Origin of the sequence: Ichthyenterobacterium magnum, assembly GCF_003610635.1 — a bacterium.
Classification (GTDB): Bacteria; Bacteroidota; Bacteroidia; order Flavobacteriales; family Flavobacteriaceae; genus Ichthyenterobacterium; species Ichthyenterobacterium magnum.
Genome location: NZ_RAQJ01000005.1, coordinates 1 through 178415, shown reverse-complemented (window position 1 = coordinate 178415; position 178415 = coordinate 1). Strand labels below are relative to the sequence as shown.

Genomic DNA, 178415 nt, shown 5'->3' with positions numbered 1-178415 from the left:
AAACCCTTTTCTTTATTCACAACCCTTTTTTTATCTTTTTTTTATTTATTTTTTTACCGCATTCTTACAACCCTTGTAATAAAGACTTTAGAGATGAAAGAGCTTTTAAAATTTTCATATAAACTTGACTTAAAACATTTGTTTAGTGCAGTAACTAATATCTAAAATTTCCAACTAAGTATGTCTTAATTATAATAAAGACTATTTACAATAGTATATGAAAGCTACAAAAAGAAATTCCAAACAATACCAAAACGAACCGTAAAGTCTCTATAAGGATGATTAGGCGCAGAATAGTAATTGTAACCAGTAAATGAAGAATTAAAATGTTCTGCTTTCAAAAAGATGCGTGTTTGACGAATTTTTGCATTGATAAAAAAATCTAGCATTGGAAATCCTCCAAACTTAGTTTCATTCTGAACATAAAATTCAGCCAGAAGAGGGTCATACGCATTCATATTATACTCTGTAAAATAATTAAGTGTAATACCCGTTTGTAAAAACATTGCTTTTTTAAATAAATGATTAGAATAATATAATGTGTTACGCGTAATAAATTCAGGAACATTAAACACACTATTTTGGTCTGATGAATTTTGATACATTATATTATTTACTAGAGTAAACTTCTTATACGTAATTGATTTACCTATTTTCACCCTTAAATACGATATTGATTCATTGTTATTCTGAAATGGCTTAACCGTACTGGTTACATCATCTTTTGAAAAATAGATGTAATCGTCAATTGTTGAGAAGTCTATATCTAAATTTAGATACTTATTAGATTTTACTTTTAATCCAAATTGGAATGTTTCAATATTGTTAAAGTTGTTTTGCCAGTTGTAGTTTGTATAATTACTCTGATACAATAATGTATTATAATTTGGTGCTTTGGATGATTTGTTTACTTGAAATTGCGCTTCTATATCTTTATTTAATACATATGAAGCTTCAGCATTGATGAAGTTTCCTTCAAAGTCTCCTGAAACATTTATACCAAACTCTCCTATTACTAAAAATTTATTAATTTGTTTTTTGTACTTTCCTCCTAAAGAAAAAATATTCCCTTTTAATCTATTGGTTATTTCATTTCCATCAATAAAAACCAACTTATCGTATCCATAATTATAATTATTATGACTAACATTAAACTGAACATTACCTACAACATTATTACTGTAGTTAAGCTTCAATTGATTATAAAAATTTTCTAGCGTTGATTTATCTCTCAAATTTGTACTTTTAAAAGCATCTCCAAAAAACGTATTACTAGTAGATTGGTCAAACTGGTAAAACTTATCATCAAGATTTACTACATGTTCTATTTTAAGCTTATTATTGGAAGTTGAATCTGTCTTAGTTATTATATCATAAGAATGGTTTAAATAAAAACGCTTCCCTTTTAATAAATTTTCGGCATCTTGAAAACTCACTTCTAATACACCTCTATCTAAAAAAGATTCTTCGCCAGATTCAAAAAACTCAACATTCTCATCTGTTAGTCCTCCATTTTCTTGATTTAATATATCTTGAGTTACCATATGCGCATTTGCTACATATCTTTCATTTTTAGATTTAAAACTTGTAGTTATTCTAAAATTACCTGTGCTAGCTAATATGTGTTGATATTTCCCAAGGGACCTCATACCTTTATAAGCTATTGAAAAATTAAACTGTTTTGATGTATTTACTGTAAAAAAAGCATCTAGAACCTGACCTTGTTGAAAAGCAGATTTATAAAACAATTCTGTTAAAGGTGTAGGGACTTGATAATAATTAATGTCTTCAACTTCCATATAGTTAAAATGCTTAGCCTTTGCGCCAATACTTGGCATAAGATTATTATCTCTTATATTATAACTAAGTGTATTATATGTTTGCCCCATATTTGCAAAAGGCATCAAACCAAAATTATCTTTTCGTAAATAATTAAACTTATACTCTTTTTTTATTGATAGAGTTGTATCAACAATTGTTGTGTCTCTCTCATGAGAAATAATCTTATAAAGGTCAATTGTTGCTTTTGTGTTTTGGGTTTTGTTATTTGAAGTTCGCCTAGAGGCAACGCTAGAGCTGTCAAGTATACTCAAATTTTGCTTTTTCTTTAATTTTTGAGAAAAAACAGTTTGACACAAAATAAAAAACAGAACTATTATAGATACCTTATTAATCATCACTAGTTATAACATTAATCAATTTCAAATATTGTTGTATAAAAAAAGAAGATGTAAAAATACATCTTCTTTTAATTTTTAAAAAATTAGGAAACCTAATTAACAACTATCTTCTTAGTAACTTTACTGTTTCCACTAGTAATATTAATTAAATACAACCCTGAGTGGATATTATTTAGCTTAATTGACTCGTCAAATTCTATAGTTTGACTATAGGTGTTCATAAAAATCACCCTACCTCTTATATCATAAATAAAAACATTAACAGCATCAATAGATTTTGTAATAAAATTAATATGAAACTCTCCAGAGTTTGGGTTTGGATAAATAGATAAATTTTCAGCAAAAGATTCATCTTCTAAACTTAAAGATTGATTAATTTGGAAATCTTTGGAATTAATATTATAAAAAATATTGTTAGATGCAACTACCATTATTCTACAAGAAGCAGAATCGACATTAGCTAATGTTACGTCTTCACTTCCATCATTTGGTGTATTAGAAATCAATACTGTATCAAAATTTAATCCTCCATCAGTTGATAAAAGAATATCAACGTTTGAAGCGCTAACAAGACCTATATCAGTATTTGCTTTATTCCAAGTAATTGTCTGCAAACTATTTCCTTCGTATACTATTCCGTCTGTATTCTGAGATGTAACTATAAATGGTCCAGAAGTATTAGTTACAGTTACAACCATTCCATCTGTAGCTGTTTGCCCACCAGAAAGGTCATTATCTCTAACTGTAAATCTAAAATTTAAATCTCTATTCACTAAAACTAATTTCTCCCAGGATGTAGAAGTATTAACACTACTTACATAATCTTCTAATCGTGGTATGTATCTCGTATTAATTGTTTCTGGAGGAAAAGACCTAATCACAGGTCCATCAACAGTAAATTCTCCTGGTATTGCTTCAGGTCCATTCGCATCAAATTGTTCCCAACAATAAGTTAATGAACTACCATCATCCGTTCCCACTCCAACTAACTTAAATGGTGTTCCAAAAGGTATAGTATAATCATTACCAGCATTAGCTGTTGGAACACTATTACCTGTATCTGTTTGTTGTGCGCAAGTACTGACTCCAAAAGCAATATTATTCCACATTTGTTGCAAACTATTTTGGTGAAAATATGTATCAGCAAATTGTTGGATATTTGCACTTGCACCACATATACCAGCATAAGACATTATTGTAGTTCCTCCACCTGGTTCATAAGCAGAAGAAGCCGAATAAGTACCAAAGCACCCTGGAGCGCTCCATGTATGGAAAGCTCCATATTGATGCCCCATCTCATGCAATAAAGTATTTTCAAAAACAATTCCAATAGGTGCTCCACCAAGACCTCCACTAACTGCTCTTGATTTATTACTAGTGCAAGGTGAAAATAATTGTGCTAATCCACTTCCAGAAGTACTTAACATATGCCCTATATCATATGGTTCTCCAATGAATGCATCAATAAAAAATTGACTTTCGTCTATTAAGGTTCCTATATTATCATTATCTAAAAAAGTATCTGTTATAAAAATAACATTTCTATTATTATTTACTATTGTCATAGTAAGTGCCAATTCATTCTCATATACAGCATTTACTCTAGTCATAACATCATTCATTACAGCTAGCACAGCATCTTTTTTTATCGCCTCAGTAGCCATTCCAAGCCCAGCTTCATTTACATGATATGTTGCATACTCTTCAGTACAAGCAAGTGCCAACTTAAACTCTCTTAATTTTCCATCATTTGCGTTTCTATATAAATCATTTGGCTCTGCGATTCTATTAAGATTATCTAAAACTGCTTCGCTATCGTCAGTAAGACATTCTATACTGTACTGATCTGCAGATACATGTTGTTTTAAATACATAATATAAGAAAGTCTATCCTTAGTTAAACAATCAATATACTGGGTACCTTCTTTTGCATTTAAAATCAATGCTTTAAAACCAAAAAGTGAAACACTGAATCTTATTATTTTGCTTTTATCCTTTAAGGACTTCCCAACAAATGAACGAATGTCTAAATGATTTGATTGAAGTTGAAAATCCAAAACTGGAGCTTCATAAACTTCATAATCCTCAAATCTACCATCAATAGATGGAAAGCTTACTATCACACCAGATTCAAATTTAGAAGTTTTTCTATTTGGTGCATTTTGCAATTGAACTAATAGATTATTAATATCTAAATCAAAGACTAAATATTCTGTCGGCATAAAAGACCTTTTCCATTTTTCTGAGTTTAAAGATGCTCCATCTGATTTACTCCAAAATGAAGTTCTATTTTGGCTAAACCCTCTATTAGTATAAGAGAGTAAACCAATAATTAAACCCAAACAAATTATTGTTTTTTTCATATTAATATTTTTTACTAAAATAGTTATTTGTTTTCTAAACAAAAAATAGTGAAACTACTTAATATAAATGATAAAAAAGCCGCTATAGCGGCTTTTTTATCATTTATATTATTAGCAATATAGATTACACCTTAGTTAATACTACAGTTAAAGTAATATCACCAACGCCACAACCACCAGATCCACCTTGAAAATCTAACATATTTAATGTTAAAGTGTCAGTGCTTGAAACTGTGCATGAATCAAAAGTAAATATATTCGTTGAATCTCCTCCTAGTAATAGGAGACTATTACATCCTATATTAGTAGACAATCCATCATCAACCGTAATTTGTCCGTTGGTTTCAAATGAAAACGAAACCGTCATATCATTTGTCGATCCACCTGGCTCATAAGCTACAGTAAACTCTCTGCTAAGAGAACCATTAGCTCCTTCTGACAATGTGATTACTTGATCTGCAAATACATCACCTCCAAACAAGCTTCCGCCTGAAGTTACAGTAAGGTTATAATCTCCAATAAAAAAATCACTACTCGCCAATAATGGTGCCATTGCTGTATCTAATATTGGGCATATAGTAACTCGATAAGTTGTTGGTCTTGTTACTTCTGTACCATTTATTCCAATAGATACATTAGAATTATCCGTCGCATCTAAAACAACATCAAAAACCATTGTTTCAGTGATATTAGCATTTAGTGCCTCGGTAATATTAAATTCAATTTCTGGAAAATTCAAATCAAAATGGCTAGAAGTGCCTGCAGGGTTTACTAATAATCCAGAATTAGAAAAAACTGTATTAGGATTTGCCCCAGAAACACTCTCCATTGTATAACTAATTTCAAGATCATTTAGAACCACAGGTACATTCACTTCAACAGGGATTTTTAAAAGATTATCAAAATCATATGTTCCAAGACTTATTTGAATTGCATTGGTTTGAAATTGCACCCAACCACTTTCATTATTGGCATCAAATTTTCCTTCATTTTCACCTTCACTATTATCACAACTATTTAAAGTTAATGACATGATATATAGTATAGGAATTATTTTAAAAATATTTTTCATATCTAGAAATTAAATTTTAGTTAATGTGAAATTTTGAATTGATGTCCCTCCACAGGATGCATTTGGATCTTCTGTATAATTTATAGTATGGACAGTATCAGAAGCCAAAGAGTAAGTACTGTTACTCGCTCCTGCACTTGTTAAAATATAATAAGGTGGATTACCTCCAGTACAAGAAACTGTAATATCAATATCTGGTGTTAAATTAAATACATTACAAGCAAGACTTATAGTTACTGGCAATACAGTATCAACACCAGATCCAGGTAAAAAAGTTGTATTAAAAACTCTCTCTGTAGACGTTGATCCTACACTAACAGTTACTTGTTCTGTAGGAAAATTACCATTACTATCAACAAGATCGTACTCTCCAACTAAATAAGTGTCAGGAACAGGACAAACTTCAAAGACATTCACTATAACCTCATCATTATCTATATCATCTCTATCAGATAACCCAGTCAAATTAAATACAATCTGTTTTATAGTTGCATCAACTAACCCATTATCCGCACCACTAATCGTCAAAGTTCCTTGATAAGAATTAGCAGGTATTGTTACTGTACTAGGTAATGTATAAGTAGCAGGATCTGCAGTTGTAATCTCAGGATCTGTGTTTAATGTTACATTAAAAGTTCTGTCACTAGACGATAGAGTACTAGAATTTAGAATAATATCTAAGCTTCCAGTATCATCAATAGTTACAGGTAAGTTATAAACATTTGCTGGAAAAGATATGAACGTTCTATTTTCATTGGGATTACCATTGTAGATAACTTCTTCAACTGATTCATCACAGGAAAGAACAATCATCATCAATGATAATACAAAAGATATCTTAAATATGTTTTTCATAATATTTGATTTTTTTAATTAATCTGAATTAATATCCAGGGTTTTGGGAAATAATAGAATTTCCATTTAACTCATCTTGAGGAATAGCCATTGTAAATCTAAAATCATTTGATGAAACATCACAAACAGCTTCAAAAGAACTACAATCTACTGATAATCTACTTACACCAGTACCTAATTCATTCCCAATACGCTTAATATCTAACCAACGATGACCTTCAAAACATAACTCTTTACGACGTTCTTTCATTATATCAGTCAAAGCTTCATTCAACGTATTATATGTAGGTGTAGACCCAGCTCCTCTCGCATCTCTTAACACTTGTACAGATGAAGCTGCATCAGTAAGCATATTGTTTCTGGCTTGCAATTCTGCTTTAATTAACTGTACCTCAGAAGCTCTCATTAATTTAATATCATTTAGCTGTACTCCATCAGCTGAACCAGGGTATTTGTTAATAAGTATTTCATTACTAGAATCATTTACTCCTACAATAGTACTCTGATTATTTACATATGCTAATAAACGAGCATCACCAGGATTTTCACTTAATAAATTATATAACTCATTAGACATCTCTAAAAATCCATCACCAGGTCCAACAAAATTAAAGTAAAACAATCGTACAACACTTCCATCACCAACTGTTCTTTCTAATTTAAAAATTACCTCAGTATTATCAACATCTAAAAACATGCCAACATATTGTCCAAAATTAGCTAAAGGGTAACTAGCCAATAACTCATTAGCAAGTGTGATATGATTAGTACTGTAATCACCTTCAGTAAGAGCTATTCTTAATCTCAATACTTTTACAAAGTCTTGATTTATCCATATAGGATTAGAAACCGTAGGGTTATTAGTATCAAACAAGCTATTAGCTGCGTCTAAATCTGATTTAATAAAAGCTAAGTTTTCCGCTACAGTATTCCTTTGAAACTCTTCATCAATTTCTGGTACATAATTAATATTAATAGCACCTAAAGCATTAGGGTCTTGATAATCTGTAGCAAAATATTGAAGTACTTCAAAATGACACAAAGCTCTAATCGCTAACAATTGTGCTTTAATGTGATTCGCCTCAACTAATTCATCACCTGTAAAAGTTAGATTACCCATAGCCCTTAGAACTCGATTTGCAAAATTGATAGTTACATATCTATCATTCCAAATATTATCTGGAATACTACCAGTTGTAAAACTTACAAGGTAATCGTAATCTTGTGCGCCTTGTCCATTACTAGCCAATCCTGATTTCACATTATCGGTTAAAATTGCATTAGCATATAATGAATTACCTGTCCCATTCCCGCCAGCGTCAGGATCGTAAGCTGCATAAACTCCTAATAAACCCGTTTGAATATCAGCTAGCGTTCTAAATGCCTGATCTTCTGTAAGCTCACCTTCTTGTATTAATTCTGTAGCATCTTCACAAGAAAATGACAGAGTTAATAAGATTAAGGTTATTATTTTAAAAATATCTTTTTTCATTTTAATTTGTTATTAAAAATTAATTGTTGCACCAAAAGTATAAATCTTAGGTGTTGGGAACTGACCTCTATCTGTTGTTCTAAAATTAGACTCAGGATCCCATCCTCTATATTTACTAAAAGTTAATAAATTTTCACCTTGTATATATAGTCTCATTCCTGAAATAGGTAGTTGTTCTAGTACACTATCAGGAAGGGAATAGGCAAGAGTTACGTTCCTTAGCCTTAAGAATGAAGCATCCTCAAGATATCTATCAGTTTGATTAATATAATCAACACCCCCTAATGAAGAACCTACCCGAGGCACTTCAGTAATATCTCCAACATTTTGCCACGCATTAAACAAAGTCACAGATCTATTTCTACCATTTTCTACAGAGCCTACAGAAACATCTTGCAGGCTTGCAAAATCTAAGTTATTTCTGTAAACATCAGCAACAAAAGACCATTGTGTAGTAAACTCAAAACCTTTGTACTTAATATCCGAACCAAAACCTCCTTGCCATACAGGGTAAATAGATCTATCAGAAAACACTCTATCAGCATCTAATAAGGTTTCAGTTAAAGTTCCATCTGCTTTAACAAACAACGGATTACCATTAGAAGGATTAACTCCAGCATATTCAACTAAGTAGAATGACCCTAAAGACTCACCTTCACCCAAAGCTGTTGAGCCTCCAAGATTAACTAAACCATTTGAAGAAGGCGGTAAAGCCTCAATTTCATTTTTATTATAAGAACCGTTAGCATTTACAGAAATTTTCCAATCACTATCATCATAAATGTTATATCGCAATTGTAATTCAATTCCTTTATTAACCATAGTACCTAGATTTGACTCAATAGTACCACCTGTTGCATTCAGTAATGAAATATTATTATTTTGAAATAAATCATCCGTTGTTTTTTCATATACATCAATTGATCCACTTAATTTTCTATTAAAAACTGAAAAATCAACACCAATATTAGATTGAGTTGTTTCTTCCCATCTTAATGAAGTATTTGCAACTTGTCCTGGCACTGTCGAAACTGTACCATTATACCCAGTACCTGCTGTATATAAATTTCTGGTTTCATTAGTAGCTCCATAATAACCTCCTCTAATTCTATCATTACCAGATAAACCATGAGATGCTCTTAATTTTAATAAATCAAATGCTGAATCTGACATAAATGCCTCTTGATCTATGTTCCAACGACCAGCGATAGACCAAAATGTTCCCCAAGCATTATCATCGATAAATCTAAATGAATTATCTCTTCTTACACCTGCAGAAAAACCATATTTACCATCATACTCATAGTCTAATGCTCCAAAAACAGATATATTACCTACAGTTGTAGTAAATGAATTAAGAGTATCAATATATGGGTTTACGGTAGCTCCCCCAAGAACCTCTGTAGTTGTACCTGGAACGAACGCAGAACCATCACCTATCAATCGCGGATCAAGTCCAAATTGGTCATAATCAAAACCATCTAAATGACCTTTTAAATACTCGAAATAAGCAGTAACATCTAATTGATGCTTATCTGCAAATGTATTAGAATAATTTAATGACGATATTGTATTAAATCTAAAGTCTCTAGTATAGGTTTCTTCTTGAATACCACCAAATATAGTCGCTGGATTATTACCTACACGATCTTGAAATGGACCAAGAATACTATTTGGGTGCAAAATTTCTAATCTACTTTCTGTAGATAAATCCATACCTACTTGTATACCAGCAGTAAGATTCTTAGCAAAATTCCAATTAGCATTAAAGGATGTTAAAATTTTAATTTCTTCTTCTCTATCAGTATTCAATGAAAGACTATTCAATAATACATAAGGAAAATTCGAAGCACCTCTACCTAATATAGCATTAATATCACCTGGAGAAATCCCTCCATCTGTAGTTATTGAACCATCAGGATCATAAGGGCTCAAGTATGGCAAGCCTTGTAGTGCAGCACTAAATGGGTTGAAAAAAGTAGAACCACTACCAGCACTATCACCTACTTCATCAGTCTTAGAAAAACCTAATGAAAGATTCAAATTATAACTAAATTTATCATCAGAACTTCTTCCGCTAAAATTATTTCTCACAGAAAAACGTTTAAACTTTGACCCAATAAATATACCATCTTGTTCAAAGTATTGTAAGGAAGTGAAATTATTTGAAGTTTCCCCTCCAGAAGAAATTGACAAATCGTGAGATAATGTAGTACCTCTTCTAAAGAAAACATCTGCCCAGTTTGTGTTAACCTGATTAGATATCGCTGCAATTTCAGAATCAGTCATCCCAAAACCTAAACCAGCTCCATTTGACCTTTGCCAATTAAGTATTTCTCTTGAATTCATAAGCTCAAATGGTTGGTCTTGAAGCTCATTATAACCATATGAAGTGCTATATCTAAACTTCAAAGCTTGATTATACTTACCTCTTTTAGTTGTAATTACAATAGCACCATTCGCAGCTCTGTTACCATAAATATTAGCAGCAGCAGCATCCTTCAGTACTGAATAAGTCTCAATATCATTTGGATTTATACTCCTAAAGTTATCTTCATCAACTGGAATACCATCTACAACAAAAAGCGGCTCAATATTACCATTAATCGAGCCTGGTCCTCTTAAAATAATTGTACTATCAGCTCCAGGCTGACCTGTACCAGTAGATATATTTAAACCAGCTATTTGACCTTGCAGGTTTTGAATAGCTGATGCATTTGCCCTATCTTCAAGCACTTCTGCCTTCACGGTACCTATTGATGCTGGACTGGTTCTAAGAGACGACGTGTCTCCATAAGCAACAACCACAACTTCATCAAGTGAAGCTATATCTTCTTGCATTTGAACATTAATAATATTACTTGAACCTATCTTAATTTCATTATCTTTTAAACCAATAAAAGAAAAAACAAGCGTCTCTCCATTACTAGCTTTAATAGCATAATTTCCATCAAAATCTGTTTGAACTCCTCTTGAAGTTCCTTTAACAATTACATTTACTCCTGGTAAGGGCAAACCATCACCAATGGATGTAACTGTTCCTGTGATTGTTTTCTCTTGTGCAAAAGAAAATTGCATCACTAACACCATAAATAGCGCCATTAAACCTGTTAATTTTAATTTCATAAAACAATTATTTGAGTTAGTCAAGCGCAAACTTCTTAATAATATCTTAAATAACCAAAGATTATCACTAAAAAAGTGTTAACAAAATGACATGTACAACAACAGAACAAGATTAAAGCAAAAAAAACTATAATGCACTAACAGATAGATGCTCAAAACTTAAAATGGTTGCGTTAAAATTTTAACTTTGTTTAAATTTTAACATTTTGAGCCTTAAATCAAACTTTTCAACTTTTAATTTAGAATGTGGTACAGACGAAGCTGGAAGAGGTTGTTTGGCTGGTCCGGTAACTGCTGCTGCTGTTATTTTACCAAAATCATTTAAAAACACAATTCTAAATGACTCTAAATTACTTTCAGAAAAAAAAAGAAACCTATTAAAACCAATTATAGAATCTGAAGCTGTCTCTTTTGCCTTTTCACATATATGGCCTGAAGAAATTGACACTGTAAATATTTTAAATGCTTCTATTTTAGCTATGCATAAATCTATTAAACAATTAAATCTTACTCCAGAATTCATTATTGTTGATGGCAACAAGTTTAAGCCTTTAAATAATATCCCATATAAAACAATAATTAAGGGCGATAGTAAATATTTGTCTATAGCCGCTGCTTCTATTTTAGCTAAAACACAACGTGATATTTATATGGAAAAAATTCATGAAGAATTCCCGATGTATAATTGGAAACAAAACAAAGGCTACCCAACTAAAGAACATCGTGAAGCCATTAAAAAATACGGAATAACAAAATATCACAGAAAAACTTTTAGATTATTACCCGAACAGTTTAAATTAGACTTGTAATTTTTACATTTGCAAAAACCCTCTTAATGAAGCAAATCCTATTTATACTAATTTCACTTATTTTAATTACAAGTTGTGAGAAAAACAAAAGTGAAGCATCAAATATTTTTAACTTCATTCCTGAAAACACTTCAGTAATACTTAAATCAAATTCATATCCTGACGTATTGTCGAGTATAGAAGACAATAGTTTAATTAGTTCTATTTCTAAATATGCTAAAATTGATAATTTAAAGCAACAATTAGATTACACAAAATATATTAGTACAACCAATGATGTTTTAATTTGTCTTTCTGAAGATAAAAATGACAGCTTAGAATTTAGCTTAATCACAAAATATCATAAAAGTGTTTTTAATTTAGACTCTATATCTAATATAAGTGTTGAATCTTTTTCTACTAAAAAAAAATCTATCAATAAAATATCAATAAACAATCAAACACTATACTCTAGTATTATTGATAGTGTGTTTTTTGTTTCTAATCGTCTTGCTTTTGTTGAAAATGCTTTCAACAAAAAAGAAAAGCCAAAAGAATTAGAGAAAATTTACAACACTGCAAACACAAGCAGTTCAGTTTCTGTTCTGCTTAATTTAAATGAAGCTAATACCAACCCATCGTTTTTTAAAAATACTAATTTAAATAGCACTACATTTTCTAATTATATTTTATTGGATGCAAATATTGCTCAAGATGCGGTTTTATTAAACGGAATTACCAAAGCTACAGATTCTACTAAAAGCTTAATTAATGTTTTTAAACAAACAATACCTCAAGAAAATCAAATAAGCAAAGTGAGTCCTCCAGACACTGATTACTTATTGAGTTTTACATTTAATAATTTTAAAACTTTTAATGAGCAGTTATTACAGTTTAAAAAAGAAGATTCGATTGCAACAGTCACAAACATTTTTGACAATATTAATGAAGTTGGACTTATTTATAAAAATAATAAAAAAGCCATTTTCTTAAACTCTATCGACTTAACATCTACGCAAGATGCCATCAACTCACAAAACAGTATAGAAACTTACAGAGACGTATCAATTTATAGTTTTGATAATCCTACAATATTTAAAGAAACATTTTATCCTTTAATAAGTTTCGACCAAGCATCCAACTTTATTGCCATTAATGACTACTTAATTTTTTCAAATGATTTAGAGTTGTTAAAAGACATCATTTCTAATACTCAAAACAATACTACATTATCAGAAAGCAATGCTTTTAAAAACATGATGCTCAATTTAAGTGATGAGTCATCATTATTTACATATTATAATGCATCTAGTTTAAACACTATATTCAATACAAATTTCTCTGAAAACATTTCCTTTAACTTAAAAGGTTATAATGCTTCGGCACTACAATTTATTTATGATACAGATTTTGCACATATAAACGGTATTATAAAAAAACATAAAAAAAGAGCTTCTACCAATACTGTTTCTGAAGAATTAAATATCTCTCTTGATAATGATCTATTAGAACCTCAGTTTTTAACTAACCATAAAACAAAACAAAAAGATATTGCTGTTCAAGACATAAACAATAACTTATATCTTATTTCTAACCAAGGAAAAGTGTTTTGGAAAAAGAAATTAAACGGAAAAATATTAGGAGACATTGAGCAGGTCGATTTTTATAAAAATGGGAGACTACAACTTGCATTCGCAACGCCTAAACGCGTGTACATTTTAGATAGAAACGGTAAAGATGTTACGCCTTTTCCTCTAAAATTTAATGATGCTATTACACAGCCACTTTCTGTTTTTGATTATGACAAAAAGAAAAAATATCGTTTGTTAGTAACACAAGGCAAATCGCTACTAATGTATGATAGTAAAGGAAAAATCGTAAAAGGTTTTACATATAAAAAAGCAGCTAACACTATCACATCCCAACCAAAACATTTTAGAATAGGCAAAAAAGACTTTATCGTTTTTACTCAAGGCACTAAACTTGAAATTTTAGATCGTATTGGTAAAACACGAGTTAATGTAAAAGAGGCTATTAATTTTTCAGGTAATGACATCTATTTATATAAAAATAGATTTACAACTACAGATACTAAAGGCAACCTTATACAGGTAAATCAAAAAGGTCAGGTTAGCAAGTCCAATTTATACCTAAACGACAAGCACAATATTAGCACAACGAGCAAAACACTCGCTTCGCTTTCAGACAATAAACTTTCAATACGGTCTAAAACAATTGAACTAGATTTTGGCGACTACACAGCACCCAAAATATTTTATCTTAATGATAAAATCTATGTGTCTACAACAGATTTACAATCTAAAAAAATACACCTTTTTGATAGCCAAGCTAAACCCATTGCAAACTTTCCAATTTATGGTAATTCTTCAATTGATCTCAACAATATAGACAGAGATCAAAGTTTAGAACTCGTAACCAAAGGTGATTCTAATACTATTATAATCTATCAAATTAATTAAAGGTTGATTTAAAGATGTTTACTTTTTGTTTCTATTTACACAAAAAGAGCAACTAGTTATACAAATGTTTTTTTTAACTCAATACAAATTCTTATATTTAAGAATGCTATTAATCAACACTTTACATTAAAATGAAATTATCTAAAAGCAATACGCTACTCCTACTATTTTGCTCCTTTTTTATTCTAACTTCAACAAAAACCCAAGCTCAAACTAAAAAAATTAAAAGACCAAAAAGCACCGTTGGGATTTCTAGCGTCGATAATTTTGTTCGAGAATCTTTTGATTTATATGACAAAGTATATAAATATGATGGTTATGCAGCAGCAGGAACACCTTTAGACGACGAAGACATAGATGTGCTTGAAGACGTGCTTGATGAGCTAACCATTATAAGTGAAAGTGCTCCAGATATTCTTGCAGATTTAGAAGGCGTAAGCATTTTAAAACAAGGCAAAGCAACACTACAAATTAACAAAGCAAAAAAAGCACTTAAATACAGTATTAAAACTGCAAAAGAGTTACTACTTGGTCAACGTGAGCACGATAAAGACAAAGAAGATGAATCAGACTCTTCTGAAAGTACAGATAGTTCTTCATCAGGCAATGACGACAACAATCAGGCTAATGAAGTTGAAGACTCTAACGTTTCTGATGATTTAGAAGTTTATAGCAAATTTGATTTTGTTCCTGGAGACAAACTACTATATTTTGATGATTTCTCTCAAGATTTTATTGGTGATTTCCCAAGTAAATGGAATACCAATGGTGCTGGTGAAGTTGTAAAAATGAATACAGTTGATGGCAAATGGTTTGAAATGAAAGCTGGTTATAACATTCAATATATTCCTCTTTTAGCTGAAGCCTTACCTGAAGACTATACAATAGAGTTTGATATACTTACTTCTGGGCTCGATAAAAAAACATCATCTACTGCAAGATTAAATATTGTATTAGATGAGAACGACACTTTTAGAGCTGGAGCAAATTCTGCAACCGCTTCTTTACCATTTGGGCAGTATGGTGCCTTTGCTATTGGCATCTCAAACAAAGTTAATGGAGCAGTTATAATTAATAGTCAACTACAATCAGATATTAGAAATGATGTTATTAACAAACCACATATTTCTATTGCTGTCAATAAGCGTCGTTTTAGGCTTTGGGTAAATCAAACCAAGTATATCGACATTCCGCAACTAATAGCTCCAAATAAAGCTATAACACATCTTAAATTTAATCTCTATGGACTTAAAGATGGTAAAGACCGCATTTTTATACGTAACCTTAAAATAGCTGAAGGTGGTTTAGACTTAAGACGCAAATTAATTACTGACGGTAGAATCTCAACCAACGGTATTTTATTTGATTCTGGCTCAGCAAACATTAAACCACAATCTTATGGTATTATTCGCCAGATTTCTCAAGTGTTAATGCAAGATGAAAACATAAAGCTTAACATAGTTGGTCATACAGATTCAGATGGTTCTGATGATGCTAATATGAAACTTTCAAAATCAAGAGCCGAAGCTGTTAAGCAAGCCTTAATTAATGTTTATAAAATTTCTGGTGACAGATTACAAACCGATGGAAAAGGAGAAAGCGTTCCTGTTGGTGACAATGCAACATCTAATGGCAAAGCGCAAAACAGACGCGTAGAGTTTATTAAAATATAACGATAACCAAATCGAAAGTCCTCAGTCTTTTATGAAGCGCCAAAGTTTTCTTTGGCGTTTTTGTTTACGCTTCATTAAAAATTTCAGTAGTATTGCATCTCAAAATTTATAGCATGATTAAACGTACAAAAGCATCCATTTCTAAATGCATATTACATAAAGTAGGAAACAAATTTAATAGCACTAAAAACGCTTTTTCTGAGCAAGCTTTAGACTTTGATGAAGCTAGTTATGATCTCATGCTACCATATTTGCTTAGACCATTTGGTAGCGTTGCCGAAAACTATAGATTTAATCATCATGCAAATATAGAACTCAACGAAATTAACAGTTACGCAACTCAATTACTCGATGATGACTCTCAATTTGTAGACATTTCAAAACACATCGTGAATCACTTATTTGAACAATCAAATTCGGCTCAAATAAAAACAGGCGATGTTATTATCTGCATATTTCATGATATACAATACGAAGACTATTCTACAGATGCTATTGGGATTTTTAAAATTGAAAATAAATCACATTTTTTTCAAACCTATTTAGAAAACAATAGTTACGATATTATTACACAAAAAGGAATAGCTACAAAAAAGGTAGATAAAGGCTGTCTAATTTTAAATGCGGCAGATGGCGAAGGTAAAATTGTATTGAGTGTAGACCATAATAACTATGATGCACAATATTGGATTAAAAGCTTTTTAAATGTAAAATATCCAGACGACTCAAACCAACATACCAAGAACTATATTGAGATGTGCAGAGAGTTCTCAAAAGAAGTAATGCAACCGCAATTTGGTGGTCAAGAGCAAAGCAATTTCTTAGCTAAAACTGTAGACTTTTTTAAAGAAAATGAAATTGTAAATGTAGAAACCTTTAAGGAAGAAATCTTTGAGAAAGAAGATACCATACAATTATTTGAAGACTATAAAAAAACCTACGAGAATGACCACAACATCGTTATTAGAAACCAATTTGATGTATCAGAATTAGTATTAAAAAAGCAAAAACAAAAAATTAAAACCGAAATAAAACTAGATACAAACATTCAAATAAAACTAGATGTTGATGCGCCAGATGCTTCTGCTGAGTATCTAGAACGTGGTTACGACGAAGAAAAGAAAATGCATTACTACAAAGTATTTTTTAATGAAGAAGGCTAATTTGAGTTTATCAAATAAATAGTCGAATTTAGCTTGTGTAAAATTACTATACAATGAATAATTCATATAGGCTTTTAATCCTCATAACTTTCCTTTTTTCTTCAGTAACAGGTTTTAGTCAAAAACTAAGTAAAGGCACTTCAGATAAAAATTATTATACCGAAATTGCTTACGAATATGTAAACGATAAAATTATTATTCCTGTAGAAATTGAAAACAAAACCTATCGTTTTTTATTAGATACTGGAGCGCCTAATATTATTTCTGGTCAACTGCGAGAAACCATTAAAACAAAACGCAAAACTTCAATAAATGTTGGTGATGCAAATGGCAAAAAACAAAAGCTTGACCTGGTTGAACTTCCTCTATTAAAAATTGGTGGTGTTTCTTTTAAAAATACGCCTACTCTAGTAAATAAAAACGCACCAAATATTGTTTTTGATTGCTTTAAAATTGATGGTTTTATTGGTAGTAATATGCTTCGTAATTCTATACTTCAAATCCTACCAAAACAAAAAATAATAAAGTTAACTAACAGTAAAAGAAAGCTAGAATTAAACAAGAAACATTCGAGTAAACTTACCCTTATTGGCAATCAAGGCAAGCCTTTTATTTGGATACATATTGATGGCAAAAAAAATGCAAAAGAGCATGTTTTAATTGACACCGGAATGAAAGGTTTTTACGACTTATCTAATACAAATTTTAATATCTTTAAAACCAAAAATGTAATTAGTGAGAGTACAGAAGGCCAAGGAAGCATGGGAACTGGACTCTTTGGATCTGAAGAAAAAAGCAAATACCATAGAGTTAAAATTCCTGAGGTAACTATTAATAACTTTTTATTTAAAAATGCTACAGTAGAAACTACAAATTCTAAAAATTCAAGAATTGGAACCGAGCTTTTAAACCACGGAAACATGACTATAGATTTTAAGAATAAGCGTTTTTTTTACGAGCCTTTTTATAAAGCAGTAGATTTACAAGAAAAACAATATGGATTTAATCCTACCTTAATCGATAATAAGCTTGCCGTAGGTATTGTTTGGGACGAAGAACTAAAAAAAGATATGAGTTATGGCGACCAAATTATTGAAATTAATGGCGTTGATTATACAGACACAAATCTTTGTCATTTAATAAATAGACCATCAATTTTTAAATCCCAAAATACTTTAAACCTTGTACTTTTAAAAGCATCAGGCGAAAAGAAAACACTAGTACTAGAAAAGCAGTAACTAAGACTTACTTAGTTCTGCTTCAAAAAGCACTTTAAAATGCTTGAGCAATTTAGACTTTACTTCGGCTTCGTCTACCTTATCTATTCCTAATTCTACGTTTAGAGATGTTACAGCTTTACCGCGTATACCACAAGGAATCATGTTATCAAAATATCCTAAATCTGCATTTACATTAAGTGCAAATCCATGCATAGTGACCCAACGACTTGCTCTAACGCCCATTGCACAAATCTTACGTGCAAATGGTGTGCCTACATCTAACCAAACACCTGTTTCTCCTGAGCTACGCTCCGTTTTTAAACCATACTCGGCTAAAGTGAGAATAATCATTTCTTCTAATAAACGAAGGTACTTATGAATGTCTGTAAAAAAATTATCTAAATCTAATATTGGATAGCCTACAATTTGTCCTGGTCCGTGATAAGTGATATCTCCACCTCTATTAACTTTATAAAATGTTGCTCCTTTTTGAGTCAGCTGGTCTTCATTAAGCAATAAATTAGACATATCGCCACTTTTACCTAAAGTATAGACGTGTGGATGTTCAACAAAGAAAAAATAATTAGACGTATCTAAATTAGCATCTTCTCTCCTATTCTTGATTTTAGTGTCTACAATACTTTTAAAGACTTGCTCTTGATAATCCCAAGTATCTTTATAGTCTTTAAGCCCTAAATCTCTAACGTTTACAGTTTTATTCACGTGTAATTCAATCTTCTAAAACAACATCTAAATTCATTAACTCAGGTGATTTCACCATATCTATTAAGTTCATTTTTAACTTAACTGTTTTTCCATCTTTACTAATTTCAGCATTTTTATTAGAAACCGATTTTATTGCTTTAGGAAATTTGTAAACCAATGTATAACTCATAGTTTGAAACATATCTTTAGCTTCACCCATTTGAGACATTTCTTCGTTTAAAGCTTTTAAATCTTCTTCAGAGCGTTCTATATTTTTAGTTAGCTGTCTAGAAAATATTTTTCCGTCAAACTTAAAATCTACCATTTCTAGAGCATTCTCAGTTGCTCTAGAAATAGCACTATCATCCATTTTAGAAAACTGCGGACTATCTTTAGAGTTTATTTTTTTAGCTTCATCAAGCTTTGCTAATACTTCTGGTAATTCTTCTAAACTATTAAATGACGATCCAATACCTAAATCAAACACACCTGTTTCTTCATCCATACGCATTTTCATCACAAGTGCTTCAAGAGATTTTAATCGTTCTTGCTCTTCTTTAGGAAGTGTTGAAATACTATCTGCTTTTTCTCTTAAAAGATCTTTAAAATACAGAATGCTGTCCATCTTTTGAGGCTCTTTATCTTCTTTTGAGTTATCCATTCCCATTTCTTTCATCTTTGTCATCACTTCAGATAAATCATAAGTCATAACAAACTCTCCAGAGCCATCTTCATTAAAAGTAATTTCTTCAGTAAAGTTACAGCTCATAAAAAAGCATGCTGTAACAAGTAAAAAAACAAATTTTTTCATTTTAAATATTTAAAATTAAGATACAAAGATACAATTTATCTCTCAGGATTGTTGAGGATAACTAAAGCAGCAATTACACCAGGAACCCAGCCACAAAGCCACAATAAAAAGACGATTAAAATAGAGCCGCAACCTTTACCTATTACTGATAGTGGCGGAAAAAAGATGGCTAATAAAACTCTCCAAAAACTCATGGCGATTAATTTAATGATTGATTAAAAAAAACTTAAAAAGCTTTGCTTTTGAAAACCTTTTAGGCTGTCATTCCCGAGAAATCGGGAAGTTGTAACTGTTCGACGTGATTAATACGCTTTTGTTACATTTACCACAGTATAAAATCTATTTTCTATTAAAAGAAATTATAGTAGTTTAGTGCAATGCGAATAATTACTCTCATATTTAGTTTAGTACTACTATCTAACACGCTAAATGCTCAGCATGTATTTAATGGCAATATCGATAATGATCGTTGGCAGAATGAAGTTTATCTATCTGTAATTGAAGATTACAGAAAGATATCTAGCATTTATGATGAACAAATTATCTCTAAAGTTTCTACCGACTCTACTGGTTTTTTTCAATTTTCTGGAAATCAATTAAATCCTACTAACAAAATTTACAAAATCCATGTAGACAACTGCTCTACATATAGTCAGGGTTCAAATCATTTTGAAGGTCATTGTAATGACAGTAAGGAAATCTTGTTTATTGCAAAAGGAAACGACTCTATTCAATTCCCTTTATCTTTTGAAGACGAAATGTTTTGCAGCATTCAATCTACCAACCCAAAAACTTCGGCATTTATAAAAATAGACTCGCTTAAAGAAGACATGAGGTTTGCATATAGTGAATACCGAAGTGAAGCAAATCGTAAGCTAAATAATAAAAAATGGTTTAAAACACTTCAGGATTATGGCAAGAATCTCAATGAACCTATTGCAGAGCTTTATATATATTCGTTTTTGTCTGATCGCAGCAATAGTTTACACGAATACTATTTAGAGGATTTAAAAAATAATCCTTATTACAACAACCTTCTTATTAGATTAAAAGAAACATATCCTGATGCTTTATATACAAAGCAATACGAGGCAGAATTAACCTCAGATAAATATATTATTTCAACAACTACTAAAGACGCTAATATACCTTGGCATTATGTACTTATTTTGCTTTTAGTACTTTCTGTTTTAGGCAATCTCTATTTTTGGTTATCTATTAAAAAGCAAAAATCTAAAAAACTTAGTGTTGTAAAAGAGCAACTTACCAAACAAGAACAAAATATTCTTAACCTTTTACTTGACAGCAAAACCAATAAAGACATTGCCGAGGCACTTTTTGTAAGTGTTAGCACAGTAAAAACACACGTTAACAACATCTACAAAAAGTTAAACGTGCAATCTAGAGACGAAGTTAAATCGCTGTTTAACAAATAGTTAAAAAATTCAACCTAAGTACTAGTACTCATTTCCAACCCTAAATAGCCTAGGTTTTTAAGCTGTTATCATCATGTTTGTAATCTCATTAATCAAAAAACAAACATTATGTATCAATTTACAAATCAAATCAAAAACAACTCATTAAACGAGGTTGTACTATGTATTGCTTTTATTTTTATTTCGAGTTTTATTTATGCTCAAGACCTAGCCAATACTACTGATGTTGGTGTATTTTCTTTTGAAGAAGAAGAAATTAATTATGGAACAATAGCCCAAAATGCAAATGGCGAACGTGTATTTAAGTTCGAAAATCGTGGAAGAGCACCAATCGTAATTTCTAAAGTTAAAACCACATGTGGTTGTACTGTCCCGACCTACCCTAAACAACCTATTCTTCCTGGGCAATCTGGTGAGATTAAAATTAAATACGCTACAAATAGAGTTGGTCCTTTTACTAAATCAATTACTGTTATGTCAAATGCCTTTGAAAGCAAAAAAGTGCTTAAAATAAAAGGTAAAGTCTTAGCTAAAAACACTACAAAATAAATCAGTCATGAAACATTTAGCATTATTATGTCTTGTTTTGTGTTGCTCCATATTTAGTCAAGCACAATCCATAAATACTGAGATAGCAACAGAAGGAGAAAAGCCATTTTTATTAGGTAAGATTGATAAAAATGGGTTAACATCTAACAATTATAAATCATGGTTTTTTAAAAATCATGATGCTTACAAACTAGATGAAGCCAATATTAAAAGCATTACTCCTTTAATAGGCGATTTTAAAATCAAACTATTTATGGGCACTTGGTGTGGAGATAGCAAGCGAGAAGTCCCAAGATTTTACAAAATATTAGAAGCTTCAAACTTTCCAGTAGACCAGATTACAGCTATAGCTTTGAGTAGAAAGTCAAATATGTACAAGCAAAGCCCAAACCATGAAGAAGCTGGTCTAAACATTCATCGTGTGCCAACATTTATTTTTTATAAAGACGGAAAAGAAGTTAACCGAATTGTAGAAGAACCTGTTGAAACTCTTGAAAAAGACATCTTAAACATTTTAACTATAAACAGCTATAAATCTAACTATCAAATTGTTGCTAAAGTCAATTCAATATTAGAAAACAAAGGTATAAAAGGATTAAAAAAACAAAGTAAACTTTTGGTAGAAAACTTTAAAGGAAAAACAAAAAACATGTTTGAGTTAAACACCTATGGCCGTATACTTTATTCAACTAATAGAAACAATGAAGCCATTGAAGTTTTTAAACTAAATACTAAGCTGTTTCCTGACAACCCAAGAACTTACATAAGCTTAGCTAATACTTTAGGTGTTAATGGTAAAAAAGGAAAAGCTATTAAAGTGATGAAAAAAGCTATTAAAAAGTTTCCAGAAAACGAAGACCTTAAAGAGAATCTAACAGCAATAAAATCTAATTAAATTCTCGCTATAATTCAAAAACCGACATATCAACAACTAAATTTTTGGCTTCACTAAGCTTAAAGTAATAATCACATCAAAATTCATCAATATTTTTATGAGAAATCTAAAACAAAAAAAGGTTTTTAAGATTATTGTATGCGTATTATTAATAAGTCCTATTTATGCACAAGTCAAACTTGATGGATTTGTATATGATGAACATACAGATAGACCAATACCTTATGCAACTATAATTTTAAAAAATTCTGAAGATGCTTTTATTACTGGAGTAAGCACTAATGAAAATGGCTTTTATGAATTAAACTCAGAAAAAGGAAATTATATACTTCAAGTTAATTTTATTGGCTATAAAACATATACAAATCCTATTGACTTAAATAAAGATTTAACCAAAAACATTACACTTCTTACTGACGAATTACAACTTGATGAAGTAACTGTTATTGCCGAAAAAACTTCTGTACAACAGTTAATAGACAAGAAAATAATTAATGTAGGCAAAGATATTTTATCTAGTGGAGGAAGCGCCGCAACAGTTTTAAGTCAGCTCTCAGAAATAAATGCTGATGAAAATGGTAGTATTTCACTTCGTGGAAATGAAAATGTGCAAATACTTGTTAACGGAAAGCCATCTCCATTAGGCAATGCAGAACTATTAACACAAATTTCTGCTAGCGAAATAAAAACTATAGAGATTATTACTTCTCCATCTGCTAAATACAGAAGTGATGGATTAACAGGAATATTAAATATTATTACTAAAAAGAAATTAAAAACTGGTATTACCATATCAAATAATTTAGCAGTAAATTCTTTGGGTGCTTTTTCTGGAAGCTCATCTCTAGGCTATGGAAAGAAAAAAGTTAGTTATATTTTAGGAGTTAGCTATAGAAAAAATAAATCAAACTCAAAATATGAAAGACAGCGATTTGGTACTTTCCCGTATTTAGAAAAAAGTAAAAGTGATTATAAAGGTGATGTTTACCGTATTAACGCAGGTTTAGATTGGTTTCTAAATAAGCATAATGAACTATCTTGGGCTGCTCAGTATTCAGACAACACGCATAGCTCAGATATTGAAGGATTTATTACAGATATTAATTCAACTTTACAACAAAATATATTTAACAAGCATATACATCGTACGTTCAGAGCTAACGGAAACTACAGGCATAATTTTGAAAAAGAAGGTAATTTCTTTGAAATAGACGCGCAAATAACTAATAACAAAAACACCCTAACTGGGCTTTTCTTTCCGAATATTAATGCTATAGATAATATTACTAAAAACAAAATACAAACAACAGATTTAGCCTTAGATAATGTTAATCAACTCAATGAAACTATAAAATTAGAAACGGGTTATCTTTGGCATACCCGTAAACTGGATAATCAAAGACAGTTAATTGATGCTGAAACTTCTGAAGATAATTATAACTATAAATATGCAACCCACGCATTTTATGCTTTAACACATTTTAAACTAAACCATTTTGAAGTACAAACCGGTTTACGATTAGAACTTTTTAATCGTAATGCTAAGTTTGTTACCGAGAATATAAATGTTAATTCTAATTTCATTAACCTTTTTCCTTCTCTTCATTTTAAATATTCAGAAAACGATGCGCATACATTTGGACTCGGATTTAATAGAAGAACATCAAGACCAAGCATATATCAAATTAATCCTATTTCTCAGCAAAGCAATGAGTTTACATTTAGAGAAGGAAATCCAAATTTAGAATCTGAGTTTTCCAACAACATAGATGTTTCATATCAATATAAAAACAATACGTTTTCGTTCTCACCTACCTTGTCTTACCAAAAAAAGGAAAATAGTATTTATAGAAATCTACGAATCTCGCCAACAGGTGTACAAGTATTCTCTTATGATAATTATAGTGGCAGTAACGCTTACGGATTAGAAATTGCACTTACTTACAAGCCTATAAAGTGGTTAGATAGTAAGTTTAATTTTAATTGGAATTATGAAAGTCTTAATGCCTCAAGCGTAGATTTTTCTAGTGATTTTTCTCGAAGCTACCAGTTTACTTTCAGAAATGATTTTGGTATTAATGAAAAGCTAAAAACTAACCTCTCATGGAGATATCAAGGCTCAAGTGTTGGTCTTTACCAAAGAAGAAGCGAGTTGCAAAATTTAGATTTTGGGTTAAGATATGCACTGTTTAATAATGACGGTAATCTTAGCCTTAGAGTTACAGATATTTTTAACACAAGAGCATATCGAGGTCGAGAATTTGGCGAAGAATTTGAGCGTTTCACCAGTTCAAAACCGAGTTCTAGAGCAATACATTTAGCTTTTTCGTACCGTTTTAGTAAAGGTAGTATTGAAAAACGGAATAAAAAGAAACGAGAATATGAATAAAACTAAATTTAAAATAGGCTAACAAATGAGAAACATACTTTTACTAATGCTAGTTACATTTTTATTTAACTGTAACGAAACTATAGAGACAAAAAAAGAATATAAAAATCAAATAGGAGACACATCATTTAATCCAAACTTAGATAATCCTAAATTTAAATTTTGCGATTCTACAAAAGTCTTACACAATAGATCACGCATATCATATACCGGCGGAGAGCGCGCACTTGAAAGTGAACTTTTAAAACGGTTTAAATTTAAACCAGAATACAAATCCTTTAATGGTTATTTTATTATACGTTTTGCTGTTAACTGTAAAAATGAAACCGGTCGATTTAGAATGCAAATTCTTGATTCTAACTTTTCTCTTACAGAATGTCCAAAAGAATTAGAAGAACACATTCTCGCTATCACAAAAGAACTAAAACACTGGAATCATGCTGTACTAGAAGGCAAAGATTATGATTGTTATCGCTTTATAAGTATAAAACTAATTAATGGTAAAGTTCAAAAATCATGAAAAAAGTAATTCTAATCACATTTATAGTTAACATAACTTTCTCTTTTGCTCAAACAAATTGTTTCATTTATCCAGAAGGAAGTGGAGAACGAAAAGCATGCGAATTAAGTTATAAGGCTATAGAACACAAACAAGGAAGTAGAGAATCACAGATTTTGTTTGATTCTGCAATAGCTATAGGTCCAAAATTTGCTTGGGCGTATTATGAAAAATCTGTACCCTATTTTAAAAGAGGGTTTCTATATGAAGGTCTACAAATTTTAAATAAAGCAATTGAGTTAGAACCCATAGAATACTTATGCTATAGAGCATATTGGTATTGGCAATACAAAAATTATGAGCTTTGTATACAAGATTTAGAAACTTACTACGCATTACCTAAAGCATATATACAGTTTACACCTGGTGGAGAAAAAGATATGCGAATTATTTTAGCATTGGCTTATGCCAAAACAGGCAATTATAAAAAAGGGGTTGAAATTATAAATAGTTGCCTTAATAGCTATGAATCTGATAGCGATGCTGGTTTATCAGATTATTATTCACTTGGTATTATACACTTCCATAATAAAGAATACAACAAAGCAACAGAAGCCTTTATAAAGCAGCTAGAAGTAAACGGAAACATGGCAGACACTTATTACTTTTTAGGTTTAGCCTATAAAAATTTATCAAATATTGAGGAAGCAAAAATTCAATTTAACAAAGCGCTTTCAAAATTTGAAGATATAAATCGTAATCTCAATATAAATGCTGGTTACAAAGCATATCTGTCTGATGTTGTAAAAGAAATTGAAAGTCTTAAATATTAAATGCACATATAATTCTCAAAAAATATCTAACCTGCTTTCTATAGCTTATTTAGCACAACATAAGCAATGCAATTATTCTCAATAAATTTGCCCTCTAATTTTAGCAAATAATGTAATTTTGCAGTTCAATAAATTTATTAGAATGCAGCTTTCAGAACAAGAATTAGTAAGACGAGACAAACTTAGTAAGTTACGTGATTTAGGAATCAATCCTTATCCAGCAAATCTTTATCCAGTAAATCACACCTCAAAACAGGTGAAAGATGATTATAAAGACGATAAAAAGGTTATTATAGCTGGACGTTTAATGTCACGTCGTATTCAAGGATCTGCAAGTTTTGCCGAACTACAAGATAGTGAAGGTAGAATTCAGGTGTATTTTAATAGAGATGAAATTTGTACTGGAGACAATAAAAGTAAATATAATGATGTTTATAAAAAACTCCTTGATATAGGAGATTTTATAGGTATTGAAGGTGAATTATTTACAACTAAAGTTGGTGAAAAAACAGTGAAAGTTAAAGATTTTACACTACTTAGTAAAGCTTTAAAACCTTTACCTCAACCAAGAATTGATGCTGATGGCAATGTCCATGATGCCTTTACAGATCCAGAACAACGATACAGACAACGTTATGCAGATTTAGTTGTAAACTCTCATGTTAAAGACGTATTTATAAAACGTACAAAACTGTTTAATGCTATGCGTCAGTTTTTTAATGATGCTGGCTATTTTGAAGTAGAAACACCTATTTTACAGCCTATTCCTGGTGGCGCAGCTGCACGACCATTTATTACACATCACAATAGTTTAGATATTCCATTGTATATGCGAATTGCAAATGAGTTGTACTTAAAGCGATTAATCGTTGGTGGTTTTGATGGCGTTTATGAGTTCTCTAAAAACTTCAGAAATGAAGGCATGGACAGAACTCACAATCCTGAGTTTACAGCTATGGAAATCTATGTGTCTTACAAAGATTACAATTGGATGATGGCTTTTTGTGAGCAACTATTAGAGCATTGTGCAATGGCTGTAAACGGAAGTACAAAAGCAACATTTGGAAAACATAATATCGACTTTAAAGCACCTTATGCTCGTGTGACCATGGCAGATTCTATAAAGCATTTTACAGGATTTGACATCACCAATAAAACCGAAGATGAAATTCGTCAAGCAGCTAAAGACATGCATATTGAGGTTGATGATACTATGGGTAAAGGAAAACTTATAGATGAGATTTTTGGCGAAAAATGTGAAGGTAATTATATACAACCTACATTTATTACAGATTACCCAAAAGAAATGAGCCCTTTATGTAAAGAGCACCGTGATAATCCAGAATTAACTGAGCGTTTTGAGCTTATGGTTTGCGGAAAAGAAATAGCCAATGCCTACTCTGAGTTAAACGACCCAATAGATCAGCGCGAACGTTTTGAGCACCAATTAAAATTAGCAGCTAAAGGTGACGATGAAGCTACAGAGTTTATTGATTACGATTTTTTAAGAGCCTTAGAATACGGAATGCCTCCTACATCAGGAATGGGAATTGGCATGGACCGCTTAATTATGTTTTTAACCAATAATCAGAGTATTCAAGAGGTATTGTTTTTCCCTCAAATGCGACCAGAGAAAAAACAGATTGAAATGAGTGACAATGAAAAAGCCATTTTTGAGATTTTAAAAACTCAAAAAAGCATGAACCTAAGTGACCTTAAAGCACAATCTGGATTAAGCAATAAAGCTTGGGACAAAGGGATTAAAGGCTTAGCAAAACATGGCCTTAGCAAAGTAACAAAAACAGATGATGCCTTAATTGTAGAGGTTGTAGGTTAAAAATAAAACCATATAATATAGATAAAGGATTTACAGTTGTGTAAATCCTTTTTTTCTGGCATCTTGTAACAGGTATTAATACAAAAAAAATTATAGGTTCGTCACTTCATTAATATTCATTAAATTAGTAGTATACTTAAAAAAAAACTCATTAATAAGAGCGTTTAGCTTAATTTTATAGCAAAAAAGAGACTTCATATCGATTTAATATGTTATAAATCAACTTTTTTATTACTTTCGTTTCGCTATTAATAAGATTATATTAACCCCAAACCATGAAAAAACTCAGCCTAATATTTATTCTTTCCATATTTCTTGTTGGATGTTTTAATGACGATGATGATACCATTGCATTATGTGAAAAGGCAACAAATATATCATCAAGTGATATTACAGACACAACAGCAAATATAACTTGGGAAGATGCTAATAATGCATCGTCATATATTTTAGAATACGGCATTTCTGGTTTTGCCTTAGGTACTGGCACTGTTATTTTAGATATTGAAACTACAGCTACACTTAGTAATCTAGTAGCAAACACAACTTACGATGTGTATGTACAAGTTGTTTGTAGTGCGAGTAATGTAAGCTTGAGTTCTGATGTGTTTAGCTTTACAACATTACCAAATCCTGTAATTGCTGAGTATAGAACTAATTTATCTGAATTGAATCTTTTTACTGGAGATTTGGCTGATTTAAATCCTAGTATTTATGCTTTTGAATATGACTTAAACTCAAGACTGTTTTCAGACTATGCGCATAAACAACGCTTTATAGTCCTTCCTTTAGGAGAAAAATTAACTTATGATGGTGATGGCTTACCATTGTTTCCTGAAAATACTTTAATTGCTAAAACATTTTATTATAATATAGATGAAAGAGATGAATCTCTTGGAAAAAAAATAATAGAAACAAGAATTCTTATAAAACAAGATGGCAATTGGGAACTCGGTAATTATAAATGGAACGAAAGTCAAACAGATGCCGTTTTAGATACAGATGGAGGCGATGTTCCTACTACATGGATAGACTCAGATGGTGATACTAATACTATTACCTACAAAATCCCATCAAGTACAGACTGCTTTACGTGTCATCAAATTAACGGAAATGCAACGCCAATTGGCCCTAAGCTAAGAACTCTAAACTTTAGTGTTAATGGTACTAACCAATTACAAGCCTTAATTGATAGCGATTTACTAGATGGTGTTACCGATCCAAATACTGTAAGCGTTTTACCAGATTGGACCAACGACACAAACTATACCTTAGAAGAACGCACAAGAGCGTATTTAGATATTAATTGTGCCCATTGCCATATTGAAGGTGGTTATTGCGAATTGCAATCTAGCTTAAGATTAGGCTACGAAACATCGTTTGATGATTCTAACATTTATAGTCAACGTTTTCAAATTTCTGCTAGAATAGCTAATGTAATTCCTGGGTTTAGCATGCCATTTATTGGCACAACTATAATTCATGATGAAGGCGTTTCTCTTATTGAAGAATACCTAGATACATTATAATAGCAGGCATATTTTAAACTTCCTATTTTAATATCTCATTAATTGTTTCGTGATAAGCGTCATACGCATTTAAATTATTATGACTACCACCATCAATAGTTATAAACTCTACTTGCGCTTTAGGAATAGTATTAAATAATTTTTCGCCAGAACTATATGGTACAACAGCATCATCTGTACCATGAAATATATAAATTGGGCAGTTTACTTCCTTAATAAATTCGTTAGAAGGAAATCTATATTTTAATAATTGCGCTACTGGAAATATAGGGAAACGATGTTTAGCTACATCTACAATACTATAATAAGGTGTTTCCAAAATTAATTGCTTTGGTTTATTTTTTGAAGCAATAAATGCAGCTATTCCTGTTCCTAAAGAACGTCCATAAACAGAAATTTCATTTTCATTATAACGTGCTTTTAAATAGTTATAACAAAACTGTGCATCTTTATAAAAAACTGCTTCGTTTAATTTACCAATACTTTTTCCGTAAGTTCTATAATCCATCACCAAAACATCATATTGCTTAGCAACAAAATGCTCTGTAATTTTTCCCCAACGACTTAAATCTCCTGCATTTCCATGAAAATAAAGAATAACACCTTTAGGATTTTCAACTTTAAAATGGATTGCATTTATAACTGCATCACTATCTGTTTTTAAAAATAATTCTTCAAATGGATGTGAAAAATTATAGACATAATCTTGCTCTAAAACCGTAGGCAAAAACAATAGTTTTTCTTGTAAAAAATAGAGTGACGTTCCAATCATAATGTATAACCCTAAAAGAATTGCTAGTACTTTTTTAAGTCTTTTTTTTAGTTTTTTTTGAAGAGTGTATAACATTAATACTTGTGCTTTCTAAATCTATTGTTTTTGGTTCTCTATTGAGTATATCATCTAACATTTTATGATACGACTCGTAGTTATTTAAATTTTTATGTCCGCCACCAATAACTGAATGTAGTTTGGTAAGCTTAGGATTTATTTGTGATAATTTGACACTACTTTTAAAAGGAATCAACTTATCATCAGTACCATGAATGATATGAATTGGACACTGTACATACTTTAACCATTTATAGGTTGGCAAAGGATATTTAATGAGCAACGATAAAGGCATAAAAGGCATATAACGTGCTGTTACTTTGGTTAAACTATAATAAGGCGCATCAAGAATAAGCATCTTTGGATGATTGGTTGACGCTAATTTTGTAGCAAATCCAGAGCCTAATGAACGCCCATAAAGTATGATGTGATTTTCGCTTGTTTTCTCCTTTATTTTATTATAAACAACTTGCAAATCTCTTTTTATTGCTTTTTGAGAACGCCGCCCTGTACTTTTACCAAAGCCTCTATAATCTACCATAAATACATTATAACCATGTCTTGTAAAGTCTACAGCAAATTTTCCCCAACCTTTAATACTCTTAGAGTTTCCTTTTAAATATAACACAACACCTTTACTTTCTCCTTTCGGAAAAAAACGCAAGCCGTTTATAATGGCGCCATCTCTAGTTTCTAAATTATATTCTTTGGTAACTTGGTTTTCGTAATCAAACTGAAAATCTTTAGGTAGTTTTTCTGGCTTAAACAACATGTAATCTTGCAAATAATATAATGCTATACTTATTGCTATATAGATAATTAAGATGGTAACTATAGTGGATATCCAATAAGCCATTAAAAAAGGTTTACTGTAACAAGATATAAAATTAAAACTAAAAAAGGCTTTAGTAAAAACCAAAGCCTTTTTATAAAAATATCATATAGTGATTATAGACCTAAAGCTTTTACACCTTGATCAAAAATAACATCAACAGGAATATTAGCTTCACTTAAACGATCTAAATCTGCTTGAAGTTCTGGTGAAATAACTCCTTTTTCTTTAACTAATAAAGCAACACCATTATAATCTCCATTACCTTGAAGTGTTAAAATAACATTAGATAACTCTTCCATAGCGTCTTCCATTTTATCAAAATTTACTTTGTAAGTTCCATCTTGGTTTCTTGTAAAAGCGCCTTTTTCTTTAAAGAAATTAAAACGAATCATATTGGCTTTACCATGCGCAGATGATGCTCCAAAACGTACAGATCGGAAAATTCCTGCCATAAATGTAACCATGTTATCTTTTAGATCTTCTTTTAACTCACCTTTTGCATTTAGCTGTTGTATCATGTATAAACCAAGAATATCAGCCTTACCTTCTTCTAAAGCGCTTGAGTGCTCTTTAAGTGCGGTTCTTACTGTTCCTTTTCCGTTAATTGTGTTTTTTATACCAAGTCCGTGAGCTACTTCATGAAACATTGTATTAGCAAAAAACGCATCAAATGTAATATGCTTACGTTGACTTTCTTCAATTAAAACCTCAGATATTGGCACTAAAATCTTATCAAATTTAGCTTGCATTGCATTTTTAAGCTGAAGTCTACGTGTTCCTTTTTGCAACTGTACTTCTTCATCATTTGGTAAGTTAATAGCAATAGTTTTGCTTCCAGAATTACAATCACCAGCATAAAACACTACGTCGTATGCATTAAGATCACTATCTGTACCTGGTGTTTCTTTTTTATACTTTTCGTCAACTGGCAAGCCTACTTGTAGCTCTGGCAAATACGCACTAAATTTTGCTAATCGCTTACTCCATTCTTGATCTTTAATTAACACATAACCTTCGTGAGCTGCTTTATTACCAAATAGTTGATCTTCGTAAGTTTCTATTGGACCAATTACAATGTCTAGTGTGTTTGTTTTCATATCCATCCACGCTAAATCACTAGGTTGGTAATTATCATCTAGTAATGCTTGTGCTCTCAACTCAAGATATTTTTTGAGTCCTGCATCTTCTGCTAGTTTTGAAGCTTCAAGTAACAATACAGAAACTTCTTTAACTTCGTTTTCAAATTGTTTATGAAAAGGAATTGTAAATAGTTTTCCGTTTTCATCGCGACGTACAAAATTGTAAATACTAGATTTATTTTCAAGGTCTGCAGCTTCAAACTCTTCCTTTGTCATATCTTTTGGATAGTAGTTTGCTCCTAATGGTTTTGCACCAATGCCTTCTACAAATGAAGCATTACCATTTAAACGATCCCAAGGACCATAATTAATTTTAACGTAAGCTTTTGTATCTGCATCAGAAATAGAATTTAATAATTCTGTTTTATCACCATAAGACTCATACCAAAACAGATTATTCATTTTATTTGCTGCTTTGATAAGAATTGGAAGCATTTCACGCTCTTTATCTGTAATCTTACTTAAATCTGATGTGAGTTTTACAGTAACATATTTACTTAAGTTTTTTTCCATTTCAGTTTGCGATTCAACTACAGGTTCTACAATTTCTTTTTTCTCTTCTTTACAAGACAAAACAAATACAGAAATCATAAATAATACTATTACTTTTTTCATTAGAAATTTTGTGTTTTGATTTGTTTCAAAGTTAGCTAATTTGAACATTAATACAAGGTTCTATGTTTTTATTTAGACCTCGCAATAAATTTAAAACCTCGCAATTCAAAAAAAACCACGAGGTTTTGGGTTAACTAACCAATCATCAAAACAAAAAAATCATATAAACGATGATACCTTCAGCAATTCCTGTAACAATACTCATTCCTAAAATATCTTTAATCTTGCTTTTTAAGAAGAAAACGGTGCTCAATATTGCAATAATGGCCGCTAATAAAATTTCTAACGCGCCAATTTTTGATAGTAAAAAAGTAATTCCTGTAAAAGCAATAGTAATTCCAACTGTAATTAAACAGAACTTAATAATTTGATTCTTACTATAATTGCCTTCAACAAATCCTTTTCTTAAATCTCTAAGAATGGAGAGAATAAACAACAAAGGAACAACTGATAAAAAAGGAGCAAAAATGACTTTAATCCCTTTTACTATCGACAAATCATTATAGAAAAAAAATGCAATAGTTGTAAAAGCTAATAAACCAGTTACAATAATAGATTGAAACGTAAACAACAACTCTCTTTTACTAGAATTACTTTTTGGTTTTGAATGTTGAATAATTGGATTCATAATTTTAATTTTTGATGATTAAACTTTATATTAATTATGTGGATAAAAAGAATACATGCGTTGCTAATGCCAATAAAACTCCGCTTAAAATTCCGTTAACTCTTAAATTGTTATATATAATATAGTTAAGCACATAGCTACTAATTGTGGTTGAATTAATGAGATGAGCAAATATGAGATTGTCTTCTAACTTTTGATTTGTGAGATACTCTATCAGTTGCATAATAGCAACTCCTATTACTACCGCCAACACCAATAAAATAGTTGCTGGCTGTTGGTTTTTTAATTTATACTCATCTGTGTTTTTTGGTAAAAAATGTTCAATTAAAATAAAACGAACAAAAAATAACATTGGTAGCGGAAACAAAATAGATGCTATTATTTTAATCACATCTTTAAACGTTTTTATTTCGTCGTACCCTAAAAACACAAAATACATAAATACAACAACCGAAATTGCTATAGTGACAATAAATGCCATATTTACTTGCTTGAGTCTCATATTAAATCCCTAATACTGTAGAACTATTAACCGTATTATTTGCCATGTATGAAACACATTGGTTATAGCTTTTAATGATTTCATTAGAAATGGTTTTAGAATAGATTACAATACTACTAAGAGCGACTATAAATAATGTGACTTTAATAAACTGTTTCATTTTGTTTTGTTTTGATGATTACAAGGCAAATCTGCAACTATTCAAGCATAAGCCAAACACACTTTTAATTAAAAACTGACGATATATACTTATAATTATTAGTATTAATTACTATATTTAATATCATAACTGAATTTATACTGACGATTAAATAATGAATATAGAAGCTATTATTTCCACTTTTTCAAATGAAGAGCAACAGCGTTTCATATCTTACTTGGAGAAAAAAAACAAACGAAATGACACTAAAAACATTCAGCTATTTAAACTCTTAACAAAAGAAGAATTGTCATCTACAGCTATCTGTCAAAAACTTTACAAAAACAATAAAAAAGGAGCCTATCATGCGCTTCGTAAAAGACTTTACCAATCACTCATTGATTTTATTGCTAATATAAATTTGGAAGAGGAGAATTCTATAGATATGCAGATTATAAAATACATTTTGGCTTCGCGCACATTCTTATTACACAAAAAACCAATAGTAGCATATAAAATTCTAGACAAAGCTGAAACCTTAGCAAAGGAACACCACCTATTCCCTATCTTAAATGAAATATATCACACAAAAATTCAATACGCTTACACAAATCCATCTATAAATATAGATGAACTTATAAACGCTTTTAAAGCCAATCAAAAAAACCACTTTCTAGAAGACCAACTTAATATTGTTTATGCAAAGATTAGACAAACACTTAATGACATTACTTATAAAGGTGAGGTTATCGATTTTGAAATACTTTTAAACAACACTTTAAAAGAACACAACATTAACATTACTGAATCTATGTCGTTTAAGTCACTATACCAACTAATGACTATTGTTAGCATTTCTGCTTTTGTAACTAACGACTATTTAAAGATTGAACCCTTTTTGATTAACACCTACAAATCTATCAAAAACCACAAAAGTATTGACAAGCAGCTGTTCTATCACATAGAGGTATTATATATGATTGCTAATACTTTATTTAGGAATAAAAAATTTAAAGCCTCAATGCTATATTTACATGAGATGCACCAGCAAATGCAAACAAAACAAAAAAAAAACTATAACAGCTTTAAACTTAAATACAATTTGCTACAAGGCTTAAATCTTAACTATAGTAACCAGCAAGACAAAGCTATAGAACTGCTTGAATTGTTTAAAATACCTAAACATGCAGATACCGAATCTTTATTAGACATTTACTTAAGCTTAGTCATGTTTTACATTCAAAAAAAAGAATACAAAAAAGCACAAGGTATTTTTTCTAAATTTTATCACACAGACAAATGGTACACAGAAAAGGCAGGAAAAGAATGGGTTATTAAAAAAAATCTTATCGAAATCATACTACATATAGAATTACAAAATATTGACTTGGTAGAATCTCGTCTTTTAAGCTTCAAACGTAATTATTACAAATATTTAAAACAAATTAATCAAAAACGCGTCATTACCTATTTAAACTTAGTTGAGTCTTACTACAAGCAACCTCAAGATGTCACTTCCATAGAATTTAAAGATAAAGTCAAACAGTCTTTTAAATGGATTGAAGCCAACCGTGAAGACATATTTGTTATGAGTTTCTATGCTTGGCTAAAAAGTAAAATGGAAAACAAACCATTATATACAACAACCTTAAACTTAATTAAAAAAAGTAAAAACGTTAATAAGGCGTTAAAACTAACAAACTAATTAAACCTTAGTTGTTTAAAAAAGTCAAAGAAGCAACAAACATAAAAACAGTTATATAATGAAAAAATTAATCCTAATAGCAATCGCTTTAGTAACATTACAAGTTTCTGCTCAAGACAAAAAAAGAGATCATCAAAAAGGAGACAAGCATGAAAGAAAAGAAATGCTAAAAGATTTCTCTGCCGAAGAAATAGCTACACTTAAAACAAAAAAAATGACTTTACATTTAGATCTAACTAAAGCACAACAAAAAGAGATTCACGCCTTAAATTTAGAACAAGCTAAAGCAAAAAAGGTTAAAATGGCAGAAAGAGAAAAAAAGATGGAAGGCAAAGAAATGCAAAAACCATCAAAAGATGAAAAGCTTAAAATGATGAACGAGCGATTAGATCATCAAATTGCTACAAAACAAAAAATGAAAACAATATTAAATGCTGAACAATTTGAAAAATTTGAAAAAATGCAAAGCAAACGTCATTCGCAAAAAGGGAAAAAGAAACATATGAAAGCACATAACAAAAGACATTAATTTTGGTTGGTTGATTTAGTTTTTGTTAGCAAAAAGCATTGATTTAAAAATCGGTGCTTTTTTTATTGCTTCTATTTAACAAAAAATCATTAATTTAGTCATTCAAAATTATTTAACAATTTAGATGATGAAAAAATTAATTACCCTTTGCTTCTTTGCTATAACTATGCTAATTAATGTGCAAGAAGTAAACGCACAAAGTCCTTCTCAGATTAACCAAACTGCGATTGAAAAAACCAAAACAATAAAAAGTGCTTTTAAAGCTCAAAACATTGGTTTAGAAAAAAGCAAATTAGACGGCATATATGAAGCTTATAGAGTTTACTTAAAGGCTACATATAATATCAATAGAGAAACACAAACTAATGCTGAAGCAATGCAAAAATTAGATTCAGATTTAGACAACACTTTAAAGGAATTATTATCAAAAGAACAATTTAGCTTTTATTTAAAAGCGTTTAGAGCAGAGGCTTATAAATAGCTATTATAGTATAAAATAAAAAAGCGGCTTAAAGCCGCTTTTTTATTTTATAAGTTTTGTGTTACTTTATTTACTGCTGCAATAGTCTTATCTAAATCATCATAAGACAAAGCATCGCTAATAAACCATGTTTCAAAGGCGCTTGGCGCGATATACACACCTTCATTTAGCATCCCATGAAAAAAAGCTTTAAAAGTATCATTATTCCCTTTTGCCGACGTTTCAAAATCTACAACTTCATCAGCAGTAAAATGAATAGATATCATTGACCCAACTCTATTTATAGTGTGTTCAATATTATTCTTTTTTAAGGTTTCTGCACATCCTTTGTGTAAGTATTCAGTTTTTTTAGCTAATCGTTCAAAAACCTCTGTATCATTATTAAGTGTTGTTAACATTGCTAATCCTGCTGCCATTGCTAACGGATTACCACTTAAAGTTCCTGCTTGATATACAGGGCCAAGTGGTGCTAAATGGCTCATAATTTCATTACGAGCAGCAAAAGCACCAACAGGCAAACCGCCTCCAATTACCTTACCAAAACAAACAATATCTGCATTAATATCAAACAACTGTTGCGCGCCTCCTTTAGCTAACCTAAATCCAGTCATAACTTCATCAAAAACAAGAAGTATATTATGCATATCACACAACTCTCGCAATGCTTTTAAAAAATCATTCTTTGGAGGAATACAACCCATATTACCAGCAACGGGTTCTATAATAATACAAGCAATTTCTGCTTTATTAGTTTCAATAAGTTGTTTTACATGTTCAATATCATTGTATCTAGCCAACAATGTATCCTTTGCTGTACCTTGAGTTACACCAGGACTATTTGGAGTTCCAAAAGTAATTGCTCCGCTTCCTGCTTGAATTAAAAAGGCATCACTATGCCCATGGTAGCAACCAGCAAACTTTATAATTTTATCCTTTTTTGTAAAACCTCTTGCCAAACGCACTGCACTCATACATGCTTCTGTTCCAGAATTTACAAAACGTATTTTATCTATATTTGGAACCATAGAAACTGCTAATTCTGCAATTTTAGTTTCAATCTCTGTAGGCATACCAAATGATGTTCCTTGCTTAGCTTTTTCAATAACAGCATCTACAACTGGGTCGAAAGCATGACCTAAAATCATTGGCCCCCAAGAATTAATGTAATCTATATATCTGTTTTCATCTTCATCAAATACATAAGCTCCTTTTGCTGATTTAGCAAAAATTGGCGTGCCTCCAACACCTTTAAATGCTCTAACTGGTGAATTTACGCCTCCAGGAATAACTTGTTCTGCTTGCTTAAATAAAGCACTACTACGTTTATATAACATGGAATTAATTAGATTTTATAATGAGTGTTTGTCCGATGTTTAAATCGTTATTTTTTAATTTATTAAGTCGCTTTAAATCTTCTACTGAAATATTATATCGTTTAGATAAGGAATATAATGTATCCCCTTTTACAACTTGATGTTTATTCTTTTTAACAGGAATACGTTCAGAAGGTTTTCCTAAAACATTAGCATCATATTCATAAAGCTTATAGCGTTCTATTAAACTAATTAATTTTTGAGGGTATTTACGATCCGTAGCATATCCTGCTGCTCGCAAGCCTTTTGCCCAAGATTTATAATCGTCTTGTTTAAATTGAAATAATTTTGAATAACGTCTGCGAGTAGTTAAAAATTTTGAATGATCTTCAAAAGAAGATTTGGCATGATTATACTTTCTGAAACATTCTTGAGACGCATCATCATCATGATATATTTTTTTTCCTTTCCATCCATGACATTTTATCCCAAAATGATTATTAGCTTTTACTGCTAATCGCCCTTTACCAGACCCAGATTCTAAAATTCCTTGAGCTAAAGTTATACTTGCTGGAATTTTGTATTTACGCATTTCTATCATAGCAATTGTTTTATAATTTGCTATATACGTTTCGGTAGCGTTTAATTTAGAGTTTTTAACTGGAGATGAGGCAACTACCTCGTTAGTGTTTGAACTCTCAGATTTAGTAGAAACTTGTTCGGTTTCAGGCTTATTCGGTTTCTTTTTGGTTACAATACGTTTTTTTGATTTACAACCTATAAGTAGCAATCCAAAAACTAAAATAACAAGTATTCTTTTCATGTGTTATATATATTATTCTTTAACGGTCACATGCTGTTCGCTTTTAATCACTCTCTTAGGCGATAAACTTTTTAGCATGCTCGTTTCATATATTTTTAAACAATTAAAGGCATTTGCTTTTTTTGTAATACACTATTCATTCCGTCAATACCTTGCAGTCCACCAGTATGAATGATTAAAATTTTTGAGTTTTTTGGGAAATATCCTTTTTGCTTTAAATCCAAAACACCAAACACCATTTTTCCTGTATAAATTGGATCTAACGGAATGTTATAATCCTCTTTAAACTGATTAATAAAACTAATTAATTCTTTATTTATTTTAGCATAACCTCCAAAATGATAATCTGTAATTAGATTCCAATTTTGTTTCGCTACAAATTTACTAATATCTTCTCGTAAAAAGTCACCTTTTAGTGCTGGAAATCCAAGAATTTTTTGATTAGAATGACTAGAGTTTATTATTCCCGAAATTGTTCCGCCAGTTCCTACTGGGCAACACACATAATCAAACTCTTTATCTGTGTTATTTAAAATTTCTTCGCATCCTTTTATAGCTAAATGATTTGTACCACCTTCAGGGATTAAATAGAAATCATCAAATTCATCTTTTAGTTTTTCAATAAAATCATCAAATGTTTTCTTTTTGTATTCATTTCTACTAACAAACTTAAACTTCATACCACATGCTTTAGCAAAAGAAAGTGTTGTATTATCTTTAATTTTATTTTCTAACTCCTCACCTCTAATAACACCAACTGTTTTAAAACCAAACTCTTTCCCTACTGCAGCAACAGCAGAAATATGATTAGAGTAAGCGCCTCCAAAAGTTAATAACTTATTTTTTTTTAAACGTTTTGCTTCGGTTAAATTATACTTTAGCTTTCTATATTTATTACCAGAAATGAGTTGGTGATTTAAATATTCAGGTTTTAAAAATAGATGGTTATCAATTCTAAAGGATACTTTATTTTGATTTTTTAACACTTTATCGAGTTATTATATTAATACCTTAATTTATTTTTAAAAATAGATTTATTTTTCTAAATTAGAAGTCTTACTCCTCTCATCTACCGATAAGGTAATATATTATTTTACACACTACAAAAATGTAATTAATGTTATGGCTAATTTTTAAGGCTATGATAAAAAACTCACATTCCTTACTCTTAGTTGTATTTGTCTTTTTTTTGAGCATTAATAGTATAAGCTCTCAAACTATTTCTAATTGTACTGAAAATTACATTTTTAAAACAGATGTCATAGATATTAAAAACTCAATAACAAAAGATATTAATATATCATGGGATTTTTCAGAAGTATCGAACAAAAACACTTTAAGTTTATCTATAGAAATTCAGCCTTTAAACAGTTGTTGGAAAGCATTAGAGGGAACTAATAGATCAAAGAAAATCATTAAATCAATTGATAATTTTTATCGAAGTAATACTGGAAACTTAAATTTAACCTATAGAGACTTAAACTCTAAATGCTTAAAGTGGAGAGCAAAAATCACCGACACTTCTAGCAACTGTACAAGTTTTACAAAATGGCAGTTTTCTAGTTTTTTATGATTTATAACCACAAGTTTTTATGAAAAAAATTATACTATACAATCTATTAATTCTATTTACCATACAAAGCAATGCTCAAGGTTTAAACATCACTGGTGCAGAACAATTTTGCTCAGGAACCTCACAGCTTACATTTAACAATATTTTTGGAGGAACAGATAATACTCAGGTTGGATGCTTAGGATCTATACCTAATGCAGCATATTTCTATTTACAGATAGATCAATCAGGTGATCTAATTTTTACAATCAATCAACAAGATACTGGCAATACACCTATTGATGTTGATTTTATTGCATGGGGTCCATTTACAGATCTCGCAGATGCTAATGCAAATATAGCATATACCGATTGTCCCACTTGTCCAAATAACACAGAAAACCCTAGCTTTTATCCATACACTACAGATAACATTTCAGATTGTAGTTTTGATGCCGCACCTTATGAAACCATGAGTATCTTAAATGCTCTACAAGGAGAAATTTATGTCGTACTAATAACTAATTATGATGGAGACCAAGGTACTATCAACTTCCAGCAAACTGGAGGTAATGGTACAACCACATGCGGAAGTGTTCCTGTTTGTGGCAGTCAATACTTTGACCAAGGAGGCATAGCAGGTCCTTATTCAACAGATGAGTCTACAACAATTTATCCATATTTTACAGGCGGAACCGTTACCGTTAACTTTACAAGTATTGATATTCCAGATACTGGCGATACTTTCACTGTTTATAATGGTCCAAATAATACGTTCCCAATTATAGGAACAATTACTAGCTTGCCAGCAACATTCAATTCTACAACAACTGGTAACCCAACAGGAGCTATAACTTTCGAATTTAATTCGGATAATGATAGTAATGTTGGAACTGGCTGGGTAGCCGATATTACATGCGAATCGCCGCCATCACCTTCAACTTGTGGAACAATATTTTATGATAGTGGTGGCTCTGGTGGTGATTATTCAAGTAATGAATTTCAAACAACAACCTTTTACCCAGACAACCCAGGTGATGTAGTTACTGCAAATTTTACTGCTTTTAACACTGAGTCATGTTGTGATGATTTATATGTTTTTGATGGACCTAATTCAACATATCCGTTATTAGGAGTTTTTGCAGGAAACACAATCCCAGGTCCTTTTACATCAACAGATTCTTCAGGAACCTTAACATTTGTATTTAGTAGTGACAGCTCATTTCAAGATAGTGGCTGGGCGGCAAACATTACATGTGGGCTTAACATATCTTGTGGTGACACCTTTTTTGATAGTGGAGGAATAAGTGGAGATTATTCTGATAACGAAAATCAAACAACTACTATTTATCCAACAATAATAGGTGAACGCGTTGAGGTTGACTTTACAACCTTTAACCTTGCTACAGGTGACATATTAACAGTTTATGATGGACCAAGCATAGCTTCCAACAACCTAGGAAACGTCACAACAGCTCCATCAACATTTATCTCTACCGACATTTCTGGTGCATTAACATTTGTATTTACAAGTAATTCAACAGGAGTAGCTGCAGGTTGGCAAGCCAATGTAACTTGCTCTCCACAACCAGTTTGTGGCTCTATTTTTTATGATAGCGGTGGAGCTAGTGGCAATTATTCTGCTAATGAACTACAAACCACAACTTTTACTCCTGATAATCCTGGCGATACCATTACTGTAACTTTCACTGCATTTGATACAGAATCTTGTTGTGATGAATTATCAATTTATGATGGACCTGATGCTACTTACCCATTAATAGGCACATTTGCTGGCACAGCGAACCCAGGCTCCTTTACTTCAACTGACCCTTCTGGAGCATTGACTTTTGTATTTGACAGTGATTTTTCATTACAATCTAGTGGTTGGGCAGCTGATATTACATGTGTAAGTACTTGTAATTTAAGTATTACAGATACAGTCTCTCCATTAGGTGCTGATGATTGTTCTTTGGACTATACAGAATTAGTCGCAACAACTGGCGGACCAACATCTAGTCGTACTACTATTTTTTCTGAAAATTTTAATAATGTAGGTTTACCTACAGGTTGGAATATCGTTAATGCAACTACTAACACAACATGGGGAATTGCTGGCTCTACAAATGCAGGAGGCAATGCTAATGAAGCCGTATTAGATTGGGATTCAGCATTTGATAACGGAACATGGACTTTATCATCTCCACAAATTAATATCACAGGAGAATCTGGCTTAGAACTAGATTATAGACAAGCATTAAATCACTGGAGTACAACATATTCATACTCAGTATATGTAGAAACCTCAACAGATAATACAAATTGGACTATTCGAAATTCGATAATTAATGTATCTGCTGATGTCCCTTCAACTGCAATGAACCATGATCTTTCTAGTCATGATGGCAATACTAATTTATATGTTAGATTCAGATTTACAGGAGAATCATTCGGAATATTAACGTGGTCAATAGACAACGTTGCTATTACTGCAAATGGTACACCTATTACACCTCAAATTACCTGGTCACCAACAACCGGACTATATACAGATACTAGTCTAACAACATCTTATACTGGTGGTTTTACAGATACGGTTTATGCTGCCCCAAATGGCGTACAAACTTATACAGCAACAGACCAAAATAGTTGTACAGATACAGTTACGGTAACTCACAATAAAAAAATATGGAATGGATCCAATGTTGCAGATGGAACAAATTGGTACATTGCATCAAATTGGACACCTTCAGGAGTTCCTACCAGTAGCAATTGTGTTGTAATTCCAAACCCTACATTTAGTAATAATAATTCTCCTAATGCGAATGTTAATTACCTACTTGGGATTCCACTACCTCCAACTCCAGCTTTTGCAAAAAACTTAACTATTGAAGCTAATGGTTTCTTAGAAATAAAGTCTAACACATTTTTAGAAGTAACAGATTGGGTTAATGTAGACACCAATGGCATGTTATTATTAAGAGACAGTGCTAGTTTAGTACAAATTACAGAAAATGCTTTAAACCCAAATACAAATACTAATTTAGGTAACATTAATATGCAACGTAGAGTTCCAAATCTAAGCTCTTTAGACTATGTGTATTGGTCATCTCCAGTCGAAAACTTTAATGTGCAATCAATATCACCAAATACACCATTGAGTTTAATTTGGAAATGGCTACCAACTCAACCAATAGATGGAGGAATTGGACATCATGGAGATTGGAGAAACGCAACCGTAAACGAACCTATGGATGTTGGGTTAGGTTATATAGTAAGGAATCTTTCTGGTGCTGCACTTACTCCAGAAACGCCTGCTTTAACAGGCAGCAACACAGAATTTGTAGGCAGACCAAACAATGGTGTAATCACACAACCTATTTCACGTGGCACACACTTATCAACAGATATTTCACCTTACACAGGAGACAGTGGCATAATAAATAGTGCTACGTTCAATGATGATAATTGGAATCTAGTAGGAAACCCATATCCATCAGCTATTTTTTATGATGATTTTATTGCTGCAAACAATAATATTAATGCCACAATACATTTATGGACACATCAAAATGCGCCAGGTTCATTCCCTAGTCCTTTTTATGAAAGTTTTGCTTTAAATTATGGTGATGATTATATAGACAATAACTTCACAGGACCAAATCCTCCAGGTTTCAATGGCTATATTGCTGCTGGTCAAGCGTTTTTTGTTTTAATGCGTGATGATGTTTCTGGCATACCTACTGGAACAACTGAAGATATTGTTTTTAATAATACTATGCGTAACACAACCCAAAACAATAATAGTCAATTTTATAGAGCAAGTAGCCCTAACGAAAATGAAGACACATCTACTATAGAACGTCATAGAATCTGGTTAGACCTAATGACTGTAAACAACGAAGCAACTTCAATTTTAGTAGGTTATATTGAAGGTGCAACAAATGAAAAAGACCGATTATTTGATGGTGATGAGTTAGGCTATTCCCCAATTAGTTTTTACTCCTTAATTAATGAAGACAAAATGGCTATTCAAGGAAGAACGCTTCCATTTGTAGATAGCGACAGAGTTCCGTTAGGAATTCGTATTTCACAAGGAGGAAGCTACTCAATTGCAATCAATACTATTGATGGTTTATTTGAAAACACTAATCAAAATATCTTCTTAGAAGATACTTCAATAGGAATAACTCATGATTTGAGACTATCTCCTTATTCATTCACCATAGAAAATGGCACATTCAACGATAGGTTCATTTTAAAATATACAGATGATTCTTTAGGAGTAAATGAGTTTTATAACAATACAATTACTATTATCGCGCCACAAGGTAATTATATTAAAGTAACTTCTAAAAACCAACCAATAAACAACATAACAGTTTATGATGTCTTAGGACGTGCTTTAATTAACAAAACAGACATTAATATAGGAGAATTCACAATTAATAATAAGGCACTTTCTCAAGGAACCTATATAGTAAAAGCTACATTATATAGTGGTAAACAAAAAACTCAAAAAGTAATTTTAAAATATTAGTTAGATTTTAGTTATTATATAAATTTCTTGATTCAAACTAATAATTTTAAAAGCACCAAATCCTTTTCAAACAACTGATTATCAAGTATAAAAAAAGATTTTATCTTGATTTTAAGACACTTCAACGAGTAATTAAGCTAATGGTTTATTATTTTTTATAATAACAATATTTTTACCTAAATTTAATTAGCATATAGCTTTCCCCACGTTGCAAAAATATTCTTGCAAGTCATTTAAATTTAAAGAATTATGACAAAAAAAACACTTTTTTCGATATTAAGCGTGATATTAATAAGCTTTTGCTCTTTTGCACAAACTACTCAAACTATTTCTACTCCTGGAGCTGGCACATTTTACGTCCCTTGTGACGTAACTTCTATTACAATAGAAGCTTGGGGAGCTGGTGGAGCTGGTGGAGGTAGTAATAGAAACGGTCGTCATGGCGGTGGCGGTGGCGGTGGCGGTTACACTACAGATGTTTTTACTGTAACGCCTGGCCAAGCTATAAACTATACTATTGGTGCTGGTGGAATTGGAGGCACTGGTAATGGTCAAGATGGTGGCGACACTAATATTTTAACCCTTACGGCTAATGGTGGTAATGGTGGTAATAGAGGCATTCCTCCAGGTGGTAATGGTGGTGCTGGTGGTGGTTCGAGTGGAGGAAACACAAATACAGACGGAACAAATGGCCAAGATGGCAATGGAAGTATTGGTGGTAATGGCGGTAATGGGGCAAATCCAAATGGAGGAATTGGAGGTAACGGCGTACACAATGGAAGTGGTTTTAATGGCACAACACCTGGCGGTGGCGGTGGTGGCGCAGAGGCTACTACTTTTCTTATAATTTTTACTGTTGCAGAAAATGGAGGTGATGGAGGTAATGGACAAATACGATTTACATATACTACTAACGACACCTATTGTCAACCATCTTTTACTGGTAATAGACCAATAACCAATGTCACATTTGATAATATTAATAACACAACAACAAATACTCTTGGTGGTTCATCATTAGAATCATTTTGCGATTTAGCAACAGTTCAACAAGGTTCTACAACACCTATCTCTGTTAAAGGTAGAACTAACGGAAACAACACTTATTTCGTTACTGTTTTTATAGATTGGAATCAGAATAGCATCTATGAAAACAACGCTACAGAACGCTATGACATAGGAACTATAACAAATTCAACAGGTATAGACAATGTAACTCTTAACAATTCAATTACTGCCCCTTTAACCGCTACACTAGGTTTAACTAGAATGCGAGTTATTATGAAATTTAACAGTTATGTTACCGGATCCTGTCAATCAGGAAGTTTTGGTCAAGCTGAAGATTACAGCATCAACGTTACACCCACACTTCCTTGTTCTGCACCAACGGTACAACCACAAGCCCCTCTTAGTTTAACAGCTACCGGAACATCAATAAGCGGTACTTTTACGTACTCTAATCCAGCTGTAGATAATTATTTAGTAGTTATGAATACTTCTGGTGTTCAACCTACACCAAATAATGGAACGACTTACACATCATTTCCTAATCCCGGAAACAATACTGTAGGTGCTGGTAATATAGTTATAGACACAGATGATGATAATATATTTACTGCTGCAGGATTAACTACAAATACAACTTATTATTTTTATGTGTTTTCATATAATTCTAACTGTACTGGAGGTCCTTTATACAATACCGCAAACCCATTAAATGCTAGTACTACTACTACAAATAACACATATTGCACTCCGTCTGCAAACAATACAAATTACTATATTAATAATGTTCGTTTTTTAGGCACATTACAAGAAGCCGAACACCTTAATTCTGGTCGTGCAACAAATGGTTATGGTGATTATACCAACCGTTCTCCAAAATGTGAACAAGCCCAAGGGGAAGGTATTAATGTTTTTGTAGAAGCTAGAGACCAAAACTACAGAGGTCGCTTTAGAGCTTGGGTAGATTGGGATAGAAATGGAGTTTTTGATAATCCTGGAGAATTAGTTTATAGTTCTGGAGGTACAAATATTTTATCTACTACTTTTGGATTTGTTATCCCTGCTGGTCAAGCTGTGGGAGATTATAGAATTCGTATTAGAATAAAATATGGTGCAAACCCTGGTCCATGTGGCTATTTATCTAGAAGTGAAACAGAAGACTATATATTTACTGTTGTTCCTAGTTGTAATGCAATTATAACTAGTGTTACAGATGGTGAAAATTGTGGTCCTGGCCAAGTCTCACTTTCTGCTAGTGGATCAGCTAACACAGCATCTTACAATTGGTATACCACAGAAACAGGTGGTACAGCTGATCCAGCTCAACATTCAAATACATTTTTAACGCCAAATATTATTGCGACAACTACATATTATGTAGCAGCTGTATCAACAAATAGTTGTGAATCATTAGTTAGACAGCCTGTAATTGCTACTATAAGCCCAATAACCGATTTAGAGTTTACACCAACATCTCCTGAAGTTTGTGGAGAAGATAATGTTATTGAAGTTTCTGCATCTGGAAATAGCGAACTTGTCTATCTAATAAATGAAGATTTTGAAGGCTCAGGATTAGGCTCATTTGTTAACATAGAGAACAATGCTAGCAATAATGCTACAAATTGGACGAATAGGCAGAGTACACTTCAATTCCCTGTAGCTGGTCCATATGCAGATATTTGGCTTCCTGCAATTTCATCAGGTATAAATAATAATAATTTTGCTTTAGCTATATATGATATTAGTGGCACTCATCATAATTCATTAACATCATCTACAAATCCTTCAACTGCAGATTTCTTAGATTTAACCTTAACCTTTGATTTATATTATTCTAGATATGAAATTGATAACGTAAATGTTGGTGATGACTATGTTTCTGTGCAAGTTGCCACTAATGCTGCTGGAAATAATTGGACTGAGTTAAACAGATATGTAACAGACATCGGTATTGGTACACGCTTCGAAAAACAAACTTTTGATTTATCTAACTATATAGATAACCCAGCTGAAACTAATATAAGAGTTAGAATTCGTTACTATGGAAGCTACGTAGATGGAGCTGCAGTTGACAACATTAAAATATTTGGAAACAGACCACTTACAACTACGGCATTTAATTGGACAAGTAATATTCCTGTTGATGTATTTACAGATTTGGCAGCAACCATCTCATATACACCTAACACTCCTATAGCTGGTCCTATATATGTAAAACCTGATTATAATTCTGGTCAATTAGAAGATGACGAATTTGAGTTTACCGCTCAAGCAACCCTTGCAAATGGGTGCTTAACAAGTGAAAAAATTATTATTCAAAATAAAACTAAAGTTTGGATTGGTAATCGTAATGGATCATTAGATTGGAATAATGCAAATAATTGGGCTCCTAGCGGCATACCAACTATAGATAATTGTGTTATCATACCTTCTAATTGTAAAATACCTAATGGTCCTCCTTTACCTCCATCAATAAATTATAATGCTTATGCAAAAAACCTAACTATAAAATCAACTGGAAATTTAGAGCTACTCACTACTCAAAACTTAATAGTTAAAGAAGCAATAAACATTGATAACAATGGTGTTTTTGACATTCAAGACAACGCTAGTTTACTACAAATAGAAAACTTTAGTAATACAGGGATTGCAAAAATAAAAAGAGACACACAACCAATAACAAGGTTAGACTACACATATTGGGGCTCACCTGTGACCGAATCTTCAAACTATAAGTTAAATGATTTATCGCCTCTCACACCAACTGATCGTTTTTTTACTTGGAGACCAACAATTAACTCTGGTGGAGCTGGAGATTGGCTGTGGATGAATCCAACAACTACAGACATGAAACCAGGTGTTGGCTATGCTGTTTTAGCTCCTGGCAATCATACAAATGACAATTCAAACCCCGTTGTTTATCCTGCTGAATTTGTAGGTACTCCAGAAAACGGAACTGTTAATGTAAATATCACAATGGGAACTGATGCTAATATAGGTACTTCTGTATTTCCTGGTGGCCCATTAGTTGTTGCAGAGGATGATCAATGGAATTTAATTGCAAACCCTTATCCGTCAGCTATAGATATTACAGATTTCCTTTCTTATATAGACCCAAATAATCCTTCAATTGACAATACTGCAATTCTTGATGGTACAATTTATTTATGGACGCATAACAGTGAACCTGATGCTGCATATCCTGATTATTTTTATGGTAATTATGGGATTAATTATACCTCAGATGATTATGCTAAGATAAACTATATGGGAGCTACTACCACTTATGACCAAGCTTTATCTGGTGGTCAATTCCCAACCCAGTTTATAGCTTCTGGTCAAGGCTTTTTTATACTCGCAACCAATAACGGAACTGCTGTGTTTAATAATGATATGCGAGTTACTAGCAATAATGATAACTTTTTTAGACAAAGAAGTTCTAATACTTCACAAAACAGCACTAGTAGTGTTAGCTTTGAAAAGCATCGGTTATGGTTAAATTTAAGCAATAATAATGGTGGGTTTAGTCAAATATTAATCGGTTATGCTCAAGGCGCTTCTTTAGATTGGGACCGAGGACTAGACGGTCTAGCTTTTGGTGGTAATGCAGTTACATTTTACTCAGTAATACCTGATAAAATTCTTGCTATTCAAGGACGACCACTTCCTTTTACAGAAACAGACGAAGTACCTTTAGGTTTTGTTGCTACTGGTCAAAATTCTTACACTATAGGTATTGATCATTTAGATGCTTTTTTTGAAACTCAGCCAATTTATTTAGAAGACACCTATACAGGAATTGTTCATGATTTAAAACTGAATCCTTATAGTTTCTCATCAGATGCTGGTAGATTCAACGATAGGTTTATTTTAAAATACACAGATGACACTTTAGGAGTAAGTGAGTTTTCTAATAATCTAATTACCATCATTGCCCCACAAGGTAATTACATTAAAGTAACATCTAAAAATGAACCCTTAAATAGCATTATGGTTTATGATATTTTAGGACGTACTTTAATAGACAGAAAAGATATTAATATAACTGAATTAACTCTTAACAAAAGAACTTTACCAAGTGGAACTTATATAGTAAAAGCTACATTATATAATGGTAAACAAAAAACTCAAAAAGTAATTTTAAAGTATTAGTTACAAATAAATAAAAAACGCCAAAAACGGTCTTGATTTTAAATAATTAAGGTCGTTTTCATTTTTATAAGCTTCCTTTTCAAACGAAATATTCTTATAGGCTTTATGCCAGTTTTTAAATTGAAATAAACGCACAATAAATTCAATAGCATAAAACAAATAAAAAGGAATCACAAGCAACTCTAATTGTTGTCTTAGATGAATCTTCTCATGGTTCAGCAATGTTTTATTAAACTTTAAAACACTCGATTTTAAAACAACAAAAGGAAATAAAGTAATTCCTATATAGCCTTTTGGCACTAGATATTTCGAAATCAAAATCATAATCTATACCTTTCAAAAATCAATCCAATTTACATTATCTTTGTAAAATGAAGAGCAAAATTCCTGTAGAAGAAGGAGATTATTATCTTACTCCAGAAGGTTATCGTTGTTTTACCGAGCAATATCACTTAAAACGAGGCTATTGTTGTGAGAGTGGTTGTAGACATTGCCCCTATGGTTTTGATAAAAAAATAAATTCAGTAAAAAAAAAGTAATTTCAGTAAATCGTATGACATTTCAAGAACAAGTACTAGAAGGCATTCCAAATATATTACCAGCACCAAAACCTTATGAAAAAGACATCAATCATGCTCCAAAAAGAAAAGACAGTCTTTCTTCTGAAGAAAAAAAACTAGCCATACAAAATGCCTTGCGTTATTTTGATAAAAAACATCATACAGAATTACTTTCAGAATTTAAAAATGAGTTAGACACTTATGGCCGTATTTATATGTATCGTTTGCGTCCAGATTACAGAATGTATGCAAGACCTATAGATGAATACCCTGCACAATCTAAGCAAGCAGCAGCAATAATGTTGATGATTCAAAATAATTTAGACTATGCAGTGGCGCAGCACCCACATGAATTAATTACGTATGGAGGTAATGGAGCCGTATTTTCAAATTGGGCACAATATAGATTGACCATGAAATACTTGGCTGAAATGAACGATGACCAAACACTCGTTATGTATTCTGGTCACCCAATGGGATTATTTCCTTCACATAAAGATGCACCGCGTGTAGTTGTTACAAACGGAATGATGATTCCAAACTATTCTAAACCTGACGATTGGGAAAAATTTAATGCTCTTGGTGTTACGCAATACGGACAAATGACAGCTGGAAGCTACATGTATATAGGGCCACAAGGGATCGTTCATGGCACAACCATAACTGTTTTAAACGGCTTTAGAAAAATTAAAAAAGAACCAAAAGGAAATCTATTTGTTACATCTGGTTTAGGAGGCATGTCTGGAGCGCAACCTAAAGCAGGAAACATTGCAGGTTGTATAACAGTTTGTGCAGAAGTAAACCCTAAAATCACTCAAGTTCGATTAGATCAAGGCTGGATTGATGAAAAAATAACAGATTTAAATCAGCTAGTAAATCGAGTTAACAAAGCAAAAGCAGAACAAGAAACGATTTCTATAGCCTACCTAGGAAACGTTGTAGAAGTATGGGAGAAATTTGACGAAGCTAATATTCATATCGATTTAGGTAGTGATCAAACGTCTCTTCATAATCCCTGGGCTGGCGGTTATTATCCTGTAGATATTTCTTTTGAAGATGCTAATGATATGATGGCTAATAAGCCTGAATTGTTTAAAGAAAAAGTACAAGAGACTCTTAAACGTCATGCCAAAGCAATTAATAAACACACCGCAAAAGGCACTTACTTTTTTGATTACGGAAATGCCTTTTTATTAGAAGCATCTCGTGCTGGCGCAGATGTTATGTCTGATAACCCAACATTAGGCAAAGAATTTAAATATCCTAGTTATGTACAAGATATTATGGGACCAATGTGTTTTGACTATGGTTTTGGTCCTTTTAGATGGGTTTGCGCTTCAGGAAAGCCCAAAGATTTAGCTAAAACAGATGCTATCGCATGTGAAGTATTAGAAACTATAAAGAGAAATTCCCCTAAAGAAATTCAGCAACAAATGGCTGATAATATTCAATGGATAAAAGGCGCTCAAGAAAACAAATTGGTAGTTGGTTCACAAGCCAGGATTCTCTATGCAGATGCAGAAGGACGTATGAAAATTGCTAAAGCTTTTAACGATGCTATTGCAGAAAATAAAATTGGCACTGTAGTTTTAGGTCGTGATCACCATGATGTTTCTGGAACAGATTCACCATATCGCGAAACTTCAAACATCTATGATGGATCACGTTTTACAGCAGATATGGCAATACACAATGTTATTGGAGATAGTTTTAGAGGAGCCACTTGGGTAAGCATTCACAATGGTGGTGGTGTTGGTTGGGGCGAAGTTATTAATGGTGGATTTGGTATGGTTCTTGATGGTAGTAATGATGCAGAAAGACGCTTAAAGTCAATGCTTTTTTGGGATGTTAATAACGGAATTGCAAGACGTAGTTGGGCAAGAAATGAAGAAGCTGTCTTTGCAATCAAACGTGCCATGAAAGCAGAACCTAATTTAACAATTACGCTTCCAAACAACGTTGATAATGATTTATTAAACTCGTTATAACCATTATATAAAAAAGCAATGAAAAGAATTTTAAAAACACTACCAATAATACTGCTTTTAATTGCAGTAACATCATGCAGCTCTGTAAGGGTTGCAGCAGATTATGATAAAGACGCAAACTTTAACAGCTATAAAACTTTTGCGTTTTTTAAAACTGGAATTGATAAAGCAGAAATAAGTGATTTAGACAAGCGCAGAATTTTACGTGCAATTGAAACCGACTTATTAGCCAAAGGCTTTACCAAATCTCAAAACCCAGATATGCTAGTCAGTATATTCACAAAATCAAGAGAAAGAATAAATGTTTACGACAATGGTTTTGGTCCTTATGGATATGGTTGGGGTTGGAACCCTTGGTATTGGAATAACTATAGAACTGTTTCCTCTTCAACAGAAGGCACACTGTATATAGATCTTATTGATGCCAACAAAAAAGAATTGGTTTGGCAAGGTATGGGAACTGGTTACCTTACCAAGAGCATGAATAAAAAAGAAGAACGAATTAAAGAATTCGTATCTAAAATAATGGAAAAATATCCGCCTCAAGCTCAATAACAAATACAACGATTAATAGCTAAAAAAGCACCAATCTAATTGATTGGTGCTTTTTTTATAAAACCAAATCAGCCTTTAACTTCATTTTTAAAAGCTTATCTTTGCCGACTTTTAAGCGTAAGTATTATGATATTAGGTCAAAAAACTCGAAAAAACTTTACTCAAAACCCGAAAAATGATATTCTTTCTGGTCTAACTGTAGCACTAGCTTTAGTTCCAGAAGCAGTAGCATTTGCATTTGTTGCTGGTATTGATCCCTTGGTAGGTCTATATGGTGCCTTTATGATGGGAATCATAACCGCTCTATTTGGTGGCCGTCCAGGAATGATTTCTGGCGCAACAGGTGCTATGGCAGTTGTTATGGTTCACCTTATACAAAAAGGAAATGAGGTTGGTATAAATTTAGACACTCCAATCGATAACCTTGGTCTACAATGGTTATTTATAACTTTACTTTTTGTTGGTGGTATTCAAATACTAGCTGGTGTTTTTAAACTAGGAAAGTTTGTACGACTTATTCCGCATCCAGTAATGATGGGATTTGTTAATGGTTTAGCCATTGTTATTTTTTTATCTCAATTAGGCTTATTTAAAGAAAATATTAACGGCGAACAGGTTTTCATGTCTGGCAATGCGCTATGGACAATGTTAGGTTTAGTAGCATTAACTATGGCTATTATGTTTGGCTTACCTAAATTAACTAAAAAAATTCCTGCAGCTTTAACAGCAATAATCGTTGTTGCGGCTATTACTATTTTAGGGAAATTAGATGTTAGCACCGTAGGATCTTTTATCTCTGATGGTGGCGGTTCTGGTTTAAAAGGTGGATTACCAACATTTCAAGACCAAATCTTTGGTTTATTTGGAACCTTAGAAGGTAATTTCTTAAGTACAATACTGCCAACTGCATTTATTTTAGCCGCTGTTGGGCTTATTGAATCACTAATGACATTGAATCTTATAGATGAAATGACAGAAACTAGAGGAAACGGAAACAGAGAATGTATCGCACAAGGTGGCGCAAATATCTTAAATGGACTTTTTGGAGGTATGGGCGGTTGTGCAATGATTGGGCAATCCATCATCAATGTAGATTCTGGAGGTCGTGGACGATTATCTGGAGCAGTTGCTGCAGTTGCTTTACTTTGTTTTGTACTGTTTGGTGCGCCTTTAATAGAGCAAATTCCTATTGCTGCCTTAGTGGGTGTAATGTTTATGGTTGTGATTGGCACGTTTGCTTGGTCAAGCTTTAGAATTTTAAGAAAAATACCGTTATCTGATGCATTAGTTCTAATTGCAGTTTCTGCAATTACTGTTTGGAAAGACCTTGCAGTTGCAGTTATTGCTGGTGTTATAATTTCTGCGCTTGTATTTGCATGGAAAAACGCTACAATGATTAGAGCACGTAAACGTATTCAAGCAAATGGTACAAAAACATATGAAATTTGGGGACCTTTATTTTTTGGATCTATTCAAAACTTCAATGCAAAATTTGATGTTAAAAACGATCCTCAAAATGTAGAAATTGATTTTGTTGAATCTCGCGTAAGTGATCACTCTGCCTTAGAAGCCATTTCTAATTTGGTAACTAAATATGAAGCCGAAGGCAAAAGCATTAAACTAAAACATTTAAGTAAAGACTGTAAAATTTTAATGTATAAAGCTAATCCTAAGTTTAAGGAAGTCATTATTGAAGACATTGATGATCCAAGATATCATTTAGCTGCAGATCCAGAAAAGTTTACTAAACCACTTTCAGAATATAGTATGTAAAAAAGAGATGCAGTTTATTATCTTTATAGAATATTAAAATTGCCATGTATCCATATCATAACAAAATAAAACAGCGTATTAAAAACAACGAACTTATTAAGTTTGAATACGTTAATAAGTATAAGAAAATTTCACCTTGCCTTTTACTCTACTTTAATACTGAACCTTATATAAGACCAATTAGAGCGCATCGTTTCAAAGAATACGAACCTATTTTAAATGCTCTTTCGTTATAGATTTATTTCACCCAGATAATAATGAGCCAAGAAACTTACTCCACAAAGATGGCACAGTTCTTTATTACGGGAAACTATTATCGTTAACTCAGGCTAATCGTTATTATGATGACTTACTAAATGCGATTGCATGGAAAAACGATGAAGCTATTATGTTTGGAAAGCGTATAATCACCAAACGGAAAGTTGCTTGGTATGGTGAAAAACCTTTTGAGTACTCATATTCCAATACTACAAAACTGGCCTTACCTTGGACTAAAACACTTTTAATATTAAAACAACTTACGGAAGAAAAAACGGAACACACATACAATTCTTGCTTGCTAAACTTATATCATGAAGGAAGTGAAGGTATGGCGTGGCATAGTGATGACGAAAAAGATTTAAAGAAAAACGGAGCCATTGCATCACTAAGTTTTGGTGCGGAACGCAAGTTTGCTTTTAAGCACAAATCAACTAAAGAAAAAACTAGCCTTACATTAGAACACGGAAGTTTGTTAGTCATGAAAGGTGAAACTCAAACATATTGGCTCCATCGTTTACCTCCTACTAAACTTACAACTAAGCCCAGAATTAATTTAACATTCAGGACTATTATTGAATAACTACATCACTATATCGTTCTTCCATTTGTATGGTTCAGGAATATCGGTATCATCAATTAATTGTCTAATATCTATTTCAATACCTCTACTCATATCAGTAATTGGCACATCATTTGGTCCGCCTTCAAATGGGTTTTCTGTATTCTCTCCAATAGCTTCCATAGTGTGAAACACCCAAGCTAACATGGTACTAAACGGAATTGAAAACCAAACAAAATGTTGCGCAATAAATTCCTGAATCTTATGTAAAGTTGATGAATGTGATTCGTGATTTGCTAAATCCTCTATAATGTGCTCTCCAATGGACTCAAAACCTTCCATAATTCCAAAAGGTAAAAGAATGATGAAAATCCATACAAATAAGTAGTTCAAAGTAGCAAATTGTCTTGGGTAAGGAAAGTTTTTAATACGTTCACTTTTTCCTTGAAGCGTATAGAACTCTTTGAGCATATTAGCCAGTTCCATATGCCTAAAATCTTCAATAAACCCTTGTTGCATTAATTCTTTTAAGCGTCGAGATTGCACACCTAAAAGTTGAGAGGCTCTATTTCCTTTAGCAAATACTTCTTTAAATTCATCTTCTAACATATAGCCTTTGATGGCATCTTCTATGGGTATAGTGTCTTCACATACCAAAAAATAATTCTCTCTAAATTCTCTATTAGATTTGCCAGATTTTAAATGTTGCTCCCATGGTTTATCGGCTCTTAATTGATATCTCAAAGCAGTTAACCAAGCCACATGACGATGTACTAGTTCTCTATGAATTTTAAATAGTTCATCTTTAGAGAGCTTCTCTTTACTATGGTCATTATTAATAAAATCCTTGACCATAATAGTCCACGTTCGAGATGCATTAACAATGCCACCCCAAATTTTTCGAGCTTCCCACAATCGATCATAAGAGGCATTATTTTTAAAACTGACAACAAATGCTACGGCAGTACCTAAAACACCAAGTGGTAACCATGGCACATGCAACCATTTAAATCCAAATAAATCAAATAATAAAACTGGAATAGTAGCAAGAATAAGGAACAAAAAAATATGTCGACGTGTCCATTTTATTACACCTCCTACAGGAAATATGCGTCTTGTATACATAAAATTAGTTTAGAGTATAGTAAGATACAAAAAGCTAATAATTTAACAAGTCTTCAATTTTATCCTTTATTTTTTCTGTTGAAGGAATCATCGTTTGTTCTAAAGTAGAATTTAAAGGTATTGCTGGCATATTCTCACTTCCAATCGTCATTACTGGTGCATCTAAATATTTGAAACATTCTTCTTGTATTTTCCCAGCCAATGCTCTTGCAAAACTATTATTGCTTGGCTCTTCTGTAACCACTAAACACTTCCCTGTTTTCTTAACCGATGTCATAATAGTATCTTCATCTAAAGGAAATAAGGTTCTTAAATCTATAATCTCAATCTGATCACGTATTCCTAATTCTCTTGAAGCATTATATGCCCAATGCACTCCCATTCCGTAAGTAACGATAGTCAGTGTTTCTAAATCGTCTTGCTTCCAGATTTCTTGAAGTACCCACGCTTTACCAAATGGTAATACATAATCTTCACTTGGCTCTACAGATGTTGCTGTTAAAGTCCCTGGCACTTTTGACCAATACAAACCTTTATGCTCTAAAATTACCACAGGATTTGGGTCATAATAGGCAGCTTTCATCAAACCTTTTAAATCGGCACCATTGCTTGGGTAGGCTATTTTAATACCTCGAATATTAGTAATCACACTTTCAACAGAAGATGAATGATAAGGTCCACCACTGCCGTAAGCACCAATTGGCACACGCAAAATCATACTTACAGGCCATTTTCCATTACTTAAATAACAGCTTCTACTTACTTCTGTAAACAACTGATTAAGGCCTGGCCAAATGTAATCTGCAAACTGAACCTCAACAATAGGCTTTAATCCAACGGCTGACATACCAACGGTTGAACCCACAATAAAAGCTTCTTGAATAGGTGTATTAAACACGCGGTCATCACCAAATTTTTGAGCTAATGTTGCTGCTTCTCTAAATACACCTCCAAGTCGTCCACCAACATCTTGTCCGTATAACAAACACTCTTTGTGTTGATTCATGAGTTCTTCAACTGCAAATAAGGCGCAATCGACCATCACTACTTTATCTGCGCCTTCTGGTGAGCGTTCTCCTTGTTCTTCAGTAATTGGTGTTGGCGCAAAATCATGCGTAAATAAATCTTTGGGCTTCGGGTCTTCAGCTAGTAGTGCTTTCTTAAAATCGCTTTCAACTTTCGCTTTCGCGGAATTTTCTATAGCTTCTACTTCGTCTGAAGAAAAACCGTTATCTAATAATTGTTGCTTTATTACTGGATAAGGGTCTCGAGAACGTGCTTCGTCTAAATCATCACGATACCATTCCATACGCACACCAGATGTGTGATGGTTCAGTAACGGTACTTTAGCATGGACTAAAAATGGACGTCTTTCTTTTCGGATAGTTTTAATAACCTTTTCAACTGCTTCGTAACTTTCAATAAAATTTGCGCCATCAATAGAAATGGCATCTAAGCCATGAAATCCTTGTGCATATTCATAAGCATTTTGTGCTCTAGTTTCTGCTGCGTTAGCCGAAATATCCCAACCATTATCTTGTACCAAATACAGAATTGGCATTTGTTTTAAAGCTGCCATTTGAAAGGCTTCAGCTATTTCACCTTCGGTTACAGATGCATCTCCTAAAGAGCAAACTGTAATTGGGTTTTCATGAGGCCCTTCGACTGCGCTCAGGGCGACATTTGAATTCATTATACCTTGTTTTTCAATGTACTGCATTCCCATAGCAACACCAGTTGCTGGAATAGCTTGCATTCCTGTAGCAGAGGATTGATGCGGAATTTTTGGTTTATCATCATCCTTTAAACTTGGATGCGAATAGTAAGTTCTTCCACCAGAAAAAGGGTCTTCTTTTTTAGCTAATAATTGCAACATCAAATCATACGGTTGCAACCCAAATGACAATAACATGGCATCGTCTCTATAATATGGAAATGCATAATCTTGAGGCAATAATTGCATTCCTAAAGCGGTTTGAATCGCTTCGTGACCTCTAGATGTGGCGTGAACGTATTTAGAAACTTGCTTAAAATTAGCTTCGTACAATTCTGCCATTGCTTTGGCAGTACACAAGTTTGAAAATCCTTTTTTTAGTATGTCTTTATTCATATTAAGTGCCTGCGAAAGCAGGTATCTATTTTAATTCATTCCTGCAAAAGCAAGAATCTGTTTATATGTGGATTCCGTATCAAGTACGGAATGACAGTTTGTTTATATTTTTCTATTCACATTAAATTGCTCAAAATAATCCGCAACACGTCGCACAAAACTTCCTCCCAGAAACCCATCAACAACTCTATGGTCAAATGAAAGCGACAAGTACATCATACTTCTAATCGCAATTTCATCACCTTTTTCAGTCGTGATGACTTCAGGTCGTTTTTTAATAATTCCTAAAGCAAGAATGGCTACTTCTGGCTGATTAATTATTGGTGTTCCCATAACGCTTCCAAAGGTTCCTACATTTGAAATTGTAAAGGTGCTCCCTTGAATATCATCAGCTTTTAAGTTATTCTCTCTAGCTTTATTGGCTAATTCATTAACATTAGAGGCTAATGCTTTTAAATCTTTAGTATCAGCATGCTTCACTACTGGAACAATTAAATTTCCACTTGGTAGAGCTGTTGCCATACCTATATTAATGTCTTCTTTTACAATGATATTTTTACCATCTACAGATGCATTAATATTTGGAAAATCTTTAACAGCTTTGGCTACAGTTTCAACAAATAATGGCGTAAAGGTTAAACGTTCTCCATGTTTTTCTTGAAAGGCAACTTTATTTGCATTTCTCCAATTCACCATATTTGTTAAATCGGCTTCAACATAAGCGGTAACATGTGGCGATGTGTGTTTTGAATACACCATATGGTCAGCAATCATCTGACGCATTCTATCCATTTCAATCACTTTTCCTTTGCCTTTGTCAAAGTTTAATTGCGGAATACGATAAGCGGTTGGGTCTTGTTGAGCAACAGGTTGTGCAAACTTATAAGGCCTACCATCTTCTATATACTGAAACACATCACTCTTACGTAATCGCCCTTCGTGTCCTGTAGCAGGTATTCTTGCTAGTTCTTCAAAGCTGATATGATGCGTTTTAGCAATTTCAATAACTAATGGTGAAAAGAATTGATTTGAATTTGAAACCGAAAATGAAGCTGAATGAGATTCTTCAACGATGCTCGGAATAACAGTTCGCTTCTTTTTTCTGTTTTTATTTTTTTGAGATTCTTCGCTATCGCTCTGAATTACAGTAGACTCTTTTGATTTCTTTTTTGAAGTTGAAACTTTACCATCCGTTTTAATAATTGCAATTGTTTCTCCTATTTTAATGACGGCATTTGCCTCATATAGAATTTCTTCAATAACACCTGAAACAGTTGAAGGCACTTCAGAATCTACCTTATCTGTAGCAACTTCAAGTAGCATCTCATCTTCTTCAATAGTATCACCTACATTTTTGAACCATGTTATAATAGCCGCTTCTGTAATACTTTCACCCAATTTGGGCATTTTAAATTCAAAACTCATATTTATTTTTTCATAAAATCCCTTAACGTGTCATAAACACCTTCCTGAATTTTCATATGTTCTGGAACCTCACGTAGAGGCTCTACTTCTTTTAAACTTTCATGGCAATCTTTTGGTAATTGCTGATATAATTGTGTGCCTTTTGTTTTCCAAGCAATCATATCATCACTTACTTCTTTAATCACTTTTGCTGGATTACCGACGACTAAACTTCGTTTCGGAACTTTAGTTTCTGCTTTTACAAATGCCATGGCTCCTACTATAGATTCATCACCAATTTCGGCATCGTCCATGATGACTGTATTCATTCCTATCAAACAATTCCTTCCCAAATTAGCGCCATGAATTATGGCGCCATGACCAACATGGGCACTTTCTTTAAGTGTAATCGATTTCCCAGGAAACATATGTACTGTACAATTTTCCTGAACATTTACACCATCTTCTAAAATGATTTGTCCCCAATCTCCACGAATTGCAGCACCTGGACCTATATAACAGTTTTCACCAATAATGACGTTACCTGTTACAGCAGCCAAAGGATGCACAAAACTTGTTTCGTGTATAACTGGTATGTATCCTTGGAATTCGTAAACCATCTTATTTAAACCCTTTTAATTTCTCTTTTGTGAATTCTGAAAGTACCAAACGTCCGCTCGTTTGTGCTCGTTCTGCTAGCAGTTCATCCCAATCATCAGTTCCTTTCCAGAATACTTTTTTCATTTCTGTCATGGCTTCTGTATTGTAGGTGCATAAATGTTCTGCCGTTGTTTTTACAGCTTCATCTAATGCTTCTGTGCTTTCATACACATGAGTAAACAAACCTTTTTGTTTTGCCCATTCTGCAGGATAAAATGAATTGGCATCAATAGCAATTTGAGACATGGCACTTAATCCCATTTTACGTTCAATCGCTGGCCCAACGACAAATGGTCCAATACCAATATTAAGCTCACTTAATTTGATAGCTGCAAATTTTGTTGCCATACAATAATCGGTTGAAGCGGCTAAACCAACGCCTCCTCCAACTGTTTTTCCTTGTATGCGTCCAATAATAAACTTAGGGCATTTGCGCATGGCATTAATCACATTGGCAAACCCTGAAAAGAATACTTTTCCTGTTGCTGCATCATTAATATTAATGAGTTCTTTAAAGCTAGCTCCTGCACAAAATGTACGGTCGCCTCCACTTTTTAAAACGATAACTTTGATAGCATCATTTTGTCCAGCTTCAGTAATGGTATTTGCCAGTTTCGCCAATACATCTCCAGGCAAGGAATTATGAGCAGGATGAAAAAACTCTATATATCCTACTTCGTTTTCGATAGTTTGTTTTACGTATGGATCACTCATATTTTTTGTCATTCCTGCGAAGGCAGGAAACTATTTTAATTATTGTCCTTTATTATTTCTTATGTTCATTTTGTCTTGAAACAAAACGAACCAAAAATTCAAGTTGAAATGAGGAATTTTTAAAACTTGTTTCACAGTTTTAAAACCAAAAATAAAATCTAAATTTCTTCCAAGGCTTCAGAAATTCTTGACGATTTGATTTTTATATTCTGCATTTCAACGGGTAACCACCTGCTTTCTCTGTTTTAATCTCTGACAGTGAAGTGGTCTATTATCTTTTTAAATTAATCCAAATTGTTCAAAGTGGTGATTTAAATGCTTACGCTCTATTAAGTACCACTCGTATTTATTTAATTCTCCAAAAACCATATTACTTAATGTAGCTTCTGGGTTTTCTTTAAAATATTCTAAATAGGCTTCACGCTGTGCCTTAAATTTTTCAATTGCTATTGATAAATTTTCATGTTTCAAGTCATCAAGCGTATCTTTTTCTAGTAGAGGAAATTGAGAGTTTTGTGGAAACTTTTTATAGTTATACAAGCTATTTTTAACCTTTTCTAAAATCTTTTCAGGCGTTGAAATTTCAAAATCCTGAATTTCTCCTGCTGCAATCTTATACGTATATTCTAAATGCTCTATCATGTGTTGTGCTGTCATGATTCCCCATTTAGGTTTGATATCTTCTGAAAGTTTTGACAAACATTCTTCAATCTGTTCATCAGTCATTTCAACAAAGGTTTCTTGCTTTTTCTGAACCATGGTTAAAATTGTTGCAACAGCAACTAAAGGACTGTCTTTATCGTTTTTTTGACTTTCTGGTCTACTCTCAAAATTAGCATCGAACACTTCTACATGCCATTTTACGATACCGCTTGGATGCTCCGCCGAAGCGACATCTCTATCTACTTTTTCCTTACATGTTAATCGCACATTAATCGTATCGTTATGATACAATGGTCGCAAAAATCGAATGCTATCTAAACCATAATTGGCAGCTACAGGACCTTTGTTTGGATACACAAATAATCCAGCTGCTGCTGAAATAATGAAATAGCCATGAGCCGTTCTTTTTTCAAAAATACTTCCATCTAAAGAGGTGATATCTGTATGTGCATAAAAATGATCCCAAGTTAAATTCGCAAAGTTGATAATATCTGTATCGGTAAATGTACGCCTATGGGTCTTGAGAGACATTCCTGGTTGGATATCTTCCCAATGATATTTAAATGGATGCTGTTCTGCTTCCTTATATTTTGCGTTTTGCTGGTAAATCCCTGTGATTTCAGTAATAGTTGTGGGCGACCCTTGAATTGCAGTTCGTTGTAAATAATGTTTAATACCACGCATGCCTCCCATTTCTTCGCCACCTCCAGCACGACCTGGACCACCATGAACCAAGTAAGGTAATGGCGAACCATGACCTGTACTTTCTTTTGCACTTTCTCTGTTAAGAACTAATATTCTTCCGTGATGAGATGCTGCATTAATCACATACTCTTTAGCAATTTTATCATCATTAGTAGCAATTGAAGATACTAATGAGCCTTTTCCCATTTGGGCGAGCGTAATCGCTTCATCTAAGTTTTTATAAGGCATGATGGTACTTACGGGACCAAAGGCTTCACGTTCATGAATCACCGTATTTTGGAACGGATGGTCAGCACGTAATAAAATTGGACTAATAAATGCGCCTTTTTTAGCATCAGCTCCTATCGTTTCTATTGTATCTAAATCACCATATACAATTTGTGCTTCTTTGGCTAAATCATTGACAGAATCTCTTACCGCTTGAACTTGTTGACGACTTACCAATGACCCCATTCGAACTTCTTTAAGTCTTGGGTCACCAATTGTTACTTTATCTAAAGCCTTTCCTAAAGATATTTGAACATCTTCAACTAAGTTTTCTGGAACTATAATTCGTCTAATGGCTGTACATTTTTGTCCAGCTTTAACAGTCATTTCTTTTCTAGCCTCTTTGATAAACAAATCAAATTCTGGTGTTCCAGGAACGGCATCTTCACCTAAAATAGAAGCGTTTAGAGAATCGGCCTCCATTGTAAATGGTACAGATTCTTGAATTAATCTAGGATGTGCTTTTAATAAGCGTCCTGTTGCCGCTGAACCTGTAAACGTTACTACGTCTTGTGATTCAACAGTATCTAAAATGGTTTTAACCGTTCCGTTTATAATTTGTAATGCACCTTCTGGCAAAATTCCAGAATCGATTATTGTTCTCGCTACTGCTTCAGCTAAATATGATGAAGAAGGAGCAGGCAAAACTACCGCAGGAACTCCAGCCATCCAATTGACAGCACACTTTTCTAACATACCCCAAACTGGAAAATTAAAAGCATTAATATGCACAGCTACTCCTTTTTTAGGCACCATAATATGATGCGCCATAAAGCGTCCGCCACGAGATAAATCTACTGGGTCGCCTTCCACATGATAGGGTTGGTTTGGGAATAACTTTCGTAGCGAAGCGTTGGCAAAAAGGTTTCCAAATCCGCCTTCAATATCTATCCAGCTATCTACTTTAGTTGCTCCTGTTCTATAACTTAACTCGTAAAACGCATCTTTTCTTTTGGTAAGATACATAGCCAGCTTTTTGAGCATGTTTCCACGCTCTTGAAAGGTCATTTTACGAAGCACTTCACCTCCTTTTGTTCTTCCATATTGAAGAATGTCAGGAATATCTAAGCCTTCTACCGCAACGCTAGTGAATGCTTCACCTGTAATTGCATCTAAAATTGGTGTTCCTTCTTCTTTTCCTGTTGTCCAATTTCCTTGAACGTAATGTTGTATTTTATTCATACTTATTATTTTATAGTAGATTCCTACCTACGAGGAATGACAAATCATTACTATTTACCAAAACTTAGATTAATCACTAATCTTAACTGATAAGTGCGTTAAGGATTGAGGCTTTGTTGAAGCTCTTTTTTGTTTTCTCAAAAAAAGCGACTGCCGAAAGCCTGACCTTTAGGGAACGCCCAAATTCTTTTAAACATTCACATTTTCAATCACACACGCATAACCTTGTCCGACACCAATACACATGGTAATTAATGCATATCTTTTATTTTGTTCATTTAATTCCAACGCTGCTGAATACGTAACTCTTGCTCCTGTAACACCTAATGGATGACCAATAGCAATAGCACCTCCATTGGGATTTAATCTAGGATCATCATCTGCTAAACCCCAAGCTCTAGTACATGCTAAGGCTTGCGCAGCAAAAGCTTCGTTAAGTTCTATAACATCCATATCATCCATAGTTAATCCTGCTTTTTCTATTGCTTTATTAGATGCTTGCACTGGACCAATTCCCATTATTCTTGGTTCTACACCAACAACTGCAGAGCTAACAATCCTAGCTAATGGTTTTAAATTATATTTTTTAACGGCATCTTCTGAAGCAATTATAGTTGCTGCTGCACCATCGTTTAATCCAGAAGAGTTCCCAGCTGTTACACTTCCGCCTTCTTTTTTGAAAGCAGCTCTTAATTTTCCTAAAACTTCTAAAGAAGTGGTTGGCTTTACAAATTCATCTTTAGAAAATTGTATTGGATCCTTTTTACGTTGTGGAATCTCTACAGTAACAATCTCTTTGGATAATCGACCATTTTCTTGCGCTTTAGCTGCTTTCATTTGGCTCCAATACGCAAACTTATCTTGGTCTTCTCTAGAGATATTATATTTCTCAACCAAGTTTTCAGCCGTGTTTCCCATGCCGTCTGTGCCATACATTTTTTGCATTTTTGAATTGATAAAACGCCATCCAAAAGTGGAATCGTACATTTTTGAATCTCCTCCAAATGCTGTTGATGGTTTTGCAATGACGTATGGCCCACGCGTCATGTTCTCAACACCACCTGAAATAAATACATCTCCATCTCCAGCCTTAATTGCACGATTGGCATGAATAATTGCTGACAATCCAGAGCTACATAATCTATTCACTGTTTCACCTGGCACAGTAAATGGTAATCCAGCTAATAAGGACGACATTCTTGCAACATTACGATTATCTTCACCTGCTTGATTAGCACAACCCATAATGACATCATCATAAGCTTCTTTTGGAATGCTTGGATTTCGTTTTACAACTTCTTCTATTACCAAAGCTCCTAAATCGTCTGTTCTAACGGCTGATAATGTGCCTTTGTAATTTCCTATTGGAGTTCTTACTCCATCTATAATATATGCTTCTTTCATTCTTCAAATTTATTCTTCCCAATCTTTTTGAGTTCTATATACCACACCTTTAAAAAGTGCAACTAATTCGTCACCTCGCTTTACTTCAATGATATTAAACCCTAATTTGTTATTTACTTTTTCAATCACCGATTCTGCCACCAGATAATCGCCTTCGTCTAATGCTTCAATATGATTAATGCTTGTTTCAATTGAAACCGCAAACTTCCCATGTGTGTTTGCAGCAAAGCCGAATGCTGTATCTGCTAATGAATAACTAATTCCGCCATGTGCTTTATTCATACTATTAAGCATGTCTTTTCTAATGGTCATAGCTACTTTACAGCGACCTATTTCGCATTCTAGAATTTCTATTCCTAGCCAAGTGCTGTATGCATCTTGACTTAACATCTTGTATGGAATTTGTTCTCCTTTCATGTTCACTTCCCACGAAAGTGGGAATCTTATTTTCAGAGAGACCTTTCGACTGCGCTCAAGGTGACATCTCGTTTATATTTATATTCTAATTAAAAAAACGTTTTGTTTTCTCTATTCAATTTACGCAATAATGGGCTACAACGGTATCTATCTTCGTGGTATTCATTATATAATTCGTCTAATTTTGAAACGCACCAATCGATTCCTTTTTCATCTGCCCAAGCTAATAATCCTTTTGGATAGTTAACCCCTTTGGTCATGGCGTTATCAATATCTTCTGCAGAAGCAATATTTAAAAACAAGGCATCTGCGGCTTCGTTGATTAGCATTACTAATACTCTGTTGAATATTTGTTCTTTTAGAGACTCTTCGACTGCGCTCAGAGTGACATTGGAACTTTCAATTTTCTTGCCGTTTTCATTATAATCATAATAGCCTTTTCCAGATTTACGCCCTAAATAACCTGCTTCTGCAAAACGTTTTTGAGTGAACGCTGGTTTATATCTTGGGTCGTAATAAAAGGCTGTAAATACAGTTTCAGTAACAGTATAATTAACATCGTTACCAATAAAATCCATCAACTCAAATGGTCCCATTCTGAAACCTCCAAGTGTTTTTAAACTATTATCTATAGTTGAGAAATTTGCTATTCCTTCTTCGTAGATTCGTAATGATTCTCCGTAAAAAGGTCTAGCTACGCGATTCACAATAAAACCAGGTGTATCTTTTGCTACGGCTACTACTTTTTTCCAATCTGAAATGATTTTAATTGAAGCATCTAAAACAGTGTTTGATGTTTGAATTGCAGGAATCACTTCAACCAATTTCATTAATGGTGCTGGATTGAAAAAATGAATCCCAACACAACGTTCTGGTTTTTGTAATGATGCTGCAATTGATGCTATTGATAAACTAGACGTATTTGATGCGATGATACAATCGTCTGCCACATAGCTTTCTAATTCTGAAAACACTTTTTGCTTAATATCTAGGTTTTCAATAATGGCTTCAATTGTTAAATTTGAATCTGCTAACGATTTCAAACTATCAACATATGAAATGTTGGTTTGAATTCTATTTTTCTCGTCAGCGTCAATGCGTCCTTTTTCAATTAAACGATTTAATATTTTTTCTAAAGTAGCTTTTGCTTTATCTAAAGCAGCTTGATTAGTGTCGTATAATTTCACATGACAACCAGCAGTAGCAGCAACTTGTGCGATACCACTTCCCATTGTTCCACTACCTATAATTCCTATATTCATTTTTTTTTGTTTTTATGTTCATTTTGTCTTGAAACAAAACGAGCCAAAAATTCAAGTTGAAAGTGAGGAATTTTTCAATCTCTTATTGAGCTTGAAAACCAAAAAATAAAATCTAAATTTCTTCCAAGGCTTCAGAAATTCTTAACGATTTGATTTTTATATTCTGCATTTCAACATTTATTTCAATGCTTCGTATTGATTTAATCTTAAATCTAGAAGCGAAGCGGTCTAATTTCTAATATTCTTTATCTTCCTTTAAATTCTGGTTTACGTTTTTCTATAAATGCAGCAACACCTTCTCTATAATCTTCACTATTTGCAGCTTCAATTTGCAATTTAGATTCTAATGCTAATTGCTCATCTAATGTATTAGTCATGGATTGGTTAAACAATTCCTTTATAAATCCTAAAGCTTTAGTAGGCATATTTGCCAATTTTAGAGCAAGTTTGTTAATTGTATCATCAAATTCATCTAAAGCTACACATTTGTAAATCATTCCCATTTTGTCGGCTTCCTCAGCTCCAATTTTATCGCCTAGCATCGCTAAAGCTTGTGCTTTTTGAAAACCAATTAATCGTGGTAAAAAGAAGGTTCCTGCACTATCTGGAACTAAACCTATTAAACTAAAGGCTTGAATAAAACTTACCTTTTCATGAGCAACAACGATATCACAAGCTAATACAATATTTGCTCCTGCTCCAGCTGCAACCCCATTAACCGCTGCAATAATTGGTTTTTTTATTGAACGTATTCTAGTAATGATTGGATTGTAATGTTCTTCGAGAATTTTTTTAAATCCTGGATTTAAATCTGGATCTGTAACTTCTTTTAAATCTTGACCAGCACAAAATGCTTTTCCATTTCCTGTAAGGACAATGGCTCTAACCTCTTCATTGGTTTCACAATCATCTAATATAGATTGTAAACTTAAAGCCATTTCACGATTGAAACTATTAAAGACTTCTGGTCTATTGAGCGTTATATACGCGACCTTGTTTTCAATTTTAAGCTGAATGCTTTCATTCATATTCTGTTTCTATTTTGAGACCTTTCGACTGCGCTCAAGGTGACATCTCGTTACTTTTTTTTAAGATTCCCATTTTCATGGGAATTGATTACTTCAAACATTTGAAGTAATCAAACGGTTCTTGACAATCGGCACATTGAAACTGCGCTTTGCATGCTGTTGAACCAAACTGACTTACCAATCGTGTGTTTTTAGAACCGCAATTGGTACACTTAACAATTCGTTTACCATTTAACAATACCTCTTTATCTGCCTCAGCATTTAAAGGTGCTGCTATACCATAATCTTCTAAAGCTTGTCGCCCTCTTGGTGTAATCCAATCGGTTGTCCAAGCTGGATGCAGAATTAAATCTATTTCAGATTTATAACCTGCATCTTGTAATGCTTTTTTTATATCATCGCCAATCACATCCATTGCTGGACAACCACTATAGGTTGGTGTGATTTCGACTTTTACAATACCATTCTCAATAATTGCAGAACGCACAACACCCATATCCATAATAGACAATACTGGAATTTCTGGATCAGAAACTTGCTCCAATATTGGCATTAGAATTTGGTCGATATGTTGTTCTGTTGTTGTCATATATTTAATAAAATTCTTCGTTTACACTTCGACTGCGCTCAGTGTGACACTAAGAATGACATTTTGTTTACCATTCCATGTTTGGATACGTGCGCTGCATATATTGCAGATCGCTTAATAGGTATCCTAAATGTTCTGTATGAATTCCTTCTTTTCCACCTTTTTGAAACCATTTAGATTCTGGAATATCAAGCGTAGCTTCTTCTAAAAGTTGACTAACTTTTTTATAATACTCCTCTTTTAGTTGTGTTACATCTACGCCAATACCCTCTTCAACCATGGCTTTATCTACTTCTGTTTGATGAAATAATTCATCTGTGTACGTCCATAAACTGTTGATAGCGTCTTGCATCTTCTGCTTGCTCTCTTCGGTTCCATCTCCTAAACGTTTTACCCAATCTGAAGAAAAGCGCTCATGATAACTTACCTCTTTAATACATTTATTAGCAATGGCTGATAATGTTAAGTCTGAACTTTTCTGCAATTCAGAAAGAAAAGCCAAATGATACACGTCGAATAAAAATTGACGACCTAGTGTAAATGCAAAATCTGTATTAGGTTGTTCGACAAGCAGCACATTTTTATACTCACGTTCTTTGCGAAGCATAGCAATATCGTCTTCAGTTCTTCCATCTCCAGCAATTTTTGCCGCATATTGGAAATAACTACGTACTTGACCGAATAAATCTAAAGAGATATTAGTACATGCAATATCTGTTTCTAAACTTGGTCCATGTCCACACAGTTCTCCCATTCTTTGGCCAAGAATTAAAGAATTGTCTGCTATTCCGAGTATGTAATTGTATAAGTTTTTGTTTTTCATGTTTCTTTATTGAGATGCTTCGACAGGCTCAGCATGACATTTAGATTCAATTCGTGAGATTTTTGCTTTACTCATTGATTCTCATTTTTTTTATTGAATTCGTGAATCTTCGATTTCGCAGGAATGACAATTATTACATATGCTTTACTTCGTCTGGTAAATCATAAAATGTTGGATGGCGATATACCTTATCTTGAGCAGGCTCAAATAGTTCGCCATTATTTTCTGGATTTGAGGCTGTAATATGTTTAGATTCAACTACCCAAATACTCACACCTTCATTACGCCTTGTATACACGTCTCTTGCATTTTCCAGTGCCATTTCAGCATCAGAAGCATGAAGACTTCCACAATGTCTATGTTCTAATCCATTTTTACTTCTTACGAAGATTTCCCAAAGTGGCCAGTTTTTTGTTGCCATAACTTTATTTTTATTTGTTTGAAGACCTTTCGACTGCGCTCAAGGTGATAAACAGTTTAAACTGCTTGTTTTTGTTTTCTTTCTTGTTTCTTTTCGGCATGCACCATCGCTGCATCACGAACCCATTCGCCACGTTCCCATGCACCAACTCTAGCTTTCATGCGTTCTTTATTCATTGGACCGTGACCTTTAACAACTTGCCAAAATTCGTCCCAATTTATTTCTCCAAAATCATAGCATCCTTTTTCTTCATTCCATTTTAAATCTGGGTCAGGAATGGTCAATCCAATCAATTCTGCTTGCGGAACTGTTTGGTCTATAAATTGCTGACGTAAATCGTCGTTTGATTTACGTTTTAATTTCCATTTCATAGATTGTGCTGTATGAACAGACACATCATCTGTTGGCCCCAACATCATAAGACTTGGCCACCACCAACGGTTGAGTGCATCTTGAGCCATCTCTTTTTGCTCTGGTGTTCCGTTAGCCAATTTTATCATGATTTCATAACCTTGACGCTGATGAAAACTTTCTTCTTTACACACACGAATCATTGCTCTTGCATAAGGACCATAAGAGGTATTACACAAAGGCACCTGATTAATAATGGCCGCACCATCTACTAACCAACCAATTGCTCCCATATCTGCCCAAGTGATTGTTGGGTAATTAAAAATACTTGAATATTTAGCCTTACCTGAATGCAATTGCTCGTACATTTCGTCTCGAGAAATCCCCAGAGTTTCTGTTGCAGAATATAGATACAATCCATGTCCTGCTTCGTCTTGTACTTTTGCAAGCAATGCAACTTTACGCCTTAATGAAGGTGCTCTTGTAATCCAATTACCTTCTGGCAGCATACCTATAATCTCTGAATGTGCGTGTTGCGACATTTGCCTGATATGCGTTTTACGATATTTTTCTGGCATCCAATCTTTAGGTTCAATTTTTTCATCACGTGCGATACGTGCTTCAAATTGTTCTTCTAGATTTTTTATTTGTTCTTCACTCATTTTTTTAAGCTATTCGCTTTTGGCTGTTAGCCTCTGGCAGATTGAACTTTAACTTTTCTTTTTCAATTTATTTTAAGATTCCTCGACAATCCTCGGAATGACATTTATCTAAATTATGTGATTCTGAAACAAGTTCAGAATGACGCTTAACAGTAATCATTTAGACATCGAAATCAACGACAACTTTATCTGATGTTGGTACTGCTTGACAGCTTAAAACTAAATTTTGCGACACCTCTTTATCATCTAAGGCATAGTTAATTTTCATTTCGACCGAACCTTCTTTCACCTTGCATTTACAGGTACTGCAAACACCACCTTTACACGCAAAAGGCAAATCGGCTCCAGCTCCTAAAGCGGCATCTAGTATGTTATCGTATTCTTTTGTCATGGTGAAGGCGAATTCCTTTCCTCCATCTACAATAGTAACTTCTGTACCTTCAACATTTTGCTGTGCTAAGCGTTCTGCTCGTTTTATATCTTCTTCTGAAAGTCCTGTTACAAACAATTCAAAATGAACAAGTTCTTTAGATAATCCTGCATTAATTAGATACTCACTTACATAGTTTACCATATTTTCTGGACCGCATAGAAACACTTCACTAGTATCTGGAATATCGATAAAAGTCTTTGTGAGTACTTTCATTTTATCATCGTCAAAACGCCCATTAAACAATTCGATATCACGACGTTCTTTAGTCAAGAAATAATAAATTTCTAATCTTCCGAAATATGTATTTCTTAATTGTTCTAGCTCTTCTTTAAAGATAATAGATTTTGCGGTTTTATTTACATAAAACAGTTTGCAAGTAGAATTTGGTTCTGATTTTAAATGTGCTTTAATCATAGATAGCACAGGCGTAATTCCGCTTCCAGCTGCAAAAAACAAATAGTTTTTGGATGCTTCTGGTTTCACAGAAACACCAAATGTACCGCTTGGCGCCAAGACTTCAAGTTGGTCTCCAGGTTGTACAGATTCATTAATATAAGTCGAGAATTTCCCGCCAGGAATTTGCTTCACAGCAACTTGCCATTTATTTTCAGTTGGGCAAGAACATAACGAATATGAGCGACGCACATCTTCATCATTTATATCTGCTTTTAAAGTTAAATGTTGACCTTGTCTAAATTTAAATGCATCTCGCAATGCTAATGGAACTTCGAAAGTTACTACTGAAGTATCTTCAGTTTCCTTGTAAATATCTGCAATTTTTAAGCTATGAAATTCTGCCATATGTACTACTTAAATATTAAACTAACGCTTGTTAGTTTAGCTTACAAATTTACAAAAATTTCTTGATTCCCGTATTCACGAGAATGACATTTTTAATATGGCACCACAATGTTACACATTGAGGAATCTCTTTTTAATTATTTGTTAATTCCGTTTATTAAAACATTACTCAAATTTGCAGCTAATTCTTCAAGGTTAAGGTCTTCTTTTTTAGGTATCCAAAGATATAATGAGCGTAATGTAGACAACATTGAAAACAGCATCACGTCAAGATTTTTATCAATTACTTCATTAGAATCTATGCCTTGTTTAAGAATATTTCGAAAGTCGTTTTCGTAATCATGGCGTAGTTTTAAATAATATTCTAATTGCTCTTCTAAATGCATCCAATCATTATTTAATGATGCCATACCATAAACATTTTGGCTAGAAATAGTGATATGAAGTTTTACAATTTGCCTTAATTTATCTAAGCATAAATCATTTGAAGATTGAATAACAGCCATACCTTCTGTAAAACTTTCGGCCAAAGAAATGATTATAACTTTTAAAATATCTTGTTTAGAGCTTATATGGTTGTAAAGACTTGCTGCCTTAATTCCCATTGCAGAAGCCAAATCACGCATAGTAACAGCACTATAACCTTTCTCTTTAAATAGTTTAGCAGCCGTACTAATAATCTCTTCTTTGCGCGTTTCTTGTTTCATCTACAATTTTAAAATCTGTAGTTCTTCTAATTTTGAAATTGGCGTTTCATTATACTGCAAAGTCCAACCTAAAGAATTTGTAAGTATATAAAATTTAGACAATTCGCTAATTAATCTATTTTTTGCGTTAGATTTTAAATTAGACGCTTCTATTTTTTTATTAAGTGAGTTTTTTACTGTTTCATTTATTTTATTATAATCATCAGATTCAAAAGGGTTAAAAAAATCTTGCTGCAAATCATAAAACTCTAATTCTGGGTGAATTTTAATTTCAGGTTCTGGTATTGAAATAAGTTTTAAAATTTTATTAGTGTTATCTAATTCGTATTTTATTTTACTTAAATCATAACTAATTGTCACATCTGCATTGGCAATTACTAATGCTTTTTTTTCTGAAGACATTAAGTTTCCAAATAAAGCTTTAGAATTTTTATAATCGAAAACTTGACTAAAGTGACCTTCTGTAACGATAAGTTTACCAACATTTTTTAACTCCTGTTGTATTAGCGCAGTGTTCTCTTTAAGTACAACTTCATCATTTTTTTTATCACCACAGTATTTAAATGTGAATAAAATGATTAATGTAATAATGACTCCAAATGAAATTTTACGCATATCTAAAATTACAACCTATTTTTTTAGCTCCAATTTTTCAGCAAAATAATCACAGAAATCTTTCATTGTGGCTGTCATTCTCTCATCTTGGGTTGCTCTATGAAATGTGTTACTCATTTCTACCAATGTTTGATGAAAAAATAATTTCATCTCATCAACAGGCATATCTTTAGTCCAAAGATCAATACGTAAAGTTTCTTGAGCTTTACTATCCCAAACAGAAAGCATCATTGCTTTTGCTTCTTCATCCTTTATGCCACCATCTTGAGCTGACCATTTTAATTTTTCTGGCACTCGATTCTCATCTAATTCTACATTTAATTCTATTGTAGACTTATTAGTATTAGCCATTATCTTTGAGGTTTATATTTTGATTTATTAAAAATTTCTATTGCGTCTTCTTGAAGCATGTTCATAAGTGATACATTGTTATTATTCATATATGATTTTACAATTTGCCAACCAATATATTGACCTAATCGACCTGGAGATTGTGCATCTAATTCTAAATAAAATTTAGAAAAAGGAGCTGGAGCAATAAACCTAGCCGGCAATCCAGTATCTGTACTATATAGCATTTCGTTTTCTATAAAATGTCGCCAAACATAGCTTTCGTTTGCCAAAGCAAACTCTAACTGCTCTTTTGTATAGCCCATTTTTTCTTCGTTAGATTTAAAAGGAATTACTTTATCCTTAAAATAAAGTTGCTTTCCAAAATAAATCATTTCATCTAAAAAGGTTTTCTTTTGAGTTTGGTAAATATATCTTTTAGAATACTCTGAAGCTAAGTCTGAAACGATTTGAGACGACTTCATATTTTGTGAAACAAATTGTGGGAATCTAGAATAAAACTCATGATCTGTTCCTAAATATGTATCTAATGCAATTAAAACTATTGTATCTGTAACTATTACTTTATTACGGTAATCTACATCAGATGTTAATGTAACAATTCTTGGTACTCTAAATGCTTTATCATAGTATTTTATGTGTTGAAATAAATCATTTATTTCTTCTTCTACATCTTTAAGGTTACCAAAACCTTTATCTACTTCTGAAGCTAATTGCTGTTGTAAAGTGTCATTCATTCTCTCAATCCAAACAGAATCTGGCACACGTTTAGAAAACAAAAAAGGGAAGGTTTTTTTAAGATTTTTTAAATCTTCAGGCTTAGCTTTTGAAAAAGCTTTATCAAAACGTTCAACCGTAAAATCAATATCAATCTTTGAAATATCTTTTTCTAGTTGACTATCTGTTTTACATGAAGCTAAAACAATTATTAATACCAATAAAACTCCTATTCTTTTCATCTTATATTTTTACAAAAACTAAACGTGTTTAATTTTTATTAATTATGCTATTGGTTTATTTTTGTTATGCAAAGGTACTATTCTTTGCTTTAAATTTTTATTAAAATGCAAACAGATAAGATTGTCGATCACATTGTAAATTGGTTAAAAGATTATGCAACAAATGCAAGAGTAAATGGTTTTGTTATTGGGATTTCTGGTGGAATTGATTCTGCAGTTACTTCAACCTTATGTGCTAAAACAGGATTAGATTTATTATGTATTGAAATGCCAATACATCAGGCAGAAAGTCATGTAAGTAGAGCTCAAGAACATATAAGTCAATTAAAAGAACGCTTTGCCAATGTAAAAGACATTAGAGTAGACTTAACTCCTGTTTTTGAAGAATTTAAAACAGAAGTTTCGCTTGAAGGCAAACAAAGCACTGTAGACATGGCTTTAGCAAACACTAGAGCTCGCTTAAGAATGACTACTTTATATTATCATGCTGGATTGCTAGGGTTTTTAGTTGCTGGGACTGGAAATAAAGTTGAAGATTTTGGTGTTGGTTTTTATACAAAATATGGTGATGGCGGTGTTGATTTAAGCCCCATTGCAGACTTGATGAAATCTGAAGTTTATACTATTGGAAAATATTTAGATGTTCCTGAGTCAATTATGAATGCAGCTCCAAGTGATGGTTTATTTGGTGATGCAAGGAGTGATGAAGATCAAATTGGTGCTTCTTACCCTGAATTAGAATGGGCAATGCAAATGAAAGATGAAGGAAAAACAATTGATGATTTTAGTGGCAGACAACGTGATGTATTTCAAATATTTACGAGGTACAACTCCTCAAATAAGCACAAAATGATTCCAATCCCTATTTGCGAAATTCCTAAAAATTTAAAATAAAATTGTTATTTTAACTATAAAAACAGTGAAGTTATTGCTTTTTTCACTAATTTTGCATGGCAAATCTCCACATTATTGAATTTAAACAACTTAAGTTCGGACGCTCAATATTTAGAATTTAAAAATTAATATCATGATAAAGGTATTGGTAGTTGACAACCATCCCATTATAAGAACTGGTCTTAAATTACTTTTTGAGAACAATTCTGAAATCAATGTAATTGGTAGTGTAGGAAGTGGTGTAGAGATTTTTGAATTTGTTAGACGTCACGATGTTGACGTTATAGTATCTGAAATAGACTTACCAGAACTTAATGGTATTACTGCCTTAAGAGCCATAAAAAAAGAGCATAGTGATTTAAAGGTCATTATGTTTAGTTACCATCCTGAAGAAATTTACGCGATTAGCACTATAAAAGCTGGAGCTTCTGGTTATGTATCTAAAGCAGAAGATATAAGCACAATTGAAAACGCTATTAAAAAAGCAAGTGCTGGCGAAATTTACCTAAGCCCAAAAATGGCTAAGCATTTAAACTTTAATGACACAAAAAAATCTGCGAGTAAACTTTACAAACGATTATCTACCAGAGAAGTTGAAGTTTTAAAACTACTATCTTCTGGTAAAAAGAACAAAGAAATTGCTTTAGAGTTAAGTATTAATGAAAAAACGGTTAGTACGTATAAAGCACGATTATATAAAAAATTAAATGTCACTAACCTAGTAGACCTTGTACACCAAGGGCAACACTTAGAGTTAACTTAGATTTTACTACCTACAACTTTTCCTAATTTTCTAGATAATAACATTTTTAAGCCTAGATAATCTTTAACATCTTCTAAAATATTTCTAGAATTAGTGGTTTCTTTAAGCGTATCGTTTTGATATTCTAACACTTTTTTATCTATTAAAAAACACCTTAATGTTAAGATTGTTTGATTTACATATTGTGCGATACTTTCTTTCTTTTCTTTTGGGATGATATGATTTCTTTCCCAATCATCTAGTTTATAGCGTTCATCATTCATTAAAATTGTTGTGACATCACTAGCTAAGTCTTGGTTTAATCTATTAACAAAATTAGTTGTAGAAAACTCTGAGTCTTGATGCAAAGCATCTATAATAGTATAATAAAGCGACTTAAAATTAGGGTCAGAAAATTGCATCTCATCTTCCTGTAAATCTAAATAAATTTTCTCAAAAACCTTAGCTTGATGTGTTACAGGCTCTAATTTTAGTTCTCCATCTTTGTCTTCTTTTAAGATTAAATCTTCAAAATCTTCAGTTTCTGTTCCATAAAGCAATAATATTTCTATTATCTTTTTTTCTAACACATATTGTACATCAACCTTTGGAGCTTTAGCTTCAGGCTTAACCACATCAAATGCTTTTTGTTGCGTTTTATATTTTTTATTAGCTTCTTGATAATCTTTTTTATCAATTTGTGCCAAAGTAGTAAAGAGTACGTCTTCACTAATATCCATTATGCGAGAACATTCTTGTATGTATATCTCTTTTTTTATCTGATCTGGAATCTTAGAAATACTATTTACTATTTCCCTTATGGTTTCAGCTTTTTTTATTGGGTCATTATTAGCTTCTTTAATTAATAAAGAGGCTTTAAACTGAATAAAATCTTTAGCATTTTCGTTAAGATATGCCGTTAACTCTTCTAAAGTATTTTGTTTTGAGAAACTGTCTGGATCTTCACCTTCAGGAAATGTGCAGACCTTAACATTCATGCCTTGTTCTAAAATTAAATCTATACCTCTAATTGAAGCTCTTATACCAGCCGCATCACCATCAAAAAGAACAGTTATATTTTTTGTTAACCGATTAACCAATCTTATTTGTTCTGCTGTTAAAGCGGTACCTGATGATGCGACTACATTTTTAATTCCGGTTTGATGAAACTGAATTACATCTGTATAACCTTCAACCAGATAACAATTATCCTCTTTTGCTATACTTTGCTTTGCATGATAAATCCCATACAAAATTTTACTTTTATGATAGACTTCGCTTTCTGGCGAATTAAGGTATTTAGCAGCTTTTTTATCCTGAGCAAGAATACGTCCTCCAAAGCCTAAAACACGACCACTCATACTATGAATAGGAAACATTACACGACCTTTAAAACGATCAAAACGTTTTTCTTCTTTAACTATAGTTAGTCCTGTTTTTTCTAAAAATTCTAATTGATAAGCCTTCTTTAATGCTTCGTCTGTAAACGCTTGCCATTCATCAAGAGAATAACCTAGGTTAAACTTTTTAATGGTTTCATCTGTAAAACCTCGCTCTTTAAAATAACTTAAGCCTATTGCCTGACCTTTGTCTGTTTTATAAAGTATTCTCTGAAAATAATCGTTAGCAAACTCATTAACCAAATACAAGCTTTCACGCTCATTTGCTTCTTCTTTTTGCTCGTTTGTTTGCTCAGTTTCTTCAATTTCAATATTGTATTTTTTAGCTAAATACTTTATAGCTTCTGGGTAAGTAAAATGCTCATGCTCCATTAAAAAAGTTACAGCATTACCGCCTTTACCACTTGAAAAATCTTTCCAAATCTGTTTTACTGGTGAGACCATAAAACTTGGTGAACGCTCATCACTAAAAGGGCTTAGCCCTTTAAAATTACTTCCTGCTTTTTTGAGTTGTACAAAATCACCAATAACCTCTTCTACACGAGCGGTTTCAAATACTTGTTCTATGGTGGATTTTGATATCAAAAAAAATGTCTATAAAAAAGATTGTAAATTTAATCTATATCAAAACGCAAACCAAGTGATACATTATTTTAATCTACTGCTTGATTCTTAAATATAGTATTTAAATCATATTTAATATATAAACTTGCATCATCTATTCCAATATAAGCTCACTAAGCCCATAAATGAAATCTGAGGCATAAATTCTTATACAGTTCTTGAAGTATTTTGATATCTAATTTTTTAAAAAAAACTAAATATCAGCGAATTGAAATCGAAATTATTTTTTTCTTTCAATCACATAATTTACCATCATCTCTAAAGCGTTTTTATATTCTGAGCCTGGATATTTGTTAAGCATTTGAAGTGCTTCGGCTTGAAATTCTTTCATTTTAGTAATAGCATAATTTAATCCTCCATTGTTTTTCACAAAAGCAATTACTTCTTTGACACGCTTTTTATCTTTATTATGGTTCTTAATAGAATTGATTAACCAAGCTTTTTGCTTTTTGGAGCATTTATTTAAAACATGAATTAAAGGAAGTGTCATTTTTTGCTCTTTAATATCTATTCCAGTTGGTTTACCAATAGCTTCATCTCCATAATCAAACAAGTCATCTTTAATTTGAAACGCCATACCAATTAGTTCTCCAAATTTACGCATTGCTTCTACATCTAAAGAGTTCGGCTTGACAGATGCCGCGCCAAGACTACAACAAGCTGCAATAAGCGTTGCTGTTTTTTGCCGTATAATGTCATAATAAACAGACTCTGTAATATCTAACTGGCGTGCCTTTTCTATTTGAAGCAATTCGCCTTCACTCATTTCTCTAACGGCTACAGAAATAATTTTAAGTAGATCAAAATCATTATTATCGATAGATAGTAATAATCCTTTAGACAACAAATAATCACCTATCAGTACCGCTATCTTATTTTTCCATAGCGCATTAATTGAAAAAAAACCACGACGTCTATTGCTATCGTCTACAACATCATCATGAACTAAAGTAGCAGTATGTATTAACTCAATTACTGATGCTCCTCTATAAGTACGTTCACTAACTTGACCGTTATCAACCATCTTTGCAACCAAAAACACAAACATAGGTCGCATTTGTTTTCCTTTACGATTAACAATGTAATGGGTTATCCTATTTAACAAAGCCACCTTACTAGACATAGAGAGTAAGAACTTTTGTTCAAAAAGTTCCATTTCGTAAACAATAGGCTGTTTTATTTGTTCAGTGATTTTCAATACTTTAAGTAAATTATACTTTCAATTTGTAAAATTACTAATAAACTTAAGTTTTAATCTAGAAAATGATGTTAATTGACGAAATTAACTTTATAAAAAATCAATATTATGGCAATTTTTGTATATTTAATCTCTTAATCCAAAAAAAACAAACAATATGAAAAAAATTACTTTACTTATTTTAGCTATTACAACTTTTCAATTTGGCTTTGGTCAAAATGATTGCGCCAATGCTTTGGTTGTTACAGCTGGTTCAACAACAACAGTCGGAATGATTGATGGCACCGCTGACAATACATGTGCTTGGGGTACACCTGGAACAGCAGGCGAATGGTACATTTACACCGCTGGAGTTAATGGTATAGCTACCGTTTCAACCGATTTACCTCAAAATGACGGAATAACAAATAGCGATGATACTCGAGTGAGTATTTACACAGGTACTTGTGCTGCTTTAGAATGTCACTCGGCAGGTGATGATGTTAGCGATACCAACTATCTTACAACATTAACTTTTGCGGTTGAAGCTGGAACTTCTTATTATATTCTTTGGGATGATCGTTGGTTAGCGACTGGTTTTGACTTTACACTTACAGAAACTGCTATAGACTGTACGACTGCGACTTATCCTTACTCATACGACTTTGGATCTATAGATACTTTAATTGCATGTTATACAATAGAAAACACAAATACTGATGCTGCAACTTGGGGTATAAATAACGGAAATGATTTAGACGGAGATGGCTCAAATGACAGTGTAGGACTTATATTTCCTCCAAATCCTACAGTTGCAAAAGACGATTGGTTGTTTTTACCAGTATTTAATGGTATTGCCAACGCAGATTATGCAATTACAGCTGTTTACAATGCACTTAACAACCCAGTTGTTGCAAACGAGTCTTTTGATATTGTTATTTTAGATGCTCCTTCATCTACTGCTGCAAGTCAAAATATTATTGGGTCATACTCTGGTATTACTGCAGTAGGAACATTTGGGGACAATACTGGTAATGACCCTATCACTCAAGCTTATTCTGACACAGCAACATACACACCTACTACAGATGGGGACTTTTATGTTGGTATTCACGCTACTACTCCAATGGCTACTAGTGGTATTCTTTTTCTTTTTAACTTAAGTGTTGACGAGACCTTAGGTCTTAGTGAATTTGAATCAAATACTTTTACTCATTTTTACAATAAGAGTACAAATGACTTAACTTTAAACTCATCAAATTTAGCTTTTGATAATGTTGAGTTATTTAATATTCTTGGGCAAAGTGCTATGCGTAAATCATTGTCGCAAACAAGTGAGGTTATTAACTTATCAAACCTTAATGATGGTATTTACTTAGCAAAAGTATCTATTGCTGGTAGAACTCAAACAATTAAAATCTTAAAACAGTAAAAAAACTGTATTATAATAAAAAAAGAGCTGCAAATTGCAGCTCTTTTTTTGTTTATGATTTATTAGCTAGTTGACCGCAAGCTGCATCAATATCTTTACCTCGTGAACGTCTTACTGTAACTGTAATGTTATTTTTTTCTAATATTGAAACATACATGTCAATTGCTTTTGAATTGGCTTGTTGGAACTCACCATCATCTATTGGATTATATTCTATTAAGTTAACTTTACTGGGTGCAAACTTGCAAAACTTTACAAGTGCATCTATATCTTTTTTTGTGTCGTTAATACCATCCCAAACCACATACTCATAAGTGATTCTGTTTTTTGTTTTAGCGTACCAATACTCTAATGCAGTTCTTAAATCGGCTAAAGGAAATGTTGCATTAAATGGCATGATCGAAGTCCTAATTTCATCAATAGCAGAATGCAACGATACAGCAAGTTTAAACTTTACATCGTCATCTGCCATTTTCTTTATCATCTTTGGAACTCCTGACGTAGAAACAACTATTCGCTTAGGTGACATTGCTAAGCCTTCTGGTGATGTAATTTTATCTATTGCTTTAAGTACATTGTTATAATTCATGAGTGGTTCTCCCATACCCATAAAAACGATATTACTTAAAGGCCTGTTATGATACAATCTGCTTTCTTTGTCTATGGCAACAACTTGATCATAAATTTCATCAGGGTTTAAATTACGCATTCGTTTTAATCTTGCTGTTGCACAGAATCTACAATCTAAGCTACAACCAACTTGACTTGATACACAAGCTGTTGTTCTATTTTTTGCTGGAATTAAAACTGACTCTACTATAAGACCATCGTGTAAGCGAACTGCATTTTTTATAGTCCCGTCAGAACTACGTTGCATTTGATCAACTTTAATATGATTGATTACAAAATTATCTTGAAGCATTTGGCGCGTTTCTTTCGAGATATTTGTCATATCTTCAAAGGTATGTGCGCTCTTACTCCAAAGCCACTCATAAACCTGATTGCCTCTAAATGCTTTATCGCCTTCTTTTACAAAAAAATCTCTTAACTGTTCTTTTGTTAGTGCGCGTATGTCTTTCTTTTTAATATCCATAGATGGTGCAAAAGTAATGAAAGGAATATCGATTTTCGATATTCATCTTACAGTTTTATATCGCATTAGTGATAGTAACGGCATCCTTTTGCAGTATTCCTGCAAAAGATATAGTGGATAGCACGACCCTTAAGGGTAATGCCAAAAATAAAAAAGCCTTGTAAAAACAAGGCTTTTAATATCTATGTATTAAGCAACTATATAATTAACATGGCGTCACCATAAGTGTAAAAACGATACTTTTCTTTTACAGCTTCTTCATAAGCTTTTTTCATAAAATCATGTCCTGCAAAAGCTGAAACCATCATTAACAATGTTGATTTTGGTGTGTGGAAATTTGTAATCATACAGTTTGCAATACTAAACTCGTAAGGGGGAAAAATAAATTTATTAGTCCAGCCTGAGTATTCATTTAATCTACCGTTAGATGACACAGAGCTTTCTATAGCTCGCATTGCGGTTGTACCAACAGCACAAACACGTTTTTTATTATTAATACCGTTATTAATAATATCTGCTGCATGCTGCTCAATAAAAGCTTCTTCACTATCCATTTTATGCTTAGAAAGATCTTCTACTTCTACTGGGTTAAAGGTTCCTAATCCAACATGTAAAGTTACTTCTGGAAGGTGAACACCTTTAATCTCTAAGCGTTTTAGTAAATGTTTAGAAAAATGTAATCCTGCCGTTGGAGCTGCTACTGCGCCTTCATTTTTTGCAAAGATTGTTTGGTAGCGTTCTTCATCTTCTGGCTCTACATCTCTTTTTATATATTTTGGAAGTGGTGTTTCTCCTAACTCTGTTAATTTACGACGAAATTCTGTATAAGACCCATCATATAAAAAGCGTAATGTTCTTCCTCTTGACGTTGTATTATCTATAACCTCAGCAACCAAAGTATCATCTTCACCAAAGTAAAGCTTGTTTCCTATTCTTATTTTACGAGCTGGATCTACTAATACATCCCAAAGACGTTGGTCTTCGTTTAATTCTCTCAATAAAAACACTTCTATTCTTGCTCCTGTTTTTTCTTTGTTACCATATAAACGAGCAGGAAATACTTTTGTATTGTTTAAAATCATGACATCATCTTCTTCAAAATAATCGATAAGGTCTTTAAACAATTTATGTTCTATAGTTTGATTTTTTCTATCTAAAACCATTAGTCTTGCTTCGTCTCTTAAATCTGAAGGTCGCTCTGCTAATAATTCTTCTGGCAAATCAAATTGGAAGTGTGATAATTTCATGTACTTGTGTTTAGTGGTTTTTATAGCTACACTAAATTCATAATACTGTTTTAATTATGTAGCTAATAATTTTTACAAAGTTGCAAATATACAATCTCAAAGTAGGCGTTGTCAAGTAAAAGCTGGATTATTATCGAGATATTTCAAAATCAAGAGCTTCTAAGTTATTCCAAAATGTTGGGTAAGACTTTGAAACCACATTGGCATCTTCTATTTGCAATGTCATTTTTAATGCTAAAGGCGCAAATGCCATTGCCATTCTGTGATCATTATAAGTTGCAATAGAGATGTTCTCATTTATCTTTTTTGAAGTATGTAGATACAATGAATCATTGGTAACTTCAACTTTAGCTCCTAATTTTTCTAATTCATTTTTTAAAGCTTCAAGACGATCTGTTTCTTTTATTTTTAGAGTATGAAGCCCTTTTAAGTTACAGGCAATACCCATACCAAAACAAGTTACTGCTATTGTTTGAGCAATATCTGGTGAATCTTTTAAATCAAAATTAATCGTTGTTGGCTGGCTATTGTCTACTTTTTTAATTGTAATAGCATTATCTTTATAAACTGTCTCGACACCAAAGTTTTTATAGATTTTCACCAAAGCAGAATCACCTTGTAATGAGTCTTGCTTATAAGCGGTTAACGTAATTTGAGTTCCTACTTCACTTAAAGCTATAATACTAAAAAAGTATGAAGCCGAAGACCAATCTGATTCTACTACAATTGTTTTTGGTTCTAATTTATCAGCAAAAGGTTTAACTACAATTATATTATCTTTAAATTGAGTATCAACGCCTATTTGATTTAACAAACTAAGTGTCATCTCAATATATGGAATCGAGGTAATGTCACCATCTAAGGTTAATTGTAATCCGTTTTTAAGTTTTGGAGCAATAAGTAATAGCGCAGATATATATTGGCTACTTACATTTGCTTTTAAAGTAACTTTATGTTCAACTAATTCTTCCCCTTTAATTTTAATTGGTGGACAACCTTCTTTTTTTGAATAGGAAATATCTGCACCTAATTGATTTAATGCATCTACTAACACTTTTATGGGACGTTCTTGCATTCTACTTGAACCTGTTAAAAGAATGTCTCTGCCTTTTTGTATTGCAAAATAAGCTGTTAGAAAGCGCATTGCTGTTCCTGCATGATGGACGTCAATAACTCCTGACTCTGTTTGTAAAGCATTCTGCATTACTTTAGAATCATCAGAATTTGATATATTGTCAACACAAATCTCTGGATATAAGGCTTGTAATAACAATAGCCTATTTGATTCACTTTTTGAACCTGTTATTGTTATAGAACAATTATTTTTTAGTGCTGATTTATGAAGTTTTATATTCACTTTAGTTTTTCATTATTATGATGCCTGTCGTGATCACGCTTAGTTTTTACATCCATCTTTTTATCGAAAGCTTCTTGCAAATCAACTCCTGTTTGGTTGGCCAAACACAATACCACAAAAACAACATCAGCTAGCTCTTCGCCTAAATCTTTATTCTTATCGCTTTCTTTTTCACTTTGCTCTCCGTAACGTCTTGCAATAATACGCGCTACCTCTCCAACCTCTTCGGTTAATTGAGCCATGTTTGTTAGCTCATTAAAATAACGAACACCATGTTCTTTGATCCAATTATCAACTACTTTTTGTGCATTTTGAAGTTCCATAATTATATTTTTGTTAAAACAATTCTTTCATTTTCTTTTTCAATAAATTGCTTAAAATATTCTTTCAAGGCATCATAATATTGTTGAGATACTATAGCAGAATTATTATCATAACTTATTACCAATTGTATTGAAGTGTCTTTAGCTGTTACATTATATTTAAATGAGCCTAATCCATCTGGCAACATTAAAACAGCAGGTTCTGGGATTGCTTCTATTTTATATCCTTCAGGTATAGCAATACTTATATTGTATTTACGTCCAGAAGGGTAGCCAAAATCAATTGGGAACTCTCGATTCTCTGATTTAAATGGGTTTTCATCTTCTGTTAGAAAAAATAATGGCTTAACAAACATTTTACCTCCAATAACTTCAAGTTGGTCCTCAGCCAAAAATTCAAAACTTGACATCACTGGTTTTGATAAATCCAATTCATTTTTAACATCAAAATCTGTAATTTCAATACCCTTATATCTAGCCTCTAACGCCTCTAAATATTCCTCTTTGTTTCTCTGAACGTAAGATTCTCTAAACCTCATGGCATCATGATTGGTTAATGCATTTCTAACCTTACCTGTTACATCTCCATTATCATTTAGCTCAACATTCATATAATAGGTGCTTTTTGCTTTAGTGGTTGGGTACAAATTAACTAAAGTTGAACTACCATCATCCCTCACAACACGCCCTTGCCAATTTAAAGTTCGATATGGTAAAATATTGGGTGAACCAAATTTAGAGGTTGCATCTAGCAAAACTACATTACCCTGTAACTCTATAACAGATATGATATAATTATAACCTTCTCGAGTTGGGAATATAGGCACTCCATTATTTCGTGTACTTACTAAAACTGGGTTAGCATTTAACCCTGCATAGCGTAACATTGCAGTTAACATTAAATTAATCTCTGCAACATTACCCACATGATTCTTATATGCTTTTTTAACACCTTCATTCGTGTATTTACTATAATACCCATTCCACTTAACGTTGGATTTCACAAAGTTAAAAATAAGTCCTGCTCTCTTAGCTTGGTCATTAACACCACTAATTAAAGCATCTATATCTTCTTCGAAATAATTAGTTTTTTTAAGCTCCAGACCTAAACTCTCACTTTTATAAATTGTTTTTACAACATCATCCCAAGTTGTAGTATAATACTTAGTAAAACTATTAGGTAATTTACTATATGACAACTCATATTTAACTGCTGAACGGTAATTGTAAATACTATTTACATAAGGCTCGTCTTTTAAAGCAGGAATATCAGACAGGTCATATGTTGACACACTTTTCTTGAATTCTAAATCGGAGGAATTAAATTTTGTGCCTCCAAATCTTCTACTTTTACTATTAAATGTAATTCTGTCATCGCTATTCTCAACTTTTGGCCTAATGTTTAAAAACCCTTTAGTATTAGTTTTAAACGTATAATATTCTGGTGCTTCAAAAATTGCTTCTAATTTTTTTGTTGGAATATCCTCTTGAAACACAAACTCATCTACATTATAAATGAATGGTGATTTGATTTTAAATTCATACTCAATTACTGAACCTTGTTTTAGATTAGGCATTGTAAATTTAGTTTGATTAGTATATTTGTATAACTCTGTCTCAAAAACACCATCGTTTTTTAATTTTGTGTCTTCAACCTTACCTTGCTCTAAGTTGTATGTATAGGCTTTTAAACCTATTATTTGCTCTTTTACACCACCACTCTTATGCGTATTAATAGTTCGAGTAGCATAATCAAATCCCTCTTGATTATAAATTTTTATTCGCTCACGTATTTCAGTAATCAAATAAAAACCTTCTCCTTGTTGATATTCAAAATGTGTTTTTCGATACTTATACAAATACGTTGCATTTGCAGAAGAATCTAAAGGGTTAAATTGTTCTTGCAATTCTTCTTTACTTACTTTACCAAACTTATAGTTTTGAGAAAACCCTAAATAGCTTACTAAAAATGCTATGATGTATATTATTTTTTTCATGTATTATTTATTCTTTTATTAATGATAGTTTTGAGTTGTCTAATTTTGCTACTTCTTTATAAAAATTTCTAAATTCTTTATAATCTTCTTTAGGGAATTCACCATCATTAGTTATAAACTCTCTTTTATAAATTAGTGTACTTTTATCTTTTGGTTGAATTTCTAAAGAATATCTCCCAAATTTATTTGTAATGTTTTGATTATTTGGTAAAGCTTCAATTTTATAGCCTTTTGGTAAATGTATTTCTATTTCATCAACATCTTTATAACCTCTATTAATTTTTAAAGACAATTTTCTATTTCTGTACCTGTCTGGTACATATGTATTTCTATTTATTGGGTTTAATACTACAAGCATTCTTTGCCCAACCATATTGCCATAATTAGCAGCATTAAAACTTATTTTCTCTTTAAAAGCTATTTTTTCTTTATCATTATCGATTTCCATTGACTTTATATCGATATTATTTACATAATCCCAATGATTTTTATAGCGCTCATCTAAATCTATTTGAGTAAGTGTTTCTAACCAATATCTATTATCATATTGTATTCCCTTAGAAATCATTTCTAAATCAACATTTATACTTCCATCTTCTAAAATACTATAACTACTATTTATCTGTTGAATATTTTCTTCTGTCACATACTTTTTAGTATGTTTTATTTTACCTCCTTTATTTGAAACAACCAACACATCTCTATCATCAGTAAAATCACCTATAAAACCAAACGGTAATTTTTGGCTTGTACACTCTAACCATATATCTTCTTTATTTTCTTGAGGTATATTTAATATCACATGATTTCCTTGAATAGATGCAAAATCTGACTCTAAATTTCTTTGTGAACTACCAGAGAAAACCACAGTATAATTAGACTTAACACCAACAGCAGTTAGTAATGACATTGTATAATTTGTTAAACCTTTACAATCACCATAACTTAGTTTATCAACTTCTGATGCATTAAATGGCTTCCAGCCTCCAATGCCTACTTGAACACTTATATATCTTGTTTTATCTTGTACGTACTTATATATTTTCTTGGCTTTATCTAGAGCATTAACTTCATCTTTCACTAATTCATTAATCTCTCTTATAGTAGTTTCTGGAAGGTTTTGAGTACCAGCAATCAAGTCTTTATACATCCACTTACCAAAATCATCCCAGTTTTTAACAGAGCCAAAAACACCTTCTAAACTAAAATCGTTAGCAGCAAACATAACTTTTGGAACCATCTCTATTAAAGTTGGACTATGATCTTCTGGTTTGTAAGCATTTAAGTTTTTAACCTTATAACTATAACCTTGATTAGTTTCAGTTTTTTCAACTTCAATACTCTCAAAATTCATTTCTTTTTTACGAATTGAAATTTCTGAAGGATTATTTAAAGCAAAAACACTTTGTTCAACACTTACATAATAGGAACTGATTGGGTAAAATGATGGTAAAAAAGCTGTGTTTTCAGTTTCAGTTTCATAAGTCAACTCAATAGTATAAGGGTAAGCTATAGGTGTATACTCTAAATACTTAACTCTAGAATCTGAATATAATGTTCCTCCATCTACAGCACTTACGTCTTTAAAATCTTTTTTCTTTACCTTTTTAATTTCCTCACCAAAGGCATCAAAAACCAAAACCTGTAGGTTGTTAATTTTCAATCCGTCGTCATAATGAACAACAGCATTAACATTTCTATTTCCTTGTTTATTTAAAACTGAAATTATGCGTTTTACTCGTTTAACCATCTTGGTAGATGATTTTAAATCTATAGTTGTTTCATGCAACCTAACAACAGCATTAGCACTGGCTTTTAAATCATTTGAAATTGTAATTGTTGAGTATAAATTATTTTGTGCTACTATTTGTATGCAATTATATACAAATAGCAAAACACTTAAGCGTAAGCATTTCATAATTTGGGAATTATATATTTATCTTAAAAAAATAAGAGTTAAATAAGCTGTAATTATATGAATTTTATTTCGTTTTAAATTCAATAATTTTCATTTTTTTTATAAAAAATCCTTTTAGAAAAAACAGTGTAATTATCCTTTGTTTTTTGTATCAATAATAATAGTTACAGGACCATCATTTAACAATTCTACTTTCATGTCTGCTCCAAATTGTCCAGTTTGTACTGGTTTTCCTAAATCTGCTTCAACTTGTTTCACAAAAGCCTCATACATTGGTATTGCAACATCTGGTTTTGCAGCTTTAATATAGCTTGGTCTGTTTCCTTTTTTTGTATTGGCATGTAGTGTAAACTGGCTTACCACTATTACATCTTCATTTATGTCTAATAACGACTTATTCATAACGTCTTGCTCATCACCAAAAATACGAAGGTTTATAATTTTATTTGACAACCATTTTATATCATCTAGAGTGTCTTCATCTACAATACCAAGAAGTATTAATAATCCGTTTTGAATTGAAGCTACTTTTTTTTCTTCAATAGTTACACTGGCTTTTGAAACTCTTTGAATTACTGCTTTCATTACTTCTATAATTTATTCAGCATTCCAATTATCGGTTCTGTAATGTTCATCTTCGCCTTCTAGAATTTGCACATAGCTTCTGTAACGCGAATAGGAAATTTCATCTTTATCAAGTGCTTCTTTTACTGCGCATTTTGGTTCTTCAATATGTAGGCAATTGTTAAACTTACAATCTTGTTTTAACTCAAAAAATTCTGGAAAATAATCACTTACTTCTTCTTTATCCATATCAACAATCCCAAATCCTTTAATACCTGGAGTATCAATAATTTTTGCAAACCCAATATCAAACATTTCAGCAAATGTAGTTGTATGTTGACCTTGCATATGCTGAGTAGAAATGGCTTTTGTCTTTAAATCTAAATTAGGCTCTATGGCATTAACTAATGTAGATTTACCAACACCTGAATGACCAGCAAACATACTAACCTTATTTGTCATTAAAGTTTTTACTTTATCTATATTTTTTCCTGTTGCGGCAGAAATACCAATACATTCATAGCCTATTTTTCTATACACATGAGCCAAGTATTTAACCTCATCTAGAGTGTCATCACTATATGTGTCAACTTTATTAAATAATAAAACAGTTTTAATTGAATAGGCTTCTGCTGTAACTAAAAAACGATCTATAAAACTTGTGAATGTTGGCGGATTATCAATAGTAATTAGCAAAAAAACCAAGTCTATATTTGAAGCAATAACATGTGTTTGCTTTGATAGGTTTACAGATTTTCTGACAATATAATTTTTTCGATCATGAATTTTATGAATGACTCCTGTAGTTTCGTCATTATTAGTTTCTAACTCAAAATCTACAACGTCACCAACAGCAATTGGGTTTGTGCTTTTTATGCCTTTTATTCTAAACTTGCCTTTTATTCTACATTGGTAGATTGCACCAAGCTCTGTACTTACTGTATACCAACTCCCTGTAGATTTATAAACTAGCCCTGTCATTCTTTTTTATTACAAACAAAATAACAACTTTTTAATTTATGAAATGTGTATATTCGCTACTTAATTTTAAAAAAAATCAACAACAACATGAAAAAATTAGTATTAATTATTGCGCTTTTATTTATTTCTTTTATTGACTCAAATGCACAGGTAGAATATAAAGTTATTACAAGTGTTGAGTCTATTGTGCCAAATGGTTTAGGTCGGTCTAGAATAGTATCTGCAAGTGAGGATAGAGATTATAAAGAATTTACATCTCAAAGAAGCGGTGATAAAAAAGAGGACAAAAGAAACAAATCTGACAGAAGCGAAATAAGAGTTAAAAACTTTGAAGAAACAAAACTTTTAAACTTCTATAACTTAGGAGGAATTCGCTTTCAAAATATTGCAGCTAATGATGCAGTAATTACTTCAAAAATTAATACTATGATTGAAGAAGGTTGGGAGCTAGCCTTTGTAACTAGTGCCGTTGAAAGTGAAGGCGGAAAAGGAGATGGAAAAGGTATTTTTATAACACGTTACATCTTTAAAAGAAACAAATAAACCATTAATACGGTAAAAAAAGCCTCACACTTGTGAGGCTTTTTGTTATTTAGATTTTAAAATTTTCTCTTGATGATTAATTGACTCTTGGTGAATGGCTTTAAACATCCTGAGTATAAATTCTTCGCTTAGACCTTTGGTTTCGCCTTCTAACACCATTTTACCTAGAATCTCGTTCCAACGTTTACTTTGTAACACAGCAACATTTTTCTTCTTTTTAAGTGTTCCAATGCCATCAGCAACTTTCATACGTTTGCCTAACAAATCAATTATTTGATTATCAACCACATCTATTTGAGCTCTTAAATTGTTTAGCTCATTATTATATTCTGCTTCTGGATCTGTTTCTTTACGAATTTTTAAATCCTTCATAATTTGTACCAAAGCCTTTGGAGTTACTTGTTGCGCTGCATCACTCCATGCATTATCTGGATCTACATGAGTTTCTATCATTAATCCATCAAAATTTAAATCTAAAGCCGTTTGTGAAATATCGAGAATCATATCTCTATTGCCTGTAATATGAGAAGGATCATTAATTAAAGGTAAATCTGGAAACTTAGTTTGTAACTCAATAGCTAATTGCCATTCAGGATTATTGCGATATTTTGTTTTTTCGTATGTAGAAAAACCTCTGTGAATCACTCCTAGCTTTTTAATATCTGAGGTAGCTAGTCTCTCAATAGCACCTAACCACAATGGTAAATCTGGATTTACTGGATTTTTTACTAATATTACTTTATCTGTTCCTTTTAAAGCATCTGCAATTTCTTGTACTATAAATGGACTTACAGTTGAACGTGCTCCAATCCATAATAAATCTATATCGTGTTCTAAAGCTAGTTCTACATGAGCTCTATTTGCAACTTCTGTTGCTGTTTTTAAACCTGTTTCTTCTTTTACTTTCTGCAGCCATTTTAAACCTAAAGCGCCAACGCCTTCAAAATTTCCTGGTCGTGTTCTTGGTTTCCAAATACCAGCTCGATAGTAATTTACATCTGTATTTTTAAGCTCATGAGCAATTTTTAAAACTTGCGCTTCTGTTTCTGCACTACATGGTCCTGCAATTACTAATGGATGATTAAGTTGCATATCATCTAACCATGTTCTCAATTCTTTTTTATTCTCCATAACATTAATTTTCTTCTAATCTATAATTTACTTCTAGCTTAAATAATTCCTTTTAAAATATCTTTAATATGATTTGTGTCTTCCATTTCGTGATAAATAGCGTCAAAATTATCAGCTTCCATTAACGCCTTAAATTGTTTAAGATTGTTTATGTATTCATCAAGTGTTTCTACAACATTTTCTTTGTTTTGTTTAAATATTGGTGTCCACATTTTTGGCGAACTCTTAGCTAAACGCACTGTACTTTCAAATCCACTTCCTGCCATATCAAAAATATCACGTTCGTTCTTTTCTTTTTCAATTACCGTTTTACCTAGCATAAATGAACTTATATGTGACAAATGAGATACGTATGCAATATGCTTGTCGTGTGCTTCGGCATTCATATAACGAATTCTCATCCCTAAGTCTGAAAATAACTGCAAAGCTTTCTCTTGTAACTTGAATGCTGTTTTTTCAACCTCACAAATGATATTGGTTTTATTTTGAAATAGCTTTTGAATTGCTGCTTTAGGCCCTGAAAACTCTGTTCCTGCAATAGGATGTGTTGCTAAAAAATTTCTACGCTTAGCATGATGTTCTACTGCTTTACATATTGGAAATTTAGTTGAACCTACATCTATAACTAATGCAAAATCAGACACTGCATCTAATACTTTTGGCAACTCTACTACTGCTTTATCTACTGGAATTGCTAAGACAACAAGATCGGCATTTTGTAAATCTGAATAACTTGCTTTAGCATCAATAATATTTAAATTGATAGCTTCCTCTAGATGATTTTCATTAGTGTCTATACCAAAAACATTATTAGTTTTATTTTTTATATCTATAGCTAAGCTTCCGCCTATTAATCCTACCCCAATTATATATATGTTTTTCATTTTACTCGTGCTAAGGCTTCTTCTAAATCTTCAACTGATGCGCATAATGAAATACGTATATAATCATCTCCATTACTACCAAATATGGTACCTGGAGCTATAAAAATTGACTTTTCTTTTAATATTAAATCTATATATTCTTCAGCTTTTAAATACTCAGGCAGTTTTGCCCAAACAAATAAACCTGTTGCTCTACTATCATAAGTACAGTTTAATGCCTCTGCAATTTGCCATACAATTTTTCGTCGTTGCTCATACACGCTATTTAAACTCATGTACCACATTTTAGAACATTGCAAAGCCTCTATTGCACCTCTTTGTATGCCTAAAAACATACCTGAATCCATATTACTTTTTACTTTTAAAATTGCGTTTATGAATTCTGGTTTTCCTAAAACCATTCCTACTCGCCAACCAGCCATATTAAATGTTTTGCTTAATGAATTTAATTCTAAGCAGACATCTTTTGCGCCATTGTACTTTAAAATACTGCGCTGGTATGGGTTTAAAACAAAGCTATATGGATTATCATTTACAATTAAAATATCATTACGTTTTGCAAATGCAATTAAATCATCAAATAACTTATTTGTAGCTACAGCTCCTGTTGGCATATGTGGATAATTTACCCACATTAATTTTACATTACTTAAATCTGATTGCTCTAAAGCTGTTAAATCTGGATGCCAGTTATTATCTTCTGTTAAATCATAATACATTGGCTTTGCTCCAACTAATTTGGTTACCGAACTATATGTTGGATAACCAGGATTAGGAATTAAAACCTGATCGCCTTCGTTTAAAAATGCCATGGAGATATGCATGATTCCTTCTTTACTTCCCATAAGAGGTAAAACCTCTGTAATTGGGCTAAGTATGACATTAAAATGTTCTTTATAAAAACCAGCTATAGTTTCTCTAAGCTCTAGTATACCTTGGTAACTTTGATACTTATGAGCCAACGGGTCTTCAAAACTCTCTACCAGCGCGTTTAAAACTCTTTGCGGAGGATCTAAATCTGGACTACCAATACCTAAATTAATTATAGGTTTTCCTTGGTCTTTAAGTAAGTTTACTTCTTTAAGCTTTTTTGAGAAGTAGTATTCTTCAACATCTTGAAGTCTTTTAGAAAACTGTATCATCTAACTGTATTTTTATATTCGCCTAAAACCTTAAACTCCTGAGCCATAATTTGCATAATCGATTTTGCTTTTTGATAGTCTTTATAAGCATCAAAAGTTACATCTACAAAGAAAGCATATTTCCAAGGGGTTTCAATTTTAGGTAATGATTGTATTTTAGTTAAATTTAACTTACAATCACTTAAAACATTTAAAATACTCGCTAAACTTCCTCTTTTATGGTCTAATTCAAATTTAATTGATGCTTTATTAATAGCCTCTTTAGGAATTTCTGAATTTGAAGTTTTTACAATGACAAATCGCGTTTCGTTATGCTTAATCGTTTGTATACTTTCTGCTAAAACTTCTAATTGAAATAACTCAGAAGCCAAGGTACTTGCTATTGCTGCTATACTTTTAGTTCTTTCTTTACTAATACGTTGAGCAACCTCAGCTGTGTCTTTATCTTCTATAAGTTTAATATGAGGATGCTTTTTAAAAAATGCTTTACACTGCAACAATGCCATAGGATGTGAATGCACTTCTTTTATATCTTCGATAGATTGATTTGGCAATGCCATTAAATGATGCTGAATATCTAAATAATGCTCTCCAATAATATGCAATTGGTAGTCATCTATTAACGCATAATTAGGAATTATAGAACCGGCAATAGAGTTTTCTATGGCCATAATAACGGCATCACATTTATTATGTAATAGGCTATGTACAGCATTATCAAAAGACAAACATTCTTTCACAGTAATGTCTTCATCAAAATATTGTTGAGACACAATATGATGAAAAGACCCTTTAACACCTTGTATAGCTACTGACTTTATCATAAAAAAAAATCCCGATTTTCATCGAGACTCATATTAAATTTATTACTTATAAATTATACATACAATATCTCGCTCTTATCGCTAAAAAAGAAATAAAACCAATTGTAATATGTATAATTTGTTGTTTTCATTATATCTATTGAATTGCTAATGTAATTATTATTTTAAGAAATCAAAATTGTAAAACTATTTTTTTGAAATTAGCGTTTCATTTTTAAAGAATTAATAGTAATCATTACTATTTTTGAACAAACCCAATTAAGTATGTCTATTGAAGTTGAAAATCTATCTAAAGTTTATGGCGAGCAAAATGCTTTATACAATATTTCTTTTACAATCAATAAAGGTGAAATTGTTGGTTTTCTAGGTCCAAATGGTGCTGGAAAATCTACAATGATGAAAATTTTAACCACTTACATAAATGCCTCTGAAGGTAGCGCAAAAGTAAACGGTTATAATGTGTTAGACAAAACTCAGCAGGTACAAAAAAGTGTTGGTTATTTACCAGAACATAATCCCTTGTATTTAGACATGTATGTTAAAGAGTACTTGAGTTTTAATGCTGGGATTTATAAGATTTCTAAAGAAAAAATTAATGAAGTTGTTACGCTAACAGGATTAGCACCTGAGGCAAACAAAAAAATAAGTCAATTATCTAAAGGTTATAGACAACGTGTTGGCTTAGCTAATGCTTTATTGCACAATCCTGATGTTTTAATTCTTGACGAACCCACAACTGGTTTAGATCCCAACCAACTTGTAGATATTAGACATTTAATAAAGAATATAGGTAAAGACAAAACCGTTTTTCTTTCTACACATATTATGCAGGAAGTTGAAGCAATGTGTGATAGAGTTATAATTATTAATAAAGGCCAAATAGTTGCAGACAAGTATTTAAACGAATTGCGTAAAGGTCAAGCGCAAACAGTTATTGTTGAATTTGATTATCGGGTTGAAGATGCTTTTTTATTAAAACTTCCTAATGTAGCGTCTGTAAAAAATACGCATGATTTTGTTTATGAAATTACATTTGCAACTAGTGAAGATATGCGTTCTTATGTTTTTGATTTCGCTCATGATAATCAACTAAAAATCCTTCAGCTAAATCAGAAAAATGCAAGTTTAGAAAGTTTATTTAGAGAGTTAACCTCGAATTAATCTGCAAAAATAAGTTGCCCAGTATAAAACACCTCAACATCTACAGTTGGTGGCTCGTTTAAAGAAATTACATCTCCTGTGCTTCTAATCTCTCCAGTTAATGATACTTGCGGATTAATAATCATATCATTACTGCTTCGTTGAAAAATTTCGATATTTTGTGCGATTAAATTTTCGCCTTCAAAGCGTGAATTACCAGAATAAAATCCAATAAAAACATCTTCTACTTGACCGCTAATAAATACATTTGATAAATTATTAAATGCAACATTTATTGTAGTTGAATTCACTTCTAGGTTAAAGCTTCCGTCTGTATGTGTAACTTCTTCAGAATTAAAATCTTCTGAAACCAACTTTAGCGTATCGTAATTTAAAACACCTCTACTACTTACTGTTAAATTTGAACTATTTCTTATTTCAGTAAGATTGGGGGAACTTACATATACTTTAGTAATGCCATAATCTCTTGTTAAATTACAGGCATTATTATTTTTAAGTTTAAGTCTTCCGTTTTCAACGTTAACCTCTATATCATCTAATAAAAATTCACCTGTTTCAACAATAATTTTTTGAGTTGCTGCTTCTGTAATAATAAGTTCAACACGTTCAAAAACTGTTATCTTATCAAAAGCTTCAACAGTAAATTCTTTTTGAACAATATCACCTGCATTTTGAAAACAATCTGGCACATTTTCACCGTTACAAGACAGCAAAACAACAGTTATAACTATATATAGTAGTTTCTTCATAATCTAACTCCAATTCCAAATTCAACAGCTTCAGCTTTTGCTCCATGAGATTTTAACGTCACAGCTCCAAAAAACGTATCACCAAAATAACGTTTTAGTCCAACTCTATTATAAACACGTCCTTCAAAATCGTAAGGATAATACACATAATAACCCAACTGAGTTATAACAGACATTTTATTAATAAATAACTCGTGCCCAACAAAAATACCAACGCGTTTCCAATCTTCATTTCCGTTTACATCGAACTCAGGAAAAGCAACAGAATAATAATAAATTAACTCTTCTAAAAATTTTGAGAAAAACACATCTGTTCCTACTTGAACGGCACTTTTTCTATTTAAACGTTTATCTGCATAAGCCGAAACAATATAAAAAGGATATTGACCAACACCTATAACATCGCTTTCATTCACGCCACTTCTAAACGCAAAATTGTATTTTATTTTTTCTTTAAACGTCTTATCTTCTGTAGAAGCAATATACTCTGGTTGCGCCTCATAATCTAAATTGTAATTTGCACCTACATTAAATGCAAATGTATTAGTTGATGTATTTGGAGCTCTAAAATTGGCATTAGAATAATGTATAATAGAAATACCTGCTTGTACTCCAAAACCTTTAAATATATTTTCCTTTTTATAATTAAGCATTGCATAGGTTGTACTTAACAAATCTGAACCATAAGCGTTGTTTAAAAAATTGGTTTCTTTATCATATGGATTAGTGGTATAAGCCAAACCTTGACCTACTCTAAACATTAAATTTCGTTTTAAAAAGTAAAAATTGTAATGCGCATAAACACTATAGTTTTCTCCTAAACTTTGATTTTTCATATCCTGATAGATAAACGAAAAACCCCAATCTGGATAATTATACCTGCTTTCCCAGTTTTTAAATCCGAAAGTTTTACGGTTATAACTTAATATTAGACCAGAAGGATGTTCTGTTATAAGATGAGAAATATCTGAGTTATGCTCTAATACTGAACCATAGAAAAAATTGGCGTCAATTGTAAATTGGTTTTTTGCTTCTTCTTGCGAAAAAGAAAAACCAAAACATAAGCAAAAAAAGAAAATTAACTTGTATTTCATTAACTATAAATGTGAGGCAAATGTACTGGAATAATTGAAATGAAATTACGACAACTTACGCAATGCGTTTTCTAACAATTCAAAAATTGTAGAAATCTCTTCTTTTTTTGATGTTCCAACCGATAATCTAAACCAGTTAGAATCTCTAGATGTCCCAAAAGCATAAAAAGGAACTATTGCTAATTTAGCTTCATTTAAAAGATAGCTTGTTACTTCTTTTATTGTTGTTAGCTCTTCTCTTGATGGCGTCTTTTTTCCTATTAAATCAAACTGAACTGTTAAATACAAAGCCGCTTCTGGCTCAATGGCATTAACATTATAACCTTTAGCCTTTAAACTAGTGAACCCTTTATAAAACTCAACCAACCTAAAACTTAATTCTGATTTAATATGTGTTAGATATGTAGATACTGCTACATCATTTTTTAAATATTTAGCAGTTGCCATTTGCTCAGCTTTTGGAGACCAAGCACCAATATGGCTAAGCATCGCTTTCATTTTATCAATAACATGTTTAGGTCCAAAAGCCCAACCAACTCTAACTCCTGTAGCTGCAAACACTTTAGAAATACCATCAACAAAAATTGTATAATCACGCATTTCAGCCAATAACTCTACAGGATTATAATGTTTGGTTTCATTATATGTAAGTTGCCAATAAATTTGATCATATAGCACGTATAACGGTTTTAAATCTAACGAAGCTCTACGTTTATTTTCTTTAACAACCAACTCACAAACCTCTAATAATCCGTTTTTTGTAAATGTGGTTCCTGTTGGATTTAAAGGCGAGCACAATGCAATTAAATTTACATCTTGTATATGAGGCTTAATATCATCTGCTGTTGGCATAAATTTGTTTTCTGCCTTAGTTTCAACAACTACAGCTCTATTTCTTGCCAAATAGGTATACGCATCATTATTCCATGACGGAACAGGATACAACACTTTGTCATTAACATCTAAAACTGTTTGGTAGATTGCATAAATTAAAGGGCGAGCACCACCAGAAATTAAAATTTCATCTGAAGCATAGTCTAATCCTAACCTTCGAGAAAGATAATTAGATACGCTTTCTCTAAGTGGCTGCATTCCGTTAGCTTGAGGATAATTAGTTTGATCATCATTATACGCATCTACTATAGCACTTTTTAATTCTTTTGGAATAGGAAAAATACTAGAATCAAAATCACCAATAGTTTGGTTGTAAACAACTTCTCCTTGCGCTTTTAAAGCATTTACTTCTCCAGCAATTTTAATGATTTCTGACCCTTTTAAACCTTCTGCTAATGTTGATGTTTTCATGAAATTATAATGCTAATTGTTGGTCTTAAAATTTCTGCAAAAATAAGATATATCCAGCAGTAATTTGACAGAAGATTACACTTAATTTAATACAAGCCTATTATTAATAAATATCACTTATATACTATAGTTATAATCTAGTAACGACAAGCCATTAATAATTTCTTTACATTCACACTATTCTGAAAACAGAAATTCTTTTAATTACTACGCTATTGTGTTCTAAAATAGGCTACACATAAAGCTGTAAGCGCTAATAGAAATACTTGTAAAATAAATCGTATTTCTAATTTATACTTCCTCATAATTTAATTTAAATACACATCGAATTGATATACGCTAATTTCCTGTTTTTAGTTGCTTTCAACTTAAACTCAATTCAAAGAAATTGTTAAGTTTATGTCAGGCTAATACTTTTGCATTTATAGTCTCTCAAATAAATCTTCTCTAACATTCTTAACAACTTTAAACATTTTTAATAATAAAAGTTGAATAATTTTAACTCAAGAAATTTCAATCAAGATTATGAAATTAACTTATTAAAGTTGCTCATTTTTAATACTATTTATTTTATTAAACGACCTAACCATACCTTGTATTAAAGAAGAACTTAGTCCTTTATGCTCCATTTCATTTAGGCCTTCAATGGTACATCCTTTTGGCGTTGTAACTTTGTCTATTTCTTGTTCAGGATGATTGCCTGTAGTAATTAATAAGCTTGCTGCACCTTCACAAGTATGCATTGCTAATTCTTGTGCTTCTTTAGCATCAAACCCTAATTGAATAGCCGCTTGTGTTGTTGCTCTAATTAAACGCATCCAAAAAGCAACACCGCTTGCACAAACCACAGTTGCAGCTTGCATTTGTTTTTCTGGTATTACTAAAGTTGCTCCTAGTGTATCAAATATTTTTCTAGCTATATTGAGTTTTAGTTGTGCTTTCTCATTACTACAAATACAAGTCATCGATTTTCCTACTGCAATTGCTGTATTTGGCATGGCTCTAATAACAGAATGCTTATCTCCAATAATAGCTTCAATTTTTTCAATAGAAAATCCTGTAATAGTAGAAATTAAAGTGTGTTTTGGTTTTAAGTATTGTGTGTTTTTTCGTAGAACTGCTGATAAATGATTAGGTTGTACAGCAAAAATGATGACATCAGAATTTTCAATCGCTAAGCCATTATCACTTGTAATAATAACTTTTTTATCAGCTTTTAACACTTCTAATTCGTTAATATGTCGTTTAGTTAAATACAGCGACGTAAGCATGTCATTTGACAATAACCCTTTGGCTATAGATAAACCTAGATTTCCAACTCCAATTATAGCTATTCTCATATGTTTTATTTTAATTCAAAGTAAACAAAACTTAACTGAAAACTAAAATATATCTGGTTTAACATATAATTATTCTTTAAAGGTGTTAGATTATTATTAAACAATTGTCATAACTTTAACTTTGGTAGTTGTTTTATAGTTATAATATTATGTGTATTTTTGTTGCCAAATTTTAGAGGAAAATTTGTTCTGATTGCAACCTCATAAAAAAATGCTAAAGCAGTTATTTTTCAACTCCTCTAGCGACAAAGCAATCTCGATTATTTTTTCATAACACTTATAATTTAAAGAGATTTATGGCATATTTATTCACTTCAGAAAGTGTATCTGAAGGACACCCAGATAAAGTAGCAGACCAAATTAGTGATGCTTTAATTGATAACTTTTTAGCTTTTGATAAAGACTCTAAAGTAGCTTGTGAGACTTTAGTAACTACTGGTCAAGTTGTTTTAGCTGGTGAAGTAAAATCTAACACCTATTTAGATGTTCAAAAAATTGCAAGAGAGACTATAAATAATATTGGCTATACCAAAAGTGAATATATGTTTGATGGTAATTCTTGTGGTGTGTTTTCTGCAATTCATGAACAGTCTGATGATATTAACAGAGGTGTAGATAGAGCGAGCAAAGAAGAGCAAGGTGCTGGTGACCAAGGAATGATGTTTGGTTATGCAACTCGTGAAACCGAAAATTTCATGCCTTTAGCTTTAGACTTATCGCATTTAATTTTAAAAGAATTAGCAGCTTTAAGACGTGAAAACAAGGACATCACTTACCTAAGACCAGATTCTAAAAGTCAGGTTACCATTGAATATAGTGATGATAACTTACCTCAACGTATTGACGCCATTGTTGTCTCTACACAACATGATGATTTCGATAATGATGAAACCATGTTAGCAAAAATCCGAAAGGATATTGTTGGCATTTTAATACCACGAGTTGTTGCTAAATTACCTCAACACATACAAGTATTATTTAATGATGAGATTACTTACCATATAAATCCAACAGGAAAATTTGTTATTGGTGGGCCTCATGGAGATACCGGATTAACCGGACGTAAAATTATTGTAGACACCTATGGTGGCAAAGGTGCTCATGGAGGCGGTGCTTTTTCTGGTAAAGACCCAAGTAAAGTAGATCGTAGTGCAGCTTATGCTACACGCCATATTGCAAAAAACTTAGTTGCTGCTGGAGTTTGTGACGAAATTTTAGTACAGGTTAGTTATGCTATTGGTGTAGTAGAACCTACTTCAATTTTTGTAGATACTTATGGTACTTGCCCATTTAATATGACTGATGGTGAGATTGCTGAAAAAGTAAAAGCTATTTTTGACATGCGACCAGCATCAATTGAAGCACGTTTAAAATTACGCCAACCTATGTATAGCGAAACTGCTGCATATGGCCATATGGGAAGACAAAACGAAATCGTTTCTAAAACTTTCGAACAACCAAATGGCAACTCTTTAACTACAGATGTAGAATTGTTTACTTGGGAAAAATTAGATTATGTAGAGAAAGTTAAAGCTGCTTTTAACATATAACATATAAATTATTATTGCAAAACCTACAAGTCTCAAGAGTTGTAGGTTTTTTTGTTTTTATTATTTAATCATCTAAATACAATAACCCCATCGGTAGGATTTTTAAACTTTAAGCTGTTTTATATAAAAACACAACTATTAATAAACTCAAATTCTATGAACCCAAATCAAAGATTTACCAAAGCATTTTTTATTTTTTTGTTTTTAACCTTAACACTTTCTTCATGTAATAATGATGACAGCCCCACAAACGAAAACAACAACCAAGAACCAAACCCTACAGCTTTTGCTCAAAATTTTGGAAGTAACATAAATCGTAACTTTTTAGGAACTGTAATTGACAGTAATCATAACCCAATTGAAAATGTAACCATTACAATTGGAAACTCAATAGCTACAACAGATACTAATGGTATTTTTATTATTAACAATGCCTCAGTGAATCAACGTTTTGCTTATGTGAAAGCTGAAAAAGTTGGATACATTCATGGATCAAGAGCTCTTGTGCCAAGTACAGGAATTAATAAAGTCTCTATAATGTTATTAGAGGAAATTGTTGCTGGAACAACATCAAGTGGCACTCCTGAAACTATTGCATTACCTAATGGTGCTTCTGTAAGTTTAGAAGGTGATTATATAAAAGAAAATGGAACAGTTTATTCTGGTAACGTTAATGTTATTATGCATCATTTAGATCCGGTTAATGAAAATATGAATGCACAGATGCCTGGAATGCTATATGCTGCAAATAGTCAAAACGAAGAACGCATGCTGCAAACCTTTGGGATGCTTGCTATTGAACTTAGAGGTGATAGTGGCGAAGATTTAAATTTAGCTGAAGGTTCTGCTGCCGAAATTAAAGTCCCTTTAGATGCGTCATTAATAACAAATGCACCTACTACAATACCTTTATGGTATTTTGATGAAGTTAATGGCTATTGGATAGAGGATGGACAAGCTACTTTAGTTGGCAACACGTATATTGGTACTGTAACGCATTTTTCTTTTTGGAATTGTGACATACCTGCTGAAACTGCTAACCTATGCGTAACTGTAAATGATGAATTTGGAAATACTATAAACAATTTGAATGTTAGTATAGCAAGTTCTACTTATGGAACACGAGGAGGATATACAAATGAAAATGGTGAAGTTTGTGGTTTAGTACCAAGTGGTGAAACTTTAGAACTTAATGTTTATAATTATGATATTTGCGGAAATACTGCAATTTACACATCATCTATTGGTCCATTTAATGAGGACTCTAATATTTCTATTATAGTATTAGATAGTCCAGATATAATTACAGAAACGGTTACAGGAGTTTTCAATACTTGCAATGGTAACCCTGTAACTGGCGGCTATGTGCAATTAACTTATGCCAACCAAACCTTTACAGACGTGGTTACAGATGGTAGTTTTGAAATCAACCTCATTCGTTGTGCAAATGATAATACATTTAAAATAAAAGGTAGTGACTATATAAACTTACAATCTACAGATAGTATTAGTTATACATTTACAACACCATCAACAAATATTGGAGCCATTACGTCTTGTAATAGTATTACTGAGTTTATTCAATATACCATTGATGATACTGAAACAGTATTTATCTTTGATTTTATTGAAGCAAATTTTTACTCTGGCACGGGACAAACTGGAAATTTTGACCTTAACATTAGCGCTCAAAGTGATGTCAATTGTTTTTATTTAACAGGCAATCTAAACGATGCTCCTTATGTTGGCACTTATAATCATCTAGACTGGAATAACGTCAATGATACTGGGCTTAACATTGTAGAGTGTTTAAGTATGTCTAACACGAATAATAATATTATATATAATCTTACTAGCATTGGAAATGTTGGTGAGTATATTGACATTAACTTTAGTGGTAGCTATGAAGATTTTAACGGAAACTCTCATACAATTACAGGAATAATTCATGTAATAAGAGATTATTAATACGTATTGACTCAAATAAAAATGCTCTCACAATATGTGAGAGCATTTTTATTTTGCGTTAAGGATAGTAGCGGCATCCTTTTTTGATTTTACAAAAAAGATATAGCGAATAGCCTGCTGTTTTAGAGTCTAAAACAGAACGCCAAATTATTACAACTCATAGCGCAACCTAAAGGTTAAAAATCGGGGTTGTATAAAATACTCTGTAGTACTTACTGAGAAGTTTCCTGAGCTAGTATTTATTTGCGATTTTGTATCTAATAAATTTGTTGCCTTAAGCTCATACTCCAGCTTAGCGTCTTTGTCTTTTCTGTACGATAATGATGCGTTCCAAAATTCATAGTCATTTAAAGCTCCGTTGTCATCACTTACGTTAGTGTACGAGAAGTCGGTTCTAAATGTAATTGTTTTCCAGATGTAAGCATCAAACTCTATTGATGGTGCTTTGGTATAAAATTTAGTTCTGCTTGTACCTTGATCATTATCTTGTATGGTATGACGATACGATAGTTCTACATTTGGTGCTTCTCTAAAATTGGTACGTAATTGTGCTCTATAGGATTGCGTGTAATTTTCATTTACCGATTGTCTGTTTTGAATAAACTGATTAAATTTTGAGTAATTTAAATTTCCGCTAATTGTTGCTCTTATTTTATTAAAACTTCGTTGAAATTGCCCAAAGGCTGTAAAGGTTTCGTCTGCAAACCCTGAATTAAAAGGCGAACTCGTTCTAATCACATTTTCAAAATTTGATAAGCTTCTAATTTGATTAATACGTTTGCTATAGTTTAAATACGCTCTAACATTGGTATAGTTAAACATATTAAAACTGTAGTACCCTAAATTTATATTATGTGATGTTGCATTTTGTAGTTCTTGGTTTCCTAAATAATATGAATTGTAATTATTCATTACTAAACCTCGTGCTAATTGCGTAACATCTGTAAACTGAGTTTGCATAGTATAGTTTAATACAATTTGCTCGCTCTTTTTTAATTGCATACGCATATTAAAATCTGGTAAAACTCTAAAGAAATTGTCTTTAAACTCTGTGCCAAATTGTGTGTTTTTAGAACTATACGCATGTGTTGAAAACCCTGGTGTAAAGGTAAATATCCCACTTTTTAGTCTATAATGTACTCCTAAATAAATGTCGCTAAAATTATACTCAGTATCATTTGTGTCTAACCCATCATTAAAGTCTGGTGTTGGATTAAACACAGTATTATTATCTAAATACTGAAAGATATTGCTATCAAAATTTTGTTTACTTAGAATGGTACCTAGTGTAAAATTAATGTTACTCTTTAGGTTTAAAATATTCCAATAATCTAATTTAGCATCTAATTGATTAGATTTAATACGTTTGTCTTGCGCGATATTATAGTTGTCTAAAGTTTGGTCTAAACCAAGCCCTGATGCTGTGTCATCAAATGCATCTCTATCTTCTGGGTTATTTTCTTCATTATTTGTTGCATCATTTTCTAAAAGCGCATTATAAAATGGGTCTTCATCTTGAATAAGGTGATGTGCTTCTAATGCAAAAATGTTATTATCATTGAGCGTATAATAGTAGTTTAAGCTTTGATTTAAACTAAAAGGACTTGTTTCTTCAACCTGATCAATATTACCTGTAACTGAGGATACAAAATTTTGGTTTTGTGTTTCTTTAGAGGTTCTTCCTAATACTTCATAATCTAATTGATTATTGGCGTTTGGTTTATACTTTGCGCTCAATTTAAGCATCCCTAAATCACTCTTTTGTTCTGTATTACTTTGTGTATCTTCGTTAGGAATTCCTAAATCTGGATCTGTATATTGAACTGCTCTATTTTCTTGTAAATCTATTCTGCTACTTGTAAAAATTCCAAATCCAGAAATATCTAGAGCCTTATTAGGTGAGTAACTAAAATTTGCTGCTCCAAATTTGGTGTTAATATCTTTAGCTCTATTATTTTGAAGTGTTAAAAACCCAAGGTTATTATTTCCTAAATTTAAATTTGTGCCACTTTGTCTGCTAGGCATATTAAATCCGCCAGAAAAATTAAAATAGTCACGTCTTGTAAAAGCGACTTCGCCTATATTATTTAAATCTCCAATAATGTTTACACTATACTTTGGGCTATAATAAAATAATTTTGGTTGTACCAAATATAATCCTTCGTCGTCTGCCACTCCAGCTCCAGCTGTAACATTACCAAACCAAAAATTCTTCTTCCCTTCTTTAAGCTTAATATTAATCGCAATATTATCTTGATTATTAGTAACGCCACTTAGTTGACTTATTTCAGAATGATTTTTTAAAACCTGCACTTTATCTACTGCGTTAGCGGGAATATTTTTTGTTGCTAATTTTGAGTCGCCATCAAAAAAATCTTTCCCATCAACCATAACTTTACTTACGGTTTTACCTTCTACTTCTATCTCTCCATCATCATTAACTTCTACACCTGGTAGTTTTTTAAGAACATCTTCTAATTTACGTTCTGTTCCATTTTTAAAGGAGTCTGCGTTATATGTTAATGTATCACCGCTTATAGTTACTGGCATCTCATAAGTAAGCTCTACAGCATCAAGTGCATTATCAGATTTTAAAGAAAAGTCTTTAGCTATATTAAGCTCTTTTGTTGTAATAACTTCTTCAAAAGTCTTCATCCCTATGTAACTCACCTGTAGTTTATAGGTTGTATTTTTTTCTAATGACAGTTTATATTTTCCTTTATCATTAGTTACACCATACGACTCAAGTATTTTTGTGCTTTGGTTAATTGCTATAACATTTGCCAATTCTAAAGGCGAACCAACGCTATCTTTTACAATGCCTTCTACCTTAATTTGAGCAAAGGTTTGCCCAGCTACTATAAGTAGCATTATGCCTATTATTTTTTTCATGATTATTTTTTGATTGAAGCCTGTTTACAAGACTTATGTCTTTTGATTGATAAGATTAACTTCGTTGTTTTAGTTTCGTCTATGAAAATTGCCACCTCTACGTCCGCCATACATTTCTCGCATCTCTTTAATTTTTTGTTTCATAATAGCATTGTATTCTTGACGTGTTACCTCTTTTCCTTTAGTAGGTGCTTTAATGTCTTCCTTTTCTTCTGGATTAAGTGTTATTTTAGAACATAAAATTGTTGTACGACCTGCATTAACTTCTAATATTAATCCGGGAAGTCCCCAATATTCTCCTGGGCCTTGATTTACTGGGACCTGTAATGTATACCACGCAGTAACAAGCATTTCTTTTGGGACTTCTAGCTCATCCATTGGGTCATCAGATTTTACCGAATCTTTAACTTCTTCTCCTTCTTTTTTCTCATCATTCTTTCTGCTTTTTCTTCGCATACTCATAAAATCCATATCATCAACTTTTTTAGTTGCTGTAGCTTTAAAGCATGTGTATTGACCAATTTGTTTAGTCTCACCATCCATTTTCCATTCTAACTTTTGAAGCTCATCTTTAACTAAAAACTGCTTTCCAAAAAACTCTTGCTCTTGTAATAACTGCGCTTCTTTAACATTTTTGTATTGTGGTCCTCCTGTAAAATTACCCATCATCATTCTTCCAAAACCGCCTTGACCTGGAGCTTCTAATCGCTCTTCTTCTTTATATGTAGATTCAAATCGATTAAAGGTTAATACATATGTTTTTTCGAACATACTTTTCATTCTGTCTGCAATACGTTTTTTCTGTTCTTCGCTCATTTGGCCTCTTCCCCAACTATCTAAATCCATTGTGGTTTTAGAATGATAGACGGCTTTACCCTGAAAGTCTTGTGCAAAAACTGAAGCCGTTATTAAAAACAAAAAGGTTATACTTAATTTTATTGTGTGTAATTTCATAGATTTAAACATTTATTATCAGTTATAAAAATACTGTTTTAGCAACAGTAAGACTATGAAAAACACGCAAAGTTTAATTCTGAAAATTAATTTTAACTATTATCCTCCAGAACTAATAATAAATGTTTTGCTATTTCCGTCTTTAGATCTGTTTGAACGAAAACGTTCCATCATTTCTTCAGACTTTTTTTCTTGAATTTCATCAAACTCTTTTTGAGAGACCTCTTTACCTTTTTTTGGTTCTTTAATTGTAAAATGTTCTTTAGGATTCATTACAATTTTGCTACAAATTAACGTGAGGTCACCATCATTAATTTCTAAAATTAAACCTGGTAAACCTCCAAAATTTGATGGCCCGTTTGCTGTTGGTATTTGAGGTGTATACCAAGCTATTGTAACTTGTTCTTTTTTTATTGTTTCAAAACCACCTTCAGAGTTTATTGTTCGTGTAGTAATAGAATCTTTATAAGTTGCTTTATAACATGTATACTCTCCAATATTTTTTGTTTCACTGCCTAATTCCCATTTTAAATTTTCTATTGTGTCTTTTATTAAAAATGCTTTCCCATAGATTTCTGTTTCTATAGCATATCTATTTTCTTTTATGTTTTTATAAAGCAAATCTGTACCATCAGAAATTTCTATCTTAATTCCTCCAGCCATTGGGTTTGGCTTAGATAGTTTTTCTTCCTTCTTATAAAAAGATTCGTTTTTTGTAAACTTTAATGTATAGGTCTGCTGAAATTGCTGCTTAAGCTGCTCTGCTATACTTTTTTTCATATCAGAGCTCATCTCGTCTTCACCCATCTTTAAATCTACTTTCCTGTGAGATTTATACGTTGCTTCACCTTGAAATTCTTGTGCGTAAGTGTTGTTACATACTAAGAGCATCAATGGTATAATTAATAGTCTTGCTAAACTTGTCATAATAAATTGTTTTATTGTTTTCTACATCACAAAGATTACAACTCTAACATAATTTTATAGTTAACTAGTGTTAACGTGTGTTAAGCAATTAGTTTTAAATTATTTTAACATTTACTTTTGAGTTATGAACGATAAGCGTTATCAGTGGATTTTATATACTATTGTTTTTGTAATAGCAAGTACAATTGCAATACAAGTATTCTGGAATTACAAAAACTACCAAACAAATAAACAACAGGTATTTAATGATATTCAATGGAGTTTAGATAACGCTGTAGAAACTTATTATACCGAAATCTCTAAAGAGAATTTCTTAGCAATAGTGAACTCTACACATACCGAAGATAACATAGGCTTTAATTTTAGCCATGTTGCTTGGGACACTTTACTAAACCCATTTAATCACGATAGCTTAAAACTAACACATAAGCCAGAGCAAAAGATAAGCATCACATCTATTGATATTTCAACTGATGACGCATCTGAATTTGACAGTATAAATAGCGTGTTATTTAATGAGGTTTTTGACAAGAATGATGAACTACTTAATAAAAAGTTAGGTTCTAAAAAAAGCATAAAATCTAAACGATTTACACAACTTTCTAAAAACAAAAAAAACGGACTTACTTTTGACAAAGATTCTCTAACGGTTACTACAAATAAAGTGTTTTGGGGTAAAAAAGCAAGCGATAGTTTAAAACTTATTAAAGGACTTTCTACTGTTTTTATCGCTATGCAACAGGATTCTTTAGATTACAAGAAATTAGACTCAATTGTTGTTACCGAATTAAATAACAAAGGTGTATTGAATGATTTTTACGTAAGTCATTATAAAAATGGTGATTTAATTTATTCTTCAAAAAAGGAAAACCAACCTCAGTTTCATTTAAAACGAGAAGCTAAAGCTACCTATTTAAAATCAGACGAGCGTATTTCACTTAGTTTTAAAGATCCCGTTACAGAAACTTTTAAACGTAGTTTGCTTGGTATATCGCTTTCTACTTTATTAATACTTACAGTCATTAGCTGCTTATTTTATTTGCTTAAAATTATCACACGTCAAAAACAACTATCTGAAGTTAAAAATGACCTTATTAGCAATATAACTCACGAATTTAAAACGCCAATTGCAACTATTGGTGTTGCTTTAGAAAGCATAAAAGATTTTAATATCATTGATGATAAAGAAAAAACCAAGCGTTATTTAGACATGTCTAACAACCAACTATCCAAACTTAATTTAATGGTTGAAAAATTACTAGAAACCGCAACATTAGATAGCGATAACTTAAAACTACAAAAGCAAGATTGTAATATAAGCGATTTACTAAACCTTATTATAGAGAAACACAACATACAAGCAAACAATAAATCTATTAAATATAATCCTCCACAAAATACTGTTATAGCACATGTTGATGAATTTCATTTTGAAAATGCTGCAAATAATATTATTGATAACGCCATTAAATATGGTGGAAATGAAATTACAGTGTCTTTAGAGCAAAACCCATTTGCATTTACTGTCTCAATTTCTGATAATGGAAATAATATTACAAAAGCTAATAAAGACAAAATTTTTGAAAAATTTTATCGCATTCCAAAAGGAAATACACATGACATAAAAGGCTTTGGAATTGGCTTATATTATACCAAAACTATTGTAGAAAAACATGAAGGAAACATTTATTTAGACTTAAGTAACAATCTCACAACTTTTAAAATCACGCTTCCTAATGGATAAAAAAACGACCATACTTTTAGCAGAAGATGAGCCAGCTTTAGGGCAAATTATAAAAGAAAGTTTAGAGACTAGAAACTTTAATGTTTTGCTTTGTGATAATGGTGAGAAAGCATACGGTGTCTATACATCTCAGCAACCAGAATTATTGGTTTTAGATGTTATGATGCCTAAAAAAGATGGCTTTACATTAGCAAAAGAAGTTAGAAAAGCTAATGATACAATTCCTATTATTTTTTTAACAGCTAAATCTCAAACTCAAGACGTTGTAGAAGGTTTTTCTATTGGAGGAAATGATTATTTAAAAAAGCCTTTTAGTATAGAAGAGCTTATTGTAAGAATACATAATCTTCTAAACAGAACTAAGTTTCAAAAAACATCTGAAGTGTTACAATTTGGTAATTTCACGTTTGATTTCCCTAAGCAAATACTACAATATAAAGACGATAGCTGTATGCAACTTACACATAGAGAAGCACATTTATTATTTCATCTTATAAAAAACAAGAATCAGGTTTTAGATCGTTCTGTAATTCTTAATAAATTATGGGGAAATGATGATTTCTTTTCTGCTAGGAGCATGGATGTTTTTATTACAAAGCTTCGAAAAAAACTTAAAGCAGATGAAAACATTCAAATTATAAATGTTCGTGGTTTTGGTTATAAACTTATTTGTTAAAAATATGATTTGATTTTTGTACTTTTCCGTTTAGTATGAAATCAATACAATTATTACTACTATTTGTTTCGGTAACACTCTTTTCGCAAGAAAACATTGAAACTACATTTATTAAAAAAACCGAGCTTAAAGCTCAATCTATTGTAGATATAGACAATTTTGGAACTATTTATTACCTCAATAAGAACACACTCTATAAAAAAAGTGATACTAAAACGTTAAGCTACAGCAATATTCAACTTAATACTATTACTTCGGCAAATGCTTTTAACCCTTTAAAAGTTAATCTCTTTTATAAAGATTTTAATACTATAATTATTTTAGACAATCGTTTAGCAGAAATTTTTAAAGTAGATTTTAATACAAGTCCGTTATATAAAAATGTATCACACACATCAACAGGTTATGATAATACCCTTTGGGTTTTTAATCAAGATAATCAGCAGTTAGAACTTTACGACTATAAAGCCAATAAAACTAGAGTTTCTGCTCTACCAATACAGTCAAACGTTATCGATTTAAAAAGTGACTACAACTATTGCTGGGTGCTTACTAAAGACTATTTATACCAGTACAATTATTTTGGGAGTTTAATCTCTAAACTAAAAAACAACAGCTTTACTTCTATGGTTTTAAATAACGGAAATCTTGTTTTAAAAGCTGAAAATACACTGTCTTATTTATCTAAAAATACTCAAGAGATTATTCCTATTAAAACACCTAAATTGTTAATAAATCAGTTTTTACTAACCAACGAAAGCTTGTATATTTACGACAATGAAATCCTTCAAGAATTCCAATTAAAAACTAACTAATATATGCATTTTGCAGTCGCAGGAAATATTGGTGCTGGTAAAACCACACTCACAAAACTACTCGCTAAACATTACAACTGGGAACCACAATTAGAAGATGTTGTAGACAACCCATATTTAGATGATTTCTACAATCAAATGGAACGCTGGAGTTTTAATTTGCAGGTGTATTTTTTAAATAGTAGGTTTCGTCAAGTGGCTCAAATTCGTAAAAGTGGTAAAGATATTATTCAAGATAGAACCATCTATGAAGATGCTCATATATTTGCACCAAACTTGCATGCTATGGGCTTAATGACCAATCGTGATTATGAAAACTATAAATCACTTTTTGATCTTATGGAATCGTTTGTAGAAGGACCAGATTTACTTATTTATTTACGTAGTTCTATACAAAATTTAGTAGCGCAAATACACAAGCGTGGTCGTGATTACGAAAACTCAATTAGTATTGATTATTTAAGCCGCTTAAACGAGCGTTACGAAGCTTGGATTAGTAAATATAACAAAGGTAACTTACTTATTATTGATGTAGATAATTTAGACTTTGTTGCTAACCCTGAAGATTTAGGTGGAATCATCACTAAAATTGATGCTCAAATAAACGGATTATTTTAAAACACTCAATTTATATAATAAAAAAACCACATCAAATGATGTGGTTTTTTTATTATATTTTTTTTAAACTAGTTAAGTTCTTTAATCTCTACAACTGAATTTCCAGCTTTTTCTAAAAGCGCTTCAAACGTATTAATCTCTTTTTTAATATCAGCTTTATAGCCTTTAAAAAGTTTTTTCTCTATAACTTCTTGACCTTCTTTAACAGATTTATAAATAACAACAACCTCTAATATGTCTCCAGAAACATCTGCCTTCATTTCAGTTTGTACATTATTATCTATAATTGCCATTTCGGTATGATCTGAAGCATGACCTCCTAAGATAGGTGCAACTACCAACCCAATAAGACAAGTTAATTTAATTAAGATATTCATTGATGGTCCAGACGTATCTTTAAAAGGATCACCAACCGTATCTCCAGTTACAGCTGCTTTATGGGCATCTGATCCTTTGTACGTCATTTCACCATTAATCTCAACACCAGCTTCAAAAGATTTTTTAGCATTATCCCAAGCACCACCAGCATTGTTTTGGAAGATTGCCCAAAGCACACCAGAAACAGTAACTCCAGCCATATAACCACCTAACATTTCTGCAATAGCCATATGATCCATTCCAAAAATCATAGGAACAAAAGCAATTATTAATGGAAAACCTATAGTTAATAAACCTGGCAACATCATTTCTTTTAAAGATGCTTTAGTAGAAATAGCGACACACTTATCGTATTCTGGTTTCCCTGTACCTTCCATAATTCCAGGAATATCTCTAAACTGACGACGTACTTCTTGTACCATTTCCATAGCAGCTTTCCCTACAGCATTCATAGCTAAAGCAGAAAATACTACTGGTACCATTCCGCCAACAAATAACATGGCTAAAACAGGTGCTTTAAAAATGTTAATTCCGTCAATTCCTGTAAAGGTTACATAAGCGGCAAAAAGTGCTAATGATGTTAATGCAGCAGAAGCAATTGCAAAACCTTTACCTGTTGCAGCTGTTGTATTACCAACAGAATCTAATATATCTGTACGTTCTCTTACTATTGGGTCTTGCTCACTCATTTCGGCAATACCACCTGCATTATCAGAGATTGGCCCAAAAGCATCAATTGCTAATTGCATAGCTGTTGTTGCCATCATAGCTGAAGCTGCTAATGCAACGCCGTAAAATCCTGCGAATGCATACGATGCCCAAATTGCTCCAGCAAATAACAATACTGAAGGGAAAGTAGATATCATACCTGTTGCTAAACCAGCAATAATGTTAGTTCCTGCTCCAGTAGATGATTGTTGTACTATCTTTAAAATTGGTGGTTTTCCTAATCCAGTATAATATTCAGTTACAGCAGAGATAACTCCACCTACCACTAAACCAACAATGGTAGCCCAAAAAACTCTCATAGAAGAAATTTCTTGTAAACCTTCTCCAAAGAATTCCATTTGCATAGTCTCTGGCAACATCCATTTTACGAGACCAAAACAAGCTAAAGCAACTAAAACTATAGATGTAATATTTCCTTTATTTAAAGCTCCCATTACTTGAGCTTCTTTAGCATCATTGTTGCTAATTCTTACTAACATTGTTCCTATAATAGAAATGATAATTCCAACACCAGCAATTGCCATTGGTAATAAGATTGGTCCAATGCCTCCAAAATTATCAGTAATGCTTCCTCCCATATCTTTAATTACGTAGTTTCCTAAAACCATTGCAGCTAAAACTGTTGCTACATACGATCCAAATAAATCGGCTCCCATACCTGCAACATCACCTACATTATCACCTACGTTATCTGCAATTGTTGCAGGGTTACGAGGATCATCTTCTGGGATACCAGCTTCTACTTTACCAACTAAATCGGCACCAACATCGGCTGCTTTTGTGTAGATTCCTCCACCAACTCTAGCAAATAATGCAATAGATTCTGCACCTAAAGAAAAACCAGCTAATGTTTCAAGAACAATAGTCATATCCATTGTATTTGTCCATTCTCCGCCCATGAAAAAATGAAAGAAAAAGATAAAGAAAGCTGTTAGACCTAAAACGGCTAAACCAGCAACACCAAGCCCCATTACTGTTCCACCTCCAAAAGAAATGTTTAAGGCTTTTGGTAAACTTGTACGCGCAGCTTGTGTAGTTCTAACGTTGGTTTTTGTTGCTATTTTCATGCCTATGTTTCCTGCTAAAGCAGAAAAAACAGCTCCAAAAATAAATGCAACTACTATTAAAACATGTGTTGTAGGAACAATAAACGAAACAGCTGCTAAAGCTACACTTACTATTACCACAAATATTGTAAGTAATCTATATTCTGCACTTAAAAACGCTAAAGCACCTTCGTAAATATGATCAGAAATTTCTTTCATTTTGCCATCTCCAGCATCTTGTTTCATTACCCACGACTGTTTAATCCACATGTAAATTAAACCTATAACTGCCAAAACTATTGGCATGTAAATCATTGACTCCATATTATGTTTGTTTGATTAGTTTTTAACGGTCGCTAATGTAACAAAATCGTCGTACATTAAAAAACCCTTCTGAATGTAATCCAAAAGGGTTTTTAACAATATGTTAGTTCTTTAACTCTTAAATAGTGAAATCACCATTCGTTTTATGCTCGCTAGTTTCGTAACGTTCGATACATTTATTTAAAATATCATAAGCTTCTTCAGCATTTCCCCAACCACCAACATCTACTTTCTTTTCTTCTAAATCTTTATACACTTGAAAGAAATGTGTAATTTCTTTTTTACGGTGCGGATTTAAATCTGATAAATCATTGTAAGAGTTCCAGATTGGATCTGTAACTGGTACACATATTAATTTTTCATCAGGACCTTTTTCGTCTGCCATATGGAACACTCCAATTGGTTTTACTTCCATCACACACATTGGAAATGTTGGTTCTGTACCCATAACCAATACATCTAATGGATCACCATCTAATGCTAATGTTTCTGGAATAAATCCATAATCTCCTGGATACATCATTGAAGAAAACAACATACGATCAAAACGTATTTTATTTAACTCAAAATCGTACTCATATTTATTACGGCTTCCTTTTGGTATTTCTATTAAAACATCAAAAGTTAATTTTCCTTTTGGACTCATAATCTTCTCTATTTTTTAAGGAGTGCAAAGATACATAAGAGTTTATGTTTGAGCAACTAAAACTAACTTGACTTTATAAGAAAAATAGACGACCTTCGTTTAACGTTTGATATAAGTCATTGAAACGGACTCATATCATTAAATTGGCATTAATATAAACCTACCATCAAACTAATGGAAAACGAATTTGCGAAAGTTATGTCCGAAAGGACAGACGAAGAGCTAATAAAGATTGTAACAGCAGAAAGAACAAGATATAATCCAACTGTAATCAAAGCTGCTGATGCGGAAATTGAAAAACGGAATATCGATAAAAGCGAATTTGAAAAAATAAAAGAACGAGCAACTATAGAAATAGAACAAAAACAAAAAGTTGACTCAAATGTTGTTAGTTCAGGAATAAGATTTTTAAACTGCATAATTGACTTTATCATTGCCTATTTATTGATTTTAGTAATATTTATAATTCTAGGACTTTTTATAAACCCGACTTCGAACAGCTTTGTTGGTGGTTTATTTACTCTTATAACAGTTCTCGGAACTTTCTTGGCATATTATGCAATAATGGAAATAAAGTTTCAAAAAACAGTTGCGAAATTTATAACTAAAACTAAAGTTGTAAGATTTGATGGTTCAAAACCAAATGTTTCAGAAATAATAGCAAGAACCATATGTCGACTTATTCCTTTTGATGGTATATCATACTTATTTGTTAAGAATGGATTGCACGATTACCTATCAAAAACAAAAGTTGTAAAAGACAGAGTGAAATAAAATACTAATGCCAACAACGTGTATAATTCATTGCTTCTGAAATTTCCTGCGGAACTTTCCTCGCTGCTGAATAATGGGTTCTTGCTTTTTTGCTATCTTTAAGTCCAAGCAACAAACCATACACGAACACGTTAAACGAATCTTCTAAAAGTAAAACCCAAAACTACCTGTAACACCAAATTTACGTGCATCTGGATTGCTTAAATAGTTACCTCTAAAATTAAAGTCTATACGTAGTATTTTAAAAATATTACCAACTCCAACACTGTACTCGTAATATATGTCTTCGCTAGGCGCAATTAAAGGTATTTCGTTTGGATTTCCTGTTGTACTTAAATCAATATTGCTTTGAGATAATTCTCCCCAAACACCTCTAACACCAACAATAGCTCTTAAATTATACTTTTTAAGAAAAGGGATACGTGAAAACAAACGCCCATTAAAATTATGTTCTAAATGCAAAGAGGTATATGTATCTGTTACAAACTCATAAAAATCAAGTTGTGAGAAGGTATTGTAAATAGAAAAATACGATTGATTCCCTGGAACTACACTTAAAAGTCCTAAAGGTACATCTCCAAATGTTTTACCAGATTCTATAGTAGTTGTTAATCGTCCAAAACCACCTACTTGCCATGGTTGTATATACGAAAACTGCAATTTAGTATAATCAAAATCACTATTCATGATACTTTTATCTCCACGTGATATTTGTGCAAATAAGCGTGCATAATTATCATTTGCATTTTTGCGTTCTACCCCAAAACCTGTCATTTTTCGTTTAGGGAAATACGATATTGATAAAGCAGACTCAAATTGTTTAATCTCTGAAGCTACACCAGAAAGTGATTCTGGATCTAGGTAATCTAAGCTAAATGTTTTTGAAGCAGATTCAAGTGTACGATAGCTTCCGCTTAAGCGAAATACTAAATTTCTTATGGGTTCTATTTCTAGAGCTAAAGTTGAAAGATTAATATTAGTAAGCTTATCATTGGTACTCGTTCCTACTACAGATGATGATGCTAAACTACGCCCTAACACATCTGTTGATGTGGTTAAACTCGCTCCTATTTGCTCTACATCTCGCCTATTACCTCCAGAAATTATAAGTCGGTTCTTTTTATCTAGTAGCCATTTACCAGACAAACCGTATTTAAATTTATTATCTCTAAAGCCATAAGCTGTATAACCTTCAAGTCTCCAAAGGTCGTTAGGTCCAAAATAGGTTCTTCCTCCTGTGCGTATGCGTAAACCTTCTACTTCATTAAATCCAAATGTAGAGAATATTGGTCCATAATCGAAGTTAATGCTTGAAAACTCAACATAACCTGAAGCTAAAATGCTTCCTAAACTATATAAACGCTTAAACTTTTTAACGGTCTTTAATGTATCAAGCATCTTGTAAACACCTCTTTCATCTTTATTTAAAGACTCTAATCTGTTTTGTTCCCAAAATGAATCGTCTCTATTATAGACATCTTTATCATAATTATAAACCTCTTCATCATAAAACTTTTCGTCTTTAGGTTTATCAAATTCATAGTTCTCATAAAGTGTAGTTCGTTTACCATAAACACCACGAGATTTTTCCTTTTTATTTAAAGCAAAATCAGAAAGCATATAATCTCTCTTTATTAAGAATAAGGAATCGTTAAGCACTTCAAATTCTTGCTCAATATAAATTTCTTTTACCCAGTTTATATTAGCACTTTTTGATGCTTGCAAATTAATTTCTTTTACTGCATATGTGGAGTCATTAACCCAAAAATCGCCTTTAAATGTGAGCTCGTTTTTTCGCCTCGGATAATAAATAATATTGTAACACCATTTATTATCAATCATCGCACTATCAGACAACACATAATTATAAGTATTAACGCCTGTTTTTGATAATGGGCTTACAAAACTTTTATCGAAAAACTTTAAGTAGTTATCGTATACATTATAATCTGAATACAAATCGTCAACAAAATCTATAATAACTTGATTGTTGCTAAATCCTGAGTTTTTATTTCCTCTTAAATCGGTCTTTTCTTTATTTATAATATTATCACCATAAACTTTACTTACAGCTTCATTTATAAAGATTGGCAAATATGTTTTACCTGTTACTCTGGATGTATCAACCTCTTCAAAAACAAACTCCATACCTCTAAAGAGTTTACTTTTTATTAAAGCACTATCAATAGTGTTAAGATCAAACTCTACTTTTTCGTATTTGTCATACTCGTACTGTTTAAATTGTTTTAATCCGTTTAAACGTTTACGCTCCCAAATCTTTTTTAGAATAGCAATAGCAGGATTTTCTTCTGCTTTTTTAGATTGCTTTCCTGCAACGATAACGACTTGATTTAAGGCTGCAGCTTCTTCTTTTAAAACAAACTTTAAATCGTAGTTTACCTTTTTATCAAGCGTCATTTCTTGAGCTTCATAACCTAAAAAAGATATGATTAAAGTCTCCCAAGTATTTTCAGATTCTAAATAAAAACGACCATCTTCATTAGTTATGGTGCCTTCTGTAGTTCCTTTAAACAACACATTGGCAAATGCAACTGGATCGTTATTTTCATCCATAACATAACCACTAACTTTTGTTTGGGACACCGCTGAGACAATTCCTAAGAATAGGAATACTATGATAAGTAGATATTTCTTCATATTAAAAAAACTTCATCAACAATCGTGCAAAATAGTGTTAATGAAGTTTATATAACGCAAAAAATTGTAATTTATTTATACATTACTTTATTTACAGCTTTTATTACCTCGTCTTTATTTGGCAGCCATTGCTCTAACAATACTGGTGAGTAAGGTGCAGGTGTATCTGCTGTATTAATTTTTATAATTGGAGCATCTAAATAATCGAAAGCTTCAGACTGGATAATGTATGTTATTTCTGTAGACACATTACCAAAAGGCCAAGCCTCTTCAAGTATTACCAATCGGTTTGTTTTTTTAACAGATTTTAAAATTGCTTCTTTGTCTAAAGGACGAACTGTACGCAAATCAATAATCTCACATGAAATACCTTCTTTCTCTAATTCGTCTGCTGCTTTATAGGCTTCTTTAATAATCTTACCAAAGGAGACAATAGTTACATCTGTTCCCTCTCGTTTGATATCTGCAACACCTAACGGAATTGTGTATTCGCCTTCAGGTACTTCGCCTTTATCACCATACATTTGCTCACTTTCCATAAAAATCACTGGATCATCATCTCTAATAGCCGATTTTAATAATCCTTTAGCATCATATACATTTGATGGTACTACAACTTTTAAACCTGGTGTATTTGCAAACCAGCTTTCAAACGCTTGAGAATGCGTTGCAGCTAACTGACCAGCAGAAGCAGTTGGGCCACGAAAAACAATCGGGCATTTAAATTGTCCGCCAGACATTTGTCTAATTTTTGCGGCATTATTTATTATTTGATCAATTCCAACAAGAGAAAAATTAAAAGTCATATATTCTACAATTGGTCTATTACCAGTCATAGTAGACCCAATAGCCACACCAGCAAAACCAAGCTCAGCAATAGGCGTATCTATAACACGTTTAGCACCAAACTCATCTAACATCCCTTTTGAAGCCTTATAAGCACCATTATATTCAGCAACTTCTTCTCCCATTAAATAAATGCTTCCATCTCTACGCATTTCTTCACTCATGGCTTCAGCAATGGCTTCTCTAAATTGAATTGTCTTCATTTATGTTGTTTTAAATCGAATAGCAAAAATAAGAATTATTGATTATAAACTATAATCAATTTAAAATTGATATGAGACTAAACTTAATAAGTTTTATTTACCTTTAAGTTTCTAAATATCATAACATGATGAAAAACTACTTAATTGCTATATTTGTTTCGTTATACATAAGTATTTCGTTTGCTCAAAACTCTATTTTATGCAGTTTGCAAAAAGATAATATAAAAATTGAAAACACAGACAATATCCCTACAGTATCTGATAATGGAGATGGAACAATTACTTTAACTCATCAAGACCAAAATATCACTAATATTTTTGATGATCATGTAATTTATGATTTTGTAAGATCCTATCCCTCGATTGATACTGAACCTTTATCACAATATTACACTCTATTTTTCCAAAATAAAGATTTGATTAATGAATTACAAGCATCAGTTCCTCCAGAAGTATTTTTATTTAGTTCTAATTATGTAAATACTAGTATTAGTTCTGAACTTATTAATTTTTTAGACAATAAAACATTTCGACTTAGAAACTATTGTAGTATAGCTGATAATATTGGAGAACCTTGCCCAGAAGAAACAGTACCAGATAACCTCGATATATTAATTTCATTTACTTATGACAATAGTAATGACTTATTAATTCTCGAAAGTCAAAATGAAACCCCTTGCGGAAATTATTTTTCAATTGCCTTGAAAGGAGGAACAACTAATGATACTTTACAATTATGGGAATCTACTCCAGGAATAAGTACTGAAACCGATTACCAAACAAACACCTGCCATTTTATCGAAGAGCATCTATATAGTATGTTAGATATTTCTTGTATTAACCAGAATTATGGTGATTTGACCCCAACGATAGACACAATAAACAACACCCTTTTTTTATATAGAAATAACATGGTTTTCGGATATCATACAGCTACTTTTGAAGAATTCACATTATCAGTTCAAGAAAACTCATTAGAAAGAATGAAACCTTTTCAAATAATGGGAAATCCATACTTACAGGTTTCCAGCTCCGAAAGCCAAATAATTAATATTGAAATTTATAACGTTTCTGGACAAAAAATAGTTAATACAACACGATTTAAAAATAATACTATTAATATTTCAAATTATTCAAACGGACTTTATTTCATTAAACTCTCAAATTCCAATAACCAACAAAAAGTATTTAAATTCTTAAAAAGATAAATTATAGTTTTAATAAAATTTACTATGCATGCATAGTACTTATTCAGAATAAAATAATTATCTTCGTAACCTCAAAAAATTATACTTATTTAATACTTATAGAGATATGAAAATATTAGTATGTATTAGTCATGTTCCTGATACAACTTCAAAGATTAATTTCACAGATGGAGATACAAAGTTTGATACTAATGGTGTACAATTCGTAATCAATCCTAATGACGAGTTTGGTTTAACGCGCGCTATGTGGTTTAAAGAAAAGCAAGGCGCAAATGTTACTGTAGTAAATGTTGGAGGACCAGAAACTGAACCAACATTACGTAAAGCTTTAGCCATTGGTGCAGATGCAGCAATTAGAGTAAACGCCCAAGCTACAGATGGATTTGCTGTTGCTAAAGAATTAACTAACGTTATTAACAATGGTGGTTACGATTTAGTAATCGCTGGTCGTGAATCTATTGATTACAATGGCGGAATGGTGCCTGGTATGATAGCTGGATTAACCAATGCTAATTTTGTAAATAACTGTATCAATTTAGAGGTTGAAGGAAACAATGCTAAAGCAACAAGAGAAATTGATGGTGGTAAAGAAACTGTTGCTACTTCTCTTCCTTTAGTTATTGGTGGCCAAAAAGGATTAGTTGAAGAAAGTGATTTACGTATTCCAAACATGAGAGGTATCATGATGGCTCGTAAAAAACCTTTAACAGTTTTAGAATCAACTAATGCTAACACTGAAACAGCTTCAGTTAAGTTTGAAAAACCAGCACCTAAAGGTGCAGTAAAATTAGTTGACGCAGATAATATAGATGAATTAGTAAGTTTACTTCACAACGAAGCTAAAGTGATTTAATTAAAAAAGAAAAAACATGTCAGTTTTAGTATATACAGAATCCGATAACGGAAATTTAAAAAAAATAGCTTTTGAAGTAGCATCTTACGCAAAAGCAGTAGCAGATCAATTAGGCACTTCAGTTACAGCAATTACTATAAACACAAGTAACGCTAGTGAATTGGGTAACTATGGTGTTGATAAAGTTTTAAACGTAAGCAACACCCAACTAGACACATTTAATGCAAACGCTTATGCAAGTGCTATTAAAGCAGCTGCAGAAAAAGAAGAGGCAAAAGTTGTTATTGTTAGTTCTAGTGCAGATAGTAAATATTTAGCACCACTATTAGCTGTACAACTTAATGCAGGATTTGCTTCAAATGTAGTTGAAGCACCATCAAGCACATCACCGTTTACAGTTAAACGTACTGCGTTTACAAACAAAGCATTTAACATGACAACAATTAACACAGATGTTAAGTTAGTTGCTGTTTCAAATAATTCATTTGGTTTAGTAGCGTCTAACGGAAATGCAACGGTTGAAGAATTTTCAGTTTCAGTTCCAGAATTAGGCGTTACTGTTGAGTCTGTAGACAAAGCAAGTGATAAAGTAAGTATTGCTGATGCAGAAATAGTAGTTTCAGCAGGAAGAGGTCTTAAAGGTCCTGAAAACTGGGGAATGGTTGAAGAACTAGCAGAAGTTCTTGGTGCTGCAACAGCATGTTCAAAACCTGTATCAGATTTAGGATGGAGACCCCATAGCGAACACGTTGGGCAAACAGGTAAGCCTGTTGCTTCAAACTTATATATTGCTATTGGTATTTCGGGTGCAATTCAGCATTTAGCAGGTATTAATGCCTCTAAAGTAAAAGTAGTAATCAACACAGATCCAGAAGCACCTTTCTTTAAAGCTGCAGATTATGGAGTTGTTGGTGACGCTTTTGAAGTTGTACCAACACTTATAGAAAAATTAAAGACCTTTAAAGCACAACAATAAATATTTTTTTATAAATTGTAATTACCTAAGGACTGTTTAAATTACGTATAATTGCTAAATCTGGTTTATCCAGTTGGTAAAGTCCTAATTTAAACAGTTCTTTGCGTTTTATAAATTATGAGTTTAGTAAGATTAAACATAAAAGGAATTTCATATAGCCAAACTCAAAATGGTGCATATGCTTTAATTCTGAATGAAGTTGATGGCGACAGAAAACTACCAATAGTTATTGGAGCTTTTGAAGCGCAATCTATAGCTATTGCTCTCGAAAAAGAGATTAGACCACCTCGACCACTTACTCACGATTTGTTTAAAAATTTTGCAGATAGGTTTGATGTAGTGGTTAAGCAAGTCATTATTCATAAACTTGTAGATGGTGTGTTTTATTCTAGTCTTATTTGCGAACGTGATAAAATTGAAGAAATAATTGATGCACGTACAAGTGATGCTATTGCATTAGCTTTACGTTTTCAAGCGCCAATATTTACTTATAAAAACATCTTAGATAAAGCTGGTATTTACCTTAAAGTAAATCCTAAAAAAGAAGGTGAAGAACAAGATAGTATCTTAGTAGATGACCTTGTTGTTGAAGAGATTGAAGCTAGCATTCAAGATAACTATAAAGACAAGACATTACAAGAATTAAATACCCTTTTAGACGAAGCTGTTACTAATGAAGATTATGAAAAAGCGGCCAAAATAAGAGACGAAATTTCCAAACGTTAATACATTTCTATCATGAAACATTCATAACTAAATCATAATGAAAAAAAATGATTAAATGAATGTCGCATGTGACCAATAAGAAACAATAAAAATAAACTCATGAAACATTTTTTTCTAGCTATTGCAACTATTTTTTTTGGAATTACAACAACTTTAGCTCAAGACTTAGAAAAAGAATGGCAGTTTGATGTTATTGAAAATGCGTATGGTGCTTTAATAGACATTTCAGATACAGATGCGCTTAATCTTAAAAATGGAGAATTTTCATATTCCCTTAAGTCAAAAAACAATCTACAAGCTTCCGGTGATTATATTCATCAAAATAATCTACTCGTATTTTACTACAACAAACCAACAGATACAATTCGAAGGTATAAAATTTCAGAACTGACTGACTCTACTTTAGTTATCACTGAAAAAAATACGACTTATAAATTTAAAACACCAAATACAAATGTAGCAACTACTGCAGTTGCAACAACAACAGCAGACACTATAATTCCTAGTGAGGGATTCTCTATAAACAGTTTATGGCGAGGTGTTTTAGGAATGATAACACTTATTTTCATAGCTTTTCTATTCAGTAGCAATCGTAAAGCTATTAACTGGAAAACGGTAGGTATTGGTTTGGCTTTTCAATTATTAATAGCCATTGGAGTTTTAAAAGTAGGATTTGTAAAAACAATTTTTGAATTTATTGGTGGTTTATTTGTTCAAGTACTAGAGTTTACAAGAGCAGGTAGTAGGTTCTTATTTGAAGGCTTAGTTGTTGACATGGACACATTTGGATTTATTTTCGCCTTTCAAGTATTACCAACTATTTTATTTTTCTCTGCGCTAACATCTGTTTTATTCTATTTAGGTATTATTCAAAAAGTGGTTAAAGCATTAGCTTGGTTGCTTTCAAAAGTTTTAAAAATATCTGGCGCAGAAAGTTTAAGTGTTGCTGGTAATATTTTCTTAGGTCAAACTGAAGCACCTCTACTTATTAAGGCGTATTTAGAAAAAATGAATAAGTCCGAAATGCTCTTAGTCATGATTGGCGGTATGGCAACAGTTGCAGGAGCTGTTCTTGCAGCATATATTGGATTTTTAGGAGGAGACGACCCAGAACTAAGATTGTTCTATGCTAAGCATTTATTAGCAGCATCTGTGATGGCAGCTCCAGGAGCTATTGTCATTTCAAAAATATTATATCCCCAAACAGAAAAAATAAATACAGACGTAAGTGTATCTCAAGAAAAAATAGGTTCAAACTTATTAGATGCCATTGCAAACGGAACAACAGAAGGCTTGAGATTAGCAGTAAATGTTGGTGCAATGCTTTTAGTATTTGTTGCATTTATTGCAATGATAAACGGAATTTTAGGTTGGGTTGGAGACATTACAACATTAAACAACTGGGTTATTAATAACACACCTTATCAGAGTTTATCTCTAGAACTTATTTTAGGTTACCTATTCGCACCACTAATGTGGCTAATTGGTGTAGCTAAAGAAGATATGGCATTAATGGGACAACTTTTAGGAATAAAATTAGCGGCTAGCGAATTTGTAGGTTATATACAATTAGCAGATTTAAAAAATGTTGCAAGTGCTACACATTTAAATTATCAGAAGTCTATCATCATGGCTACTTATATGCTATGTGGTTTTGCAAATTTTGCTTCTATAGGCATACAAATTGGAGGTATTGGATCTTTAGCGCCAGGACAAAGAAAAACCTTATCACAATTTGGGATGAAAGCATTAATTGGCGGTACAATTGCATCATTAATATCAGCTACAATTGCTGGAATGATAATAGGGTAATTTAGTTAATAACTTTTAATATAATTAAAAGCTTCAAGCAATACTGATTGAAGCTTTTTTATATTTTAGCTTAGCGTCATGCTGAACTTGTTTCAGCATCTCATTCCAAAATATTTAAGTTTAATTAAAAAGATTCCCGTTTTACGGGAAGTGAGCATGAAACAATACCACGATTTAGTAAAGCATGTTTTAGAACATGGCAACGAAAAAGGCGATCGAACAGGAACAGGAACAAAGAGTATTTTTGGATACCAAATGCGTTTTGACTTAAGTGAAGGTTTCCCTATGGTTACTACAAAAAAATTACACTTAAAATCAATTATATATGAACTCCTTTGGTTTTTAAAAGGAGACACAAATATTAACTACTTAACAGAAAATGGTGTTCGTATTTGGAACGAATGGGCTGATGAAAACGGAGACTTAGGACCAGTTTATGGCCACCAATGGCGTAACTGGAATAGCGATGAAGTTGACCAGATTAAAGAAGTTATTGATACATTAAAAAATAATCCTAATAGTCGTAGAATGCTAGTTTCTGCGTGGAATCCTTCAGTATTACCAGATACTTCTAAATCGTTTAGTGAAAATGTTGCTAATGGTAAAGCAGCTTTACCGCCTTGTCATGCTTTTTTTCAGTTTTATGTTGCTGACGGAAAATTATCTTGTCAACTCTACCAACGTAGTGCAGACATATTTTTAGGTGTTCCTTTTAATATTGGTTCTTATGCCTTATTTACCATGATGATGGCTCAAGTTTGTGGTTATGAAGCTGGTGATTTTATTCACACATTTGGAGATGCACATATCTACAACAATCATATGGAGCAACTAGAACTGCAACTATCTAGAGACCCAAGACCATTACCAAAGATGATACTAAACCCAGAAGTGAAAAACATTTTCGATTTTACTTTTGAAGATTTTACTTTGGTAGATTACAATCCGCATCCGCATATTAAAGGTATTGTTGCTGTTTAAGTTTACAGAAAACAATTACCTTTATAATATATTTTAGTTAAGTATGTTCGGTAAAAAAAGACAAACACCTCAAATAGATAAAGAGCAATTAGAATTAATAAAAAATGCTCAAAAGCGTATTAAACAAAAAAAACGCCTTTATGCTCATTTTGTAATTTTTTTATTAGGCGCTCTATTTCTCATCATAGCAAATACAGTATTAGGTATTGGCAAGGATGTAACCTTTTTTGGTAAAGAATGGTTTGTTTTTGCCATTTTAGCTTGGCTATTTTTATTTTGCTACCATTTATTTAATGTATTTGTTACTCATAATTTTATAGATAAAGATTGGGAAGACAAACAGCTAGAAAGCTTAGTTGCAAAACAAAAAGAACGCATTAAAAAACTACAACAGCAGGTAGACAAAGAGTATCCTATAGAAACAGTAAAAAAAATAAAGCCTAAAAAAAATACTGAACTTACTATTATTGTTGCAGCTGGAGAAAACAATGCTATTGGTAAGGACAATGATTTAATTTGGCATTTAAGTGATGATTTAAAACGTTTTAAGTCGCTTACAAACGGTCATCATATTATTATGGGTCGTAAAACCTTTGAGAGTTTTCCAAAACCACTACCAAACAGAACTCATATTGTTATTACAAGACAAGATAACTACAAAGTTCCTGATGGTGTTATTGTTGTTAATAATATAGAAGATGCCCTTGATGCCGCTAGACATGACAAACAACCATTTATTATTGGTGGTGGAGAAATCTACAAACAATCTATGAACTTAACAGACAAACTTGAAATCACTCGCGTACATCATAGTTTTGAAGGTGCCGACACGTTTTTCCCTGAAATAGATACTGCAATTTGGAAAGAAACTGCTAATACTTTTCATGATAAAGATGAAAAGCATGTGTATTCGTTTTCGTTTTTAACCTATGAACGTAAATAACACCTAACATGAGTCCAAACCATAAATTAAGTTATTGTTTAGCACTATTTTTTCTGCTTGTAGTTTCATCAAAAGTAAATGCTCAGAGTTTTTACAAAACTCCTTCAGGGGAAAAATACCATTTGAGTAGCTGTAGAATGGTTGAAAATGTTTCAAAAAAACTTTCAGATAATGATATATCAAAATATGGTCTAACTCCATGTAAAATTTGTAAACCTCCAATTGTAAAAAGTATTACTAATAGTTTCTCTAAAGCCAACAAAGCTGTAGGTATTTCTAATACAGTTCAATGTAAAGGAAAAACAAAAAAAGGAATCAGATGCAAACACAAAACCAGTTTAGCTAATGGTTATTGTTACCAACACACAAAGCAAAATAGCTCTTCAAACTCATATTCGTCTACAACCAAAACTACAGCTTCTACGTGTGGAGCAAGAACAAAGTCTGGAGGCTATTGCAAACGAAAAGTAAAAAATGGAGATCATTGCTATCAACATTAAAACTGTTTTTTAATTACATAAAACATAACTATTTTAAAAACTCAAAATAAGATTTCATTGGTGTAAAATAATGCTCATCCCAACCTTTAATATAATGCTCTCCACTTTCTGGAACATTAGAATGTGTTAGTGTTAATTCTGTTTCACCATCTTTTTCATTAAAAATAATTTCAATTTTAGAATCTTCTTCTTGTGCTTCAAAATTTGTACTTCGCCATGATTGTACAATTTTATGATAGGGTTCTAATTCTAGATTTTCACCTTTAATATAACCATCCCAAACAGTAAAAGAATCACCAATTTTATCTGAAACAAAAGCAGTTCCTCCAGTCATTTTAGTATGTCCTTGTGTACTTAACCAAGACTTATAAATTTGTTTAGCAGTCGCTTTTATATTCGTTTTTAATGTAAACTCCATCTTTATCTTTATTAATCTATTAAACTTATTAAATATAACTAATTTTGTTTTATGGTAAAAGAACTGCAGCTTCGTATTTCACTTCAAGAAGAAAAAGAAAGTGATTCAATTTTATTACTAAAAGTTTCCGAAGTTTTAGACATCAAACCAAATAGTATTTCTGGCATTAAAGTATTGCGCAAATCAATCGATGCACGAAAATCACGTATCATGTTTAACTATAAAGTTTCTGTTTATATTAACGAACCGTTTCCTGAAAGTTCAGAATACACATTTCATTATAATGATGTATCTAAAGCCAAACCCATTCACATTATTGGTTTTGGACCTGCAGGCATGTATGCCGCTTTACGTTGTATTGAGCTTGGCTACAAACCTATAGTTTTAGAACGTGGCAAAAATGTACAAGATAGACGTCGCGATTTAAAAGCCATAAATCAAGACCATTTTGTAAACGAAGATTCTAATTATTGCTTTGGCGAAGGTGGTGCAGGAACTTATAGTGATGGCAAATTATATACGCGAAGTTTAAAACGTGGTGATGTACGTAAGATTTTTGAAAACCTTGTCTTTCATGGTGCAACAGATCAAATTTTAGTTGATGCACATCCGCATATTGGTACAAATAAATTACCTAAAGTGGTTCAAAACATTAGGGAAACTATTATAAAGTATGGTGGTGAGGTTCATTTCGAAAGTCGTGTAACAGATTTCACATTAAAGGATAATAAAATTGTTGCAATTCAGCTTCAAAACGGAAATGAACTAACTGTTGACAGAGTTATTTTAGCAACTGGGCATTCTGCACGAGATATTTTTTATTTACTTAATAACAAAGAGATTGCATTAGAAGCAAAATCATTTGCTATGGGCATTCGTGTTGAACATCCACAACATATTATAGATAGCATTCAATATCACTGTAAAAATGAACGCGATCAGTTGTTACCTGCAGCCGCATATAGTTTAGTACAGCAAGTAAATAATCGCGGTGTCTATTCTTTTTGCATGTGTCCTGGTGGCTTTATTGTTCCAGCTGCAACAGCAAATGGCGAGGTTGTAGTTAATGGTATGTCGCCTTCAAAACGAAATAATGAATTTGCAAACTCAGGAATTGTTGTTGAAATTAATTCTGAAAAAGACTTACATAAGTACGAACATTTTGGAGCTTTAAAAGGTTTAGAATATCAGAAAAACTTAGAACGATTAGCATTTACTTCTGGCGGAAGAACTCAAGCTGCTCCTGCGCAGCGACTAACAGATTTTGTTGAAGGTAAACTCTCTAATGATTTAAATCCTACATCATACCAACCAGGTTTAAAATCATCACCAATGCATTCGTTACTACCAAAATTAATTGGTGGCTCACTCAGAAAAGGATTTAAAGCCTTTGGTGAAAAGATGAAAGGTTATTATACCTCTGAAGCTAATGTTATTGGTGTAGAATCTAGAACCTCTTCTCCAATAAAAATTCCACGAAACGAATCATTATCACATACTGAAATTTCTAATTTATTCCCATGTGGTGAAGGTGGTGGTTATGCTGGCGGAATTATTTCTGCAGCTATGGATGGTGAACGTTGTGCAGAAGCAGCTTGCTCGTAATTAAGTATTTAGTTTCAGTTTTCAGAAATAATGTACTAAATTGAAACTCAATAATACTTATTTTAAATTTGGTACAATTATTCTAAACTAGAAAATACAGATTCTAAGTTTGTAACTGCAAACTGCGACTGAATACTGCAGACTGATTGCGATATTATTCCTATTTTTGCAGCATAAAATTAAAACACATGAACGCATATATATTTCCGGGTCAAGGAGCGCAATTCTCAGGAATGGGTTTAGACTTATACGAGAACTCGCCTTTAGCTCAAGAGTTATTTGAAAACGCCAATGATATTCTTGGGTTTCCTATTACAGACATTATGTTTGAAGGTTCTGCAGAAGACCTAAAAGAAACTAAAGTTACACAACCAGCTATTTTTTTACACTCTGTAATTTTAGCAAAAACTTTAGGTGAAAGTTTTAAACCAGATATGGTTGCAGGTCACTCATTAGGGGAATTTTCCGCATTAGTTGCCGCTGGAGCGTTAACCTTTGAGGATGGTTTAAAATTAGTGTCTCAACGAGCTTTAGCCATGCAAAAAGCTTGCGAAATACAACCAAGTACAATGGCCGCCGTTTTAGGTTTAGATGATGACATTGTAGAAAAAATATGTGCTACAACTGAAGGTATTGTAGTGGCTGCAAATTATAACTGTCCAGGACAATTAGTGATTTCTGGAGAAATTGATGCTATTAATAAAGCCTGTGAAACATTAAAAGAAGAAGGTGCTCGCCGTGCATTAGTACTTCCTGTTGGTGGTGCTTTTCACTCACCTTTAATGGAACCAGCTCGTGAAGAATTAGCTGCTGCAATAGAAAACACAACATTTAATAAACCAAACTGTCCTATATATCAAAATGTTACTGCTTCTGCAATACTTGATGAAAATGAGATTAAAGCCAATTTAATTTCTCAATTAACAGCTCCTGTACGTTGGACTCAATCTGTACAACAAATGGTTACTGATGGTGCAACGTTATTTACTGAAGTTGGTCCAGGTAAAGTATTACAAGGTTTAGTTAAAAAAATTAATAGAGAATCACAAACAGCTTCTGCTACTCTAGAAACTAACGCTTAATTTCACATGAAAATATCAAGAACTGCAGGCGTAATTCTGATTATAGTGCTCAATATTGCTATTGATCAAATTTCAAAAGTTATTGTAAGAGCTACTATTGAAAAGGGAGAAATCATTTCTGTAATCGGAGATACTTTTCGTTTGATGAATGTTGAAAACGAAGGTGCTTTTTTAGGAATGGGAAGTGATATTAATCCAACATTGAGACTTATTCTATTACTTATTTTACCCACATTAGTTTTAGCATATCTTATCTATTATATTTTAAAAACTAAAGCTTTAGACAAGCTTAGCCTCATCGCATTGTCTTGTATAGCTGGTGGAGGAATCGCTAATGTTTATGATAGAATTGCTTATGGCTCAGTAACCGATTTTTTACATCTTGATTTTGGTGGTGTTTTTAGAACAGGCATTTTTAATGTTGCAGATATGTCTGTAACATTTGGTATGATTGCTCTTCTATTAGGAAATTTTTTCTCTAAAAAGAAAAAAGAGTCATAAGATTACTCCTTATAAACTTTACCATCTTTCATTACAAACACAACATTTTCCATAGTAGAAATGTTTTTAGTTGGATCCTCGTTAACTGCAATAATATCTGCAATGTAACCTGATTTTATCTGACCTAATTCATTCTCCATTTTTAAGATCAATGCGTTCGTAATCGTAGCACTTTGTATGGCCTCAATTGCTGGCATACCAACTTCTACCATATAACCAAACTCTTTTCCGCTATTACCATGCTTAAAAACGCCAGCATCTGTTCCAAATGCTATGCCAACCCCTTTTTTATAGGCTTTCTCAAAAGTACTTTGTATTTGTGGTCCAACAGCTAATGCCTTAGGTACAACTATATCTGGATAAAATCCTTTAACTTTTGCTTTTGATTCTACTTCTTTTCCTGCAGTAATAGTAGGCACTAAATAAGCATCATGTTTTTTCATGAGTTCCATAGTTTCATCACTCATATAAGTACCATGCTCAATTGTTTTTACGCCTCCAAGTATGGCACGCTGCATACCTTCATCTCCATGAGCATGAGCCGCTACATGAAAACCATAATCTTTAGCTGTATCACAAATAGCTTTAATTTCTTCAATAGTAAACTGTGGATTATCTCCACTTTTAGCAACACTTAAAACACCTCCAGTTGCTGTAATTTTAATTAAATCTGCTCCATTTTTATAACGTTGTCTTACTGCCTTTTTAGCATCATCAACACTATTTACCACACCTTCTTTAGGTCCTGGATTACCAATGAGTGCTTTTTTATAACCATTTGTAGGATCAGCATGACCACCAGTAGTTGCTAGAGATTTACCAGCCGTATAAATTCTTGGTCCCTCTATTTTTCCAGCATTAATTGCATTTCTTAAAGCAATATTTACACCACTTCCGCCTAAATCTCTTACTGTTGTAAAACCAGATAATAAAGTTGATTTAGCAAATTTGGTAGAACCAAACGCGACATCAGCATCGTTTAACGTAAATTTTTGAGAATATGTTTTAGGATTAAATTCAAACTCTAAATGCACATGCATGTCTATCAATCCAGGCATCACTGTTTTCGACTTTAAATCAATAACAATATCCTCTTTAGATTTTGGTTGTACAAATCCATTCTCTACTGAAAGTATAGTTTTTCCTGAAACAACAATTGTTTTATCATTTAAAACATCTCCTGTTTTAGTATCTATTAATTTTCCGCAATGTAAATATGTGTTCTGTCCAGTTACTAAAAATGATACTAAAAGGATTACTACATAAATGAATGATTTCATTTTTAAGTGTTTTAAATGTTTCTAATATTCTTTTCCCAATCCCAAGCAGAAAGCATTGCTTCATCAAGTGTAGACTTTGCTTCCCATCCTAAAACTTTATTCGCTTTTTCTGTATTTGCATAAGCGCTAGCTATATCACCTTCTCGTCTTGGTGCTATTTTATAATTGAGGGATTTACCTGAGACTTTTTCAAAAGATTTAATAACCTCTAAAACAGAACTACCTACTCCAGTTCCTAAATTAAAAGTTTCATAATTACTTTTATTCTTTTTATCTAAAAGTCTTTGTAAAGCAACAACATGAGCTTTAGCAAGATCAACTACGTGAATATAATCTCTAATGCAAGTACCATCTGGTGTAGCATAGTCATTTCCGAAAACCGATAATTGTTCTCGTAAACCTACAGCTGTTTGCGTTATAAATGGCACTAAATTTTGTGGCACTCCAATTGGTAATTCTCCTATTTTTGCACTTTTGTGTGCTCCAATTGGATTAAAATATCGTAGTGCAATGGCATTAAAATCTGAATGCACTTTACATACATCAAAAATAACTTCTTCTCCAATTTGTTTTGTGTTTCCATAAGGTGATTCTGCTGGTTTTACAGGCGCATTTTCAGTTATAGGCATTGTATCTGCTTGACCGTAAACTGTGCATGAAGAACTAAAAATAAAATTAGAAGTCTTTAGTTTCAGAATAGACTTCAACACATAAACCAATGTATTAATATTGTTTTCATAATACTTTAATGGTTGCTCAACACTTTCGCCAACAGCTTTACTGGCTGCAAAATGAATGACACCAGAAATATCATCGTGTTTTGAAAAAAAAACTTCAACAGCATCTTTTTCTTTTAAATCTAGTTTCTCGAAAATTGGAGTTTTTCCTGTAATTGCTATTATTCCATCTAACACATCTATTGAAGAATTTGATAAATCGTCAATAATAACAACTTCAAAACCTTCATTTTGCAATTCTACAACAGTATGAGAACCTATAAAACCTAAGCCTCCTGTAACAAGGATTTTTGCCATCTTAATTTTAAGAATTTACAAAATTAATAACTGTAGAGGTGATAAATTCTATTTGATTATCATCTAACTCTGTATGCATTGGTAGAGAAATCACTTCTTTTACCAATTGATTTGTTACTGTAAAATCTGCTTCATTATATCTTGAATCTTGATATGCTTTTTGAAGGTGTAGCGGAATAGGGTAATAAACGCCACAAGGAATTCCGTTATCATTTAAATGTTTTGCTAAAGCATCTCTATCTGTATTTAAAACACGTAATGTATATTGATGAAACACGTGATTATCTTCACTTCCTTCTCTAAATGGTGTGATTATATCTGTATGTGTTTCAAAAGCTTTATCATAAGCATTTGCCGCTTTTTGTCTAGCTTTATTAAAAGCATCTAATCGCTTTAATTTAATATCTAATATTGCTGCTTGTATGGAATCTAATCTAGAATTAACTCCTACAACATCATGATGATATCTAACATACATACCATGATTCACAATTCCTCTTATAGTATGTGCTAAATCGTCATCATTAGTAAAAATCGCGCCTCCATCTCCATAACAGCCTAAGTTTTTAGAAGGAAAGAATGATGTAGAAGCCACATGCCCAATTGTTCCAGCTTTAGCTTTTTTACCATTACTATAGGTATAGTTAGCGCCAATTGCTTGCGCATTATCTTCAATAACAAATAAGTTGTGCTCTTTAGCTAGTTCCATAATGGCTTCCATATTTGCACATTGCCCAAATAAATGAACAGGAACGATAGCTTTTGTTTTTGGTGTAATAGCTTTTTTAATAGCATCAACCTCTATATTAAAACTATTAGGATCTACATCAACCAAAACTGGTGTTAATTGAAGTAAAGCAATAACCTCTACTGTTGCAGCAAATGTAAAATCTGCAGTAATAACCTCGTCGCCTGGTTTTAACCCTAAGCCCATCATTGCAATTTGCAAAGCATCGGTTCCATTTGCACATGGTATAACATGTTTTACATCTAAATAGTTTTCTAAGTTTTTTTGAAATTCATGAACTTTTGGTCCATTAATATATGCTGTTGAATCCAAAACTTCTAGAACAGATTTATCAACCGCATCTTTTATTGTATTATATTGACCTTTAAGATCAACCATTTGAATTTTTTTCATTCGGAAATTAAAATAAAGTTAAGTAGAACATGTAAACCATTAGGTTTCACAAAGTAGCGAATTTACAAAAATCATTAACGCTAACCAATGAATTTATTTCAAAGAACTGTATTTTAGCACAAACAAAACCTTTTATCTTATTGTATACTATAGGAATATACATTACTAGTTTTTTTCTAAAAATCATTGCTTTATTTAATGATAAAATAAAGCTTGGTATTGATGGTCGTAAGCAAACATTTAAAGTACTAGAAGGTAATTTAACACCAAAAGACAAAACATTTTGGTTTCATTGTGCGTCTTTGGGCGAGTATGAACAAGGTCTTCCTGTGTTTGAAATTCTAAGAGAACGACACAAAACACACAAGATTGTACTTTCTTTCTTTTCACCATCTGGTTTTGAAATACGAAAAAACTCACCTATTGCTGATGTTGTGGTTTATCTTCCGTTAGACACAAAAAAAAATGCAAAACGATTTCTAGATTTAGTACATCCTGATTTAGTGATTTTTGTGAAATATGATTTTTGGCCGAATTTTTTAACCGAATTAAAACATCGAAAACATAGAGCCATTCTAATTTCGGCTGCTTTTAGAAAAAATCAACCCTTTTTTAAGTGGTATGGTTTTAAAATGCGAGAAAAACTATTTGCTTTCGAACATATTTTTGTTCAGAATGAACAATCTAAACAGTTATTAAGTAGTATTAATTTTTTAGAAGTTACTGTAAGTGGCGACACTAGGTTTGACCGCGTTTCTAATCAACTACAACAAAACAATACGCTTGATTTTGTTTCAGAATTTAAAGCAGGTCAACTTTGTATTGTTATTGGTAGTTCATGGCCAGAAGATGAAGAATTACTAATTAATTTCATAAACTCAACGTCAATTAAAAATGTAAAATACATTTTTGCACCTCATAATATTAAAGAAAATCAGATTAAAAATTTAAGTTCTCAACTTAAGCTTTCAACCATTTTATACTCAGAAAAAGAAGGAAAAGACTTATCAAATTATAACGTATTTATAATTGACACCATAGGTTTATTAAGTAAGATTTATGCAGCAGCAGATATTGCTTATGTTGGTGGAGCCATGGGATTAACTGGACTGCATAATATATTAGAGCCGGCAATATTTGGAATTCCTATTATAATTGGAAAAAACTATAGCAAGTTCCCTGAAGCTTCTGATATGATTAAAAACGGTGGTGTAGTTTCGGTTAAAAACAACTCTGAGTTAAATAATGAATTAGAGAACTTACTTACATCAAAAAAAGAAAGAGGAACTTTAGGAGACTTAAATGAAGCTTTTATTACTCAAAATAAAGGCGCTGTAATCCAAATTGCCAACTATATACGTATATAAAGCTAAGATTTGAATTATTAAACAAACAATGTTAACAAATGTTAATTTTTTTGATGATATTTCATTTTAAGTTATTAATTTCGTGTATTAAATAATTAACACTAAAACTATTACAATGAAAAATTTAATTTTATTACTAGTATTGGCATTAGGATTGTCATTTACATCTTGTAGAGACACAAAAAAAGCTGATACTGCTGAAGACGCAATTGAAAATGCTGCAGAAGCAACTGGAGAAGCTGTAAAAGACGCTGCTAATGATGCAGGAGAAGCAATTAAAGATGCAGGTGAAGCTGTAAAAGATGGTGCTGAAGATGCTGTTGATGCTGCTGGAAATGCAATCAAAGATGGTGCTGATGCTGTAAAAGACGCTGCAGGTGATGCTGTTGATGCTACTAAAAAAGCAGCTACAGATGCCGTTGATGCTGCAAAAGAAAAAGGAGCTGACGAATTAAACAAAGCTGCAGATAAATTAAAAAAGGATAACTAATCCTTAAACATATATTTATCAAATAAAAAAGGTCTAGTATTAACTAGACCTTTTTTTTGCTTAAATTTTAAAAATCACAAAACAAAAAAGCCTTACAGTTCTGTAAGGCTTTTGTACTGAAGACGGGACAAGAAACCCCACTTTTTAACACTTTCTGAAACCCCTTTAAAACCTACAAACCACTAACAAAAACAATATAAGTACCGTTATTACTGTAATTGTTAAAAATGTAATGAAATTGAATGAAATTTAAAACGGCTGACTAAATGCTGACTAAACGCTGACTAGATGAAAAATTATAGTTATATTTGAATGTTCAAAAGTTCAAAATTATGGCAACGATTAAATTTATACTTCAAAGTAAGTCAGATAATGCACCTATCTATTTAAGACTATCATTAAGCAAGTCAAAAACTCTAAAACGAAAAACAGGGTTAAACTTCAATCCTAAAAACTGGAGTACCGATACAGGACTACCAAAACAAAATTATGCAGATGAAAAAAATCTAACTTCAGATTTAAGAAAGTTAAAAGATTTTGTACTGGATAAGGTTAACGATGCAAACAAAAAAAACGATGAGGTTACAGGCGACTGGCTAAAACATAACATTGATTTACATTTTGAACGCATCACAGAAAACAAACAAAGTGAGTTAATTGTAGATGCAATACAAAACCTAATTAATAACGCTGACTTTCGTAAAAATGCTAAAGGTGGTATTGGACTATCAAAAAGCAGAAAAAATGCTTACACTTCACTTAAAAACATATTTACTGACTACCAAAAGGAAAACAGTTACAAGGTTAAAGACGTAAATGTAAAGTTTGCAAACGATTTTCTAAAATATCTTATTAACGATAAAAAGTATTCAAAGAGTTACGCACTTAAAAAAATAGCAGATTTAAAAACGGTTTGTTTTGATGCTGAAACCGAGGGAATAAAAACGCACCCACAATTAAAAAAAATTGATAGCACTAAAAGTAAAAATGAAACTATCATTTATTTAACGCCTTTAGAACTTGAAAAAATAGCCAATGCAGATATAACAACCGAAGCATTACAAAACGCTCGCAAATGGTTGTTGTTAGGTTGTAACATAGGGCAAAGAGGTGGCGACTTGCTAAACCTCAACGAGAATAATTTTGTAATTCGTAATGGTTACGAAGTTATAGAACTGAAGCAACAAAAGACAGGCAAAAATATAACCATTCCAGTATTACAAACCACTAAAGATATTTTAGAAACTGGATTGCCTTATAAAATATCTATTCAGAAATTAAACGAGCATATTAAAGAAGTATGCAAACTTGCTGAAATTGACGAAATGACTAAAGGTGGCATTATTGAAGTAACCAAAAAAGGCGAGGGCAATAAGCACAAAAGAAAAACTAACGGTACATATCCAAAGCACGAATTAATAACCTCACACGTTTGCAGACGTTCTTTTGCTACAAATCAATACGGAATACTACCAACGCCTTTAATAATGCAGATAACAGCACACAGCACCGAAAAGATGTTTTTAAACTACATAGGAAAAAACTCTTTAGACTATGCTCAACAAATAGCAGACTTCTACACCTTACAGGCTCAAAAAGAGAAAAAAGAACCACAATTTAACGTAATTAAAAACGCATCAAATCAATAACAATTTTTTACTAATAATTCACACTATGAAACATACAAACAAAATGTTTAACGATGAGGTCGATATTATTAATCATATCCACAACCTAAAAGATATAAGAACTTTCTTATTTGAATTATACACAAACAGTCCAGAGTTAAAGAATGTATTGTTGCCAAAATTAAACACATTAAACGACTTGTTAGATGCTTTACTAAAAGATAATAATTATTGTTTTTATACTGGATTTAACGAGCCTAAAAACACGTTAATTTTGAATGATAAGAATGATTAAAACCCATTTTAAAAGAGTTTTAATAAAATAGTAAAGGCAACGCATAAATTTAATGTTCAAATGGAAACCACAATTTTAAACCAAATTGACACTCAATTACAATTTATAACAAGATTACTGGAGCGTGATATTAGTAACGGTTCGGTTATTAACGATTATTATGTAAACGAAACTAAAAGTAAAATTTTCGATTGGAGTACATTAAAAAACTTCTTAACAGTTACAAGTTTTGCCAAACTCAACTATTTAGATGAAATAGTATTTAGAACAGAAAAATTTATTGAACTATACAACGGATTTGACAATGCAATTATTAAGAAATTTGAAAAGAAGTTTGTTTATGAAAGTGAGTTTAGAGCAGGTTATACGATTTATGATTTTAGAATGATTTTAATTAATGAAAACGAGATTAGAAATTTACCTAATAACACAGATAACCAAAGGCATACACATTTAAACAAACGCCCTTTTAATAATTATACTTTGCATGACTTTGCGAAAAAATGCGACAATATTAGAGCAGTAATATTAAACTTTTATCCTAGTCTAGCAAAGGAAACAGAAAACCCCTATTCTGATATTTTTAAAGGCAATGACAATAAAAATTTTTTAGTTTTTGAAGCATACACAGAAAATCATATAATTGATTGGTATTCTGATTTTAGTTTCCTGTTTCAAAAGATGAAAGAAGAAAACCGTTTGCATAATATTAAACATTTATATTTTATGGAATGGTTAAAAAAAAACAACTACATAACAGAGAAAGTTTTTGATTTGTTATTGGGAAAAACCACATTCAGTAAAAAGTATAATTCAGCACAAAGAATAAACAACTACAATTTAATAGTAAACGATATATTTAAAACGACTTCCTAAAAATCGGAAAAAACTACTTAAAATCGGAATAGAAACCGATTGACATTTGTTGCAAACAAAACAGAAATATTATGCAACAAATTCAATTTATTGGCACAACGCCAAACGCACTAATCGACCTCATCGATGAAACAGTAAAAAAACGATTAGAAGACTTAAAAAAGAACTTCGAGCCAAAGCAACCTAAAGAATATCTTTCAAGGCAAGAAGTCGCTAAAATGCTTTCAGTCGATTTGTCAACCGTTCACAACTGGACTAAAAAAGGCATATTAACAGCGCATCAAATTGGTGGTCGTGTATTTTATCTTCGTACTGACGTTGAAAATGCAATAGTTAAACTTAAAAACTAATTGTATGGCAACGCAAACACCTCAACCAGTAACCCACGTTTACAAAGAAATTAACGCAGGGAAATATAAGAGCGTTAAACATTACGAACTACAAAGAACCTTAAACGGCACGCCTTTACTTTCACACTTACTAAATGTTAGTAAAGACCGAATGTGTGCCAAATCTTCGCCCTTATTTTGGGTGCAAACTCACAACGGTAAAAAATGGGTTAAACCTAGACTAACAGGATTATTTAAAACGCCTTACAAAGACACTTATAAAGGCGATGCAATGGATAAAAAACATCTAATAATCGTTAAATTTTTTGATAACTACGATTATATGATAGTGTATTACTTTAAAGATTATTACACCAAAGATTTACATTCAGTATTAAGTCTTGTAAACGCATCCATTAAAGAAACTTCAACCCTTACAAACCAATAGCACAAAAAAAAGCAAGGCGTTCAAAAACCTTGCTTTATTTGTTCAAATGTTGAGGTTATACGGCAACGCATATCCACAACCCAAAGATACTAAATTCTAATTGACAACCGACTTTATTAAAATAAAAGTAAGTAACAACGACCTGAAGCAATATTTTTGGTCGCATCCTCTTTTATACTTTCATTCAGATAGTGAGATACTTTTATTTGATAATGAAACCATACACACCAAACGCAAAAAGCAATACAACGGCATTTTATTTGAGTTCACTAAACACGCATTATATATCTATTTTAAACCTCACTACCATTTTAATAACAACTTACACAACGCAAACGATTTTAACGTCTTAAACTGCATCAATACACTTCGAGAGTTCACAGATACGTTTAAAGTAGATGCTAAAGAATTACAGATAATAAATATTGAGTTTGGGTTAAATATTGTTATTCCTAAAAGTCTAATTTGTGTTAAGGACTTTCTAACTCTTTTAACCTACCACGGACAAAACCAGTTTTATACAGATAGTAAATATTCATTTTGTAAATACAGCACCACCACAAACTGCAATGGCAAAACAAACGTTTATAAGATTATTAAATGTTATGCTAAAGGCATACAATTTCCTGAATATACCGACTTAAATACGTTTAGATTTGAAGTTAAGAGTAATCGTAAAAATTACATAGAAAGTTTAGGAATTAAAAACCTCAACGACTTACTAGAACCTAGCACTTACCAAACATTAGAAAACATCATTTTAGAGGAGTTTGACAAGATTTTAATAATAGACGACCAAGCACGACCAGGACTTTCTAAAACCAAACTAGATAACCATAACAAGAAGTTAAACCCTATTTATTGGCACAAACTATTAAACAAAAGTAAAAACGTATTTAGAAAAAATTTTAAGTTGTATTATGATACTTTAAATACGTGTGAAACTCATCTTAAAAAAGAAGTTAGAAAACTAATATTTGATAAACTGCAAGCACTAAAAAAGTGTGCCGTTTTAACACCCTACACAAAACAAAAAAAGTGTGCCGTTTTAACCTTATATAAAGATGAAATAGGCACACATTTATTTAATCGATGTTTAGTAACTGGATTAAATATATCGATGCAACGAAGTGATAGTATTTTGCTTTCACATACTGGACTAAAATACTATTACAAAACGGAACGTTTCACATTCGACCGAATTAAAAATAAATACCTTTCTACAAATTGGATTAATTCAGATTATCAAATCCAGATAAAAGAGATTGCGCACAACATTAGAAATAAACATAGTAATCTTAAAATAAGAAATAAACTAATTTACAACTCAAACCAAAAACAATTATTTTAGTAAAGTTTAGTAAACATTAAGTAAAGTTTGGTAGGTATTCGGTAAAGTTCGGTAAGTAAAATTTAAAACTTCGTTACCATCTGTTCGCACGTGTATAAAAATTAGAGTTTTTGGAGTCCATAAAAAGCAAAATAATGTCAAGGTTAGTATAAGATTAGTACAAGGTTAGTACAAGGGAATAACCCCAAGGTTACCAAAAGGATAAAAGGGCGAGGTTACAACGAGGGAATATTAATTAACAACAAGGTTACAGCAAGGATAAAACGGTAAGTTTAGGGTAAGGTCAAACTTATAAAAATATCAAGAATAGTCAAGGGTAAAAGCCAAAGTTACGGCAAGTTAACGGCAAGGGTAAAAGTTATTCTTTTAATATAGACTTCAAATCCTTATTAGAAATATGCAAATGATTTTCAGTAGTAAAATTATTGATAATCGTTTTATGAGTTCCTGAACTTGAACTATAAAAAACCTCATCGTTAGATTTCGGAAATAAAATATTTCCTATTGTCTTACCAATTAACCAACCACCACCAATAAAAAGAAAGAAAATTATTAAAATTACCATATCAAAAATTTACAAAAGGATTAATGTTTTGAATACTGTAATCTACATATAAAAAACACACTCTTTTTTAAAAGGCTGACTAAATGCTGACTAGATTAGAAACAAAAAATCCGTAAATAATTGACTAACAACTATGTTACGGATTTCTATTGTACTGAAGACGGGACTTGAACCCGTACGTCCCAAGGGACATTGGATTTTAAGTCCAACGTGTCTACCAATTCCACCACTTCAGCTTAGTTAGATTGCATTTTGCAATCCATTGGTATATTTTTACTAGGTTTAGAGCGAAAGACGGGATTTGAACCCGCGACCCTCACCTTGGCAAGGTGATGCTCTACCCCTGAGCTACTTTCGCATTATAGCAATTATTTAAATGAACGTTTGTTGTAATTGCGAGGGCAAATTTAAGACTTTTCTTAGAAAACCAAAGCCTTTTTATAAAAAAATGAAACTTTTTTTATGCGCGTTTCTTTTTCAATAACATACGCTTAATTTCATTTAGTTTCATAAGCGCTTCAACTGGTGTTAATGTGTTTATATCTGTATTTACTATTTCGTCTTTTATTTGTTCTAATAAAGGGTCATCTAAATTAAAGAAACTCAACTGCATTTCATCATTTAAGTGCTTAACCTTATCTGTTAATTCTTCACTAGAATGTGATTTCTCAAGTTGCTTTAAAATTTTATTTGCACGATGAATTACTTGTTGCGGCATTCCTGCCATTTTTGCAACATGAATACCAAAACTATGTTCGCTTCCACCTTCAACTAGCTTACGTAAAAACAACACATTATTTTTTAATTCCTTTACTGAAACATTGAAGTTTTTAATACGACTAAACGTTTCAGTCATTTCATTAAGTTCATGATAATGCGTAGCAAATAATGTTTTTGCCTTACTAGGATGCTCATGCAAATATTCGCTAATTGCCCAAGCAATAGAAATACCATCATAGGTACTTGTTCCTCTTCCAATTTCATCTAATAAGACTAAACTTCGTTCAGAAATATTATTAAGTATCGAAGCCGTTTCATTCATTTCAACCATAAAGGTCGATTCTCCCATAGAAATATTATCACTTGCTCCTACTCTAGTAAAAATTTTATCTGTAAGACCTAAATGCGCTGAATCTGCAGGAACAAAACTCCCCATTTGAGCTAATAAAACAATTAATGCTGTTTGGCGTAAAATGGCAGATTTACCAGACATATTTGGACCAGTAATCATTATGATTTGTTGCTGATCACGATCTAAACAAACATCATTAGCGATATAGGGTTCACCATGAGGCAATTGTTTTTCTATAACTGGATGTCTTCCGTTTTTAATATCTAAAACAAACGAATCATCAATATTTGGTCTTGAATATTTGTTTTCTGAAGCCAATTGTGTAAAACCACACAAACAATCTAACTCGCCAATTAAAGCCGCATTTTTTTGTACTGGTTTTATAAATTGAAGCATCCAATTAACCAACTCTGTAAACAGTTGTTGCTCAATAATAGAAATACGCTCTTCGGCTCCAAGAATTTTTGCTTCATACTCTTTAAGTTCTTCAGTAATATAACGCTCAGCATTTACCAAGGTTTGCTTACGAATCCATTCTTGAGGCACTTTATCTTTATGTGTATTTCTAACTTCTATATAATAGCCAAATACGTTGTTAGATGCGATCTTAAGCGATGTAATTCCTGTACGCTCACTCTCACGTTCTAACATTTTATCGAGATAATCTTTTCCAGAAAAAGCCAAAGCTCTTAATTCTTTTAACTCAGAAGAATAATCTGAAGAAATTGTATTTCCTTTTAAAATATTAACTGGTGCATCTTCATTAAGCGTCGCTTTAATTCGTTCTCGCAAGTCTTCACATAACGCTAAGGCATCACCAATGTGCTGCAATGCAGGGTTTTTAGTTTGTGTTGTTAATGCTTTTATAGGTTCAATTGCTTCTAAAGCATTTTTTAATTGTATAACTTCTCTCGGACTAATTTTAGCAGTAGCCACTTTAGAAATTAAGCGCTCTATATCACCTATTTTATTGATATGATTTTGAATTCTTTGCAATACAACTGCATCATCTAAAAGATATTCTACAACATCATGTCGTTGGTGTATTTTATTTAAATCGACTAAAGGCAAAGCCAACCATCGTTTAAGTAAACGTCCTCCCATTGGAGAGATAGTTTTATCAATAACATCTATCAAAGTGACAGCATTTTGATTGGTTGACTGATATAACTCTAGGTTTTTAATAGTAAAACGGTCCATCCAAACATGCTCATTTTTTGTTACACGTTGTATTGATGTTATATGCTGAAGTTTATGATGTTGCGTTTCGCTTAAATAATGTAAAATAGACCCTGAAGCTACAATACCTTCAAATAAATCATCAACCCCAAAACCTTTTAAAGATTTGGTTTTAAAATGCTTGAGTAAAGTTTCGTTAGCATAATCATCTTGAAATACCCAATCTTCGAGATAAAATGTATGAAAATTTATTCCGAAAGTTTTTTCAAATTCTAGACGTTTAGGTTTTGCAATTAAAACTTCACTAGGTCTAAAATTTTGAAGCAGTTTATCGACATACTCTGCATTGCCTTGAGACATAAAAAACTCACCTGTTGATACATCTAAAAAAGATACTCCAATATTATTGAATACTGAGCCTGCCGAAGTACCAAAATAAACTGAAGCTAAAAAGTTGTTGGTTTTTGAATGTAATATATCATCATTTAAAGCAACACCAGGCGTTACAAGTTCTGTTACGCCTCGTTTTACTATCGTTTTTGTTTGTTTTGGATCTTCTAATTGATCACAAATAGCAACACGCTCACCAGCTCTAACTAGTTTAGGCAAATACGTGTTTAATGAATGATGTGGGAAACCTGCCAACTCAGTTTCTGTTTCACTTCCTGCACCACGTTTGGTTAAAATAATACCTAAAATTTTTGATGTCTTTATAGCATCAAAGCCAAAGGTTTCGTAAAAATCACCAACTCTAAATAATAATAATGCATCAGGATACTTGACCTTAATAGCATTATACTGCTTCATTAAAGGGGTTTCTTTTTTTACTTTTTTAGCCAATGTTAATGTGGTTTTTAAATATTATTTTTGTCTACTCAATAAGGGTTGCTAATGTAACTATTATTTGATGTTTTATAAAACACATAACTCACAAGTTATCTACAATTTTTAATAACCATCTGTCATACTGAGCGCAGTCGAAGTATCTAAATTAGAGATTCTTCATTACATTCAGAATGACATTATATTAAACACAGTATGCGTAAACTAAAAAACAGCGAATTAGAACGATTAAGTGTTGATGACTTTAAAAGCTCTCAAAAAACACCGCTAATTATTATACTTGATAATATTAGAAGTTTAAATAATATTGGATCGGTATTTAGAACGAGTGATGCGTTTTTGGTTGAAAAAATTTACCTCTGCGGTATCACTGCAACACCACCTCATAAAGACATTCATAAAACTGCTTTAGGAAGTACAGACACTGTAAATTGGGAATACGCCAAAAACACATTAGATCTTATTACTAAACTCCAAGCTAAAAACGTAAAAATAGCTGCAATAGAACAAGCCGAAAATGCCATCATGCTCAATAGTTTTAAACCTGAAGCGAATACAACATATGCCTTAATATTTGGCAACGAAGTAAAAGGCGTTGCTCAAGATGCTGTGAGTGCTAGCGATTTGGTTATAGAAATTCCACAGTTTGGCACTAAACATTCGCTTAATATTTCGGTGAGTTGTGGCGTGGTAGTTTGGGATATATTCTCAAAGTTGAAAATGTAATCTAACTTGATTCTAAACCTTAAAAAATATAACTTCGCTTATCGCAAGATATAGACAATTAAAAAAGTCCATATCAATAAAGTTGACAATAATTTAAACAAAATTATAATGAAACAAATACCTACAATTAAAAAAGGAATTTTTATCTTATTTATTCTAATTTCAAATTATTCATTCTCACAATTTTATTATTTCCATAGAGGGAATTCTGAAAACGTAATTATTGGGTTCAAATATCAAGACAATTACTACGATGCAAGCCCAAAAGGATTAAAAAAATTCATAAATGAAGTTGAAATGTCGAATAATCTAAAAAATGATTTGCTTAATCAGGCTAATAAAATCAAAACAAATAAAACTATCTCTGATATAGCTTTTTATGGTGGTTTTGGTGCTGGTGCTGGAATTATGATTAGTGAAGCCTTAAGTGTTGATGATGGAGAACAAATGAAATCTAGTACTCTTTTCACAGGACTTGGAGTTGCAGCACTTGGAGGAATTATTAATTGGATAATAAAACCCAAAAAGAAAGATTATTATAATTTTATAAATACATTTAATAACGGTAAAAAAGAAAACAAAATAAAAGTAGGCTTCAAAATAGACTATACTGAACAAATGAATTACGGAATAGCAATCTCATTCTAAAAACTATTGCTAACAATGTATAACCGCAATTACGACGGATTCGACTACGCCCAAATCCACTCAGAATTGCTAACGTCTGTGCTAAACCGAAAAATAATAACTTAAAATCCGTAACTGACGGTTATAAGAGACCGACAAGCGTAACACTAGTTTTTATTGTAAAAAACCAAAAATCACTTTACAGACACCCAAACATCTTCTTCAATGTTTTGTAGGTCTTTACTATAATTTTCATTTAAAATTTCAAAATGTGCTCTAGTATCTAATTCGTAGTTTGAATTTGGTAGCCAGTCTTCAAAAATATATTGTCTGCTTTTAGAGAAGTCTTGTACAGAGCCTTTATAGGTAAAGACAGCATATGTTCCGCCTTTAATAGTAAACGTATCCATGTCTTCTGGCACATCATTAAAATTAGTTACCTCAACACCAACCCATTTTTGAAAGTCTAAATTAGGTGTCATTGCAGTAATGCGTTCATTATAATTTTGAATAGAAAATACATGTTTCCCAATACGAGATACAACCTCATGTCGCCTTGGCATAAATTGTCTTGCTAATGCTCCAGTTTTTGGACCAATAGTTATAAACGGCATCATATCGTGCATGCCTATAACTTTAATATCTAGTATATGTTCAATTCTATGTTTCATAATGTTATAGCTTAAACTATCATTTTGTATGTAGATTTATAATGCTTAATGGATTCCGTATCAAGTACGGAATGACAAATTTATTTAACTACAAATTTCGCCTAACAACCAAAGATAGTCTTTACGGTTTTTTACAAAATCACGATCTGAGATATCTATAATCTTAACATTAAGCTCAGTTTGATTTTTTAAAAAATCTAAATACCCAGAATTGATTTTTTCTAGATATTCGCTTTCAATATTTTGCTCATAATCTCTACCTCTTTTTTTAATGTTCTCTTGCAAACGCTCTGTATTCTGGTATAAATACACATACAATTCTGGTTTTGCAATATCCTTATACATTAAATAAAAAAGCTTTCTGTAAAGTTTAAACTCATCTTCTTGTAATGTGATTTTAGAAAAAATCAGCGATTTATAAATATCATAATCGCTTACAATAAAGTCTTTAAATAAATCGAGTTGGGATAAATCGTCTGTAATTTGCTGATAGCGATCCGCCAGAAAAGACATTTCTAGCGTAAAGGCGTAACGCTGTGGCTCATCATAAAACTTTGGTAAAAAAGGATTATCTGCAAAACGTTCTAAAATTAATTTAGCATTAAAGTCTTGTGCAATTTTATTTGACAGGCTGGTTTTTCCTGCGCCAATATTACCTTCAATAGCAATATAATTATAGTTTGAAAAACTAAATTGCTTACTTGGGTTTTTCAACCAAATCTTAATAGGTTCTACTTCACTTTTATCATCACATTCAGCTAAAAGCTCGGCTACAGATTTACCAAATTTTGAATGTTCAAACTTTGAAGCAATATCATACAATGGCTGTAAAACAAACTTGCGTTTATGTAATTCTGGATGTGGTACCTGAAGTGATTTCGTTTTTATAACCTCGTCGTTAAAAAACAGAATATCTAAATCTATTGTTCTTGCCTCGTATGCTTTTGAGTTTGTTCGCTCACGACCCAAACGCACTTCAAGACTTAATAACTTTTCAAGCACGTCTTGAGCACTGTATTCGGTTTCAAGATGAATACAGGTGTTTAAAAAATCGTCGCCATCAAACCCTAAAGCTGGTGTATTATAAACTTTAGAAATGATTTGCACTTTACCTATTTCATAAAATATTAAATCTACAGCATCTTGCAGATGTTTTAATCTGTCACCTTTATTGCTGCCTAGAGATACGTAAACGTGGTTAGGTTGGTTCATAATCAATGCCAAAATAAAGAAAAGAAATTTTAATAGTTTATATTTACTTTACCTATTTATTCACAATTTTAAATGACACTAAAAGACAAACTTGCTGCACAACGTATCTATCTCTTTTTAGCTGCGCTTTTTATTACATCTCTGGTTGTTTCTAATTTAATTTTTCAGAAGTTTTTTTATTGGTATCCTTTAGACATTGAAATTTTTGGAACAAAGCTTTTCGAAATTTCTGTTGGTATTTTACCTTATCCAATCACTTTTTTAATTACAGATTTAATTAGTGAAATCTATGGCAAAAAACGAGCAAACCAAGTTGTAGTTGCTGGTATTTTTGCATCTCTATTTTCTTTGCTTATTATTTTGGTAGCAGATAATGTACCAGCCACGAGTTGGTCGCCTGTTAAAGATGATATGTTTTCGACCGTTTTTGGCAACTCAGCAATTGCTGTTTTTGCAAGCATGATGGCTTATTTGCTAGCTCAATTTGTAGACATACAAATTTATCATTTTTGGAAACGTTTAACTAAAGGAAAACATCTTTGGTTAAGGAATAATTTTTCGACATGGTTGTCTCAATTTGTAGATACCTTAACTATTTTATTGCTGCTTTGTTCTTTTGAAATAATTGCTTGGAATAAATTTAGCGGATTGCTCATTGCTGGATTTTTATTTAAAGTTTTAGTTGCTGCATTTGACACGCCATTTTTATATTTAGGTGTTTTTCTATTCAGAAAACGTTTCAATCTTAAGGTCAATGAAGAAATTGACCTCATTTAAAAACTACTAAAGTTTTACTAATTTTTATGGTTAGTAGACTATAACTATATTTTGTACGTATATATTTACACAACTATATGATTACCACTTTCGTGGCAATGAAAAATAAAATAACTCAATGAAGAAAGCACTAAAGATAATTGGCATCTCTATACTCATTATATTCTTTTTACTCTTAGCAATTCCGTTTGCATTTCAATCGCAAATAAAAAACATGGTCAAGACTTTTATTAATGAAAATCTTAATGCTAATGTTGAATTTAGTGATGTGAGTTTAAGTCTAATTCGTAGTTTCCCAAAAGCACATGTTGCAGTTGATGATTTGGTAATTACAAACTTTAAACCTTTTGAAGGCGAAACTTTAGCTACTGCAAAAAGCATTGCTTTTACGATGTCTGTAAACGAGTTATTTAAAACATCGAGTGATGAGCCTATAATTGTAAATTCTATAGCTATAGACGAAGCTTTACTTACACTTAAAACAAACACTTTAGGAAATAATAATTACGATATCACTAAAGAAAAACCAAATACTGATGCAAGCCAAAGCGAAAATCCTGGTTTCTCATTTAGTATTGAAGACTATAGTATCTATGATAGCGCACTAACTTATTTAGACGATAGCTCAAAAACTCAGATTTATATTTCTGAACTCAACCATTCTGGAAAAGGAACCTTTGGTGGTGCAACATCTGAGTTAAATACAAAAACAAGCGCCAATGTAAGTATGCGTATTGATAGTACTACATATCTAAATAATAACACTATTAAACTTGACGCCTTAATTGGTCTCGATCTAAACAACCAGAAATATAGCTTTAAAGACAACAAAGGCTACATAAATCAATTGCCTCTAGAGTTTAAAGGCTATGTTCAGCAATTAGAAAACGGACAAGATATAGACATTACTTTTGAAAACCCAGAATCGTCATTTAAAGATTTTCTAGCAGTAATTCCTGAAAGCTATTCAAAAAATATTGAAGATGTAGAAACTTCTGGCGACTTTAAAGTTAATGGCATCATAAAAGGATTGGTTTCAGATGAAACAATTCCGACTTTAGATATTAATGTAATATCAAATAATGCTTCATTTAAATATCCAGATTTACCAAAACGTGTAGAAAACATTTCGATTAATACCTCTATAAAAAACACTACAGGTAAAGCTGATGATACCTTTGTTGATATAAAAACATTAGATTTTAAAATAGACCAAGATGTTTTTAAATCTTCGGCAACTATAAAAAATCTAACCAAAAACATGTTGGTTAATGCTAATGTTGATGGCACACTAAACTTAGGAAACATTACAAAAGCATATCCTATAGAATTAGACAAAGAACTCAGTGGTATATTAAAAGGAAAACTGAATACATCTTTTGATATGAATGCCATTGAAACCAATGCTTACGAACGCATAAAAAATAGTGGTAACATTAGTGTTGATAATTTTATATTCTCATCTGAAGACATTGTAAATCCTATACATATTAGTAAGGCAGACATGACTTTTAAACCAAAAGTGGTTACTCTAAATCACTTTGATGCCAAAACAGGAACTAGTGATTTTAAAGCTACAGGAACCATCAATAATCTACTTGGGTTTTTATTAAGTGATAGCAAACTTCAAGGTAATTTTAATGTTGACTCTAATAACTTTCTTGTAAGTGATTTTATGGTTGAAGACGAAACTGCTTCAACAAATAATAAAACGACATCAGACACTGAATCTCTAAAAATTCCAGATTTTTTAGATTGTACAATCAATGCCAATGCAAAAACAGTTGTCTATGATAATTTAAATTTAAAAGATGTAAAAGGTGTACTCTTAATAAAAGATCAACAAGCTACCCTTAAAAATATGACCTCAAGTATATTTGATGGTGTTTTAGCTATTACAGGAAATGTATCTACAAAAACAGACACACCAACGTTTGACTTAAATCTTGGTGCAGATAACTTTGATATTTCTAAATCGTTTAAAGGTTTAGATCTTTTACAAAACTTGGCTCCAATAGCAAAATTGTTTCAAGGAAAACTTAATACCACTATACATTTAACCGGAACTTTAGATGAAGAATTTTCACCTAATTTAAGTTCGGTTTCTGGTGATGCTTTAGCAGAATTGTTGACCACACAAATTAATGCAAACAAAGGCGAATTGTTTAATAAACTTGAAGGCGCATTAAGTTTTATAGATTTTGATAAACTAAACTTAAAAGACCTTAAAACAAAATTACAATTTGCAAATGGTAAGGTTAATGTTAAGCCTTTTCAGCTTAAATACGAAGATATTGCTATTGAAGTTTCCGGTTCACATGGTTTTGATAAATCACTCGCTTACAATGCTGTTTTTAATGTGCCAGCAAAATATTTAGGAAGTGAAGTAAATCAACTTATTGGAAAAATTGATGATGCCGAGGTTAGTAAAATTACAATACCTGTAACTGCAAATATTACAGGAAGCTATACAAGCCCTAAAGTACAAACAGATTTAACTAGTGGTATTTCTAATTTAACAAACCAGCTTATTGAAATTCAAAAGCAAAAATTAATCAATCAAGGTACAGGTAAGGTTAAAGATTTACTAGGCGACTTATTAGGAAGCAAATCAAATACTACCAAAACAGATTCAACAAAAACAAACACCCAAACAGACCCAATAAAAACAGGTGTTAAAAATATATTAGGAGGTTTGCTTGGTGGTAAGAAAAAGAAAAAAGATAGTATTGATTAGCTGTTAGCTGTTAGCTGTTAGCTGTTAGCTGTTAGCTGTTAGCTGTTAGCTGTTAGCGAAATAAAAAGTGGCTTCATTAAAACTAAAATATTTATACTATTTACCGATTAAGCAATTAATTTTTAAGGTTTAGTAGTGCTATCTCAAATAGTTATATTACCTTTGTGCCACATTTTTTAAATGCATTAAGGGAAACCTTTATCAAACAGAACATTATTTAAAACATATATATGCTTAAAATTATCATTAAAGAAGGCGAAAATATAGAACGTGCTTTAAAACGTTACAAGAGAAAACACCGTAACATTAAAGTAATGCAAAACCTTAGAGAAAATCAGTTTTTCACAAAACCTTCTGTAAAAAGAAGACGTGAGATTCAAAAAGCAAATTATATTCAAGGGTTAAGAGACCAAGAGAATATCTAGTAGCTTTTTCTCAACCGTATATTAAAGTCATATCTAATTTTTAGATATGACTTTTTGTTTTTATATAATTCGTTGTAAGCTTTTTCACTTATTACTACAAAAGGTTTATGCTAACATTATGAGATAGTAATATCAACCACCAAACCTTCATTAGCTCTAATATTAAACACTGTTTGGTCTTCAAAAATTAAATACTGCCCTTTTATGCCAACAAGTTTTCCGGTATAGCTAGGTGTCTTTTTTAAATTTAAACTTTTAGGCTTTTCTGGATATTGATTTACAGGAAACTCTATATGCGTTTCTGTATTAGTTTCTATAAAATAGTCTTTAGCTTCTTCTGGTATATAAGATTTTAGTCGCTCTCTCCATGCTATTAAATTCTCATCTTCAATATCATTTTTAAGCATTTTTCGCCAATTGGTTTTATCTGCTACATAATTTTTAAGAGCCACTTCTGTAATACCAGCAAGATATCTGTTTGGCACTTCAACAATTTCAATAGCTTCATGAGCACCTTGATCAATCCAACGCGTTGGCACTTGGCTTTTTCTAGTAACACCAACTTTTACATTACTAGAATTTGCAAGGTAAACGATATGAGGTTGCAGTTGCACTTTCTTCTCATAGGCTAAATCTCTATCCTCTTTATCTAAATGCGCTGTGCTTAATTCTGGTCGCATAATCCAATCTGCTGCTTGAGGTATATCATAAAAACATTGTTTATCAAAACCTTGTCTATAAATTGGTTTATCTAAACCACAGTTTAAACATTGATACTTAACAAATTGAATACCTATAGTTTTACCAATAAGCTGATTTATATTTAAAAAATCATTTTCAAACACTAAGTAGTATTGAATTGGTTCTGCAAACTCAGTTTCCATTTTTGTTAAAACGCCTTGGTAGGTCATAAAAAAAAGTGTTATTTTTAGTTTTTAAAGATACTATAAATATGCCGATTCCCTTAGTAAATTCTATTGCTTCATGGTTCTTAAAAAAGCGATTTCATCAAATAGAATTGTTTTTAAAGTATCCTAATGAAGTGCAAAACGAATTACTTTTAGATCTAATCTCTACAGCTAAGGATACTGAGATTGGTAAACAATATGAGTTTAGTTCTATAAAAGATTATAAAACCTTTGCCGAGCGTGTTCCTGTTTCTTCTTATGAAGACTATCAAGATGTTATAGAACGTTCTCGAAGAGGTGAGCATAATATTTTTTGGCCGCAACCTATAAAATGGTTTGCAAAATCTAGCGGAACCACAAATGCTAAAAGTAAATTTATCCCTGTAAGCAGTGAGTCTTTAGAAGATTGTCATTACGCAGCAAGTAAAGATTTGCTTTGCATGTACCTAAACAATAATGAAGATTCTCAACTTTTTACTGGCAAAAGTTTGCGCCTTGGTGGAAGCAAGGAGTTATATGAAGAAAACGGAACTGTATTTGGCGACCTCTCAGCTATACTTATAGACAACATGCCATTTTGGGCAGAATTTAGTAGTACGCCTAGTAGTAAAGTATCTCTAATGAGTGATTGGGAGCATAAAATGCAAGCTATTGTTAACGAAACCATAAATGAAAACGTTACTAGTCTTGCTGGTGTTCCGTCTTGGATGCTCGTATTACTTAATAATGTTTTAGAAACTACAGGTAAAAACAGTGTATTTGACATTTGGCCTAATCTTGAAGTGTATTTTCATGGCGGTGTAAGTTTTGTGCCTTATGTAGATCAATACAAAGCCATTTTACCTAAACCTGATTTTAGATACTACGAAATCTACAATGCTTCTGAAGGATTCTTTGCAATACAAGATCAAAATAGTTCGAGTGAATTATTATTGATGTTAGACTACGGCATTTTTTATGAGTTTATTCCTATGAATACATACGGAAGTGAGTCTGAAAAAGTAATTCCTTTAAGCGAAGTAAAAATCAACAAAAACTACGCTGTTATTATTACGACCAATGCTGGTCTATGGCGTTATAAAATTGGAGACACTATTCGTTTTACATCAATAAAACCATATCGTATAAAAGTATCTGGAAGAACAAAACATCACATTAATGCTTTTGGGGAAGAGCTTATTATTGAAAATGCCGAAAATGCATTAAAAAATGTATGTCAAAAAACCCAGTCTGAAATTGTAGACTATACTGCTGCACCAATTTTTATGAGTGGAAAAGAAAAAGGCGCTCATGAGTGGTTAATTGAGTTTAAAAAGCCACCGCAAGACATTAATCATTTTAATCAATTATTAGACACTGCATTAAAATCATTAAACTCAGATTACGAAGCTAAACGCTTTAATAATATCACGTTAAATATGCCTAAAGTACATATTGCTAGAGAGCGTTTATTTTACGATTGGTTAAAGCATCATAACAAACTTGGTGGCCAACATAAAATACCTCGTTTGTCTAATAACCGCGAATATATTGATGAACTATTACATCTAAATTCATGATTTTTAACTGATTTTTTATCCTTTTCAATCTTTTGCCGAGTATTAGTAAACTTTTATCTAAAAAAAACACTAAAATTCTTCATCTAAACATTTAGGTTCTAAATTTAAAAATCTTTAATCCTAAATCCCTCAAATATGAAAACTGCAGCCCTCAGTATGTTTACAACTCTACTTTTATTTGTTGTATTATCTGTATCTAATAACAAAACCAATTCGACAAACAACTCTTCTACAAATACCGATCAGCTAAATGAAAGTGGTCTAAAATTTTATGTTCACAACTCAGATGTAAACACAAAATATACCGAATTAGCATCAACTGTTTTTAGAAACAAACTCATTTTAGTGTCTTCAAAAAAAATAGGTGGTCTTGGTAGCGGCATTGACAAAAACACAAATGAACCGTTTACCGAATTGTTTTGCCTAGACCTAAACAGTTATGGTACTGTATCAAATCCTCTACTATTTTCTAGAATTATAAATACAAAAGGAAACGAAGGTCAAATTGCTTTTTCTCCAGATGAACGAACTATGTATTTTACAAGAAGCTCAAGAGACAACTCAAAAAATTATCAATTATATAAAACTGTTTTAGAAAAAGATTCTAACGGAAAATGGATTAACGAGCAAGAACTTTATATAAGTAGTGCTAATTACTCAATAGAAAACCCCCATATTACAGCAGATGGAAAGCAACTCTATTTTTCTTCTAATATGCCAGGTTCTTATGGAGGTTACGATCTTTATGTTTCAGATATAAATGAAGATGGTTTATTAGGTGAGCCAAAAAATTTAGGAGAGATGATAAATACGAGTTTAGATGATAAATTTCCACATCTTTCTAAAGATGGAAAAAAATTATTTTTCTCATCTAAAGGGCATAATACTATTGGAGGCTTTGATGTTTTTGTTAGCAATATTGTATTTAACACTTATAAATCACCTCGAAATTTAGGAACCGGAGTAAACTCTAGTGATGATGAAGTTGCTTTTCTTTTTATAAATGAAGACAAAGGTTTTTTCTCATCTAATAAAAATAATGCACAAGGTAGTTTTGATTTGTACCGATTTAAAGCTAATACCATTTATCAAAATATAGAAGGTATTATTGTAAATGATGTAGACCAGCCAATATCTAACGCTACAATATTATTGCTTGATGAAGAAGGTAATGAGATAGAACGACAAACCACAGGAATTGATGCATATTATAACTTTAAAATAAAAGCTTTTGAAAATTACTCGTTAAAAATACTAAAAAGTGGTTTTGAAAATTCTGAATTTGTATTTTCTGCAAATCAACATGAACAAAAAACATATAAAGAGATTCATAAATTGTCTGAAACTAGCTCAGTAATTACTAAAAAATAATGTCTGTTTTTTATAATATCGATGAACTACATTGTAAAACTACCACATAACGAGTATTTACGAGTGTTCGTCCAAAACTAAGTTTAGTCGTTTTATTCTTACATAAATGCTACTATATTTACAGAAGTAATCCCAATAAAATAATGTCTTTGGAGTTATTAAAATTTTAAAGATAACAGCATACAATATTAGTTTACAAAATTGTTTTGCAATATTAATTTAAATCCGAATAAATAAAAACCACTCAAAAAGAGTGGTTTTATTTTTTCTATTAGCAAATTATATTTTAAGTCTAAGACACAGCCTTAAGCTTTTTAAGTGTTGTTTTTGTAAGCTTAGTTTCTGCATATGATTTAGTAACATTAAGTTTCTTTTCATCTGCACTAGGCATCTCAAACATGGCGTCTGTTAGAATCTCTTCGCAAAGTGAACGTAAACCTCTTGCGCCTAATTTATACTCAATAGCCTTTTTAACAATAAAATCTAAAGCACCTTCGGTAATAGTGAATTCTATTTCATCCATTAAGAATAACTTCTTGTATTGTTTAATAATTGCATTTTTAGGCTCAGTTAAAATAGCTCTTAATGTATTTGCATCTAACGGATCCATATGCGTTAATACAGGAAGTCTTCCTATAATTTCTGGTATTAAACCAAAATCTTTTAAATCTTTTGGAATAATGTATTGTAAGATATTATCGTTATCTACTGCCTCATCTATTTTTGAAGCACTATAACCAACCGCTTGCATATTTAATCGTTTTGAAATAACGCGCTCTATACCATCAAATGCACCACCAGCAATAAATAAAATATGCTCGGTATTTACTTCTATAAACTTTTGGTCTGGATGCTTACGACCACCTTTTGGCGGCACATTAACAACAGTTCCTTCTAATAACTTTAATAATGCTTGTTGTACGCCTTCACCAGACACATCACGCGTTATTGATGGATTGTCACTCTTACGCGCAATTTTATCTATCTCATCAATAAAAACGATACCCTTTTCTGCCTTTTCTAAATTATAATCTGCAGCTTGTAATAAACGTGTTAGTATACTTTCTACATCTTCTCCAACATATCCAGCCTCAGTTAATACTGTTGCATCTACAATAGCTAAAGGAACATTTAACATTTTTGCAACCGTTTTTGCCATTAAGGTTTTACCTGTTCCTGTTTGCCCAACCATTATGATGTTACTCTTTTGTATTTCAATATCATCATCTGTTGGTGGCTGCAATAAACGTTTGTAATGATTATATACAGCAACAGACATCACTTTTTTGGTATATTCTTGACCAATTATATATTCGTCTAAAAACGTTTTTATTTGCAGTGGTTTTCTTAGCATTAGTTCTGAAGACAACTCAGTGTTTCCACTTTGTTTAGATTCCTCAATAACAATACCATGTGCTTGCTCAATGCAGCGATCACAAATATGTGCATCTAAACCTGCAATTAACAAATTGGTTTCTGGTTTTTTTCTACCACAAAACGAACATTCTAATTCTTCCTTTGCCATTCTCTTTAGTTAAAAGTGAAAAGTTAAAAGCGATAAGTTTATAGGAAAACTCTTGGTATATCCCTTTTAACTTAAATCACTACTTTTTTATTTTTCTAGTTACGAGCTAGTACTTCATCAATCATACCATACTCAAGCGCTTTATCTGCTTTCATCCAGTAATCACGATCACTATCTTCATAAACTTTGTCGTATGATTGCCCTGAATGTTTACTAATTATTTTATAAAGTTCTTCTTTTAATGTTAAAATCTCTCTAGCAGTAATTTCAATATCACTAGCTTGGCCTTGGGCACCTCCTAAAGGTTGGTGAATCATGACACGAGAATGTGTTAATCCGCTACGTTTTCCTTTTGCTCCAGCGCACAATAAAACTGCTCCCATTGAAGCCGCCATTCCTGTACAAATTGTTGCTACATCTGGTTTAATAAATTGCATTGTATCATAAATACCCAATCCAGCATAAACACTTCCTCCTGGCGAATTGATATATATTTGAATATCTTTTGATGCATCTGTACTTTCTAAAAACAATAATTGTGCTTGAATAATATTTGCAACTTGATCATTAATTGCTGTTCCCATAAAAATGATACGATCCATCATTAATCTAGAAAACACATCAAAAATTGCAATATTCATTTGACGCTCTTCAATAATGTTTGGCGTTAAACTTTGTGGATACATACTACTCATTATTTTATTATAATATGTACTGCTTATCCCTTGGTCTTTTATTGCAAATTTTTCAAATTCTTTTCCGTAATCCATATATTTTTTTGAATGATTTAATATTAAATAAAAAGCGTAAAACTGTACAGTTTTACGCTCTAAATATACTAATTTATTATGTAATGACGATACCAGTTGCTCTTTAAGCTTACAGTAATAAAACGCACTTTTCACTTTCTATTTCAATAGAAAAAGAAACCGTAACTAAGGCTATGCTTTATTTTTATATTTCATATAAAATAAAAATCATCATTTTCCTTTACAGCAAAGCTAAATAGCAACTGGTATTAACTGTAAAACTCTTTAACAAAATCGTCGTAAGTAATCTCTTTTACTTTCAAGTTTGCTTCTTTTTTATACAAGTCTAATAATTTTTGACTCATTAACTGCTCAGACAAACGTTTTACTTCGTCTTTATTCGATAAAATTCTTGAGGCAATGCCATCTAATTCTTCATCTGAAGAATTCATTTGACCAAACTGCGCCATTTGTACTTTTATCATTTCTCTAGCATGAGCTTTTAAATCGTCAAACGATACTTGAAGACCATGTTTTTCAATTAATTTACCTTCAATTAATTGGTAACGCATACTTTTTTCAGACTTTTCATATTCTTCTTTAGCTTGATCTGCATCAATAACTTCTTCGCCTGCTGTTTGCATCCATTTTTGTAAAAATGAAGCTGGTAAGTCGAATTTTGTGTTTTCAACCAAACTCTCAGTTACATCATTTAATAACTTTTGATCACCTTGTTGTGCAAATTGTTTTTCTGAATCTTCTTTAATTTTTTCTTTAAGCTCAGTAACAGAAGTTACAGTTCCTTTTCCGAATAACTTATCGAATAATTCTTGATCTAAGTCTGCTAATTCTCTTGAGTTAATTTCGTTTATTGTAAAATTAACTTCTATATCTAATCCATGAGCATCATCATGAGACACTTTTAAAAAGGTCATTAAATCATGATCATCGTTAAATAATTTTTTAGTTTTTAAAGTTACAACGTCTCCAACTTTAGCACCAATAAATTGTTTCTGGGTAGTTTTACCTTTAAACTTATCTAGCGTAATCATCGTTGAATTGTTAATCTCTTTTTCTGCATTTTCAAAAACACCAGTAATTTCTGAATCTTTTGCTACTACAGTTTCAGAAACAATTTTACCATATTGTTTTCTGATATGCTCTACTTGATTGTCTAGCATTTTATCATCTGCAACAATATTATATTGTGTGATTGCTTTTTTGCTTTTTAAGTTTACTTCAAACTCAGGAGCTAATCCTAATTCGAACTCAAATGAAAACGCATCGGCATCCCAATCTAAATCATCTTGTGGTTTTGGTAATGGATTACCTAAAACATCTAGCTTTTCTTCGGTTAAATATTTGTTTAACGCTTCTTGCAAAAGTTTATTAACCTCATCTACCAATACGGCTTTTCCGTATTGCTTCTTCACCATAGACATTGGTACATGACCTTTTCTAAAACCTGGAATATTTGCAGATTTACGGTAATCTGTTAATATTTGCTCTACTTTATCGCTATAATCTTCTTTAGCGATATCTACTTTTACAACTGCATTTAATGCATCAATGTTTTCTCTTGTAATATTCATTATTCTATACTATGAAATGAGTTTCCTATAATTTCCCTTTAAACTAAAAGGCTATTTAACGAATTCTATCTGACCGCTATTAAAAATAAAACGAACCGATAAAAATTGGGCTGCAAAAATACAACTTTTTTTGCAACCCAACAAGGTTTTAAATTGGTGAATATTAGTCTATTTCTTATCTGCTTTTAAAACTGAATATAATATGGATTGGAGTACACATAATAATATACTAAACAGCATTGCCATCCATATACTGCTTACAGAAAATCCATCAATTAGTTTATCGGCTAATAAAACAATAAGAGCATTTATAACTAGCATAAATAAACCTAGCGTTACAATAGTAATTGGTAGTGTTAAAATTACTAAAACTGGTTTTACTAAAAGATTTAATATAGATAATACAACAGCTACTATTATTGCAGTGGTATAGCTGTCTACATAAATACCATCTAACAATTTAGAGAGAACAACAACCGCAACTGCATTTAATAAAAGTCTAATTATTAGCTTCATAATAATAAAATTTATATCTAAAGATACTATTCTGTAATGAAATGTAAAACTTCATTGAAAAAATCAGCAGGGTTTTCTGCATGCAACCAATGGCCTGCATTACTGATAGTTTTAATGCTTGAGTTTGCAAAATGACGGTTTATAAGTATTTCGTCACTTACTGCAATATACTCAGACTTATCACCTCTTAAAAACAATGTTGGCTTGTTAAATTTTGCATGTATTGGCAAGGCTTCACCAACTTCTGCAACATTATCTTTTAGCACATCTAGATTAATACGTAATGCTAATTGCCCTTTCTCTATCCAATATAAATTTTTAAGTAAAAACATACGTGTCCCAACTTCAGAAACATAATTTGACAACACTTTGTCTGCTTCTCCTCTACTTTTTAATACATTAAAATCTAATGCGCTTAAGCCTTCTAATATAGCATCATGATGTATTGGATAAAATCGTGGAGAAATATCTGCGACAATTAATTTTGAAACTAATTCTGGATATTCTGTAGCAAACAACATTGCAGTTTTTCCTCCCATAGAATGTCCAAGAAGAATGATGTCTTTTAAACTATGCTCATTACAATACGTTTTTAAATCCTCTACTAAAACCTCATAGTTAAAGGTTTGGTCATGAAAACTACGCCCATGATTACGCTGATCTATTAAATGCACTTCTAGGTTTTGTTCGCTAAACTTTTTACCAAGTGTTTTCCAATTATCACTCATGCCTAAAAACCCATGAAGAATTACAAAAGCCTGACCTTCTCCAAATATATTTGAATGTAAATGCATTATTTTAATTTATGAAGATACATTTGAATTACATTTTCGATACCTAAGTATAAACTTTCAGAAATTAAAGCGTGACCTATTGAAACCTCCAATAATCCTGGAATATGGTCTTTAAAAAACTTAATGTTTTCTAAAGACAAATCGTGTCCTGCATTAATTCCTAGTTCAAGTTCATTGGCTAATTCCGCACATTTTGTATAAGGTACTATAGCGTCTTTATTTCCCAAGCCATATTGATGCGCAAAAGCTTCTGTATATAGTTCAATACGATCAGTTCCGGTAGCTTTCGCTCCTTCAATTTGCTTAACCTCTGGATCTACAAATATTGAGGTTCTAATTCCGTTTTGTTTAAAAGCTTTAATAACATCAATCAAATAATCCTTATGTTTTATAGTATCCCAACCTGCATTGCTTGTTATAGCGTCTTCTGCATCTGGCACCAAAGTTACTTGCGTAGGTTTTACTTCTAAAACCATATCTATAAATTGTTGTATTGGATTACCTTCTATATTATACTCGGTATGCACAACAGGTTTTAAATCGTAAACATCTTGATAGCGAATATGTCTCTCGTCTGGTCTTGGATGAATCGTTACACCTTGAGCACCAAAATTTTGAATATCTCTTGCAAATTGAATTAAATTTGGAACATTGCCTCCTCTAGAATTTCTTAACGTTGCAATCTTATTGATATTTACACTTAACTTAGACATATAGCATTTTTTAAAGTACAAAAATACAAAGTAGAAGATGCATTTTGTAGTTATTTTTAATTAATTTGCAAGAGATATAGAAGTATTATGCCATTACAACATTTTATAATAAACGATATAAAACCACTTACAATTGACGATAAAATAAGTGAGTTAAAATTACTTTTTAATGAATTGACTTATTCTCATATTCCTATCAAAAAAGATGGTATGTATTTAGGTTGTGTATCAGAAACTGATGCACATTGTTTTGATAATAATATTTCTATAGCTGAATGCAATTATGCTATTGAAGATTTTTTTGTTAGATCCAACACAAATTGGTTGGATGTCTTAGAAGCTTTTGCTCAAAACTCAACCAATATAATGCCTGTTTTAAGTAGTAAGAATACATATTTAGGCTATTATGAGCTTAATGATATTATTGGTTTATTTAATCAAACACCATTTTTCTCAGAACCTGGTGGTATTTTAATTGTTGAAAAAGGATTACAAGATTATTCATTTAGTGAGATAAGTCAGATTGTAGAATCTAACGACGCTAAATTTTTAGGTGCTTTTATTTCAAAAATTGAAAGTGATGTGGTACAAATAACACTAAAAATTGGCAACACTGGTTTAAATGATGTCATACAAACTTTTAGACGTTATAGCTATAATATTGTTTCTGGACATGAAGAAGATACTTACATTGAAAACCTTAAAGATCGCTCTGAGTATTTAAGAAAATACCTTAATATGTAACATGAAAATAGCTATCTACGGACAATATTACCACAACAATACACAATCGAGCATTGATACTCTTCTTAACTTTTTAGCATCTAAAAATGTTAGTGTTTACATTGAAAATGATTTTTTCAATATGGTTAAAAACAAATCAAGTATTTCTATAACTAACACACCATTTAAAACATTTAAAACTTTAGATAATACCTACGATTTATTAATTAGCATCGGTGGCGACGGAACCATTTTAAGAGCAATAACACATGTTAGAGATTTATCAATACCAATAGTAGGAATTAATACAGGACGCTTAGGGTTTTTAGCAACTATACAGAATAATCAAATTGAAGCCGCTATAGATGATATTTTAAATGGCGACTACAAAACTACTGAACGGACACTTTTATGTGTAGAAACTCAGCCTGAAAATGAAGACCTATTAGAAACTAATTTTGCACTTAACGAAATTGCAGTAAGCAGAAAGAATACAACCTCAATGATTACGGTTGAAACACATTTAAATAACGAATACCTTACTTCATATTGGGCAGATGGCTTAATTATTTCTACTCCAACAGGATCTACAGGATACTCTTTAAGTTGTGGTGGCCCAGTTATTACTCCAGATGCCAACAATTTTGTTATTACGCCTATTGCTCCTCATAATCTTAATGCAAGACCTTTTGTTATACCAGATGATACAGAAATCCGTCTAAAAATTGATGGTCGTGAAGAGCACTATTTAATTTCCTTAGATTCAAGAATTGCCACTTTGCACAACTCAACCATTGTAACAATTAAAAAAGCAGATTTTAATATAAAAATGATTGAATTAACTCACGAAAGTTTTATCGACACGCTCCGTAAAAAAATGCTTTGGGGCGAAGACAGACGCAATTAGACAATAAAACCCTATAAATACTGTTTATCTGTAATACAATTTGCCTCAAATTATAATAGGCAAATCATATTTATTATATTTGCAAACTTTTAAAAATTTATGAGGTATTTAATCTTATTTTTATTTAGTATGGTTTTATCACAAACTGCTCAATCTCAAATCTATGAAATTGGTGGTTTTGCTGGTGGAAGCAATTTTATTGGTGATGTAGGTGCCACAAATTACATTTCGCCTAACAGTCCTGCTTTAGGTCTAATTTTAAAATGGAATAGAAGTCCAAGACATTCTTGGAGAGTCTCTATAATATATGCCGATTTAGAAGGAAAAGATAGTAAATCAGATGATCCAAGACGAGTAGAAAGAGGTTATAGTTTCGATACTAGTTTACTAGAAATATCTGCTGGAATGGAATTTACATTCTTCGATTTTAACTTACACGGCAATGGCAATAAGTCAACACCTTATTTATATACTGGCATTACTGCAGCTAAACATGATAATTATTTCTTTAGTTCAACAGGTAGATATACTTCAGAAGACACTAACAGTTGGGCATTTGGCATTCCAATGGTATTAGGCTTTAAAACCACAATTACTAACCATATTATTTTAGGAGCAGAAATTGGTGCTCGCTATACATTTTCAGATGAGATTGATGGCAGTGTTCCAGATGCTGAGTTTAGAGAATCTTTAAGCTTTGGTAACACCAATAGTAATGATTGGTATGTGTTTTCTGGCTTTACATTAACCTATACATTTGGTAAAAAGCCATGTTATTGTAATTTTTAAAATGAATATAAAAGACCAAATACAAAAAGACAGATTACCAGTTCATTTAGCAATTATAATGGATGGTAATGGTCGTTGGGCAAAACAAAAAGGAATGCTCAGAGCAATTGGTCATGAAAACGGAACTAAATCTGTTAGAGACACTGTTGAGGCTTGTGCAGAAATTGGCATAAAACACTTAACACTTTATGCGTTTTCTACAGAAAACTGGAATAGACCTAAATTAGAAGTTCAAACGTTAATGAAACTTTTAGTAAAGTCCCTAAAAAAAGAAATTAAAACACTTCAAGACAACAATATAAAGCTAAATGCTATTGGCAATCTTAATGACCTACCAAAAAAAGCACAAGTAGAGCTACTTGAGGTTATAGATAAAACAAAAAACAACACACATATGACGCTAACTCTTGCTCTAAGCTATGGTTCTAGGGAAGAAATAGTTAACGTTATAAAAGAATTAACTAATAAAGTTAAAAATAATATAATTTCTGTAGAAAACATTGACGAATCAATTATAAATAAGCATCTTTACACGCGAAATTTACCAGATGTTGATTTATTAATAAGAACTAGTGGTGAAAAACGTATAAGTAATTTTCTTTTATGGCAAATTGCTTATGCCGAATTATATTTTACAGATATTTTATGGCCTGATTTTAAAAAACAGGACTTATATAAAGCTTTGATAGCTTATCAAAATAGAGAACGACGATTTGGAAAAACAAGTGAACAACTTAGCTAACAACATACTTTTGAAAACATACATTAACTCCCTACTTTTTGCATTAATTTTTATTTTTTCTAACATCTTAATTGCTCAAGAAACAAAATTTAATAATGGGAAATCTTACGTTATTGAGGATATCACAGTAACAGGCAACACTTCATTTAGTTCACAAACCGTTATAACATATTCTGGTTTAAAGAAAGGACAAACTGTTGTAATACCTGGTGAAAAAGTTAGTAATGCCATAAAAAAGCTATGGAACTCAAATTTATTTAGCAGTATTGACATATACTTAACTAAAGCCGAAGATGGTAAAGCTTTCTTAGAAATTAATTTAATTGATCTTCCTGAATTAAACAACGTTACTATTGAGGGTATAAAAAAATCTAAAAAAGAAATTTTAATCAAAGAAAATAAGCTAGACAAAGGAGCGAAAGTAACAGAAAACCTAATTACAACAACAAGAAACTACCTTACAAATAAATATAAAAAAGAAGGTTATCTTAACTCTAAAGTAACAGTTAACACTTCTGAGGTAACTAATGATTCTATTGAAAAAAGTAGAGTAAACATGTTAGTTTACATAGACAAAGGCGAAAAAGTAAAAATTGATAAAATAGTATTTAATGGCAACGAAAAGCTTTCAGATAAAAAACTTAGAAAAGCCATGAAAAACACAAAGCAAAAAAACCCTATTCGTATTTTAAAACGCTCTAAATATATAAGAAACGACTTTAAAGAAGATTTAGTAAGCATCATAGATAAGTATAAAGAGAATGGCTATAGAGATGCTAGAATTATATCTGATACTATTATTAAAAAAGATGACAAGACCATTACCTTAAATATTAATTTAGAAGAAGGAGAACAATATAAATTTGGTAAAATAACTTTTGTTGGTAATAGCGTTTATACAGATCAGCAATTACATAGTGTTTTAAGAATCAAAGAAGGCGCTACTTATAATGGTGTAGAATTAAGAAAAAGAATTGCTGACGATTCTAAACCAGATGCTGTAGATCTTACTAACATGTACCAAGATACTGGATATCTGTTTTCTACTATTAATCCTGTTGAAGTTAGCGCAGACGGTAATGTAATTGACATGGAAATTAGAATTTCTGAAGGTAAACCGGCATACTTTAACAACGTTACTGTAAAAGGAAATGACAAAACAAATGACCATGTTATCTATAGAGAATTAAGAACAAAACCAGGTCAACTATACAGAAAGAGTAATGTAATTAGAACGGTTAGAGAGCTTGGTCAACTTGGCTTTTTTGATGCTCAACAAATTACACCAGATTTTAAAAACTTTAACCCTAATGAAGGTACTGTTGACATGGAGTACTCTGTTGTTGAGCGTGGTGCAAGTCAAATAGAACTACAAGGTGGTTATGGCGGTGGTGGTTTTATTGGTACATTAGGTTTATCATTTAATAATTTTTCTATTAAAGATATCTTTAAAAAAGAAGCCTATAAGCCAATCCCTTCTGGTGACGGTCAAAAACTTGCATTAAGACTTCAAGCATCAAGATTTTTTCAAACATATAGTTTTTCATTTTCAGAACCTTGGTTAGGAGGCAAACGCCCAGTACAATTATCAACTTCTTTATCACATACTAAACAATTTTTATATGACCCAGTAAGCAGAAATGCAGACAAAGACAGACGTTTTAATATTACTGGAATCTCAGTTGGGTTAGCAAAACGTTTATCTGTACCGGATGATTATTTTACTTTATCGCAATCTGTAAGTTTTCAACATTATGATTTAAAAAATTATAATACAGGTCTATTTACATTTGGTAATGGCTACTCAAACAATTTATCATATACTGTTGGTTTAAGTCGAAGTAACACATACACAGACCCAATATATCCAACTGGCGGATCTAGTTTTTCTATTAGTGCAAAAATGTCTTTCCCATATTCATTATTTAACAACGTAGATTACAAAGCGTTAAAAGAAGAAAGAGAAAGTTTAGACCCAAGAGATACAGATGATTTTACTCGAATTGGAGAAATAGACCAAGAGCGTTACAATTGGTTAGAGTTTTACAAAGTAAAATTTAAAGGTGATTGGTACACAAAAATTGTAGAAAACTTAATCATTAAATCTGGTGTTGAATTTGGATTTTTAGGTGCTTATAATAATGATAGAGGTATAATTCCTTTCGAGCGTTTCTTTATAGGTGGTGATGGTTTAGGAAACTATTCTCTAGATGGTAGAGAAGTTATTCAATTACGTGGTTATCCAAATCAATCATTATCGTCTCAAGATGGTGGTACTATTTACAACAAATTCTCATTAGAGTTACGTTACCCAATTACACTAGGTGCTCAAGCAAAAATTTATGCTTTAGGGTTTTTAGAAGGTGGTGCATCATTTGATAATTTTAGAGACTATAACCCATTTGACATAAGTCGCTCTGCAGGTTTAGGGATTAGAATATTTATGCCAGCTTTTGGTTTATTAGGAATTGATTTTGGTCACGGATTCGATGCGCTTCCTGGGCAAACAATGAAAAATGGATGGGAAACCCACTTTATAATTGGACAACAATTTTAACTTTGGCATGATATTTTCTAATAACACAATAACGATTTAGCCTTAGTGTTAAAATTTTTCAGAATATATTTCGTTAATTTGGGAAATAGAAACACAAATGATAGAATCGCAATTAAAATCTGTCATTTTAAAGTTTTATAGAGAATATCAATAAATCATAAAATACAAACAGATGAAAAATAAAGTTCTTTTTTTATTGACAATTATAGGTCTAATGAGCTTTGTTTCTAATGCACAACGTGGTGTTAGAATAGGTTATATAGATACTGAGTATATTTTAGAAAATGTTCCAGAATATCAACAAGCTTCTTCTCAATTAGAAAGTAAAGTCCAGAAATGGAAAACTGAAATTGAGAAACGACTAAGCGTTATTGATCAAAAGAAAAAACAACTAAATAGCGAAAGTGTTTTATTAACTAAAGAGTTGTATGCAGAACGTCTTGAAGATATTTCTTATGAAGAAGCAGAAATTTTAGATTATCAACAAAAACGTTTTGGTCCAAATGGTGATTTAATGATTCAAAAGCAACAATTAATTCAACCCATACAAGATCAAATATTTGCAGCAGTTCAAGAAATTGCAGGAAATAAAAAATATGATTTTATATTTGACAAATCTGCAGATGTAGTTATGCTTTACTCAGCAGAACGTTTTGACATTAGTGAATTAGTTATACGTAGTATTACTAGAGCATCTAAAAGAACTCAGGCTAAAACAAAAGCAGAACGCAAAGCTGCAGACAAAGAAGAAGTTGTACCTGTAATAAACAAAGAACTAGAAGAACGTCAAAAAATAGCTGATGATAAAAAAGCAGCTCGTGAAGCTGCAGTTGCAGAACGTATAGAGAAACAGAAAGCAAGACGAGACTCTTTAAAAAATGCAGCAGCAGAACGTCGCCAAAAGATACTAGATGAGAGAGCTAAAGCAAAAGCTGCTAGAGATAGTATAAAAGCAAATGTTACTAGTACTAAAAATGAAGATGGTAGTACAAAAACTCCAGCTCAAATAGCTGAAGATAAGAAACGACAAAAATTAAAAGATAGAGAAGCTAGACAAAAAGCTTTAGAAGATAGAAGAAATAAAATATTAGCAGATAGAAAAAAAGCTAAAGAAGAACGAGAAGCAAACAATAAAAAAAATGATTCCGTTCCAGACGATAATAACTAAAAACAATTAATATAACACGTAATACAAATTTTTTAAAAATGAAACAGTTTAAAACCCTTTTATTTGCCGCAGTACTTTTTATTGGAGCAACAAGTTTTTCAGTAGCACAAAGTAAAATTGCGCATATAAATACAACTCAGTTAGTTGAGGCAATGCCAGAGATGAAAGCTGCTAAAGCGGAGATAGAAAAACTAACTAAAACTTATGAAGCAGACATTAAGACTATGGCAACTGAGCTTCAAAACAAAGTAAAGCAATACCAAGCAGAAGTAGACACTAAAACAGAAGAAGAAAATGCTGCTAGAGGTCAAGAAGTACAAACGATGGAACAAAGTATTCGTCAGTACCAAGGTCAAGCGCAACAAGATCTTCAAAAGAAAGAAGCAGATTTACTAAAGCCAATTTTTGAAAAAGCTAAAGCTGCTATCGATAAAGTATCTAAAGCTCAAGGATTTCAATATGTACTAGATTCTACTCAAGGTGGTGGTGTTTTAGTAGCAGACGGGAAAGACCTTTTAGCAGATGTTAAAAAAGAATTAGGATTCTAAAAAAACATTTACACGAAATAACTATTAAAAAAGCCACTTTACCTAAGTGGCTTTTTTATTTTTGTAATATGAGTATAAAACCTATTGGCATATTTGATTCTGGTATTGGAGGCACATCTATTTTTAAAGAGATAAAAGCACTTTTACCTTACGAGCATACTATTTATTTAGCAGATAGTAAAAATGCACCTTATGGCCCAAAAGACAAAGCGCAAATACTAGAGCTCTGTAAAAAAAATACAGAACTTCTTTTAAACAAAGGTTGCAAGCTCATAGTTGTTGCTTGTAATACAGCAACGACAAATGCTATAAAAACACTTAGAGAAGCGTATGATGTCCCTTTTATAGGCATTGAGCCCGCAATAAAACCTGCTTCTCTACAATCTAAAACTAAATCTGTTGGTATTTTGGCAACTAAAGGCACGCTATCGAGTGAACTATTCTATAAAACTACAGATTTATTTAGCAATGGTATAAATGTAATTGAACAAACTGGAGATGGCATTGTGCCGTTAATTGAAACAGGAAAAACAAATTCTGAAGAAATGAAAACGCTTTTAGGAGTTTATCTTAAGCCAATGATTGCTTCAGATATTGACCATATTGTTTTAGGTTGTACACATTATCCATATTTAATTCCGTTGTTAAAAGATATGTTACCAAAGCATGTAAAGATTATTGATTCTGGATTAGCAGTAGCTAAACAAACTAAAAACATTCTAGAACAAAACAATTTATTAAATACTGAAGTTCTAGATGCTACTAATTTATTTTACACCAATGGTAATGTTGCAATTTTAGATGCAATTTTAGAGCATAATTTTAATGTTTCCTATTTAAATTTTTAGTAAACGTAAAACGAGTAAAGCTACGAAGTATAAAGAAGTGCTAAAGCTTGTTAAAAGAAAAGAGAAACACAAAAAGGTTACTTAAACCAGCTTGAATATTCTACATAATTATCTGCAATCCGCTTAATTTCACCATTAATAAGTTCTGCACTAATATCTTTTACTTTTTTAGCAGGAACGCCTGCATATATGCTTCCGCTTTCTACAACTGTATTTTTAGTAACTACAGCTCCAGCAGCAATTATACTATTACTTTCTATAATACAATCATCCATTACAATACTTCCCATACCAATAAGCACATTGTCTTTAATTGTACAGCCATGCACTATCGCGTTATGACCTATTGATACATTATTACCAATAGTTGTTGGAGATTTTTGATAGGTAGCATGAATTACTGCACCATCTTGCACATTAACCTTGTCTCCTATTTTAATAAAATGCACATCGCCTCTAATTACTGCATTAAACCAAATACTACATTGCTTGCCTATGGTTACTTCTCCAACTATAGTTGCGTTTTCTGCGATATAGCAATCACTTGGTATTAGAGGAGATTTTCCGTTTACTGGTTTTATAATTGGCATGTGTTACTATTTAAAATATGATAATAAATCTGATTTTTTAGAAGCCGAGACCATAATCTGTTTCCCATTACTTAGCATCACGCTTCCTCCTTTTCCTTTTATGTATTTAGTAATTTCATTAACGTTTACTAAATAAGATTTATGAACTCTTGCAAAGCTACTACTGCTTAAAGCTTCTTCAAAATATTTTAAAGTTTTACTTACCAGTTTCTTTTTATTAGTGTTTAAATAAATCTCTGTATAATTATCGTCTGCTTTGCAATACAATATATCTGATGTATTTATAACCTCAAAACCGTCTTGTTGCGGAATTGTAATTTTACCACTAACTGAGTTTGTTTTTGGCACTAGTACTTGATCTTGAAGCGCATCTTCTTTGGTTTTAATTTCGGTAACATAATCTACAGCTTTTATAAGTTCATCTATAGAGATTGGCTTCATTAAATAATATGATGCGTGTGCATTTAAAGCTTCAATTGCGTAATGATTGTAAGCTGTTACAAAAATAGTTTCGAAATCTACATCACCAACTTTATCTAACAAATCAAATGCATTACCATAAGGCATTTCTACATCTAGAAATACTACATCTAAATCATGGTTTCTAATAAGAATTAAAGCTTCTTCTACATTAGAAGCTTCACCCAATACGTCTACATTTGGGCAGTATTTTTTAAGATAATTTCTTAAAATAGCTCTGCTTGTTTCTTCGTCTTCAACGATGATGGACTTTAGTTTCATTTTAATCTTTTTTAAGCGTTACAACTACTTTAGTTCCTGTATCTTCTGCATCATGAAAATCGTCAATAAAAACATCGACTTTATCCTTATACATTTCATTTAAAATGGCAACACGTTTTTTAATATTGCCCATGCCTTTAGAGTTTTGCTTCTGTTGATTTTCTGTCTTAAGTGCTTTTGAACGTTTACGACCAATACCATCATCTGTAATAGTTATGGTTAACTCGGTTTTGCTTTTTTGAGCAATAGCAATATTTAAATGCCCTTTTACTGTTTTATAACGCAAACCATGCCAGACCGCATTTTCTATATAAGGCTGTAATAGCATAGGCGGAATTTGAAACTCGTTTACATTAATAGCATCTTCTACAACTATGCTATACTCAAACTTGTCTTTAAAACGAAAATGCTCTAATTTGGTATATAACTCCAATAAGTCTATTTCCTTTTGAAGCGGGATAAAATCCTCTTCGCTATTTTCGAGAACCGCACGCATTAAATATGAAAAATCAGACAAGTATTTATTTGCTGTTCGTTCATCATTTGATGCTATAAAACTATTTACAGAATTTAAAGCATTGAAAATAAAATGAGGATTCATTTGGCTTCTCAAAGATTTTAATGCCAATAAATTATTTGCAAATTTTTGCTGCTTAATATATTTAAACATAAAATAAGCTGTTACCAATAAAAGAATAACGCCTCCAATAAGTGAATAAATAATAAGCTGTTGGCTTTTGTTACGCTCAGAAGTTAATTGGTACTTACTTTCAGAAAGTTCTCTATCACTTTCTAAACTTGTAATACGGTTTTGTTTTTCGTTTAAATTTCTTCTAAAACGATCAGCCTGTGAGAGTTCTTGTTCTCTTTTAATATATAACTCATCAACTGTAGCTGTATATTCTTTATATGTGGATAAAGCTTTTTTATAATCTCCGGCATCTACATAAACATCTGAGAGCTTTCGTGTAGCATCTTTTTTTACAATTAAATCTTCTTTTAAATCTGCTTCTTCAATACTTTTTTCAAGATATGGAATCGCACTATCAAAATCCTTTTGCAAAAAATACGCTGTACCAATTTTATAGTTTTGCTTTTGTGGTGTTATTGCACTTGCATTATCAATTACAGAATCTGTTTCTATATCTTTTATATCATCTAACGACTCTTTACGAAGTTTAATTTCTTCTTCATAGTTTTGATTTAAATTATTAAACTCTGCAACCGTAACTTTCTCTTTTACAGCTCGTGTTTTATTTTCTTGTTCTGCTAAACTCAAAGAATTAGAAAAAAAACCTTCAGCTTTTGTTGTTTGTCCAGCAGCATTATAGGCTTGAGCAATTTTTGAATTTAAATCTGTGATTTTAGGTGTAATTAAATGCTTTTGCGCAATATCTAATCCCATTAAATAGGAGTTAATAGAAGCCTTAAAATCTTTTATACTTGAATACGTATCACCAAGACCTTCATATAATGTTGTTAGTTGATAATTTGATAAATCTTTCTTTTTAATTGCATTATAAGTCTCTATACTTTCCTGGTAGTTTTTATTACTTTGGTACGCTTTAGCAAGTTTTAATTTAACTTCATTAGTTTCATAATTCTGAAGACTAATTCTATAATTAGTAACTGCTAAATCATATTGTTTCCATTGAAAATAAACATCTGCTAGTACTTCGTAAGCCTCAGCATTTTGTTTAACAGAACCACTTAGTGGCAACGCATCTGCAACAAACTGAATGCTCTTTTCTGCATCTTTTTTTAAATACGTTGCTGCAGAATCCACTAACGAATTAAAGGTCTTACTATCAGATCTTGATTTATATAATCTTTGATTAGATGAAGGTATGTTTGGTTCTACTTCAATTGTAACCCTATTATCATCTTTTATAGTATAATAAACAGTTTCAAAATCTTTATGACGCACAATAAGTTCGTCTCCTTTTTTAGCTTTAATTCTAAAAGTGCCATCATCATCTGTCATTGTGTAAGCACCTCCATTTACTTCTATATTCACCTTAGAAATTGGTTCATACGTATCGCTTTCTCGTACCAAACCTCTAATTGTAAAAGTAAGATTCTCAACTTTTTTGTTTTGTGCTTGAGATGTGGCTTGCTGAAACGACAAGCTTACAAAAAAAATGATTATATATTTAATTATAAATCTCATATCTACTTCTAAAGAATAAACATACATACTTTAATTGGTTAATTAAAATCTAAAGATTTTACAAAGCACTAATTATAAGTCCAAAATGATGGCTTCACTCATTAATTAAGCCTTTTCACTCATCCAAAACTATGAGTTACGCATTACTGCTTTTTATTAAAAAAAGATGCTTATAAGTTTACTGTATTAATCAAAAAAACATGTAAAAAATATGAAAACGTTTTTAAAAACTACAGCACTAAGTTTATGCTTTATTGGGTTTTTGTCCTGTAATGCAAACAATAAAGCTAAGCTTGAAAAAGATTTAGCTTTAGTTAAAACCACAAAACATACTGCTAGCAAACAATTTATTAAAGTTGCGCTTTTATTAGATACCAGTAATAGTATGGATGGTTTAATAGACCAAGCAAAAGCTCAACTATGGGAGATTGTAAATGAATTATCTTACGCTAAATGTGATGATGCTAAGCCCAATTTGCAGATTGCCTTGTATGAGTATGGTAATGACCGATTAAATAGTGATGAAGGTTACATTCGTCAAGTCTTAGCTTTTAGTGATGATTTAGATGAAATTTCAAAGCAACTATTTTCATTAACTACAAATGGTGGTAATGAGTATTGCGGACATGTTATAAAAACATCTCTCAATCAATTAAAATGGGGAACAAATAAAGATGATTTAAAACTCATTTTTATTGCAGGAAATGAACCCTTTACTCAAGGTAATGTCAACTACAAAACAGCTACAAAACTTGCACACAACAATGGCGTTACTGTAAATACTATTTTTTGCGGAGATTACAATCAAGGCATCTCAAGTTATTGGAAAGAAGGTGCAGACTTAGCACATGGTAATTATATGGCAATAAACCACAATCAAGCAACAACTTATGTTGCTTCACCGTATGATGATAAGATTTTAAACTTAAATAAAAAACTTAACAGAACATATGTTGCTTATGGATCTATTGGTTCGCAAAAAATGCAACTACAAGCTGAACAAGACACAAATGCACGAGGTTATAGTAGTGCTAATGCTGTTAGCAGAACAGTAAGTAAGAGCTCTCATTTATATAAAAATTCAACTTGGGATTTAGTTGATGCCGAAGCTGAAAAGGAATTTAAATATGAAGACTTAAAAGATTCAGATCTACCTGAAGTTTTAAAAGGAAAAAGCAAAGCTGAAATAAAAAGCTACATAACAAAAAAACGTGCAGAACGGGTTGCTATTCAAGAAGAAATTCAACAATTAAATTTAAAGCGTAAAGATTATATCTTAAAGCAACAAAAGAAAGGAGAAAACGGATTAGAAAGTGCTATGATAAAAGCTATCAAAACTCAAGCACAGAAGAAAAAATATAAATGGTAAATATTTTAACTAGTAATAAAAAAAGCCTCGATAAATATCGAGGCTTTTTTTGTTAATTTACATTAGGACAATCACATTCATATTTCTCTCGTCTACAATTAAAGTTATAACCAAGAGTTAATTGATGAAAACCACCATTATTAAATACAATTGAATTTGCTTGATATGAATATGTATAAGCAAAAACAAAACTATTATAATCTACACCAACAAAAGGTGTAAAGTATTGTAATTTTTGGCTACTTACTCCAGAACCATCTAAAAATTCTGCACCATCAAAGCTTCTTCTATAAGATAATCCTCCCCAAACTTTACCAAAATCCATTTTTTTATACACTTTAGCATTAATATCTATTGAAGATTCTTTAGTTGCATCTCTATACATATACATTATTGAAGGCTCATAACTCCAATCACTTCTAAACTTATTAAAAGTTTGCCCTGCTGACAGTAAATATGTTCTTAAGTTATTATAACTTAATCCTTGTTCATTAAAGTTAACACCATCATTTTTAAGTACATTCTTTATTGTTGCGTGCGCATAGAAATCAATAAAGTGGTAAGAAAAACCAAAGTCAACATTGAAATTAGTTGCGCTTTGCTCTACCCCAGCAATAATAGGATCAAATCCATCTGCTAAAAACTCTGTTTCATCTAATTTATATTGAATAAAACCTGCGCTTAATCCAAAAGATAACATATTTAAATCAATCTCATTACGAGAAAACATTAAATGATGTGCATATGTTAAATAAGCGCCTGTTTGTGAATGATATCCATTTTTGTCATTATAAACAATGCCTCCTACTGCAGATTGAGAATCTCCAATACGACCATTAATACTTAAGGTTTGAAGATTTGGAGCTTCTTCTTGTCCAAACCATTGTTGTCTAGCTGTCAATCTTACTTTTGCACAATTTGCTACACCAGCCATTGATGGATGGATTAAGTAATAATTATCTGTTAAATAATCTGAATAAATTGGTAAGCCTTCTTGGGCAGTTCCAATTTGTGTAAATAATGTTAAAATTGCTATTAAACAATACTTTTTTAAATTCATATCAATTTATCTTTTCAGGGTAAAATGGGCTTTAAATTCTTTTTTATCACCTGTATTAGGTTCATTATATTCTACTACAAACCAGTAATCACTTGTT

At 31.9% G+C, this 178415-nt stretch carries 153 protein-coding genes and 2 tRNA genes; 71 read left to right on the top strand and 84 right to left on the bottom strand.

What is annotated here, in order from left to right; all coding sequences use genetic code 11:
- Positions 1-224 precede the first annotated feature (224 nt).
- From BXY80_RS12130 to BXY80_RS12105, 6 genes are all read right to left on the bottom strand, one after another.
- Positions 225-2093, bottom strand: a complete 1869-nt coding sequence (locus BXY80_RS12130; protein ID WP_245977291.1) for a putative porin — start codon at positions 2091-2093, stop codon at positions 225-227.
- Between the two features lie 179 nt (positions 2094-2272).
- Positions 2273-4543 (bottom strand): zinc-dependent metalloprotease, encoded by a 2271-nt coding sequence (locus BXY80_RS12125; protein ID WP_147376134.1) that lies wholly within the window; start codon positions 4541-4543, stop codon positions 2273-2275.
- Between the two features lie 124 nt (positions 4544-4667).
- Positions 4668-5615 (bottom strand): hypothetical protein, encoded by a 948-nt coding sequence (locus BXY80_RS12120; RefSeq protein ID WP_147376133.1) that lies wholly within the window; start codon positions 5613-5615, stop codon positions 4668-4670.
- Between the two features lie 9 nt (positions 5616-5624).
- A complete protein-coding gene (locus BXY80_RS12115) occupies positions 5625-6470 on the bottom strand; it encodes a hypothetical protein (RefSeq protein WP_147376132.1) in 846 nt (281 codons plus the stop codon).
- Positions 6471-6498: 28 nt separating this feature from the next.
- A complete protein-coding gene (locus BXY80_RS12110; RefSeq protein ID WP_120202299.1) occupies positions 6499-7962 on the bottom strand; it encodes a RagB/SusD family nutrient uptake outer membrane protein in 1464 nt (487 codons plus the stop codon).
- 12 nt (positions 7963-7974) lie between these two features.
- Positions 7975-11088, bottom strand: a complete 3114-nt coding sequence (locus tag BXY80_RS12105; RefSeq protein WP_120202297.1) for a SusC/RagA family TonB-linked outer membrane protein — start codon at positions 11086-11088, stop codon at positions 7975-7977.
- 206 nt (positions 11089-11294) lie between these two features.
- Here BXY80_RS12105 and BXY80_RS12100 point away from each other — a divergent pair, with 206 nt between their 5' ends.
- From BXY80_RS12100 to BXY80_RS12080, 5 genes are all read left to right on the top strand, one after another.
- The gene (locus BXY80_RS12100; RefSeq protein ID WP_120202295.1) at positions 11295-11897 is read left to right on the top strand and encodes a ribonuclease HII; all 603 of its coding nucleotides are present in this window, start codon (positions 11295-11297) and stop codon (positions 11895-11897) included.
- A gap of 26 nt (positions 11898-11923) precedes the next feature.
- Positions 11924-14356 carry a ribonuclease HII gene (locus BXY80_RS12095; protein ID WP_120202293.1) on the top strand — a complete coding sequence of 811 codons (2433 nt, stop codon included), beginning with the start codon at positions 11924-11926 and terminating at the stop codon, positions 14354-14356.
- Positions 14357-14487: 131 nt separating this feature from the next.
- Positions 14488-16029 (top strand): OmpA family protein, encoded by a 1542-nt coding sequence (locus BXY80_RS12090; protein ID WP_120202291.1) that lies wholly within the window; start codon positions 14488-14490, stop codon positions 16027-16029.
- Positions 16030-16142: 113 nt separating this feature from the next.
- Complete coding sequence (locus BXY80_RS12085; protein ID WP_120202289.1) at positions 16143-17192, top strand: nucleoid-associated protein; 1050 nt, start codon at positions 16143-16145, stop codon at positions 17190-17192.
- Positions 17193-17245: 53 nt separating this feature from the next.
- Entirely contained in the window at positions 17246-18430 is a 1185-nt protein-coding gene (locus tag BXY80_RS12080; RefSeq protein WP_120202288.1) for a retropepsin-like aspartic protease, read from the top strand.
- Here the strand turns inward: BXY80_RS12080 and lipB are convergent, their stop codons facing one another.
- From lipB to BXY80_RS12065, 3 genes are read right to left on the bottom strand one after another with little or no spacing between them, the layout of a single operon-like run.
- A complete protein-coding gene (gene lipB / locus BXY80_RS12075; RefSeq protein ID WP_120202286.1) occupies positions 18431-19135 on the bottom strand; it encodes a lipoyl(octanoyl) transferase LipB in 705 nt (234 codons plus the stop codon).
- A gap of 7 nt (positions 19136-19142) precedes the next feature.
- The gene (locus BXY80_RS12070; protein WP_120202284.1) at positions 19143-19928 is read right to left on the bottom strand and encodes a hypothetical protein; all 786 of its coding nucleotides are present in this window, start codon (positions 19926-19928) and stop codon (positions 19143-19145) included.
- A gap of 35 nt (positions 19929-19963) precedes the next feature.
- Complete coding sequence (locus BXY80_RS12065) at positions 19964-20122, bottom strand: YqaE/Pmp3 family membrane protein (protein ID WP_120202282.1); 159 nt, start codon at positions 20120-20122, stop codon at positions 19964-19966.
- Positions 20123-20305: 183 nt separating this feature from the next.
- Between BXY80_RS12065 and BXY80_RS12060 the strand changes: the two genes are divergently transcribed.
- From BXY80_RS12060 to BXY80_RS12025, 8 genes are all read left to right on the top strand, one after another.
- Positions 20306-21364 (top strand): response regulator transcription factor, encoded by a 1059-nt coding sequence (locus tag BXY80_RS12060; protein ID WP_120202280.1) that lies wholly within the window; start codon positions 20306-20308, stop codon positions 21362-21364.
- A 108-nt stretch (positions 21365-21472) separates the two neighbouring features.
- On the top strand, positions 21473-21913 hold the full coding sequence (locus BXY80_RS12055; protein ID WP_120202278.1) for a DUF1573 domain-containing protein: 441 nt from the start codon (positions 21473-21475) through the stop codon (positions 21911-21913).
- A 7-nt stretch (positions 21914-21920) separates the two neighbouring features.
- Positions 21921-22808, top strand: a complete 888-nt coding sequence (locus tag BXY80_RS14020; RefSeq protein ID WP_211328353.1) for a thioredoxin family protein — start codon at positions 21921-21923, stop codon at positions 22806-22808.
- Positions 22809-22905: 97 nt separating this feature from the next.
- Positions 22906-25197, top strand: a complete 2292-nt coding sequence (locus tag BXY80_RS12045; RefSeq protein WP_120202276.1) for a TonB-dependent receptor domain-containing protein — start codon at positions 22906-22908, stop codon at positions 25195-25197.
- A 25-nt stretch (positions 25198-25222) separates the two neighbouring features.
- On the top strand, positions 25223-25717 hold the full coding sequence (locus tag BXY80_RS12040) for a hypothetical protein (protein ID WP_147376131.1): 495 nt from the start codon (positions 25223-25225) through the stop codon (positions 25715-25717).
- Entirely contained in the window at positions 25714-26529 is an 816-nt protein-coding gene (locus BXY80_RS12035; RefSeq protein WP_120202272.1) for a tetratricopeptide repeat protein, read from the top strand. The genes BXY80_RS12040 and BXY80_RS12035 overlap by 4 nt, the downstream gene beginning before the upstream one ends.
- Before the next feature lie 142 nt (positions 26530-26671).
- Positions 26672-28366: a lysine--tRNA ligase gene (lysS, locus tag BXY80_RS12030; RefSeq protein WP_120202270.1), complete on the top strand. Its 1695-nt coding sequence runs from the start codon at positions 26672-26674 to the stop codon at positions 28364-28366.
- A gap of 275 nt (positions 28367-28641) precedes the next feature.
- On the top strand, positions 28642-29895 hold the full coding sequence (locus BXY80_RS12025; protein WP_120202268.1) for a fibronectin type III domain-containing protein: 1254 nt from the start codon (positions 28642-28644) through the stop codon (positions 29893-29895).
- A 22-nt stretch (positions 29896-29917) separates the two neighbouring features.
- Here the strand turns inward: BXY80_RS12025 and BXY80_RS12020 are convergent, their stop codons facing one another.
- From BXY80_RS12020 to BXY80_RS13965, 6 genes are all read right to left on the bottom strand, one after another.
- The gene (locus BXY80_RS12020) at positions 29918-30742 is read right to left on the bottom strand and encodes an alpha/beta hydrolase (protein ID WP_120202266.1); all 825 of its coding nucleotides are present in this window, start codon (positions 30740-30742) and stop codon (positions 29918-29920) included.
- Positions 30702-31580, bottom strand: a complete 879-nt coding sequence (locus BXY80_RS12015) for an alpha/beta hydrolase (protein WP_120202264.1) — start codon at positions 31578-31580, stop codon at positions 30702-30704. Before BXY80_RS12015 ends, BXY80_RS12020 begins: the two co-directional genes overlap by 41 nt.
- Before the next feature lie 92 nt (positions 31581-31672).
- Entirely contained in the window at positions 31673-33313 is a 1641-nt protein-coding gene (locus BXY80_RS12010) for a dipeptidyl-peptidase 3 family protein (RefSeq protein WP_120202318.1), read from the bottom strand.
- Positions 33314-33458: 145 nt separating this feature from the next.
- On the bottom strand, positions 33459-33941 hold the full coding sequence (locus BXY80_RS12005) for a hypothetical protein (protein WP_120202262.1): 483 nt from the start codon (positions 33939-33941) through the stop codon (positions 33459-33461).
- 34 nt (positions 33942-33975) lie between these two features.
- Positions 33976-34422, bottom strand: a complete 447-nt coding sequence (locus BXY80_RS12000) for a hypothetical protein (protein ID WP_120202261.1) — start codon at positions 34420-34422, stop codon at positions 33976-33978.
- Positions 34423-34444: 22 nt separating this feature from the next.
- The gene (locus tag BXY80_RS13965; RefSeq protein ID WP_162843312.1) at positions 34445-34603 is read right to left on the bottom strand and encodes a hypothetical protein; all 159 of its coding nucleotides are present in this window, start codon (positions 34601-34603) and stop codon (positions 34445-34447) included.
- A gap of 154 nt (positions 34604-34757) precedes the next feature.
- Between BXY80_RS13965 and BXY80_RS11995 the strand changes: the two genes are divergently transcribed.
- The 3 genes from BXY80_RS11995 (at position 34758) to BXY80_RS11985 (ending at position 37297) form a co-directional block, all read left to right on the top strand.
- Positions 34758-36287 (top strand): hypothetical protein, encoded by a 1530-nt coding sequence (locus BXY80_RS11995; RefSeq protein ID WP_245977289.1) that lies wholly within the window; start codon positions 34758-34760, stop codon positions 36285-36287.
- 58 nt (positions 36288-36345) lie between these two features.
- Positions 36346-36816, top strand: a complete 471-nt coding sequence (locus BXY80_RS11990; RefSeq protein ID WP_120202257.1) for a hypothetical protein — start codon at positions 36346-36348, stop codon at positions 36814-36816.
- Positions 36817-36943: 127 nt separating this feature from the next.
- Positions 36944-37297 (top strand): hypothetical protein, encoded by a 354-nt coding sequence (locus tag BXY80_RS11985; protein ID WP_147376130.1) that lies wholly within the window; start codon positions 36944-36946, stop codon positions 37295-37297.
- A 47-nt stretch (positions 37298-37344) separates the two neighbouring features.
- On the opposite strand, the gene hemL is transcribed toward BXY80_RS11985, so the two are convergent.
- The 3 genes from hemL to BXY80_RS11970 form a co-directional block, all read right to left on the bottom strand.
- Positions 37345-38631 (bottom strand): glutamate-1-semialdehyde 2,1-aminomutase, encoded by a 1287-nt coding sequence (hemL, locus tag BXY80_RS11980; protein WP_120202253.1) that lies wholly within the window; start codon positions 38629-38631, stop codon positions 37345-37347.
- A 4-nt stretch (positions 38632-38635) separates the two neighbouring features.
- Positions 38636-39433, bottom strand: coding sequence for a glucosaminidase domain-containing protein (locus tag BXY80_RS11975; protein ID WP_120202252.1), 798 nt, complete (start codon positions 39431-39433; stop codon positions 38636-38638).
- 95 nt (positions 39434-39528) lie between these two features.
- Complete coding sequence (locus tag BXY80_RS11970; protein WP_120202250.1) at positions 39529-40419, bottom strand: 1-aminocyclopropane-1-carboxylate deaminase/D-cysteine desulfhydrase; 891 nt, start codon at positions 40417-40419, stop codon at positions 39529-39531.
- 131 nt (positions 40420-40550) lie between these two features.
- On the opposite strand from BXY80_RS11970, the gene BXY80_RS11965 reads away from it, so the two are divergent.
- From BXY80_RS11965 to BXY80_RS11955, 3 genes are all read left to right on the top strand, one after another.
- Positions 40551-41006, top strand: a complete 456-nt coding sequence (locus BXY80_RS11965) for a hypothetical protein (RefSeq protein ID WP_120202248.1) — start codon at positions 40551-40553, stop codon at positions 41004-41006.
- 19 nt (positions 41007-41025) lie between these two features.
- Entirely contained in the window at positions 41026-45525 is a 4500-nt protein-coding gene (locus BXY80_RS11960; protein ID WP_120202246.1) for a CUB domain-containing protein, read from the top strand.
- A 249-nt stretch (positions 45526-45774) separates the two neighbouring features.
- Positions 45775-50682, top strand: coding sequence for a GEVED domain-containing protein (locus BXY80_RS11955; protein ID WP_120202244.1), 4908 nt, complete (start codon positions 45775-45777; stop codon positions 50680-50682).
- Here the strand turns inward: BXY80_RS11955 and BXY80_RS11950 are convergent, their stop codons facing one another.
- Positions 50683-51006 (bottom strand): hypothetical protein, encoded by a 324-nt coding sequence (locus BXY80_RS11950; protein ID WP_120202242.1) that lies wholly within the window; start codon positions 51004-51006, stop codon positions 50683-50685. It lies immediately after the preceding gene.
- Positions 51007-51053: 47 nt separating this feature from the next.
- On the opposite strand from BXY80_RS11950, the gene BXY80_RS13960 reads away from it, so the two are divergent.
- The 5 genes from BXY80_RS13960 (at position 51054) to BXY80_RS11925 (ending at position 56399) form a co-directional block, all read left to right on the top strand.
- Positions 51054-51221, top strand: coding sequence for a DUF5522 domain-containing protein (locus BXY80_RS13960; protein WP_162843311.1), 168 nt, complete (start codon positions 51054-51056; stop codon positions 51219-51221).
- A 14-nt stretch (positions 51222-51235) separates the two neighbouring features.
- The gene (locus BXY80_RS11945) at positions 51236-53230 is read left to right on the top strand and encodes a urocanate hydratase (protein WP_120202241.1); all 1995 of its coding nucleotides are present in this window, start codon (positions 51236-51238) and stop codon (positions 53228-53230) included.
- Between the two features lie 18 nt (positions 53231-53248).
- Positions 53249-53785 carry a DUF4136 domain-containing protein gene (locus BXY80_RS11940; protein ID WP_120202239.1) on the top strand — a complete coding sequence of 179 codons (537 nt, stop codon included), beginning with the start codon at positions 53249-53251 and terminating at the stop codon, positions 53783-53785.
- A gap of 126 nt (positions 53786-53911) precedes the next feature.
- The gene (locus BXY80_RS11935) at positions 53912-55558 is read left to right on the top strand and encodes a SulP family inorganic anion transporter (protein ID WP_120202237.1); all 1647 of its coding nucleotides are present in this window, start codon (positions 53912-53914) and stop codon (positions 55556-55558) included.
- 232 nt (positions 55559-55790) lie between these two features.
- Positions 55791-56399: an alpha-ketoglutarate-dependent dioxygenase AlkB family protein gene (locus tag BXY80_RS11925; RefSeq protein ID WP_120202233.1), complete on the top strand. Its 609-nt coding sequence runs from the start codon at positions 55791-55793 to the stop codon at positions 56397-56399.
- Here BXY80_RS11925 and BXY80_RS11920 read toward each other — a convergent pair whose 3' ends face one another.
- From BXY80_RS11920 to gldB, 19 genes are all read right to left on the bottom strand, one after another.
- On the bottom strand, positions 56400-57503 hold the full coding sequence (locus tag BXY80_RS11920) for a bestrophin family protein (RefSeq protein ID WP_120202232.1): 1104 nt from the start codon (positions 57501-57503) through the stop codon (positions 56400-56402). It abuts the gene before it with no gap.
- Positions 57504-57537: 34 nt separating this feature from the next.
- Complete coding sequence (locus tag BXY80_RS11915) at positions 57538-59613, bottom strand: alpha-ketoacid dehydrogenase subunit alpha/beta (protein ID WP_120202230.1); 2076 nt, start codon at positions 59611-59613, stop codon at positions 57538-57540.
- Positions 59614-59715: 102 nt separating this feature from the next.
- Positions 59716-61038, bottom strand: coding sequence for a dihydrolipoamide acetyltransferase family protein (locus BXY80_RS11910; protein ID WP_245977287.1), 1323 nt, complete (start codon positions 61036-61038; stop codon positions 59716-59718).
- A gap of 2 nt (positions 61039-61040) precedes the next feature.
- A complete protein-coding gene (locus tag BXY80_RS11905) occupies positions 61041-61637 on the bottom strand; it encodes an acyltransferase (RefSeq protein WP_120202228.1) in 597 nt (198 codons plus the stop codon).
- A gap of 1 nt (position 61638) precedes the next feature.
- Positions 61639-62391 (bottom strand): enoyl-CoA hydratase/isomerase family protein, encoded by a 753-nt coding sequence (locus BXY80_RS11900; RefSeq protein ID WP_120202227.1) that lies wholly within the window; start codon positions 62389-62391, stop codon positions 61639-61641.
- Positions 62392-62670: 279 nt separating this feature from the next.
- The gene (gene paaZ / locus BXY80_RS11895; RefSeq protein ID WP_120202225.1) at positions 62671-65208 is read right to left on the bottom strand and encodes a phenylacetic acid degradation bifunctional protein PaaZ; all 2538 of its coding nucleotides are present in this window, start codon (positions 65206-65208) and stop codon (positions 62671-62673) included.
- A gap of 189 nt (positions 65209-65397) precedes the next feature.
- A complete protein-coding gene (gene pcaF, locus BXY80_RS11890; protein WP_120202223.1) occupies positions 65398-66612 on the bottom strand; it encodes a 3-oxoadipyl-CoA thiolase in 1215 nt (404 codons plus the stop codon).
- A gap of 9 nt (positions 66613-66621) precedes the next feature.
- Complete coding sequence (locus BXY80_RS11885) at positions 66622-67029, bottom strand: PaaI family thioesterase (RefSeq protein ID WP_120202221.1); 408 nt, start codon at positions 67027-67029, stop codon at positions 66622-66624.
- An 89-nt stretch (positions 67030-67118) separates the two neighbouring features.
- Positions 67119-68291, bottom strand: a complete 1173-nt coding sequence (locus BXY80_RS11880; protein WP_120202220.1) for a 3-hydroxyacyl-CoA dehydrogenase NAD-binding domain-containing protein — start codon at positions 68289-68291, stop codon at positions 67119-67121.
- Positions 68292-68536: 245 nt separating this feature from the next.
- On the bottom strand, positions 68537-69319 hold the full coding sequence (locus tag BXY80_RS11875; RefSeq protein WP_120202218.1) for an enoyl-CoA hydratase-related protein: 783 nt from the start codon (positions 69317-69319) through the stop codon (positions 68537-68539).
- Positions 69320-69407: 88 nt separating this feature from the next.
- Positions 69408-69908 (bottom strand): 1,2-phenylacetyl-CoA epoxidase subunit PaaD, encoded by a 501-nt coding sequence (gene paaD, locus BXY80_RS11870; RefSeq protein WP_120202216.1) that lies wholly within the window; start codon positions 69906-69908, stop codon positions 69408-69410.
- Positions 69909-69975: 67 nt separating this feature from the next.
- Positions 69976-70731 carry a 1,2-phenylacetyl-CoA epoxidase subunit PaaC gene (gene paaC, locus BXY80_RS11865; RefSeq protein ID WP_120202214.1) on the bottom strand — a complete coding sequence of 252 codons (756 nt, stop codon included), beginning with the start codon at positions 70729-70731 and terminating at the stop codon, positions 69976-69978.
- Between the two features lie 133 nt (positions 70732-70864).
- Positions 70865-71152: a 1,2-phenylacetyl-CoA epoxidase subunit PaaB gene (paaB, locus tag BXY80_RS11860; protein ID WP_120202212.1), complete on the bottom strand. Its 288-nt coding sequence runs from the start codon at positions 71150-71152 to the stop codon at positions 70865-70867.
- 56 nt (positions 71153-71208) lie between these two features.
- Complete coding sequence (gene paaA, locus BXY80_RS11855) at positions 71209-72165, bottom strand: 1,2-phenylacetyl-CoA epoxidase subunit PaaA (RefSeq protein ID WP_120202210.1); 957 nt, start codon at positions 72163-72165, stop codon at positions 71209-71211.
- A 160-nt stretch (positions 72166-72325) separates the two neighbouring features.
- On the bottom strand, positions 72326-73399 hold the full coding sequence (locus BXY80_RS11850; RefSeq protein ID WP_120202208.1) for a 2Fe-2S iron-sulfur cluster-binding protein: 1074 nt from the start codon (positions 73397-73399) through the stop codon (positions 72326-72328).
- A 137-nt stretch (positions 73400-73536) separates the two neighbouring features.
- Positions 73537-74106 (bottom strand): TetR/AcrR family transcriptional regulator, encoded by a 570-nt coding sequence (locus BXY80_RS11845; RefSeq protein ID WP_120202207.1) that lies wholly within the window; start codon positions 74104-74106, stop codon positions 73537-73539.
- Positions 74107-74721 carry a DUF4230 domain-containing protein gene (locus BXY80_RS11840; protein ID WP_120202205.1) on the bottom strand — a complete coding sequence of 205 codons (615 nt, stop codon included), beginning with the start codon at positions 74719-74721 and terminating at the stop codon, positions 74107-74109.
- A 15-nt stretch (positions 74722-74736) separates the two neighbouring features.
- Entirely contained in the window at positions 74737-75072 is a 336-nt protein-coding gene (gene gldC / locus BXY80_RS11835; RefSeq protein ID WP_120202203.1) for a gliding motility protein GldC, read from the bottom strand.
- Positions 75072-76031: a gliding motility lipoprotein GldB gene (gene gldB / locus BXY80_RS11830; RefSeq protein ID WP_120202202.1), complete on the bottom strand. Its 960-nt coding sequence runs from the start codon at positions 76029-76031 to the stop codon at positions 75072-75074. Before gldB ends, gldC begins: the two co-directional genes overlap by 1 nt.
- A 105-nt stretch (positions 76032-76136) precedes the next feature.
- On the opposite strand from gldB, the gene nadE reads away from it, so the two are divergent.
- Complete coding sequence (gene nadE / locus BXY80_RS11825; RefSeq protein WP_120202200.1) at positions 76137-76925, top strand: NAD(+) synthase; 789 nt, start codon at positions 76137-76139, stop codon at positions 76923-76925.
- Between the two features lie 133 nt (positions 76926-77058).
- Positions 77059-77688 carry a response regulator gene (locus tag BXY80_RS11820; protein WP_120202198.1) on the top strand — a complete coding sequence of 210 codons (630 nt, stop codon included), beginning with the start codon at positions 77059-77061 and terminating at the stop codon, positions 77686-77688.
- On the opposite strand, the gene dnaG is transcribed toward BXY80_RS11820, so the two are convergent.
- Positions 77685-79652, bottom strand: a complete 1968-nt coding sequence (gene dnaG, locus BXY80_RS11815) for a DNA primase (protein ID WP_120202197.1) — start codon at positions 79650-79652, stop codon at positions 77685-77687. The two genes, BXY80_RS11820 and dnaG, sit on opposite strands and share 4 nt — an antisense overlap.
- A 259-nt stretch (positions 79653-79911) precedes the next feature.
- Positions 79912-80889 carry a polyprenyl synthetase family protein gene (locus BXY80_RS11810; protein WP_120202195.1) on the bottom strand — a complete coding sequence of 326 codons (978 nt, stop codon included), beginning with the start codon at positions 80887-80889 and terminating at the stop codon, positions 79912-79914.
- Between the two features lie 157 nt (positions 80890-81046).
- Between BXY80_RS11810 and BXY80_RS11805 the strand changes: the two genes are divergently transcribed.
- Complete coding sequence (locus BXY80_RS11805) at positions 81047-82300, top strand: T9SS type A sorting domain-containing protein (protein WP_120202193.1); 1254 nt, start codon at positions 81047-81049, stop codon at positions 82298-82300.
- 52 nt (positions 82301-82352) lie between these two features.
- Here the strand turns inward: BXY80_RS11805 and rlmN are convergent, their stop codons facing one another.
- The 8 genes from rlmN to rsgA all read right to left on the bottom strand — a co-directional run bounded on the left by rlmN (position 82353) and on the right by rsgA (position 91780).
- Positions 82353-83393 (bottom strand): 23S rRNA (adenine(2503)-C(2))-methyltransferase RlmN, encoded by a 1041-nt coding sequence (rlmN, locus tag BXY80_RS11800; RefSeq protein ID WP_120202191.1) that lies wholly within the window; start codon positions 83391-83393, stop codon positions 82353-82355.
- Positions 83394-83590: 197 nt separating this feature from the next.
- Positions 83591-84640 carry a tRNA preQ1(34) S-adenosylmethionine ribosyltransferase-isomerase QueA gene (gene queA, locus BXY80_RS11795; protein ID WP_120202189.1) on the bottom strand — a complete coding sequence of 350 codons (1050 nt, stop codon included), beginning with the start codon at positions 84638-84640 and terminating at the stop codon, positions 83591-83593.
- A 130-nt stretch (positions 84641-84770) separates the two neighbouring features.
- Positions 84771-85997, bottom strand: a complete 1227-nt coding sequence (gene aroA / locus BXY80_RS11790) for a 3-phosphoshikimate 1-carboxyvinyltransferase (RefSeq protein WP_120202187.1) — start codon at positions 85995-85997, stop codon at positions 84771-84773.
- Positions 85994-86320, bottom strand: coding sequence for a nucleotide pyrophosphohydrolase (locus tag BXY80_RS11785; RefSeq protein ID WP_120202185.1), 327 nt, complete (start codon positions 86318-86320; stop codon positions 85994-85996). Before BXY80_RS11785 ends, aroA begins: the two co-directional genes overlap by 4 nt.
- Before the next feature lie 2 nt (positions 86321-86322).
- On the bottom strand, positions 86323-88317 hold the full coding sequence (locus BXY80_RS11780; RefSeq protein ID WP_120202184.1) for a transglutaminase domain-containing protein: 1995 nt from the start codon (positions 88315-88317) through the stop codon (positions 86323-86325).
- A 7-nt stretch (positions 88318-88324) separates the two neighbouring features.
- Positions 88325-90235, bottom strand: coding sequence for a DUF3857 domain-containing protein (locus BXY80_RS11775; RefSeq protein ID WP_120202182.1), 1911 nt, complete (start codon positions 90233-90235; stop codon positions 88325-88327).
- A gap of 132 nt (positions 90236-90367) precedes the next feature.
- Complete coding sequence (gene dtd, locus BXY80_RS11770; RefSeq protein WP_120202180.1) at positions 90368-90820, bottom strand: D-aminoacyl-tRNA deacylase; 453 nt, start codon at positions 90818-90820, stop codon at positions 90368-90370.
- 12 nt (positions 90821-90832) lie between these two features.
- On the bottom strand, positions 90833-91780 hold the full coding sequence (rsgA, locus tag BXY80_RS11765; RefSeq protein WP_120202178.1) for a ribosome small subunit-dependent GTPase A: 948 nt from the start codon (positions 91778-91780) through the stop codon (positions 90833-90835).
- Positions 91781-91867: 87 nt separating this feature from the next.
- On the opposite strand from rsgA, the gene BXY80_RS11760 reads away from it, so the two are divergent.
- Positions 91868-92323 carry a hypothetical protein gene (locus BXY80_RS11760; protein WP_120202176.1) on the top strand — a complete coding sequence of 152 codons (456 nt, stop codon included), beginning with the start codon at positions 91868-91870 and terminating at the stop codon, positions 92321-92323.
- 45 nt (positions 92324-92368) lie between these two features.
- Here BXY80_RS11760 and BXY80_RS11755 read toward each other — a convergent pair whose 3' ends face one another.
- The 4 genes from BXY80_RS11755 to BXY80_RS11740 are packed head-to-tail and all read right to left on the bottom strand — an operon-like array spanning position 92369 to position 96304.
- Positions 92369-93454 carry a bifunctional 3-deoxy-7-phosphoheptulonate synthase/chorismate mutase type II gene (locus tag BXY80_RS11755; protein ID WP_120202174.1) on the bottom strand — a complete coding sequence of 362 codons (1086 nt, stop codon included), beginning with the start codon at positions 93452-93454 and terminating at the stop codon, positions 92369-92371.
- 38 nt (positions 93455-93492) lie between these two features.
- Positions 93493-94338: a prephenate dehydrogenase gene (locus tag BXY80_RS11750; RefSeq protein ID WP_120202172.1), complete on the bottom strand. Its 846-nt coding sequence runs from the start codon at positions 94336-94338 to the stop codon at positions 93493-93495.
- On the bottom strand, positions 94335-95480 hold the full coding sequence (locus BXY80_RS11745; RefSeq protein ID WP_120202170.1) for a pyridoxal phosphate-dependent aminotransferase: 1146 nt from the start codon (positions 95478-95480) through the stop codon (positions 94335-94337). The genes BXY80_RS11750 and BXY80_RS11745 overlap by 4 nt, the downstream gene beginning before the upstream one ends.
- Positions 95477-96304, bottom strand: a complete 828-nt coding sequence (locus tag BXY80_RS11740) for a prephenate dehydratase (RefSeq protein WP_120202168.1) — start codon at positions 96302-96304, stop codon at positions 95477-95479. The genes BXY80_RS11745 and BXY80_RS11740 overlap by 4 nt, the downstream gene beginning before the upstream one ends.
- Before the next feature lie 264 nt (positions 96305-96568).
- Between BXY80_RS11740 and gldA the strand changes: the two genes are divergently transcribed.
- Positions 96569-97465, top strand: coding sequence for a gliding motility-associated ABC transporter ATP-binding subunit GldA (gldA, locus tag BXY80_RS11735; protein WP_120202167.1), 897 nt, complete (start codon positions 96569-96571; stop codon positions 97463-97465).
- Here gldA and BXY80_RS11730 read toward each other — a convergent pair.
- From BXY80_RS11730 to proC, 4 genes are all read right to left on the bottom strand, one after another.
- Positions 97462-98214 carry a head GIN domain-containing protein gene (locus BXY80_RS11730; protein ID WP_120202165.1) on the bottom strand — a complete coding sequence of 251 codons (753 nt, stop codon included), beginning with the start codon at positions 98212-98214 and terminating at the stop codon, positions 97462-97464. The genes gldA and BXY80_RS11730 overlap by 4 nt on opposite strands.
- Entirely contained in the window at positions 98211-99308 is a 1098-nt protein-coding gene (locus tag BXY80_RS11725; protein WP_120202163.1) for an acyloxyacyl hydrolase, read from the bottom strand. Before BXY80_RS11725 ends, BXY80_RS11730 begins: the two co-directional genes overlap by 4 nt.
- A gap of 45 nt (positions 99309-99353) precedes the next feature.
- Positions 99354-100613, bottom strand: a complete 1260-nt coding sequence (locus tag BXY80_RS11720) for a pyridoxal phosphate-dependent aminotransferase (protein ID WP_120202162.1) — start codon at positions 100611-100613, stop codon at positions 99354-99356.
- A gap of 539 nt (positions 100614-101152) precedes the next feature.
- Entirely contained in the window at positions 101153-101953 is an 801-nt protein-coding gene (proC, locus tag BXY80_RS11715) for a pyrroline-5-carboxylate reductase (protein ID WP_120202160.1), read from the bottom strand.
- 296 nt (positions 101954-102249) lie between these two features.
- On the opposite strand from proC, the gene metK reads away from it, so the two are divergent.
- Both metK and BXY80_RS11705 read left to right on the top strand, forming a co-directional pair.
- Positions 102250-103503 carry a methionine adenosyltransferase gene (gene metK, locus BXY80_RS11710; protein WP_120202158.1) on the top strand — a complete coding sequence of 418 codons (1254 nt, stop codon included), beginning with the start codon at positions 102250-102252 and terminating at the stop codon, positions 103501-103503.
- Between the two features lie 156 nt (positions 103504-103659).
- Positions 103660-105471: a carboxypeptidase-like regulatory domain-containing protein gene (locus tag BXY80_RS11705; RefSeq protein WP_120202156.1), complete on the top strand. Its 1812-nt coding sequence runs from the start codon at positions 103660-103662 to the stop codon at positions 105469-105471.
- A gap of 150 nt (positions 105472-105621) precedes the next feature.
- On the opposite strand, the gene BXY80_RS11700 is transcribed toward BXY80_RS11705, so the two are convergent.
- The 3 genes from BXY80_RS11700 to BXY80_RS11690 form a co-directional block, all read right to left on the bottom strand.
- Complete coding sequence (locus BXY80_RS11700) at positions 105622-108363, bottom strand: outer membrane beta-barrel protein (protein WP_120202154.1); 2742 nt, start codon at positions 108361-108363, stop codon at positions 105622-105624.
- 69 nt (positions 108364-108432) lie between these two features.
- A complete protein-coding gene (locus tag BXY80_RS11695) occupies positions 108433-109317 on the bottom strand; it encodes a GLPGLI family protein (protein ID WP_120202315.1) in 885 nt (294 codons plus the stop codon).
- Positions 109318-109416: 99 nt separating this feature from the next.
- Entirely contained in the window at positions 109417-110244 is an 828-nt protein-coding gene (locus tag BXY80_RS11690) for a GLPGLI family protein (protein ID WP_120202152.1), read from the bottom strand.
- A 124-nt stretch (positions 110245-110368) separates the two neighbouring features.
- Between BXY80_RS11690 and BXY80_RS11685 the strand changes: the two genes are divergently transcribed.
- The 4 genes from BXY80_RS11685 to BXY80_RS11670 are packed head-to-tail and all read left to right on the top strand — an operon-like array spanning position 110369 to position 114097.
- Entirely contained in the window at positions 110369-111988 is a 1620-nt protein-coding gene (locus BXY80_RS11685) for a sensor histidine kinase (RefSeq protein ID WP_120202150.1), read from the top strand.
- Positions 111981-112664 carry a response regulator transcription factor gene (locus BXY80_RS11680; protein ID WP_120202148.1) on the top strand — a complete coding sequence of 228 codons (684 nt, stop codon included), beginning with the start codon at positions 111981-111983 and terminating at the stop codon, positions 112662-112664. Before BXY80_RS11685 ends, BXY80_RS11680 begins: the two co-directional genes overlap by 8 nt.
- Before the next feature lie 35 nt (positions 112665-112699).
- Positions 112700-113479, top strand: coding sequence for a hypothetical protein (locus tag BXY80_RS11675; protein WP_120202146.1), 780 nt, complete (start codon positions 112700-112702; stop codon positions 113477-113479).
- A gap of 3 nt (positions 113480-113482) precedes the next feature.
- A complete protein-coding gene (locus BXY80_RS11670; RefSeq protein ID WP_120202144.1) occupies positions 113483-114097 on the top strand; it encodes a deoxynucleoside kinase in 615 nt (204 codons plus the stop codon).
- 68 nt (positions 114098-114165) lie between these two features.
- Here the strand turns inward: BXY80_RS11670 and BXY80_RS11665 are convergent, their stop codons facing one another.
- Together BXY80_RS11665 and BXY80_RS11660 are read right to left on the bottom strand one after the other, a co-directional pair.
- Positions 114166-116574 carry a sodium-translocating pyrophosphatase gene (locus tag BXY80_RS11665; RefSeq protein WP_120202143.1) on the bottom strand — a complete coding sequence of 803 codons (2409 nt, stop codon included), beginning with the start codon at positions 116572-116574 and terminating at the stop codon, positions 114166-114168.
- 118 nt (positions 116575-116692) lie between these two features.
- A complete protein-coding gene (locus tag BXY80_RS11660; protein ID WP_120202141.1) occupies positions 116693-117220 on the bottom strand; it encodes an inorganic diphosphatase in 528 nt (175 codons plus the stop codon).
- A gap of 174 nt (positions 117221-117394) precedes the next feature.
- On the opposite strand from BXY80_RS11660, the gene BXY80_RS11655 reads away from it, so the two are divergent.
- Positions 117395-117994 (top strand): RDD family protein, encoded by a 600-nt coding sequence (locus BXY80_RS11655; RefSeq protein ID WP_120202139.1) that lies wholly within the window; start codon positions 117395-117397, stop codon positions 117992-117994.
- 144 nt (positions 117995-118138) lie between these two features.
- On the opposite strand, the gene BXY80_RS11650 is transcribed toward BXY80_RS11655, so the two are convergent.
- Entirely contained in the window at positions 118139-120652 is a 2514-nt protein-coding gene (locus tag BXY80_RS11650) for a DUF5686 and carboxypeptidase-like regulatory domain-containing protein (RefSeq protein WP_120202137.1), read from the bottom strand.
- A 71-nt stretch (positions 120653-120723) separates the two neighbouring features.
- Entirely contained in the window at positions 120724-121701 is a 978-nt protein-coding gene (locus BXY80_RS11645; protein ID WP_120202135.1) for a pyruvate dehydrogenase complex E1 component subunit beta, read from the bottom strand.
- 125 nt (positions 121702-121826) lie between these two features.
- Between BXY80_RS11645 and BXY80_RS11640 the strand changes: the two genes are divergently transcribed.
- The 8 genes from BXY80_RS11640 to BXY80_RS11605 all read left to right on the top strand — a co-directional run bounded on the left by BXY80_RS11640 (position 121827) and on the right by BXY80_RS11605 (position 129700).
- The gene (locus BXY80_RS11640) at positions 121827-122909 is read left to right on the top strand and encodes a T9SS type A sorting domain-containing protein (RefSeq protein ID WP_120202133.1); all 1083 of its coding nucleotides are present in this window, start codon (positions 121827-121829) and stop codon (positions 122907-122909) included.
- Positions 122910-123015: 106 nt separating this feature from the next.
- The gene (locus BXY80_RS11635) at positions 123016-123762 is read left to right on the top strand and encodes an electron transfer flavoprotein subunit beta/FixA family protein (RefSeq protein ID WP_120202131.1); all 747 of its coding nucleotides are present in this window, start codon (positions 123016-123018) and stop codon (positions 123760-123762) included.
- 16 nt (positions 123763-123778) lie between these two features.
- Positions 123779-124738, top strand: a complete 960-nt coding sequence (locus tag BXY80_RS11630; RefSeq protein WP_120202129.1) for an electron transfer flavoprotein subunit alpha/FixB family protein — start codon at positions 123779-123781, stop codon at positions 124736-124738.
- 117 nt (positions 124739-124855) lie between these two features.
- Complete coding sequence (locus tag BXY80_RS11625) at positions 124856-125464, top strand: bifunctional nuclease family protein (RefSeq protein ID WP_120202127.1); 609 nt, start codon at positions 124856-124858, stop codon at positions 125462-125464.
- A gap of 99 nt (positions 125465-125563) precedes the next feature.
- On the top strand, positions 125564-127276 hold the full coding sequence (locus BXY80_RS11620; protein WP_120202125.1) for a NupC/NupG family nucleoside CNT transporter: 1713 nt from the start codon (positions 125564-125566) through the stop codon (positions 127274-127276).
- A gap of 156 nt (positions 127277-127432) precedes the next feature.
- The gene (locus BXY80_RS11615) at positions 127433-128257 is read left to right on the top strand and encodes a thymidylate synthase (protein WP_120202123.1); all 825 of its coding nucleotides are present in this window, start codon (positions 127433-127435) and stop codon (positions 128255-128257) included.
- A gap of 43 nt (positions 128258-128300) precedes the next feature.
- Positions 128301-129200, top strand: a complete 900-nt coding sequence (locus tag BXY80_RS11610) for a dihydrofolate reductase (protein ID WP_120202122.1) — start codon at positions 128301-128303, stop codon at positions 129198-129200.
- Between the two features lie 8 nt (positions 129201-129208).
- Complete coding sequence (locus tag BXY80_RS11605; RefSeq protein ID WP_120202120.1) at positions 129209-129700, top strand: DUF5763 domain-containing protein; 492 nt, start codon at positions 129209-129211, stop codon at positions 129698-129700.
- Positions 129701-129728: 28 nt separating this feature from the next.
- Here BXY80_RS11605 and BXY80_RS11600 read toward each other — a convergent pair whose 3' ends face one another.
- A complete protein-coding gene (locus BXY80_RS11600; RefSeq protein WP_120202118.1) occupies positions 129729-130118 on the bottom strand; it encodes an SRPBCC domain-containing protein in 390 nt (129 codons plus the stop codon).
- A 51-nt stretch (positions 130119-130169) separates the two neighbouring features.
- On the opposite strand from BXY80_RS11600, the gene BXY80_RS11595 reads away from it, so the two are divergent.
- The 3 genes from BXY80_RS11595 to lspA all read left to right on the top strand — a co-directional run bounded on the left by BXY80_RS11595 (position 130170) and on the right by lspA (position 133306).
- A complete protein-coding gene (locus BXY80_RS11595; RefSeq protein WP_120202116.1) occupies positions 130170-131723 on the top strand; it encodes an NAD(P)/FAD-dependent oxidoreductase in 1554 nt (517 codons plus the stop codon).
- Positions 131724-131911: 188 nt separating this feature from the next.
- Positions 131912-132805, top strand: coding sequence for an ACP S-malonyltransferase (gene fabD, locus BXY80_RS11590; RefSeq protein ID WP_120202114.1), 894 nt, complete (start codon positions 131912-131914; stop codon positions 132803-132805).
- Between the two features lie 6 nt (positions 132806-132811).
- A complete protein-coding gene (gene lspA, locus BXY80_RS11585; RefSeq protein WP_120202112.1) occupies positions 132812-133306 on the top strand; it encodes a signal peptidase II in 495 nt (164 codons plus the stop codon).
- A gap of 2 nt (positions 133307-133308) precedes the next feature.
- On the opposite strand, the gene BXY80_RS11580 is transcribed toward lspA, so the two are convergent.
- The 3 genes from BXY80_RS11580 to BXY80_RS11570 are packed head-to-tail and all read right to left on the bottom strand — an operon-like array spanning position 133309 to position 136761.
- Positions 133309-134586, bottom strand: a complete 1278-nt coding sequence (locus tag BXY80_RS11580) for a metal-dependent hydrolase family protein (protein ID WP_120202110.1) — start codon at positions 134584-134586, stop codon at positions 133309-133311.
- A gap of 11 nt (positions 134587-134597) precedes the next feature.
- On the bottom strand, positions 134598-135620 hold the full coding sequence (gene galE / locus BXY80_RS11575) for a UDP-glucose 4-epimerase GalE (protein WP_120202108.1): 1023 nt from the start codon (positions 135618-135620) through the stop codon (positions 134598-134600).
- A 7-nt stretch (positions 135621-135627) separates the two neighbouring features.
- Entirely contained in the window at positions 135628-136761 is a 1134-nt protein-coding gene (locus tag BXY80_RS11570; RefSeq protein ID WP_120202106.1) for a DegT/DnrJ/EryC1/StrS family aminotransferase, read from the bottom strand.
- A 134-nt stretch (positions 136762-136895) separates the two neighbouring features.
- Here BXY80_RS11570 and BXY80_RS11565 point away from each other — a divergent pair, with 134 nt between their 5' ends.
- From BXY80_RS11565 to BXY80_RS11530, 8 genes are all read left to right on the top strand, one after another.
- On the top strand, positions 136896-138128 hold the full coding sequence (locus BXY80_RS11565) for a 3-deoxy-D-manno-octulosonic acid transferase (protein WP_245977293.1): 1233 nt from the start codon (positions 136896-136898) through the stop codon (positions 138126-138128).
- Between the two features lie 115 nt (positions 138129-138243).
- Positions 138244-138618: a hypothetical protein gene (locus BXY80_RS11560; RefSeq protein ID WP_120202103.1), complete on the top strand. Its 375-nt coding sequence runs from the start codon at positions 138244-138246 to the stop codon at positions 138616-138618.
- Between the two features lie 332 nt (positions 138619-138950).
- Positions 138951-140267 (top strand): phage integrase SAM-like domain-containing protein, encoded by a 1317-nt coding sequence (locus tag BXY80_RS11555; protein ID WP_120202101.1) that lies wholly within the window; start codon positions 138951-138953, stop codon positions 140265-140267.
- 25 nt (positions 140268-140292) lie between these two features.
- On the top strand, positions 140293-140541 hold the full coding sequence (locus BXY80_RS11550; protein WP_120202100.1) for a hypothetical protein: 249 nt from the start codon (positions 140293-140295) through the stop codon (positions 140539-140541).
- A gap of 60 nt (positions 140542-140601) precedes the next feature.
- Positions 140602-141417: a hypothetical protein gene (locus BXY80_RS11545; protein WP_120202098.1), complete on the top strand. Its 816-nt coding sequence runs from the start codon at positions 140602-140604 to the stop codon at positions 141415-141417.
- Between the two features lie 71 nt (positions 141418-141488).
- Positions 141489-141767, top strand: a complete 279-nt coding sequence (locus tag BXY80_RS11540; RefSeq protein WP_120202096.1) for a helix-turn-helix domain-containing protein — start codon at positions 141489-141491, stop codon at positions 141765-141767.
- A 4-nt stretch (positions 141768-141771) separates the two neighbouring features.
- Positions 141772-142194 carry a hypothetical protein gene (locus BXY80_RS11535; protein WP_120202094.1) on the top strand — a complete coding sequence of 141 codons (423 nt, stop codon included), beginning with the start codon at positions 141772-141774 and terminating at the stop codon, positions 142192-142194.
- Positions 142195-142294: 100 nt separating this feature from the next.
- Positions 142295-143545: a hypothetical protein gene (locus BXY80_RS11530; RefSeq protein WP_120202092.1), complete on the top strand. Its 1251-nt coding sequence runs from the start codon at positions 142295-142297 to the stop codon at positions 143543-143545.
- A 358-nt stretch (positions 143546-143903) separates the two neighbouring features.
- On the opposite strand, the gene BXY80_RS11525 is transcribed toward BXY80_RS11530, so the two are convergent.
- The 4 genes from BXY80_RS11525 to mutS form a co-directional block, all read right to left on the bottom strand.
- Entirely contained in the window at positions 143904-144110 is a 207-nt protein-coding gene (locus tag BXY80_RS11525) for a hypothetical protein (protein WP_120202090.1), read from the bottom strand.
- A gap of 152 nt (positions 144111-144262) precedes the next feature.
- Positions 144263-144346: transfer RNA gene (locus BXY80_RS11520), tRNA-Leu, on the bottom strand.
- Between the two features lie 50 nt (positions 144347-144396).
- Positions 144397-144468: transfer RNA gene (locus tag BXY80_RS11515), tRNA-Gly, on the bottom strand.
- Positions 144469-144570: 102 nt separating this feature from the next.
- A complete protein-coding gene (gene mutS, locus BXY80_RS11510) occupies positions 144571-147201 on the bottom strand; it encodes a DNA mismatch repair protein MutS (RefSeq protein ID WP_120202088.1) in 2631 nt (876 codons plus the stop codon).
- Between the two features lie 198 nt (positions 147202-147399).
- Here mutS and BXY80_RS11505 point away from each other — a divergent pair, with 198 nt between their 5' ends.
- Both BXY80_RS11505 and BXY80_RS11500 read left to right on the top strand, forming a co-directional pair.
- Positions 147400-147930 (top strand): RNA methyltransferase, encoded by a 531-nt coding sequence (locus tag BXY80_RS11505; protein WP_120202086.1) that lies wholly within the window; start codon positions 147400-147402, stop codon positions 147928-147930.
- Between the two features lie 108 nt (positions 147931-148038).
- Positions 148039-148578 (top strand): hypothetical protein, encoded by a 540-nt coding sequence (locus BXY80_RS11500; protein ID WP_120202085.1) that lies wholly within the window; start codon positions 148039-148041, stop codon positions 148576-148578.
- 173 nt (positions 148579-148751) lie between these two features.
- On the opposite strand, the gene BXY80_RS11495 is transcribed toward BXY80_RS11500, so the two are convergent.
- Positions 148752-149228, bottom strand: coding sequence for a GyrI-like domain-containing protein (locus BXY80_RS11495; RefSeq protein ID WP_120202083.1), 477 nt, complete (start codon positions 149226-149228; stop codon positions 148752-148754).
- An 84-nt stretch (positions 149229-149312) separates the two neighbouring features.
- Positions 149313-150440: a 2-amino-4-hydroxy-6-hydroxymethyldihydropteridine diphosphokinase gene (folK, locus tag BXY80_RS11490; RefSeq protein WP_120202081.1), complete on the bottom strand. Its 1128-nt coding sequence runs from the start codon at positions 150438-150440 to the stop codon at positions 149313-149315.
- A gap of 72 nt (positions 150441-150512) precedes the next feature.
- Between folK and BXY80_RS11485 the strand changes: the two genes are divergently transcribed.
- The 3 genes from BXY80_RS11485 (at position 150513) to rpsU (ending at position 154379) form a co-directional block, all read left to right on the top strand.
- Positions 150513-151217 carry a queuosine precursor transporter gene (locus BXY80_RS11485; RefSeq protein ID WP_120202080.1) on the top strand — a complete coding sequence of 235 codons (705 nt, stop codon included), beginning with the start codon at positions 150513-150515 and terminating at the stop codon, positions 151215-151217.
- A 118-nt stretch (positions 151218-151335) separates the two neighbouring features.
- On the top strand, positions 151336-153954 hold the full coding sequence (locus BXY80_RS11480) for an AsmA-like C-terminal region-containing protein (protein ID WP_120202078.1): 2619 nt from the start codon (positions 151336-151338) through the stop codon (positions 153952-153954).
- Positions 153955-154184: 230 nt separating this feature from the next.
- A complete protein-coding gene (rpsU, locus tag BXY80_RS11475) occupies positions 154185-154379 on the top strand; it encodes a 30S ribosomal protein S21 (protein ID WP_120202076.1) in 195 nt (64 codons plus the stop codon).
- Positions 154380-154495: 116 nt separating this feature from the next.
- On the opposite strand, the gene BXY80_RS11470 is transcribed toward rpsU, so the two are convergent.
- Entirely contained in the window at positions 154496-155290 is a 795-nt protein-coding gene (locus tag BXY80_RS11470; protein WP_120202075.1) for a DUF2797 domain-containing protein, read from the bottom strand.
- A gap of 41 nt (positions 155291-155331) precedes the next feature.
- On the opposite strand from BXY80_RS11470, the gene BXY80_RS11465 reads away from it, so the two are divergent.
- Positions 155332-156846 carry a GH3 auxin-responsive promoter family protein gene (locus BXY80_RS11465; RefSeq protein ID WP_120202313.1) on the top strand — a complete coding sequence of 505 codons (1515 nt, stop codon included), beginning with the start codon at positions 155332-155334 and terminating at the stop codon, positions 156844-156846.
- A 135-nt stretch (positions 156847-156981) separates the two neighbouring features.
- Complete coding sequence (locus BXY80_RS11460) at positions 156982-158217, top strand: PD40 domain-containing protein (RefSeq protein WP_120202073.1); 1236 nt, start codon at positions 156982-156984, stop codon at positions 158215-158217.
- Between the two features lie 292 nt (positions 158218-158509).
- Here the strand turns inward: BXY80_RS11460 and clpX are convergent, their stop codons facing one another.
- From clpX to BXY80_RS11430, 6 genes are all read right to left on the bottom strand, one after another.
- A complete protein-coding gene (clpX, locus tag BXY80_RS11455) occupies positions 158510-159742 on the bottom strand; it encodes an ATP-dependent Clp protease ATP-binding subunit ClpX (RefSeq protein WP_120202071.1) in 1233 nt (410 codons plus the stop codon).
- A 95-nt stretch (positions 159743-159837) separates the two neighbouring features.
- Complete coding sequence (clpP, locus tag BXY80_RS11450) at positions 159838-160512, bottom strand: ATP-dependent Clp endopeptidase proteolytic subunit ClpP (RefSeq protein WP_120202069.1); 675 nt, start codon at positions 160510-160512, stop codon at positions 159838-159840.
- A gap of 248 nt (positions 160513-160760) precedes the next feature.
- Entirely contained in the window at positions 160761-162083 is a 1323-nt protein-coding gene (gene tig, locus BXY80_RS11445; protein ID WP_120202067.1) for a trigger factor, read from the bottom strand.
- Between the two features lie 168 nt (positions 162084-162251).
- Positions 162252-162599 (bottom strand): phage holin family protein, encoded by a 348-nt coding sequence (locus BXY80_RS11440; protein ID WP_120202065.1) that lies wholly within the window; start codon positions 162597-162599, stop codon positions 162252-162254.
- Positions 162600-162625: 26 nt separating this feature from the next.
- The gene (locus BXY80_RS11435) at positions 162626-163393 is read right to left on the bottom strand and encodes an alpha/beta fold hydrolase (RefSeq protein WP_120202063.1); all 768 of its coding nucleotides are present in this window, start codon (positions 163391-163393) and stop codon (positions 162626-162628) included.
- On the bottom strand, positions 163393-164106 hold the full coding sequence (locus tag BXY80_RS11430; RefSeq protein ID WP_120202061.1) for a pyridoxine 5'-phosphate synthase: 714 nt from the start codon (positions 164104-164106) through the stop codon (positions 163393-163395). Before BXY80_RS11430 ends, BXY80_RS11435 begins: the two co-directional genes overlap by 1 nt.
- An 87-nt stretch (positions 164107-164193) precedes the next feature.
- On the opposite strand from BXY80_RS11430, the gene BXY80_RS11425 reads away from it, so the two are divergent.
- From BXY80_RS11425 to murI, 8 genes are all read left to right on the top strand, one after another.
- Positions 164194-164850, top strand: coding sequence for a CBS domain-containing protein (locus BXY80_RS11425; RefSeq protein ID WP_120202059.1), 657 nt, complete (start codon positions 164194-164196; stop codon positions 164848-164850).
- 1 nt (position 164851) lies between these two features.
- The gene (locus BXY80_RS11420; RefSeq protein WP_120202057.1) at positions 164852-165736 is read left to right on the top strand and encodes an NAD kinase; all 885 of its coding nucleotides are present in this window, start codon (positions 164852-164854) and stop codon (positions 165734-165736) included.
- Positions 165737-165835: 99 nt separating this feature from the next.
- A complete protein-coding gene (porG, locus tag BXY80_RS11415; RefSeq protein WP_120202055.1) occupies positions 165836-166525 on the top strand; it encodes a type IX secretion system protein PorG in 690 nt (229 codons plus the stop codon).
- 1 nt (position 166526) lies between these two features.
- Positions 166527-167267, top strand: coding sequence for an isoprenyl transferase (locus BXY80_RS11410; RefSeq protein WP_120202311.1), 741 nt, complete (start codon positions 166527-166529; stop codon positions 167265-167267).
- 4 nt (positions 167268-167271) lie between these two features.
- Positions 167272-169824 (top strand): outer membrane protein assembly factor BamA, encoded by a 2553-nt coding sequence (gene bamA, locus BXY80_RS11405; RefSeq protein WP_394340463.1) that lies wholly within the window; start codon positions 167272-167274, stop codon positions 169822-169824.
- Positions 169825-169996: 172 nt separating this feature from the next.
- Complete coding sequence (locus BXY80_RS11400; RefSeq protein WP_120202052.1) at positions 169997-170992, top strand: OmpH family outer membrane protein; 996 nt, start codon at positions 169997-169999, stop codon at positions 170990-170992.
- Positions 170993-171030: 38 nt separating this feature from the next.
- Positions 171031-171540, top strand: a complete 510-nt coding sequence (locus tag BXY80_RS11395; protein WP_120202050.1) for an OmpH family outer membrane protein — start codon at positions 171031-171033, stop codon at positions 171538-171540.
- 68 nt (positions 171541-171608) lie between these two features.
- Entirely contained in the window at positions 171609-172388 is a 780-nt protein-coding gene (gene murI / locus BXY80_RS11390) for a glutamate racemase (RefSeq protein ID WP_120202048.1), read from the top strand.
- A gap of 77 nt (positions 172389-172465) precedes the next feature.
- Here murI and BXY80_RS11385 read toward each other — a convergent pair whose 3' ends face one another.
- The 3 genes from BXY80_RS11385 to BXY80_RS11375 are packed head-to-tail and all read right to left on the bottom strand — an operon-like array spanning position 172466 to position 175916.
- The gene (locus BXY80_RS11385; protein WP_120202047.1) at positions 172466-172978 is read right to left on the bottom strand and encodes a gamma carbonic anhydrase family protein; all 513 of its coding nucleotides are present in this window, start codon (positions 172976-172978) and stop codon (positions 172466-172468) included.
- Positions 172979-172984: 6 nt separating this feature from the next.
- Entirely contained in the window at positions 172985-173719 is a 735-nt protein-coding gene (locus BXY80_RS11380; RefSeq protein ID WP_120202045.1) for a LytR/AlgR family response regulator transcription factor, read from the bottom strand.
- Position 173720: 1 nt separating this feature from the next.
- Entirely contained in the window at positions 173721-175916 is a 2196-nt protein-coding gene (locus BXY80_RS11375) for a histidine kinase (RefSeq protein ID WP_245977283.1), read from the bottom strand.
- A gap of 184 nt (positions 175917-176100) precedes the next feature.
- Between BXY80_RS11375 and BXY80_RS11370 the strand changes: the two genes are divergently transcribed.
- Complete coding sequence (locus BXY80_RS11370) at positions 176101-177258, top strand: vWA domain-containing protein (RefSeq protein WP_120202043.1); 1158 nt, start codon at positions 176101-176103, stop codon at positions 177256-177258.
- 52 nt (positions 177259-177310) lie between these two features.
- Here BXY80_RS11370 and BXY80_RS11365 read toward each other — a convergent pair whose 3' ends face one another.
- Positions 177311-178318 (bottom strand): PorP/SprF family type IX secretion system membrane protein, encoded by a 1008-nt coding sequence (locus tag BXY80_RS11365; RefSeq protein ID WP_120202041.1) that lies wholly within the window; start codon positions 178316-178318, stop codon positions 177311-177313.
- Between the last annotated feature and the right edge of the window lie 97 nt (positions 178319-178415).

Excerpts from the sequence above, each read along its gene's own strand:
- BXY80_RS12125 (WP_147376134.1), bottom strand. The coding sequence starts at position 4,543 with ATGAAAAAAACAATAATTTGTTTGGGTTTAATTATTGGTTTACTCTCT.
- BXY80_RS12120 (WP_147376133.1), bottom strand. The coding sequence starts at position 5,615 with ATGAAAAATATTTTTAAAATAATTCCTATACTATATATCATGTCATTA.
- BXY80_RS12115 (WP_147376132.1), bottom strand. The coding sequence starts at position 6,470 with ATGAAAAACATATTTAAGATATCTTTTGTATTATCATTGATGATGATT.
- BXY80_RS12110 (WP_120202299.1), bottom strand. The coding sequence starts at position 7,962 with ATGAAAAAAGATATTTTTAAAATAATAACCTTAATCTTATTAACTCTG.
- BXY80_RS12105 (WP_120202297.1), bottom strand. The coding sequence starts at position 11,088 with ATGAAATTAAAATTAACAGGTTTAATGGCGCTATTTATGGTGTTAGTG.
- BXY80_RS12095 (WP_120202293.1), top strand. The coding sequence starts at position 11,924 with ATGAAGCAAATCCTATTTATACTAATTTCACTTATTTTAATTACAAGT.
- BXY80_RS12090 (WP_120202291.1), top strand. The coding sequence starts at position 14,488 with ATGAAATTATCTAAAAGCAATACGCTACTCCTACTATTTTGCTCCTTT.
- BXY80_RS12085 (WP_120202289.1), top strand. The coding sequence starts at position 16,143 with ATGATTAAACGTACAAAAGCATCCATTTCTAAATGCATATTACATAAA.
- BXY80_RS12080 (WP_120202288.1), top strand. The coding sequence starts at position 17,246 with ATGAATAATTCATATAGGCTTTTAATCCTCATAACTTTCCTTTTTTCT.
- BXY80_RS12070 (WP_120202284.1), bottom strand. The coding sequence starts at position 19,928 with ATGAAAAAATTTGTTTTTTTACTTGTTACAGCATGCTTTTTTATGAGC.
- BXY80_RS12065 (WP_120202282.1), bottom strand. The coding sequence starts at position 20,122 with ATGAGTTTTTGGAGAGTTTTATTAGCCATCTTTTTTCCGCCACTATCA.
- BXY80_RS12060 (WP_120202280.1), top strand. The coding sequence starts at position 20,306 with ATGCGAATAATTACTCTCATATTTAGTTTAGTACTACTATCTAACACG.
- BXY80_RS12055 (WP_120202278.1), top strand. The coding sequence starts at position 21,473 with ATGTATCAATTTACAAATCAAATCAAAAACAACTCATTAAACGAGGTT.
- BXY80_RS14020 (WP_211328353.1), top strand. The coding sequence starts at position 21,921 with ATGAAACATTTAGCATTATTATGTCTTGTTTTGTGTTGCTCCATATTT.
- BXY80_RS12045 (WP_120202276.1), top strand. The coding sequence starts at position 22,906 with ATGAGAAATCTAAAACAAAAAAAGGTTTTTAAGATTATTGTATGCGTA.
- BXY80_RS12040 (WP_147376131.1), top strand. The coding sequence starts at position 25,223 with ATGAGAAACATACTTTTACTAATGCTAGTTACATTTTTATTTAACTGT.
- BXY80_RS12035 (WP_120202272.1), top strand. The coding sequence starts at position 25,714 with ATGAAAAAAGTAATTCTAATCACATTTATAGTTAACATAACTTTCTCT.
- lysS (WP_120202270.1), top strand. The coding sequence starts at position 26,672 with ATGCAGCTTTCAGAACAAGAATTAGTAAGACGAGACAAACTTAGTAAG.
- BXY80_RS12025 (WP_120202268.1), top strand. The coding sequence starts at position 28,642 with ATGAAAAAACTCAGCCTAATATTTATTCTTTCCATATTTCTTGTTGGA.
- BXY80_RS12020 (WP_120202266.1), bottom strand. The coding sequence starts at position 30,742 with ATGTTATACACTCTTCAAAAAAAACTAAAAAAAAGACTTAAAAAAGTA.
- BXY80_RS12015 (WP_120202264.1), bottom strand. The coding sequence starts at position 31,580 with ATGGCTTATTGGATATCCACTATAGTTACCATCTTAATTATCTATATA.
- BXY80_RS12010 (WP_120202318.1), bottom strand. The coding sequence starts at position 33,313 with ATGAAAAAAGTAATAGTATTATTTATGATTTCTGTATTTGTTTTGTCT.
- BXY80_RS12005 (WP_120202262.1), bottom strand. The coding sequence starts at position 33,941 with ATGAATCCAATTATTCAACATTCAAAACCAAAAAGTAATTCTAGTAAA.
- BXY80_RS12000 (WP_120202261.1), bottom strand. The coding sequence starts at position 34,422 with ATGGCATTTATTGTCACTATAGCAATTTCGGTTGTTGTATTTATGTAT.
- BXY80_RS13965 (WP_162843312.1), bottom strand. The coding sequence starts at position 34,603 with ATGAAACAGTTTATTAAAGTCACATTATTTATAGTCGCTCTTAGTAGT.
- BXY80_RS11995 (WP_245977289.1), top strand. The coding sequence starts at position 34,758 with ATGAATATAGAAGCTATTATTTCCACTTTTTCAAATGAAGAGCAACAG.
- BXY80_RS11990 (WP_120202257.1), top strand. The coding sequence starts at position 36,346 with ATGAAAAAATTAATCCTAATAGCAATCGCTTTAGTAACATTACAAGTT.
- BXY80_RS11985 (WP_147376130.1), top strand. The coding sequence starts at position 36,944 with ATGAAAAAATTAATTACCCTTTGCTTCTTTGCTATAACTATGCTAATT.
- hemL (WP_120202253.1), bottom strand. The coding sequence starts at position 38,631 with ATGTTATATAAACGTAGTAGTGCTTTATTTAAGCAAGCAGAACAAGTT.
- BXY80_RS11975 (WP_120202252.1), bottom strand. The coding sequence starts at position 39,433 with ATGAAAAGAATACTTGTTATTTTAGTTTTTGGATTGCTACTTATAGGT.
- BXY80_RS11965 (WP_120202248.1), top strand. The coding sequence starts at position 40,551 with ATGTTATGGCTAATTTTTAAGGCTATGATAAAAAACTCACATTCCTTA.
- BXY80_RS11960 (WP_120202246.1), top strand. The coding sequence starts at position 41,026 with ATGAAAAAAATTATACTATACAATCTATTAATTCTATTTACCATACAA.
- BXY80_RS11955 (WP_120202244.1), top strand. The coding sequence starts at position 45,775 with ATGACAAAAAAAACACTTTTTTCGATATTAAGCGTGATATTAATAAGC.
- BXY80_RS11950 (WP_120202242.1), bottom strand. The coding sequence starts at position 51,006 with ATGATTTTGATTTCGAAATATCTAGTGCCAAAAGGCTATATAGGAATT.
- BXY80_RS13960 (WP_162843311.1), top strand. The coding sequence starts at position 51,054 with ATGAAGAGCAAAATTCCTGTAGAAGAAGGAGATTATTATCTTACTCCA.
- BXY80_RS11945 (WP_120202241.1), top strand. The coding sequence starts at position 51,236 with ATGACATTTCAAGAACAAGTACTAGAAGGCATTCCAAATATATTACCA.
- BXY80_RS11940 (WP_120202239.1), top strand. The coding sequence starts at position 53,249 with ATGAAAAGAATTTTAAAAACACTACCAATAATACTGCTTTTAATTGCA.
- BXY80_RS11935 (WP_120202237.1), top strand. The coding sequence starts at position 53,912 with ATGATATTAGGTCAAAAAACTCGAAAAAACTTTACTCAAAACCCGAAA.
- BXY80_RS11920 (WP_120202232.1), bottom strand. The coding sequence starts at position 57,503 with ATGTATACAAGACGCATATTTCCTGTAGGAGGTGTAATAAAATGGACA.
- BXY80_RS11915 (WP_120202230.1), bottom strand. The coding sequence starts at position 59,613 with ATGAATAAAGACATACTAAAAAAAGGATTTTCAAACTTGTGTACTGCC.
- BXY80_RS11910 (WP_245977287.1), bottom strand. The coding sequence starts at position 61,038 with ATGAGTTTTGAATTTAAAATGCCCAAATTGGGTGAAAGTATTACAGAA.
- BXY80_RS11905 (WP_120202228.1), bottom strand. The coding sequence starts at position 61,637 with ATGGTTTACGAATTCCAAGGATACATACCAGTTATACACGAAACAAGT.
- BXY80_RS11900 (WP_120202227.1), bottom strand. The coding sequence starts at position 62,391 with ATGAGTGATCCATACGTAAAACAAACTATCGAAAACGAAGTAGGATAT.
- paaZ (WP_120202225.1), bottom strand. The coding sequence starts at position 65,208 with ATGAATAAAATACAACATTACGTTCAAGGAAATTGGACAACAGGAAAA.
- pcaF (WP_120202223.1), bottom strand. The coding sequence starts at position 66,612 with ATGAAAGAAGCATATATTATAGATGGAGTAAGAACTCCAATAGGAAAT.
- BXY80_RS11885 (WP_120202221.1), bottom strand. The coding sequence starts at position 67,029 with ATGAAAGGAGAACAAATTCCATACAAGATGTTAAGTCAAGATGCATAC.
- BXY80_RS11880 (WP_120202220.1), bottom strand. The coding sequence starts at position 68,291 with ATGAATATAGGAATTATAGGTAGTGGAACAATGGGAAGTGGTATCGCA.
- BXY80_RS11875 (WP_120202218.1), bottom strand. The coding sequence starts at position 69,319 with ATGAATGAAAGCATTCAGCTTAAAATTGAAAACAAGGTCGCGTATATA.
- paaD (WP_120202216.1), bottom strand. The coding sequence starts at position 69,908 with ATGACAACAACAGAACAACATATCGACCAAATTCTAATGCCAATATTG.
- paaC (WP_120202214.1), bottom strand. The coding sequence starts at position 70,731 with ATGAAAAACAAAAACTTATACAATTACATACTCGGAATAGCAGACAAT.
- paaB (WP_120202212.1), bottom strand. The coding sequence starts at position 71,152 with ATGGCAACAAAAAACTGGCCACTTTGGGAAATCTTCGTAAGAAGTAAA.
- paaA (WP_120202210.1), bottom strand. The coding sequence starts at position 72,165 with ATGAGTGAAGAACAAATAAAAAATCTAGAAGAACAATTTGAAGCACGT.
- BXY80_RS11850 (WP_120202208.1), bottom strand. The coding sequence starts at position 73,399 with ATGGCAGAATTTCATAGCTTAAAAATTGCAGATATTTACAAGGAAACT.
- BXY80_RS11845 (WP_120202207.1), bottom strand. The coding sequence starts at position 74,106 with ATGAAACAAGAAACGCGCAAAGAAGAGATTATTAGTACGGCTGCTAAA.
- BXY80_RS11840 (WP_120202205.1), bottom strand. The coding sequence starts at position 74,721 with ATGCGTAAAATTTCATTTGGAGTCATTATTACATTAATCATTTTATTC.
- gldC (WP_120202203.1), bottom strand. The coding sequence starts at position 75,072 with ATGGCTAATACTAATAAGTCTACAATAGAATTAAATGTAGAATTAGAT.
- gldB (WP_120202202.1), bottom strand. The coding sequence starts at position 76,031 with ATGAAAAGAATAGGAGTTTTATTGGTATTAATAATTGTTTTAGCTTCA.
- nadE (WP_120202200.1), top strand. The coding sequence starts at position 76,137 with ATGCAAACAGATAAGATTGTCGATCACATTGTAAATTGGTTAAAAGAT.
- BXY80_RS11820 (WP_120202198.1), top strand. The coding sequence starts at position 77,059 with ATGATAAAGGTATTGGTAGTTGACAACCATCCCATTATAAGAACTGGT.
- BXY80_RS11805 (WP_120202193.1), top strand. The coding sequence starts at position 81,047 with ATGAAAAAAATTACTTTACTTATTTTAGCTATTACAACTTTTCAATTT.
- rlmN (WP_120202191.1), bottom strand. The coding sequence starts at position 83,393 with ATGGATATTAAAAAGAAAGACATACGCGCACTAACAAAAGAACAGTTA.
- queA (WP_120202189.1), bottom strand. The coding sequence starts at position 84,640 with ATGAAATTATCACACTTCCAATTTGATTTGCCAGAAGAATTATTAGCA.
- BXY80_RS11785 (WP_120202185.1), bottom strand. The coding sequence starts at position 86,320 with ATGGAACTTCAAAATGCACAAAAAGTAGTTGATAATTGGATCAAAGAA.
- BXY80_RS11780 (WP_120202184.1), bottom strand. The coding sequence starts at position 88,317 with ATGAAAAAAATAATATACATCATAGCATTTTTAGTAAGCTATTTAGGG.
- BXY80_RS11775 (WP_120202182.1), bottom strand. The coding sequence starts at position 90,235 with ATGAAATGCTTACGCTTAAGTGTTTTGCTATTTGTATATAATTGCATA.
- dtd (WP_120202180.1), bottom strand. The coding sequence starts at position 90,820 with ATGAAAGCAGTAATTCAAAGAGTTTCAAAAGCCAGTGTAACTATTGAA.
- rsgA (WP_120202178.1), bottom strand. The coding sequence starts at position 91,780 with ATGACAGGGCTAGTTTATAAATCTACAGGGAGTTGGTATACAGTAAGT.
- BXY80_RS11760 (WP_120202176.1), top strand. The coding sequence starts at position 91,868 with ATGAAAAAATTAGTATTAATTATTGCGCTTTTATTTATTTCTTTTATT.
- BXY80_RS11755 (WP_120202174.1), bottom strand. The coding sequence starts at position 93,454 with ATGGAGAATAAAAAAGAATTGAGAACATGGTTAGATGATATGCAACTT.
- BXY80_RS11750 (WP_120202172.1), bottom strand. The coding sequence starts at position 94,338 with ATGAAAAACATATATATAATTGGGGTAGGATTAATAGGCGGAAGCTTA.
- BXY80_RS11745 (WP_120202170.1), bottom strand. The coding sequence starts at position 95,480 with ATGATACAGTTTTCTAAAAGACTTCAAGATGTTGAAGAATACTACTTC.
- BXY80_RS11740 (WP_120202168.1), bottom strand. The coding sequence starts at position 96,304 with ATGATAAAGTCAGTAGCTATACAAGGTGTTAAAGGGTCTTTTCATCAT.
- gldA (WP_120202167.1), top strand. The coding sequence starts at position 96,569 with ATGTCTATTGAAGTTGAAAATCTATCTAAAGTTTATGGCGAGCAAAAT.
- BXY80_RS11730 (WP_120202165.1), bottom strand. The coding sequence starts at position 98,214 with ATGAAGAAACTACTATATATAGTTATAACTGTTGTTTTGCTGTCTTGT.
- BXY80_RS11725 (WP_120202163.1), bottom strand. The coding sequence starts at position 99,308 with ATGAAATACAAGTTAATTTTCTTTTTTTGCTTATGTTTTGGTTTTTCT.
- BXY80_RS11720 (WP_120202162.1), bottom strand. The coding sequence starts at position 100,613 with ATGAAAACATCAACATTAGCAGAAGGTTTAAAAGGGTCAGAAATCATT.
- proC (WP_120202160.1), bottom strand. The coding sequence starts at position 101,953 with ATGAGAATAGCTATAATTGGAGTTGGAAATCTAGGTTTATCTATAGCC.
- metK (WP_120202158.1), top strand. The coding sequence starts at position 102,250 with ATGGCATATTTATTCACTTCAGAAAGTGTATCTGAAGGACACCCAGAT.
- BXY80_RS11705 (WP_120202156.1), top strand. The coding sequence starts at position 103,660 with ATGAACCCAAATCAAAGATTTACCAAAGCATTTTTTATTTTTTTGTTT.
- BXY80_RS11700 (WP_120202154.1), bottom strand. The coding sequence starts at position 108,363 with ATGAAAAAAATAATAGGCATAATGCTACTTATAGTAGCTGGGCAAACC.
- BXY80_RS11695 (WP_120202315.1), bottom strand. The coding sequence starts at position 109,317 with ATGAAATTACACACAATAAAATTAAGTATAACCTTTTTGTTTTTAATA.
- BXY80_RS11690 (WP_120202152.1), bottom strand. The coding sequence starts at position 110,244 with ATGACAAGTTTAGCAAGACTATTAATTATACCATTGATGCTCTTAGTA.
- BXY80_RS11685 (WP_120202150.1), top strand. The coding sequence starts at position 110,369 with ATGAACGATAAGCGTTATCAGTGGATTTTATATACTATTGTTTTTGTA.
- BXY80_RS11680 (WP_120202148.1), top strand. The coding sequence starts at position 111,981 with ATGGATAAAAAAACGACCATACTTTTAGCAGAAGATGAGCCAGCTTTA.
- BXY80_RS11675 (WP_120202146.1), top strand. The coding sequence starts at position 112,700 with ATGAAATCAATACAATTATTACTACTATTTGTTTCGGTAACACTCTTT.
- BXY80_RS11670 (WP_120202144.1), top strand. The coding sequence starts at position 113,483 with ATGCATTTTGCAGTCGCAGGAAATATTGGTGCTGGTAAAACCACACTC.
- BXY80_RS11665 (WP_120202143.1), bottom strand. The coding sequence starts at position 116,574 with ATGGAGTCAATGATTTACATGCCAATAGTTTTGGCAGTTATAGGTTTA.
- BXY80_RS11660 (WP_120202141.1), bottom strand. The coding sequence starts at position 117,220 with ATGAGTCCAAAAGGAAAATTAACTTTTGATGTTTTAATAGAAATACCA.
- BXY80_RS11655 (WP_120202139.1), top strand. The coding sequence starts at position 117,395 with ATGGAAAACGAATTTGCGAAAGTTATGTCCGAAAGGACAGACGAAGAG.
- BXY80_RS11650 (WP_120202137.1), bottom strand. The coding sequence starts at position 120,652 with ATGAAGAAATATCTACTTATCATAGTATTCCTATTCTTAGGAATTGTC.
- BXY80_RS11645 (WP_120202135.1), bottom strand. The coding sequence starts at position 121,701 with ATGAAGACAATTCAATTTAGAGAAGCCATTGCTGAAGCCATGAGTGAA.
- BXY80_RS11640 (WP_120202133.1), top strand. The coding sequence starts at position 121,827 with ATGATGAAAAACTACTTAATTGCTATATTTGTTTCGTTATACATAAGT.
- BXY80_RS11635 (WP_120202131.1), top strand. The coding sequence starts at position 123,016 with ATGAAAATATTAGTATGTATTAGTCATGTTCCTGATACAACTTCAAAG.
- BXY80_RS11630 (WP_120202129.1), top strand. The coding sequence starts at position 123,779 with ATGTCAGTTTTAGTATATACAGAATCCGATAACGGAAATTTAAAAAAA.
- BXY80_RS11625 (WP_120202127.1), top strand. The coding sequence starts at position 124,856 with ATGAGTTTAGTAAGATTAAACATAAAAGGAATTTCATATAGCCAAACT.
- BXY80_RS11620 (WP_120202125.1), top strand. The coding sequence starts at position 125,564 with ATGAAACATTTTTTTCTAGCTATTGCAACTATTTTTTTTGGAATTACA.
- BXY80_RS11615 (WP_120202123.1), top strand. The coding sequence starts at position 127,433 with ATGAAACAATACCACGATTTAGTAAAGCATGTTTTAGAACATGGCAAC.
- BXY80_RS11610 (WP_120202122.1), top strand. The coding sequence starts at position 128,301 with ATGTTCGGTAAAAAAAGACAAACACCTCAAATAGATAAAGAGCAATTA.
- BXY80_RS11605 (WP_120202120.1), top strand. The coding sequence starts at position 129,209 with ATGAGTCCAAACCATAAATTAAGTTATTGTTTAGCACTATTTTTTCTG.
- BXY80_RS11600 (WP_120202118.1), bottom strand. The coding sequence starts at position 130,118 with ATGGAGTTTACATTAAAAACGAATATAAAAGCGACTGCTAAACAAATT.
- BXY80_RS11595 (WP_120202116.1), top strand. The coding sequence starts at position 130,170 with ATGGTAAAAGAACTGCAGCTTCGTATTTCACTTCAAGAAGAAAAAGAA.
- fabD (WP_120202114.1), top strand. The coding sequence starts at position 131,912 with ATGAACGCATATATATTTCCGGGTCAAGGAGCGCAATTCTCAGGAATG.
- lspA (WP_120202112.1), top strand. The coding sequence starts at position 132,812 with ATGAAAATATCAAGAACTGCAGGCGTAATTCTGATTATAGTGCTCAAT.
- BXY80_RS11580 (WP_120202110.1), bottom strand. The coding sequence starts at position 134,586 with ATGAAATCATTCATTTATGTAGTAATCCTTTTAGTATCATTTTTAGTA.
- galE (WP_120202108.1), bottom strand. The coding sequence starts at position 135,620 with ATGGCAAAAATCCTTGTTACAGGAGGCTTAGGTTTTATAGGTTCTCAT.
- BXY80_RS11570 (WP_120202106.1), bottom strand. The coding sequence starts at position 136,761 with ATGAAAAAAATTCAAATGGTTGATCTTAAAGGTCAATATAATACAATA.
- BXY80_RS11560 (WP_120202103.1), top strand. The coding sequence starts at position 138,244 with ATGAAAAATTTAATTTTATTACTAGTATTGGCATTAGGATTGTCATTT.
- BXY80_RS11555 (WP_120202101.1), top strand. The coding sequence starts at position 138,951 with ATGGCAACGATTAAATTTATACTTCAAAGTAAGTCAGATAATGCACCT.
- BXY80_RS11550 (WP_120202100.1), top strand. The coding sequence starts at position 140,293 with ATGAAACATACAAACAAAATGTTTAACGATGAGGTCGATATTATTAAT.
- BXY80_RS11545 (WP_120202098.1), top strand. The coding sequence starts at position 140,602 with ATGGAAACCACAATTTTAAACCAAATTGACACTCAATTACAATTTATA.
- BXY80_RS11540 (WP_120202096.1), top strand. The coding sequence starts at position 141,489 with ATGCAACAAATTCAATTTATTGGCACAACGCCAAACGCACTAATCGAC.
- BXY80_RS11535 (WP_120202094.1), top strand. The coding sequence starts at position 141,772 with ATGGCAACGCAAACACCTCAACCAGTAACCCACGTTTACAAAGAAATT.
- BXY80_RS11525 (WP_120202090.1), bottom strand. The coding sequence starts at position 144,110 with ATGGTAATTTTAATAATTTTCTTTCTTTTTATTGGTGGTGGTTGGTTA.
- BXY80_RS11505 (WP_120202086.1), top strand. The coding sequence starts at position 147,400 with ATGCGTAAACTAAAAAACAGCGAATTAGAACGATTAAGTGTTGATGAC.
- BXY80_RS11500 (WP_120202085.1), top strand. The coding sequence starts at position 148,039 with ATGAAACAAATACCTACAATTAAAAAAGGAATTTTTATCTTATTTATT.
- BXY80_RS11495 (WP_120202083.1), bottom strand. The coding sequence starts at position 149,228 with ATGAAACATAGAATTGAACATATACTAGATATTAAAGTTATAGGCATG.
- folK (WP_120202081.1), bottom strand. The coding sequence starts at position 150,440 with ATGAACCAACCTAACCACGTTTACGTATCTCTAGGCAGCAATAAAGGT.
- BXY80_RS11485 (WP_120202080.1), top strand. The coding sequence starts at position 150,513 with ATGACACTAAAAGACAAACTTGCTGCACAACGTATCTATCTCTTTTTA.
- BXY80_RS11480 (WP_120202078.1), top strand. The coding sequence starts at position 151,336 with ATGAAGAAAGCACTAAAGATAATTGGCATCTCTATACTCATTATATTC.
- rpsU (WP_120202076.1), top strand. The coding sequence starts at position 154,185 with ATGCTTAAAATTATCATTAAAGAAGGCGAAAATATAGAACGTGCTTTA.
- BXY80_RS11470 (WP_120202075.1), bottom strand. The coding sequence starts at position 155,290 with ATGACCTACCAAGGCGTTTTAACAAAAATGGAAACTGAGTTTGCAGAA.
- BXY80_RS11465 (WP_120202313.1), top strand. The coding sequence starts at position 155,332 with ATGCCGATTCCCTTAGTAAATTCTATTGCTTCATGGTTCTTAAAAAAG.
- BXY80_RS11460 (WP_120202073.1), top strand. The coding sequence starts at position 156,982 with ATGAAAACTGCAGCCCTCAGTATGTTTACAACTCTACTTTTATTTGTT.
- clpX (WP_120202071.1), bottom strand. The coding sequence starts at position 159,742 with ATGGCAAAGGAAGAATTAGAATGTTCGTTTTGTGGTAGAAAAAAACCA.
- clpP (WP_120202069.1), bottom strand. The coding sequence starts at position 160,512 with ATGGATTACGGAAAAGAATTTGAAAAATTTGCAATAAAAGACCAAGGG.
- tig (WP_120202067.1), bottom strand. The coding sequence starts at position 162,083 with ATGAATATTACAAGAGAAAACATTGATGCATTAAATGCAGTTGTAAAA.
- BXY80_RS11440 (WP_120202065.1), bottom strand. The coding sequence starts at position 162,599 with ATGAAGCTAATAATTAGACTTTTATTAAATGCAGTTGCGGTTGTTGTT.
- BXY80_RS11435 (WP_120202063.1), bottom strand. The coding sequence starts at position 163,393 with ATGCATTTACATTCAAATATATTTGGAGAAGGTCAGGCTTTTGTAATT.
- BXY80_RS11430 (WP_120202061.1), bottom strand. The coding sequence starts at position 164,106 with ATGTCTAAGTTAAGTGTAAATATCAATAAGATTGCAACGTTAAGAAAT.
- BXY80_RS11425 (WP_120202059.1), top strand. The coding sequence starts at position 164,194 with ATGCCATTACAACATTTTATAATAAACGATATAAAACCACTTACAATT.
- BXY80_RS11420 (WP_120202057.1), top strand. The coding sequence starts at position 164,852 with ATGAAAATAGCTATCTACGGACAATATTACCACAACAATACACAATCG.
- porG (WP_120202055.1), top strand. The coding sequence starts at position 165,836 with ATGAGGTATTTAATCTTATTTTTATTTAGTATGGTTTTATCACAAACT.
- BXY80_RS11410 (WP_120202311.1), top strand. The coding sequence starts at position 166,527 with ATGAATATAAAAGACCAAATACAAAAAGACAGATTACCAGTTCATTTA.
- BXY80_RS11400 (WP_120202052.1), top strand. The coding sequence starts at position 169,997 with ATGAAAAATAAAGTTCTTTTTTTATTGACAATTATAGGTCTAATGAGC.
- BXY80_RS11395 (WP_120202050.1), top strand. The coding sequence starts at position 171,031 with ATGAAACAGTTTAAAACCCTTTTATTTGCCGCAGTACTTTTTATTGGA.
- murI (WP_120202048.1), top strand. The coding sequence starts at position 171,609 with ATGAGTATAAAACCTATTGGCATATTTGATTCTGGTATTGGAGGCACA.
- BXY80_RS11385 (WP_120202047.1), bottom strand. The coding sequence starts at position 172,978 with ATGCCAATTATAAAACCAGTAAACGGAAAATCTCCTCTAATACCAAGT.
- BXY80_RS11380 (WP_120202045.1), bottom strand. The coding sequence starts at position 173,719 with ATGAAACTAAAGTCCATCATCGTTGAAGACGAAGAAACAAGCAGAGCT.
- BXY80_RS11375 (WP_245977283.1), bottom strand. The coding sequence starts at position 175,916 with ATGTATGTTTATTCTTTAGAAGTAGATATGAGATTTATAATTAAATAT.
- BXY80_RS11370 (WP_120202043.1), top strand. The coding sequence starts at position 176,101 with ATGAAAACGTTTTTAAAAACTACAGCACTAAGTTTATGCTTTATTGGG.
- BXY80_RS11365 (WP_120202041.1), bottom strand. The coding sequence starts at position 178,318 with ATGAATTTAAAAAAGTATTGTTTAATAGCAATTTTAACATTATTTACA.